General features: G+C 55.5%; 168 protein-coding genes, 5 tRNA genes and 1 riboswitch. Of the genes, 49 read left to right on the plus strand and 124 right to left on the minus strand.

What is annotated here, in order from left to right; translation table 11 throughout:
- Positions 1-207 (plus strand): hypothetical protein (locus tag F6Y09_RS20380; RefSeq protein ID WP_218944205.1); only part of this gene is annotated, 207 nt, incomplete at its 5' end.
- Positions 208-250: 43 nt separating this feature from the next.
- On the opposite strand, the gene pssA is transcribed toward F6Y09_RS20380, so the two are convergent.
- The 4 genes from pssA to F6Y09_RS17905 all read right to left on the minus strand — a co-directional run bounded on the left by pssA (position 251) and on the right by F6Y09_RS17905 (position 4,480).
- Positions 251-1,066 carry a CDP-diacylglycerol--serine O-phosphatidyltransferase gene (pssA, locus tag F6Y09_RS17890; RefSeq protein WP_179959463.1) on the minus strand — a complete coding sequence of 272 codons (816 nt, stop codon included), beginning with the start codon at positions 1,064-1,066 and terminating at the stop codon, positions 251-253.
- 118 nt (positions 1,067-1,184) lie between these two features.
- Positions 1,185-2,201, minus strand: a complete 1,017-nt coding sequence (ilvC, locus tag F6Y09_RS17895) for a ketol-acid reductoisomerase (protein ID WP_152208323.1) — start codon at positions 2,199-2,201, stop codon at positions 1,185-1,187.
- Between the two features lie 64 nt (positions 2,202-2,265).
- Entirely contained in the window at positions 2,266-2,757 is a 492-nt protein-coding gene (ilvN, locus tag F6Y09_RS17900) for an acetolactate synthase small subunit (protein WP_152208324.1), read from the minus strand.
- A 4-nt stretch (positions 2,758-2,761) separates the two neighbouring features.
- Complete coding sequence (locus F6Y09_RS17905) at positions 2,762-4,480, minus strand: acetolactate synthase 3 large subunit (RefSeq protein WP_152208325.1); 1,719 nt, start codon at positions 4,478-4,480, stop codon at positions 2,762-2,764.
- 506 nt (positions 4,481-4,986) lie between these two features.
- Here F6Y09_RS17905 and F6Y09_RS17910 point away from each other — a divergent pair.
- The gene (locus F6Y09_RS17910; protein ID WP_152208326.1) at positions 4,987-5,445 is read left to right on the plus strand and encodes a DUF4124 domain-containing protein; all 459 of its coding nucleotides are present in this window, start codon (positions 4,987-4,989) and stop codon (positions 5,443-5,445) included.
- A gap of 89 nt (positions 5,446-5,534) precedes the next feature.
- Here the strand turns inward: F6Y09_RS17910 and clpB are convergent, their stop codons facing one another.
- From clpB to rluD, 3 genes are all read right to left on the minus strand, one after another.
- Positions 5,535-8,117, minus strand: a complete 2,583-nt coding sequence (gene clpB / locus F6Y09_RS17915; protein WP_152208327.1) for an ATP-dependent chaperone ClpB — start codon at positions 8,115-8,117, stop codon at positions 5,535-5,537.
- Between the two features lie 142 nt (positions 8,118-8,259).
- Positions 8,260-9,003, minus strand: coding sequence for a peptidoglycan editing factor PgeF (gene pgeF, locus F6Y09_RS17920; protein WP_152208328.1), 744 nt, complete (start codon positions 9,001-9,003; stop codon positions 8,260-8,262).
- Entirely contained in the window at positions 8,993-9,970 is a 978-nt protein-coding gene (gene rluD, locus F6Y09_RS17925) for a 23S rRNA pseudouridine(1911/1915/1917) synthase RluD (protein ID WP_152208329.1), read from the minus strand. Before rluD ends, pgeF begins: the two co-directional genes overlap by 11 nt.
- A 150-nt stretch (positions 9,971-10,120) precedes the next feature.
- Between rluD and F6Y09_RS17930 the strand changes: the two genes are divergently transcribed.
- Positions 10,121-10,951 (plus strand): outer membrane protein assembly factor BamD, encoded by an 831-nt coding sequence (locus F6Y09_RS17930; protein WP_152208330.1) that lies wholly within the window; start codon positions 10,121-10,123, stop codon positions 10,949-10,951.
- Positions 10,952-10,966: 15 nt separating this feature from the next.
- Here F6Y09_RS17930 and F6Y09_RS17935 read toward each other — a convergent pair whose 3' ends face one another.
- Entirely contained in the window at positions 10,967-12,631 is a 1,665-nt protein-coding gene (locus tag F6Y09_RS17935; RefSeq protein ID WP_152208331.1) for an NAD+ synthase, read from the minus strand.
- Between the two features lie 105 nt (positions 12,632-12,736).
- Between F6Y09_RS17935 and F6Y09_RS17940 the strand changes: the two genes are divergently transcribed.
- The 3 genes from F6Y09_RS17940 to F6Y09_RS17950 all read left to right on the plus strand — a co-directional run bounded on the left by F6Y09_RS17940 (position 12,737) and on the right by F6Y09_RS17950 (position 16,510).
- The gene (locus F6Y09_RS17940) at positions 12,737-14,386 is read left to right on the plus strand and encodes a sensor histidine kinase (RefSeq protein ID WP_152208332.1); all 1,650 of its coding nucleotides are present in this window, start codon (positions 12,737-12,739) and stop codon (positions 14,384-14,386) included.
- A gap of 61 nt (positions 14,387-14,447) precedes the next feature.
- Positions 14,448-15,827, plus strand: coding sequence for a sigma-54-dependent transcriptional regulator (locus F6Y09_RS17945; protein ID WP_152208333.1), 1,380 nt, complete (start codon positions 14,448-14,450; stop codon positions 15,825-15,827).
- 110 nt (positions 15,828-15,937) lie between these two features.
- On the plus strand, positions 15,938-16,510 hold the full coding sequence (locus F6Y09_RS17950) for a GspH/FimT family pseudopilin (protein ID WP_152208476.1): 573 nt from the start codon (positions 15,938-15,940) through the stop codon (positions 16,508-16,510).
- 15 nt (positions 16,511-16,525) lie between these two features.
- On the opposite strand, the gene F6Y09_RS17955 is transcribed toward F6Y09_RS17950, so the two are convergent.
- The 12 genes from F6Y09_RS17955 to murJ form a co-directional block, all read right to left on the minus strand.
- Complete coding sequence (locus F6Y09_RS17955; protein ID WP_152208334.1) at positions 16,526-16,942, minus strand: type IV pilin protein; 417 nt, start codon at positions 16,940-16,942, stop codon at positions 16,526-16,528.
- A gap of 189 nt (positions 16,943-17,131) precedes the next feature.
- Positions 17,132-20,779 (minus strand): pilus assembly protein, encoded by a 3,648-nt coding sequence (locus F6Y09_RS17960; RefSeq protein ID WP_179959464.1) that lies wholly within the window; start codon positions 20,777-20,779, stop codon positions 17,132-17,134.
- Between the two features lie 19 nt (positions 20,780-20,798).
- Entirely contained in the window at positions 20,799-21,332 is a 534-nt protein-coding gene (locus tag F6Y09_RS17965; RefSeq protein ID WP_152208336.1) for a pilus assembly PilX family protein, read from the minus strand.
- A 20-nt stretch (positions 21,333-21,352) separates the two neighbouring features.
- On the minus strand, positions 21,353-22,411 hold the full coding sequence (locus F6Y09_RS17970) for a PilW family protein (protein WP_152208337.1): 1,059 nt from the start codon (positions 22,409-22,411) through the stop codon (positions 21,353-21,355).
- A complete protein-coding gene (gene pilV, locus F6Y09_RS17975; RefSeq protein WP_246180601.1) occupies positions 22,408-22,830 on the minus strand; it encodes a type IV pilus modification protein PilV in 423 nt (140 codons plus the stop codon). Before pilV ends, F6Y09_RS17970 begins: the two co-directional genes overlap by 4 nt.
- A 5-nt stretch (positions 22,831-22,835) precedes the next feature.
- A complete protein-coding gene (locus tag F6Y09_RS17980) occupies positions 22,836-23,303 on the minus strand; it encodes a GspH/FimT family pseudopilin (protein ID WP_152208339.1) in 468 nt (155 codons plus the stop codon).
- Positions 23,304-23,615: 312 nt separating this feature from the next.
- Positions 23,616-24,569 carry a 4-hydroxy-3-methylbut-2-enyl diphosphate reductase gene (ispH, locus tag F6Y09_RS17985; protein ID WP_152208340.1) on the minus strand — a complete coding sequence of 318 codons (954 nt, stop codon included), beginning with the start codon at positions 24,567-24,569 and terminating at the stop codon, positions 23,616-23,618.
- 22 nt (positions 24,570-24,591) lie between these two features.
- Complete coding sequence (gene fkpB, locus F6Y09_RS17990; RefSeq protein WP_152208341.1) at positions 24,592-25,044, minus strand: FKBP-type peptidyl-prolyl cis-trans isomerase; 453 nt, start codon at positions 25,042-25,044, stop codon at positions 24,592-24,594.
- Positions 25,044-25,556 (minus strand): signal peptidase II, encoded by a 513-nt coding sequence (gene lspA, locus F6Y09_RS17995; RefSeq protein ID WP_246180596.1) that lies wholly within the window; start codon positions 25,554-25,556, stop codon positions 25,044-25,046. Before lspA ends, fkpB begins: the two co-directional genes overlap by 1 nt.
- Positions 25,557-25,567: 11 nt before the next feature.
- The gene (gene ileS / locus F6Y09_RS18000; protein ID WP_152208343.1) at positions 25,568-28,387 is read right to left on the minus strand and encodes an isoleucine--tRNA ligase; all 2,820 of its coding nucleotides are present in this window, start codon (positions 28,385-28,387) and stop codon (positions 25,568-25,570) included.
- A gap of 59 nt (positions 28,388-28,446) precedes the next feature.
- Entirely contained in the window at positions 28,447-29,397 is a 951-nt protein-coding gene (ribF, locus tag F6Y09_RS18005) for a bifunctional riboflavin kinase/FAD synthetase (RefSeq protein ID WP_152208344.1), read from the minus strand.
- Positions 29,398-29,498: 101 nt separating this feature from the next.
- A complete protein-coding gene (gene murJ, locus F6Y09_RS18010; protein ID WP_152208345.1) occupies positions 29,499-31,079 on the minus strand; it encodes a murein biosynthesis integral membrane protein MurJ in 1,581 nt (526 codons plus the stop codon).
- 223 nt (positions 31,080-31,302) lie between these two features.
- On the opposite strand from murJ, the gene rpsT reads away from it, so the two are divergent.
- Positions 31,303-31,572, plus strand: a complete 270-nt coding sequence (gene rpsT / locus F6Y09_RS18015) for a 30S ribosomal protein S20 (RefSeq protein WP_152208346.1) — start codon at positions 31,303-31,305, stop codon at positions 31,570-31,572.
- A gap of 82 nt (positions 31,573-31,654) precedes the next feature.
- Here the strand turns inward: rpsT and proB are convergent, their stop codons facing one another.
- The 4 genes from proB to rplU form a co-directional block, all read right to left on the minus strand.
- Positions 31,655-32,779: a glutamate 5-kinase gene (gene proB / locus F6Y09_RS18020; protein WP_152208347.1), complete on the minus strand. Its 1,125-nt coding sequence runs from the start codon at positions 32,777-32,779 to the stop codon at positions 31,655-31,657.
- Between the two features lie 45 nt (positions 32,780-32,824).
- Positions 32,825-34,027, minus strand: coding sequence for an Obg family GTPase CgtA (gene cgtA, locus F6Y09_RS18025; protein ID WP_152208348.1), 1,203 nt, complete (start codon positions 34,025-34,027; stop codon positions 32,825-32,827).
- A 111-nt stretch (positions 34,028-34,138) separates the two neighbouring features.
- Complete coding sequence (rpmA, locus tag F6Y09_RS18030) at positions 34,139-34,399, minus strand: 50S ribosomal protein L27 (protein WP_152208349.1); 261 nt, start codon at positions 34,397-34,399, stop codon at positions 34,139-34,141.
- A 36-nt stretch (positions 34,400-34,435) separates the two neighbouring features.
- Positions 34,436-34,747 carry a 50S ribosomal protein L21 gene (gene rplU, locus F6Y09_RS18035; RefSeq protein WP_152208350.1) on the minus strand — a complete coding sequence of 104 codons (312 nt, stop codon included), beginning with the start codon at positions 34,745-34,747 and terminating at the stop codon, positions 34,436-34,438.
- 221 nt (positions 34,748-34,968) lie between these two features.
- Between rplU and ispB the strand changes: the two genes are divergently transcribed.
- A complete protein-coding gene (gene ispB / locus F6Y09_RS18040; RefSeq protein ID WP_152208351.1) occupies positions 34,969-35,937 on the plus strand; it encodes an octaprenyl diphosphate synthase in 969 nt (322 codons plus the stop codon).
- A 48-nt stretch (positions 35,938-35,985) separates the two neighbouring features.
- On the opposite strand, the gene F6Y09_RS18045 is transcribed toward ispB, so the two are convergent.
- A complete protein-coding gene (locus F6Y09_RS18045) occupies positions 35,986-36,987 on the minus strand; it encodes a glutathione S-transferase family protein (RefSeq protein ID WP_152208352.1) in 1,002 nt (333 codons plus the stop codon).
- Between the two features lie 158 nt (positions 36,988-37,145).
- Between F6Y09_RS18045 and F6Y09_RS18050 the strand changes: the two genes are divergently transcribed.
- On the plus strand, positions 37,146-38,078 hold the full coding sequence (locus F6Y09_RS18050) for a LysR substrate-binding domain-containing protein (protein ID WP_152208353.1): 933 nt from the start codon (positions 37,146-37,148) through the stop codon (positions 38,076-38,078).
- Between the two features lie 94 nt (positions 38,079-38,172).
- Positions 38,173-39,699, plus strand: a complete 1,527-nt coding sequence (locus tag F6Y09_RS18055) for a WS/DGAT/MGAT family O-acyltransferase (protein ID WP_152208354.1) — start codon at positions 38,173-38,175, stop codon at positions 39,697-39,699.
- A gap of 15 nt (positions 39,700-39,714) precedes the next feature.
- Here the strand turns inward: F6Y09_RS18055 and F6Y09_RS18060 are convergent, their stop codons facing one another.
- Positions 39,715-40,365 (minus strand): DUF2057 family protein, encoded by a 651-nt coding sequence (locus F6Y09_RS18060; RefSeq protein ID WP_152208355.1) that lies wholly within the window; start codon positions 40,363-40,365, stop codon positions 39,715-39,717.
- Positions 40,366-40,609: 244 nt separating this feature from the next.
- Here F6Y09_RS18060 and F6Y09_RS18065 point away from each other — a divergent pair, with 244 nt between their 5' ends.
- Positions 40,610-40,813, plus strand: coding sequence for a DUF6316 family protein (locus F6Y09_RS18065; protein WP_152208356.1), 204 nt, complete (start codon positions 40,610-40,612; stop codon positions 40,811-40,813).
- A 20-nt stretch (positions 40,814-40,833) separates the two neighbouring features.
- On the opposite strand, the gene thiL is transcribed toward F6Y09_RS18065, so the two are convergent.
- The 7 genes from thiL to glyA form a co-directional block, all read right to left on the minus strand.
- Complete coding sequence (thiL, locus tag F6Y09_RS18070) at positions 40,834-41,796, minus strand: thiamine-phosphate kinase (protein ID WP_152208357.1); 963 nt, start codon at positions 41,794-41,796, stop codon at positions 40,834-40,836.
- Entirely contained in the window at positions 41,797-42,282 is a 486-nt protein-coding gene (gene nusB, locus F6Y09_RS18075) for a transcription antitermination factor NusB (RefSeq protein ID WP_179959465.1), read from the minus strand. It abuts the gene before it with no gap.
- Complete coding sequence (gene ribH, locus F6Y09_RS18080; protein WP_152208358.1) at positions 42,282-42,758, minus strand: 6,7-dimethyl-8-ribityllumazine synthase; 477 nt, start codon at positions 42,756-42,758, stop codon at positions 42,282-42,284. Before ribH ends, nusB begins: the two co-directional genes overlap by 1 nt.
- Before the next feature lie 43 nt (positions 42,759-42,801).
- Positions 42,802-43,917, minus strand: a complete 1,116-nt coding sequence (gene ribBA, locus F6Y09_RS18085) for a bifunctional 3,4-dihydroxy-2-butanone-4-phosphate synthase/GTP cyclohydrolase II (protein ID WP_152208359.1) — start codon at positions 43,915-43,917, stop codon at positions 42,802-42,804.
- Between the two features lie 98 nt (positions 43,918-44,015).
- The gene (gene ribD / locus F6Y09_RS18090) at positions 44,016-45,131 is read right to left on the minus strand and encodes a bifunctional diaminohydroxyphosphoribosylaminopyrimidine deaminase/5-amino-6-(5-phosphoribosylamino)uracil reductase RibD (RefSeq protein WP_152208360.1); all 1,116 of its coding nucleotides are present in this window, start codon (positions 45,129-45,131) and stop codon (positions 44,016-44,018) included.
- On the minus strand, positions 45,128-45,652 hold the full coding sequence (gene nrdR / locus F6Y09_RS18095; RefSeq protein ID WP_152208361.1) for a transcriptional regulator NrdR: 525 nt from the start codon (positions 45,650-45,652) through the stop codon (positions 45,128-45,130). Before nrdR ends, ribD begins: the two co-directional genes overlap by 4 nt.
- Before the next feature lie 64 nt (positions 45,653-45,716).
- Positions 45,717-46,973, minus strand: a complete 1,257-nt coding sequence (glyA, locus tag F6Y09_RS18100; RefSeq protein WP_152208362.1) for a serine hydroxymethyltransferase — start codon at positions 46,971-46,973, stop codon at positions 45,717-45,719.
- A 227-nt stretch (positions 46,974-47,200) separates the two neighbouring features.
- On the opposite strand from glyA, the gene ettA reads away from it, so the two are divergent.
- Both ettA and radA read left to right on the plus strand, forming a co-directional pair.
- Positions 47,201-48,862: an energy-dependent translational throttle protein EttA gene (gene ettA, locus F6Y09_RS18105; RefSeq protein WP_152208363.1), complete on the plus strand. Its 1,662-nt coding sequence runs from the start codon at positions 47,201-47,203 to the stop codon at positions 48,860-48,862.
- A complete protein-coding gene (gene radA / locus F6Y09_RS18110) occupies positions 48,862-50,244 on the plus strand; it encodes a DNA repair protein RadA (RefSeq protein ID WP_152208364.1) in 1,383 nt (460 codons plus the stop codon). Before ettA ends, radA begins: the two co-directional genes overlap by 1 nt.
- A 4-nt stretch (positions 50,245-50,248) precedes the next feature.
- Here radA and F6Y09_RS18115 read toward each other — a convergent pair whose 3' ends face one another.
- The 12 genes from F6Y09_RS18115 to F6Y09_RS18170 all read right to left on the minus strand — a co-directional run bounded on the left by F6Y09_RS18115 (position 50,249) and on the right by F6Y09_RS18170 (position 66,213).
- The gene (locus tag F6Y09_RS18115) at positions 50,249-50,620 is read right to left on the minus strand and encodes a PilZ domain-containing protein (RefSeq protein ID WP_152208365.1); all 372 of its coding nucleotides are present in this window, start codon (positions 50,618-50,620) and stop codon (positions 50,249-50,251) included.
- Positions 50,621-50,692: 72 nt separating this feature from the next.
- Positions 50,693-51,760 (minus strand): uroporphyrinogen decarboxylase, encoded by a 1,068-nt coding sequence (hemE, locus tag F6Y09_RS18120; protein WP_152208366.1) that lies wholly within the window; start codon positions 51,758-51,760, stop codon positions 50,693-50,695.
- 30 nt (positions 51,761-51,790) lie between these two features.
- Positions 51,791-53,209: an FAD-dependent oxidoreductase gene (locus tag F6Y09_RS18125; protein ID WP_152208367.1), complete on the minus strand. Its 1,419-nt coding sequence runs from the start codon at positions 53,207-53,209 to the stop codon at positions 51,791-51,793.
- Positions 53,210-53,287: 78 nt separating this feature from the next.
- Positions 53,288-57,736: a glutamate synthase large subunit gene (gene gltB, locus F6Y09_RS18130; RefSeq protein WP_152208368.1), complete on the minus strand. Its 4,449-nt coding sequence runs from the start codon at positions 57,734-57,736 to the stop codon at positions 53,288-53,290.
- 219 nt (positions 57,737-57,955) lie between these two features.
- Positions 57,956-59,491, minus strand: a complete 1,536-nt coding sequence (locus F6Y09_RS18135) for an AAA family ATPase (RefSeq protein ID WP_152208369.1) — start codon at positions 59,489-59,491, stop codon at positions 57,956-57,958.
- Between the two features lie 42 nt (positions 59,492-59,533).
- Positions 59,534-60,628 carry a 3-dehydroquinate synthase gene (gene aroB, locus F6Y09_RS18140; protein WP_152208370.1) on the minus strand — a complete coding sequence of 365 codons (1,095 nt, stop codon included), beginning with the start codon at positions 60,626-60,628 and terminating at the stop codon, positions 59,534-59,536.
- Complete coding sequence (gene aroK / locus F6Y09_RS18145) at positions 60,621-61,187, minus strand: shikimate kinase AroK (protein ID WP_152208371.1); 567 nt, start codon at positions 61,185-61,187, stop codon at positions 60,621-60,623. The genes aroB and aroK overlap by 8 nt, the downstream gene beginning before the upstream one ends.
- Before the next feature lie 125 nt (positions 61,188-61,312).
- On the minus strand, positions 61,313-63,364 hold the full coding sequence (locus F6Y09_RS18150; RefSeq protein WP_152208372.1) for a type IV pilus secretin PilQ: 2,052 nt from the start codon (positions 63,362-63,364) through the stop codon (positions 61,313-61,315).
- 65 nt (positions 63,365-63,429) lie between these two features.
- The gene (locus F6Y09_RS18155) at positions 63,430-63,972 is read right to left on the minus strand and encodes a pilus assembly protein PilP (protein WP_152208373.1); all 543 of its coding nucleotides are present in this window, start codon (positions 63,970-63,972) and stop codon (positions 63,430-63,432) included.
- Positions 63,973-63,974: 2 nt separating this feature from the next.
- Positions 63,975-64,586, minus strand: a complete 612-nt coding sequence (locus F6Y09_RS18160; protein ID WP_152208374.1) for a type IV pilus inner membrane component PilO — start codon at positions 64,584-64,586, stop codon at positions 63,975-63,977.
- Entirely contained in the window at positions 64,583-65,149 is a 567-nt protein-coding gene (locus tag F6Y09_RS18165) for a PilN domain-containing protein (RefSeq protein ID WP_152208375.1), read from the minus strand. Before F6Y09_RS18165 ends, F6Y09_RS18160 begins: the two co-directional genes overlap by 4 nt.
- Positions 65,149-66,213: a pilus assembly protein PilM gene (locus tag F6Y09_RS18170; protein ID WP_152208376.1), complete on the minus strand. Its 1,065-nt coding sequence runs from the start codon at positions 66,211-66,213 to the stop codon at positions 65,149-65,151. Before F6Y09_RS18170 ends, F6Y09_RS18165 begins: the two co-directional genes overlap by 1 nt.
- A gap of 182 nt (positions 66,214-66,395) precedes the next feature.
- Here F6Y09_RS18170 and F6Y09_RS18175 point away from each other — a divergent pair, with 182 nt between their 5' ends.
- A complete protein-coding gene (locus F6Y09_RS18175) occupies positions 66,396-68,867 on the plus strand; it encodes a penicillin-binding protein 1A (protein ID WP_152208377.1) in 2,472 nt (823 codons plus the stop codon).
- Positions 68,868-68,914: 47 nt separating this feature from the next.
- On the opposite strand, the gene F6Y09_RS18180 is transcribed toward F6Y09_RS18175, so the two are convergent.
- Together F6Y09_RS18180 and rpmE are read right to left on the minus strand one after the other, a co-directional pair.
- Positions 68,915-70,180, minus strand: coding sequence for a malic enzyme-like NAD(P)-binding protein (locus F6Y09_RS18180; RefSeq protein ID WP_152208378.1), 1,266 nt, complete (start codon positions 70,178-70,180; stop codon positions 68,915-68,917).
- 223 nt (positions 70,181-70,403) lie between these two features.
- Complete coding sequence (gene rpmE, locus F6Y09_RS18185; protein WP_152208379.1) at positions 70,404-70,625, minus strand: 50S ribosomal protein L31; 222 nt, start codon at positions 70,623-70,625, stop codon at positions 70,404-70,406.
- Between the two features lie 230 nt (positions 70,626-70,855).
- On the opposite strand from rpmE, the gene F6Y09_RS18190 reads away from it, so the two are divergent.
- From F6Y09_RS18190 to F6Y09_RS18215, 6 genes are all read left to right on the plus strand, one after another.
- On the plus strand, positions 70,856-73,024 hold the full coding sequence (locus F6Y09_RS18190) for a primosomal protein N' (RefSeq protein WP_152208380.1): 2,169 nt from the start codon (positions 70,856-70,858) through the stop codon (positions 73,022-73,024).
- A gap of 120 nt (positions 73,025-73,144) precedes the next feature.
- A complete protein-coding gene (argS, locus tag F6Y09_RS18195) occupies positions 73,145-74,830 on the plus strand; it encodes an arginine--tRNA ligase (protein WP_152208381.1) in 1,686 nt (561 codons plus the stop codon).
- Positions 74,831-75,025: 195 nt separating this feature from the next.
- Positions 75,026-75,523 (plus strand): SPOR domain-containing protein, encoded by a 498-nt coding sequence (locus F6Y09_RS18200; RefSeq protein WP_343031152.1) that lies wholly within the window; start codon positions 75,026-75,028, stop codon positions 75,521-75,523.
- Between the two features lie 82 nt (positions 75,524-75,605).
- A complete protein-coding gene (hslV, locus tag F6Y09_RS18205) occupies positions 75,606-76,136 on the plus strand; it encodes an ATP-dependent protease subunit HslV (protein WP_152208383.1) in 531 nt (176 codons plus the stop codon).
- Between the two features lie 12 nt (positions 76,137-76,148).
- Positions 76,149-77,477 carry an ATP-dependent protease ATPase subunit HslU gene (gene hslU / locus F6Y09_RS18210; RefSeq protein WP_152208384.1) on the plus strand — a complete coding sequence of 443 codons (1,329 nt, stop codon included), beginning with the start codon at positions 76,149-76,151 and terminating at the stop codon, positions 77,475-77,477.
- 17 nt (positions 77,478-77,494) lie between these two features.
- The gene (locus F6Y09_RS18215) at positions 77,495-77,854 is read left to right on the plus strand and encodes a gamma-butyrobetaine hydroxylase family protein (RefSeq protein WP_152208385.1); all 360 of its coding nucleotides are present in this window, start codon (positions 77,495-77,497) and stop codon (positions 77,852-77,854) included.
- Positions 77,855-77,912: 58 nt separating this feature from the next.
- On the opposite strand, the gene F6Y09_RS18220 is transcribed toward F6Y09_RS18215, so the two are convergent.
- From F6Y09_RS18220 to F6Y09_RS18230, 3 genes are all read right to left on the minus strand, one after another.
- Positions 77,913-79,157, minus strand: coding sequence for a patatin-like phospholipase family protein (locus F6Y09_RS18220; protein WP_152208386.1), 1,245 nt, complete (start codon positions 79,155-79,157; stop codon positions 77,913-77,915).
- A gap of 104 nt (positions 79,158-79,261) precedes the next feature.
- The gene (gene ptsP, locus F6Y09_RS18225; RefSeq protein WP_152208387.1) at positions 79,262-81,562 is read right to left on the minus strand and encodes a phosphoenolpyruvate--protein phosphotransferase; all 2,301 of its coding nucleotides are present in this window, start codon (positions 81,560-81,562) and stop codon (positions 79,262-79,264) included.
- 44 nt (positions 81,563-81,606) lie between these two features.
- Positions 81,607-82,104: an RNA pyrophosphohydrolase gene (locus F6Y09_RS18230; protein ID WP_152208388.1), complete on the minus strand. Its 498-nt coding sequence runs from the start codon at positions 82,102-82,104 to the stop codon at positions 81,607-81,609.
- Positions 82,105-82,335: 231 nt separating this feature from the next.
- On the opposite strand from F6Y09_RS18230, the gene F6Y09_RS18235 reads away from it, so the two are divergent.
- A complete protein-coding gene (locus F6Y09_RS18235) occupies positions 82,336-82,992 on the plus strand; it encodes a histidinol-phosphatase (protein WP_152208389.1) in 657 nt (218 codons plus the stop codon).
- A gap of 13 nt (positions 82,993-83,005) precedes the next feature.
- Positions 83,006-84,193: an imelysin family protein gene (locus F6Y09_RS18240; protein WP_179959466.1), complete on the plus strand. Its 1,188-nt coding sequence runs from the start codon at positions 83,006-83,008 to the stop codon at positions 84,191-84,193.
- On the opposite strand, the gene F6Y09_RS18245 is transcribed toward F6Y09_RS18240, so the two are convergent.
- The 5 genes from F6Y09_RS18245 to F6Y09_RS18265 form a co-directional block, all read right to left on the minus strand.
- Complete coding sequence (locus tag F6Y09_RS18245) at positions 84,173-85,369, minus strand: class I SAM-dependent rRNA methyltransferase (RefSeq protein WP_152208391.1); 1,197 nt, start codon at positions 85,367-85,369, stop codon at positions 84,173-84,175. The two genes, F6Y09_RS18240 and F6Y09_RS18245, sit on opposite strands and share 21 nt — an antisense overlap.
- A 110-nt stretch (positions 85,370-85,479) precedes the next feature.
- Positions 85,480-85,872, minus strand: coding sequence for a glycine cleavage system protein GcvH (gene gcvH / locus F6Y09_RS18250; RefSeq protein ID WP_152208392.1), 393 nt, complete (start codon positions 85,870-85,872; stop codon positions 85,480-85,482).
- A gap of 169 nt (positions 85,873-86,041) precedes the next feature.
- Positions 86,042-86,848: a 3',5'-cyclic-AMP phosphodiesterase gene (gene cpdA / locus F6Y09_RS18255; RefSeq protein ID WP_152208393.1), complete on the minus strand. Its 807-nt coding sequence runs from the start codon at positions 86,846-86,848 to the stop codon at positions 86,042-86,044.
- Between the two features lie 13 nt (positions 86,849-86,861).
- A complete protein-coding gene (locus F6Y09_RS18260) occupies positions 86,862-87,359 on the minus strand; it encodes a DUF1249 domain-containing protein (RefSeq protein ID WP_425481862.1) in 498 nt (165 codons plus the stop codon).
- The gene (locus F6Y09_RS18265; protein ID WP_152208394.1) at positions 87,346-87,972 is read right to left on the minus strand and encodes an NUDIX domain-containing protein; all 627 of its coding nucleotides are present in this window, start codon (positions 87,970-87,972) and stop codon (positions 87,346-87,348) included. The genes F6Y09_RS18260 and F6Y09_RS18265 overlap by 14 nt, the downstream gene beginning before the upstream one ends.
- Positions 87,973-88,514: 542 nt before the next feature.
- On the opposite strand from F6Y09_RS18265, the gene F6Y09_RS18270 reads away from it, so the two are divergent.
- Genes F6Y09_RS18270 through F6Y09_RS18310 form a run of 9 tightly spaced genes read left to right on the plus strand, consistent with a single transcriptional unit; the run spans position 88,515 to position 99,729 of the window.
- A complete protein-coding gene (locus F6Y09_RS18270; protein ID WP_152208395.1) occupies positions 88,515-89,525 on the plus strand; it encodes a chromate resistance protein ChrB domain-containing protein in 1,011 nt (336 codons plus the stop codon).
- Complete coding sequence (locus tag F6Y09_RS18275) at positions 89,525-90,181, plus strand: ferric reductase-like transmembrane domain-containing protein (RefSeq protein WP_152208396.1); 657 nt, start codon at positions 89,525-89,527, stop codon at positions 90,179-90,181. The genes F6Y09_RS18270 and F6Y09_RS18275 overlap by 1 nt, the downstream gene beginning before the upstream one ends.
- Positions 90,182-90,202: 21 nt before the next feature.
- Positions 90,203-91,084 carry a TolB family protein gene (locus F6Y09_RS18280; RefSeq protein ID WP_152208397.1) on the plus strand — a complete coding sequence of 294 codons (882 nt, stop codon included), beginning with the start codon at positions 90,203-90,205 and terminating at the stop codon, positions 91,082-91,084.
- Positions 91,078-92,148 carry a hypothetical protein gene (locus F6Y09_RS18285; RefSeq protein ID WP_152208398.1) on the plus strand — a complete coding sequence of 357 codons (1,071 nt, stop codon included), beginning with the start codon at positions 91,078-91,080 and terminating at the stop codon, positions 92,146-92,148. Before F6Y09_RS18280 ends, F6Y09_RS18285 begins: the two co-directional genes overlap by 7 nt.
- An 18-nt stretch (positions 92,149-92,166) precedes the next feature.
- Positions 92,167-94,743, plus strand: a complete 2,577-nt coding sequence (locus tag F6Y09_RS18290) for a PKD domain-containing protein (protein WP_152208399.1) — start codon at positions 92,167-92,169, stop codon at positions 94,741-94,743.
- A gap of 13 nt (positions 94,744-94,756) precedes the next feature.
- Positions 94,757-95,164, plus strand: coding sequence for a hypothetical protein (locus F6Y09_RS18295; RefSeq protein WP_152208400.1), 408 nt, complete (start codon positions 94,757-94,759; stop codon positions 95,162-95,164).
- A gap of 5 nt (positions 95,165-95,169) precedes the next feature.
- Complete coding sequence (locus tag F6Y09_RS18300) at positions 95,170-98,676, plus strand: RHS repeat-associated core domain-containing protein (RefSeq protein WP_152208401.1); 3,507 nt, start codon at positions 95,170-95,172, stop codon at positions 98,674-98,676.
- A 5-nt stretch (positions 98,677-98,681) separates the two neighbouring features.
- Positions 98,682-99,098: a hypothetical protein gene (locus tag F6Y09_RS18305; RefSeq protein WP_152208402.1), complete on the plus strand. Its 417-nt coding sequence runs from the start codon at positions 98,682-98,684 to the stop codon at positions 99,096-99,098.
- 55 nt (positions 99,099-99,153) lie between these two features.
- Positions 99,154-99,729 carry a tetratricopeptide repeat protein gene (locus tag F6Y09_RS18310; RefSeq protein ID WP_152208403.1) on the plus strand — a complete coding sequence of 192 codons (576 nt, stop codon included), beginning with the start codon at positions 99,154-99,156 and terminating at the stop codon, positions 99,727-99,729.
- Between the two features lie 275 nt (positions 99,730-100,004).
- Here the strand turns inward: F6Y09_RS18310 and thiC are convergent, their stop codons facing one another.
- Positions 100,005-101,879 carry a phosphomethylpyrimidine synthase ThiC gene (thiC, locus tag F6Y09_RS18315; protein ID WP_152208404.1) on the minus strand — a complete coding sequence of 625 codons (1,875 nt, stop codon included), beginning with the start codon at positions 101,877-101,879 and terminating at the stop codon, positions 100,005-100,007.
- Between the two features lie 77 nt (positions 101,880-101,956).
- Positions 101,957-102,061: riboswitch (TPP riboswitch) on the minus strand.
- A 159-nt stretch (positions 102,062-102,220) separates the two neighbouring features.
- Between thiC and F6Y09_RS18320 the strand changes: the two genes are divergently transcribed.
- A complete protein-coding gene (locus tag F6Y09_RS18320; RefSeq protein ID WP_152208405.1) occupies positions 102,221-103,618 on the plus strand; it encodes a TolC family outer membrane protein in 1,398 nt (465 codons plus the stop codon).
- A 55-nt stretch (positions 103,619-103,673) separates the two neighbouring features.
- Here the strand turns inward: F6Y09_RS18320 and waaA are convergent, their stop codons facing one another.
- Positions 103,674-104,933, minus strand: coding sequence for a lipid IV(A) 3-deoxy-D-manno-octulosonic acid transferase (gene waaA / locus F6Y09_RS18325; protein WP_152208406.1), 1,260 nt, complete (start codon positions 104,931-104,933; stop codon positions 103,674-103,676).
- A 206-nt stretch (positions 104,934-105,139) separates the two neighbouring features.
- Here waaA and lpxL point away from each other — a divergent pair, with 206 nt between their 5' ends.
- The 8 genes from lpxL to F6Y09_RS18365 all read left to right on the plus strand — a co-directional run bounded on the left by lpxL (position 105,140) and on the right by F6Y09_RS18365 (position 113,021).
- On the plus strand, positions 105,140-106,102 hold the full coding sequence (lpxL, locus tag F6Y09_RS18330) for an LpxL/LpxP family Kdo(2)-lipid IV(A) lauroyl/palmitoleoyl acyltransferase (RefSeq protein WP_246180597.1): 963 nt from the start codon (positions 105,140-105,142) through the stop codon (positions 106,100-106,102).
- A complete protein-coding gene (locus tag F6Y09_RS18335; RefSeq protein WP_152208407.1) occupies positions 106,099-107,052 on the plus strand; it encodes a mitochondrial fission ELM1 family protein in 954 nt (317 codons plus the stop codon). The genes lpxL and F6Y09_RS18335 overlap by 4 nt, the downstream gene beginning before the upstream one ends.
- Entirely contained in the window at positions 107,049-108,176 is a 1,128-nt protein-coding gene (locus F6Y09_RS18340) for a glycosyltransferase family 4 protein (protein ID WP_152208408.1), read from the plus strand. Before F6Y09_RS18335 ends, F6Y09_RS18340 begins: the two co-directional genes overlap by 4 nt.
- Positions 108,173-109,177 carry a glycosyltransferase gene (locus tag F6Y09_RS18345; protein ID WP_152208409.1) on the plus strand — a complete coding sequence of 335 codons (1,005 nt, stop codon included), beginning with the start codon at positions 108,173-108,175 and terminating at the stop codon, positions 109,175-109,177. Before F6Y09_RS18340 ends, F6Y09_RS18345 begins: the two co-directional genes overlap by 4 nt.
- A complete protein-coding gene (locus tag F6Y09_RS18350) occupies positions 109,170-109,859 on the plus strand; it encodes a YrbL family protein (protein ID WP_246180598.1) in 690 nt (229 codons plus the stop codon). Before F6Y09_RS18345 ends, F6Y09_RS18350 begins: the two co-directional genes overlap by 8 nt.
- A gap of 81 nt (positions 109,860-109,940) precedes the next feature.
- Positions 109,941-110,852, plus strand: coding sequence for a lysophospholipid acyltransferase family protein (locus F6Y09_RS18355; protein ID WP_152208410.1), 912 nt, complete (start codon positions 109,941-109,943; stop codon positions 110,850-110,852).
- 132 nt (positions 110,853-110,984) lie between these two features.
- Positions 110,985-111,824 (plus strand): glycosyltransferase family 2 protein, encoded by an 840-nt coding sequence (locus tag F6Y09_RS18360; protein WP_152208411.1) that lies wholly within the window; start codon positions 110,985-110,987, stop codon positions 111,822-111,824.
- A 33-nt stretch (positions 111,825-111,857) separates the two neighbouring features.
- The gene (locus tag F6Y09_RS18365; protein ID WP_152208412.1) at positions 111,858-113,021 is read left to right on the plus strand and encodes a glycosyltransferase; all 1,164 of its coding nucleotides are present in this window, start codon (positions 111,858-111,860) and stop codon (positions 113,019-113,021) included.
- Positions 113,022-113,061: 40 nt separating this feature from the next.
- Here the strand turns inward: F6Y09_RS18365 and F6Y09_RS18370 are convergent, their stop codons facing one another.
- From F6Y09_RS18370 to F6Y09_RS18395, 6 genes are all read right to left on the minus strand, one after another.
- Positions 113,062-113,700 (minus strand): hypothetical protein, encoded by a 639-nt coding sequence (locus F6Y09_RS18370; RefSeq protein ID WP_152208413.1) that lies wholly within the window; start codon positions 113,698-113,700, stop codon positions 113,062-113,064.
- A 70-nt stretch (positions 113,701-113,770) separates the two neighbouring features.
- Positions 113,771-114,847: a glycosyltransferase gene (locus F6Y09_RS18375; protein WP_152208414.1), complete on the minus strand. Its 1,077-nt coding sequence runs from the start codon at positions 114,845-114,847 to the stop codon at positions 113,771-113,773.
- Positions 114,848-114,983: 136 nt separating this feature from the next.
- Complete coding sequence (locus F6Y09_RS18380; RefSeq protein ID WP_152208415.1) at positions 114,984-115,721, minus strand: protein kinase family protein; 738 nt, start codon at positions 115,719-115,721, stop codon at positions 114,984-114,986.
- A 100-nt stretch (positions 115,722-115,821) separates the two neighbouring features.
- Positions 115,822-117,084: an O-antigen ligase family protein gene (locus tag F6Y09_RS18385; RefSeq protein WP_218944206.1), complete on the minus strand. Its 1,263-nt coding sequence runs from the start codon at positions 117,082-117,084 to the stop codon at positions 115,822-115,824.
- Between the two features lies 1 nt (position 117,085).
- Positions 117,086-118,081 (minus strand): Stealth CR1 domain-containing protein, encoded by a 996-nt coding sequence (locus tag F6Y09_RS18390; RefSeq protein ID WP_152208417.1) that lies wholly within the window; start codon positions 118,079-118,081, stop codon positions 117,086-117,088.
- Positions 118,082-118,169: 88 nt separating this feature from the next.
- Positions 118,170-118,844 carry a 3-deoxy-D-manno-octulosonic acid kinase gene (locus tag F6Y09_RS18395; protein WP_246180599.1) on the minus strand — a complete coding sequence of 225 codons (675 nt, stop codon included), beginning with the start codon at positions 118,842-118,844 and terminating at the stop codon, positions 118,170-118,172.
- A gap of 189 nt (positions 118,845-119,033) precedes the next feature.
- On the opposite strand from F6Y09_RS18395, the gene F6Y09_RS18400 reads away from it, so the two are divergent.
- A complete protein-coding gene (locus tag F6Y09_RS18400) occupies positions 119,034-120,065 on the plus strand; it encodes a glycosyltransferase family 9 protein (protein ID WP_152208482.1) in 1,032 nt (343 codons plus the stop codon).
- Between the two features lie 40 nt (positions 120,066-120,105).
- Here the strand turns inward: F6Y09_RS18400 and F6Y09_RS18405 are convergent, their stop codons facing one another.
- The 3 genes from F6Y09_RS18405 to glnE form a co-directional block, all read right to left on the minus strand.
- Complete coding sequence (locus tag F6Y09_RS18405; protein WP_152208418.1) at positions 120,106-120,510, minus strand: DUF6165 family protein; 405 nt, start codon at positions 120,508-120,510, stop codon at positions 120,106-120,108.
- 113 nt (positions 120,511-120,623) lie between these two features.
- Positions 120,624-121,550: a branched-chain amino acid transaminase gene (locus F6Y09_RS18410; RefSeq protein ID WP_152208419.1), complete on the minus strand. Its 927-nt coding sequence runs from the start codon at positions 121,548-121,550 to the stop codon at positions 120,624-120,626.
- A gap of 55 nt (positions 121,551-121,605) precedes the next feature.
- A complete protein-coding gene (gene glnE, locus F6Y09_RS18415; RefSeq protein WP_246180602.1) occupies positions 121,606-124,431 on the minus strand; it encodes a bifunctional [glutamate--ammonia ligase]-adenylyl-L-tyrosine phosphorylase/[glutamate--ammonia-ligase] adenylyltransferase in 2,826 nt (941 codons plus the stop codon).
- Positions 124,432-124,638: 207 nt separating this feature from the next.
- On the opposite strand from glnE, the gene F6Y09_RS18420 reads away from it, so the two are divergent.
- On the plus strand, positions 124,639-125,826 hold the full coding sequence (locus F6Y09_RS18420; RefSeq protein WP_425481863.1) for a potassium channel family protein: 1,188 nt from the start codon (positions 124,639-124,641) through the stop codon (positions 125,824-125,826).
- 20 nt (positions 125,827-125,846) lie between these two features.
- Here F6Y09_RS18420 and F6Y09_RS18425 read toward each other — a convergent pair whose 3' ends face one another.
- The 5 genes from F6Y09_RS18425 to typA all read right to left on the minus strand — a co-directional run bounded on the left by F6Y09_RS18425 (position 125,847) and on the right by typA (position 131,854).
- Positions 125,847-126,704, minus strand: a complete 858-nt coding sequence (locus F6Y09_RS18425; protein WP_152208420.1) for a CYTH domain-containing protein — start codon at positions 126,702-126,704, stop codon at positions 125,847-125,849.
- A gap of 146 nt (positions 126,705-126,850) precedes the next feature.
- Entirely contained in the window at positions 126,851-127,897 is a 1,047-nt protein-coding gene (locus F6Y09_RS18430) for a porin (RefSeq protein ID WP_152208421.1), read from the minus strand.
- Positions 127,898-128,466: 569 nt separating this feature from the next.
- Positions 128,467-128,910: a D-aminoacyl-tRNA deacylase gene (gene dtd / locus F6Y09_RS18435; protein ID WP_152208422.1), complete on the minus strand. Its 444-nt coding sequence runs from the start codon at positions 128,908-128,910 to the stop codon at positions 128,467-128,469.
- A 77-nt stretch (positions 128,911-128,987) separates the two neighbouring features.
- Positions 128,988-129,944 carry a prolyl aminopeptidase gene (pip, locus tag F6Y09_RS18440; protein ID WP_152208423.1) on the minus strand — a complete coding sequence of 319 codons (957 nt, stop codon included), beginning with the start codon at positions 129,942-129,944 and terminating at the stop codon, positions 128,988-128,990.
- A gap of 98 nt (positions 129,945-130,042) precedes the next feature.
- The gene (gene typA / locus F6Y09_RS18445; protein ID WP_152208424.1) at positions 130,043-131,854 is read right to left on the minus strand and encodes a translational GTPase TypA; all 1,812 of its coding nucleotides are present in this window, start codon (positions 131,852-131,854) and stop codon (positions 130,043-130,045) included.
- Positions 131,855-132,411: 557 nt separating this feature from the next.
- Between typA and glnA the strand changes: the two genes are divergently transcribed.
- The 4 genes from glnA to glnG all read left to right on the plus strand — a co-directional run bounded on the left by glnA (position 132,412) and on the right by glnG (position 137,328).
- A complete protein-coding gene (gene glnA, locus F6Y09_RS18450) occupies positions 132,412-133,815 on the plus strand; it encodes a glutamate--ammonia ligase (protein WP_152208425.1) in 1,404 nt (467 codons plus the stop codon).
- Positions 133,816-133,992: 177 nt separating this feature from the next.
- Complete coding sequence (locus tag F6Y09_RS18455) at positions 133,993-134,553, plus strand: DUF4124 domain-containing protein (protein ID WP_152208426.1); 561 nt, start codon at positions 133,993-133,995, stop codon at positions 134,551-134,553.
- Positions 134,554-134,827: 274 nt separating this feature from the next.
- The gene (gene glnL / locus F6Y09_RS18460; RefSeq protein WP_218944207.1) at positions 134,828-135,904 is read left to right on the plus strand and encodes a nitrogen regulation protein NR(II); all 1,077 of its coding nucleotides are present in this window, start codon (positions 134,828-134,830) and stop codon (positions 135,902-135,904) included.
- Positions 135,901-137,328: a nitrogen regulation protein NR(I) gene (glnG, locus tag F6Y09_RS18465; protein ID WP_152208428.1), complete on the plus strand. Its 1,428-nt coding sequence runs from the start codon at positions 135,901-135,903 to the stop codon at positions 137,326-137,328. Before glnL ends, glnG begins: the two co-directional genes overlap by 4 nt.
- Positions 137,329-137,467: 139 nt before the next feature.
- Here the strand turns inward: glnG and F6Y09_RS18470 are convergent, their stop codons facing one another.
- Positions 137,468-138,850 (minus strand): DUF6701 domain-containing protein, encoded by a 1,383-nt coding sequence (locus F6Y09_RS18470; RefSeq protein ID WP_343031153.1) that lies wholly within the window; start codon positions 138,848-138,850, stop codon positions 137,468-137,470.
- 392 nt (positions 138,851-139,242) lie between these two features.
- On the opposite strand from F6Y09_RS18470, the gene cynS reads away from it, so the two are divergent.
- Together cynS and F6Y09_RS18480 are read left to right on the plus strand one after the other, a co-directional pair.
- The gene (gene cynS / locus F6Y09_RS18475) at positions 139,243-139,683 is read left to right on the plus strand and encodes a cyanase (protein ID WP_152208430.1); all 441 of its coding nucleotides are present in this window, start codon (positions 139,243-139,245) and stop codon (positions 139,681-139,683) included.
- A 135-nt stretch (positions 139,684-139,818) separates the two neighbouring features.
- The gene (locus F6Y09_RS18480; RefSeq protein WP_152208431.1) at positions 139,819-140,631 is read left to right on the plus strand and encodes a formate/nitrite transporter family protein; all 813 of its coding nucleotides are present in this window, start codon (positions 139,819-139,821) and stop codon (positions 140,629-140,631) included.
- Positions 140,632-140,722: 91 nt separating this feature from the next.
- Here F6Y09_RS18480 and F6Y09_RS18485 read toward each other — a convergent pair whose 3' ends face one another.
- The 3 genes from F6Y09_RS18485 to F6Y09_RS18495 all read right to left on the minus strand — a co-directional run bounded on the left by F6Y09_RS18485 (position 140,723) and on the right by F6Y09_RS18495 (position 144,764).
- Positions 140,723-142,450 carry a bifunctional protein-serine/threonine kinase/phosphatase gene (locus F6Y09_RS18485; RefSeq protein ID WP_152208432.1) on the minus strand — a complete coding sequence of 576 codons (1,728 nt, stop codon included), beginning with the start codon at positions 142,448-142,450 and terminating at the stop codon, positions 140,723-140,725.
- A 353-nt stretch (positions 142,451-142,803) separates the two neighbouring features.
- Positions 142,804-143,334 carry a single-stranded DNA-binding protein gene (gene ssb / locus F6Y09_RS18490; protein ID WP_152208433.1) on the minus strand — a complete coding sequence of 177 codons (531 nt, stop codon included), beginning with the start codon at positions 143,332-143,334 and terminating at the stop codon, positions 142,804-142,806.
- 59 nt (positions 143,335-143,393) lie between these two features.
- Complete coding sequence (locus F6Y09_RS18495; protein WP_152208434.1) at positions 143,394-144,764, minus strand: MFS transporter; 1,371 nt, start codon at positions 144,762-144,764, stop codon at positions 143,394-143,396.
- A gap of 146 nt (positions 144,765-144,910) precedes the next feature.
- On the opposite strand from F6Y09_RS18495, the gene uvrA reads away from it, so the two are divergent.
- A complete protein-coding gene (uvrA, locus tag F6Y09_RS18500) occupies positions 144,911-147,730 on the plus strand; it encodes an excinuclease ABC subunit UvrA (protein ID WP_152208435.1) in 2,820 nt (939 codons plus the stop codon).
- Between the two features lie 84 nt (positions 147,731-147,814).
- Here the strand turns inward: uvrA and rplQ are convergent, their stop codons facing one another.
- From rplQ to F6Y09_RS18745, 49 genes are all read right to left on the minus strand, one after another.
- Positions 147,815-148,213, minus strand: a complete 399-nt coding sequence (gene rplQ / locus F6Y09_RS18505) for a 50S ribosomal protein L17 (protein ID WP_152208436.1) — start codon at positions 148,211-148,213, stop codon at positions 147,815-147,817.
- A 37-nt stretch (positions 148,214-148,250) separates the two neighbouring features.
- A complete protein-coding gene (locus tag F6Y09_RS18510; protein ID WP_152208437.1) occupies positions 148,251-149,255 on the minus strand; it encodes a DNA-directed RNA polymerase subunit alpha in 1,005 nt (334 codons plus the stop codon).
- Between the two features lie 35 nt (positions 149,256-149,290).
- Positions 149,291-149,911, minus strand: a complete 621-nt coding sequence (gene rpsD / locus F6Y09_RS18515) for a 30S ribosomal protein S4 (RefSeq protein ID WP_152208438.1) — start codon at positions 149,909-149,911, stop codon at positions 149,291-149,293.
- An 18-nt stretch (positions 149,912-149,929) separates the two neighbouring features.
- Positions 149,930-150,319: a 30S ribosomal protein S11 gene (gene rpsK / locus F6Y09_RS18520; protein WP_004580767.1), complete on the minus strand. Its 390-nt coding sequence runs from the start codon at positions 150,317-150,319 to the stop codon at positions 149,930-149,932.
- A 13-nt stretch (positions 150,320-150,332) separates the two neighbouring features.
- On the minus strand, positions 150,333-150,689 hold the full coding sequence (rpsM, locus tag F6Y09_RS18525; RefSeq protein WP_152208439.1) for a 30S ribosomal protein S13: 357 nt from the start codon (positions 150,687-150,689) through the stop codon (positions 150,333-150,335).
- 141 nt (positions 150,690-150,830) lie between these two features.
- The gene (rpmJ, locus tag F6Y09_RS18530) at positions 150,831-150,944 is read right to left on the minus strand and encodes a 50S ribosomal protein L36 (RefSeq protein WP_008174902.1); all 114 of its coding nucleotides are present in this window, start codon (positions 150,942-150,944) and stop codon (positions 150,831-150,833) included.
- Between the two features lie 30 nt (positions 150,945-150,974).
- Positions 150,975-152,294 carry a preprotein translocase subunit SecY gene (gene secY / locus F6Y09_RS18535; RefSeq protein WP_152208440.1) on the minus strand — a complete coding sequence of 440 codons (1,320 nt, stop codon included), beginning with the start codon at positions 152,292-152,294 and terminating at the stop codon, positions 150,975-150,977.
- A 17-nt stretch (positions 152,295-152,311) separates the two neighbouring features.
- Positions 152,312-152,746, minus strand: a complete 435-nt coding sequence (gene rplO / locus F6Y09_RS18540) for a 50S ribosomal protein L15 (protein WP_152208441.1) — start codon at positions 152,744-152,746, stop codon at positions 152,312-152,314.
- A gap of 1 nt (position 152,747) precedes the next feature.
- Entirely contained in the window at positions 152,748-152,939 is a 192-nt protein-coding gene (gene rpmD / locus F6Y09_RS18545) for a 50S ribosomal protein L30 (RefSeq protein ID WP_152208442.1), read from the minus strand.
- A gap of 4 nt (positions 152,940-152,943) precedes the next feature.
- Positions 152,944-153,444 carry a 30S ribosomal protein S5 gene (gene rpsE / locus F6Y09_RS18550; RefSeq protein WP_152208443.1) on the minus strand — a complete coding sequence of 167 codons (501 nt, stop codon included), beginning with the start codon at positions 153,442-153,444 and terminating at the stop codon, positions 152,944-152,946.
- A 12-nt stretch (positions 153,445-153,456) separates the two neighbouring features.
- Entirely contained in the window at positions 153,457-153,804 is a 348-nt protein-coding gene (rplR, locus tag F6Y09_RS18555) for a 50S ribosomal protein L18 (protein ID WP_152208444.1), read from the minus strand.
- A gap of 9 nt (positions 153,805-153,813) precedes the next feature.
- Positions 153,814-154,347, minus strand: coding sequence for a 50S ribosomal protein L6 (gene rplF / locus F6Y09_RS18560; RefSeq protein WP_152208445.1), 534 nt, complete (start codon positions 154,345-154,347; stop codon positions 153,814-153,816).
- Positions 154,348-154,356: 9 nt separating this feature from the next.
- Positions 154,357-154,749 carry a 30S ribosomal protein S8 gene (gene rpsH / locus F6Y09_RS18565; protein ID WP_152208446.1) on the minus strand — a complete coding sequence of 131 codons (393 nt, stop codon included), beginning with the start codon at positions 154,747-154,749 and terminating at the stop codon, positions 154,357-154,359.
- Between the two features lie 84 nt (positions 154,750-154,833).
- The gene (gene rpsN, locus F6Y09_RS18570) at positions 154,834-155,139 is read right to left on the minus strand and encodes a 30S ribosomal protein S14 (protein WP_152208447.1); all 306 of its coding nucleotides are present in this window, start codon (positions 155,137-155,139) and stop codon (positions 154,834-154,836) included.
- Between the two features lie 12 nt (positions 155,140-155,151).
- The gene (gene rplE / locus F6Y09_RS18575; protein ID WP_152208448.1) at positions 155,152-155,691 is read right to left on the minus strand and encodes a 50S ribosomal protein L5; all 540 of its coding nucleotides are present in this window, start codon (positions 155,689-155,691) and stop codon (positions 155,152-155,154) included.
- Positions 155,692-155,706: 15 nt separating this feature from the next.
- A complete protein-coding gene (gene rplX / locus F6Y09_RS18580) occupies positions 155,707-156,027 on the minus strand; it encodes a 50S ribosomal protein L24 (protein ID WP_152208449.1) in 321 nt (106 codons plus the stop codon).
- A gap of 16 nt (positions 156,028-156,043) precedes the next feature.
- Positions 156,044-156,412, minus strand: a complete 369-nt coding sequence (gene rplN / locus F6Y09_RS18585; protein WP_152208450.1) for a 50S ribosomal protein L14 — start codon at positions 156,410-156,412, stop codon at positions 156,044-156,046.
- 58 nt (positions 156,413-156,470) lie between these two features.
- Positions 156,471-156,737, minus strand: a complete 267-nt coding sequence (gene rpsQ, locus F6Y09_RS18590; RefSeq protein ID WP_152208451.1) for a 30S ribosomal protein S17 — start codon at positions 156,735-156,737, stop codon at positions 156,471-156,473.
- A gap of 1 nt (position 156,738) precedes the next feature.
- Positions 156,739-156,930: a 50S ribosomal protein L29 gene (gene rpmC / locus F6Y09_RS18595; RefSeq protein WP_152208485.1), complete on the minus strand. Its 192-nt coding sequence runs from the start codon at positions 156,928-156,930 to the stop codon at positions 156,739-156,741.
- Positions 156,930-157,343 carry a 50S ribosomal protein L16 gene (gene rplP, locus F6Y09_RS18600; protein ID WP_152208452.1) on the minus strand — a complete coding sequence of 138 codons (414 nt, stop codon included), beginning with the start codon at positions 157,341-157,343 and terminating at the stop codon, positions 156,930-156,932. Before rplP ends, rpmC begins: the two co-directional genes overlap by 1 nt.
- A 12-nt stretch (positions 157,344-157,355) precedes the next feature.
- A complete protein-coding gene (gene rpsC / locus F6Y09_RS18605) occupies positions 157,356-158,039 on the minus strand; it encodes a 30S ribosomal protein S3 (protein WP_152208453.1) in 684 nt (227 codons plus the stop codon).
- 11 nt (positions 158,040-158,050) lie between these two features.
- Entirely contained in the window at positions 158,051-158,383 is a 333-nt protein-coding gene (rplV, locus tag F6Y09_RS18610; protein WP_152208454.1) for a 50S ribosomal protein L22, read from the minus strand.
- 17 nt (positions 158,384-158,400) lie between these two features.
- Complete coding sequence (gene rpsS, locus F6Y09_RS18615) at positions 158,401-158,676, minus strand: 30S ribosomal protein S19 (RefSeq protein WP_152208455.1); 276 nt, start codon at positions 158,674-158,676, stop codon at positions 158,401-158,403.
- Positions 158,677-158,699: 23 nt separating this feature from the next.
- Positions 158,700-159,527, minus strand: coding sequence for a 50S ribosomal protein L2 (gene rplB / locus F6Y09_RS18620; RefSeq protein ID WP_152208456.1), 828 nt, complete (start codon positions 159,525-159,527; stop codon positions 158,700-158,702).
- Positions 159,528-159,544: 17 nt separating this feature from the next.
- A complete protein-coding gene (gene rplW, locus F6Y09_RS18625; protein WP_152208457.1) occupies positions 159,545-159,838 on the minus strand; it encodes a 50S ribosomal protein L23 in 294 nt (97 codons plus the stop codon).
- Positions 159,835-160,440 carry a 50S ribosomal protein L4 gene (gene rplD, locus F6Y09_RS18630; protein WP_152208458.1) on the minus strand — a complete coding sequence of 202 codons (606 nt, stop codon included), beginning with the start codon at positions 160,438-160,440 and terminating at the stop codon, positions 159,835-159,837. Before rplD ends, rplW begins: the two co-directional genes overlap by 4 nt.
- Before the next feature lie 11 nt (positions 160,441-160,451).
- Positions 160,452-161,090, minus strand: coding sequence for a 50S ribosomal protein L3 (rplC, locus tag F6Y09_RS18635; RefSeq protein ID WP_152208459.1), 639 nt, complete (start codon positions 161,088-161,090; stop codon positions 160,452-160,454).
- Positions 161,091-161,169: 79 nt separating this feature from the next.
- Positions 161,170-161,481: a 30S ribosomal protein S10 gene (rpsJ, locus tag F6Y09_RS18640; protein ID WP_041341420.1), complete on the minus strand. Its 312-nt coding sequence runs from the start codon at positions 161,479-161,481 to the stop codon at positions 161,170-161,172.
- Between the two features lie 183 nt (positions 161,482-161,664).
- Positions 161,665-162,861, minus strand: coding sequence for an elongation factor Tu (tuf, locus tag F6Y09_RS18645; RefSeq protein ID WP_152208460.1), 1,197 nt, complete (start codon positions 162,859-162,861; stop codon positions 161,665-161,667).
- A 34-nt stretch (positions 162,862-162,895) separates the two neighbouring features.
- Positions 162,896-165,001: an elongation factor G gene (gene fusA / locus F6Y09_RS18650; protein WP_152208461.1), complete on the minus strand. Its 2,106-nt coding sequence runs from the start codon at positions 164,999-165,001 to the stop codon at positions 162,896-162,898.
- A gap of 19 nt (positions 165,002-165,020) precedes the next feature.
- On the minus strand, positions 165,021-165,491 hold the full coding sequence (rpsG, locus tag F6Y09_RS18655; RefSeq protein ID WP_152208462.1) for a 30S ribosomal protein S7: 471 nt from the start codon (positions 165,489-165,491) through the stop codon (positions 165,021-165,023).
- 109 nt (positions 165,492-165,600) lie between these two features.
- A complete protein-coding gene (gene rpsL, locus F6Y09_RS18660; protein ID WP_152208463.1) occupies positions 165,601-165,975 on the minus strand; it encodes a 30S ribosomal protein S12 in 375 nt (124 codons plus the stop codon).
- Positions 165,976-166,117: 142 nt separating this feature from the next.
- Entirely contained in the window at positions 166,118-170,332 is a 4,215-nt protein-coding gene (gene rpoC, locus F6Y09_RS18665; protein WP_152208464.1) for a DNA-directed RNA polymerase subunit beta', read from the minus strand.
- Positions 170,333-170,410: 78 nt separating this feature from the next.
- On the minus strand, positions 170,411-174,487 hold the full coding sequence (rpoB, locus tag F6Y09_RS18670; RefSeq protein ID WP_152208465.1) for a DNA-directed RNA polymerase subunit beta: 4,077 nt from the start codon (positions 174,485-174,487) through the stop codon (positions 170,411-170,413).
- 242 nt (positions 174,488-174,729) lie between these two features.
- Positions 174,730-175,101 carry a 50S ribosomal protein L7/L12 gene (rplL, locus tag F6Y09_RS18675; RefSeq protein ID WP_152208466.1) on the minus strand — a complete coding sequence of 124 codons (372 nt, stop codon included), beginning with the start codon at positions 175,099-175,101 and terminating at the stop codon, positions 174,730-174,732.
- A 39-nt stretch (positions 175,102-175,140) separates the two neighbouring features.
- Positions 175,141-175,671, minus strand: coding sequence for a 50S ribosomal protein L10 (gene rplJ / locus F6Y09_RS18680; RefSeq protein ID WP_152208467.1), 531 nt, complete (start codon positions 175,669-175,671; stop codon positions 175,141-175,143).
- Between the two features lie 212 nt (positions 175,672-175,883).
- A complete protein-coding gene (gene rplA / locus F6Y09_RS18685) occupies positions 175,884-176,582 on the minus strand; it encodes a 50S ribosomal protein L1 (RefSeq protein ID WP_152208468.1) in 699 nt (232 codons plus the stop codon).
- Between the two features lies 1 nt (position 176,583).
- Complete coding sequence (gene rplK / locus F6Y09_RS18690) at positions 176,584-177,015, minus strand: 50S ribosomal protein L11 (protein WP_152208469.1); 432 nt, start codon at positions 177,013-177,015, stop codon at positions 176,584-176,586.
- A 100-nt stretch (positions 177,016-177,115) separates the two neighbouring features.
- Positions 177,116-177,649: a transcription termination/antitermination protein NusG gene (gene nusG, locus F6Y09_RS18695; RefSeq protein ID WP_152208470.1), complete on the minus strand. Its 534-nt coding sequence runs from the start codon at positions 177,647-177,649 to the stop codon at positions 177,116-177,118.
- A 12-nt stretch (positions 177,650-177,661) separates the two neighbouring features.
- Positions 177,662-178,030 carry a preprotein translocase subunit SecE gene (secE, locus tag F6Y09_RS18700; RefSeq protein ID WP_152208471.1) on the minus strand — a complete coding sequence of 123 codons (369 nt, stop codon included), beginning with the start codon at positions 178,028-178,030 and terminating at the stop codon, positions 177,662-177,664.
- A gap of 33 nt (positions 178,031-178,063) precedes the next feature.
- Positions 178,064-178,139, minus strand: a tRNA-Trp gene (locus tag F6Y09_RS18705).
- Between the two features lie 26 nt (positions 178,140-178,165).
- Positions 178,166-179,362: an elongation factor Tu gene (gene tuf, locus F6Y09_RS18710; RefSeq protein ID WP_152208472.1), complete on the minus strand. Its 1,197-nt coding sequence runs from the start codon at positions 179,360-179,362 to the stop codon at positions 178,166-178,168.
- A 52-nt stretch (positions 179,363-179,414) separates the two neighbouring features.
- Positions 179,415-179,490 (minus strand) — tRNA-Thr (locus tag F6Y09_RS18715).
- Between the two features lie 25 nt (positions 179,491-179,515).
- A tRNA-Gly gene (locus tag F6Y09_RS18720) sits at positions 179,516-179,590 on the minus strand.
- A 10-nt stretch (positions 179,591-179,600) separates the two neighbouring features.
- Positions 179,601-179,684 (minus strand) — tRNA-Tyr (locus tag F6Y09_RS18725).
- 43 nt (positions 179,685-179,727) lie between these two features.
- A tRNA-Thr gene (locus F6Y09_RS18730) sits at positions 179,728-179,803 on the minus strand.
- Positions 179,804-179,834: 31 nt separating this feature from the next.
- Positions 179,835-180,617, minus strand: a complete 783-nt coding sequence (locus tag F6Y09_RS18735; protein WP_152208473.1) for an SPOR domain-containing protein — start codon at positions 180,615-180,617, stop codon at positions 179,835-179,837.
- Positions 180,614-181,345 carry a type III pantothenate kinase gene (locus tag F6Y09_RS18740; protein ID WP_152208474.1) on the minus strand — a complete coding sequence of 244 codons (732 nt, stop codon included), beginning with the start codon at positions 181,343-181,345 and terminating at the stop codon, positions 180,614-180,616. Before F6Y09_RS18740 ends, F6Y09_RS18735 begins: the two co-directional genes overlap by 4 nt.
- On the minus strand, positions 181,342-182,310 hold the full coding sequence (locus F6Y09_RS18745; RefSeq protein WP_152208475.1) for a biotin--[acetyl-CoA-carboxylase] ligase: 969 nt from the start codon (positions 182,308-182,310) through the stop codon (positions 181,342-181,344). Before F6Y09_RS18745 ends, F6Y09_RS18740 begins: the two co-directional genes overlap by 4 nt.
- Between the last annotated feature and the right edge of the window lie 270 nt (positions 182,311-182,580).

Consider the following 182,580-nt stretch of genomic DNA (forward strand, 5'->3'; position numbering starts at 1 on the left):
TATTTTGAATCGTTTAATAATAACCAATTCAACCGCTTAACACCCGCTTGGCGGCTGGCCCTTCCGGCCTTGTCCCCCAAGCGAGATGCGCATTCTACAGACACCCACCTCAGTGTCAACGGGGATTTGAACTCTTTGCCAATTATTTCGGTTTGTGCCTACAGCGCCGGTTACTCAACAACCAATCTGCACAAAAAACACCCATAAAAAGCGCATTACCTGACTAATCACCCTTGCGGAAAACAAACGCTCACTTTGAAACCCCTGGCGCACGACGAGATTTCCTTGTCAGTGCACTAAATGGGCCGGACAAGGCATAAATCAGGAAAACTGCAAACAGCACGGTCGCCGGGTCCAGCGCTATCACTACAAACGCCAGCACAACAATCAGAATAGTAGCAAACGGCACGCGACCTCGCAGGTCGAGGTCTTTAAAGCTTCGGTAAAGCACGTTGCTCACCATCAGTACTCCCGAGGCCCCCACCACAATGATGGTCAGCAGCGTAAGCCAGGTGGACGGCTCATAGGCATGAAAACACCAGACCAGGCCTGCAACAGCAGCCGCAGCAGAAGGGCTTGGCAACCCCACAAAGAATTTCTTATCCACCGAGCCGATCTGGGTGTTGAATCTGGCAAGACGTAAAGCGGCACCTGCCACATAGATAAAAGTAATGGCCCAGCCAAACTGGTTAAGCCCATTCAACGACCAGAAAAAGGCCACCAGTCCCGGCGCCACGCCAAAAGCAACCATATCAGCAAGGCTGTCATATTCTTCGCCGAATTTGCTTTGTGTATTCGTCATCCTCGCAACGCGGCCATCCAGCCCATCGAGGATCATCGAGATGAATATAGCAATGGCAGCATTATCAAAAACACCATTGGCAGCGGATACAATGGCGTAAAAGCCGGAGAATAAAGATGCCGTGGTCAATGCGTTCGGCAGCAAATATATCCCCCTTCTACGGACCGGCGTCCCTTCAACCAACTCTTCTTCCACAACTTCGCCGTGCGCTATTTCCTGCTCAGGCGTGGCTGCTTGCGCAGATTCATCTTTGTTCTCTGTCATGGCATCCTTCCTGAAATTCATGTCGGTGCATTATAACGCAATCAATAAACTTTATCTGAGCGGGCCCCATAACGAAAAACGCGGCCCTTGGGCCGCGCTTCTCTCAAAACCAACCGGCTCAGTTCTTTTCTTTGTCGACGATCTTGTTGGCTGATATCCACGGCATCATGGCACGCAACTTTCCACCGACGATTTCAATCGGATGTTCAGCGTTGTGACGACGACGCGCTGTCATGGACGGATAATTGGTGTGACCTTCCTGCAGGAACATCTTGGCGTACTCGCCACTCTGGATACGCTTGAGCGCATTACGCATCGCGTCCCTGGACTGCTCGTTGATGATTTCCGGTCCGGTGACGTACTCGCCGAATTCCGCGTTATTGGAAATCGAGTAGTTCATGTTGGCGATACCGCCCTCGTACATCAGATCAACAATCAGCTTGAGTTCGTGCAGACACTCGAAGTAAGCCATCTCCGGCTCGTAGCCAGCATCAGTCAACGTTTCAAACGCCGCTTTCACCAACTCAACAGTACCACCGCACAACACGGCCTGCTCGCCGAACAGATCGGTCTCGGTCTCATCCTGGAAGGTCGTTTCGATAATACCGGTACGGCCGCCGCCAATGGCACTGGCATAGGACAGAGCAACGTTCTTCGCATTGCCTGATGCATCCTGATGGATGGCAATCAGATCAGGAATACCACCGCCACGGGTGAATTCGGTGCGAACCGTGTGACCCGGTGCCTTGGGAGCAATCATAATGACGTCCAGGTCTTTACGGGCAACAATCTGGTTGTAATGCACGTTGAAACCATGGGCAAAAGCCAAAACACCGCCCTGCTTCAGGTTCGGCTCGATTTCGCCTTCGTAAATGGCCTTCTGGTTTTCATCAGGTGCCAGCATCATGACGATGTCAGCTTCCTTCGACGCGGCAGCGACGCTCTTGACCGTTAGGCCAGACGCCTGGGCCTTGGCAGCCGAGGAGGAACCTTCGCGCAAGGCAACCACAACCTCAACACCGGATTCTTTCAGGTTGTTGGCGTGCGCGTGACCCTGTGAGCCGTAACCCACAATCGCGACTTTCATGCCCTGGACAATGGAGAGATCACAATCTTTGTCGTAATAAACTTGCATAACTAGCCTCTGTTTTCGTTATCTGACCTTGCGGTCAGTAGAAAGAATAAGCTCACTGGGAGCGTTACAAACTCAGTACTTTTTCGCCACGGGCAATGCCGGAGACCCCGGAACGCACAACCTCAAGTACACCCGCCGTGCCGACCGCCTGTATAAACGCATCCAGCTTGTCGCTGTTGCCGGCTAACTGAACGGTGTAAACCGATGTGGTGACGTCAACAATCTGGCCGCGAAAGACATCCACAGTTCGCTTGATTTCAGCTCGCTGGGACCCGGTGGCCTTGAGCTTGATCAACATGAGCTCACGCTCGATGTGGGCGCCTTCGGTGAGATCCACCAACTTGACCACTTCAATCAGCTTGTTCAATTGCTTGGTAATCTGCTCGATAACCTTATCAGAGCCGGACGTGGTCACGGTCAGACGTGACAAAGTCTCATCTTCCGTTGGGGCTACCGTGAGCGTCTCGATGTTGTAGTTGCGCTGGGAGAACAGTCCTACAACCCGAGACAGCGCTCCCGGCTCATTTTCCAGCAATACAGATATGATGCGACGCATGGTGTCAGACCCTCTCCGTTTTGCTGAGCCACATATCTTTCATCGACCCGCGTGCTACCTGCATGGGGTAAACGTGCTCATGGGGATCAACATAGATATCGAGGAACACCAGCTTGTCTTTCATCGCGAAGGCCTTCTTGAGCATCGGCTCAAGGTCTTCTTTTTTATCGATCCGGATGCCAACGTGGCCATAGGCCTCGGCAAGCTTGACGAAATCCGGTAACGAATCCATGTAGGACTGGGAGTGACGGGACTCATAATTCATATCCTGCCATTGCTTCACCATCCCCAACGCCTGATTGTTCAGGTTGACGATTTTAACTGGCAGATTGTATTGCTTGCAGGTAGACAGTTCCTGGATGTTCATCTGGATGCTGCCCTCCCCGGTCACACAAACGACTTCGTGTTCAGGGAAGTTGAGCTTGATACCCATGGCCGCCGGAAGCCCAAAGCCCATGGTTCCCAGGCCACCCGAGTTAATCCAGCGGTTAGGCTTGTCAAATTTGTAGTACTGCGCTGCAAACATTTGGTGCTGGCCAACATCGGAGGTGACATAAGCATCACCGTTGGTAAGACGCCAGACTGCCTCGATAACTTCCTGCGGCTTGATGTAGGTATCGCTTTTTTCATAGCGCATACCGTGGAAGGCACGCCATTCATCAATCTGCTTCCACCAGGCTATTAGCGCCTCCTCATCAGGTTTGACAGAGTTTTCCCTGACCAGTCCGATCATCTCTTTCAACACGGAATCCACCGGACCCACAATGGGAACATCCGCATTGATGGTCTTGGAGATTGATGCCGGATCAATATCGATGTGGACAATGCGAGCACCGGGACAGAACTTCTCGGTGGCATTGGTCACTCGGTCATCAAACCGCGCACCGACGCAGAGGATCAGGTCGGAATGGTGCATAGCCATGTTTGATTCGTAGGTGCCATGCATTCCCAGCCAGCCGATAGACTGCTTGTCGGAAGCCGGGAAGCCTCCGATCCCCATCAGGGTGTTGGTAACCGGAAATCCGAGCATGTGGGCAAGCTCGATCAGCTGCTCCGAAGCCTTGCCCAGAACCACGCCACCGCCGGCATAAATGATCGGACGCTTGGCCGCCACCATCATATCGACAGCTTTCTTGATCTGACCGGCGTGGCCGCGGATGGCCGGGTTATAGGAGCGCAGCTTCATTTTCTTGGGATACTGGTACTCATACCGCTCGTTCGGCGTGGTCATATCCTTGGGAATATCGATCACTACCGGCCCCGGGCGCCCTGTCGCTGCAATGTAGTAGGCTTTTTTCACCACTTCCGGAATTTCATCGGGGTGGCGCACGCTGAGATTATGTTTCACCACTGGCCGGGAGACGCCAATCATATCGGTCTCCTGGAAGGCGTCCTCACCAATCAGCGTAGAGGCAACCTGACCGCACAGAATGACCATCGGGATGGAATCCATGAAGGCGGTTGCGATACCGGTAATCGTGTTGGTTGCGCCGGGACCCGAAGTAACCAGCACGGTGCCCGGTTTTCCGGTTGCGCGGGCATAGCCGTCAGCCATATGGACTGCAGCCTGCTCGTGACGAACCAGAATGTGTTTGACTTTATCTTGCCGGAACAGCGCGTCATATATATGCAATGCCGCCCCACCCGGATAGCCGTAAATGTATTCAATGCCTTCATCCTGAAGGGATCGAATCAGCATGTCGGCGCCAGACAATAGCTCCACGTTTAAATACCCTCTATTGCGAGTGAATGTGCCGGGAACTCTCCCGGTTGCCTGGATACCCGACGCAAAAGCTTCTTGTGAAAGCTCTGCCGGATGTTCTGCCACACCATTAGACGAGAGGTTGTCTCCTGGCCAACCGTGCTCTCCTGAGGGTTACGGAGGACGGCCAATCAACGGGTTACAAACGAATGCAACCATTTCCGTGTGCAAGACACAGAGCGTTCAGTGTGGTAATCAATGGGGAATACTGCTCGGGGTTGCCTGCCGTATTAGCCCCTGCTTTCAGGCAATCGGTAATTTTGACAGCGGGAAACTCCCTGTCAATAGCGAGCACAACATTCCCTTACCGTTTAGCGCTGTTGAACACGTTCATTTATACCAATTTTTGAACTAAGCTTGGGAAAATCTGAAAACCGAATGGCACTATTAATGGCACTATAGAGGAAGCTCTGCGCATTGGCCTGATTTGTAGGTCGTTTTCAGCCAACATCCTTGTGAGTGGATTCATGATAATCAAAACTGTTGTACTGTCTATTATGCTGATTGTGGCGCCCGCCCTTACATCGGCAGCATCCGTGTACAAGTGGATCGATGACAATGGCATTCCCCACTTTGGTGATCGCCAACCCGCAGGCATAAAGTCGGAGCCGGTCAACATCAAAACCGGATCCACCAATTCAGGCGGGCAGACCCTAAGCGCGCAAGAACAGGTTCGGGCGATTGACGACTCACGGGGAGAACGGGCCGAGCGTGCCAACCTGTCAGCCGTTGAAGAAGCCCGACAGAAACAGCGCAAGGCAAATTGCGAAACCGCGCAAAGTAACCTGAAAGTGATCAACTCGAATGCCCGGATCCGGGTAGAAGATAACGGTGAACAACGCTATTTGGCGCCGGAAGAAATCGAGGAGCAGCGCCAGAAATTCCGGCAAATTGCAGACGACAACTGCAGCCCCGAAGCCGAATAAACGCTGCGCAGTTTTCGAAGCTGCATCTGACTTCAACAAAAACGGCGCCTCAGGAGGCGCCGTTTTTGTCTTACTACCAGAACACTACCTCAGGCCTGGCCTTTCACGAACACCAGTTTGTGGTCTTCGACCGTTGCCGTTATCACATCACCGGAAACAAAATCACCTCGCAGCAGGCTCTGGGATAACGGGTTCTCGATCAGCCGCTGAATTGCCCGCTTGAGAGGCCGGGCACCGTAGACCGGGTCATAACCGACTGCTGCCAGCATGGCCATTGCAGGCTCATCCAGCACCAGTAACATTTCCTGCTCTTTCAGACGCTTGTTCAGTAACTCTACCTGGACTTTGGCAATGCTCTGGATCTGGCTTTCTGCCAACGGATGGAATACCACGACCTCATCAACCCGGTTAATGAACTCGGGCCGGAAGTGGGTACCGACCACTTCCAGGACGGCCCGTTTCATACTCTCGTAATTCTCCTCACCCGCTTTGGCCTGAATGATGTCGGAGCCAAGGTTTGAGGTCATCACGATAACCGTATTGCGGAAATCCACCGTCCGGCCCTGGCCATCGGTCAGACGCCCATCGTCCAGCACCTGCAACAGAATATTGAAAACATCCGGATGGGCTTTCTCCACCTCATCCAACAACAGCACGGAATAGGGCCGACGTCGAACAACCTCGGTCAGATGGCCGCCCTCCTCATACCCCACATAGCCCGGAGGTGCGCCAATCAGTCTCGCCACGGAATGCTTCTCCATGAACTCGGACATATCGATCCGCACCATGGCCTCTTCGGTGTCAAAAAGGAAGGCTGCCAGCGCCTTGCACAACTCGGTTTTACCTACGCCCGTCGGGCCCAGGAACATGAACGAGCCGTTGGGCCTGGCAGGATCCGACAGCCCTGCACGGGACCGGCGCACCGCATTGGCCACGGCCTCGACCGCTTCGTCCTGGCCGATTACCCGGGCGTGCAACGCCTCCTCCATACGCATCAGTTTATCCCGCTCGCCTTCCAGCATTTTCGATACTGGAATGCCGGTCCACTTGGAGACCACTTCGGCGATCTCCTCGTCGGTTACCCGGTTGCGGAGCAGTGTCATCTCCATCATCTCGGCCTGACTGGCCATATCGAGCTGCCGCTCAAGTTCCGGAATACGGCCGTACTGAAGCTCGGACATTTTGCCCAAATCTCCAGCCCGGCGAGCGTTTTCCAGATCAATTCTGGCTTGCTCCAACTGGCTCTTGATCTTTTGGGAGCCATGAAGTGCCGCTTTCTCGGTATTCCAGATTTCTTCAAGATCGGCATACTCACGCTCGACCTTGACAATGACTTCTTTCAGTTCATCCAGGCGTTTTATGGAATTGGCATCGGTTTCTTTCTTTAATGCCTCACGCTCGATTTTCAGCTGAATCAGTCGTCGCTCCAAGCGGTCCAGTGGCTCCGGTTTGGAATCCATCTCCATACGAATCTGGCTGCCAGCCTCATCAATCAGATCAATTGCCTTATCCGGCAGCTGACGGTCGGCGATGTACCGATGGGATAACCGAGCGGCAGCGATGATGGCGCCATCGGTAATTTCAACTCCGTGATGTACTTCATAGCGCTCTTTGAGCCCACGCAGAATGGCTATGGTGTCTTCTTCGGTGGGTTCGTTTACCAGGACCTTCTGGAACCGGCGCTCAAGGGCCGCGTCCTTTTCAATATTCTGTCGGTATTCATCCAGGGTCGTGGCCCCCACGCAGTGAAGTTCGCCGCGGGCCAGTGCCGGCTTGAGCATGTTACCCGCATCCATGGAACCCTCGGCTTTACCGGCGCCGACCATGGTGTGAATTTCGTCGATGAACAGGATGATCTGTCCTTCCTGTTTGGAGAGTTCATTCAACAGGGCTTTCAGCCGCTCTTCAAACTCCCCGCGGAATTTGGCGCCAGCAATCAGCGATCCCATATCCAGCGACAGTACCCGCTTATCCTTGAGACCATCGGGCACCTCACCGTTGACGATGCGTTGGGCCAGGCCCTCGACAATGGCAGTTTTACCAACGCCGGGCTCGCCGATCAGCACCGGATTATTCTTGCGACGGCGCTGAAGCACCTGGATGGTACGACGGATTTCGTCATCCCGCCCGATAACCGGGTCCAGTTTGCCGGCTTCGGCACGTTCGGTCAGGTCAATGGTGTACTTGGACAATGCCTCGCGGTTTTCTTCGGCTCCGGGATCGTTAACCGCCTCCCCGCCCCGCACGGCATCGATGGCCTTTTCGAGAGATTCTTTACCGAGACCCTGCTCCCGCAGAACCCGCCCCAAAGATCCCCGGTCTTCCAGGGCCGCCAACAGCATCAGCTCGCTGGAAATGAACTGGTCCTTGCGTTTTTGCGCCAATTTGTCGGCGATGTTGAACAACCGACCCATATCATTCGACATGGCGACGTCACCGGCGGAACCCTTTACCTCGGGCAGGGCTTCAATCTCCTGGGCGATCGCCAGCCGAAGGCGGCCCGGCTCGGCACCGGCCTGCCTGATCAACGGCTTGAGACCACTGCCCTCCTGGTCGAGCAGTGCCTGCATCAAATGCACCGGCTCAATAAAGTTGTGATCCTTGCCAACGGCCAGGGATTGCGCTTCGGACAACGCGGTCTGCAGACGGCTGGTGAGTTTATCAATTCTCATTTTTTCGGCTTCCTGATATCAAGTTCGCAAAACCGGACGCCCCGATCGTGGAGCGTTTCTTGCTGCTTTGATACTTAATGTAGGGGCGCTGCGAGGGACTTCAAGCGGGGGGAGGCTCCGTCAGTCAGAAACTTGACGCTGATCAATGAAGCCAGATGAGACTGGCCATTCGACCGGTCTGGCCGTCGCGGCGAAAGGAATAAAAACGCTCGGGGTCAGAGACCGTACAAAACTGCCCCCCGTATACCCGGGAGACGCCAGCGTCAGCAAGCCTCTGGCGGGCAAGCTGGTAAATATCGGCCATGAAATGCCCCGGTCTTGCACCGGATGCAGTAAAGGCTTGTGAGGCGATGGGACTTTTTGCCAGAAACGCCTCACGTACCTCGGGGCCTACTTCGAAATGGCGCGGCCCGATCGCTGGCCCCAGCCATGCCATCAATGTGCCCGGTTCGCCAAGTGCGGCTACCGTCTTTTCCAGCACGCCATTACACAGCCCCCGCCAACCCGCATGAGCTGCACCCACCCTGGTGCCCCGATCATCACAGAACAATACCGGCAAACAATCTGCTGTCATGATCACGCAGGCCTCGCCCGTGCGGCGACTGATGCTGGCGTCAGCGGGTGGCGCATTCACCACGGGTAATTCGACGACCCGGTTACCGTGAACCTGCTCCAGCCAGCCGAACTGTTGCGAGGAGAGTTTCGCGGCCCGGCAAAGCCGGCCACGGTTCTCGGCCACATGGGCGGGATCATCCCCCACATGAGCACCAAGGTTGAGCGTATTCCAGGGCGGCTCGCTGACACCGCCCAGGCGGGTTGTCACCATGGCGCGGACCCCTTCCGGAGCTGGCCAGTCCGGCTGGATCACCGGCAATTCAGAGGGCATTGTTCTTCACGTCCTGAACGTGCTGGCGCAACGCCGCCAGTAAATTCTGCATGTCTTCCGGCAGGGGTACACTCCATGAGAGCGTTTCGCCCGTTTCCGGATGATCAAGTGTCAGCGTGCGGGCATGAAGCGCCTGTCTCTGGAATCCGGCAAGCATCGTTCTCAGGGTTTCCGTACTGCCCTTGGGCAGTCGCGGCCGTCCGCCATACATCTGGTCACCAACCAGTGGGTGACGCACGTGGGCAAGGTGAACCCGGATCTGGTGAGTACGCCCGCTTTCGAGTTTGCAGTGTATAAAGGTATGGGCAGCAAAACGCTCCAGCACCCGATAGTGAGTCACTGCCGGTTTGCCCGAGGGCACCACGCCCATCTTCTTGCGCTCCCGGGGATGACGGCCAATGGGCGCGTCTACCGTCGCGCCCCCGGTCATGGTGCCGATGGCAACAGCCTCGTATTCACGACCCATGGTGCGGGTCTGGAGTTGATCGACCAGCGACGTATGAGCAATGAGGCTTCGCGCCACCACCATCACCCCTGAGGTATCTTTATCCAGCCGGTGCACAATGCCCGCCCGGGGGAGATTTTCCACTTCCGGAGCATAATGCAGCAACGCGTTGACCAACGTACCGTCGGCATGGCCCGCCGCCGGGTGCACCACCAGCCCCGCAGGTTTGTTGATTACCAGCAGGTGCTCGTCTTCATAGACGATATCCAGCGTGATGGACTCCGCCTGCCAGGTAACCTGGGCCTCAGGCTCTGCATCAAGATGCAGCTGGTCGCCCATCATGACCTTGTCCCGTGGTTTTCTCTGCTCGCTGTTAACCGTCAGGGCGCCACTCCTGATCCACGTTTGCAGGCGTGAGCGGGAATGTTCAGGCATCAACTCAGCCGCCGCCTGATCAAGGCGATGGTCGCTGAGCTCGGGTGGTATGGAAAAATCCGCAATAATCCGGTTATCGGAGGTCATTCAGGCCCCAAGGCGTTGATGAGTGTTACCTATTTAAGGAATAGCCGAAAGAATAGCTGAGTGATTTTGAATCGCCCCTGCACATCGGGCACTATCCTAGCTACAATGGCGAACCATTTGGCAGTTGCCTTCATTATACGGGATTCCGGCATGAGATCAGGTTTTCGATTACTACTACTGGCCACTTTTCTACTGATGGCTGCGTGTGCCTCCAATCAACAGGAGGAAGTGTTGCCGGAAGAAACCTATTATGACAATGCCCGTTCCGCCATGAGATCCGGCAACTTCAATGAAGCCGAGCGCAATCTGGACTTTCTCGAAACCTACTACCCGTTCGGCCGTTATGCCGAACAGGCGCAGCTCGACCTGATCTACTCACGCTACCAGAATCTTGACCTGGAAGGCGCCCGCGCAGCTGCAGACCGCTTCCTGCGCCTGAATCCGCAAAGCGAACATGCCGACTACGCGATGTATATGAGAGGGCTTGCGTCCTACAATCTCGACCTGAGTCTGGCTGCACGCTATTTCCCGATTGATCCCTCTGAACGCGCCCCGGGCGAACAGTTGCAGGCGTTCCGGGATTTCTCGGAGCTGCTCAACCGGTATCCCGGCAGCGAATATGCGCCTGATGCCCGGCAGCGCATGGTGGCCGTCCGTAACCGGATGGCGGCGCTGGAGATTCACGCGGCTCAATACTACATCAAACGGGAAGCCTACGTAGCTGCCAACAATCGGGCGCGGTATGTGGTGGAGAATTTCTCAACCACGCCCTCGGTCGAAACGGCGCTGATTATTCTGGCAGAAACCTATCAGTTCATGGATTTGAAAAAAGCAGCGAATGACGCGATCCAGCTACTTGCCCTGAACTATCCCGACAGCGACGCCTTTGACGACGAGATGAAGTTTCAGCCCAGCCTGCTCAACCGTGAAGATCGCTCGCTCAGCAGCGTGGTCACTTTCGGGCTGATGGGCGACGAGTAGCCGCAGACCAGCCGTTCAGTTGCCAATTTTCCAGCCATTCGTGATGGGATAGCGCCGGTCCTTGCCAAAGCCTCGTTCGGTAATCCGAACACCGATCGGGGCCTGGCGGCGCTTGTACTCGTTGATATCCACCAGTCTTGTCACGCGCAACACGTCCTCCCGGTCAAAACCCTCCGCAATAATGGCATCGGCACTGTAGTCCCGTTCAACATAGAGATTCAGAATCCTGTCCAGCACGTCATACCCCGGCAGGCTGTCCTCGTCTTTCTGGTCCGGCGCCAGTTCTGCTGACGGTGGCCGTGTAATTACCCGTTCGGGAATCACCGGCGACACGGTATTGCGATAGTTTGACAGCCGGAACACCAGGGTTTTAGGCACATCCTTGAGCACATCAAAACCGCCTGCCATGTCACCATAAAGTGTCGAATAACCGACCGCCATTTCGCTTTTGTTACCCGTCGTCAGCACCAGTGAGCCAAACTTGTTGGATAATGCCATCAGCAACACACCACGGAGGCGGGCCTGCAGGTTCTCCTCAGTGGTGTCCGGCGTGGTGCCCTCGAAAGGTTCTGCCAGGGCAGTCATGAAGGCGTCGTACATTGGCTCGATGGAGAACACATCGTATTGTACCCCCAGGCTAAGTGCTTCCGCTTCGGCGTCCTCCAGGCTCATGCTGGAGGTGTACCGGAACGGCATCATTACCGCCCTGACGCGGTCGGGACCCAGGGCATCCACCGCGATCGCAAGTGTCAAGGCAGAGTCGATACCCCCCGAAAGCCCCAGCACCGCGGACTTGAAGCCGTTTTTATTGACGTAATCCCGCACACCCAGTACCAGGGCACTGTAGACATTCTGTTCCAGCGAGGGCTCCGGCAAGGAAGGCTGGGATACCGGCTGGCAATGGTGCTCACTGACAAAATCCACCGGATACAGCCCTTCACTGAACTGCGGTGCCTCCATTGCCAGCACGCCGGAATGATCAAACACCATGGAGCCGCCATCGAAAATCAGCTCGTCCTGCCCCCCGACCAGGTTGGCGTACACAATGCTGACCTGACTGGCCCTCGCTTTGCGCTCCAACAGTGCCTTGCGTCGGGCCTGCTTACCGATATCGTAGGGGGACGCGTTCAGGTTCAGAATCAACCGGGCACCGGCGGCAGCCGCGGCTTCCACAGGGCCGTCACTCCAGAGGTCCTCGCACACCGTAAGCCCGACGGTAACGCCTTTGATATCCATCACGCAGGTCCGGTGACCGGCGGCAAAGTAGCGTTTTTCGTCAAAGACCTGATAGTTCGGGGGAAATTGTTTGAAGTAACGGTCAACAACCCGACCACCTGAAATCACCACGGCGCCGTTATAAAGCAACCCACCCTCGCGGATGGGCAGGCCAACCACCAGGGTGGAGGTAAACGATTCTGCCAGCAACTCCTCCACCGCGGTGTGAATTCTGGGATCAAGGCTGGGCCGCAACAGCAGGTCTTCGGGCGGGTAGCCCGTCAGGCAAAGTTCCGGAAACACCACAATATCGGCGCTGTATTCGTCCTCGGCCCGGTGCGCCGCCTCAATCACGGTTCGGGTGTTCCCGGGTATGTCGCCAACAAGAAAGTCCAGCTGTGCCATGACCACCCTGAGGTTGATCGGTGAACCGGCGTTGGGCTGGACATCGGACGGTGCGGACATACTCTGCTCCTGTAACTTGTTGCCGTTAAAAGGCTATTATAACCCTGTCACTCGCTGGATTTCCCGTTTTGGGCCCACTGACTTCAACCGGATAGAACCACCCCCATGGCTGAGACGCGTCCGCCCGACGACACTTTATGGCAGAGCTCGGAAAAACAGGACCAGCGCGGCCGCCTGTTCCGCATCTACAATCAATACCGACTGGTCGTCAGCCTCGTCCTGGTCGTACTGCTGTTTGTGGATCTGGACGGGGTTGATAGCCGCTACCGCATGCTGGATTACTATCAGGCCAGCGTCGTCAGCTATCTGGCGCTGAACCTGTTCATAGCGTTGTTGATGGTGGCAGGTTTCAAACCCCAGCAGCGCCATGTTGTGTGGTCCATCCTTATGGACGTGGTGATCATGCACGGGCTGCTGCTCTTCAGCACCGGGATTTCCAGCGGGCTGGCCAATCTGGTGATCGTAACAGTTGCCGCCGGCAACATCCTGACCCCCAGCCGAATGGGCATCTTCTACGCGGCACTCGCCGCCATCTGCTCGCTGGGCATTTCCAGCTGGTCTGCCCTGACGATGGACCAGGGTGCTGATGACATTGTCAGAGCAGGTTCTCTCGGGCTTCTCTATTTCGCCGCCGCTTTCGTGCTGCAGAATATCACCCGCCGTATGGTCCGAAGTGAAGAACTCGCCAGCTCCCGGGCGCTCAGCATCATGGAGCTTGAGCAGATCAACCGTCAGATTATCCAGAGAATGCGCACCGGCATACTGGTGACCGACCGGTTCGGCCAGATACGGCTTGCCAATGCCGCCGCCAACGAGCTGCTATCCGGCAGCAACCAGCCCAACCATAATTCTCCCGCTGCCCGGGGTAACCCGATGCCGCTGCCCCTGAGACGTGGCCTTGAACAATGGTTGCAAAACCCCCTGAGCCGAGCCGAACCTTTTCAGGTCAGCCCGCTGTCGCCAATGATTCAGGCCAACTTTACGCGACTCCACCAGGAGCGAGGGGATCAGATTCTGGTATTCATTGAAGACATCGGCAAAGTCACCCAACAGGCCCAGCAAATGAAACTGGCCTCCCTGGGTCGACTCACTGCCGGCATCGCCCATGAAATACGCAATCCGCTGGGCGCCATAAGCCACGCAGCCCAGCTGATGGCAGAATCGCGACACCTGGACGATGGCGACCGTAAAATGCTCGACATCATTCAGCGCCACTCCCGCCGGGTGAACGGCATTATCGAAAATGTACTCGACCTGTCCCGGCGCCAGCCGGTGGTCAGTGAACTGGTTGATCTGGCAGCGTGGCTGGAGGAGTTCTGCGAGGATTACCGACAAACGGTCAACGCCAGTTATCAACAACCGAGCAGCATTGGGCTTAACATCGGGCAGAATTTACCCCTCGCCCGCTTCGATCGCAGTCAAATGGAACAGGTTTTGATCAATCTCTGTGATAACGGCCTTCGTTACAGCCAATCCCACTCCGGCAAACCCCACATTGAGATCACCGCCGGCGCCACGGCTGACGGTGAGCGAGCCTTTCTCGATATCCGGGACCACGGCCCAGGCATCAGCCAGGAGCAGCGCGGTTCCGTGTTCGAACCCTTTTACACCACGGACAAAAGCGGCACCGGCCTCGGCCTTTATCTGGCCCGGGAACTGTGCGAGTCTAATCAGGCCCACCTGGCCCTGCTTGAAAACGGCCAACCCGGTTGCTGCTTCAGGATTACCTTTGCCCACCACGGTCGGCTTATATAGCATAGGCAGGCTTGGCGTTTTACGCCCGGATCCACAAACAACACGCACGAGATTGTAACGGATGACCAGATACACAGCGCTGATTGTTGACGACGAACCGGATATTCGGGATTTACTTGAGATCACCCTGGGCCGCATGGGCATTACCACGCACACCGCCGCCGACGTGACATCGGCTAAAGCGCTGCTTGGTGCCGAAACGGTGCACCTATGCCTGACCGACATGAACCTTCCCGATGGCAATGGCATTGAGCTGGTGCAATGGATTCAACAGCATTGTCCCAATACGCCCGCTGCCGTGATTACGGCTTATGGCAGCATGGACACCGCCATCGAAGCGCTCAAGGCCGGCGCATTTGATTTTGTCTCCAAGCCGGTGGAACTCCCGCGACTCAGGGAGCTGGTCAACAGCGCACTCAAGCTTTCCGAACCGATTGGCAACAATATCAGTGAGCCGGACGAGCCAGGCCTGCTGCTGGGCACCTCCGCTGAAATCCAGTGGCTGCGCAAGCAAACCCGCAAACTTGCCCGCAGCCAGGCGCCGGTTTTTATCAGCGGAGAATCCGGCAGCGGCAAGGAGCTCGTGGCCCGAATGATTCATCTACAAGGGCCCCGCCACGAAGGCTCGTTTATCGCCGTCAACTGCGGCGCCATCCCCTCCGAATTGATGGAAAGCGAATTCTTCGGCCATAAGAAAGGCAGCTTCACGGGCGCGATAGACAACAAAGACGGTCTCTTTCGCTCGGCTAACGGCGGTACCCTGTTTCTGGACGAAGTGGCGGACTTGCCCCTGGCAATGCAGGTGAAACTGCTGAGGGCCATTCAGGAGAAAGCGGTGCGCCCGGTGGGCGAGTCGAAGGAGTTTCCGGTCGATATCCGAGTTCTGAGCGCGACCCACAAGAATCTGTACGAACTCGTCAAGTCCGGCCATTTCCGGCAGGACCTGTTTTACCGAATCAACGTCATAGAGCTCACGGTGCCACCGCTGAGAGCAAGGGCTGGTGATATACCCCTGCTGGCCAGTCACATCCTCCAGCGCATCGCCCAGGACTACGAGTGCGAACCGGCCCGATTGACCGACAGCGCCATCGCCCGGCTGCAAACTTACGACTTTCCGGGTAACGTCCGGGAACTGGAAAATATCCTCGAACGGGCCTTCACCCTGTGTGACTCCGATGACATCGACGCCACTGAACTCCAACTGGGCAGCGCCCCGGTTGCGCCGGAGGAACAGACTCTGTCAGCAAGTGATACCGGATCACAGCCAATAGCGTTGCCAGAGGGAGAGCTGGACCTGGAAAATTACCTGGAAACTATCGAGCGCCAGGCCATCGAGAAAGCCCTGGAAGCCACCCGGTGGAACAAGACGGCAGCGGCGAAGAGACTGGGGATCAGTTTCAGGGCGTTGCGGTATAAGTTGAAGAAGTTGGGGATGGAGTGAAGTGAGGTAGAGATCACAAATTAAGAAACACTTTACAAAAGCCCCAAAACTGCTGATAAAATTCTTACTTTCAGAGCAGGATGCTCTCAAGATAACAAGGAAGTCTAACAATGAAAAATTATCCACACGGTACCTGCAGCCGCGGCTTCACGCTTATCGAGTTGCTAATCGTTATAACCATTTTTGTGATCGTATCTGGTCAAGTTCTACCGTCATTGGGCAATCTGGTCGATGAAGCCCACAAGAAATCCGCCGTAAACGATCTGGTCGGAGCAATTAATCTTGCGCGTTCTACCGCAGTGGCTGAATCTGTGACTGTCACTTTATGCCCTATTGATGACACGGGCCAATGCACCAAAGACTGGAGGAATCCGGTGACCGCTTTCAGAGATCCCCTCAAAGCACGAAAAGTCACCGATAGCACTTCGGTAATCAGGCACCTGCAATCTTTGTCAGGCGGCACATGGCATGGAAAGACAGCCAATCGTAGATACTTCAGTTTTAATGCAACTGGCTTCGCAAAACATGCCATAGGCAGCGTCTTATGGTGCCCAAACGACAAAAACGCCACCAAAGCCACTCAGGTCATTATCAATATGGGCGGTCGGGCAAGGTTAGCGACGGACTCTAACGAAGACGGAATCGTAGAAGATGCCAGCGGTTCGCCGGTATTATGCCCCTAACTGAAATACTTCAGATTACCAGCAGTCAGCAGCTGCGGCTCCACGGGCACCTGTAGAAGATAGCGTCAGGGCTCCACACTTGTCACTAGCCTGGGCATTGGACGGAACGGCCTGAAGTACGTACGAATTCCGACTGACGCTACCAACACTAAACGAAATGTTATAAAAAGTGGCGCTTCCCTCCCTTGGCGATTTGGTGAATGGAAGCGTAGGAGCGTTTCCATCCTCCCGATAGTCGAAACCATTGGTGTGCCGGCGCTCCATCCATTGGGCCAGTTCCATCAACTCGCTCTGTGCGGTAGCTCGCCTGGTGCTTTCCACCTGGCTTACGTAGGAGGGATAAGCAATCGTTGCAATGATCCCGATGATAGCAACGACAATCATCAACTCAATCAGCGTGAAGCCCCGATCAATCCGATAGCTTGGAACCATTACTGCTTCTCCTCAAACATGCGCGACCGGTTTAATCTTTTGCCCCAGACGACTATGCACTTGCCTTTGCGATTCATCCTTTCCCGAGCTCTACCAAGACTTGATCTCCTGGCCTAAAGGGAAATGATAATTTGTATGGGACCAGACTGGCACCCGCAACACCCAGTAAAGCCTAAACCATAACGCTCCTCAGTCCTCGATCAATTCTTGCCACCCCTGTCTTCCAAGATTGTCGGAGACATTACCGACATCCACACCCTCGACGTCGGGTTCACCACCGCCCGACGTCGGGGTGAACAAAAAATCACCCAGAAAGGCGGGATCATTGGCAATACCATCAATTTTCTTGAAGGCGGAGACCGGGCCAAGGGCGGAGAGGAAGACGGCCTTATCGGGAGTGAGGCCATCCAGACCGAAAGCCATCAAACGACTTTCACCGCCCGCAACGCAGGGGTTCGCCGACGGAATGATACTGGTTACAAAGATATAACGCCCACGCACTTGGGGAGCCAGAGTTACCCGCTCACCGGCCTCAAACAGATTGACATACCAGCCGAGGTTGTCTGAGGTTGCGTTTGATGCTGAGTCCGCCTCCGATAGCAAAACGTCAAGATCCCCACCCTCAAAGTTCTGAACCTCCCTAAGCGAGCGCTGGGCAAGATTATCGACTGTACGACCACCGGCCCCTAAGTCCCGGACAGCATAAACCGCCTGCTGCCGGTTATCCGAAATATCGCCAAGACCCAGATACTTGCCGGTACCAAAGATCACGTAAGTATCCGGCGAGTTGCCTGCAGGCTTCTGTCCGGCATTCGGGATCACGATCGGAGCGGATGTAATCGCCTGGCTTATCGCAGGGTCCCCAACCAGGGGCGCGGTAAACAGGGGCGAATCGATGCCGCTGCTGCGGTATGAAGAAGCCCACCCAGTGTTGTCGCCTTCTGCAACCCACATTCTACCCGCCGTATCTCCAGCATAGATCCGGTCCACAATACGATCGCCGTCGGAATCATATAGAGTGAGCGGGGAGAGTCCGCCACCTGCGCTGGAAAATTGTATATATTCGAAATTGTCTCCTACCAGCCAAGGGCTGCCGATACCGCCCTCGATATCGATCATGAAAAAGCCGGTGCTATCAATGTCGTTACCGTCATTGTCTTTGGCGTTATAACCATTCGCAACGAAGGCCGTCCAGCGGTAATCGCCATTCCCCCAGTCTGCCAGTGCCACCTGAGGCGGTTGAATGCTCTGGCCAAGGTTTTTCCTGAGCGCGTCGGAGTCAATGAGCTCCTGGGAGGGATTGACGGCATCCGAGGGATCGGCGGTAAACTCCCATAGAGCCAGCTGTCCCGCAGAAGTCTCATTGAATTTGGTCGGGTCGGTGATGTCGAGCGCAAAGACTCCGCGCCCTCCGGCCCTCAGACCGCCGAACAGGACGGTTCTCCAGTCCTGGGCGCTGGTTATAGTCCCGTCGGCCGTTCTTCCTTTCGTGAAAACATCACTTACCAATGGAGATAGATCGACATAGTACTTATGAATATAGCCGGTGCTGGTCAGCTGATGCAGGCCCTGTGAGGCCGTATCGGAATACACCGATCCGGGGACATAGGCCATCAGTTCATCCCCACCATCTACCGTCGCCTTGAAGCCGTGCAACATTCCATCGTTTGCCCCAACGTAAATCACGGGTGTTCGACCTACGTTTGCGGCCCTAAAGTCTGAATATCGATTGTTCAGTTCGCCAAAAAGGTCAGTGTCCGGCCAACCACTCGCCGGATCAGACACTCTTACAGGGGTCGAATGCACTATGTCACCGAGCCGGCTTCCTCGCACTCGGAAATCGCCTCCTTCCTCGAACCGCTTTCCCCGCAGAAACGCCAGTCTAGCTGTGCCCAATGCCAGCGCAGCATCCGATTGTGGTGCCTCACCGAAAGAAAGATCCGCCTTCTGGGTGTCCGTCAAGCTATCCCAGAGGAAAGGCACCCCCGCCGCACCGTTGTATGTTGCTATAAAACGGCTGGTGTAGTCCCTGGCATCGAGTTTATCGGCAGCGGACCACTCCGGTGCGCCAATGGTCGGTTCATCATCACCCGGGTTAAAAATCAGCGGCCGGGCGTCGAGATCGCCGTCCCAGTAACGCGAATCAAACCGGGCCGAAAACAGCAGGGAATCCTGTTCCAGGGTCGCCGTATCGAAGGTAATACCGGAGGCGCTGCCGACCGCCTCCGTAATCTGGCCGATGGTTTCGTTGAGCCGATCGCCGAAGGTTGTCGGGTCGGAGGCACTGAAGAAGCCGCCTCTGGAGTTCACCGATGCGTGAAGCAGATCGTCAATTTTTGAACTGGGGGTTGGGTCAGGCCAACCAGCCCAACCATCAGGATTCGCGATGGCATCAAAAGCGACATCCGGATCAATCAAACCGATCACACCAAACCCTACGCCGTAGGTCGTCATGTGCTGCCAAAACGCGGGATTCCGCGCCGACGCTGGCACCCTGTTCGCAATTTCTGGCTGAAGGTCATTCTTCCAGTACGCCATGGCAACGTCGGCCAGGGTGCCAGGTACCCCATCTTGGAACGGATCGCTAGGTCCGTATTGGTAACTTCGACCGCTGGGACCGTTTATTGAAACTCCGCTCACGCCGTCCGAGTTTCCCACGTCGGTGAGGCTGCTGCCATTCCAATCTCCGTCTGTCATGAGAACGGCGAAGCTCTGCCGGCATTCCAGATACTCGGGGTTTTCCCCGCTTTCCGGATTTGTCCGCCAGGGGTTGTTGCCCACGGTGTTGGGAGTGCGACTGAAATAGTCGCCCGCGTCCTGCAACGCCTTGCGTAAAGGCGTGCTTTCGATGGCGTCGGCGCCTTCTATGACCTCCGCACCCTGCAACCATGAAAAAAAATCGGTTTTTGAAGCGCCGACAAAAGGTTGCACACCGTCAATGAGGGTGCCCGAGCTGTTCAGGGCGCCATAACCAAGGCGCAGATTCTCGGACTGATCAAAAAAGGCCTCAGTAATCCCGGCACGACTCAGAAGTTGGCGATTGCGGTAGTAAGAAAACCAGTTGGCAAAATTTGTTTCCTCCGCTGCGCCTATCGATACTCTCTCGAAACACGCGTCGTCGGGGAAGGTCGCCGCACAATCGACCCCATCAGGTATGCCGTCAAGCTTTCTTTTAAAATAGAAGCCGCCGATGCCGCTGACCCCTGAAGGATTTGCATCGCCAATGACATAACCGACGAGATCGACCGGAGTACCGGACGGACATATATTTCCATTGGATTCGAGCCTGAAGGCACCGTTGATACAGACCGTCTCCTGCCGAAAACGGGTATCCATGATTGCGCGATAGTTGTCGGCTAAATTCACTTTCTCGGAGCGGTTTTCTAGGGTCAGTGGATCAGTCAGTGGATCAGCCGAAACAATTTCAACATCATACCCATCTACCGGTGCTTCAAGATAATCTGAGGGCGGAAAAGGCGTGCCATCAGGCATTAGAGGCGGCGCGTACGTCACATCCGGATCATAGTAGATTTGATTGGTGTCTGGGGAAACGGCAGCTTTATTACCGACGATGGGGACGTAGCAGGTCAGAACACCCGCGTAAATGCCACCCGGACACGGTGAACCCTCACCGGAGATGCGGCTACCCAATTCATCCGGCAGGAAGCCCAGCGTCATCGAGACCGAGTCATCGAGGATGAACAGAATGTTCGGTTCCGCCGTGTTGCTCACAAAAAGCGGCGATTGAGAGACTTCAACCGCTGCCACCTGCCCAGTCGACAGGGAAAGGCAGAACCCCAAAAAAAACGCCGCAATCTTCGATTTGCCAGGGCTCATAGCCATGTCTCCCATAACTTTAAATCTGCTTGGTGAAATACACTTCAATTATTCGACGGGCCCTTCCCGAAGGGCCTTCCGCCCTCGCGACTACCCTGAAGGCGTGAATGTTGGCCGCGCCACTCTCGTGGTTGTAGCCCCCGATAACTCCGTCGGCAAGCTGGTCTTCGGCAAAGCCCAGGCCCTGATACTCGACAAAATACACGGGCGTCACTCCTCCTATCGGATTGCCACTTTTCACCTTCTCAGAAGTCCAGGTCGTTTCATCGTAGGGGCTGGGCGCGCGCTTAGTCTCGTCCCGAAGATCGTACAGGCCGCCAGTGCTATCAAAATCCGAAAATGTGAGCACATTATCCTTAACCCATAACTCTCCCACTCGGGCTCCGTCTTCCGCCGCCTCCAGGGCGGATATACCCTCGGACTGGGCGCCCGCCATTCGTTCCTGCATCACGCTGCCCTGCATGCCGGATATTGCCAGAATGGTCAGCACCAAAAGAATAATCAGTGAAATAAACAGAACCGCACCGTGTTGCCTGGATCTCATCGCAATCATCAAAGTTTCTCTCCTACCCGTCACTGCAAACGGCTTCTGATTCCGGTGGTAATGCTGAATTCCCTGTACAGGCGACGGTCTGGCATCGTTAGTAATGCTGCAGGAGCCGTACCCGTGCAGCTGAACCAACTCGGGAAACAGAATGACTGAGGTACATCGACGACGTTATCCTGGGGTGATCGGGTCAGTATACTGAGCTGCAAAGCAATTACGTCCTCCTCACTGGCAATCCCCGCCCATGACGTCGCCCAACTCCCAACGACCGAATCCTCAGGCGGGTCCTCGCCAGCTCTGACTCCTAAGCGCACCCGCATGTCATAGACCTCTCCCACCAATTCCTCGGCGCCTGCGAGATTGCCGACGATTTCTCCGGAGGCGGCCGAGACGACCATCGGATTCAGCGTAAGGGACCGATACCCCGCATTTTCACGGACGTAGAAAGCGTTTCTCTGGGGGCGAAACACCGTTGCGCCCGAGGGGTATTCACTCTGCGTCTGGGTGGCGTTTCCGGGCACGGTTGAACCGCCGGTATTCGCAACAATGGCGTTATCTTGCACCTGTGTTGCCTGAAATATGTCCCCGAAACGACAATCGCTGATTAACAAAATATCCCCTTCATCGACATAATCCTGGGGATTCACCCCGGTAAAGATTGTCGCGCTATTAACTGGGGTCTGATCGGTGGTACGCAACGCCGCATTGGTATTCACACCGCCAAGAAACAGGACATCTGAACCCTCTACCGCGCCCCAGACATTGCCTGCCGCTACATTAAATTCGACGTCAATCCCGGTGGTAAAACTGTCAAGGTCAACCGAACCGGCTTTAAGCATGATGTTGATTCTCACCTGGTTCGTACAGCCAAAGTAGGCCGCATTCCTGATCACTCGGGCCATAATATCCGATGCCAGGCGACCAGATTCCTGCACTCTGGCACTGGACTCATTCACTCGTGACGTCTGGCTGTTACTGGTGAATATCTGCACCAGTCCCGCGGTCAGCAGTGACGCCAGCAGAAGAGCGATCATCAACTCTACGATAGACAATCCGCGCTGCTTTTTATCAATCGTGATGCTCATAAAGGCGCCACCGTTGCCTCAACTACCAGAGATCTGGTTTGGGTGCCGCCAGACTCTTGGGAAACCGGCACCCTCTCTTCCCAGGTCACCTTAATAGTTGCAAGAGATCCGTCAAAAGTAATTTGGACCGTCGAATCATCTCCCAAACTGGTCTTGACCTTCTTTTCAAGTTCAGTCACATCACCGGCCGAAAGCGGACTTCCTCCATTCAATCTAAGACGCTCCGCAAGATCCTGAACATGCAGGTTTGCTTTTGTCTGTAAAAATGAGTTGTTAGTTTGTTGTAACGAGACCACTTGCACTCCAGCTACGCCTAGAAGCCCGATCGCCAGGATGACTACAGCGATCAAAACCTCAATCAGAGTGAATCCCCGTTGCTTCCCGGAAAGCGTTAGACCGAAACGATTCTTGACTGTCATCTTTCTCACGGGCACACAACTCCGTCACTGACAACCCTGACTTGCCCTCCGAGCGAAACTTTCACTTCGCGGCCCTCTGGAGCGGAATTACAAACTTTTAAAGCCACACTGGAATCTGCCAATCCGTTGCCCCGAAAACGAAAAGCGCCGATATTGCTAATAGATATACTTGGTTCTGCCTGAGAGGTAACTCGAAGCTGATCTGCTCCGACAGCAACTTCAACGCCGTTTTCATAAGCCGCGATGCCGCCTTCTGTTCTTGGAGAAACGGTTACACTCTTTCCATGCCGGATCGCTTCGCTTCGAGCAAAGGTCACCACTCCAACCAGATCATTCGTTGCTGCTGTCAGCCGGTTACTTTCAACAAGCCGATTAAAGGAGGGAACTGCAACAGTGGCAACAATTGCTATGAGCACCACCACAATCATCAACTCAATTAACGTAAAACCCGAACTTCTGTTTCGATAAGACATAGACCACTTCCATTCTGACTTACACGGAGATTAAACAACGTCCATCTTGGGTGCCATGGGCGACACGACGAACGGTGCCAGTCGGCGGATAACCGGTAGGATAATCGGGATTTTTGTGAGCAGGATCAGGTTTTTGTGCAGGTTGCGCTAGAGAACTATTGGCTTACTGATGAGAAACAAAGTAAGCGGACAGGTCTTTCCAAAACCGTACGGAGCCATGGATGGCGGAGGACGAGCGTACAGGGAAGTATTTACAGCGTGTTTTGGAAAGACCTCTCCGCTTACTAACGCACGGATTAGTAACAAGGAAAGTCAGGAAACTTCCACTGCATCGATACGAAGTTCCTTCGGCATGGAGAAAACAATGTTCTCCTCACGGCCCGGGATTTCAGCTGGAGCTTCGCCGCCCAGTTCTCGCAAGCGGTTGATGACGTCATTGACCAGGACTTCCGGAGCGGAGGCGCCGGCGGTCACGCCTATCGCCTGCTTGCCTTCAAGCCAGGCCGGATCGATCTGGCCGGCCTCGTCAATCAGGTAAGCCGGTGTGCCCATGCGTTCGGCCAGTTCACGCAAACGGTTTGAATTGGAACTGTTGGGTGAGCCGACCACCAGCATCAGGTCACAATCACCGGCCAGTTGCTTGACGGCATCCTGGCGGTTCTGGGTAGCGTAGCAGATATCATCCTTACGAGGCCCCTGAATCTCAGGGAACCTGGCGCGCAGGGCGTCGATCACCTTTGCGGTATCGTCCATGGAAAGGGTGGTCTGGGTGACATAGGCCAGTTTGGACGGGTTCTTGACCACCAGGGTCTCGACATCCTTTTCGTCTTCCACCAGATAGATATCACCGCCTTTGCCATGGTCATACTGCCCCATGGTGCCTTCCACTTCCGGGTGGCCCTGATGGCCGATCAGGATGCATTCGTGGCCGTCACGGCTGTATCGCATGACTTCCATATGTACTTTGGTGACCAGCGGACAGGTAGCGTCAAAAACCTTCAGGCCACGACAGGCAGCTTCTTTTTGCACGGCCTGGGAGACCCCGTGGGCGCTGAAGATCACCAGATGGTCGTCCGGTACTTCGTGCAATTCATCGACAAATACCGCACCCCGGTCACGGAGGTTGCTCACCACAAACTTGTTATGGACCACTTCGTGGCGCACATAGATCGGTGCTCCGAACACGTCGAGGGCGCGATTGACGATTTCGATGGCGCGGTCAACACCGGCACAGAAGCCGCGGGGATTGGCGAGTCGGATTTGCATGGCAGACGCTGCTCTTTGGTGGTCAGTGGGCGGCCTGGGCCGGCTCCACGTCAATGATTTCAACTTCGAATACCAGTGTACGCCCGGCCAGCGGATGATTAAAGTCGATGGTTACCTGGTCCCCTTCCACATGCTGCACCACGCCCGGCAACTCCTGCTGCCGGGCATCGGCGAACGAAATCATTACGCCGGGGTCCAGCACCATGTCGGCGCTGAAATCCGAGCGTTTGAACATCTGCACGTTGCTCGGGTTGTGCTGACCGAAGGCTTTTTCCGGGGGCACATTATACGTTGCCGTTTCACCCGCCTTCATGCCCAACAGATAGGCCTCGAAATTCTCTGGCAGGTTGTCATCGCCGATTTCCAGCGTTGCCGGCTGCTTGCCAAACGTCGTATCAATGACTTCGCCATCGGTAAATTTGAGTGCGAAGTTCAGGGTAATCCGGGTGCCCGTGTCTATCGGTAATTCGTTCATCAGGCCGCATCTCCTCGGTCGTCGCTGCTGGATGGGTTGCGGAACATATCAATAATCAACATGACGGCGCCGATCGAAATAGCCGTGTCGGCGACATTAAACGCCGGAAAATGATAGCCGCCCCAGTAAAAGTGCAGAAAATCGACCACATAACCGTGCACAATCCGGTCATAGACATTGCCCAATGCACCTCCCAGGATCAATACGATAGCGATGGCCATCCAGGTCTCATGCTGGCGTAAGGTGCTGAGCCAACGCACCAGCACCCCGCTGACGCCCAGCGCCAGGATCACGAAGAACCAGCGTTGCCAGCCGTCTGCCCCGGCCAGAAAGCTGAAGGCAGCGCCCGTGTTGTGAAGCAATGTCAGGTTGAACAAAGGCATCACCGGCACTGGCTGGCCATAACTCAGCCAGGCCGTGGCCATGGCCTTGGTGCCTAAATCGATTACGATCACCAACACCGCCAGCCAGAGCCAGCGAAGCATGGCCTTGGGTCGCGCACTATCCGCCATCACCTGCTCCATCAGGCAAACGCCCGGGTTTCACCCTGGCCTTCGACGTTGTCCACGCACCGCCCGCACAGGTCGGGATAGGCGGCGTGGCTACCCACATCGGCCCGGTGATGCCAGCAGCGTTCACATTTGGTGTGCTGTGATGGCACAACTTTCACCTGCAAACCCTTATGGCTGGTGGTTTCCGCGCAGACAGCCTCGGACAATGGCCGCACCGTTGCTTCGGAGGTAATCAGAACAAAGCGCAGTTCATTACCGAGGCGGCTGAGATCCGCTGCCAGGTCATCCTCGCAATACAGTGTCACCTCGGAGGTCAGCGCACCTTTGATTTCACCTCGCCCCCGTGCCTCTTCGAGGCACTTGTTGACTGCTTCCTTGACGCTGTAGAGCTCGCTCCAGTATTGGCGCCCGAGTTCCGCATCGTCCGGCATCGCCGTCAGACCTTCGTACCAGGTTTCAAGGAACACGCTCTTACTGCGCTCGCCCGGCAGGTGTTGCCAGATCTCATCAGCGGTAAAACTCAGAATCGGCGCTATCCAGCGCACCAGAGCCTCTGCCACATGGAACAAAGCGGTCTGGCAGGATCGCCGGGCCAGGCTGTCGGCCTGAGTGGTGTATTGGCGATCCTTGATGATGTCCAGGTAAAAGCCGCCGAGGGTGGCTTCGCAGAAGTTGTAAACCTTCTGGTAAATCTTGATGAAGGCGTAGTTCTGATAATCCTCATTGAGCTCGCGCTGCAGCACCAATGCCCGGTCCACCATCCAGCGATCCAGCGCCAGCATATCGCCGGGGGCAACCGTATGGCTGGCGGGATCAAAGCCGGTCAGATTGCTGAGCAGGAAACGCGAGGTGTTGCGAATGCGACGGTAGCCGTCCGCGGTCTGCCGCAGAATGTCCTTGGAGACGGTCATTTCGCCGCTGTAATCGGTCGCAGCCACCCACAACCGCAGAATGTCGGCACCCAGCTCGTTCATCACTTCCTGGGGCGCGATGACGTTGCCCACCGACTTGGACATCTTGTGGCCCTTGCCATCGACGGTGAAGCCGTGGGTCAGCACCTGTTTGTAGGGCGCCACACCATTAATCGCGATAGAGGTTTTCAGGGATGACTGGAACCAGCCCCGGTGCTGATCCGATCCTTCCAGATACATGTCCGCCGGAAACTGGCCCAGCTCCGGGCGCTTGCGAAGTACAGAAGCGTGGGTGACACCGGAATCAAACCACACATCCAGCGTATCCGTTACCTTCTCATACTGATCCGCATCCTTGCCCAACAGGCTGGCGGCGTCCAGATCGTACCAGGCGTCAATACCGCCCTCCTCGACCTGAACGGCCACGGCCTCGATCAGGTTCAGAGTGTTCGGGTGCAACTCCAGGGTCTCTTTATGGACGAACAGGGTGATCGGCACGCCCCAGGTACGCTGACGGGAAATACACCAGTCCGGCGACTGCTCGAACATGGCTTCAATGCGGTTCTGGCCCCAGCCGGGCACCCAACGCACGCCCTTGATCGCTTCCAGCGCATCACGGCGCAGGTGCTTCTTGTCCATACTGATGAACCACTGCGGCGTAGCGCGGTAGATCAGCGGTGTCTTGGTGCGCCAGCAATGGGGGTAACTGTGACGGAACTTCTCGGCCCGCACCAGTTTGCCTTCACGGGTCAGGGCGTCACAAACCGGGCCATCAGTCTTGTAGACATGAATCCCGGCAAACTCGCCGGCAGCGGAGGTGTAGGTGCCATCGGCCTGAACCAGGTTCAGAGTGCCGATGCCGTATTCCTTACCCACCACAAAATCTTCCACACCATGGTCAGGCGCGGTGTGAACCGCCCCGGTACCGGCCTCGGTAGACACGTGATCTCCCAGGACCACCGGCACCTGCTTGTCATAAATCGGATGTTGCAGCAGCACGTGTTCCAGCGCGCGCCCCTTGCAGGTGGCCAGCACGTCGGCGCCCTCTACCCCCCAGCGGGTCATGATCTCATCCACCATATCGGCGGCCAGCACCATGCGTTCAGGGCCGTTGCCGACGTCCACCTGAACCAGCGCGTAATCAAGCTCGGCATGGAGCGCGACCGCCTGATTGGCCGGAATGGTCCAGGGGGTAGTGGTCCAGATAACGACCGAAATGTCACCTTCACCGGCATTGGTGCTGAACAGCGCCTGCACCTTCTTCTGGTCCACCGCGGTAAAGCGCACATCAATCTGGGTCGAGGTCTTGTCCTGGTATTCAACTTCCGCTTCTGCCAGTGCGGACTGCCCGACCACGCTCCAGTAAACCGGTTTGAAACCACGGACCAGATGGCCGTTTTCCGCAATCTGGCCGAGCGCCCGGATGGTATCGGCTTCAATCTTGGGGTCCATGGTGAGGTAGGGCTTTTCCCACTCACCCATCACACCAAGACGGATAAAGTCCTCTTTCTGACCGGCGATCTGCCTGGTGGCGTAATCACGACAGGCCTGGCGAAAGGTCTTGAAATCGACCTTGACGCCGGCTTTACCGATTTCCTGCTCAACCTTGTGCTCGATGGGCAACCCATGGCAGTCCCAGCCCGGCACATAAGGCGCGTCAAAGCCCATGAAGCCACGGGATTTGACGATCATGTCCTTGAGAATCTTGTTGACCGCATGACCGATATGAATGCTGCCGTTGGCGTAAGGAGGGCCATCGTGCAGGATAAACTTCTCCCGACCAGCGCGAGCTTTGCGCAAACTGTGATACAGGTCGATCTCCTGCCAGTGCCTGAGCATATCCGGTTCGCGCTTGGCAAGATTACCGCGCATGGGGAAGGCGGTATCTGGCAAATTCAGGGTGTGCTTATAGTCGCTCATGGGTCTCTGTGAGTGCTCTGTCGTCGGTCAGTTGTGGGTAGCGATCGGCTCAATGCGGGTTACCGGTTCGCCAGCCAGTGGCGCGCATCACGCATATCCTGTTCTATCTGGGCCTTGAGGGCGTCTAAGGACTCGAAACGCACTTCATCCCGTAACGGGTGTAAAAATGTCACTGTCAAACGCTGGCCATACAGTGTGCCAGCAAAGTCAAAAAGGTGCACTTCCAGCGAAGGCGCTTTGCCATCAACCGTAGGGCGCAGGCCAATGTTGGCAACGCCCGTTTGCGTGGTGCCATCGGGCAGCTCTGCACTGACCACATAGACCCCTCTCAAGGCCGGGACATGCTTGAGCATGATGTTCGCCGTCGGCGCTCCGATCTCACGGCCCAGCTGTTTGCCGTAGACCACGCGACCGGAGATTGAATAAGGCGCACCCAAGAGCCCGGCAACCTCTTCCAGCTGGTTTTGCTGCAAACATTTGCGCACCCGTGAACTGCTGATGCGTTCGCCACCGGACATGACGGTGCGGGTGTTCTCGACCGTAAAACCGGCATCACGGCCTACCTGTTCCAGCAGGGCAAAATCACCGGAGCGATCACAGCCGAACCGGAAATCGTCGCCCACCACCAGATGCCGGACCTGTAACCCGTCAATCAGGATATCCTTGATGAACCCCATGCCGGAATACTGGCGAAACTGTTCGTTAAATTTCATGCACAGCACCACGTCGACGCCGAGGGCCGCCAGCGCCTCGAGTTTCTGGCGAAATTCCATCAATCTTGGCGGTGCATCCCGGCCCTGGAAAAACTCCCCGGGCTGGGGCTCAAAGATCATCACAACGCTCGGCAATCGAAGCTTCTCTGATTGCTCCTGCACCTGCTCAATAATGGTCTGGTGCCCGAGATGCACACCGTCGAAGTTACCGATGGTCGCTACACAGCCCTTGCCGAGAGACGCTCTGGTTTCCCCGGACATCGATTTCAGGTTAGTCAGGCCTCGGATCAGCCGCATGTAGAGCGCACCTTAAAGCGGGTGGTGGTGAGAAAACACGGGATTATAACCTATCTGCCCTGCGGCGATAAGGTTTGCCGGCCATACCGGACAATAGCCGGTCACTTGAGACGGAAGTGACGTACCCGCACACCCGCCAGAGCCAGCGCAACAAAGTAAACCAGCGCGCCGGCCCCCACCAGAATCGCCATATCCGTCGCCCGCTGTATACCGCCCGCCGCCAGCCAGCTGTCCACGGGCGCCTGCAAATATACGATGATAGCGCCGAGGGCCGCGTTGGCGACCAGAAGCTGAAGCAGGAATTTGCGCCAGCCCGGCTGGCTTCGCCACGCGCCTTCTTTTTTCAACCCGCGCCACAAGAGTCCGGCGTTAAGCCAGGCTGACAGCGAGGTGGCCAGCGCCAGGCCGGCGTGGGCGAGCGGAAAAATCAGTATCAGGTTCATCGCCATATTGGCGACCATGGCAATGATGCCAATCTTGACCGGGGTGCGAGTGTTCTGACGGGCAAAGTATCCCGGCGCCAGCACCTTGATCAGCATAAAGGCCAGCAGGCCCGCGGAGTAGGCCCTGAGACTCTGGGCCGACATGCCCACGTCCCTTGCGGTCACTTCCCCGTAATAGAACAGCGTCGCGATCAGCGGTTCCGCCAGCAACGCGAGCGCCAGGGCCGCCGGCAGACCAATCAACAACACGCCCCGCACCGCCCAGTCCAGCGTGGCGGTGAACTGATCAATGGATTCCGCGGCATGCTTTCTGGACAGGTTCGGCAGAATGACCGTAGCGATCGCAATGCCGAACACACCCAGCGGCAATTCAGCCAGGCGATCGGAGTAGTACAGCCATGACACACTGCCGGTCTGAAGGAAGGATGCCAGCACGGTATCGAGCAACAGGTTGATCTGACTCACTGACACCCCGAACAGGGCTGGCGCCATCAGAGTCAGAATGCGCTTGACGCCTTCATGCCGGTAATCCACTTTTGCCCGGGGTAACAGCCCCAGTCGCATCAGGAACGGCAGCTGGAAGAACAATTGCAAAGCACCGGCAATCAACACCCCCCAGGCGAGGGCCATCACCGGAGTTTCCATCAGGGGTGACAGGAACACCGCCGCCGCGATCATTGTGAGATTCAACAGCACCGGCGTAAACGCAGGTATCGCAAAGCGGTCGTAGCTGTTCAGGATCGAGCCGGCAAAGGCCGTCAGGGAAACCAGCAACAGGTAGGGAAAGGTAATCCGCAGCATATCGCTGGCCAGGGAGAACTTTTCAGCGTCACCCATAAAGCCCGGCGCAAAGACTGCGGTGAGTACCGGCGCCCCGAGCATCGCGATCAGGGTAACACCCAGCAGTACCAGCCCCAGTGAACCGGCCACCGCATTCACCAGACGCCGTACGTCGGTGAGGGACTGTTGCTGGCGGTAGGAAGACAGCACCGGCACGAAAGCCTGATTGAACGCGCCCTCGGCAAACAGTCGCCGGAGAAAGTTGGGGATCTTGAACGCCACGAAAAACGCATCCGCGGCCGTGCCCGCGCCAAAATAGCGGGCAATCACCATATCCCGGACCAGACCGAGCACCCGGGACAACATTGTCATCACGCCCACCACTCCGGATGATCTCAGCAAACCCGGCGCCTTCGGTGGCTCGGCAGGTGGGTTGTCAGCGGGTGGTTTGATCGACATCGGGGGATCGTCCTTGGTCATCGGGTAGCGGCGGCACGGAGTTTATCACAGGCTTTCAGACGGACCGAGAATCCACTGTGCACATCCGCCAACATACCCGCTCCAGACTTGACATTACGGGCCTCACGCGGCATGATCTCGCGTCATTTAATTCGAGGCGCTGGTTGTTCGCGCGCCCGCGATTGAACCAGAAACGCATTCAGTTCTTTTCAGGAGTTACACGGTGGCAAATTCCCCGCAAGCCAAGAAGCGCGCACGTCAGAACGAGAACCATCGCAAGCATAACGCGAGCCTGCGTTCTATGGCGCGTACGTACATGAAGAAAGTCAATGCCGGCATTGAGTCCGGTAATTACGAACAAGCCCAGGCCGCTTACCAGCAATGTCAGCCAATTATGGACAGCATGGTAAACAAGGGTGTGTTCGAGAAGAATAAGGTTGCACGCCAGAAGAGCCGTATGGTCGCCAAGATCAAAGGCCTGAAGACCGCGTAAGCGATCTTTTGAAGAAAAACCGGCCCAGGCCGGTTTTTTTATGTCTGCAGTTAACGCTCTACCATCAGACCACCCTCTACTCTCAGACCACTACCAGGTTATCCCGATGAATCAACTCGGCGTCGGAAATATAGCCCAGCACTTCGGTAATACGGTCACTTGAGCGCCCCGCGATGGCACGCGCCTCGTCGGCGTCGTAATTGACCAGCCCCCGGGCAACTTCACGGCCGGCGCCATCGGTGCAGGACACCATTTCCCCGCGCCGGAACTTGCCAGAAACCGACTTTACCCCTACCGGAAGCAAACTCCGCCCCCCCTGGCACAGCACGCGAACAGCACCGTCATCCAGGATCAGGGTACCCCGGGTCTGCAGATGGCTGGCCAGCCACTGCTTGCGGGCCGCCAGCCGTCCCTGCTCCGGCAACAGCAGTGTGCCCAGTTGCTCGCCACTGCGAAGACGGGAAATTGCTCGCTCAAGGCGCCCACCCACAATCACCGTGAAGGCACCGGAGCGAGCCGCCAGCCGCGCTGCCCGAATCTTGGTCTGCATGCCCCCCCGACCAAGAACACCCGCACCACCGGCGGCCATGGCGTCAAGGCCGGTATCCCCGGCCTGGCGCTGGTCAATCAGACGGGCATCCGGATGGTGCCTGGGGTCCCGATCGTATAGGCCCTGCTGATCGGTCAGGATAATCAACCCATCCGCCTCGACCAGGTTAGCAACCAGCGCTCCCAGGGTATCGTTATCACCAAAGCGGATTTCATCGGTTACCACGGTATCGTTTTCGTTGACGATCGGAACAACACCAAAATCCAGCAACGCACGCAGGGTACTGCGGGCATTCAGATAACGCTTGCGGTCTGACAGGTCATCATGGGTTAACAGGATTTGAGCAGAAGGCAAATTGTGACGCTTGAACTGGGCTTCCCAAATCTGGACCAGGCCCATCTGGCCGACGGCAGCGGCCGCCTGCAACTCGTGCAGTCGCTCCGGCCGTGCTTTCCAGCCCAGTCTGCTCATGCCCTCTGCCACCGCGCCAGAGGACACCACCACCACCTCGACACCGTCGCCGATCAGACCGGCAATCTGGTCCACCCAGCCGCCAAGGGCGTCAGCATCCAGGCCTTTGCCGTCGTTAGTCAGCAAGGCGCTGCCGATTTTTACCACCAGGCGGCGGGCACGGGTCAGTTGCGGGCGTTCAGTCATGTCAGGCTCGTGTTACTTGCGATCTTACTGGCGGTGTCACCGCTTTTACTCCGGGGCGTAAACGACCTCGACGTCATAATCATCGTCGTCATCGCCAAAGTCGTCCTCGCTACCGCTGCTCTTGCGGGCTTCGCGTCTTGCCTGCTTTTCGGCCTCAATCTGGGCCCTGGCTTCTTCATCCATGCGACGCTGACGCTCGGCTTCCGCGGCCGCGACTTCCGGGTTCTCGGCTTCCTCTTCCGCGCGCAGCTCAATCCATCGCATCACCGCTTGCGCCAAAGGTTTGGTACCTTCGCCACTCAGCGCTGAAATCTGGAAGACCGGGCCGTCCCAGCCAAGCTGGTCAACAATAGCCCGGCAATGTGCTTCCCGTTCTTCCTCGGAAACCATATCGACTTTGTTCAGCACCAGCCAACGATCCCGGGTGGATAACGTCTCGCTGAACTTCTCAAGCTCGTGGTCGATAGCGCGCACGTTGTCCGCAGGTGAAGATCCGTCGTACGGAGCCACATCCACCAGGTGGAGCAGTAACCGGGTTCGTACCAGGTGCTTCAGGAACCGGATGCCCAGCCCTGCGCCCTCGGCCGCACCTTCGATCAGGCCCGGAATATCAGCCACCACAAAGCTCTGATGGGCCTGCACACTCACCACACCCAGATTCGGCACCAGGGTGGTAAAAGGATAGTTGGCCACCTTGGGTCGGGCCGCAGACACCGAACGGATGAAGGTTGATTTACCCGCGTTTGGCATCCCTAACAAGCCCACGTCAGCGACAACCTTCAGCTCCAGACGCAGATTGCGAAATTCGCCCTCTGAGCCCTTGGAAGTCTGGCGTGGCGCACGGTTAACGGAGGATTTGAAGCGGGTATTGCCCAGTCCGTGAAAGCCCCCCTGGGCCACTTTCAGCCGGTCGCCGGCATGGGCAAGATCGCCCAACACCTCATGGGTATCCATATCGACCACGGTGGTGCCGACAGGAACCGGGAGAATCAGATCCTCACCCTTACTGCCGGAGCAGTTGCGACCACTGCCACTTTCGCCGGTATCGGCCTTGAATCGACGCTGGAAGCGGTAATCCACCAGGGTATTCAGGGCTTCGGCAGCCTCCAGGTAAACCGAGCCACCATCACCACCGTCACCGCCATCGGGGCCGCCACGGGGAATGTATTTCTCACGGCGAAAGCTCAGACAGCCATGGCCACCCTTGCCAGCTTCCACCTGAATGGTGGCTTCATCAACAAATTTCATCAGTTACACATCCGGAAAACAGATTTTTTCTGGCTAACAACCAAAAAAGCCCCGCAAGCCTCAGAGAAGCACTGCAGGGCTTTCGGTCCTACCGAACCGGAGATCGACAGCTTATGCGGCTGGAACGATACTCACGAATTTGCGGCTATCAGGACCTTTGACTTCAAACTTGACCTGACCGTCTGCTTTCGCAAACAGCGTGTGGTCACGGCCGAGGCCGACGTTCGAGCCAGCATGGAAACGAGTTCCGCGCTGACGGACGATGATGCTGCCCGCAGACACGCTTTCGCCGCCGAAGCGCTTGACACCAAGTCGTTTCGACTCGGAATCGCGACCGTTACGGGTACTACCTGCTGCTTTTTTATGAGCCATTGCTAGCCTCCTTCATTTCGGGGGAAAACGAGAGCCTCAGCCCTTGATACCCGTGATCTTGACTTCAGTGTACCACTGACGGTGGCCCTGACGCTTCATGGAATGCTTGCGACGACGGAACTTGATGATATTGATTTTGTCCGCACGGCCGTGGCTTACCACTTCCGCTGTCACCTTTGCACCTTCGACTACAGGCGCGCCGATCTGAACAGTGTCGCCGTCTACAATCATCAGTACGCGGTCAAACTCAACGGCACCGCCGGTTTCAGTCTCAATTTTTTCGAGCTTCAGGGTTTCGCCTTCCACTACGCGATGCTGTTTGCCACCGCTTACGATTACTGCGTACATGGTTATCTCCACTATTGACCCATCCCTGCTCTTATCCACCTGGTTCTAAGGGAAGCACTTCGGCGACCCTATAGCAGGGAGCGCAGGTTGGGATGAGTTTGGGCGCGTGATTGTACGAAAAGCAAACCACTAATACAAGCCAAGTTGACACTGATACGCGCAATACCTAGCATTGCGGCCAACCCGCCCTTTTTCATCGCTTAACTGACTGGATCAGCCGCATGACAGCGCAGCGCATCTATGACACCGTCGCGGACGATTTCAGCCGCGTAAATGACCTGATTACCCACCGGCTATCGTCTGATGTGCCGCTGGTTGAGAAAATCGCCCAGTATATTGTAGAAAGCGGGGGCAAACGCCTGCGCCCTTTATTGGTGCTGTTAACCACCCGCGCCCTCGGGTATGAGAAGGACGACCACCTGAAGCTGGCGGCGGTGATTGAATTTCTGCATACCGCCACCTTACTGCATGACGACGTGGTGGACACCTCGGACCTGCGACGGGGCAAAAAAACCGCCAACGCCCGCTGGGGCAACGCACCGAGCGTACTGGTCGGGGACTTCCTCTATTCCCGGGCCTTCCAGATGATGGTTGAACTCGACAGCATGCCGGTCATGAAGGTGCTTTCGAGCGCCACCGCGGTTATTGCAGAGGGTGAGGTCATGCAGCTGATGAACATAAAGAATCCGGATCTCAGCGAAGCGCAGTACATGACGGTCATTCACAATAAAACCGCCATGCTGTTCGAGGCCGCATCCCACTCTGGCGCTCTGCTTGCCAACGCAACGACTGACCACACCCTTGCCATGAAAGACTATGGCAAGCATCTGGGTCTGGCCTTTCAACTGGTGGATGATGTTCTCGACTACCGGGGCGACGCCGAAGCCATGGGCAAAAACGTGGGCGATGATCTCGCAGAGGGCAAGACAACCTTGCCTCTGATTTATGCCATGCTCCATAGCAGTGACGACGACCGCAAACTCATCAGGACCGCTATCCGTCAGGGCGGACTGGATGACTTACCGGTCATCTTGGCCATTGTCGAGCGCTCCGGTGCCATCACCTACACGCTGGCGCGCGCGCAGGAGCAGGCTGACAAAGCCAGCAGGTGCCTCGAGGAGCTGCCGGAGTCGCCCCACAAGGACGCCCTCAGACTACTGACCGAGGTTGCGGTGGCCCGATTGGCATAACCCGATTGGCATAAAGGGTGACATGAAGGGTGGCCTGAAAGGCCCCCCCTAGCCCTCAAAGCCGGAACCCAGCTCACTACGATGATGGGGCGCGTCAAAATCAAGCGCCGGACCCACTGGTACAATCTGCGTGGGATTGATCGTCCGCTGACTGACGTAATAGTGCTGCTTGATCTGGCCGATATCCACTGTGCCGGCCACGCCCCTCACCTGGTAAAGATCTCTCAGATAGCCCGACAAATGCTCGAAATCTGCCAGTCTCTGGCGGTTGCATTTGAAGTGGCTGAAATACACCGCGTCAAAACGTATCAGCGTCGTAAACAGGCGCCAGTCCGCTTCGGTAATGCGACGCCCCACCAGGTACCGCTGACGACCCAAGCGCGCCTCCAGCCAGTCCAGTGAATCAAACAGCTCCCCGTAAGCCTTTTCGTATACGTCCTGGGCGGTGGCAAAGCCCGCCTTGTAGACCCCGTTATTAACCGTGTCGTAGACCCGTTGGTTGACCTGGTCGATGTCCTCTTGCAGATCGGCAGGATAAAAATCCAGCTCCTGCCTTACACCCGCAATGCCGTTAAATGCCGAGTTGAGCATCCGGATAATATCTGCAGATTCGTTGCTGACGATGTCGCCCCTCTGTTTGTCCCACAGTACCGGCACGGTCACCCGGCCGGTATAGTCCGGTGCAACTTTTGTATAGATTTCATGAAGAAAGCGGGCGTTGTTTATAAGGTCCCGGTGGGCAGAATCCTCAGGGCGAAATTCCCAACCGTTCTCAACCATGTCGGGATGCACAACCGACACCGTGATGTGTTTTTCGAGTCCTTTCAGAGCTCTGAAAATCAACGTCCGGTGAGCCCATGGGCAAGCCATGGACACATAAAGGTGGTAGCGACCGGACTCGGCCTTGAAACCGCCCTCCCCGGAAGGTCCGGCCGTCCCATCCGCCGTCACCCAGTTGCGAAACCGGGCGCTTTCACGCTCGAATTTACCGCCGCTTTTTTTGGTGTCGTACCACTGGTCCTGCCACTTGCCATCCACTAATAAACCCATACTTTCCTCCGGAATTGTCCGGCTGGTATCTCGCTAGGCCGAGATCACAAGGCCGGACACACTAATACAGTTGAATTGATTAATGGATACAGGGTACCGTCGGAAGTCTGAGCCGAACAACCGATGTATTCTGGCCATCACATTCAGATTATTCGAACATGCATACAGCCATCACAATCGACGCCCTGAAAGTTCTCGATGCCATTGACCGCAGGGGCAGCTTTGCCGGTGCCGCCAATGAGTTGTTCCGGGTACCCTCAGCCATCAGCTACACCGTCCAGAAACTGGAAGAAGATCTGAATGTCGCGATTTTCGATCGCAGCGGTCACCGGGCGGCGCTAACCCCCGCAGGCCGATACCTTCTGAACGAAGGCCGGGCCTTGCTGGAAGCGACCGAAGCCCTCGCTCACACCACCCGACAAGTTGCGAAGGGCTGGGAGACACGGCTCAGAATTGCGGTTAACTCGCTATTACCGGTAGATGCACTGTTCCCCGCCATTCATGAGTTCTACGCCCTGGATGTACCGGTGGAGGTTCAGCTGATCGAGGAAGTGTTCGCGGGCGCCTGGGATGCCCTGCAAAGTCGCCGGGTGGATCTGGTCTTCGGAGCAGATCAGCTCAGCAAACCTGCCGGACCCTTTACCACCAAGGTGCTGGGAAAGATGCCGTTTGTCTACGCCGTCGCCCCCGACCACCCCCTGACCCAAGTGACGCACCCGTTGCTGGAAAACGATATTGCCAGATACCCGGCTGCGGTCGCTGCAGACAGCTCCAGAAGTCTGCCTGCGGGCTCGGCGGGTATTTTCCGCCGCCAGCGTACCCTGACAGTCACCAATATTGACCAGAAGATTGCGATCCAGGCGGCCGGGCTTGCGGTCGGCTGGCTGCCCGAGGCGCGCATTCGTGGCGAACTGGCAAAGGGCGACCTGGTCGCCGTTCCGGTTGCGGAAGGCCGGCAGCCGGTGGTGCTTCACCTTGCCAAACACAGTGACGACGTGGGCAAGGCACTGCTCTGGTTTTGGGATAAGCTTGGGGAAACCGCCGCTTTTTCAGACTGGCTCCAGCCAATGGACAGCAGAGCAGGCCGGTAATCCGAGCACAGCCCAGGGAAAGACAACCGGGTCAATTTTTCATTATCGCGGGCGGGGTATACTCGTGCCAACAGATCAAATCAGGGAGCCCTGAATGCGGCAGTTATCCGAGCTGGATGCCTCTTTTCTGTACCTGGAGTCAGAAAGCGCACCGATGCACATTGGCGGCATCTATCTCTTTGCCAGTGAGGATTGTGACAAGCCACTGGCATTCAGCACCTTTGTCGCGTATCTGCGCAGCCGGTTGCATGTGGTGCCGCTGTTCCGCCAGAAGCTCAAACACATTCCGCTGCGGCTCGGGCGGCCCTACTGGATTGACGACACCGAGTTCAGCATTGAGCGCCACCTTGCCTACGTCAGTCTGGGAGCAAACCGCAAACTCGACAGCCTGATGCGACTCGCTTCACGAATTCTTGAAGAACCCCTGAAGCGGGACCGGCCACTGTGGCATATCACCTTTGTCGATGGTTTCCGCCACCAAGACAACGGGGATGCCAAGCAGGGGTTTGCATTGATCGTTCGGCTTCACCATGCCGCCATTGATGCCTTCAGTGGTGAAGAAATTATGGGCAAATTACTGGAATATGCACCTCAACCCCGTCACATTACTTTGCCCGAACCCTGGCAGCCACGCTCAGCCCCCTCGGATGAGCGGGTCGTCCTGCAAGCCAGCGCCAATCTGTTGCGAAAACCCTTTCAGATGGCCTCCCTGGCAACTAGCGCTGTGGAAGCCACCGCCCGCGGCCTGATTCGGCGACAGCTGCATAAGCTGCCACTGCCATTCCCGCTGTTCCAGGCACCCCACAGCCCTTTTAACCGGCAAATTACCGCCAACCGACGCATTGTGGCCGCCAGTATCGAACTACCAAGACTGAAGGCGATAAAGGCCAGTCTGGGCGACGTCACTCTCAATGACGTTGTGCTCGGGATCTGTGCTGAGACCCTGCGGCGCTACATGGAGGCCCAGGGCGCCGATACCCAGCGGTCACTGGTCGCCATGACACCCGTATCGGTCAGATCCAAGAGTTTGCGATCCCCAACAGGCAACCAGATGTCAGCCATGCTGCTCAACCTGGCAACAGACGAGCCCGACCCGGCCCGGCGAATTCGACTGATACACCGGAACGCAGTGGCTTCGGAGCCCTATCAGGAAGCCATTTCCGCCGACCGGCTGACCGAGCTGGTACCATCGACCATGCTGGCACTCTCTGCCCGGCTCTATTCGGAACTCCAGCTGGCGCAACGTTATCAGCCGGTGTTCAACGTGCCGATCACCAATGTGCCGGGGCCCCAGGTGCCGCTCTACCTTCAGGGCGCCCGGCTGGTCCGTCAGTACAATACGGCACCGCTGTTCGACTCAATGGGGCTTGTGATTGTTGCGGTCAGCTATCAAGGCATACTGACCATCAACTTTACATTGTGTCCTGACGTGGTGCCGGATGGTGAAAACCTGCAGCTGCTGGTCACAGAGAGCCTGGACAGCATTGAAGAGGCAGCGGCCAACCTGCCTCCCGATACTGATAAAAACCCTTCACAGGAAGACCGCCAAACGCTGACAGACGATGCTCTCAATCTGATGGAAGGCGTGATCCGCAAAGCAGTTCGACGCCTTCGCAATTAGCATTTCGTCTGGCTGCTACTCGAAGGCCCAGCGCAGGAATTCACGTTTTTCCTCACCGCTTGCCTGCCCCCAAATCTGTTTGAGCGCATCAAGTCGATTTATGGGCTCACCCGACTGTGCCGTCGGGGTTGCGGCTGGTGTGACAGCGACTGCTTCAGGTGATCGTTCCAACACGGGCAACGCTGGCCGAGGGCTGGTTGCAGGCTTGCTGGCCTCAGCCACAACCCGGCCGGACTGATCCACGATCCGGCCGTCAAAATTGGCGGCAAACGCTTCCGCTTCCTCCCGGTTAGCAAGCTCCGGGATCTCAAACCGGTACACTTCACCCGCGCGGGCATTCAGCACGAACTGCTGGGGTTCCGACTTGACTGTGTGCACCTTGGACTCACCATTCCTGACCACGGTATTCTTTGCCCAGATGGTCTTGTGGGTAACCACCACGGTGTTCTCGCCCGGCAGCAACTGATAGTCGAGCGCCAGGTCATCCATCAGGAAGTTGCCAACTTGTCGGCCGTTTACCCGCACAACCTGAATGCTGCCTGGCGCTTCCAGCACAGCCACCTGATCAGCATCCGCAGCTGCACCTTCCCAGGTCTGTACACTCTTCATGGCAGTACTGCAGCCAACCAGAGCAACACTGGTGAGCAAAACCAGTAAAAATTTCATAACAACCTCACAGGTTCGAAAACGGAATTGTCGCATTCTGACGACTGCATTTGACAAGCGCAAGACAGACGGTCCCTATCGGGAAACGGCTTTCTGCCTGAATGCACCCTGACCGTTCGTCGGAATCTGGAAATTTTTGTAATATTTTGTTGAATTCAGCCTGAATTGATTTACTTTTGACATAGTATCTGTATTCGCCATCGGCCCGTTAATAACGACAATCTCAGGGGCACAGGAGGTTTGAATGAGTATTGAAGCACGTTCCGGTGAAGCGGGATCGGTTCCGTTTCGCAGTAGCCGTTTCTTTTGCGTCGGGGGCAAGTGGTACTTCACAACCCGGGAGGGCTTTGACAGCGGGCCTTTTGCGTCCAGAGACCGGGCGGAAATCGGCCTGAGACGGTTCTTGCATGTCGTAAGCCTGCTACCAGAGCAAGAGCGGATTCACTAGAACCCACGTTGCAACCTCGGTCATTCATCGCCTCCGAAATGGTCATATCCGGCGCTGATTACAGTGCGGTCCTGATGCCCGTCGTTCAGCCATATGCCTGATTCCGGGATGACTTCGCCAATGATGGTCAGCTCGCTACTACTGACAACCTCCTCCAGTGAAGGCCAGCGGTCCGGCGCCACGGTAAAACAGATTTCATAATCATCGCCACCGTTGAGCGCCATCGCCAGGGCCTCCTGCTCGCTGTGAAGCGCCATTAACGCGGCAGACCGCGGAATCGCATGTTCAATCAGACGAGCGCCCACTCTTGAGGCGACGAGTATGTGGCCCAGATCTGCCAGCAAACCGTCGGAAACATCGACTGCGGCCGAAGCTCTGCCCCGAAGCAACTGCCCCAGAGCCAGTTTCGCCTCCGGGTGATGATAACGGTCAAGCAACGCCCGGACAGGGCGGGATGGGGAGGATTCGTTCAACCAGTTCAGTGCCGCGCGCGCATCCCCCAAGGTCCCGGACACCCCGATCAGATCGCCGGGCCGCGCTCCCGAGCGCAGAATTGCCTGCCCGGCCGGGACGGTACCATGGACCTGGAGAGAGAGCGTTAAAGGACCCCGGGTCGTATCACCACCGGCCAAAGCCAAACCAAAGTGTTTGGCGGCATCGCTCAAACCAAGAGCAAACGCTTTCAGCCAGGCCTCGTTGGAGAAAGGTAAGGTGAGCGCCAGAGTAAAGCAAACCGGGTCTGCCCCCATGGCGGCGAGATCACTGGCAGCGACGGCCAGGCTTCGCCAGCCCAGCAGGCGGGGCGAATATGCTGTCGGGAAATGCACACCTTCGACCAGGGTGTCGATCGAGAAGACCAACTCGGTACCCGGCGGCAGTCTCTGGATCGCGCAGTCATCCCCCGGGCCCAGCCGGACCGCCGGAGTTCCGGTGGCTTCAGCCACCGGCATGAAAATCTGACGGATCAGAGCAAACTCATTCATTTACCAGTGGCGGGTTTCAGCCAGCCGCAATCTGCGGCTGAGCTTATCGAGCACACTGTTCACAAACTTGTGTCCTTCGGTGCCACCGAAACGCTTGGCCATCTCGATACCTTCGTTGATCACCACCTTGTAAGGCACATCAATACGATGTTTCAGCTCGTAGGCACCGAGACGCACAATAGCCAGTTCGACTGCGTCAACCTCGCCCAGTGGCCGGTCCAGGAATGGCTCGATGGTTCTGTCGAGATCCGCCTGTTCCCGGTGCACACCCCTCAGCAAATCACGAAAATAAGCGGTATCAACGTTGCCCATGTCGTTGTCCACCATGAACTCCGCCTCGATGTCAGCAATAGGGCTTTTGCTGAAATGACGTTGATACAAGCCTTGCATGGCAAAAATACGGGCGCGCCTGCGCTCGCCGGCTTTTGGCTTGCGGGCAGGACTCGCACCTTCAGCCATGGATTCTGTGTCATCAGACTCAACCATCACTCGCCCAACTTTTTAAATAAACTGACCATTTCCAGAGCTGTAATAGCAGCTTCAGCACCTTTGTTGCCCGCTTTCGTGCCTGAGCGCTCGATAGCCTGCTCGATACTGTCAACGGTCAGCACGCCGAAAGTGACCGGTATATCGGTTTCCAGGCTTACCGCACCAATGCCACTGGCCGCCTCACCGGCAACATACTCGAAATGCGGCGTTCCGCCACGTATCACGGCACCCAGTGCAATGATCGCATCGTAATGAGCGGTTTCCGCAACACGCTTGACCGCCAGCGGCATCTCATAAGCACCGGGAACCCGGATAATTGCGATATCACCATCGGCAATACCATGGCGCCGCAGGGTGTCGACGGCCCCTGCCACCAGGCTCTCGACCACAAACCCGTTGAATCTGCCAACCACCAGCGCATAGCGCCCGGAACACTGGGTGAAATCGCCTTCAATTACTTTGATATCTGCCATTATGGACTCCTGTCCGGGCCCGACTGGCGCAGGCCCGGTTCATTCAGTTTGGGTTGTAAGGGAGGTATTCGACAACCTCGAGATCAAAACCGGAAATGGCCGAAAACTTGATGGGCGCACTTAACAGCCGCATTTTTCCGACGCCGATATCCCGCAGAATTTGGGACCCGGTACCGATCGTAAAATAGACCCCCGAGCTGCCCTTGCCTGACGAACCCCGGGCGGCATCAAAGAACTCATGAATGCGGTCTTCGAGGTTATGGCTGTCGGCTGCACTGTTCAACAGCACAACGACGCCGGTGCCCGCCTCACCAACAGTTCTGAGCGCATGATGCAATGGCCAGCTGCCCGAACCTTGCCTGCGTGCGCCCAGCAAGTCACGGAGTGTGTCAGTAATATGCACGCGCACCAGGGCAGGCTCACCCGGTTGGATGTCACCCATGACCATGGCCAGGTGGGTAGCACCCTGAATGTTGTCGCGGTAGGTACGCAGATTGAACACCCCATACTCGGTATCCAGGTCGTACTGTTCGATACACTCGACGGTGCGCTCGTTGAGTGTGCGGTAATGGATCAGATCAGCAATGGTACCGATCTTCAGGTCATGAAGCTGGGCGAACGCCTCAAGATCTTCACGACGCGCCATGGAGCCGTCGTCATTCATGATTTCGCAGATCACCCCGGCAGGCTCGCAACCCGCAAGAGCGGCCAGATCACAGGACGCTTCCGTGTGTCCGGCACGACTGAGCACACCGCCCGGATCGGCCATCAGCGGGAAAATATGACCGGGCTGGACCAGATCTTCCGGCTTGGCTGCCTTGGCTACGGCGGCCTGCACGGTGCGCGCCCGGTCTGCTGCCGAGATACCGGTGGTCACACCCACCGTTGCCTCGATGGACAGGGTGAATTTGGTGCCAAATCCAGACGCATTGCGATGCACCATCAGTGGCAGGTCCAGTTGTTCGCAACGCTCACGGGTCATCGGCATGCAGATCAGACCACGCCCGAAACGGGCCATGAAATTGATCGCCTCGGGGGTGCAGAATTCAGCGGCCATCACCAGGTCACCCTCGTTCTCGCGATCTTCATCGTCCATCAGGATGACCATTTTGCCCAGACGGATGTCCTCAACAATATCTTCGATGCTATTCAGTGCCATAAGGCTTTGTACCCTTTCGACCCATTCGTTGTTCGCGAACAGATCATGCTTTGAAATTCGTGATCGACAAGCCTGCCACAATGACAAGTGCCGTGAACCTATTGCAGCGCCAGGATCCAGCGCTGGTCGTCACCGATCTGGCGACGATCCGTTACCGTCCATTGTACTTTGTCAGCCATATTTTCCAGCGGTAGCGCCACCGTTGGCCGACCTTCGCTACCTAAAAACAACGGCGCCTGATACAGCCACAGCTCATCCACCAGCCGTCCGGACACGAAGGCGCCCGCCAATCGCGGCCCCGCCTCAACCAGCAATTCGTTGATGCCAATATCACCAAGCGCATCCAGCAATTGACCAAGATCAACCCCGTCACTCTGCCAGCCGACGCCGGTAATACCGACGCCGAGCGCGGCAAGATCCTGAGCAGGTGCCGTGCTCAGCGCCTCCGAAGAACAAAAAACCTGAACATTCCCGCCCTGCAGGATCCTGGCACCCGGAGGAGTGCGGGCGTCGCGATCTGCAATCACCCTGAGCGGCTGACGCGCGGGCTCGGTCGCCAGGCCAATATCACCGAGCTCGCTGCGACGAACCGTCAAGGACGGGTCATCGACAAGGACTGTACCCACCCCCGTCAGGATGGCATCGCTCATGGCGCGCAAACGCTGTACGTCACGTCTGGAGTCAGCCCCGGTGATCCACTGGCTTTCCCCCGACGCCATGGCGGTGCGGCCATCCAGGCTTGCTGCCACCTTGACCCGGACAAAGGGGCGACCGGTATTCATGCGTTTCATAAACCCCGGGTTCAGCTTCGCCGCTTCCTCAGCCAGCAACCCCTCGGTGACGCGAACCCCAGCGTCCCGCAGCTGCTGGAGGCCACGGCCTGACACTGCCGGGTTGGGATCCTTGGTCGCCGCAAAAATATGTGCCACGCCAGCATCAATCAATGCCCGGGAGCAAGGCGGTGTGCGGCCGAAGTGACTGCACGGCTCCAGGGTGACATACACCGTCGCCCCCCGGGCCTCCGGACCCGCCTGGCTTATCGCCCGGACCTCTGCGTGAGCCTCACCGGCACGCTCGTGCCAGCCCTCACCGAGAATCCTTCCGTCCTTGGCGATGACACAACCTACCCGGGGATTGGGATGGGTCGAGTAGCGACCCCGCCAGGCCAACTGGACAGCTCTGGCCATCAGAGCGGTATCTCTGGCATCGATCATGTGCGGCCCTTTGGCTTATCATTTTCGGCCAGGGCCTTGGCCACATCGGAAGCGTCAGCACCCTCACCCATATGGGCGGACAAGCGCTCAATCTCTTCCTTGAATTCGTTGATATCCTGGAAGCTCCGATAGACCGAAGCGAAACGAACATAGGCGACTTTATCTAGCTGACGGAGTTCACTCATGATCTCCTCCCCCAGCTGCATCGACTTGATTTCCCGCTCACCGGTGGCTCGCAGACGGAACCGGACCCGGGTCAAAGCGGCTTCGATGTCCTCAATGCTGACCGGCCTTTTCTCCAGCGCTTTCATCAGCCCGGCCCGCAGTTTTTCCTCGTCGAATGGCTGGCGAGTGCCATCCTGCTTGACCACGCGGGGCATAACCAGTTCTGCAGATTCAAAGGTGGTGAAGCGCTCACGGCACGAAAGGCACTCCCTTCGGCGGCGCACCTGGTCACCTTCGGCAACCAGCCGTGAATCGATGACCTTGGTATCAGCTTCACCACAGAAAGGGCAATGCATGCTTGGTGCTCCCGGAGGATGCCGGCGCCCTGCAAGTGCAAGGCCCGGTCATTAGCTGAGGGGCTCAGGTGCCATAAACAGGAAAGCGCGCGCAGAGCGCGCTGACCTGTTCTTTGACCCGGGCGTTGACTTCGTCACTGTCGATGTTGTCGAGTATATCGCACATCCAACCCGCCAGTTCCCGGCACTCGGACTCTCCGAATCCTCGGGTGGTCACTGCAGGCGTGCCGATCCGCAAGCCGGAGGTCACAAACGGAGAGCGCGGATCGTTGGGAACAGCGTTCTTGTTCACCGTGATGTAAGCGCGACCGAGCGCTGCATCCGCGTCTTTGCCAGTAATATCCTGCTTGATCAGGCTGACCAGGAACAGGTGGTTAGTAGTGCCACCAGAGACCACATCAAAACCCCTGGCGACAAAAGCTTCAGCCATTGCCTTGGCATTTTTGATGACCTGCTGCTGATATACCTTGAACTCATCGCTCATGGCTTCCTTGAAACAGATTGCCTTGGCCGCGATCACGTGCATCAAGGGGCCGCCCTGGCTGCCGGGGAAAACAGCCGAGTTCAGTTTTTTCTGCAGATCGGCGTCATCACAGGCGAGAATCAGCCCGCCGCGGGGGCCGCGCAAGGTTTTGTGGGTCGTCGTTGTGACCACGTGGGCATGGGGAATCGGATCCGGATAAACACCTGCGGCAACCAGACCGGCCACATGGGCCATGTCGACAAACAGGTAGGCACCGATCTTGTCGGCAATGGCGCGAAAGCGCGCGAAATCGAGCTTCTGGGAATAGGCCGAGAACCCGGCAATAATCATTTTGGGCTTATGGTCGAGGGCCAGCTGCTCAACTTCATCGTAATCGATCAGGCCAGTATCCGTGTTGATCCCGTACTGGACCGCATTGTATATCTTGCCGGAAAAATTCACTGACGCGCCATGGGTCAGGTGGCCGCCATGGGCCAGGCTCATGCCGAGGACCGTGTCACCGGGTTTGAGCAACGCCATGAAGACCGCCGAGTTGGCTTGTGATCCGGAATGCGGCTGCACGTTGGCATACGCTGCGCCGAACAATTGCCTGGCTCGGTCGATGGCCAACTTCTCGGCAACATCAACGTATTCGCAGCCACCGTAATAACGCTTGCCCGGATACCCTTCCGCGTATTTGTTGGTGAGCGCAGAGCCCTGGGCTTCCATTACGCGCGGGCTGGTATAGTTCTCCGATGCAATAAGCTCGATATGCGTTTCCTGGCGTATGGTTTCGGCCTGAATGGCATTCCAGATTTCGTCGTCGTATCCGGCGATTTTCATATCACGGTTAAACATTGATTTGCTGCCCCTGTTTGCTGTGTCTGCCCGGCAGACAATCTGAATTCGGCTGTGAAAAATAGGGCCGCTATTCTAACGTATTACGGGCCTTGAAATCACCTTTTCAGCACTAAAGCCAGCCGAGCATGCCGCCGTTGACACCGATTGCTATAAGGCAGCGGTTTCGCTACCTTTACAGGCCAGTTTCACGAGAACGGACACCAAACGAAAGGATCCTGCCAGCTATGGCCCAGTACGTATTTTCCATGAACCGGGTGGGCAAGGTTGTCCCGCCCAAACGCGAAATCCTCAAGGATATCTCCCTGAGCTTCTTCCCGGGGGCCAAAATTGGCGTGCTTGGTCTCAACGGCTCCGGTAAGTCGACCCTACTCAGGATTATGGCGGGCATCGACCAGGATTACATCGGTGAAGCCCGCCCCCAGCCCGGCATTAACGTCGGCTACCTGCCCCAGGAGCCCGAGCTCGACGACAGCAAAACTGTTAAAGAAGTGGTCGATGAAGCCGCCGAGGCAGTCCATAACGCACTTGCTGAACTGGATCAGGTTTACGCCGCTTACGCGGAACCGGACGCCGACTTCGATGCGCTGGCGAAAAAACAGGGTGAACTGGAAAGTTTTATCCAGGCCGTGGACGGCCATGACATCGAACGCAAGCTCGAAGTGGCGGCTGACGCCCTGAGACTGCCGCCCTGGGACGCCCGCATAGCGACCCTGTCGGGCGGTGAACGACGCCGGGTTGCCTTGTGCCGCCTGTTGTTGTCCGGCCCGGACATGCTGTTGCTTGATGAGCCAACCAACCATCTGGATGCCGAATCGGTGGCCTGGTTGGAGCGGTTTCTCCATGACTACCCGGGCACCGTGGTCGCCATTACCCACGACCGGTACTTCCTGGACAATGTCGCAGGCTGGATTCTCGAACTTGACCGCGGTCACGGCATTCCGTTTGAAGGCAACTACAGCCAGTGGCTGGAAGCCAAACAAAAACGTCTCGAGCTGGAGTCCAAACAGGAAGATGCCCGGCAGAAATCCATCAAGCACGAGCTGGAATGGGTGCGCAGTAATGCCAAGGGCCGGCAATCCAAGAGCAAGGCCCGACTGGCCCGCTTTGACGAACTGAGCTCCCAGGACTTCCAGAAGCGCAACGAAACCAACGAACTCTATATTCCGCCGGGCCCCCGTCTGGGCGACAAGGTGATCGAGATCGACAACATCAGCAAATCGTTTGGTGACACGCTGCTGTACGAGAACCTGAGTCTGAGCATTCCCCCGGGCTCCATTGTCGGTATTATCGGCGGTAACGGTGCCGGTAAATCGACACTTTTCCGGATGATTGCGGGCCATGACAAGCCGGACTCCGGAACCATCACCATCGGCGAGTCCGTTAAACTGGCCTATGTCGACCAGATGCGGGATCTCGACGGCGACAAAACCGTGTGGGAGGAGCTCAGCGATGGCCAGGACATTATCCAGGTTGGCAACTACCAGACGCCGTCGAGGGCCTATGTAGGCCGCTTCAACTTCAAAGGCGGTGACCAGCAAAAGCGGGTCGCAGACCTGTCCGGTGGCGAACGCAACCGCCTGCATCTGGCCAAATTGTTGAAAGAAGGCGGCAACGTGCTGTTGCTGGACGAACCTACAAACGATCTCGACGTCGAAACGCTGCGGGCATTGGAAGAGGCGCTGCTTAACTTCCCCGGCACCGTTATGGTGATTTCGCACGATCGCTGGTTCCTTGACCGGGTTGCCACCCATATTCTGGCGTTCGAAGGCGATAGCGAAGTCGTGTTCTTCGAGGGCAATTTCACCGAATACGACGAAGATCACAAGAAACGCAAAGGTGATTCCGCGCTCGTGCCCCAACGCATGAAATACAAGAAGCTGGCCTGATGGCAAAAGCCAGAACGGCCTACGTCTGCACCGAGTGCGGCGCAGACTACTCCAAATGGCAGGGCCAGTGCACCGCCTGCCAGGCCTGGAATACCATCAGTGAAGTGCGGGGCGTGAGCAGTTCCGCCAGCGCGGGCAGCAGTCGCGGTATCCGGTTCGAGGGTTTCGCCGGTAGCCTTTCGGCCGTCCAGACGCTGGATTCCGTTAACCTCAGCGAGCAGTCCCGCATCAGCTCCGGCATGCAGGAGCTCGATCGGGTTCTCGGCGGTGGCCTGGTCGAAGGTTCGGCCATTCTGATGGGTGGCCATCCCGGCGCGGGCAAAAGCACCCTTTTGCTTCAGACTGTCTGCCACCTGGCCGGCAGAATTCCCGCGCTTTATGTGACCGGCGAGGAATCGCTGCAGCAGGTCGCCATGCGGGCCAAGCGCCTCGAACTGCCCACCAGCAAACTGATGATGCTGTCGGAAACCAGTGTTGAGCGTGTCATCCAGATTGCGGAGGCAGAAAAGCCACGGGTTCTGGTGGTGGACAGTATTCAGGTCATGCATATCAGTGAGGTGGAGTCTGCCCCCGGCAGCGTCTCCCAGGTCCGGGAAAGTGCCGCCTACCTCACCCGTTTTGCCAAGCAGACCGGCACCATTCTGTTTCTGGTTGGCCATGTAACCAAAGATGGCAGCCTGGCAGGGCCCAAGGTACTCGAGCACATGATCGACTGCTCTATTTTGCTGGAAGGTTCCAGTGACAGCCGCTATCGCACCCTGCGGGGGACCAAAAACCGGTTTGGCGCGGTCAACGAACTGGGCGTATTCGCCATGCTGGAGCAGGGCCTGAAAGAGGTTAAAAACCCCAGCGCCATCTTCCTGAACCGCGGGGAGGAGGCCGCCCCGGGCAGTGTTGTTATGGTCATATGGGAAGGTACCCGACCCATGCTGGTCGAAATCCAGGCTCTGGTCGACGTCGCTCAGGGCGGCTACCCCCGCAGGGTAGCCGTGGGGCTGGATCAGAATCGCCTGGCCATGCTGCTGGCAGTTTTGCACCGCCATGGCGGTTTACACTGCGCTGATCAGGACGTGTTCGTCAACGTGGTGGGTGGCGTCAAGGTGAGCGAAACCAGTGCCGATCTGGCGTTGCTGGCGGCTGTGGTCTCATCCTTCCGGGATCGGGCGTTGCCTCAGGATCTGGTGATTTTTGGCGAAGTAGGGTTATCCGGGGAGATTCGACCGGTACCAAGCGGCCAGGAGCGGATTTACGAAGCCGCCAAACACGGCTTTACCCGAGCACTCGTCCCGAAAGGTAACGCGCCGCGAAAGACTATCGAGAACATGAAGGTTATCCCGGTAACGAAACTGAGCGATGCCCTGACCGCGCTGGAAGAACTATAGGCGCTCACACACCCATCAGATGGCTGAGCTCCCGATCAAGCAGGGTCGGATCACCCAGGTTAAGTTCGACCAGGCGCTTGAGGTGGGACGCACTTTCAAGATCGATGTATTCACATTTGAAACCCAGCTTGTCGGCTTCGACATGGCGAAGTTCCACTGCCATGACAATCCCGCTTTCACGGTCGTCAAGATGAATGGTCACTTCAAACACCTGATTGAGGGGCGCTGACCAGTTGCGCGGCCGCCGGACCAGCACACCTTTCATCGAAATATCCAGAACCTGCGTGGCCCAGATCTCATCCTGGCAATGGATATCACAGCGCGCATCAAACAATATGCGGCGGAACTGGCGCTTTTCCGGACGGGCGATATTCACAGTTTGCGGCCTTATTGTTATACCAATATACCCGCACTATAGTGCCCCGGACGCCCGTGCGCCAGCCCGCATTCAGCCCTTGTGGTAAGCCGGACTCAATTCAACAACCGCCTCGATAAAGGCACCCGCATGGGCTGGGTCAACATCCGGCGTAATACCATGTCCCAGATTGAAGATATGCCCGCTGCCTTCACCGAATCGTCGCAGTATGTCCGCAACTTCCTCTCGAATCCGGCCCTTGGGGGCATACAGCATCGACGGGTCCATATTGCCTTGCAGGGTAACGGTATCCCCTACCCGCGCCCGGGCCTTGCCAATGTCCGTCGTCCAGTCAAGCCCCAGCGCATCAGCGCCTGTGGCCGCCATACTCTCGAGCCATTGACCGCCATTTTTGGTGAACAGGATCACCGGAACGCGCCGGCCTTCATGTTCGGGAATCAGACCATCCACGATTTTCTTCATGTAGGCCAGAGAGAATTCCTCATAGGCCCAGCTACTGAGCACGCCACCCCAGGTGTCGAAAATCTGCACCGCCTGGGCGCCAGCGCGAATCTGACAGTTGAGATAATCCGTCACCGCAACAGCAAGATGAGCCAGCAAACGATGCATCACCTCGGGCTCCGAGTACATCAGTCGCTTGGCTTCGCGGAAATCCTTCGATGAGCTGCCCTCGACCATGTAGGTGGCCAACGTCCAGGGACTGCCTGAAAAACCGATCAGCGGCACGCGCCCATTCAGCTCCCGCCGGATGGTGCTGACCGCATTCATCACGTACTCCAGGTCTGAATCCGCCTTGAGTGTTGGCAGGGCATCGACATCCGCCGCCGTCCGCACGGTTTTGCGGAATTTGGGGCCTTCGCCGGTTTCGAAATACAAGCCCAACCCCATGGCATCGGGGATTGTCAGGATATCCGAAAACAGGATCGCTGCATCAAGCGGGTAGCGCTCAAGGGGCTGTAAAGTCACTTCACAGGCCAGCTCGGTATTCTTGCAGAGGCTCAGGAAGTCGCCGGCTTTCTCGCGGGCAGCCCGGTACTCCGGCAGGTAACGCCCCGCCTGGCGCATCATCCAGACGGGCGTGCGGTCGACAGGCTGTCGCATCAGAGCGCGGAGAAAACGGTCGTTCTTAAGTTCAGTCATGCAAATCCTGTTTGGTCGGGGATACGACAATCAAATGTCGAGGTAATCGAGTATGCCCTCGGCGGCCTGGCGACCTTCCCAGATGGCTGTGACCACCAGGTCGGAGCCACGAACCATATCGCCCCCTGCGAAGATCTTGGTGTTGGAGGTCTGGAACGGATACTCGGCGTTTTCTTCCGCCGTGACACGCCCGGACTCGTCGGTCGCTATATCAAGCTCACCAAACCAGTCGGAAGGACTCGGGCGGAAACCGAAAGCTACGAGAACAGCGTCCGCCGGGATCACTTCTTCACTGCCGGGAATCACCTCCGGACGGCGGCGACCATTTTCATCGGGCTCGCCCAGCCGGGTCTGTACGACCTTCACGCCTTCGACCTTATCTTCACCAATAATGGCGATCGGCTGCCGGTTGAACAGGAATTTCACGCCCTCTTCCTTGGCATTAGACACCTCACGACGGGAACCCGGCATGTTGGCCTCGTCACGACGATAGGCGCAAGCCACGCTGGTAGCCATCTGGCGTATCGAGGTCCGGTTGCAATCCATGGCGGTATCGCCGCCACCAAGCACGACCACCCGTTTGCCCTTCATGTCGATGAAGTCGTCCTCATCATTCTCAAATCCAAGGCGACGACTCACGTTCGACACCAGGAACGGCAGCGCATCGTAGACTCCGGGCAGATCTTCGCCGGGAAAGCCGCCTTTCATGTAGGTATAGGTTCCCATCCCCATAAACACCGCATCGTAGTCTTTGATGATGTCGTCCATCATCACGTCTTTGCCTACTTCGGTAGAGAGCCGGAACTCAACGCCCATTTCCTCAAATATCTGGCGACGGCGTGTCATCACGGACTTTTCGAGCTTGAACTCGGGGATACCGAAGGTCAACAAGCCACCGATCTCGGGATAGCGATCAAAGACCACCGGCTTGACTCCGTTACGGGCCAATATATCAGCGCACCCGAGGCCAGCTGGACCGGCACCGATAACAGCAACTTTTTTATCCGTCCAGGTAACGTGGGACAGGTCCGGACGCCAGCCTAACGCGAATGCGGTATCGGTAATGTACTTTTCCACGGAGCCGATGGTGACGGCGCCATAGCCGTCGTTCAGGGTGCAGGCGCCCTCACACAGACGGTCCTGCGGGCAAACCCGGCCACACACCTCGGGCAGCGAGTTGGTCTGGTGACACAACTCCGCTGCTTTGAGAATGTTGCCTTCAGCCACCAGTTTCAGCCAGTTCGGAATGTAGTTGTGGACCGGACACTTCCACTCACAATAGGGGTTACCACACTCCAGACAACGATGTGACTGTTCGGCCGCTTCATCCTGCTTGAACGGATGATAAATCTCGCCAAATTCCTTTTTCCGCTTTTTTGCCGGCACTTTCTTCGGGTCGATGCGTCCGACCTCGATAAACTGGAAGTCGTTGTTAAGACGTTCTTTCATTATGTTGCTCTCATCAGCTCAATTTCGAGAGCCTGCCGACATCAAGCCGGCAAGCCTGGCCCACTCCATCGTCGCGCCTTACTCAGGACGACCCCGGGTGCTGGCCAACAAACTCCTGAGGCTTGCAGCCTTGGGCTTCACCAGCCAGAAGCGACCAATATAGTCATCGAAATTGTCAAGAATATGCCTGGCCCACTCGCTGCCGGTTTCCGACACATGCTCTCGCACCACACCCCTCAGGTGATTACGGTACGGCTCCATGTCTTCACTGGAAATGCGCTGAATTTCGACCAGTTCATGATTGTACTTGTCCACAAAGGTATTCTTCTGGTCCATAACGTAGGCGAAGCCTCCGGTCATGCCGGCGCCAAAGTTGTGGCCCGTGGAGCCCAGCACCGTTATCAGGCCACCCGTCATGTACTCGCAACAGTGATCGCCTACGCCCTCAACCACAGCTTGAGCTCCCGAGTTGCGCACACCGAAGCGCTCGCCAGCGGTCCCGGCGGCAAACAGCTTGCCCCCCGTTGCGCCATAGAGGCAGGTGTTGCCCACAATGGAGGTTTCCTGGGACTTGAATGTACTGACCTTTTGCGGGCGAATAACCAGTTTGCCGCCGGTCATACCCTTGCCGACATAATCGTTGGCGTCGCCGTCGAGGACCATATTGAGACCCGACACGTTCCAGACCCCAAAGCTCTGACCCGCGGTGCCTTCCAGCTCAAGGGTGATCGGTGCATCAACCATGCCCTGATTACCGTGGATTTCTGCGATTTCACCGGACAACCGGGCACCGATAGAACGATCACAGTTGGTTACCCTGTAACTGAAGGTGCCCCCTGACTTGTTCTTTATAGCCTCCATGGCATCCTCGACCATGCGTTCTGCCAGAGCACCCTTGTCAAAAGGATGGTTACGCTCTACCTGGCAGGTATGGGGCTTGTCAGCGGGAATCATATCATTGCCAAGCAGCCGTGACAGATCAAGCTTCTGTTGGCGCGGAGTATCACCCGGCAAGCGCTCCAGCAATTCGGTACGACCGACCAGCTCCTCAAGCGACCTCACCCCGAGTTTGGACAACCATTCACGAGTCTCTTCCGCAACAAAGCGGAAGAAATTCATCGCCATCTCGACTGTGCCTTCAAAGTGTTCGTCCCGGAGCCGCTGGTTCTGAGTCGCGACGCCCGTAGCACAGTTATTGAGATGACAAATTCGCAGGTATTTGCATCCCAGAGCTACCATCGGCGTGGTGCCAAAACCAAAGCTCTCAGCACCCAGAATAGCGGCTTTTACCACGTCCAGGCCGGTTTTGATGCCGCCGTCGGTCTGCAAGCGGATTTTGCCACGCAGGTCATTGGAGCGCAGAGCCTGCTGGGCCTCACTCAAACCAAGCTCCCAAGGGGAACCCGCATAGCGGATCGAGGTAAGCGGGCTGGCAGCGGTGCCACCGTCATAACCTGAAATCGTGATCAGATCGGCATAGGCCTTGGCCACGCCAGCTGCGATGGTGCCAACACCCGGTTCAGAGACCAGCTTTACCGACACCAGCGCATTCGGGTTGACCTGCTTGAGATCAAAAATCAGCTGGGCAAGGTCTTCAATGGAATAAATGTCATGATGCGGAGGGGGTGAAATCAGTGTCACACCCGGCACCGAGTAGCGCAGGCGTGCAATCAGCTCATTTACCTTGCCGCCGGGCAGCTGGCCGCCCTCGCCCGGTTTGGCGCCCTGAGCCACCTTGATCTGCATGACATCGGCGCTGCGCAGGTACTCTGCCGTCACCCCAAAGCGGCCGGAAGCCACTTGTTTGATCTTGGAGCGGCGCTCGGTGCCATGGCGGGCGGGGTCCTCACCGCCCTCACCGGAGTTGGAGCGACCGCCCAGGCGATTCATTGCCATCGCCAGGGCTTCGTGGGCCTCGGGTGAAAGCGCACCCAGGGACATAGCTGCAGAATCAAAGCGGGTGAAGATTGACTCCACCGGCTCAACCTCGGCCAGATCGATGGCCTTGATATCCTTACGAAACGTCAGCAAATCCCGCAGTGTCGCGACAGGTCGTTCGTTAACCAGCGCCGCATACTCCCGATAGGTTCCGTACTCTCCTGAAGTGACGGCCTGCTGCAAAGTCGTCACCACATCAGGATTGAACGCGTGATACTCCTGACCATGAATGTACTTCAACAGTCCGCCTGGCGATATCTGCTTGCGAGGCTTCCAGGCCACATCAGCAAGTTGCTCCTGGTCCTGCTGAAATTCAAAGAAACCGGCGCCCTGAATGCGGCTCGCAACCCCTTTAAAGCAAAGATCCACGACCTCATCTGCAATACCGATGGCCTCAAACAGTTGTGCCCCGCGATAGGACGTCACCGTTGAGATACCCATCTTGGACAGGATCTTGAGCAGGCCTTTGTTAATGCCTTTGCGGTAATTGTTCTTGGCCTCGATCGGGTCCATCAGCACTTCGCCGGTGCGAATCAGATCGTTCAGGACCTGATACGCCAGATACGGATAAACCGCCGTGGCACCGAAGCCGAACAGCACTGCGAAATGGTGCGGATCACGGGCCCAGCCGGTTTCCACCAGTATATTGGCGTCGCAACGGAGACCTTTTTCCACCAGGTGGTGGTGTACAGCACCGGTGGCCATCATGGCGTTTACCGGCAACTCGCCTTTCTGGAGATGTTTGTCAGTCAAAACCAGCAGTACCTTACCGTTGCGAACCGCTTGTTCGGCTTCCTCGCAGACCGTTTCGACCGCCTGTTTGAGGCCGAGCTCCGGTCGATAGCCTAGGCGGATCTCTGCCACCTCAAACCCTGCCCTCTCATTATTTACGATGCGCAGAAATTTGGCCGGAGACAGCACCGGCGTGGAAAGAATAATCCGGTTAGCATGATCTGCGGTTTCCTCGAAAACATTTCGCTCCGCCCCGAGACAGGTCTCAAGAGACATCACGATCGACTCCCGCAGCGGATCTATGGCCGGGTTGGTCACCTGGGCAAATTTCTGGCGGAAGTAGTCGGCAGTGTGGCGCACGCGACTCGACAGCACAGCCATCGGAGTATCGTCGCCCATGGAACCGACCGCCTCCTGGCCGTTCTCGGCCAACGGCCGGAGGATCTGGTCACGCTCCTCAAAGGACACCATGAACATTTTCTGGTGAACCAGCAACTCGTCAGCGTCCATCAGTTTGAATTCAGGGGTGTCCTGGTTCAGCGTCGCTTCAACCCGCAGGCTGTTCTCCCGCAGCCAGCGCTTATAGGGCTGACTGCTCTTGAGGCGATTATCGATGTCGTGGTTATGCAATAACTCACCAGACTCGGTATCCACTGCGATCATCTGGCCTGGCCCTACCCGGCCTTTTGCAACCACATCTTCAGGCTTATAACTGTAGGTACCTATTTCCGACGCCAGGGTAATGAAATCGTCTTTGGTAATAACCCAACGAGCCGGGCGCAGACCGTTTCGATCCAGCATGCATACGGCGTAGCGGCCGTCCGTCAGCACCAGACCCGCCGGGCCGTCCCAGGGTTCCATGTGCATGGAATTATATTCGTAGAATGCCCGCAGCTGAGAGTCCATGGTGTCGACATTCTGCCAGGCTGGGGGAATCATCATCCTGGCCGCCCGGAACAAGTCAACCCCGCCTGCCAGCAACACTTCCAGCATGTTGTCCATGCTGGAAGAATCGGATCCGGTCAGGTTAACCAGCGGTTGTAGGGTTTGCAGATCCGGAAGCTCCGGCGAACTGAACTTGGACGCCCGCGCAATGGCCCAGTTACGGTTGCCCGACACCGTATTGATCTCACCGTTGTGGGCAAGGTAACGGAAAGGCTGCGCCAGTGGCCACCGCGGCATGGTATTGGTGGAGAAACGCTGATGAAAGACGCAAATCGCCGTTTCCAGTAACGGGTCGCCAAGATCCGGATAAAAGGTCGTCAGGTCTGCCGGCATCATCAACCCTTTATAGGAGAGCGTCTGATGCGACAGGCTGCAGATATAGAACTCCGGGTCATCCGCCATGTCATTTTCCGCATGACGACGACCCACAAACAGGTTAATGGCAAACTGGCGCTCGTTTTTACCCGCCGGTTCAACAAAAACCTGCTCTATCTTGGGCAGGCAGTCCAGTGCCATAGGACCAAGACAATCGTTGTTGGTCGGCACCACCCGCCAACCGGCAATGTTCAGACCCTGTTCGGTGAGCCGCTTTTCGATGGCCGCACGGCCTGCTTCGGCTTTGGCATCGTCCTGGCTCAGAAAGATCTGCCCGATCGCAAAAGAAGGACTGAGCTTTTTCCCGAACGCATCTTTTGCGACCTTGCGCAAAAACGTGTCAGGTTTCTGGATCAACAGGCCACAACCATCACCAGTCTTGCCGTCTGCTGCAATACCACCTCGGTGGGTCATGCAGGTCAGAGACTCGATGGCAGTTTGCAACAACTTGTGGCTGGTCTGCCCTTTCATGTGGGCAATGAGACCAAATCCGCAGTTGTCCCTGAATTCATCGGGATGATACAAACCTGTCATCATAAGCGTTCTCTCGCAAAAAAATTCTTTTTCAATCAAAAGGATGATAATGCACTTGCAATAAAATCGACCTTTGACACTGAAAAGGGGGGCTGGCTATTTTACACACGTAGAAGTACCTACTCAAACCAATGAGCAAGTACCATGAAACTAAGTCAGTCGGGCGCAATCAGAATCCGCGCCGGGAAAGCTCCCCTTCGCGTTCTGAAGAGGCAAGTCGTATTACATATTGCTGAGTGGGCGAACCCAGATATCCTGGCTGCCCAAAGGACCGGCCAGTGACTTCACGGCTGCGCGGGCTGATTCGGGGTCGGTGTAGTTTCCGTAGAATACCACAAACCAGTCACGACCCGCCCTTTCGCTTCGAGTGTAGCGCAAGCCAGGCGTATTGCTGTGTTGCGCCAGAAAGCGAAGCGCCGTTGATTCGTTGTAACCCGCAATGTATTGCGCGGTCGAACCCGCCTGCCGCCGGAGCTCCTCGACGGCCACATACCGGGCAGGATTTTCGGGCTGAAACGCGACCTGCCCTTCAGCGTCTGGCTCTGGCTCTGGCTCTGGCTCTGGCTCTGGCTCTGGCTCTGGCTCTGGCTCTGGCTCTGGCTCTGGCTCTGGCTCTGGCTCTGGCTCTGGCTCTGATGTTGATCCGACAGCAGGCGCAGTGTCTACCTTTAATTCCGAATCAGGCTCAAATACCTGACCGCTGGCGGCGGCAGCCGCCGTACTCGCACTTTCTTCAAGTCCAGCGGACCCATCAGGATCCTTTTCCAGCTTTGGCAGCTCCGGACTATCCGGCCCCAGGGTAATGATGGCCCGCGCCCGCTCCGGTTCCGGCTCAGGTTGCGCTATCAACTCGTCAGCAATCATAGAGTCATATTGTTGCGATACAAGCCACCAGGATAAACCAAGCAGCAATACGGCCAGCGCCGGCCATCGCAGACCCGCAAGCCTTCGGCTGTTGCTCCCCGAGTTTACGGGTGCGGCTGCGAGATCCAGCCATATTGCTGGAGTGACGCGCCTGATTCCACCCAGGCTGCCCCGACTGAGTTCGTGAATACGCTCAAGAAAATGATCGGACAATAACTCACTGGTTTTCCCCCCAGCGGCGTGGACCCTGGGCTCAAGATAGTCTGAAACTTCATCGCGGGTCAGAGGGCGCAAGTGAATCTGATGCCCTCCCGCCAGGTCGCCGCCGCTACCCGCCAGCCCCAGGCTTTGAACAAGCTGGTCCGATCCGCTGAGCAATGGCACCGCGGAGCTCGAGGTATCTGACGCGGCGTGTGCTGACAGCAGCACCCGAATCACCTCCGGTGCTACCTGATCCGTGTCGTCCAGCAGCAAAACCAGCCGCCGGCCTTTGCGGGTGGCCGTCTCACTCCAACGGAAAAATCCGAAAATTGCATCGGCCGATGCTTCGGTGGACAACAAACTACGGTGCGCAGCTGCCAGCAGAGCTTTGGCGAGCGCCTGGATACTCGTCAGACTGCCCGAGTGGAGCCGAACAAACTCCAACCTGGCCGACTCGCTCCGCACCAGCTCCTCAAGAATTCGGGTTTTCCCGGCACCCCTGGCCCCGGTAACCAACAACGCCAGGTCACCGAAACCGCAAAGATGGCGCAAGGTTTCCAGAGCATGTTGCCGCTGAGCGTCCGGGAAAAAAGGCGTTTCCATCGCCAGCGGGTCTGCCCTGAGACTATAACGTTGCTGCAATCTTGCAAACAGCCCGCCGGTATCAAGTCCTGTCATTCCTTCGTCGGACATGATTGCCCCTTTGAAACTGTCGCGTCTTTAAAATCCGGGAGGTCAGGCTTCGTCACAAAACGCATTCAGGGTATCCATAAGCCGCGCATGTTCGAAATCGGATGTTATAACGGCTTCTCCTGGCGCACTCAACAGAACCAGTCGCAGGTTCCCATCGACATTTTTCTTGTCAACGGCCATGCGCTCCAGAAAATCATCCGGGCGCATCCCCCTGGGGGCCCTGTCTGGCAAGCCAGCTCGCTCAATCAAATCCCTCACCCGATCCAGCGCCTCCTGACTGATCATGCCCAGCCGATGCGACAAATCTGCGGCCATCACCATTCCGGCGCCTACCGCTTCACCGTGCAACCAGTGACCGTAACCGGCAAAGGTCTCAATGGCATGACCAAAGGTATGTCCGAGATTAAGGATAGCCCGCAGCCCGCCCTCGTGTTCATCAATAGCCACCACCTCTGCCTTGCAGGCACAAGACCGAAAGATGGCCTCAGAGAGAGCTTCCGTTTCGAGTGCGGTCAGCGCCTCAATGTTGTTCTCGAGCCACTCCAGAAACGGCAGATCACGGATCAGACCGTACTTGATCACCTCGGCCAGTCCCGCTGGTATTTCTCGCGGGGGCAACGTTGAGAGTGTGCCCGTGTCAATCAGTACAACCTGGGGTTGATGAAAGGCACCCACCATGTTCTTTCCCAGCGGGTGATTGATACCGGTTTTGCCACCGACCGACGAGTCGACCTGGGACAATAACGTGGTGGGAATCTGGATAAACCGGACGCCCCGCTGATAAGTGGCTGCTGCAAACCCGGCCATGTCACCCACCACACCACCGCCAAGCGCGACGATCGTGGTGTGGCGGGAATGGCGCTGCTCAAGCAAGGCATCAAATATGCGGTTCAGGGTTTGCCAGTCTTTATGTTGTTCGCCATCCGGCAGTATTACCGAGTCGACGGTTTTTCCCGGGAAGCAACGGATCGCCCGGTCAAGATACAGAGGCGCAACCACGGTGCTGGTAACAATCATTACTCGTTCGCCACGAACATACGGCGACAGATCAGTCATCCCGAGCAAACCTCGACCAATCAGGATCGGGTAGCTTCGATCACCCAGATTTACACTCAACTCTCGTACCGAATCAGACATGCTTGGGACCCTCTTTTCTGACCTGCCTTTTCTGCCTTGGTGTTTTGGGCTGCATGCGGTTGATCAGCTGCCGGACCACCAGCCTCGGGCTCTTTTTATCTGTAAACATGATGATATCGGCAAGCTTGGTATACAGCGGGTCTCTTTCCGAAAACAAACGCCGAAGCACCGCTTCCGGATCATCGTTCTGCAGCAGCGGGCGGTTGCGATCCCGACGGGTTCTTTCGACCTGTTGCTCCACCGATGTTTTCAGATAGATAACCAGGGCATCCTGCTTCAGCCTGACATGGTTCACCGCTTGCGTGACAGCCCCACCACCCGTTGCCAGGACAATGCCATCCCGCTCCGTTAACTCGGACAACATGGCGGACTCGCGCTGGCGAAATCCGGCCTCGCCCTCAACATCGAAAATCCACGGAATGTTGGCGCCGCAGCGCTCCTCTATCAGTCGATCGGTATCAACAAAACGATAGCCCAGCTCTCTGGCCAACAGCCTGCCAATGGTGCTTTTACCAGCCCCCATGGGTCCAACGAGCACTACACGTTTTGGCAACGTCATGACATTCGCTCTTCTACATCGTGGCGGGTGAGAATAGCATAGGCACTGAGATTCCATAAGATTTGCAGGTTTTTCAGGCAAAAAAAAGCCGCCCGGAACAGGGCGGCGCTTTGAACTCGACTTGCCTAGTTTACCAAGTCACCCTTGAGGATTTTCGGGGTGATGAAGATCAGCAACTCACTGCGTTCATCGATCGATGACTTCCGGGTAAACAACCGCCCGAGATAGGGAATATCTCCCAGGAAGGGGGTCTTGGTCACGGTGGTTGATGTCTCTGACTGGAAAATACCGCCAAGAACGACGGTCTCACCGTTGCGTACCAGCACCTGCGTGGTCACTTCGTTGGTGTTGATACTCGGAATACCATTGGTGACTTCACCACGGGAATTCTGGTTGACCGTCAAGTCCATAATGATCTTGTCGTCAGGGGTGATTTGTGGCGTCACTTCCAGCGACAGCACTGCTTCCTTGAAAGACACCGAGGTAGCACCGCTGGACGAGGCTTCCTGATAGGGAATTTCCTCACCGGACTGGATTCTTGCGGTTTGACGGTCAGCCGTCACAACCTTGGGCTGAGCCACGATTTCTGCCTGCCCGTCGCTCTCGAAAGCGGACAACTCCAGATCCACCAGGAAATCAGACCCGATATAGCCGAAGGATACCGAGGAGCTGTTTGCCCGGCTCACCCCGAGATCCACATTCAGGCCACCCAGGTTAACAGGGCTGCCAAACTGGCCCTGACCGATAGCACCGCCAAACCCGAAGTTATTCTCACCACTGTTCACATTTGACCGGCCGGCAGCGCCCCACTGAACACCCAACTCCTCGGCCAGATCCGTTTGCGCCCGAACCAGCCGTGCTTCAATCAGCACCTGACGAACCGGCACGTCCCAGGTCGTGACCAGACGACGGATCTGCTCAAGCTTGTCTGTCGACTCCCTCACGCTGATGGTGTTTGTCCGCGCGTCAGAAGAGACGAAGCCGCGATCAGAGATCAGCTCTTCATCAGCCTGGATCAAGGCAACGATATCCGCCGCCTTGGCGTAGTTAACCTGAATGATATCCAACCGTACCGGCGCCAGCTCGGCAATCTGCTTGGTGGTTTCAAGCTCCAGACGCTCTCGGGCTGCAATTTCGTCAGCGGGTGCGACCAGAAGCACATTGCCGATCTGCCGCTTATCGAGGCCTTTGGTTTTAAGAATAAGATCCAGGGCCTGATCCCATGGCACGTTCTGGAGGCGAAGTGTAATGCTGCCACTGACGGTGTCGCTGGCAACAAGGTTGAGCCCGGTAAAATCAGCAATCAGCTGCAGAACCGAACGCACTTCGATATCCTGAAAATTGAGGGACAGCTTGTCGCCGGTGTAAGGGAATTTGTCCTCACGGCGAAGCTCTGCCTCCTCCTCGGTGAGAGGCTCGACACTGACGGTGAAGACCTTGTCTGCCTGGTAAGCAATGTAGTCATAGCTGCCTTCGGGACGGATCTCGATGACGGCGTTATTGCCCTCCATGTAAGTGTCCACGCGAGTAACCGGAGTGGCAAAGTCCGTGACATCCAGCCGGCGACGCAAATCAGCCGGAACCTCCGCACCTTCAAGCACCAGGCGGATACGCCCGCCGGATTCCGTGAGGTCAACCGGCGTTTTGCTGTCTCCGAGTGAGACAATAACGCGACCCTCGCCATTCTGGCCACGCCGGAAATCAACACCCGTCACACCGAATTCAGCACGACTCCGGGATGAGGTCGCCGGCTGACTCGAGCTGGATTCAGACTGTGCCATGACAGCACTGCCTCCCTCGCTGGCGCCGATGGTGATCACCAACGAATTACCGGATCGTGAGGTCTGGTAAGGCGCCAGTTCTACCAGGTTGAATATCAATCGGGTCCGGTCCTTGGTTTGAACCACCGTCATGCTCTGGGCGTTACCTGAGCCCAGAGAGATGTTGCGGCTTTCAAGCCCGCTCCGGGTATCACTGAGATCGACTGCAATGCGAGCAGGTCTTTCAATGGTGTATCCGGTGGGCTCTGGCGGCTGACCGTCAAAGCTCAGCGTTACCTGGGTCCGGTCACCCGGTAGTGAAGAGAAGGATACATCCTGAAGGGTGACCGCATTGGCCAGACAGGACATCATCCCAAGAGCAACCATGCTGACGTATACGGTAAATTTTTTGAACATCGCTAGCCTCGACCCCAAACTGTATCGTTCGTGTGTTTTTCTTTCAGTTGTCATCATGCCGCTCCCTATCCCTCAATCAGTGAAAGGGATCGGGGGCGCTCTACCCAGCCTCCCCGGCCATTGGGTACTATTTCTATCAACTCGACACGCGAATCACTGACACCAATGATGCGCCCGTAATTCTGCCCCATATAATTTCCGGTTCGCACCCGATGCACGCCGCCTTCATTATCGGAAACGAGCGCGAAAGGACTCCCAATGCTGCCACCCAAGGTACCAACCATCTCCAACTCGGTGAGCGCATAGTTTTCCAGCACCTCCCTGGGTCGATCGAGGTCCGGTTCAACATTGCTCTGGGGTTGCTCATCCACCATGGTCAGCTGGACATCTACCGGGGGCTCGAAGGGTGCTCTCCGGTCGGCTGAGGCATAGGTAAAGGCTTCATAGGCGTTGAACTCCGGCAGGGGCTCAACAAACCCCCGGGGCTTGGATCGGGTTTCTTCCATAAACCTGTCGAGATCCGCAAAGCCGTTGCCCTGGGAACAACCTGCCAACAGTGACACCAGACAGAAGCTCAACCAGGCTCTTCCCGAATGCAGTTTTGTCATGGTCATTCTCCCGCCCGGTAGCGGTAGGTGCGGGCCAGAACTTGCATATCCAGCCCGTCACTTTCACCACTTTTTGGTTTGATCGTAAAATCGTGCAGAGTCACGATACGCGGAAGACTGGCCACACTGCTGACGAACGATGCCAACTCGTGATAGGTGCCAGAAACCTGGATATTGATAGGAAGCTCGACATAAAAGTCACGGCGTTGCTCTGACTGAAGTTTTATCTCCCGGAGTTCCAGCCCGCTCCCGACCGCTGTGTTGGTGATGTCTTCAAGCAAGCCTGGAACTTCAGTATCGCTCGGCAACTGTTTCACCAGGGCCCCGAAAGTTTCCTCCATTTCAACCATCTGGGTTTTGAATACTTCCAGGTTGGCAACCTTGTAGGCCTTCTGCTCGTATTGTTCCCTCAGCTCCATTTCGGTCTTTTCAACTCCGGCCAGCCGCACATACTGGTCTTTAATAAAGAACCAATAGCCGCCTCCAAGAATCAGGCCAAAGACTATCAGTACCACAATGGCTTTTATCGGTGCTGGCCATATGCCTGCGTTATTAACGTCGAGATCATTGATATCGAACTCATTCAGGCTTTTCATCGAATCCGCGAGGCTCATTGCTTGGTCTCCTCTTCGACACCCGGAGTTCGCTGAGTAACCGACAGGTTGAACTGGCTATATCCAGCCCGCCGATTATCCGCTGCAGAAACATTGGAGAGGTTCGGGTCATTGAACCAGTCTGAATTGTCAAAGCGTCTCATGAGTGTTGAAATCCGGCTGTTAGACTCGGCCATACCAGTGATGTCGATGCGCTCATTAACCTTTTTGAGGTCGCTGTAGAACAGCCCGTCTGGCAACGTCTGCACCAACTCATCAAATACCCGGACGATGACAGGACGCTTGCCCTGCAGATCCTGGATAACGCGCATCCGCGCCAGCAATTCGTCCCGCTGACGTCGCAGATTTTCAATTTCCTTGATCTGGCTATCCAGCTCTTTCATCGCTGTCTGGACATAAGCATTACGGGATTGCTGATACTCTATCTGGCCGTCCAGATCAGACTTCCAAAGGAAAGCGAGGCCCGCTGCCACCACTGCGGCACCAACAAGCATGACGATGAACTGTTGCTGTTTTTCCGCCCTGAGCTCTTCACGCCAGGGCCTGAGGTTAATATTAGCCATCAGTCAAAGCTCCTCATCGCCAAACCACAGGCAATCATCAGCGACGGTGCGTCGTTGCCCAATGCAGATGCATTAACGCGAGAGCCAACAGCCATATCCGCAAACGGGTTTGCGACCAGCGTATGGGTTCCGGTCTTGTCTGCCACCATCTCGGTAAGGCCCTGAATAGAGGCGGTACCGCCTGCGAGGATCACGTAATCCACAGAGTTGTACTGGCTGGCGCCGAAGAAAAACTGCAGAGCCCGGGCAACCTGTTGCACGACCGCTTCACGGAACGGCCCCAGCACCTCGGATTCATAGTCATCCGGCAGCCCGCCTTGTTTTTTGGCCAGGCCTGCCTCTTCAACCGAGAGGCCATAGCGACGCTGGATCTCTTCCGTCAACTGTTTGCCGCCGAAGATCTGCTCACGGGTGTACACCGTTTTGCCTTCGGCAAGCACACTCAGCGTTGTCATGGTCGCCCCGACATCCACAATGGCAACCACGAGTTCTTCGCCCTGGGATTCAAGCTGCGGTTCGATCAGCGAATAGGCCCGCTCAAGCGCATAGGCCTCCACATCCACAATTTTTGCGGTGAGCGATGCAATACTGAGCGCATCTTCACGGATATCGACGTTCTCTTTGCGGCAGGCAGCCAGCAACACGTCGACCTGATCAGGATTGGATTCGGAGGGACCCTGGACCTCAAAGTCGATAGCAACTTCGTCAAGGGGATAGGGAATGTATTGATCAGCTTCCAGAGTGATCTGATCCTCCATCTCGAATTCGTTGAGACCCGAATTCATTTGTATCAGCTTGGTAATAACAGCGGAGCCAGACACTGCCACAGCAGCATGCTTGACGCCCGTTCGGGCTTTACCGGCAACACGCTTCAACGCTTCACCGACAGCCTCAACGTCCGTTATGTTTTTCTCAACTACAGCGTTCGCTGGCAGTGGTTCCACCGCGTAGCTTTCTACCCTGTAGCGATCGCCCTGTTTCGAGAGCTCTAACAGTTTTATCGAGCTGGAGCTGACATCCACACCCAGAACTGCATTCGATTTTTTACCGAACAATCCGAACACGCGCTCACCCCATACCTGGTTACATGCACCCGGTTATGTATTTTTTTTTAAGAGAATTTTTTCTGCTTTAAGTCTACAATGCCAGCTCGTTATTTTGAGAGTCATTGTATTGACGAAACTTATTCGTCTTTCCTAAAGCAATTTCTCAAATGATAGACCTATATCCAACAGTTGTCAGAAAAATGTCCCGACTCTTCCGCACATCTCGCATCTTTGCCTGGTTCTTCCTGACTGGTTTAAGTCTCGCCATAATCGTGGCCTCCAGTTTTTATCTCTATCTGAGGCCGGGTCTTCCCTCTGTCGATCAACTGACAGACATCCAGTTGCAGACTCCGTTAAGGGTCTACACCGCAGACAACAGATTAATAGCAGAATTCGGTGAAAAGAGAAGGGCGCCCGTCACAATAGAACAGATCCCTACAATTCAGTTACATGCCTTTCTGGCCGCGGAAGACAGCCGTTTCTATGAGCACTTCGGGGTCGATTTCAGAGGCCTGATGCGGGCTGCCGTCGAATTGGTGACCACCGGAGAAATACAATCCGGCGGCAGTACCATCACAATGCAGGTTGCAAAAAATTACTTTTTGTCACGTGACCGGACCTTCATTCGCAAGTTCAACGAGATACTTCTGGCTCTTCAGATCGAACGCGAACTCCCGAAAAATCAGATTCTGGAACTCTATCTGAACAAGATTTATCTCGGTAACCGGGCTTACGGTATCGAGTCCGCGGCGCGGGTTTACTACGATAAAAGCGTCAGTGAATTGTCGTTGGCCCAGATGGCGATGCTGGCGACCTTACCCAAGGCGCCTTCCGCTTATAATCCGATCGCGAATCCGGAACGTGCGACAGTCCGCCGGAACTGGGTTCTTGGCCGCATGAGAGACCTTGGACACATTACACCGGACGCTTACGAACTGGCGACTAAAGCACCTGTAACGGCGAGCTATAACGCCCCCTCCACCGAGGTAGACGCAGACTACGTAGCGGAAATGGCACGCTCCGAGCTGGTCGCCCGTTATGGCGAAGCGGCCTACACCGATGGCTATAAAGTGACGCTGACCGTGAACAGCGTTAAGCAGCAGGCCGCCACTGACGCATTGCGCAAGGGGCTGGAAGCATACGACCAGCGTCACGGTTTCCGGGGCCCTGTCGGCAAGCTCGATGCCGAAGCCCTGGAATCCGATAATCTGACCCAAGCCATGGCAAGCTACCCGCGCGTCGAATCATTGTATCCTGCCGTGGTTACCGAAATCCGGGACAACGAAGTCCGCTTGTTCTCCCGCCACCTCGGCGAACTTTCGATGGCATTCGAAACCATGACATGGGCCAAACGTCATCGAACGGAAAACCTTCTTGGCCCCGAACCGAAAATCCCGTCCGACGTTGTCTCCAAGGGGGACGTGGTCTTTGTCAAACGTCAACAAACGGCAGAAAACGTCGACGTAACAGCGCCGAACGCCGATGATGGTGCGCTTCCGGTGGTGCCGGTACAAAAGGTTGCACTGGCCCAGGTTCCCGAGATACAGGGCGCCCTGATTTCTCTGGAGGCCAAGACCGGCGGCATTCAGGCCCTGACGGGCGGCTACAGCTTTAACCAGAACAAATACAATCGTGCGACCCAGGCCCGACGCCAGCCTGGCTCAACGTTCAAACCGTTCCTGTACCTCGCAGCTCTTGAGCGCGGCATAACCCCAGCGACCCTGTTCAACGACGCTCCGATCGTATTCGACGATATCGACCTGGAAACAACCTGGCGACCCCAGAACTCTTCCGGTCAGTTCTATGGCCCGACCCGGCTCCGGGAAGCGCTGTATCGTTCGCGCAACCTGGTCTCGATACGCCTGCTCCAGACTGTGGGAATAAACAACACCATTGATTATCTCGAGCAGCTTCAGATCAGCACCGACGGCATGCCTCGAGACCTGTCTCTTGCTCTGGGCAGCGGCAACCTGACACCGATGGAGGTTGCCCGTGGCTTTGCGGTAATCGCTAATGGTGGCTACGATGTGGAGCCTTATCTGATCCAGACCATACAGAACAGCAACGATGACATCCTGTACGAGGCTCCGGCGGTCGTTCTGTGTGACAGCGAGTGCGACACGCTTGCCGCAAGTTCACCAACTCCGGACGCCGGCTTCCCTGCCGTGCGGGTTGCCAAGCGCCTCGCGGATGAACGCGCTGTCTATATACTTCACTCAATGCTCAGGGATGTAATAACACGGGGCACGGGCCGCGGGGCGCTGGCGCTGGGACGAGATGACATTGGCGGAAAAACCGGGACGACCAACGAACAGAGAGACACCTGGTTCGCCGGCTTTAACTACAATCTTGCAACCATCGCCTGGGTTGGCTTTGACCAACCGACGCCACTGGGACGCTCTGAGTTTGGCGCCACCGCTGCACTGCCCGTGTGGCTCGATTACATGCAGGTTGCCATGGATGACGAGCCACGCTCTTTCATGCCCCAGCCAAATGGTATCGTGAGCATAAGGATTGACCCCAAAAGCGGCAAGCGCGCTCGACCCGGGCAAACTGATGCCGTCTTCGAGCTGTTCCGTGAAGAAGATACACCTGCGGTTCTCGAGGCGAATAATAATGGCAATAGCGTCTCACCGGGGGATGACAGCAATCTTCCACAGGAGATTTTCTGAACAAAAAAAACCGGCCAAAAGGCCGGTTTTTTTGTATCACTTATCGCCTACCTGATGTCGTCGATCGACTTCAACGGGTAATGGGCGGGGTACGGATTACGTGCAACGCCCGAATCTACTGCCGCTTTGGCAACCGCAGCAGGCACGACCTCAAGAAGACGCACATCCATCGGTTTCGGGATAATGTACTCACGGCCAAACTCAAAGCTTGCTGCGCCGTAGGCTTCGCAGATTTCCGCTGGCACAGGCATTTTTGCCAACTCGCGAATGGCGTTAACCGCAGCAACCTTCATCTCTTCGTTGATGGCTGTGGCCCGGACATCCAGAGCTCCACGGAAGATGAACGGAAAGCCCAGCACGTTGTTGACCTGGTTCGGATAGTCTGACCGGCCAGTCGCCATAATCAGATCGTCACGGGCCGCCAATGCTATCTCAGGGCTGATTTCGGGATCCGGATTGGAGCATGCAAACACAATCGGGTTTGCCGCCATTTTCATCAGGCTCTCGACCGGAAACAGGTCCGGGCCGGAGAGACCGAGGAAGACGTCAGCGCCATCAATAGCATCATCCAGCGTGCGCTTGTCTGTCTCATTGGCAAACATCGCCTTGTACTGGTTGAGATCATCCCGTCCGGAATGAATCACCCCTTTCCGGTCCAGCATGTAGATGTTTTCAGACCTGATGCCACAGCTGACCAGCAGCTTCATGCAGGCAATAGCGGCCGCACCGGCACCCAGGCAAACCACTTTTGCCGACTCTGGCGTCTTGCCCACCAATTCGAGTGCGTTCAGCATGCCGGCAGCCGTTACGATGGCGGTACCGTGCTGATCGTCGTGGAAAACAGGAACGTTGCACTTCTCTATGAGCGCACGCTCAATCTCGAAACACTCAGGAGCCTTGATATCTTCGAGGTTGATGCCGCCGAACGTGTCAGCGATCCGCTCAACGGTCTCGATGAAGGCTTGCGGGCTTTCGGAGTTCACCTCGATGTCAAATACATCAATGCCGGCAAAGCGCTTGAAGAGTACGCCCTTGCCTTCCATCACCGGCTTGCTCGCCAGCGGCCCAAGGTTACCCAAACCGAGAATCGCGGTACCGTCAGAGATAACGGCAACGAGGTTACCCTTACCTGTGTACTTGTATGCGTTTTCGGGGTCCTTTGCGATCTCCCGGACCGGCTCGGCGACCCCGGGGCTGTATGCCAGAGATAGATCGCGGGCGGTTTTGGTGGGCTTGGTGATTTCAACACTCAGCTTACCAGGCCGCGGCTTGGCGTGATATTCAAGGGCTGCTTCTTTCAGATCTTGAGACATTGCCACTGTTCCGTTAGTCACGTTAAAAGGGACGGAGATTCACTATTATCTCTCTGGGCCCACCAACACTTCGGTCGGCGAGCGCGCGTCATTATGGCGCGAAGGCCAAAAGCAAACAAGGGTCGCTGTGCATTCTGTGACCAGTGCCGACGCGAATACCCGGTATTTTTTGCAGCCACAAAAAAAGCGCCTCGCAAGGCGCTTTTTTGCGTACAACGCTGGATCAGTCTTTCTTGGCTGCGATCCGGCCACCGAAACGCTTCTGGAAACGGTCAATACGGCCACCGGTATCCATCACTTTCTGCTTGCCAGTGTAGAATGGGTGACATTGTGAACACACATCCAGCTGCAGATCATGGCCGATGGTAGAGCGCGTGTGGATAACGTTTCCGCAGCTGCAGGTTGCAGTGATTTCCGCGTACTTGGGGTGGATACCTTCTCTCATAGCGAACCTCTGTAGGTCATGCCGCTACCCGATCATGGACCTGGCCTGGAAGGCCGGGGTGTCAGGCACCGCATCGTTTGAAACAATCGGGAAGACAGGGCACAATCATGCCCCATCGCAATTAGACCGCGAATGTTACTCATAACGCGCGGCTTCCGCAAGCTTTCAGGCTGGCGCGACATCCGCATTTACCGAATTGGTTGGCAGCCCCCGAAAAGGCCGGAGTACCCTTGACCCGATCTGTCCGCATTGCCCTGGCGCGCCCGATTCGCCGGCTGTTCGACTATCACGCGCCGGACCAACAGAACGTCGTCGCGGGCCAGCGAGTGAGAATTCCGTTCGGGCAGCAAAGCGCGATCGGCCTGGTGGTCGATGCCAACGCCGAAGCGCCGGAGGGCATCACCCTCAAGCCTATTCTGTCAGTCTGCGAAAACTGGCCTGCCCTGCCCGACGAAACCCGGGCGCTTTTATCCTGGGCATCCAACTATTACCAGCATCCTCTCGGCGAATGCCTCTTTACGGCACTACCTCCGGCGCTCCGAAAAGGCCGGGCCGCGGAACGCCCGAGCCACACGCAATGGCAGATCGTTGTCGAGGCACCCGCTACGCTCCCTGCCAATGCCGTTCGCCAGCAGGCGCTGCTGGAGTGGCTCGCTGAGCAATCCTGCGCCAGGGAAACCTCGGCGATCACCAAAGCAGGGTTTACGCGAGCCCAACTCAACGCACTGGCGGCGAAGGGGCTGGTCACAGGCACCGAAACCACCCGTCAGGAACCACCCGCCGGGGACATTGCGACCCCACCGGTGCTCTCCCAGGCTCAGCGCTCAGCATGCGAACAACTGCCAGCTCCGGAATCAGGCTTTACAGCGAGCCTGCTTTACGGAATTACCGGCAGCGGTAAAACCGAGGTCTACCTGCATTACCTGCGGCAACACCTGGCGGAGGACCGACAGGCACTGGTGCTGGTTCCGGAAATCAATCTGACGCCTCAAACCGTTAAACGATTCCGTCACTATTTCGGTGGGCGCATTGCGGTATGGCATTCAGCCCTCAACGATGGCGAACGGCTCGACACCTGGCTGCGGATTCGGGAAGGCCATCCGGTCATTGTCATCGGCACGCGTTCCGCCGTGCTCCTGCCCTTTACCGGGTTACGCACCATCGTCGTGGATGAAGAACACGACAGCTCTTATAAACAGGGCGAAGGGTTTCGTTACTCGGGCCGGGATCTGGCGGTTTATCGGGCACACCTGAATCAATGCCCGATCATCCTGGGCTCAGCCACGCCCTCGCTGGAATCTCTCCATAACGCCACCTCCGGCAAGTACCGGTTGATTCGCCTTGAAGAGCGGGCCGGCAACGCGGTACCACCGACGATAAAACTGCTCGACATTCGCAGTCGCCCACTTGAGGGTGGCATGGCAGCCCCAACACTACAGGCGATCCGGGATTGTCTCGGCAACGGCCAGCAAGCATTGGTGTTTGTAAACCGGCGCGGCTTTGCGCCAGTGATGATGTGTTTTGATTGCGGCCATATGGTCGAGTGCCCGCGCTGTGACACCCGCCTGACCTACCATCGCAAAGACCGCGCCATGCGCTGCCACCATTGCGATTACCAGACCGCTGCCAGCGACCATTGTCCTGCTTGCAAGAGCGAAGCTTTCAAACCCGTCGGACAAGGTACCGAGCGCACGGAAGAGGTTCTCATGCAGCAGTTTCCCGACACGCCGGTTATCCGGGTCGACCGGGACAGTACTCAGCGCAAGGGCAGCATTCAGTCCATTCTGGCGGCCGTAAATACCGGCCGCCCCTGTATTCTGGTGGGCACCCAGATGCTGGCCAAAGGCCACGATTTTCCCAAGGTCACTCTGGTTGTCGCCATCAACGCCGATGGTGGTCTGTTCAGCGTTGATTTCAGGGCACCGGAACAGCTCGTCCAGACCCTGCTGCAGGTCAGCGGGCGTGCTGGTCGGGGCGAGGTCCCGGGGCAGGTGATCATCCAGACCTGTCACAGCGACCATCCGATGCTGCAGCAACTCGCGAGCGGCCATTATCTCCCGCTGGCAGAAGATCTGCTTGCGGAACGTTCGTCCGGGGGCTTTCCCCCTTTTCGCTCCATGGCCATCCTGCGGGCCGAGAGCGCCACCATGGAGGACAGTATCGGTTTTCTGGATCAGGCCAGACAACAGATCAACGCCAATCAAATTGACCTATGGGGGCCTCTGCCGGCCATCATCGCCCGCCGCGCCGACCGCTATCGCGCCCAGCTGGTGCTGCTTTGCGACAGCAGGGCGCGCCTGAATCTTGCGCTAAAAACCCTGTGCCAGCAGCTCGACCAACAGAAGCGCAAAGGCCCTCTGCGCTGGCAGATTGATGTTGATCCACTGGAAACCGGTTAGGCCGGCAGTGAGGGGATCACCCGTTGAGTCCCCCCGCCCTTTCCGCGATAATAGCGCGCCCCGGATTTCTGAGGGGATGCCGCGATCCCCAAATACCCGACAACCGAGCCGTCAAACAGCATGAAAGAGACCGTAACCCAACTGCTTGAGTCCGCTCTTGCCACCTTGCAGTCAGAGGGCGCCCTGCCCTCTGACCAGTCCTTTACCCCGAATGTGGACAATACCAAAGACAAGTCCCATGGCGATTACGCCTGCAATATAGCGTTGGTGGCTGCCAAGTCGGCAAAGCAACCGCCACGCAAGCTTGCAGAAGCTCTGGTGGCGGCATTGCCAAAGAGCGCGGCGATCAAAAAGGTAGAGATTGCAGGCCCGGGCTTCATCAACTTTTTCATGAGTACGGCCAGTGCATTCGAGGTGGTGAGATCCGTTCTGGAGCAGGCCGGGCAATTCGGTCGCAATACCTCCGGCAATGGGGAAAAAGTTCAGGTCGAGTTTGTATCCGCCAATCCGACCGGCCCTCTCCACGTGGGCCACGGCAGAGGCGCTGCCATCGGCGATTGCCTTTGCCGCCTGCTGGAAGCGAATGGCTACAGCGTCACCCGGGAGTTTTATTACAACGACGCCGGCGTCCAGATCGACAACCTGGCGCTCTCGTCCCAGGCGCGCATCAAAGGCATCACGCCGGAAGATGAGCAGTGGCCAGCAGATGGTTACCGTGGCGAATATATTGCCGACCTCGCCAGGGCCTACATGGCGGCAGAAACGGTACTCGCCGACGACCGCAAGGTTACCGGCGCCGCAGACCCGGAGGATCTTGAATCCATTCGCGAATTCGCAGTGGCCTATCTGCGTCGTGAACAGGACCTGGACCTGAAGGCCTTCGGGGTCGAGTTTGATGTCTACTTTCTGGAATCATCACTGTACAAGTCGGGCAAAGTCGAAGCGACGGTCAGACGACTAACAGATAATGGCTACACCTACGAACATGACGGCGCGACCTGGCTCAAAACCACCGAATTCGGTGACGATAAGGACCGGGTCATGCGCAAGAAGGACGGCAACTACACCTATTTCCTGCCGGATGTTGCCTACCATTTTGACAAATGGCAGCGCGGTTTCAGCACGGTCATAAACGAGCAGGGTGCCGATCACCACTCGACCGTGACGCGGGTTCGGGCAGGCTTGCAGGCCCTGAAAGCCGGTATTCCGGTCGGCTGGCCAGACTATGTACTGCACCAGATGGTGATGGTGACCCGCTCAGGCGAAGAAGTGAAGCTGTCCAAGCGCGCGGGCAGTTACGTCACCCTGCGGGACCTGATTGATGAAGTCGGGCGGGATGCCACCCGGTTTTTCCTGGCAGCCCGGCGCGTCGATTCGCAATTGACCTTCGATATTGATCTGGCACGCTCCCAAAGCAATGAAAATCCGGTTTATTACGTTCAATATGCCCACGCCCGTATTTGCAGCGTGCTGCGGAAGCTGGCAGAAAGCGGTGTCAGCAGAGGCTTTAACGATTACCGGGGCGACCTGTCGCTGTTGACCCTGGATGAAGAAAAGGAACTCGCCAACCAGCTTGCCAAGTACCCCGAGCTGGTTGCCAACGCGGCCACACAGCGGGAGCCCCATCACATCACCCACTATTTGCGTGAGCTGGCCGGACAGTTCCACACTTATTACAATGCCCATAAAGTGCTGATCGAGGACGAAGCATTGCGTGATGCCCGGCTCAGCCTTTACCTTGCAGTGAGGCAGGTTATTGCCAATGGTCTGGATCTTCTTGCCGTCAGCGCGCCGGAAGAGATGTAATCCGTCTGTCGACCACCTAGGTAAAACCGCGCCATGTCACATGACTATGCCAAGAAGAACCGCCCCCCGGTCAAAGATCCCCGGGGCCGGCAAGCCGCCGGGTCAAATCGCAGCAAGGCCCCTGCTCGCTCAGCGGCAGCAAAACAAAACCGGCGCCATCCCGCCACGGATCGCGGTCCATCAGGAGGACTTTCATTGCGCTGGATACTGTCATTGGCTGCCGTAGGTGGCTTCATTGGTTTCATTGCTTACCTCAACTCTGTGCCTGCGCCCCAATCCGGCACTGGCCAGGCTGAGCGCCAGCAACAGCGTGAAAACAGCACGCCCGCGGTAACCATCAAAGATAAGGCCAGGGACGAACCGGGCTTCCGCTTCTACGACATCCTGAAGGACTCCGAAGTGGTTGCCCCGAACGTCGACGAATATACCCCGGGGCCCATCGATCAGTCCTTCGCCTATCTGGTTCAAACCGGGTCCTTCCGTAGCCAGCAGGACGCCGAGCGCCAACGCGCCGAGATCGCCTTTCAGGGTTTAAGAGCCAAAGTAGACCGGATCGACCTGGATACCGGCAGCACCTGGTTTCGGGTTAATGTCGGGCCCTATCACTCCCGCTCCCAAATGAACGCCGCCATCGACAAACTGGTGTCGATCAACATTCAACCACTGGTTCGCAAGGTGCCTAAGGAAGGCTAGCCTTCCTGCCCTTGAATTCCCCCGCCCCGCCGCCATATAACCGGAACCAAGCTTTATTCACCCTCCTTTAACCGGAGCTGACATGACAACCATACTTTCGGTACGACGCGGCGACAGCGTTGCCATGGGTGGTGATGGCCAGGTCTCCCTGGGCAACACCGTCATGAAAGGCAATGCGCGCAAGGTTCGGCGCCTGTACAACAACCAGGTTCTGGCCGGATTTGCGGGCGGCACCGCCGATGCTTTCACCCTGTTTGAGCGCTTCGAGGCCCAGCTGGAAAAACACCAGGGCAACCTGACCCGAGCAGCAGTAGAACTGGCGAAAGACTGGCGCACGGACAGAGCGCTGCGACGGCTCGAAGCACTGCTGGCGGTTGCGGATAAAACCGCCTCGCTGATTATTACCGGCAACGGCGATGTCATAGAGCCCGAACAAGGCCTGATTGCCATTGGCTCAGGCGGGCCATTCGCCCAGTCAGCCGCCCGGGCGCTCCTTGAGAACACCGAGCTGAACGCCAGAGACATCGTAGATAAAGGCCTCGATATAGCGGCCGATATATGCATCTACACCAACCATAACCGTACTCTCGAAGTGCTGTCTGCCAACGACTGATTCGGAGCGACCATGTCTGCAATGACTCCCCGTGAGATTGTTCACGAACTCGATAAACACATCGTCGGGCAAGATCAGGCCAAACGTGCGGTCGCGATTGCCTTGCGAAACCGCTGGCGCCGGATGCAACTGGACAGCGACCTGCGCGACGAGATTACGCCGAAGAATATTCTGATGATCGGTCCTACTGGCGTCGGCAAAACGGAAATCGCGCGCCGGCTCGCCAAACTGGCGGACGCGCCCTTTCTTAAAGTGGAAGCGACCAAGTTCACCGAAGTGGGTTACGTCGGTCGGGATGTCGAGTCTATCATCCGGGATCTGGCCGACATGGCGGTCAAGCTGCTTCGCGAGAAGGAGATGAAACGCCACGAGCACAGGGCCGCAGATGCAGCAGAAGACCGCATTCTGGACGCTTTGCTGCCACCTCCCCGCAACTTCGAGGAGAACAGCAAGCCGGCGGAAGATTCCACCACCCGCCAACTGTTCCGCAAGAAACTGCGGGAGGGCGAGCTGGACGAAAAAGAAATCGAAATCGAACTCAGAAATCCCAGCGCCGGCGTTGAAATCATGGCACCGCCGGGCATGGAAGAAATGACCAGCCAGCTGCAGAGCATGTTTTCCAACATGTCCTCGGAGCGCCGCAAGACCCGAAAGATGAAAGTGTCTGATGCGCTCCTGCGTGCCCGGGAAGAAGAGGCGGCCAAGCTGGTCAACGAAGATGAGATCAAACAGAAAGCCATCTATGCGGTCGAGCAGAACGGCATCGTATTTATCGACGAAATCGATAAAGTGGCCAAGCGCTCGGAAAATGCCTCCTCTGATGTGTCACGGGAAGGTGTCCAGCGTGACTTGTTGCCGCTGATTGAGGGCAGCACTGTCAGCACCAAATTCGGCATGATAAGAACCGACCATATTCTGTTTATTGCCTCCGGCGCCTTCCACCTGACCAAACCGTCAGACCTGATTCCCGAGCTTCAGGGACGGCTGCCCATACGGGTTGAACTTCAGGCGCTGACCCCGAACGATTTCGAGCGCATCCTGACCGAACCTGACGCCTCGCTGGTGCAACAGTACGAAGCGCTGATGAACGCCGAAGGGCTGAAACTGAGCTTCAACAAGGCCGCCATTACCCGCATTGCGGAGATCGCCTGTAAAGTGAACGAAACCACCGAAAATATCGGTGCCCGGCGCCTGCATACCGTATTGGAGCGGCTGCTTGAAAGCCTGTCCTTCGACGCCGGTGACAAGGTGACGGCGCAGTTCGAAGTTACCGCGGAATACGTTGAAGAAAGACTCGGCGACCTGGCGGAAGACGAAGACCTCAGCCGCTACATTCTGTAGATAAAGGTACACCCGACATGACGGAGACAGCCAGACCGACCGGCATCCGGATCAGGAAACAAAGCCGGGTTGTTGCGCTTGAATACGCTGACAACAAGGCTTACGAGCTGCCTTTCGAGCTCCTCCGGGTCTATTCTCCGTCAGCGGAAGTCCGGGGCCATGGCACAGGCCCGGGCATCCTGCAGACCGGCAAACGGAATGTGCTGGTTACCGGGGCGGACATGGTGGGTAATTACGCCCTCAAGCTGACCTTCAGTGACGGTCATGATTCGGGCTTGTTCAGCTGGGAGTACCTGCAAGAGCTGGGCGAGCAACAGCAGCGATTCTGGCAGGACTACCTGGTGCGCCTGGAACAGGAAGGCGGCACTCGCGACTGAAGGGAGGAGTATGATCAATTGGCCCCGGGGCATCAGCCTGGGGCAGCCCGCCAAGATACTAGAGCGCTTTTTGTATCAGGTCGGTTACGTTATTAAGGCGGGCACCAAGCCCGCTTTTTTGTGCCAGTTTTTTACGGCCACGGGCAACATAAAGCGGCAGCATTTCACCATACAGGCTGGTACTGATCGTACGCTGCTCATCTTCCAGGCGATCCCGACGGAGCTTGATGCCATACCTGGCCAGCTTTGGTTCCAGCTCATCTGCGCGGTTGAGCAGATCTCTGCGGGTCATCTGGTAGGCATGTTCACACACCATTCTGCGTGACTGGAAACTGAAGACGTTGGAGAAAAACAGCTTGGCGTCATCCCGGGTAGGCTCAAAAAGCAGAATGTCTTTATCCGGATAATCATGGGCGTACTGGGCGATGCCACTCTGCATCCGGGAATGGACCATGGTCCGGAACATCTGGGACAGCAGGTTCGGCATGCCAGAGCGGACCAACGCACCCGGCTCCATCGAGCCCGACCGGACCGCTGCACTGGCATCGATAGGAACCTGGGGATTTACCGCAAACACCAGATCTGCGCCATCTTCAAACGCTACCGAAGCGTGGAGCCCTTTGCGCAGGGTGCCATCGACATAGTAGCGGCCATCGATTTCAACCGGCACGTACAATCCCGGGGATGAGGTGCTGGCCTGAACAGCCTTGGAAATCGGCACATGGTCAAACCCCGGCGCTCCAAAACAGACGGCCTCAGTGCTCTCTACATCTGCCGCCACAATATAGAGACTGCGTTTGAGCTGGCGGAAATCATTGGTTCTGCCCAGCATGGTGAACGTGCGCCTGAGATAATCGTGCAGACCTTCGTTATCAAACAGGCCCGCAGGGGCTGCCTGAGCCAGTATGGTCAAGGCCTCGAGTAGGCTCTGGTCATAGGGATTGCTGATGAAACGGCTGATCGCGCTGGCCATCAAGCCGGGCACCGCCAGCATACGACTGCCCATTTCCCGGAAGGCCGGCCGGTAAAAGACTTCTGGATGAAAAGGATGGACCTCCGCTTCATTGCGCACAAAAATCCGGCAAAGCTGCGCGGTGGTCATCTGATTGGCCAGATGGGCGGCGACAAAAGAACCCGCGTTGACTCCGACATAGACATCGATTTCATTGAAGTCAACGCCGTCGAGGGCTTCATCCAGCGCTCGCATGGCACCAATTTCATAAATGCCACCTAACGGACCGCCACCGCCTAGGGCGAGGCCGATCCGTGGTTTTGGCTTGATGTCTGTCTTTGTTGCAGTCATGGGCAGCGTTTTGTCCTACAGCATTCATCAATACGTTAGCAGGCCAAGCTAGAATACACAGCCTATAATCTGAACATTTTTCGTAACCCTACGTGTACAGCGCTTCAGGAATTCTGGCTCAAGGTATCGGCAGCGGCCTTACCAGGCCGCAGGTAACGCCCGAATCCGGCGCCCCGCAGCGCAAGTTCAACACAGCTTTTGATAACGTGGGGCGAGTCCAGCAACAGCACGTCCTCCAGTAACTGGGCGGCCCATTCCTGACTGATACTGCGAATGACCGATTTCACCTTGGGCAAGCTGGCGGCGTTCATCGACAACGCATCGTAACCCATGGCCATCAGCAGCACCGCACCTCCGGGATCACCGGCCAGTTCGCCACAGATGCTGACCGGCTTACCCACCGAGTGAGCATCCTGTGCAATACGCACCAGAGCCTGCAGAACCGCCGGGTGGTAGGAATGGTAAAGCTGGGCAACACGCGGGTTATTCCGATCGACTGCCAACAGATACTGGGTCAGATCATTTGAGCCTACCGAGAGGAAATCAACACGGTCCGCCAGCTCACGCACCTGATACACCGCAGCAGGAATCTCTACCATCACACCCACCTTGGGCATATGGATATCGTAACCTTCTTCACGGACCTCATGGTAAACGCGATAAATCAGATGGAGGGATTCTTCAACTTCCGAAATGTTACTGATCATCGGCAGCATGATCTGCAGGTTGTTGAGACCTTCGCTGGCCTTCAGCATCGCCCGGACCTGCACCAGGAAAATTTCCGGATGATCCAGCGTGACACGGATGCCGCGCCACCCCAGGAATGGGTTTTCCTCACTGATAGGAAAATAGCTGAGGGATTTGTCACCACCAATGTCCAGGGTGCGCATGGTGACCGGACTGGGCGCGAAAGCCTCAAGCTGCTCGCGGTAATATTCCCGCTGTTCCTGCTCGGACGGAAACCGCTCCTTGATCATGAAAGGCACTTCCGTGCGATAAAGCCCGATGCCCTCTGCACCGTGGTTCAGGGACCGCACAACATCCGTCATCAGGCCCGTGTTCACCAGCAGCGATACCCGGTGGCCATCGGTGGTTTCGCAGGGCAGGTCCCGTAGCTTTTCCAGACCGCGGAACAGCGCTGCCTCTTCGTCGTATATTTCCTGATAGAAAGCCCGGAGGTCCGCCGATGGCGAGGCAAAAAGCTGGCCTTCAAAGCCGTCGACGATCAACTCCTTGCCATCAAGCTGATTGACCGGGATATCAACCATCCCCATCACGGTCGGAACCCCCATGGCGCGGGCAAGAATCGCGACATGGGAATTACCGGAACCCCGCACCGAGATCAGCCCAACCAGGCTGCCCCGGGGCACCTCACCCAGCATGGCTGGGGTCAGCTCTTCGCTGACCAGGACGGTGCGCTCGGGATAAACTACGTCTTGCTGGTCGTCAGCCTGCAGATGCGCGAGCAGTCGGCGGCCCAGGTCCCGGATATCCACCGCACGCTCTCGCAGGTAAAGATCACCCATCAGCTCGAAGTGGCGGACATACTGGTTAACCACCTGTTTCAGTGCACCTTGGGCCCACAGACCACCCTCGATTCTGCTCACCACTTCACCGGGCAGCGCGTTGTCGTCCAGCATTCTCAGATACACTTCAAACAGTGCCAATTCTTCCGGCCGCAACTGGGACGCCAACCGTTCCGAGACCCGGTCAATGTCCTCCCTGACAGCGGTGACGGCTTCACCGAACAGTGCGAGCTCCTGCGCTATATCGTCGGTTTGCTTCTCGGGCACGGCATCCAGATCGGCCGGTGGATAAATAACCACACACTGACCGATGGCAACTCCCGGGGCTCCCGCGACGCCTTTGAAGCTGACATCCCGGGTTTCTTCCCCGGTCAGCGACAGACCGCTGATCGCCCCGGTTGCCTCACTGTGGGCGATAACCCCCGCAAGCTGGGCAGATACCGTCACCAGGAAGGCCTCTTCGCCCTCATCAAAACATCGGGAGCTTTCGCGCTGCTGGACCACCAGCACACCAAGGACACGGCGATGGTGAATAATGGGTACGCCCAGAAAGGAACTGAAACGCTCTTCGCCGGTTTCCGGAAAATAACGGTAGCGGGGGTGGGAGGGGGCATCTTCAAGATTGATGGGCTCTTCACGGGAGCCTACCAGTCCGATCAGACCCTCAGAGTGGCCAAGACTTACCTTGCCAACGGCCTTTTTGTATAGCCCTTCCGTGGCCATCAGAATGTAGCGATTGGTTTCCGGATCCAAGAGATAAACCGAACAGACTTCGGTATTCATCGCTGCCTGCACCCGCGAAACGATAATATCCAGCGCCTCCTGCAGATCGCGGGCGCTGTTTACCTCTTGTACGATATTTCGCAGTGTACTTAGCATGGCGGCTCAATCCGTCATTATTGATCCTGTGAACGTCGCTGGAGCTAACTCCGGCCAGTCTGCTCCATATCACGGAACAGTCTCGGCGCCAGTTCTCTCAGTGCACGTCTGTATACCTCTCGCTTAAACGATACTACCTGACCGAGCGGGTACCAATAGCTTACCCATTGCCAGCCATCGAACTCTGGTGAATCTGTGCCATCAACGCGCACTTGCGCATCCGGCGAAAGCATCCGCAGCAGGAACCATTTCTGTTTTTGCCCAACACAGATCGGGTGCGAGTTATGTCGCACCATACGCCTGGGAAGCCGATAGCGGAGCCAGCCCCGGGTGCAGCTGATGATTTCGACATCCCCAGCGCCCAGACCGATTTCCTCTCCAAGCTCCCGGTACAATGCCTCTTCCGGTGATTCGTTGTGATTGATACCACCTTGGGGAAATTGCCAGGAGTCCTGCCCTATTCGCCTCGCCCAGAGCACTTCGCCTCTGTGGTTGGTCAGAATGATTCCGACGTTGGGTCTGAAACCGTCTGAATCGATCACGGCACAGTCCTGTATAGAAGTCGGTATATGTCCAAGTTGACTTCATTCTTACAGAAAGCCCAACCTTCGGCAAACGAAGCCGTTATCTTTTCAGCATGTTAGAATGGCGCCCGCTGACCGGAACAAATTCCAACCCGATGTCAGGACTCAGGCCCAAAGCAGCGGCTTGTGATTGTTACCAAAGCACTCACCGAAAAAGCCCCAATGAAAAGCCAAAGAAGGAGCTGTGATTTGACCCTGGCCATATTTGATCTCGACAACACGTTGTTGGCGGGTGACAGCGATCATGCCTGGAACGAGTTCCTGGTAGAAGAAGGCATCGTAGACGCCGAAACATACCAGCACGCCAACGACCAGTTCTATCAGGACTACCTCAACGGCGACCTGGATATTTTGCGGTATCTGCGCTTTGCCCTCGAACCACTCTCGCTGCACGAGCCGAAAGAACTTGAGCGATGGCGGGTTCGTTTCCTCGAACGCAAGATCCGGCCTATGCTCCAGATCAAGGCCACAGCCTTGCTGGATCACCATCGCGAGCTAGGCCACACTTTGATGATCATCACCGCCACCAACCGGTTCGTAACGGAGCCGGTAGCCGACGTACTGGGCATAAAGCACCTCATAGCCACGGACCCCGAGATCGTTAATGGTCGCTACACTGGCGGCGTGGCAGGCATACCCAGCTTTCAGGGCGGCAAGGTAACCCGACTGCTTGAGTGGCTTGAACATCAGCAAATGACCCTGGACGACGCCTGGTTTTACAGCGACTCCCACAACGACCTGCCATTGCTCAATAAAGTCTCCCATCCGGTCGCGGTCGACCCGGACCCCACCCTGGCGGCCCATGCCCGTAAACACAGTTGGGATATCATTTCCCTACGGGACTGAAAGGAGTATCCCTATGCGAGCGCAGGCTTTTTGGATCACGTTGTTGCCAGCAATGCTGCTGCTAACCGCCTGCGACGGGCCGCCTGGACCGGAGAGCGGGAAATCCGACCAGAGTCCTTCAAGCGCAGAACTTTCAGGTGTTATTCGCGATCAGGTTGATCAGTTGAGCACTTCGGTGTGCGAGTCAGCGAAGAACCTCAAAGACGGCGTTAAAGCTTTCCTTGACTCACCCGGCCCAGAGACACTGATCAACGCGCGGGCTCAGTGGCGCCGGGCCCATCAATCCTACACCGATCTCGTTGTGGCCTATAAGCTGGCCGGGCAGGAACTGCCAAATATCCACGAGGACCGGGATACCCTGGATGCCTATCCGTTACTCCCGGGCTATCTGGACCGCGTGCCCGGTTATCCTCGCAGCGGTATTGTCTATTCAGAGGTGCCGCTGACGCCGGCTTTTCTGCAGGAAGAACACCAGTCAACGGACTTTCTCTATCTCACCCTGGGATTTCACCCGCTGGAAACCATGCTCTGGGGTAGTGCAGATCAGACTACTGACGAGCAAGTGGTGCTCTACACCAAAACAGACAGTGTGGATAAAGACCAGATCGATTCCCGCTCCCGCCGAGCCGACTTACTCAGGCTTATAGCTCACGGTCTGAACCGGGATGCCGGGATGCACTGCCCACCAGCCGGACTAATTCCTGTTATGAGCGAACTGACACGGCTGAAAGGGAGTGAGAACAGCGCAAAGCAGGCCATCGCGGAGGTACTTGGAGGCTTGATTGAGCCCCGGCTCTCGGCCTGGCAAACCAATACGGTTGGTGAAGATCGAAACGGAATGCCGGTGTGGCACGCCCCCTTTGCCAAAACCGATTTCACTGAAATGTCAGCCCAGGTCAACGCCTTGCGGGCCCAGTGGCTCCCGGCCCTGGCGCCAAACGCTGCGGATGCCGATTCCAGAAGCGTCCTGGAAGAGCGGTTTGCAGTACTTGCAGAGCGACTCGATCAGCATGCTGCAGCGGGCAGTAATCAGACCGTTGACGATATAACCCATACCCGGGATGAACTTAACGCACTTTTAGCGGCATTGAGCCTTGCGCCGCAGCGCGAAGAGTCGAGTCAGAGCGATGCGCCCCCTGACCCGGTGGATAATAATGAGCAGGCTCTCGGACCTCTGGATTCAGAAGAATCCCGTGAGTGAGCGCACGAAGCAGGACTTGATGTAATCGGTCTCCGGAATGCCCGGCACAATGGGGTGGTCTGGCGCCTGATGCCCCTGCTCCAGCAGCTGAACAAACCGGTCAATCTTGCGACCACTGCCCCTTATGATGTCCACCAGTTTTTCCTGGGACAGATGCATTGAACAGGAGGCCGAAACCAGCAGGCCATCCCGATCCAACAATCGCAGCGCCAGTTGGTTCAGCCTGGCGTAGGCCTGCTCACCGGCTTTCTGATCCCGACGGCGGGGAATCAACGCCGGCGGGTCCAATACCACAATGTCGTACTTTTCTTTTTCATCGCACAGAACCTTCAATGCTTCGAAGGCATCACCTTCCAGGGTCTCGATATTGTCCAACCCGTTGAGCCTGGCGTTATGGTGAACGGCGTCCAGCGCCTGGGCTGAACTGTCCAGAAACGAGACGTGGGACGCGCCCGCGCAGGCTGCCTGAATGCCCCACCCTCCGACATAACTGAACACATCCAGCACCCGTTTGCCCGGGGCATAGGCTTGCAGGCGCTGTCGGTTCATCCGGTGATCGTAGAACCAGCCGGTTTTCTGACCACCGGCAAGGGGCACTTCGAAATTCACGCCGTTCTCGCGAACGTTCAGGACGTCCACGGTCGCCCCATTGATCTGCTCGACGTAACTGGCAAGACCTTCGACCTGACGCATCTTGCCATCATTTTTCAATACCACAATGGTGTCATGCACCAGCCGCTGGACCGCACGTACGATGGCATCCTTCATGGCTTCCATGCCGGCAGTGGAGATCTGCACCACCACAACCTGGTCAAACCGGTCGATCACCAGGCCGGAAAGGCCATCACTGTCTCCGAATACCCAACGGTAAAACGGCTCGGGAAATAACCGTTCTCTCAGGTTCAGGGCCATTTCCATGCGGTAAGTCAAACGTTGGGCGGTCATACCATGGGCGGCATCCCGGCTGATCAGACGGCCGCAAATCAGGGTATGGGGGTTAACAAAGACCGTTCCCAACGGTTTATCCACCGATGATCGCAGCTCAGCCTGGCTGCCCGCTTCGAAGTCGGTCAGCGGCGAACGCTGGGTATCCACTTCGTTGCTGTACACCCACAGATGCCCTGCCCGCAGACGGCGCTCTGCGCCTTTTCGCAAGTACAGTACCGGAAACTTCATAACAACCACCCATGAGAACACAAAGTAAAAAGCGGATCATACACGGGACGAAGCTATCGGGTTCACAACTATCCGGTTCATGTTGCCGCGGAATGACACGAAACCGGGAACTACTCTTCAGCAGCTACGTGTGCGGCATAGGTTTCGGCATCCATCAAACTGTCGAGCTCGCCCGGGTCCGCCAGCCTGACCTTGAATAACCAGCCATCGCCGTAAGGGTCTTCGTTCACTTTCTCCGGTTCATCTTCAAGACTCTCATTAACTTCAAGAACCTCCCCGGTCACCGGACTGAAAACATCGGACGCCGACTTGACGGACTCCGCCACACCGGCCTCCTCACCTCCGGTAACCATCGCGCCGATATCCGGCACACCGATATAGACCACATCACCCAGTTTTTCCTGGGCGTAATCGGTAATACCGACCGTGCCGGTACCGTCTTCAGCCAACCTTACCCATTGGTGCGTTTCAATATACTTAACGTCTGCGGGAATATCGCTCATCACTGAATCCTTGCCTGGTTTTTCCGGCAGTTTAACCGATGGCACCACGATGGCAAGGAACACTGAAAAACGACAGTATGCCAGGTACGACGCGCGCGAACTGTTGAAGCCGTGAAGAGGGAGAATGGCAGAGCAGGAATCCCGCAAAGCGGGGAATCCTTATCAGCGATCAGTAACCGGTGCTGTTGCAATCAAGGTCATACTCAAAATCATCTGCCCGGCAAACGCCGGTTTCAAAATCTCCCGAGCGGTGAAGATCAAACCAGCGGTACCCCGGCGCTTTTTCCTCAACGGAGAATTTCCGGGCCCCGCTCTTGAACTGAATGCATGTGGAGGGCGTGGCCAACAGCCGAACATCATGACGTAGCGCGTCAAATTCCTGATGGATGTGACCCCAGAGCACAACTTTAACGTGCGAAAAGCGGTCTATCACTTGCCAGAACGCTTCGCGATTGCGCAGACCAATCTCTGCCATCCATTCACACCCGATGTCCACCGGATGATGGTGCAGATTAACCAGTGCGGGCAACTGCGGGTGAACTGAAAGCGAAGCACTCAGAAACTCGAGTTCTTCCGCCGACAACTCGCCATACACTTTCCCAGGCACCGAGGTGTCAAGCTGAATGAACTGCCAGCCGCCGGCGATCACCTGGCGACGGCCATGGTCTGTACCTGCGATCACCTGCCGAAGTACGGGTCCGTGATCGTGGTTGCCTGGCAGCCATACCGAGGGGCAATTGAAGGCCTTTAACTTATCAGCGAACACACGATAGGCCTCTTCGCTGCCGTCCTGAGCCAGATCGCCGGTCGCCAGGAGCAAGTCTGGTGTCACGGGGTCCTTCAACGCCAGCGTGATAACGGCATCAAGGCTATCCCGGGTATTCACACCCAGAAGCGCACCTGAAGGGTCAGCCATCAAATGGGGATCGGTTAGCTGTATAACCCGCAACGGGGAGGCCTTCTCGGTGTTTGTCATCTTGATTCGGCGTTCAACCTTCGTCCACGTTATCGCCGGACGGCCAACCGGTAAGGGCAAGTGGCAGATGGCCAAAACGCAGACAAAAATCCAGCCAGTCGGCGAGAAAGCTGTTTACCTGCACTTTTTCGTCCGGGTGATGCATGTAGCGGTTGGGGTAATCGTTAACCGCTGCAATCTGACGGTCACGATAACAGCTGATCACCTCAGCCATCGAGGCATCATGGTATATACGAACCGTGAGCTGCGGATTGTTTAGCCATTTGCCAGCGTTGTGAACCTGCTCGAAGAGTACCGTTTCTGTAAACCGGGCCTGCTGTAACACCTTGAGCCGGACCCGGCCAAAGTATTCCTCTCCCCGATGCAGTTCAAACTCCGAAACCGGCTCGCCTTTGGCTTCAAGTTGTCGCAGCCGGCAGATGCGCATGTAGTTGCCCTCGCACAACGCGCCAAGACGCCTCAGGTCCGGAACGTAACGCTTGCGCCTGGCAGCCCACTCATACACGGTCATACCACTCCTGCTGCAGACGCTGACGATTCAGTTGAAGCCACTGTATACCTATAATAGCAGCCGCGTTGTTGATGCGACCGTCCGCAATCATTGCGATTGCCTCGTCGGCGCTGAATATATGCGCCCGAATATCTTCATGCTCATGCTCGACCCCAAAGAGTCCCCCGGCGGATTCGGTGCTGACGCACCCGCAGAACAGGTGGATCATTTCTGTGGTGCCTCCCGGGGAGACCAGATAATTACAGATGGGTTCGAGCACACTGAAACTCAGTCCCGCTTCTTCGCCACCTTCCCGCTGGGCCACGTCTTCGGGGGTTTCACCCGGCTCGTTCATGCCTGCGACCAGCTCGAGCAACCACGGTGACTGGTTTCGCGCCAATGCGCCGGGCCGGAACTGCTCCAGCAAGACCACTTCATCCCGGCCTGGGTCATAAGGCAATACGCAGGTGGCGTCTCCGCGGATGAAGAGCTCACGGGTAAACACAGGCGATTCCCGTCCATCAAAACGCTTGTGGCTCAGCCAGAGCTTGTCCATGCGGAAGAAGCCCTGATAAACGGTTTCGCGTTTTTCGATTGTTACATCGCTGTCTTGAAACTGGAACGGTTCGGTCATTTCAGATCCGGTTGTGGAATCGATTCTGAACGATAGCCGGAACTATGTGGTTACTGCAAGCTCGGGCCCAGCCTCCCAGCTTCGGTCAGGCAGTCATCGGGAACCCCTTTCCAAAACTGCGCGGAGCCATGGATGGCGGAGCCCAAGCGCCCCATGGATGGGCTTGAGCGTGTTTTGGAAAGGGGTTCCCAATGACTGCCCTATAATCCGAGGCGCCTTCATTTTTATCAGCTAGTTATCCATATAAACACACTGCAAGATTCAGGATGGAGGTAAAAACTGGCGCAAGAAATCTGAAGCGGAGTTCAGGCTGACGGGGTAATTCTCAGCGCCAGAATAATAGAGCCCATCTACATGGTTCAGCCTGAATGGAGCCTTCTGGCATATCTGATCATGCTTACAGATTGTTACCATATTTTGCGCCGGAGATTTGAGCAAAACCGTTACTCCTGCTAAGTTACGAACATAATTAAAATGCGTTAATAAAATGAGCGTTATAAGTCCATGAAGGCTGCGTTCATATTGAATTTAAGGGATTAAGCATGAAATTCTGGCATGGACTGGCCTTGTTTGCCCTCCTCGTTGCAACTTTTTCGTATGCATCCATAAGCGACTCATTTGGCAGGAAAGCCTACGGCACCTGGCAAAGCCTCGAGCCTGACTCCTGGGCGTCCGTATGGTTAATACGCACCCATATCGATCCCGACGCAGACATCGTCATCCGACCTGCCGGTTCTCGTCTTGACGTCGAGACCCCTTTCGCCACCCCTGATAGTGCCTATTCTCGCGACAAGCAGTCTTCCGGATTTGAAAAGCTCCTTGGCCATATTGAGGAACCTGATACCGCCCTGATCCGAATGGGGGAAATTATTCACGGTATGGAGAGCGCAACCTGGTCATTCGAAGAAGATGAAGCACCAAGAATAGTTGAGCAGGCTTATCGGACCCTTCAGGCTCGCTTTGACCGTCAATACGTTCCAGCTATCTGTTATGGCCAGTTCTTTGACACGCTTTACCAATCAGTCAAGCAAAAGGATGACTCAACCCAAATGTCCCGGGCTCTGGATGGGGCTCTGGCAGCTATCTCAGCCGATTGCGAATGGGCGGCTGCAGGCGGGGCAGGTGACATTGCGTTAAAAGAGAAAAACCACGTAGAGACTGTGCCGGTGGCCGAAATCTTGTCGCCTATCGCATCAGGCCGAAAGGTTATTTTCGTAGATACTCGGGAAACGCAGGAGTTTGATGAAAGTCATATTCCCGGCGCCATCAATATCAAGCTTCGCGATATCAACGACGAGTCTGTGGCAGCGCTAAAGGGTGCGGATCTCGTCGTTAGCTATTGCCTGAAAGATTTTCGCGGGTACGAGGTAGCGAGGAAGCTGATGCACCACGGTGTTGAAAATTCAGCCATTATGGATCCGCATGGGTATGTCGCCTGGCGGGCCCTGGGCCTCCCCATAGCCATAGAGAATGAGCCTGGCGCCTCTGCACTGGCCCGACTCGATTCATGCGCACAAGATCCCGTGAAGTGCCTGAATAAGGATGTTCAATAATGGTTCAACGGATGCTCCGCTCAAATCTATTCTGGGAAGTTTTGGCGCTGGTTATCATTTCTGCTTCGGTGGCAACTTGGGTAAACAGTGTTTCTCCACTCGATAGCTGGCGGTGGAGTGAGCCGCCCGGTCAGGGATTCTATCTGCTCTCGAAGTTGTTCGGTCTGTTGGCCGTCGCCGCAATCTGGTGGCAGGTCCTGGCAGCTATTCTGAATCACCCGACCATTTCCTCCGAGCGGCTTCGAGGGCACAGGTATATGGGAGTCGTGCTCATGCTTACCGCGCTTCTTCATTACATGTTTTTTGTATCGGCGGTCTATTTACGGAATCAGACCTTCCCTTTTGAGCTGCTTTACCCGGTGTTTGATAATTACTTCAAGCTCAGCTTGAGCGCTGGCTGGTTCGCGTTCATATGCCTCGTCGTAACATTTGCGGCGGCAGTATTCAGACGGAAGCTTGGCACAGCCTGGCGCCTTGCACACAGGCTTGCATACCTCGCTGTCATTTTCGGTGTGTTACACGGTTTCCTGATTGGCACGGAAACCGGGTACGGACTTTTCTCCTATATCTATTATCTTCTGATCGCCACGATTGTCGTGGCGCTCGTTACAAGGATTGTTTCAGCAGGACGAAAGCCGCTGTTTGCCACTGGATGATTTCGGGCTCGGAAGTTGATTATGAAGAAGTACAAATATTTGACGCTGATCCTAGGGATTTTACTTCACTCTAATGTCAGTGCGGCTACCTGTGATTCATATCCCGAAGACCTGGCGTTTATGGGATATGAAGGTGATCGGTGGCGGCTGTATATTGCTGAGAGCGAGGAAAACCTCAGAGCAATTGATGTAGCGGTTGAACCGAGATCCTTTGCCTACAACCCCGACACTGCGACCTTTCTTTATATCGGGATCAATGATGGTATCTACCTCTCGAAAGACGGTCGTGATCGTGAAATTTCCAAGCCTGAAGGTCACGCCTCTTTTACGCAGCCTGCAATAAGTCCGGATGGTGAAACTGCCTATCTCGTTGAGATGAAGGATGGCAACAGTAAAGACACCGATATTATTCAACTTGAGCTGGAACGCCAGGTTTTTGCACCTGTATCGACACAACGGTCGGCTCAGTTCGAGCCGTTTGCAACACAGACTACACTCTTCTTTTCGAACGTTACCTGTGTGGAATCCTGCGGGCGGATTATCCAGGAAGTGTGGTCCAGAGATCTGGCCAGCGGCACATCCCGACAAGTCACCCTGTTAAACAACATATCCAAACAGGCTGTGTATTCGGATGTAGCCAATCGCATTTACTTCAGTTCCAACAGCGATGGCAACTACGCAATATGGGCTCACGACCTATCAGAGAACCAGACAGTCCGCCTGACTAACGGCCCTGGCATCGACCTCTATCCCGCTGTATCTGGCGAGGGCACAGTGTTTTTTGTTCGGAGAGAGGCTGGCCACTCGCGGCTAATGTGTAAAAACGGCGCTAACGGTGCCATCGAAATGCCGATTCCGGAAACAATCACTGATTTACGCGAACTGAAGGTTTCACCATGGTAGTCCGTTTTATCATTTTCTGTCTTGCGATTTACCCCCCACTCGCTTCTGCCGTCACGATCGAAGAGTACGACAGACCTGCGTTCAACCCGTCCAATGGCGAGCAATTCGAGATTCCCATAATCCCGGAAGCGTCTGGTGCGCTTGTTGTTGTTATCACAACTGCCGATGGCGACGAAGTAAAACGGCTTGAGACGACAGTGCCGGACATCGCCGTGGGTGAACGGATCATTGTGAAGTGGGACGGTCGGGATGCCAACAACACGGTCGTGCCGGACGAAGCCTATATCCCGGTTTTGATCATGGATGGGACTGTGAGCAATCCCGCTGAATACAGCGGCGGAGAGGTAATAGAAAGCATAAAGCCTGATTTCTCCAGCAAAGGAGTGATCTCATTCAGGCTGGAAGAACCCTCACGCATTCTCATACGAACCGGTATTCAGGGTGGGCCCTTAATGCGCACCCTTGCCAACTGGGAACCGCGAGCGCCCGGAAAGAATATTGTTCGCTGGGACGGATATGACAAGGACGGCATCGTTAATTTGATGGAAGAACCCGACCTGGGTGTTTTATTGACCGGGTTCCGGTTGCCAGCCCAAAGCATCATCACCCTTGGTAGTGATGAAGATTATTCAAAATGGAGGGCCGCTCACGGCTGGCGAGATGAAATGCCGGATCCCGAGTCTGTGGTGCTCCAAAGAAATGGCGAGCGATTGTCTCGACATTTCTTCTTGCCCCGCATTGCTGAACGCGAGCCGGAACTGTTGCTCAGGGTCAATAACGAAACAGTGAATGATCAGAGCGTATCGGTTGACGGGCCATTCACCATAACGGTTGATCTCGACAGCACAGACCAATGGGCCATGGACCAGAGTCAGTACGAAGTGGCGTTTTTTATTAATGGCGAGTTCGTAGCTGAAGAAGAACAGGGGTACGTTCCGCTGAAATGGCGGTGGAACCCCACGGGTTTGAAGCCTGGGAAGCACACATTAACGGTCAACGTCTCCAGCTTTAATGGCGCGGTAGGCGTTCGAACGTTTGAGTTTACAACACTTGGTGACAGGTAATTGGGCAGGGAGAGCGTGATGAACATGCACCGTCAGGGAACGACATCCCGGAAATCCACCGGGTTCACAGCATTGGTGTTATTACTGGCATTTTGGGCAATAGCCCCTGCTGCTTTTGCAAAGGCGAACTCCTGGGGGCATGCCAGTGTGGAAGTGCAATCGTTGATCAACGGCGAATCAGCCCATGAAGAACCGGGCCACGTAGCCCTTGTGGGAGCTCCGATCCATCGCCGGATATTTGTAGAGAATAATGGTGAAACAAAACTCATGTGGGTGACTGTTTTTGACGTGCAGGCCTCCGGTTATGTGCCAGCGTGCGTCTACATTCTTATGTTTCCGGGCGAAAGACGAGAGTGCAGTCTCGGTCTTGCCGCTGAAGAGGGGCCTCACACCCTGACAACCTACGTGGCCGCCCGCGGCGTATTTTGGTGGACCCGGGTCTCAGCGACCGACGTTCAACACTATTATGGCATCCCAGATTACCCGTCGGTTGAAGCCGAGGCGTTCATTAATGGAGAAGTAGCATCCTCTGCTCCCGGCCCCGAACTTACAGAGGGTGACGAATATGAACGGTCATTTCGTGTGACCAACACCGGGCCGTTGGCGTTGAGTGACGTAGAGGTCAGTCAGGTAACTGAGGACGGTAACGTTGCTGAAACTATCTGCGTGATTGATCAACTTGACCCGGAGGAGGAACAGCAGTGTAGCTCCACGACGACGGCTGAAATGGGCAGTTATGAGGCCGAAGTTACCGTCATAGGCAAAGCAGTGGCCGAATTGACGGCCGAAACTGACACCATGGTCTACTACACTGGCGTTGAGGATGAGCAGCTCGCTGCCAACCCGCGTGCGACTCCTGATAAAGGCCCTGCCCCACTCTCTGTCACCTTTATTCCGGATGTAACAACCAACACCGCCATTGAGCGGTACCAGTGGGATATGGATGGAAACGGAAGTTTCGAGCGCTCTGAAACGGTAGGAAGAAACCAACAACATACCTACAGCGAACCAGGCGAGTACGAGGCGACACTGCGAGTTACGGACAGCCGCGGGGAAATAGTAGATGGTGTTGTAAAGGTGACCGTTACCAACTCGCCACCAAGGATCACTTCCGCAGAGGCGAGCCCCTCAACCGGTGAACTGCCGTTGGCCGTCCAGTTTCGCGTGACAGCCGAAGATAGTGATGGAATTGAATCCGTTGCCTTTGATCTTCACGGTGATGACACCTACGACATAACCGAGAATACCAGCGGCACCCGTATTACGGTTACAACTGCGCATATTTATGAAGACGAGGGTAACTTCCAGCCCCGGATACTGGTAACGGATGCCCTGGGCGAAACCGCAACAGCAAGCTTCCCCACCCTGGAGGTTCGCGCACTCGAGGCAGGTTCTCCAACAGTAACAGCGTCGGCCACCCCGCAATCCGGCAAGGCTCCGCTGGTGGTGAGTTTAAATGCATCTGCCTCTGACCCGGATGACCTCGAGATGACAACGTGGGAATGGGATCTGGACGGTGATGGATCCTACGACCTGCAGTCGACCACCTCTGCTGATGTTACGCACACGTACCCGCGACCGGGCACTTATTTCCCGCGAGTTCGTGTGACATCTGAAGACGGCCAGACAGCAGAGGACGTCGTGAGGATTGAAGTCACCGCCGATTTCGACCTGACAGTGTCCGTTGGCACGATTGACGCAACCCTGAGTGACACCGTCAGTATCAACACCGAATTAGGAGGCGATGTTCCTGTGAGCGTTGTGCTGGAAACACCCGGTGGCGCCCTGGCCCGCACACTGGTGCCCTGGACGGAGCGAGCACTTGGCGAGTACACCGATACCTGGGATGGCATGGACGACGAAGGCATGCCAGTCAAGGAGGGAGAGTACCGCGCAATACTCCTCTATGAAATTGATGACGAAGTTCGCCGGCTAGATGCCGGGGCAGGCACGGGTGGCCGTCAATACAATCCCTCCCGGAGCAGAATCCCTTCCACTTTCAAGCCATTGGCGGGCGAGCCGCTGAAAATCACCTTTACGTTGCCGCGTGCTTCGCAAGTAACAGCGTTTATGGGTCTTTTCAACGTTAATACCCGGCTTGTCACGTTTATGCAGCGTGAAGTCCTTGGCAAAGGCACCCATGAAATCACCTGGAATGGTGAAGACGATAGCGGTGCGCTGATTGAGCTGCCATCCAACGAAAGCTTCCTCTTCGGAGTCTGGGGCTGGTACTTACCCGACAACGCTGTCTTTGTCCGTAGCGGCGCCCATGTCACCTCAGTGAGTGTGTCCCCCAAAATACTGGTGCCCAGCAGTCGTGCCCGCGAGGAAAGCAATCGGGAAGCAAAGCTGGATTTCACGTTGGAAGGCCAGGCCGATATTGAAGTTACTATCGATAACACCGAAACCGGCACCCAGGTGTTTAAACAAACCTACCCGACATTCGAGGAAGGTGAAAACAGCATTTCCTGGGATGGTCGAGGATCGAATGGCGACTACGTCGCACCAGGCACTTACCGAATCGGCGTCACCGCCATCGATGGCCAGAACCACCGTTCGATGACGGTGTTCGGCTTGCAACAAGTTTATTACTAGGGGAGGAAGGAACATGAACCTGGTTACCTTTAAAAGAACCATTTGCCTGGCACTTCTTACAGCTTTCATGAGTGGCCGTATAATCGCCGCCCCTCCTCTGACGCCAGAGAGCTATGTCACAATCGATCTAAGCGCCCAGGCGGTGACCGTTGAGGGCATCTACCAGCGCCTTGTCCGGTTGCAGAAAAGCCCTTACGACGACGAGGACCAGCTTCGGGTTGGCCAGTTGGTTCAGAGCGAAGTGGGCCTGATTTTTCAAGAGTACGGCGTGACTCAAACCGAGTTCCTGAAATACGGCGCGCAACACGAATCAGAAATCAATCAGTGGCTACAGGAAAACCCCTCTGCAGCGCGAGAATATGACGCGCTCGAACAACGCAGAACCAGCCTTTCCACCCAGATCCGAGCCATCAAGGAGTAGCAGGGATGCTTACCAGACGCCTAATTTCACCCAAGATGCTCAGCGCGCTGCTGGGCTTTATCTTCGCGTTGCTGACCACCAACTCCGCCCTGGCTTATCACTTTCCATGGGACCAGAGCCACGACGTCACAAGGCCGGTGCAGAACAATGAGCCCACGGGGCCCTGTGAGGGAATCTGTGACGAGTGTAACGCCACCGCTTCGCCCGTTTACGTTCCGACGGGCCACTTTATCTGGGGCGAAACGGATGTGAGACTGCCGGGCCGCCCCGGGCTGGGCCTCCGGCGCGCCTACAATTCCCATGATCCAAGGGATGGTCTGTTTGGTAACGGCTGGTCCGCCAACTGCGAAATCTCCGTGCTCAAGACCACCACGGTCGACAACGAGACCGACGAACTGAAGACCGAATATGTAGTGTTGCTGCCCAACGGCAAGCGGCATACCTACCCGGCGACCGGCGATGGCGCCGTGGAGACACCGGAGGGACGCTACGACCAGCTTGAACCCCAGGCAGACGGAACCATTCGATTAACCGCACTCGACGGCAGCTACCGGGTGTTCGACAAGACTGGTCATATCACTAGCCGGGTTGACCGCAATGGCAATGGCATCAGCTATGAATATAACGACTCGGATCAACTCACCCGGATTGGCGATGACCAAAGCCGTTATCTGGACTTCGGTTACAGTATTGCAGGCCGAGTAGCGACGATAACGGATCATAGCGCCCGCCAATGGCGTTACGACTATGATACCGACGGCAACCTGATTCGCGTAACCAACCCGGAAGGCGGAGAGCGTCAGTTCGACTACCAACGCTACACCAATGACGCAGATGGCCAGTCCTACAACCAGCTCGTCCGCATCACCGACGCCAGTGGCGTTGTCGTAGTTGATGTCGACTACAACGGCTCCCGGGTTGCCAGTTACACCGAAGGCGAAAATCACTACACGTACAGCCATAACGCTTCTCAGGAACAGGTCGTCAAGACCGGCCAGGCTGGCATGCGCCGGACCATCACCTACAACGACAAACAGGTGATCACGCGCATGGCCGTGGCTAACGGCCATGGTGGCAGCGATACCACCGAATACACTTACGACGATAACGGCAACCGCACCCTGATCGTCGGTCCCGCTGGCAACCAGTGGCAGTATGACTACGACGGCCAGGGCCGCCTGCTGAGCGAAACCAACCCACTGGGTGCAACCACCGAATACACTTACGCCGGCGACAAGCCCTGGCCGGTGACCATCACCAGCCCCAGTGGCCGGACGGTAGCAATGGCCTATGATGGCCAGGGTAACCTGTTGACGGTAACAGACCCCCTGAATGAAACAATCACCATGGAGTGGAGCCCGCAGGGTGACCTGATACGACTCACCGACGCTCTTGGCCAAAGCACCGCCTTCACCTACAACGCAACCGGTCTGGTTACCAGCATTACCGACCCCGAACAACGCACGGTTCAATACGATTATGATAATTTGGGCCGCCCCACACGGACCACCCAACCCGGTGGCGAAACTCAAACCTGGGACTACGATGCTTTGGGCCGGGTGGTCTCCGCCACCAACGGCCTGAATAACACCAGCCGCTTCAGTTACGGCCCTGCTGGCCGCCTGCTGACCGTCACCGACTGGGCGGGTGCCTCCATCAGCTTCCAGTACGACCAGTACGGTCGCCAGGTGCAGGAACTGCGGCCCGATGGTCAGATCCTGACGTACGCCTATACAGTCGCTAACCGGATAGCAAGCAAGAGCAATCCGGATGGCTCCGTCATCAACTATGGATATGACGTCAAGCAGCGCCTGGAAACAATGAGTTTCCCGGGAGAGATTTACGAATTTGCGTATAACACCCGGAATTTGCTGACCAACGTCAATCAGACAAGCAACGGCTGGCAGAGCCAGTACACTTACGACGCCGCCAGCCGCCTGGCCTCCGAGACCCACAACGGCCGCAGTATTGCTATAGACCGCAATGCCGAAGGCGAGACCACGCGCTGGAGCGTAGCAGGAGAGGCCCAGGACCTGACCCGCAATGAGCGGGGCCAGATCACTGCCCTGGACACCCCGGCGGGTAGCTACAGCTTCACCTACGACAACTCAGGCCACATGACCGGCATGAACTACCCGGGTGGCAGTGCCAGCACGGCCTACAATGCTGCTGGTCAAACCAGCAACCAGCAATTTGGCGACAGCCTGGGCACTCAATTCAGCTACGGCTACGACAGCAATGGCCGCCTGAGCCAACGCCAGGGCGAAGGGGCCGACTGGCAGTACGGCTATGACGCTGCCGACCGCTTGGCCTCGGCAAACCACGGGGTGGATAACTATAACTACCAGTACGACGCGAATGGCAACCGCCTCGAAGGCGGGCAGCAGTATGACGACTTCAACAAGCTGCTCTACAGCCAGACCACAGATTACGACCACGACGCTAACGGCAACCGCACTCGCCAGACGGACCTGGAAACCGGTGACGTTACCGAATACGGCTACGACGCCCTTAACCGTTTAACGAGTGCCGAGTTCTACCTGGAGGGAGCGGCCACCCCGGCCTGGAACGCCAATTACCAGTACGATGCTTTCAACCGTCGGACCGGAAAGACAGTCACAGGAAATATTGCCGAAGATACCCAATATCTTTGGTTCGGCAGCCGCCTTGTGGCGGAATACGACAGCGGTGCCAGCACACTGAAGAAGCGCTACCGTTATACGGAAGGCAGCTTTGCACCGGTGGGGTATAGTGAAGGCGGTAGGGACTACAGCGTTCACAGCGACTACCTCGACACGCCTAAGGCACTAACCGACAATAGCGGAAACGTGGGGTGGAACACCGTGTTGAGCCCCTACGGCAACACCGTGGAGAACACCGACCCCGACGGCGACGGCCGGGAAGTTGCGTTCAATCTGCGCTTCCCAGGGCAGTATCATGATCGTGAGACGGGGCTATATTATAACTGGAACCGGACCTATGATCCGGAGAGTGGGCGGTATGCGCAGGGTGACCCGATGGGCTTAACGGACGGAACCAATATTTACCTATACGCTCATAGCAATCCTGTGAATTTTCTTGATCCATCTGGCTTATGGTCGTTTAGTTTCGATCTTTATGCGGGCGTTGGTGGAGGAGTAACAATTGGACGAAACAGAAGTACAAGCGAATGGTTTGGCGGTGGCCGTATTGGGATAGGCGTTGGTGGCGGGGCTACCGTGAACGTGTTGGACGACGGACCTACTGCACGTTCTCTGCGCCCATCGCCGTACGCAGATGTTTCGCAATGTATTGTCCCGGGACCATCAGGGACGAGCGTTGGAACCTACGCAGGGATTGGAGCAAGTGTAGGTCCTTATGATATTAGTTACGGGGCGCAAGGTGGGGGGCATTTCGACGGTAGCGGTTCATCCTACTCTGAGGGACCATCTCTTAATCCTAGCTTAAATGCTGTAGGAGGATCTGGCTTTTCCGTGGGCGGTTCTTTTGGTGTTGAAGTTTTGGGATGGTGACAAATATGGCTTTGGTATCAAATTATAGAGCTATGCCAATGTTGTTAAAGGTGGTGGTCGCCCTAGGCTTGGCAGCCCCAATTGTGGCTTCGGCATCGGTAGTTTCCCGCTTATCTGACACTGTGGCATGGGGTTCAGGTCAGTCCAGTGATATGTCATTGTTTGTAGAACTTTTTGTTGTTGTCGTAGCAGCGTCTCCTCTTTGCATATCTGCTTTTTTTATGATCAAAAGACAGAAACTGTCACGAGCGTTTTTTCTCGGCTCTTGGGGACTGCTCTGTTTTTCACCTTTTTTCTTTACAGCAGTGCAACAGGAGATGGAGGCATTTTGGCTGGAGTTCGCATTCAATATATTTCTAGGCTTGATTTTAGGAGCGTACCTATTTTTGAATAGTAACGTGATTGAATATTTTAGGCGTTGATTCGTGTGTTTTCGTTTAATTTGGAAACCGTATATGGCTGCGGAAAACTGCTTAAATGATAGATCGATCGTTAGATAATGCTGTCAGTAATTTTGAAAAAGGCAACCTCTTGGTTGCCTTTGATGAGCTCGAGGTACTCGCCGAAGAGGGGGTGGAAGAATCATATTCTTTCTTAGGCAACATATATGAGCACGGTTTGGATGAAGGTGGGCCAGACTATGAGAGAGCCAATTATTGGTACGAAAAGTCGTTGGATACAGTTGGTTCAGTCGCTGCATATCTTGGATTAATACGCATTAATTATTATGGGTTAGGAGAATTTTCAGATTATCGAAAAGCTTTCTGCTTGAGTCGAGAGCTTTCTGAGGAGAAAAAGCATCCGTATGCATACTTCTTTATTGGCAAGATGTTTTTACATGGAAAAGGAGTAGAGAAGGATTTAAACCGAGCCTTTTTATATTTTGAAAAATCATGGTGCAAGGGATATGTCTTTGGAATGACTTACATGGGAATCACTGCCCAAGAGCAAGGTAAATGGTTTAAAAGTTGGCGGTATAGATTGAAAGCTGCCTGTTATGCATACCGGATATCGTTGATGGATAAGAAATCTCAACGGATTCGGGAGCTATGATTCTCAGGAGTGGAGATTTCTTCAACTCATACGGTCGCACGTGGTTTGGCGCACTACCCGTCAGTTGGGAGCCGAAAATGTACGACAAGCTTTATTGTCATGACTGGCACCCATCAGTGTGTTTATGCATAACAGTTTGTCAGCATCGAATACCCACCTGCCCTATCGTCCAGGCGAGTATTCATCTATATCGAGAGATTGAGTAGCGAGGCGGGCTGGGCTGAGGGTCGGTCAGAACTCCGTCAAACAGCCCCCAGCCCGAGTTGAAGCCGCCGCTAAACTTTTTCGTACAGCTTACTGCCCGACGCAAGAAACTCCTCAGATTTCTCCTTCATGCCCGCGTCCACCGCGACCACTTCATCCAGCCCGTGCTCCCTCGCGTAATCCCGCACCTCCTGGGAAATCTGCATGGAACAGAACTTCGGCCCGCACATGGAGCAGAAGTGGGCCACTTTGGCGGAATCCTTGGGCAGGGTTTCGTCGTGGAAAGAACGTGCGGTGTCCGGGTCCAGGGCCAGGTTGAACTGGTCTTCCCAGCGGAACTCGAAACGCGCCTTGGACAATGCGTTGTCACGGATCTGGGCGCCGGGATGGCCCTTGGCGAGATCCGCTGCGTGGGCAGCGATCTTGTAGGTGATGATGCCGGTTTTGACGTCGTCCTTATTGGGCAGCCCCAGATGTTCCTTGGGAGTCACATAGCAAAGCATGGCACAACCAAACCAGCCGATCATCGCAGCGCCGATGCCCGACGTGATGTGATCATAGCCTGGCGCAATGTCTGTTGTGAGCGGGCCGAGGGTGTAGAACGGCGCTTCGTCACAGCAGTCCAGTTGCTTGTCCATGTTTTCCTTGATCAGATGCATCGGCACGTGGCCTGGCCCTTCGATCATCACCTGCACATCGTGTCGCCAGGCGATTTTGGTGAGTTCTCCGAGGGTCTCCAGTTCGCCGAACTGGGCGGCATCGTTGGCATCCGCGATGGAACCGGGACGCAAGCCGTCCCCGAGGCTGAAGGAGACATCGTAGGCTTTCATGATCTCGCAGATGTCTTCAAAATGGGTGTACAGAAAACTTTCCTGATGATGGGCCAGACACCATTTGGCCATGATGGAGCCGCCCCGAGACACAATGCCGGTTACCCGCTTTGCGGTCATGGGCACATGATGCAGGCGCACACCCGCGTGGATGGTGAAGTAATCCACGCCCTGCTCGGCCTGCTCGATCAGGGTGTCCCGAAAGATTTCCCAGGTCAGATCTTCCGCAACGCCGCCGACTTTCTCCAGCGCCTGATAGATCGGTACGGTACCGATGGGGACCGGAGAGTTACGGATGATCCATTCACGGGTTTCGTGGATGTGCTTGCCTGTAGACAGATCCATCACCGTGTCAGAACCCCAGCGAATACCCCAGGTGAGTTTTTCCACTTCTTCTTCGATCGATGAACTGACGGCTGAATTGCCGATGTTGCCATTGATCTTTACCAGGAAGTTGCGACCGATGATCATCGGCTCGGCTTCCGGATGGTTGATGTTGGCGGGAATAATGGCGCGACCCCGGGCGACCTCGTTACGCACGAACTCCGGCGTTATCTCGGCCGGCAGCGACGCTCCGAATGACTGCCCCGGGTGCTGCTGGTCCAGCAATCCTTCAGCGCGAGCTTCCTGCAATTTCATATTCTCCCGTATCGCGATGAACTCCATTTCCGGTGTGACAATGCCCTGGCGGGCGTAGTGCATCAGGCTTACATTCTGACCGGCCAGCGCGCGCCTGGGTTTGCGCTCATCCATGAATCGCAGGGGGTCGAGCTGTGGGTCTTTCATGCGGCGGCGGGCAAATTCGGAGCTGTAATCCGCCAGTCGCTCGGTGTCACCCCGCTCCTCAATCCAGCCATCACGAAGTGGCGACAGCCCCTTGCGTAAATCGATCTGCACTGCCGGATCGCTGTAAGGGCCTGATGTATCGTAGACGGTCACCGGGGTATTTTTTTCCCCGCCCAGTTCCGTTGGCGTATCACTGACAGTAATTTCCCGCATAGGCACTCTCAGATCCGGACGACTGCCGGTCACGTAGATTTTGCGGGAATTGGGTAACGGTTGAATGGCAGCCGAATCAACGGTTGCAGCATCACTCAGATAGGTGGGTATGGTCATGGTTGCGTCCCTGAAGGGGTTTTTGTTGGAGCGCGCATGACGGAGAGCGGACGGCCGCGGTTATTTCCCAGCGGTTACGTCGGTCTGGTCTCAAATCCCTACGCCGGTACTAACCGGATCAGGTTCGCGGGTTCTGCGATGCAATCTCAGCCGGCCAATGGCCAGCACCCCGTCAAGACGCTTGAACAGGCATTTGTCGAAAAGGGAGGCGGAAGAACGACCTTCACCCTGTAATCCCGATAATCGATGCCTTTTGCAAGTGTAGAGATCGCAATGATTATTGTCCATAATAGCTGCCGCCTCTTTAATCGCCGATTGCTTTCATGTCTTCAGGAGTCTTTATGAATAAACGCATACTCTCAGCGGTGATTGCTGCCCTGTCAGCTCACCCTGTTCTGGCCATGGATCTGGTAGAAACGTATGAGAAAGCGCTTTCGTACGACTCCGGCATTGCCTCGGCCCGTGCCACCTTTGAAGCTCAACAGGCGAATATCGATGTCAGCCGCAGTTCACTGCTGCCGCAGATCGGCGCATTCGGTGACGCCAGCCATATTGACAGTGACGGGCCAGGCCAGAACGTTTCCTACAAGAGCTACCAGTATGGTGTCCAGCTGACCCAACCCCTGTTCCGGGCGGATGCCTGGTTCAACTTCCAGACCAGTCAGATCCAGAGTGAAGCCGCCCGGGCAGATTACAACCTGGCCCAGCAACAACTGATACTGGACGTGGCACAGGCCTATTTTAATGTCTTGCGGGCGAGCGACACCCTCACCACTGCCAGAGCCACCGAATCAGCCATCCAGCGGCAGTATGAGCAGGCCCGCGAGCGTTACGATGTCGGCCTGATTGCGATTACCGAGGTATATGAGGCACGGGCCAGCTACGACGACAGCAAAAGTCAGCGCATTGCCGCCGAAAGCGACCTGGACATTGCGCGGGAGCAGCTCGCGCGTCTGACCGGCGAATACACCGAAAGTCTGGATAATCTGGAACGCGAATTTCCGCTGATGCGGCCGGAGCCCATGAACCCCGATGCCTGGGAAGAAATCGCTATCGGGCAGAACTGGCAAATCCAGTCCGCGCTTTTCCAGCTGGGTGCCAGTGAGTCCACCTTAAAATCGGCCAAGGCAGGACACTATCCCACACTCGATCTGAACGCCTCCTATGGCGATACCAAAATCGACGGCCTCTCTGACAACCCTGGCGCTATCGTTACGGGCAGCCAGCGCGCCACAGACGGCACTACCACCGAGGGTGTGATCAGCCTGTCCCTCAATATTCCGCTCTACTCGGGCGGTGGCACCCAGGCAGGTGTTCGCCAGCAGCGTTCACTGGTAGACGTGGCCGAGCAGTCCCTGCTGACCGTGCGTCGTGATGTTCGGGTTACCACCCGCAGCCTGTTTCGTACCGTCAACACGAATATAGAATCCGCCTCTGCACTGGCGCAAACCATTATTTCCCGCCGCAGCGCTCTGGACGCCACCCGGGCCGGGTATGAGGTGGGTACCCGTAACATCGTTGAGGTTCTGGATGCGGAGCGTAACTACTACGTTGCCCTGCGGGACTTCGCCAATGCTCGCTACGACTATGTCATCAACGCCCTGAGCCTCAAGCAGGCGGCAGGCACACTCAGCCCCCAGGACCTGATTGACCTGAATATCTGGCTGAGTGAGACTGCACCGGGCATCGAAGCTCTCGCTAATGAACAGGAAACCATCGAAGACCCGATGGCAAACTGAAGGCAAGCCTGTATTGACACAATGTTGATACAGGCAAGTAGTCTGATTACTCGTCTCAGGTCCGTGCAGTGATGCCGTTTACCACCTTCTCCAACGCTCCGCGATTGGCATCCACCACCGCACGCGCCTGGGCCCCTACAGCCCGGGCCGCTTCAGGGTCAGTCAACAGGAAAGCAACCCGCTCTGCAAGCTGCTCCTGGGTGTCGGTGATAAACAGCCCGTTTCCGACGTTAAGCTGAGCATAGATAGTCTCAAAGTTGAAGAAATGCGGCCCCGATAAAACGGGTAGGCCCCAGGCAGCCGGCTCCAGCGGGTTGTGCCCGCCGCGCTCGATCAATGACCCGCCCACGAAAGCCACATCCGAGACACCATAAAGCATCAACAGTTCGCCCATGGTATCGCCCAGGTAAACCTGAGCGGTGCTGCCGACATCACCAGCCGAGCGCCTTGCCAGGCTGAGGCCACGGGATGTCACCAGGCCTTCGACTTCGTCAAAACGGTCCGGGTGACGGGGCACGATGATCAGCAGGGCCGTCGGATGACTGGCCAGCAGCTTCTGATGGGCATTCAGAATCTGTTCATCCTCACCAACATGGGTGCTGGCTGCTATCCAGATGGGGCGGGACGCTCCCCCCAGCGTCGCCCTGAGAGAGGCAGCGTCGGCGCGCAACGAAGGGGTTATCGACACATCAAATTTGATGCTGCCGGTAACCGAAACGGTTTCAGGTTTGGCGCCGATTTCCAGGAAACGACAAGCATCTTCATCTGCCTGGGCAGCTATCCAGCTGATGCTCTCCAGCAACGGCTTTACCAGGGTCCACACTCGCAGATAGCCCCGGGCGGATCTTGAAGAAAGCCGGGCATTGATAAGAAAAATCGGCACCTTGCGGCTGCGAGTCAGTGCGATCATGTTGGGCCAAAGTTCTGTTTCCATGATTACCAGCGCCCGGGGATTAATCCGATCGACAAAACGTTTAACAGCGCCCGGCGTATCGTAGGGCGAAAACGCATAGCGAACCTGATCACCAAACATCGCTTTGGCGCGCTCGGACCCGGTGGCCGTCATGGCGGTCATCAGAATCGGCACTGCCGGGTTACGGCGCAATAACTCTTTAACCAGCGGCGCTGCTGCGATGGTTTCACCGACCGACACAGCGTGCACCCAAATGACGGGCTCAGGAGAAGGGGCCACAAAACCCAGGCGTTGCTGCCAGTGCTGCCAGGTTTCCGGAGACCGGCGCCCCTGCCACCAGAGCCGAACAAGCACAAACGGTAGCGCCAGCCGAAAAAAAAGAGAGTACAGAAAATGCAGCATCGTGGCTCCGGACGGAATGAACGGGCGACATTCTACAGAAACCCCGAGGGTTTCGCTTGCTTCCCTGCCCTCCAGACAGACATCTCAGCTCAGAGAACAGACCGACCTTATACCTCCCGTACTTACACTGCTAAACTACCGGTTTGCCGAGACATTCCACTTCACTTCATACCAGCAATAGCCGTCAACAGGAGGGATTGACCCCCTTGAGCAAACCCAGGAAGAAAACCCGCGACATGGATTATCGTCACTACCGGCACCCGCGTTGGTGGCCGACCTGGGTCAGTATAGGCTTGATGAGGCTGATGGCGATGTTACCCATGAAGCTTCAGTGGCGCCTGGGCAGCTTGCTGGGAGAGCTGGCCTTCAGGACATTGAAACGCCGGCGGCATATCACCGAAACCAACATTCAGTTGTGCTTTCCCGAACTCAACGACGAAGAAAGGTTGGCTCTGGTGCGCAAATCGTTCCATTCCAACGGTATCGGTGCGATGGAAATTGGCGTGGCCTGGTTCCGGGATCCGGAAGCCCTGAAACATCTCACCTCTGTCAGTGGTCTGGAGCATATCAACACAGCTCTGGCAAAGGGCCAGGGCATACTTCTGCTGGGGGGGCATTACAGTACTCTGGACCTGGGCGGCAGCCTCGTCACCCTGTTCATTGAAGCGGATGTGATGCAACGAGACCACAACAATCCGCTGATGAATGCGGTCATGACACGGGCCCGGCAGCGACGATATGGCGAAGTTCTGGGTAACAAGGACCTGCGAGGCCTGCTAAGAAAACTCAAGGCAAACCGGATCGTCTGGTATGCGACAGATCAGGACTACGGCCGCAAGGGCACGGTTTTTGCGCCTTTTTTTAATGTGCCTGCCGCCAGCATTACCGCCACCGCCCGAATTGCCGCCCATAGCGGATGTGCGGTTATTCCGTTCAGCCATTTCCGCCATGAAAACACTGACAAGAACACCGTCGGTTATGATCTGCATTTTCATCCGCCACTGGAGAATTTCCCCTCCGGTGATGACCTGGCAGATGCAACTCTGGTCAACCAGACCATTGAGCAGGAAATCCGACGCCACCCGGACCAGTATCTCTGGATGCACAGGCGCTTTAAAACCCGCCCGTCCCGGAATGACCCTGACTTTTACCGGACCACACCAACATGACCGAGACAAAAGCGGAGTCCCAGCCGGCACCCGTCATCTTTCTACTGACGGACAACAAACCGGGTCACGCTAACCAGCTCAAAGGCCTGGGTAATCGTTTACGGGTTCTGTGCGGCGCAAGCATACACTGGATCGATACCACCACTATCAAAACGCCCCTGTGGCGAGCGGTGCTCGGGGTGGCACCCGCACTGGACAACACCCTGCCCACGCCTAATCTCATTATCGGAGCAGGTACCGGCACCCACCGCTTGTTGCTGGCCTTGCGGCGAAAACCCAAAGCCCGAACCGTGGTGCTGATGAGGCCAGCCTTTCCCCTGAGCTGGGTCGACGCTGCCATTATCCCGGAGCATGACCGGGCCAAGCCCGCCCGCACGACACTGGTTACCGAAGGCGTCATCAATACTCTGATGCCCATGGCACGCATGACCGACAAGCCGGAAGCTCTGGTATTGATTGGGGGGCCGTCACGCCACTACAACTGGGATGACAATGCGATCTTCAACCAGCTTGTCCAGCTGCTGAAAGCCTACCCGGACTGGCGCTGGACCATCAGCGGGTCCCGACGAACTCCCGAAGCCTTGCAGCAACGCCTTGCGGAGCTTGCGGGGCTGAAGGTGACCGTGGCGGATTCCGACCGGACCCACGCTGACTGGCTGCCTCAGACTCTGGCGGCTTCACGGGCGGTATGGGTAACGCCGGACAGTAGCTCAATGGTCTTCGAAGCCGTTACCGCCGGCTTGCCGACGGGCGTATTTGAACTCACCGCCCGGGCCAACAGCCGTGTGGCCAACAGCGTAACGGCGCTGATCGAGCGGGGACGAGTAGCCCCATACAGTGACCATACCGCTGTCATGGATACCGACAGAAAATCTTCGGCGCCCCTATGGGAAGCCGACCGGGCAGCTCGCTGGCTGATAAAACAGTTTCCTGCAGGAACGCGTCGATGAGAATTCTGCAAGTTCTACCAGCGCTTTACAGTGGCGGCGTCGAACGTGGCACCGTGGAGTTTGCATCAGATCTGGTCAAACAGGGCCACGACTCCTTTGTGGTTTCAAACGGTGGCCCGATGGTGGAGCCGCTGGTGCAACAGGGCTCCCGGCACATCAAAATGCCGGTACACCGGAAATCTCCCGCCTCCTTTGGCCAGATCCGACCGATGCGAGACCTGCTGCGGGATATCAAACCCGATATTGTGCACGTTCGCTCCCGCATGCCAGCCTGGATAACCTGGCTGGCCCGCAAAGGCCTTCCCCCTGAGGACCGGCCCGCGCTGGTGTCCACGTTTCACGGCATGTATTCAGTCAATGCCTATAGCGCCATTATGGCAAAAGCGGACCACGTGATTGCCGTATCAGATTGCGTTCGCAACTATGTGCTGAATAACTTCAAGGTCGCCCCGGAACAGCTCACGGTGATACAGCGCGGCGTGGACGTCGACGGTTTTCACAATCACGAACTTGACCCCGGCTGGCGGGACCAGCTGCTCCAGGCCAATCCGCAATTCAGGGGCAAACGCCTGATCATGATGCCCGGGCGCATTTCCCGCTGGAAAGGCCAGCTCAATTTTCTGGCTATGATGGCCCTGATCCGGCAACAGAACCCGGATTGTCACGGCATTGTGGTCGGTGGTGTCGAGCCCGGCAAAGACCACTTCATGGCGGAACTGGCGCAACGTCGTAGAGAGCTGGGCCTGGAAGAAACCGTCAGCTTCCTTGGCCAGCGTAATGATATGGACAACCTTTACCTGATTGCCAGCCTGGTCTGCCACATGTCCACCAAGCCTGAGCCCTTCGGCCGCACCGTCACCGAAGCATTGGCCTCCGGCACCCCGGTCGTCGCTTTCGATCGCGGCGGTGCTGCTGAAACCTTGCGGGCCTGTTTTCCCGAGGGGCTGGTCGAGCCGGACGACATACAAACCTTTGCTCGAACAGCACTTACCCTGATGGAGATCGACAATCCCGAGATCGAAATTCCGTGGCGCTTTCGGCTTGAAGCCCAGACAGAAACGACTCTTGGCGTTTATGAAACGCTATTAGCCAAACAGCGGCTGACTGACGACAAAATGCCATGAATATACTCATGCTCATGCTATCCACCGCCGATGCTATCGGCGGGATGGAAAAACACAGTCAAGAACTTGCCAACGGCCTGAGTGAAAAAGGTAATGACGTGACGTTTGCCTCCTCTGCGCGGCATCAGACCTTGCTCTCCCCGGGTATTCACAGAATTGTTCTGGACACCCAAAAATCTCGCCGCAGTCCGATTCTACTTCTGTCGATAGTACGCATAATAAATTCCGGTAGGTTTGACATCATTCATGGACAAGGCAGCAAGGCCGCAGATGTTCTATCCAGCATTTCAAGGTTCACTTCGAAATCTGTCAAGATAGCCACCATTCACAATTTCAAAACCCGATATCCCTCCTATAACGCGTTTTGCCGGATTATTGCTGTCAGCAAAGCTCTGGCCAACGACATAGGCGCCCCCAACACGCGTGTAGTCTACAATGGCTTGCGTCCGACAACCGCCGAGCACACTCTGAATGACCCGCCACCTGCAGCTGAGGGCCCGATCTGGCTGTCTGCCGGCAGACTTGTAAAAGCGAAAGGTTTCGACTTTCTGATAGAGGCTTTCAAATCAGTAAACGGGACACTATTCATTGCCGGAGACGGCCCCGAAAAAGCCAACCTTGAGCAACAGATCAGCAGGACGGAACAGCAGGGGAAAATCAAAATGCTGGGTCATCGTGATGATCTGAGAGCGTTGATGGACGTCGTAGACGGAATCGTTATCTCCTCGTTGCGAGAAGGCTTTTCGTATGTCTTTGCAGAAGCCCTGTTTGCGGGGAAGCCGATCATTTCAACGAACGTACCTATAGCCAACGAGTTCCTGGATCAAAATTTTATTTTCCATGGATCCTCGCCCAAAGCTTTCGGAAATATGCTCAACCAGAATTTAGAAGGGTTGTTTGCGGCCCAAAGGCAAACTCGCGAGCGTGCACTCCGGGAACTGACTTTTTACGGCATGGTTGAGCAAACTCTTCGCGTATACCGGGAATGTCACCATGACTGAGAGACAAACCAAGGTGATAGATTTATCCGGCAGTCGCCCCTTCAACTCTGGATCCAACCGACTTTGTCACCAGAACCCTGAAGACCCTTCGGTCTGTCTCAAAATACTCCGCCCCGAGAACGTCGAGGCCCGTTTTCAACGGCAAGTCTGGGCCAAGAAGTTACTGGGCAAAAGCCGGATCGATGATAATCGCCAGGAACAGAAGGCCCATCGCCAGAAGGCTATCAGACAACTGATCTCAGAAGGTCAGGATGCCATGCTGTGGGCGCATTTACCCTACTTTTACGGCAGCGTTGAGACATCACTGGGCTCGGCCAATGCCAGCGCTATTATTTCAGCAACAAGCGGTGCGCCCGCAGAGACCCTCGAATCCTATCTGAAACGCCAGGGTTTCGACCCCGCAATTCGAGACGCAGTGGAACACTTTTGCGAATGGCTCAGTACAACGGGCATCCTGACCCGCAACCTGCTGCCCCACAATCTGGTCGTCTCAGATCATCAGGAAGAATTGACGCTCTTTCTGGTTGATGGTCTCGGTGCACCATTAATACCTCAGACACTTGCGGTTCTGCCAGCCTGGCGAGCACGCTACATTGCCCGGCGCATTCAACGGTTTTACCTTCGGATCGAGTGGGAACTGGGTGACCGACGTAAAAGTTGGGAAGACTCCCAGAAACTTTGATGCCGCCCTGTTGTCTTGCCGCATGGCCCTTATGGTGGTAGCTTCGCGCTCAACCTGATAACCGATAATCGTGCCCTCTCTATGGCCCTGTCCAAAGCTGTTTTCCTGGAATTCGCTCTTAAACTCGCCGGTAAACTGTCGTTGCGAGGCGCTCAAAGGCTTGGCCGTTTTCTGGGCAGCCTGGGATGGATTTTGCCCAGCCGCTCCAAAACAGTCACTGAAATCAATCTGAAACTTTGTTTGCCCGAACTGGACGATCAGCAACGACACAGTCTGGCGCGTTCCAGCCTTCGCCACACCGGGCAAACCATGATGGAGATCCCGCTGATCTGGGAGTGGCCAGTGGAGCGCTGCCTCGGAATGATCCGGGAAATTGAAGGCGAATCGCTTCTGGACCAGGCGCTGACGGACGGTAAAGGGCTGATTCTTCTGGCGCCACACCTGGGCAACTGGGAGCTGGCCGGACTGTATTACTCGTCGAGATACAAGATGGCCGCTCTGTATAGCCCGCCGCCGGTAAAAGAGTTCGAGGACTACATGATTCGGGTGCGGGGCCGCATGGGGTCCGAGTTGGTCACGGGCGATCGTCGTGGCCTGGTCCGCCTGGTGTCCCTGCTACGGGAAGGGGGTGTAACCGGCATTCTGCCCGACCAAAGCCCCAGCCGCGGCAAAGGAGCTGCCTTCGCTCCGTTCTTCGGGGTTGAGGTTCGCACCATGACGCTGGTCTCCAAGCTACTGCAGAAATCGGGCGCCACTGCACTGGTCACCTTCGCTCAGCGGCTGAAAGACGGTGAGGGTTTCCGACTGGTGATCCGTGAATGTGAGCCCGGCGTGAATGACCCGGACCCGGTAGTCGCAACCACCGCACTCAACCTGTCCATCGAGCATTGTGTGCGCGAAATACCCGGGCAATACCAATGGGAATACAAACGCTTCCGACATCGACCGGCAGGCGAACCCCAGCCCTACCAGCCAGGCAGGGTGTGCAAGTAACACTCGTTCCAGGGTATAGGGACTACCCGAAGTGCCAGTACGCGCGAAGTGCCAAAAGCGGTGCCAAAAACTGTATAATCCGGTCAGCCGAAAAGTACCCGTTACCCCATTTTCAGAAACCAGGCCCGATTAATGTCCCCAGAGCGTATTGGTGTTGTGATCACCACCTACAATTCCCCTTTGTGGCTCAGTAAAGTCCTGACGGGCTATGAGAACCAGACTGACAAGCACTTCCGAACAATTGTGGCGGATGATGGATCAACGGACGAAACCCGGGCGCTTATCGACAAATTCAGAGCGCGCGGCATACTTGCAATTGACCACGTCTGGCATGAAGACAATGGCTTTCAAAAATGTCAGATTCTCAACAAGGCTATCCAGCAGACCGACTGCGACTACCTGATTTTTACGGATGGGGACTGCATTCCGGAGCCCAACTTTATTGAAACCCACAAACGACTCGCCCGGCCTGGCCATTTTCTGTCCGGGGGTTACATCAAGCTCACCATGCCCGTGTCCGAAGCCATCTCGGAAGACGACATCCGCAGCGGAGACGTTTTTGATACCGACTGGCTGGTTGCCCATGGCCAGCCCAGGAATCACAAACTGTGGAAGCTCTCCCGCTCGACGTTGAAAAAATCTTTTTTGAATGCGATAACGCCGGCAGCAGCGAGCTGGAACGGCATGAACAGTTCAACCTGGACCAAAGACCTGCTGGCGGTCAACGGCTTCAATGAAGACATGCAATACGGTGGGCTCGACCGGGAACTGGGTGAGCGGCTCTGGAATTATGGCCACAAATCCGTTCAGATGCGCTACAGCACGGTGTGCCTGCACCTTGATCATGCTCGCGGCTACTCCAAGCCGGAGATCTGGGCGAAGAACCGGGCCATCCGAAAAGCGGTCAAAACGGATAAAACACACTGGGCCGTCAATGGTATTGTCAAAAACGCCGCCGCTCCTTCTTCCTGAGCAATCTACCGTGCCTTCAAAGGGACTTATGACGTGAGAACCCTGGTTATCATCCACAGCCTCAAGATGGGCGGCATGGAGCGCGTTGCAGTCAACCTCGCGGACGCCTTTGCAGGCGAGGGTCACGAAAGTCATCTGCTGTCTTGCAAAGCCAAACCCAACGACCTGAAACCCAGCCATCCCGACGTCAGACTTCATCATTATGATCAGGTCCAGGCACTGTTCAAATCGATAGTTGGCATACCGGTGTTCCTGCTTTCACGACTGCTGCTCGGTGCTTTGATCCGGCGCTCTCACTTTATCTGGGTCGGCTGGCTCAGCGGTTGGTTGCTCAAACGCCACATCCGTTCACTGGAGAAACGTTACGGTCGCTTTGACCGCATCGTATTCCGGGGTCTGGGAACGTTCAAATACTTCTGGTCATTCCGGGACGAGCGTAACGTGTACGTGCTTGAAAACGTGATTCACTACGACCGCCCGCTGTGGCAGAAGAAGCTGGAATGGAAGTTGGTATTCCACGACCGGCATCTGGCCTGCGTTTCCACCGGTGTGCTGGAATCCGCTCAGGAGGCCTTTGCACAAGGGGAGATTGAACCGAAAAGTCTGCGGGTGATTACCAACCCCTGTCCGGTGGCGCAGATTGACGCGCTGGCCCAGGAAAACGACCTGGACATCCCTGATGAACCCTACATCCTGAACGTTGCCCGCCTGGTTCCACAGAAAGGTCACGACCTTCTTCTGGAGGCTTACAAGCAATCCGGCATCAGCCATAAACTTGTGATCGTCGGTGAAGGCCCACTCAGAACCAAACTGGAGGCAAAAGCTGAAGCCTTGGGCATGGCTGACCGCGTGTTCTTCGCCGGCAAGCGCAAAAACCCCTACCCCTGGATGAAGCAGGCAGACCTTTTTGTCCTGGCGTCGGAATATGAAGGGCTGGGCATAGTCCTCACGGAGGCACTGGCGTGTGGAACGCCGATCATGTCGGTGGAAAGCCGGGGTGGCGTAAGGGACGTATTCCGGGGGGAACTGGAAGCTTACCTCACACCACGCACCGTGGATGGGCTGGCAAAAGGGCTAGCTTCCGTGATCCGTCGCTTGCCGGTTACCGTAAAACCGGAATGGCTAGCGCCGTTCGAGGGCCATGTAGTGGTTTCCGCATTTCTCGAACAACCCGAAAAGCACATTCATCTGGACTGAGCAATCCGTTGCCGAAGTGGAGCTGAATAGCCACAACCCGTTAGCTTGACCTACGCAGCTCAGGCAGGCGGTCCAGTGCAGAGACGTGAATAATGCCCAACTGCGCCGGGAACGGAGTATCCAGCATCATGGCCATTGCAAATCGATGACAACCTGCACCAGAAAACAAAGGTTCCCCACCGGGGCCCAAGTGCATCAGGATACCCCCAACTTCGCGAAAGTTTCCAGGGATTAACTCCTGACGAGACGGGACGCTACCCCGCTCCCTGATTTCCCTCCAGATCGCATCCAGAGTTTCAAATCGTTCCTCAACATCCTGGGGCGTACGGCACCTATCGGTAACACCCATCCGGGAAATGGCAATTTTGCCGAGCATGAAGTCTATCGCCCCCGACTCCAGCCAGCTTTTCCCATCACGCCAGTGTGACCAGCAGTAGGACAACTTGGGATGATTCTCGAAAGGTTGCTCAAGCGAAGTTGGCCAACTCGATACAACCCGCCCGGACATCTGCCGAACGCGGGAACCGAGGTGGGCGGCAAAATCCGCCGCTTCAATATACTGTTTACAACGATCAGGATGGACCCATATTCGTTCAGCGTAGCGGGGCGCAAGGGCACCAAATCTCAACCGATTGAACCCATCAATTCTGACGGCTCGAAGCTGGTACTTTATCGACAAAACAAGTCCTTAATACAAGGGCCACGCGTGTAACCAAGCGACTGGATTTCTCTATTACGAACGATCAATGCTATGAGGTTCCAAAAAAAAGCCTGTTCGTTTCACGGATCATTTTCTGAGAACCAAACTGCTGATCAATCCACTGTCTGAGCTCAGCCGATGGAAAGACTTTTTCTCCTTCAACAATAGATCTAATACCCTGTGCCAGGCCCTGCACGTCATCGACATCGACCAGAACCCCGTATTTCCCATGCGCCAAAAGTTCCTCGCTGCCCGGTACCCGAGTCGAAACAACCGGCTTGCCAAAACTCATTGCTTCATTGAGAACGTTTGCCATCCCTTCATTGCGTGAACATAACAAAAACAAATCAATTCCCCGGAAAAACGGGCGCAGATCTTTCTGGTAGCCTACAAAATGAATTCTCTCCGACTCTGGCCGACCGTTGATAGACGCTTTAATCATCTCCTCATGCTCGCCTTCCCCAGCATGAACAATATGTACGTTACCAGGAAGACCGGCAAGAATACCGGGTAGTAAATCAAAACCCTTCTGTGGGCTGAAGCGACCGGCACAACCTACAATTACCGTTTCTGGCGGAAGGTCAAAAAGCGCCCTGAAATCCAATGACTCGCCCTTTAACGATGGCTTGTCAAATCCGTTATATACCCTGACTACATTATGCTGGTCGAAGAACCGCGGATATTTCAGCATTTCATTTTTCAGCGACTCACTGTTGACCATCAGAATCGCCTTAATCCACCTGAAAATTGCAAAGTACTTGATCGGGCTTTTCACTTTCCTGGCGATTCCCAGATACAACACAATCCGATCAACACCGGCAATTTTTGAGGCCAGGGAAACGAGCCACCAATCTTTTTTCAAGGCAGCGAACACGACGTCAGGACCAATTTCCCTGAGTATCTTTACGTAATTTGCGACCACAGAAAGATTTAAATCCCCTCCGCGGGAAGCGACCTCGATGATCCTTACGTTCTCCAATCCAGCGAAACGCTCTGCAAAACAACCCTTCAGCAGGACCACGTAAACCGCCACACCCGCTATGCCAAGAAACCGGGCCCGAATGAGTACATTTTTCTCAATCCCGCCCCAGACACGAGTAGGGCAAAAAAGAACGGCTTTTTTCATGAAAAAACTCACACTGTAATCAGATTAACCACCCCAGATAATCGCTATCGTCATTCAAACTAAATGGCACACGACGGCAACATATCAATATAGCAGCATAGTGATTATCACCTCACTATGAGAGTGCAAAGCGACATTACTTGCGGCTAATCTGACGAAGCGTTTTAAGGCGCGCTCGTATTTTCTTTTTAAGGTTGCGAAAGCCGAAGCTGGCGTTCTCCAGGCACGACGCTAACAGGTACCACGCAGACGATGATTGTTCCCAGGTCAGAAAGTGCCTGGCATCCGGGCAGCTTCTCAAAAAACGGTGAACCTCCCTGGCTTTTTGCAATTCTGGCAGCAACCATGCTTTCTTTAACCGAAAATCAATAAACACCACCTTCTCTCCCCTAATCAGAAAGTTGGCAATTTGCGCATCGGTGCGAAGATAACCCCGTTGATGGAGGGCTTGTATAGCCGAAAGCACTTGATGCGCATCATCTGGCCCGGCGGTGTGACCTTCCACAAAGTGGTAACAGACAAAGGAATCTGTCACCACGCCGCCCTGACGGCGTTCACAGGCCAGAACGGGATCCGGTGCGGCGAACCCCATGGACGCCATCAGTTCAAGATGCCTGAAGGTACGCAGTGCATCGCTCTCACGGAAACGAGTAAGTAGACGCTCCCACCGACGGCCGTTCCTTGCCCGGGGCACCTTCAGCAAAAACGCTTCGTTATGGAAGCGGACTTTGGCACTAAGGGTCCGCCAATTGTCACGAAAAACTTTTTCTCGAACCAGGTTACCATCAAATACAGAATCAACAAGTCGCTGGCTTGTCACCATATCCAGGTGCGACACCACATGACATTGCCGATAATCAAACGAAATAGCCATCATCAGCCCTTGGCAGACATAAAAAGGCGCCCACAAAAAAATAGGCGCAAAAGCCGTATTCCCAGAAGCAGCAACACCGACTCAAAACCCATATCGGCCTCTATTGAATGCTGTCCCTTTGATTAGTGGGAGAGAGCCTCGCACCACCATCATGCCCGGAATAGAAAACACCGCACAGAAACGCAAATGGAAACCAGAAAAACATCCAGTCCGCCGATGGGGGTGCCACTATTTTGGAGCCATCCGTAGTGTTCAGCATTATCGCCAAGAACAGCAGGGCAAGACCTGAGGAAATAAAAGCATTCGATTCACTATTATTTATAATCCTGGCTATCAAAGTTATAATAATTGAGAACAAACACAACAACGCAAATATTCCTGAGGAATAGTAAACACTCAAAAAAAGATTATGAGGATGCTCAATCCTTACGTTGGTCTCCTCCCTCAGCACCTTACCTGCAGGCGAGTCTTCGAAGGATGCGGCTGAACCCGTGCCGAAGAAAAAAGACTCAGGTGGATTTTCTATTGTTGCCTGAAATATATCTAATCGATAGGAAGTTCCACGTTCCAGCATATTATCGACCAATGGCGATAGCATGCCAAATATTACAACAAGGAAGAAAACTACCGAAGCGACAATCTTTACAAATGATCTTTTTCTTAGATCAAGATGTAAAACCATCACAAAGAGCATGATAATCGTGTAGATTATTAGCGAGATCAAAGGACCTCTGCTTTGAGACATAAAGGTAAGAGAAAACAGGCTCAAAAAAGAGAACGATACCAGACAGTAATCGAAAACACTGAGCGGTTTTACCTTACTCATCAGCACTAACCCTGCTGCCCACAAACACATAAGCGCAGACGGGCCCAGTATCGGGTGCCCCATAAAACCTACACCGGACATCCTGGCCGAATAATAACCCTGCCAAAAATGAATAACCATAGTTAATATTGAGACAATAAGGACGATCGAGATAAATAAACGACTAAAAATACGTGGTCGCGTGGCCCAATAAAAGGAGGAAAGCGCAACCGCTATTATAAATATAATAGTAGTTGCTGACCACCTCAACGATTGCAATACTTCTTTTAACTCTATGTTATGCAAAAAATTTGACAAGGCCACATAAAGAACAATAGAGCAGGCCGCAGAAACCAGCTTATCTTTTTTTATTAAATCCTTATAATTGTAAAATAATAAAATCACCAGTGATAACGTGACGCCAACAAAGAGAAATAAACGGGGCAATGCTTTCCAGGGTGTCATGAAAGACAAAGCAATAAAAGCTATAAGAGCTATGCTAAGCCAATAAATAACTCGCTTATTAAACGGATTGAGATTATCGCTCGATGAAACCACGTTAAGACCTATCATGACCGAGACTTGAACAAACACTTCCTATATTTTCTGTCACCCAATCTCTCCAGTGTCGATAGAACAAATCGCCTGCCTCATCGAGGCTTTGGACACACAAAAAATGGCACTCGGCTCTCCCAGGTAATTCGTTCAAGGCGGAAATCATCTGATCCGGTGTCTGTTTATTCGGAGACAGATAAAGATCTTTGGGGCTATCGGATATCTCAAATGAGCTTTGCTCAATTTCCAGATGATTAGCTACAGCAATAGGCCAAAATTGACTGTAATGTCTTAGAGGATGCGATGCATTCTCAATGAATCGTTCAGGATGACGGATGAAAAATTTTTCCAAAGTGGATTTTCTGACCGGATGAGGGATGTGCCCAGCAGCCAAAAACCTGTTTGCCTCTGGGGCCACCAATGCTGCGCCTCTGGATTGCGCAAGTCGGTTGGTAGCGCGAGCCATGCCAAGACGCTCTTTCACTTGTCTACTCACCGTCGATCTTATTAACGGCTGCCACTTTCCTCTGAGGACAACTTTTTCTTCTTTAAAGAAAACTTCTTTTCCCGTTGGCTTTAAAAAAGCCAAGTCATCATTCATGTAAATAAATTTTTCTGCTAACCCGGGGATACGCCAGATCATTGACTCGATCGCCAAGCTATTAAAGACTGGAAGTAAGCTTTCATAGCCTTTAAATATATCAACATGATCAATCAATATTATTCGATCCCGGATTGCCTGGGGCAAGTTATCATCCATAAAATCGGGGCGCTGATTATCCGTGACTATGAATATTTTTCGCACCCATGGTGCGAAACGCAAAACGGATGCCACACAAAACTCAATCTCACCCATGTCTGAATAACGAGTAGGTTTGGCTGATTTAGGTGTTTTGGTGTGCTCTTTCCCCAGATAGGCCTGTAACTTGCCGGCATGCTTTGGATCACTGCCATCGACCCATGGTATGACAACATCAATTTCATCTGAAAATCCTGACACTCAACCTCCCAGGTAATTCGTAATCATCGTAAGTCTGACTTAGTTAAACTGTAACAGCGACATGGAGCTGTTTTCGGATCTGGGAGATTCACCAGCGGTATGCGCTCACCAAATGCTTCCATAACTGCTCGCGGCGTTTTTCCGGGATAGACTGGCAACGCTTTTCTACCGACCGACGGAGCCTGTTGAGATTCGCTCTTTTCCACGTTGCTTCGCTCGGACCCTCGGCCCTGAGCCGGCAACGATCAAAATCAATCAAATACACCTGACCCTGCGCCACCAGGATGTTGTCACAGTTCAGGTCCACATGGTCCAGACCGGCGTTGTGAAACCGACGAACCACCCGACCAACCTCCTGCCATAAATCCACAAGATCAAGTTCTGGAGATTCCGGAAAGGGTTCAGCCGCCGGTATTCTCTCCACCAATATGGCAGCTTCGTACCATAAACCATGATATCTGGCAGCATAGGCTGCGATGGCCTTGGGAACAGGCAGACCTCTTTGCCCGAGCGTCTGGAGCAACCTGAACTCTGCCAGCGACCGGGCTCGATGAAATCCGGTAAACACGTAACCTCGCTCGGAAAACCGCGCCATCATTCCGCCACGGAGATAATGCCGGAGTACCATCTCGGTCGTTTCAGTCTTTACAAACCAGGCACCACCGCGCCCCCCGGCCGTCACTGGAGTGGCTTTTTCCCCCCAGTATTGTGGCGTAAACCAGTTTGCCGAAACGTTCTGGTAGTCAGGATCAGCCAAGAGCACGGCATCTTGCCTTATGCTGGTCAGATTGTCTGCTCCTGCCCTCAATAGGTAGTCATCCTCTGCAGTCGTTTTACCTTTGCGCCCCTCAAGACGTCCTTGGGCGAGTGCGTTACAATATTGCGCAGTTTACCAACGAACATCGATAAAGCTCCACCAACCTTGATCCAAAAAGTGAAACGACCTGACGTGATTGATTCGATATGCATCCTGCGCCTCTCCGCTATCGGCGATGTCACCCACGTCATCCCGGTGGTGCTGAGCCTTCAGGAGCAGTTACCTGACGTAAAAATTACCTGGGTTATCGGCAAGCTTGAGGCAAAACTGATCGGTGACCTGCCCGGTGTCGAATTCATCATCTTCGACAAGAAAGCCGGTCGAAAGGGCTATGCCGAACTGCGCCGCGCCATGAAAGGGCGCCGTTTTGACGCCCTGCTCCATATGCAGGTAGCCCTTCGTGCCAATCTGGCCGCGGCACTGATCCCGGCGGCGATCAAAGTCGGTTATGACAAGGCTCGAAGCAAGGACCTCCACAGCCTGTTTATCAATCGACGTATTGAGGCGCAGCCGGAGCAGCATGTTCGTGATTGTCTGGCCAGTTTCCTTGAGCCTCTGGGTTTGGCCCCGGCTCCGCCCAGATGGCACATTCCGCTGACGGCGGCAGATCATGCTTTTGCCCGCGAACACCTGGCGCCTGACCGGATCAACCTGGTGATCAGCCCCTGCGCGAGCCATCCTCTGCGTAACTGGTCGCCAGCACGGTATGCCGCCCTGGCAGATTACGCCGCAGGCCGGCATAACGCCAACGTCATTCTGGTGGGCAGCCCGGCGGAGTCTGAAAAAGTGGTCTGCAGGGAGATTGAAAACCGGATGAGCGAAGCGGTGGTGAATATCTGCGGCCAGGACACCCTCAAACAATTGACGGCGCTGCTTGCGGGTGCGGATTTGCTGGTGTCGCCGGACACTGGCCCCGCTCATATCGCCAGCGCGATGGGAGCGGACGTGCTCGGGCTTTATGCCGCCAGCAATCCGGACCGCTCCGGCCCCTATAACTCCCTGGGCTGGTGCGTAAATCGCTACCCGGAAGCCTTACAGAAGTTCACCGGGAAAACCGTCTCTGAAGCGCGCTGGGGGGCAAAAGCCGAATTTGAGGGCGCGATGGAAATGATCTCGGTCGCCGATGCGACCAGCATGCTGGACCGGTGGGTTGCGGCAACGCGATAATCGCCGCAACCTCCTATGGCAGAACCCCTATGGCAAGTGCTTACTTCCTTGCGGTGTAATCCTGATAGGACTTTTCTTCCACGAATCGTGAGCCGAGGGCCAGGTTCACTTCTTTCTTGATCGCCGCACGCCGGTCATTGGTCACGTAGACGGCACGGGCCAGTTCAATAAATCGTGAACCGAAATTCTGGGCGGCTTCCTGATCCCGAATATCATCCTCGATCACCCAAAGCTCCTCGTTGACAGCCTTAAGCTGGGCACGCAGGTCAGCGATGACGGACGCGTCCTGAACGGCTTCATCCCAGGTACGACTCAGCTCGTCCAGCTCCAGCCGCACATTTCTGACCTTCGCAGCATCCGCAATGCGCTCGGATTTAATTTCCAGAATGGTGATCTTGTCCAGTACTTCGCCGAAGGAGACCGGCACTTTGATTACGTCTGCCATTGGGGTGTCCTGCAGGTTGGTTAATCGGGTTCAAAGCAAGGCCGTCGTGCTGCAATGCAGTCAGGACGGCCTGTACTTTTGTTAAGGACTATTCAAGGACTATTTAAGATCTATCAGCTCCGGGTGTGGGACAGCCAACCGGCATTTTCTGCGCGTTTGCCCTTCACCGCATCGAAGTACATGCTTTGCAGCTTCTCGGTCAACGGGCCGCGCTTGCCAGCGCCGATCACCCGGCCATCCAGCTCACGAATCGGCAGCACTTCTGCCGCCGTGCCGGTGAAGAACGCTTCGTCCGCGACATACACCTCATCCCGGGTAATGCGGCGCTCGCGAACCGGAATATCAAGCTCTTTGCAGAACTCGAGAATGGTCTGGCGGGTAATGCCTTCCAGACAGGACGTCAGTTCGGGGGTATGCAACACGCCGTCGCGATAGATGAAGACGTTTTCTCCGGAACCTTCCGAGACATAGCCTTCGTTATCCAGCAGCAGAGCCTCTTCGCAACCACAGGCTATCGCTTCGTTCAGCGCCAGCATGGAGTTGATATAGTTGCCGTTCGCCTTGGCCTTGCACATCGTGATATTGACATGGTGGCGGGTATAGGAAGAGGTGCGCACCTTGATGCCCAGTTCTTTTGCTTCCGGCGACATGTAGGACGGCCAGCTCCAGGCTGCAACCATCAGGTGCACCTTGAGGTTGTCCGCTCGCAGTCCCATGCCCTCTGAGCCCAGAAATGCCATCGGGCGAATGTAGGCTTCGTCGAGATTGTTCTCGCGCACGGCGCTGAGCTGGGCATCGTTTACCTGATCTTTGGTAAACGGCATTTTCATATTGAGAATATGGGCAGAACGGAACAGGCGGTCGGTGTGTTCTTTCAAACGAAAGATCGCCGGGCCCTTATCGGTATTGTAGGCTCGCACACCCTCAAAACAGCCCATGCCGTAATGCAGTGTGTGAGTTAATACATGAACCTTGGCGTCGCGCCAAGGAATCATCTCACCATCCAGCCAGATCAGGCCATCACGATCCGCCATTGACATTGTTCTTGCTCCTAAGCAGGCAAATTCCGGAAAGGCAGCATTCTAGCAGGAAAAATCATCGGGACGAAGCGTCCGACGATACCTGCATGACCCGCTGCCACATCGATTGTATGTACTCGCGCTCCGACGGAAACGCATCCGGCTCGACCTGGCTGTTGAGGTTCTGGAGAGCCCGGCGATGGATGGTCGAGCGCAAGGTGATGTAGGCATCCCGCAGCTTCTCGGTATCCTCAACTTCCAGTACCCCCACCCGGCCCAGCTCCTCCAGTTGCCGGATATTATCGGACCATTGGGTCAGAGCCGGATGGCTGGAAGCATGGGCCAGCATCAGAAACTGCACCATGAATTCGATGTCAATAATGCCGCCATAGTCATGCTTGAGGTGAAATACCTTCGGCGTCTTGCCTGAACCTGTGGAGGTGCCAAGAGACGTGCGCATTTTTTCCCGCATGTCGATGACGTCGGTCCGCAGTTTCTCGATATCACGTTCTTCACACAGAATATCGTGTCGCAGGGCCTCGAAAGCCTCAAGCGTCTCGAGGCAGCCCGCCACACCCCGGGCTCGGGCCAGAGCCTGGTGCTCCCAGGTCCAGGCATCCTGGCGCTGGTACTTCTCAAAGGCACTCAAGGTGCTGACCGGCAGGCCCGAGTTTCCGGATGGGCGCAACCGCATGTCGATTTCATAGAGCTGGCCGGCCGGGGTCTGGGTATTCAGAATATGCACGATCCGCTGCGCCAGCCGGGTGTAGAACACCGAATTATCAATGGATTTTTCACCGTCGGTAGACTGCTGAGGATCAGCATCGTGCACGAAGACCAGGTCGAGATCGGAGGTGTATCCAAGCTCAACCCCCCCGAGCTTGCCATAACCGATGATCGCAAAATCGGTGTCACAGATCGACCCATCCGGACGCCGGGGGTGGCCGTAACGGCTCACCAGATTAGAGAATGCCACATCAATCACATGGTCCAGGACTACCTCGGCGATCCAGGTCAGGTAATCACTCACTTTCATCAACGGCAACGTGCCTCTCAGCTCCGAAGCCGCCACCCGCAAAATATGAGCCTTCTTGAAATGCCGCAGGGACTCCATCTGTTCTTCCAGATCCTCGTAGGGAATCCTCAACATCTGCTGGCGCAAGTCGTCCTGTAGCTCAGCCTTGGTCGGCGGGTGGTAAAGACTCTCCGCATTGAGCAATTCGTCCAGCAGCAACGGGGTTTCCGCCAGTTGTCTGGCAATCCAGGGGCTTTCACTACACAGGCGCACCAGCTGCGTTCGCGCTCCGGGATTCTCGAGCAGCAATACCAGATAGGCCGTCCGTCTGAGGACCGCCTCCACCAGCAGTAAAACCCGCCCCAGAGTCTCGGAGGACTTCTCGACGTGGGTCAAGGCTTCCAGCAAAACCGGCATTACCTGATTGAGGCGACGGCGACCCTGAGTCTGCATGGTTTGCACCGGCCGGCCTTTACGCAGGTCCGCCAGGGCTTTGACACTGTCTTCCGCTTGCTCAAAGCCCTGCCCGGATAACCAGGTTACAGCGGTTTCGTCATCCATCTCACCCAACCAGAGTTCTTTCCAGCCATCGTCCAGCGGAGCCACTTCCTCGTCTTCCTCGTCGGTGGTTATGATGTCGGAGAAGTGCTGGGCCACCCGGTCACGATGCTTGTCGAGCTCCGCTACGCAGGCAGACCAGTCGTCACAGCCCATGGCCAGCGCTATCCGCGCCTGGGTAAAGGCATCTTCGGGCAACAGCTGAGTCTGCTGGTCATCAACTCCCTGGAGAGCGTGCTCCAGGTTCCGCAGAAAAACATAGGCATTGCGGAGTTCACCGACCACCTCCTGGGGCAGCAGCTCAAGCCGTTCCAGCTCCGACAGAATTGGCAGTAGTTCCCGTTGCTGCAGTTCCCGGTCACGACCGCCCCGAATCAGCTGGAATGCCTGCACCACAAACTCGATTTCCCGAATGCCACCACTGCCGAGCTTGATATTGTTTTCCAGCCCCTTGCGGCGAACTTCCCGGCTGATCATCGATTTCATATTCCGCAGGGATTCAAAGGCACTGAAATCAATGTATTTCCGGTAGACGAAAGGTCTCAGGCTGTCCATCAACACCTTTCCCATCGCCTGGTCCCCGGCGACCACCCGCGCCTTGACCATGGCGTAACGCTCCCAATCCCGGCCCTGGTCCTGGTAATAGGTCTCAAGGGCTGAAAAGCTCATGGCGAGGGCACCACTCTGCCCGTAGGGCCGTAGCCGCATGTCCACCCGGAACACGAAACCGTCCCCGGTATTCTGATCCAGCGCCTGAATCAGTCGTTGGCCAAGGCGAACAAAAAACTGTTCATTGTCGATAGAGCGACTGCCATCCCTGGTTTCGCCTTTGCTCGGATAAGCGAATATAAGGTCAATGTCCGATGATACGTTGAGTTCACGCCCACCCAGCTTACCCATGCCCAGCACCACCATCTTCTGAGGCGACTCTTCACCAGACAGCGGATTGATTCCCCAAGGCGTGCCTGACTGCCCGCAGGCATCTTTATACAGCCAGTCCAGCGCACCATCGATGCAGGTATCCGCCAGTTCGCTGGTCGCCGCCATAGTTTCGGCGAGATCCGACCAGCCCATCAGGTCACGCCAGATGATGCGGAACTGGCTTTCCATGCGGAACTGGCGAAGTGCCCTGTGGAGTTGTGGCTCATCGCTTACCGGGCTGAGATATTGCTGCCAGCGTGTCTTCAGGTACTCGGGCGTTACGGGATCCCGGAGTGAGCGCGATGAGGCAAGTCTTGCCATGGCTTCAGGATGACGCTGCAGGCTGTGCTTGATGAAGTCGCTACGGGCAATGCCATGGAGAACATCGGCCTCGGTCACCTCGGGCATCGCTTGCAACCAATCGAGCCCCGCGTCCGCTTTCAGCCCTGCCAATGCTTCGGAAGCCATTGACTGCACTTGTTCCGGAAGCCCGTCAATCTGCGTCTCCATCATGCCAACCCCTGTTAATTTCCTGATTTTTCAACTAACTTTTAAAGTCAGATCGCGCCACTGGTCAAGCTGACGGTACTTCCGGTACTGTAAACGTAAGTCACCATGCTCTCCACTACCGATTCGGGGCTACCGCACCAGACCATGCTACCATACCGAAATTCCCTGAACCCCGAACACCAGCTCTCGCATCTACCGATGTCAGGCATTATCAAGCACCGCATCAAGTGGCTGTTCGGCTTGCTGGCATTGCTGATTGTGCTCCAGACCCTGCTCCTGGTGGCGGTTGAAGATCTCACGGCTTTCCAGGCCTTCTATCTGACCACCACCACTCTGGCCACCGTGGGCTATGGCGACCTGTCCCCGCAGACCGTGGCTGGCAGGGCCAGCACCATTGTGGTGATGTACGGTTTTGGTATTACGTTGCTGACACTGATCGTGAGTGACTTTATCGAATTCCGCTTCTATAAGCGGGAACGCATACTGACCGGACGCTGGGTATACGACATGAAAGACCACATCATTATCATCAACACACCGCGTCAGGGGGGCGAGCAGTACTTCTCCAGACTTGCGTCCCAGATTCGCGCTGTGCCGAACTACGAGACCATACCCATCCAGATTCTGACCCAACAGTTTCCCAATGGTCTGCCACCGGAGCTCAGGGATGTCGGTCTCACCCATTTCCATGGTTCCGGGAGTGACCCGGCAGCTCTGAAAGCGGTGCATGCGGGCGGCGCCAGGCACATCATCCTGCTTGCCGCCGACGAAACTGATTCGGCATCCGACAGCCTGTCGTTTGATATTGCCCACCGCCTGTCGGAATCCAAACTCAGCAGTCGTTTAACGGTCGAGGTCGTCAGCGACCAGAATCGGCCACGCTTTAAAGCGCTGGGCGTTGCCACAATTATCCGGCCGGTCAGAACTTACCCTGAAATCATGGTGCGGGCAGTGATATCGCCAGGCTCCGAAAAGGTACTGGAAGACCTGTTCAACTATCAGCAGGACCATCCCCACCGCTATGACATTGAACTGGACGACCTGACCTGGTCCGATATCGTAAGCGCACTGATACGGCACAGTATCGGTACCGCTCTGGCCTACATCGACCACAATGGCGAAGTGGTCTGTCACCCGGAGCCCACGGAAGAGGTGGAGGGCAAAGGCCTGATCGTGCTGGTGAAATCGACCGAGACCCCGGAAGTGGAGGTATTGATAGAAGCGCTGGACCGCTACCGTGCCTTCATCGCCAAGTGGCATGACATGCAGAACAACGCAAAGGATATGCCCTGAGTAAGGTCCACTATAAACGCTTATGACCTGGCATTGAGCAATCCTGCCTGTAACTGGCCCAGCAACGGATTGCCAACCAGCGACCGGAGCGAAGCCCCCGAGGCAAGTGATTCCGCAAGCCACTCCCAGGCGGGCAGAACCCCGCCATGCTGTGCCCTGGACTTCACCTCCTGAAGCTCATCCAACCACCGTTTTGATGGCGCATCGGTCAGCCAGGCAATGGCGAGATCGTGGAACAGTCTTGTGGTGGCATCGACCTCGTCCCCCAGCCCGACGGGCTCATGGATACCCGCCAGGTAATAGCCCTGCTCGGCTTTACTGATCAGATTGAAGAACACGCTTACCTGGTCAGCAAGCCTTGTCGCCCAAATGGTTAGCCGGGAGGCATCGCCGGACTTGAGCTCGAACTCCACCTCATTCAGGGGTAGCCTCTGCTCGCCTGCAATGATGGAACCCTGGTCCATGGCACACTCAATGACCGCCTCGCCATCGTCCAGCATGAGAACCCGGCGCTCAAAGTTGGTCTCGAACACCGGCGCCAGTTCGGCCAGATTTACATCCTGCCCCACGGGGGTATCGGCCACCAGCCCGATGTTCAGCTCCGTTCCCATCAGTGGCCATTCCCACTCCTGCCGCCGGTGGGCTCCATCCACGAATTCACCCTGGGTTTTCAGGGTCTGGATGTAATGATCACCAGTCTGCCGCACACGCAGCGCAATGCGCTGACGATTCAGATCCGCTGATGGTGTGTCGTAGTAGCGGTTGATCAACTGGCCCGTTTTCCCCGGGGAGGTTTCCTGCAGGCTGGACAGCCATTCGAAGGCCTTGGCCATGTCATTCGGCGCTAGCGTCAGTTTGATTTCCAGCTCTTCTGCCATGATTGATCTCTAGCCAAGGATTATTCGAGTAACCGTAAAACGTCTGTGGCTGGCGGGCAACTTTCTTTTTCTTCCGCCATAAAAAAACCGGCAGCCCGAAGGCTGCCGGTTCTTACGGTTTACAGTCTGATTAGCTGGTTAGCGGATCAGAAGTAGTAAACAGCACCAACAGAGGCAATGGAGCGCTCGTCGGAAGCGGCATCGTCATCACCATCTCCGTCAACATCGTAGCCATATACTTCGTCACCGCCACCCAGATAGCCTTCGAAGTAGACATACATGTGGTCAGACAGGTTGTGCAAAGCCTGGAACGTGATGGTGTCAGTCTTGGTGTCGTCTGAGTCATCAGCAGTATTCAGCTCATAGGACAGCGCAAACTGGTTGGCACCAAGAGTGTAGTAACCGATCACACCGAAGGTATCAGACGCATCCTTGGTGGTGTGGTACTCACCGGTCAGGCGCAGATTGTCCAGGTTGTAGCTCGCACGCACGCCGTAGGTGTTCTCGTTGCTATCAGATACATCACCATCGTTGGAGTCCATGGCGAAAGCCAGTTCAAGCGCGTCAACTTCGTACAGTGCGGCCAACTGGTAAGGGTAGGACTTTTCAGAGCCCGCGCCGGCTTTGGTATCGCTGTCGCCGTTAAACTGCACAGCTGCTGCCAGCGTCAGGCCACCGAACGAAGGAGACGTGTACTGAATAAGGTCGCCTTCACCAGTAGAGTAGTCCGCACCGATGTTCAGGATTGCCACTTCGTAGTACTGGGAGATCTCATCTACAGCGCGCTCGTAGGTTGAGTCATCAGAGCCAATCCAGATCTGACCGAAGCTGTCACCTTTGACACCGATGTAGGCTTCGTCCAGAGCATCAATGCCGTTGCTGCGAGCCTTGTCGTCGGCGTCGATTCCTTCGAGTTCTAGTTTAAAGAAACCGGTGATGCCAGGAGCGACCTCGTGCTCGTGCTTGACGCCGAGGGTGGAACCGTTATCGAAGTGATTGATTTCAGAAGGGCCGCCGTCAATATTGTCATGAGCGATAGCGTACTGGATATTACCGTAGACTGTAGGCATGGAATCCATGCGCGAGGCCAGTTCGTCCGCACGTGAGTCGGCACTGGCAGCAGTGGTTTGCGCCATGGTGGTGCCAGAGAAAGCAACTGCAGCGATAGCCGTAGCGATGAGTGTTTTTTTCATGTTGCGTCTTCCTTCTTAGGTGAACTCAGGTTTTAGCTGCGGGCTTGACCCGCTTTCTTAGTGATCGAGCTATCATCGTGCCCAATTCTGTGTCGTTAAAATGTCAGTTTCATTACAAACTGCAAATAACGACGTAATTTTTATCACTAAACTGCTTTTGGCATTATTAACGCTCGTTCGCAGAATGAGCCCTGGCAGGCTTCTTTTTGTGTATTCAACCAGATTACCGGCCGGTTTTTTGCGAACTCTTTCAACCTCAATCGCTTATGACGTTTACTTAAAGTTCATTGTGATGCCATTTTTAATACAATGTCAGCATATTTGCAAACCTTTATAACAGGGTTTTTAGTCTGTTTTGTGACCGCGGCCCCATCCTATATTCCGGCCAACATCAGGGCTCAACCTTAACAAATACAGGGCCAACCTTTAATAATTTGTTATATTTCAGCAACTTATGTGTCGTAAAAGAGACTTTTTACCGGCACTGCCCCTGAGATTTGCACCAAAACAGGTATCGCCTTTACACATCGCACCGCTTTAAGGCGCTCATGGAGCCTCTGAACAATTCCTTAGCTTTCGAGCATAAAAGTCACCGGGCCATCGTTCACCAGTGATACCTTCATATCGGCCCCGAACTGGCCCGCTGAAACCCTCCCCTCCCCTATCGCTGACGCAACCAGGCCAAGAAAATGCTGAAACAGGGCATCGGCTTCGGCGGGCGGCGCAGCAAGGGAAAACCCCGGGCGGGTGCCGGAGCGGGTGTCAGCGACCAGGGTAAACTGGGGAACAATCAGCAAGGCACCGCCGGTCTCCGTCAGACTAAGGTTCATGCGGCCATGTTGATCGGGAAAAATACGGAATTTGAGGACTTTCTTGCACAGTTCGGCGGCGTGCTTTTCAGAGTCAGTTCGTTCAACACCCAAAAATAACAATAATCCGGTAGTGATGGCGGCAACAGTCTTTCCCTCGACGACAACCGAAGCGCTGGAGACACGCTGAATCAATCCCTTCATCCATTTCCCTGAGCTGAACGTTAAAAGTTGCGAGATAGTAACGTTCGTCTTACACGCCTGCAAGGCACAGTTACAAATCAAAACCCTTCTATACGATCGGCCATTTCGTCACAGGCGTGCATCAGGGTATCGATGATGGCAGGCTCGGAAGCGGAATGACCCGCATCCCGGATAATACGCAACTCGGCGTCCGGCCAGACATCGCTCAGCGCCAGGGCATTATCGAGCGGACAGACCATATCGTAACGGCCGTGAACAATGACGCCCGGAATCTCCGCCAGTCTTCCAGCGTCCCTCAGAATCTGGCCTGGCTCCAGGAACGCCTGATTCATGAAGTAGTGGCACTCAATGCGGGCAAGGGCGATGGCCACGTGGGGGTGCCCAAAATGCTCGACTACCCTCGGATTCGGGTGCAGGGTGGCGCAACGCCCCTCCCAGATCGACCAGGCTTTGGCTGCCTGGATTTGCTCCAGTTCGTTTTCACTGGTCAGGCGACGATAGTAGGCGCCCACCATGTCGCCGCGCTCGGATTCCGGTATGGTCGCCACGAAATCCCGCCAGTGGTCGGGAAAAACCCGGCTTGCGCCGTGCTGGTAAAACCAGTGAATGTCTTCCGGCCGACACAGGAATATGCCCCGAAGAATCAGGCCATGCACTCTTTGCGGATAGGCTTCCGCATAGACAAGGCTGAGGGTGGAGCCCCAACTGCCCCCGAACATCAGCCACTTCTCAATACCCAGGAACTGGCGCGCTTTCTCGAGATCAGTCACCAGGTCAGCCGTGGTGTTGGCTTCAAGCTCGGCAAGAGGGGTAGAGCGCCCGGCACCACGCTGATCAAGCAGGATGATACGGAACCTCTCGGCATCGAAAAAGCGTCGGTAATAGTCCTCACAACCCCCTCCTGGGCCTCCGTGAACCACGATAACCGGAATGCCCTTGGGATTGCCGCTTTCTTCGATATAGAGCTCATGGGGTGCATCCACCGCCAAACGGTGTTCGGCATAGGGCTTGATGTCGGGATAGAGAGTGAGCATAGACAGCTCCGGAAAGGGGTGTTACCGGAGTTTAGCTGAAGTTAACAAAAAAAGGGGCAGATGTGATCTACCCCTTTCTCGTATTGACGTACTGCGGATTACTTCTTGCCGGCGCGTTTACGGTCGTTTTCGGTCAAATATTTCTTGCGCAGGCGGATCGACTTGGGCGTGACTTCCACCAATTCATCTTCATCGATGAATTCCAGTGCCTGCTCAAGAGTAAACTTGATTGGCGGCACCAGGGCGATGACTTCGTCTTTGCCGGAAGCACGCATATTGTCGAGCTTCTTGGCTTTGGTCGGGTTGATAACCAGATCGTTTTCACGGCTATGAATGCCGCACAGCTGGCCTTCATAAACTTCCTGACCGGGATCCAGGAAAAGCTTGCCGCGGCTCTGCAACGTTTCCAGCGAGTAGGTCATCGCTGTGCCCGCCGCCATCGACACCAGCACGCCGTTCTGGCGGGCGGTCATGTCGCCACTTTTGATCGGGCCATAATGACTGAAGGTGGACGTCAGAATGCCTGAACCGGAGGTCATGGTCAGGAAGGAGTTACGGAACCCGATCAGACCCCGCGCCGGGATGGTGTACTCAAGGCGCATGCGGCCCTTGCCATCCGGCACCATATTGGTCAGCTCGCCCTTGCGCAGACCGATCTGATCCATCAGAGCGCCCTGATGCTGCTCTTCAATATCGATAATGACGTTTTCGTACGGCTCCTGTTTTACACCGTCAATTTCCCGGATGACCACTTCAGGACGCCCGACCGCCAGCTCGAATTTTTCGCGGCGCATGTTTTCGATCAGTACCGACAGGTGCAGCTCGCCTCGGCCGGATACCTTGAACTTATCCATCGTATCGCCATCCTCAACGCGCAATGCGACGTTGTGAAGCAGTTCCTTCTCGAGACGCTCTTTGATGTTCCGGCTGGTGACATACTTGCCTTCTCTGCCACAGAACGGCGAGTCGTTGACCTGGAAGGTCATGGATACGGTCGGCTCATCCACTGTCAGCGGCGGCAATGCTTCCACATTGGACTGATCGCACAGGGTATCGGATATGTGCAATTCATCCATTCCGCTCACGCAAATGATATCCCCGGCCTGTGCTTCTTCCACTTCTACACGGTGCAGACCGGAATGCCCCATGATTTTCAGGATTCGGCCCTGACGTTTCTTGCCGTCGGCGCCAATGGCGGTTACCGGAGAGTTGGTCTTGATTTTACCGCGGGCGATACGGCCAATACCGATTACACCCAGGAAGCTGTTGTAGTCCAGCTGGGAGATCTGCATCTGGAACGGACCCTCGGGATCAACGTTGGGTGCAGGCACATGGTCGACAATGGCCTGAAAAACGGCATCCATGTTGTCGTCCAAATTCTCGTGGTCCATCCCGGCGATGCCATTCAGGGCACTGGCAAATACAATCGGGAAGTCCAGCTGCTCATCGCTGGCACCGAGGTTGTCAAACAGGTCAAAAACCTGATCCACCACCCAGTCCGGGCGCGCGCCAGGACGGTCAATCTTATTCACCACAACAATCGGATGCAGACCGGCGTCAAAGGCCTTCTGGGTGACAAAACGGGTTTGCGGCATCGGGCCGTCGATGGAATCAACCACCAGCAGCACACAGTCAACCATACTCATTACCCGCTCAACTTCGCCACCGAAGTCGGCGTGTCCTGGGGTATCAACGATATTGATATCGTAGTCGTGCCATTTCAGCGCGGTGTTTTTGGCCAGGATGGTAATGCCTCGTTCCTTTTCCTGGTCATTGGAATCCATGACGCGCTCACTTTCGAGCTCTTTTCGGTCCAGCGTACCGGATTGGCGCAACAACTGGTCCACCAGCGTGGTCTTGCCATGGTCAACGTGGGCGATGATGGCGATATTACGAAGTTTCTCAATCACAACGGGTATCCTGCGGCATACATGATGACCTGAGAGGGTCTTGTGTACGCGTTTTCCGCGCGCATGCCATCTCAAATCTTTAAAGTAACAGTTAATGGATCACGGCATAGCCGAAACCAAGGGCGCGTAGTATATCGGAAACTCTGCGCAGTAACTATGTAGGGATATGCCTATCTGTCAAACCGCCCTATTCCGATATTTTCTACAGCCTTTCCAATAAGCGCACCACTATTGTGCATTATTAACAAGAGGGCACCATTAATGGGCACTAATCACACTGCTTCGTCCTGGCGCATCGTCAGCGCCAGCGCCAAAAATGCCCAGAACCCGCTTAGCTGCGCTCTTCTGGCGCACGGTACGAAAACTGGCAAACAGATTGCTTGAATGAAAACAGCTGAATAGGCAGGCAAGGAATGAACGCTTTTGATAAGCTGCCCAAACCTGACGAAAAGGTCGGACGTCAGAGAGTCCATCCTTATAGTGAGTGGACGACTGATCCGGCAAATAACGTATAAAGAACTCGCCCGCGAAACGGGTAAACCTACGGAGTATGTACAATGTCGAAAACAATTGATCTGATCAAAGAACACGAAGTCAAATGGGTTGATTTGCGATTCACTGACAGCCGCGGTAAAGAGCAGCACGTGACCATGCCGGCCACTGAGGTCAATGACGACTTCTTCGCCGACGGCAAAATGTTCGATGGCTCATCAATTGCTGGCTGGAAAGGCATCAACGAATCCGACATGATCCTGATGCCGGACGATTCCAGTACGGTTCTGGACCCGTTTACCGAAGAAACCACCGTCAACATTACCTGCGATATTGTAGAGCCTTCTACCATGCAGGGTTACGAGCGCGACCCGCGCTCGGTGGCACGTCGCGCTGAAGAGTACCTGAAGTCTACCGGCATTGCCGACAGCGCTCTGTTCGGCCCGGAGCCCGAGTTCTTCGTGTTTGATTCCGCCCGGTGGAAGACCGACATGCAGGGCTCCATGTACGAGCTGCACTCGGAAGAAGCGGCCTGGGTTTCAGGTGATGAATTCGACCGAAACAACATTGGTCACCGGCCAGGGGTGAAAGGCGGCTATTTCCCGGTTCCTCCTGTCGACAGCCTGCACGACCTGCGTGGCGCTATGTGCGCGGCGATGGAGTCGATGGGCCTGGTTATCGAAGTACACCACCACGAAGTGGGCACTGCCGGTCAGTGTGAAATCGGTGTTGGCGCCAATACCCTGGTCAAGAAAGCCGACGAAGTTCAGATCCTCAAGTACTGTGTTCACAACGTAGCTCACGCCTATGGCAAAACCGCTACGTTCATGCCAAAGCCGGTAGTGGGTGACAATGGTTCCGGCATGCACGTTCACATGTCCCTCAGCAAAGACGGCAAAAACATCTTCGCAGGCGACAGCTACGCAGGCCTGAGCGAAATCGCTATCTACTACATCGGCGGCATCATCAAGCACGCCAAGGCGATCAACGCGTTTACCAACGCCTCTACCAACAGCTACAAGCGCCTGGTACCCGGCTTCGAAGCACCGGTCATGCTGGCTTACTCAGCTCGCAACCGGTCAGCGTCAATTCGCATTCCTTACGTCAACAGCGCGAAAGCCCGTCGTATGGAAGTCCGTTTCCCTGACCCGTCAGCCAACCCGTACCTGGCGTTTGCTGCACTGATGATGGCCGGGCTTGACGGCATCCAGAACAAGATCCACCCGGGCGATGCCATGGACAAGGACTTGTACGACCTGCCAAAAGAAGAAGCCATGAACATCCCGACGGTCTGCCAGACCCTGCAGGAAGCACTGGACATTCTGGAAGGCGACCACGAGTTCCTGACCCGGGGCGGCGTTTTCACCGAAGACATGATCGCCGGCTACATCGATCTGAAGCGTGGCGAAGTTGAACGTCTCAACATGACCACTCACCCGGTCGAGTTCGACTTGTACTACTCGGTCTGATTCTTTCGAATCAAACTGAAAGCCCCGCTCCGGCGGGGTTTTTTTGTGCTGAAAATATGACCGCACAGGATACACGTCACGAATTAACACGCTGTAACCACATACAGGAGTCACGGCATTGCAAACGCCCGGGGCTCTGCCGATAATCGGGCAACAGCCTCGTTACAGGTACGCACAATGAATAATGGGAAACGGACTCTGATTGCTCTGGGCATTTTGAGCACACTGCTCGCCGTCTCGACTCTTCCGGTCGCTGCCGAAGTTTATAAACACGTCGATAAAAACGGCAATGTGACCTTTTCCGACGAGCCCCAAAGCGGCTCGGAACCCGTGAAGGTGCGTCCGGTGACGACTATAACGCTGCCCAAAATGCGGGATATCGAAGCCCAGCAACGGCAAGCCAAGCCGAGCGGACAAGAAAACCCGGCCCCTTATGGTCGTGTGGCATTTGTCGCACCAGAAGATAACGCCGCCTTCCACAGTGGCAGTGGTGATGTCGAGTTCCAGGTCACCAGCTCCCCTGACCTGAGACGAGGGCACCGCTTTGAAGTCGATCTCGACGGACAACCGGTCGGCCAGAACCCCGGTGGCACATTCACCGTGCGCAATATGGATCGCGGCACCCACACCGCGAGTGTTTTTGTGGTCGATACTCAAGGCCAGCGGGTCCAGTCCGGCAACAGCGTCACCTTTACGGTGCACCGCCCTTCCGTAATCAACCGCAACCGCAATAACTGAACTTCCCCCGCCTCGCGCCTCTTCACGGCGATTCACTCATCAGGCCACGCACTATTTTAGTGCGCCTGCACTTTAAAGAAGCCATACTTTGAGCTAACGAGGGGCGGCCTGACCCGGCGATAAACAAATTCCGCTCAAATCCGCACCAGCGAGTGGCGGCCCACCCCCCACAACAAGGCCTCGCCCCTCATCCTTGGCACACCTTCACCTCTCATCCTGTATTTTGGTTCGCTTTTTGCAACAGCGCTTGCACAACCAGGGGACGATCATGGCAATACCGGCAGACTACAAAAACATACTGGATAATCTGGCCACCGCGGTGCTGGTGCTGAGCCCGGAACTGAAGGTCCGGTATCTCAACCCGGCTGCTGAAAACCTGCTTGAAACCAGCATTACCCGCATCAAGGATTTCAGCATTTGCGATATGTTCGTGGAATCAGCAGACGCCCTGAAAACATTACTGGCGTCATCAAAGAACGGGCAGTCCTATACCAAGCGGGAGGCTGAATTCATGCTGGCATCCGGCACACGGTTTACGGTGGATTACTCGGTGTCCTCAATCGGCACCGAACCCTGCGATCTGCTGATGGAACTTCAGTCCCGGGACCGCCTGCTCCGGATCAGCCGGGAGGAGGACATCATCTCCCAGCAGGAAACCACGCGCATTCTGGTGCGGGGCATGGCTCACGAGATCAAGAATCCGCTCGGGGGCATCCGCGGCGCAGCGCAATTGCTCGACCGGGAGCTCAATGACGAAGGCCAGCGGGAATATACCCGGGTCATTATTGACGAAGCAGATCGCCTGCGGGGGTTGGTCGACCGGATGCTGGGGCCAAACCGCGCGCTCAGGCTGGCGCCGACCAACATCCACGAAGTGCTTGAGCGGGTCAGAACACTGCTGGAGGCAGAGAGCCGCCACCGGCTGGTGTTTGAGCGGGATTACGACCCCAGCCTGCCGGAACTCAACGGCGACAAGGAACAGCTGATCCAGGCCTTCCTCAATATTGCCAGAAACGCCATGGAGGCCGCTTTCGAGCATACGGACCGCAGCGCTTCCCCCGAGCCTCCCACCATCATGTTCCGAACCCGGGCGCTTCGGCAGTTCACCATTGGGCATCATCGCTACCGGCTGGTCTGTCGGGTGGATGTCATCGACAACGGCCCCGGTATTCCGGCGGAGCTGTTGCAAAACGTGTTTTACCCCATGATCAGTGGCCGGGCCAACGGCACGGGACTGGGGCTTTCGATTACCCAAAGCATTATCGGGCAACACCATGGGCTGGTGGAGTGTGAGAGCGAGCCCGGGCGAACCAACTTCATCATCTTCCTGCCACTGGAGGAAACAACATGAACCAACCGGCGAACGTCTGGATTATTGACGACGACCGAAGCATCCGCTGGGTCCTGGAGCGCGCCCTGTCCCAGGCCGGCATGAATCCGCGCGTATTCGAGAGCGGCGACAGCATTCTGGCACGCCTGGAACACGAGCAACCGGATGCGATCATCAGCGACATTCGTATGCCGGGCATCGACGGTATTGCGCTGCTCGCAGGCATTGTCGAGGCGCACCCGGATTTGCCGGTGATCATCATGACCGCCCATTCGGATCTTGAGAGCGCGGTCACCAGCTACCAGACCGGTGCTTTCGAATACCTGCCAAAGCCCTTCGATGTGGATGATGCGGTGGCCCTTGCCAAGCGTGCCGTTGCCCACAGCCGTGAGCGGCGAGCCACCGCCGAACCGGCGGTGGACAGCACCCAGCGCCACACCGAAATCATCGGCGAAGCGCCGGCCATGCAGGAGGTTTTCCGGGCGATTGGCCGGCTGTCCCACTCCAACATTACGGTGTTAATCAATGGCGAAAGCGGAACCGGCAAAGAACTGGTGGCCCAGGCACTGCACAACCACAGCCCACGCGCCAAGCACCCGTTCATCGCCCTGAACATGGCGGCCATACCCAAGGATCTGATCGAGTCCGAATTGTTCGGCCACGAGAAAGGCGCCTTCACCGGCGCCGGTGCAGCACGCCAGGGCCGGTTTGAGCAGTCCAACGGCGGCACCCTGTTTCTGGATGAAATCGGCGACATGCCGGCGGACACCCAGACCCGCCTTTTGCGGGTACTGGCGGACGGCGAGTTTTACCGGGTGGGCGGCACCACCGCCATCAAGGTGGATGTTCGCATCATTGCCGCCACGCATCAGGACCTGGAAAAGCTGGTCCAGGCCGGCACTTTCCGTGAGGATCTGTTCCACCGCCTCAACGTGATCCGGGTGCATCTGCCCAAACTGGCCGAACGCCGGGAAGACATTCCCCGCCTGATGCAGCACTTCCTCAAACAGGCCGCCCGTGAACTGGCGGTAGAATCCAAGCTACTGCGCCCGGACGCGGAAGAATACCTCACCACCCTGCCCTGGCCCGGCAACGTGCGCCAGCTGGAAAACACCTGCCGCTGGCTGACCGTGATGGCCAGCGGGCGCGATATCCACGTCGACGACCTGCCCCAGGAACTTCTCCAGCAAGCCGAAACGCCCGCTACCGGGCGCACCTGGCAGGAAGGCCTGCAAGGCTGGGCCGAACAGGAGCTCAAGCGGGGTAAAAAAGCAATTCTGGATACTGCCATTCCGGAGTTCGAGCGCATCATGATCGAGACTGCCCTGAAGCATACCGGCGGGCGTCGGCGGGATGCCTCGATTCTGCTGGGCTGGGGGAGGAATACGCTGACCCGGAAGATTAATGAGTTGGGGCTGGATCATCCGGAGGGGGAGGAGGACTGACTCCGTGCCCAGGCACATGGAGAAGCCTTGCTGGAATACGCTGTAAATACATCCATGGTCGCTCGAGCTCCGCCATCCCTGGCTCCGCACGATTCCAGCAAGGCCTCTCCCTGTACCTGTTTCAGCGTCTGAGATATCGCTAGTCCCGAACTTCCCGCCAGTAGATGATGCGGTCGTTGCCTCGGTAGACGCCGAAGGTGGCCCAGGCATATGGATCAACCAGGGTGTCGGGATTGTCAGTGTCCCAGAAACCCTTCAGCCAGTCGTTGCCGGTATCGAGTTCCACATAGATACCTTTCGCCTCAGCGGATTCTGCGCCTGAAGGCGTCGGCGCTGACAGTCTCAGCCTGTTGTCCTCAACAGCTGCAACTATTGGCCTGCCCTCTTCCAAGGTAAGCTCAGAAGCATCCACCTCAATCACGCCTGTCTGGCTGGCGGTGAATGCAGAATCGGTGAAGTTGACTGAAATGTTCTCGGCCAAATCGTATAACCAACAGGTTTCATCCTGGTGTAACTGGAAACCGCCGCTGCCAAACACCTCTGCGCGCAGCGGAATCACCAGATTCATATTCTCAGGACCATAGCCGTTATCCAACCTGATTCGACCATATCGAATCTCGAAGCCCGCCTCTGGCTTGAAGTTCTCTGGCAGGTCTTCGGTAGGGTTGAGAACCGTTACACCGTCTGCATCAATAAGGCTTTCAAGGCTGAACACGGGTTCGGGGGTATAACCGGAAACCCGGGTGTTTAGAGTTTTTGGGTAACGAAACTCATCACCCGGGGCAAAGCTGTAGATCAAACTACCGATCGAGTCCGGCGAGAGCGTCGCCAGGGCCAAAGCGGCCTCCATTTCCACCGGCGTCCCGTCAGCTCTCGCTGTGGCCTCGTCCTCCACGGGAAATGGTGCGAAGCCGATATCATCAGCGCCTATTCTTTGGAAGGGTGTTCCGGCATAGTTTTGAACCGTCACGCCATTCCGGTTTTTTGGCGTGATAAGCACTTCAGCCACCCGCTCCCAACCAAAGGGCTCCCCGGTGTATACCCAGCTCCGCCCGCCGGTGCAAGAGGTTCTGTCTGAAGACAAGGGCACACTACTGAAACGCCCGGGGTCAATGGCAACCTCAAACCAGGCAGGAATAAACCGACCTACATAAGGAAGGGGGGCACTGACGACATTCTCGGCACCCAAGTAAGCTCCGCTACTCAAAGAGGGCGCCAGCGAAAAGGTACCCACCTCTGGCCAGAAGAATTCTCCGCAAGCCTTGCCTCCCTGTGGCTCAGCGCAAGACTGGCCAAATTTTCCCAGAGTTCCGTCCAAGGCCGCTAGATTTGGCACTGGAAGAGTTTCAGCTTCACCAACAATGAGAGTAACGACTTCTCCTGGCGACTCCTGACCAAAATTCCGCGTAAGCTCACCCCAGGTATTTAGCGCACGAACCTCCACCCGAAAGGCTTCACCGGCTGTTTTGAATACTGTTGCGGCAGAAACAGCGGGGCTCAGGCGCCTCAGGAAAACGCTCAACCGGCTCTTTTGGGCAATTCGCCCATAGTCCGCCTGGGCAATCCGCCAGAGCTTCCGAATCCTTTCTCGCGTGCGACCTACCGCATCGGAAACTGTGTGAAAAGTGTAAGGCTTTCAGGGCAATAATTCTGCAAAGACCCTGTGTTTAATTGTTTGTTTATTTTGCCGGCGTGCTATCGAAACTGAGAGTTAACGCAGTTGCGTTATATGAATCTATAGCCTTGGCGCCCTGTAAGTGCGGTCTCTGCCCGAGCGCTCCCGCGCCTGGCACGGCACCTGCATAGAACGGGCAGTGTGAAGCCATCCGTGGATATGACAGGTTTTTTTACTATCAAGGGCCTCACAAAGGTGCATGCGCACCGCAATACAGCACGACAGACTGAGGATTTACTATGAATCATGAAATGATGACCGCCACCATTCTCACAGCCAAAAACGAGAGCGGGTTGACCTGGGAGCAGATTGCCGAAGCCATCGGTATGTCCCCGGTGTGGACGACATCCTGCTGCTTTGGCATGAACACTATGCTGGAGGACCAGGCCAAGGCGTTGTGCAAAACGCTTAACCTGAATACGGACGTCGAGGATACCCTGCAGTCGTCTCCCTCCAAGCACTGGGGCGACAGTGTTCCCCAGGATCCCCTCATTTATCGCCTTTACGAAGCCACCATGATCTACGGCCCCAGCGTGAAGGCGCTGATCCACGAAAAATTCGGCGACGGCATCATGAGCGCCATTGACTACAAGATGTATGTGGAGAAGGTGGAGGACCCCAAGGGTGACCGGGTGGTGATTACCATGGATGGCAAGTTTCTTCCCTACAAGCGCTGGTAAGGGGTGCACGGGGACCGGCCGGTTGCAGCTCAGGGAATAACTGCCCGGTACTGACACAGAGTCGCTGAATCATCACCGGCGCCTGCCAACAACTTTTCTTTTTCTTTTTCTTTTTTTTCAGAAAGGATCATCAATATGTCTTATCTTCAACCCAACGAGTTTGTTACCAAGCTCGTGGATGCCGGCGAAGCCAAGATCTACATGGGCACGCGGGATACCCTGATTCGCGCGTTCATGGCGGGGGCCACACTGGCGCTGGCGGTAATCTTCGCCGTCACCATCGCAGTTCAGACCGGCTCCTTCCTGTTGGGCTCTCTGCTGTTTCCGGTCGGTTTTTGTATGCTCTACCTTATGGGCTACGACTTGCTCACCGGAGTCTTCACGCTGGTTCCGCTCGCCTTGTTCGACAAGCGGCCAGGGGTGACCGTGCCACGAATGCTGAAGTGCTGGGGCCTTGTCGCGCTCGGCAACCTCGGCGGTGCACTTTTCATTGCGTTTTTCGGTTACCTGAACTTTTCCATGGGTGGCACCGAGGAGATGAGCGCGGTGGGTCAAAAGATCATGGAAGTTGGCGAGAGTCGGACGGTGGGCTATCAGGACGCCGGTGCGGCCGGTTGGCTCGTGCTTTTCCTGCGCGGCGTGTTCTGCAACTGGATGGTCTCTATGGGCGTGGTGGGAGCCACCATATCCACTCACGTCTCAGGCAAAATCATGGCGATGTGGATGCCGATCATTGTGTTCTTTTACCTTGGGTTTGAGCATTCCGTCGTCAACATGTTCCTGTTCCCGATCGGGCTGATGATGGGCGCAGAATTTACCCTCTACCAGTACGTGGTATGGAATGAGATACCGACGGTGCTTGGTAATCTGGTCGGCGGCCTGACCCTGGTCGGTCTGGTGCTGTACACAACCCATATTCGGACCCAGGCGAAGAAAACGTTTTCCTGAACAAGGTTGAACCCAGGATATCCGGTCGCAGTCATGCGACCGGACCGGTGCCGGGTCAGATCCCGGCCTGCGTTCCCCGAGGTTAGGACCGTTATAGGTAGGACAGCATCAGTTGACCCACCACAATAACGGCAAGCAGTAGGGAGACGCCCTTCCACACGGCTTCCGGATTGCGCTCAATCAAGGGTGGCCGGACAGCGTTCACGAATTCGCGTCTGGGGTGGTAAAGATCGTGGATAAATTCCGAAACCTCTGCGTAACGCCGATCGGGATGCGGGTGCAGGGCCTTGCGCAAGGCGCCGTCGATCCAGGTGGGACAGCTCCGGTTGTAGTGGCAAACCGGTGGATACTTGAGGCGGTTGAGGCCGGCGCGGCTTCGGACCTGGGAAGCCTCGGGGCCGTAAGGCAGACGCCCGGTAAGCATCTGGTAGGTGATCACACCAAGGGAAAAAACATCCGAGCGGGCAGAGCCGCCCTCACCCATGAAGTACTCCGGCGCTGAATATTGCTGAGTACCCAGAATAGTCTCATCCTCAGAACCTATACCCTCGCTTATGCCCGCAACCTTAACAGTGCCGAAATCGATCAGCTTGGCCGTGCCGATGCTGTCGATCATGACATTGGCCGGTCGCACGTCCTGGTGGATCATATCCTGTCGATGGAAAGCGCGCAGAGCTTTGCCGATCTGTTCCACAAGCGCTCTCACCCTGGCGAAATGGGCACGGGGGTTGTCGCGCATCCATTGAGTCAGGGTCTGGCCCTCAATGTATTCAGTAACAACATAAAGGAAATTCTGGGCGAGTGAGCGCTGATAGGATCGCAGCACATAGGGGCTGTCGATACGGCGCGCAACCCACTCCTCGGCCAGAAACTGCTCCAGAGCCACCGGGTCTTCCCGGACATCGGTCGCCGGTACCTTGAGGACCACCTTGCTGCCCGTTGCAGTATCCACCGCAAGGTACACGTAACTGCGGTTGCTCATGTGCAGTTCGCGGACGATTTCAAAACCGTCTATCAGACTACGGGCACCCAGCGCCGGCGGGAAGGGCAGTTCCGCCGCGTGTTGCTGGAATTCGTGAATTTTCGGTTGGGGAATCTGCTCGACGCGCAGGATCTGCACGGTCAGGTTGTCGTCACTGCCTTGATCATACGCCGCTCTGACCACGGCCTCTGCGGCCGCGTTCAGGTCGTCTGCATTTTCAGCAATGACGGCCGCAATGTCATTAGGGCCCAGCACTTCATGGATGCCGTCCGTGACCAGCACGAACGTATCTCCCGGCACCACAGCCACGGTGTGATAGTCGACCTCCACCTGGTCATTCACGCCCAGGGCCCGTCCAAGGTAGCTTTTGTCAGGCGATATCCATTGGCGATGGTCACGAGTCAGTTGTTCGAGGCCGCGACCGTGAACCCGATAGGCCCGGGCATCGCCAACATGAAAAAAATAGGCCCTGGTGGATTTGACCACCAGGGCAGTAAACGTACAAACGTACCCGCGGTCTTTATCGTAGCGCGCCCAGGAGTTGTTGGTGTGGGACGTCAGCCACGCGTTTGTTGCGGCGATCACCCGATCGCCGGATTTCTTCACGGACCATGCCGCTGACGTACAGAAATAATCCTGAAGAAAACTTTTGACAGCGGTCTCACTGGCGATGTGAGCCACAGCGCTGGAGCTGATCCCGTCAGCGAGCGCCATGGCTACGCCCTTGGATTCCAGCTCCGCACCCTCGGGAATACGCACCCCGTGGAAATCCTGATTGCAGGATTTGCCACCGGCATCTGAGTGCTGCCCGACCGATACCCGCAAATACTCTGCCATAGCCCTTCCTCAAGGCACGGAGACGCCCTTATCAGATCAACCGGCCAAGAAAGCTGTGGCTGAATCGGCCAATTCAATTATCGCGTTCCAGGCCGGCGAAGCCCCTCAAATCGTCATGACTGCCGATTTGAGGGGCCGCACCTACTCGGCCCAGCTATTCGAAAACACACCGCTGACGGAGAAAGGCCTAATTCGCCGTCCCGCCTTGTAAATCGAGTTATTTCTATTCCGGGACGATGGCCATTCCATGCCAAGCGTTTTTATTACGCCCAAAAACTGCAAAAAATCCCCGCTTTCGCGGGGACTTGGGATTGGACTTCGACCAAAACATTACATTCTTCGCATACTCGTCCCTAGAACGGGATATCGTCATCAAAATCATCGACCGGTTCGGGCATTCCACTCTGGCCCTGGGATGGCTGGCTATTATTACCTCCTGACGGGCCCTGACCGCTTTGCTGGGCGGCGGGTGCGTTCTGAGGTGCCTGCTGCGGCCGGCCCGCTGGCGCGCCCTGGTTCGTGCTGCCGCCCTCGCCTCCGCGACTGTCCAGCATTTGCATCTGCCCGCTGATATCCACCACCACCTCAGTGGTATAGACGTCATTGCCTTCCTTGTTCTGCCACTTGCGGGTCTGGAGCTTACCTTCAATATACACTTTCGAGCCTTTGCGCAGGTACTGCCCTGCAACCTCGGCAATCTTGCCGAACATCACGATCCGGTGCCATTCTGTTTTCGGCACCAGCTGTCCGGTTTGACGGTCTTTATAACTCTCGTCAGTGGCCAGATTAAGATTGACCACGGCGTTGCCGTTGGGTGTGTAACGGGTTTCCGGATCCTGACCCAGATTACCGATCAGAATTACTTTGTTGACGCCTCGTGCCATGATTTGCTCCTAATTCAGTCTCTTATAGTCACCAGCAGTCCATCGCCAGCGCTCAGGATTCACGAAGACATGGCTGGCCGGACAAATGAATATTCCGCCAGACATTCTTCATTAAAGTATTGGCGATCCACTTTCAGATAGGCTGTGCCCACGCCTTCAAGTACCACCACATCCTCTACACCGGGAAGGCCCCGCAGGATACGGTCGATATCATCAATATCGTCATACCCTGCGTCGTGCAACTGTACCATGAAACTGGCAGTATGACTCGGGGGCGCCATGCTCAATGCGACCGCTAACCAGACCGCCAGCGTCACTACCATCAGCACCAGAACGCCATTAAGTCCATACGCTTCAAGCAGCAGACCACCCAATGAGCCGCCCAAAAAAGCACCCATAAACTGGGACGTCGAATACACGCCCATAGCTGTGCCTTTGCTGCCTGCCGGAGACTCCTTACTTACCAGTGATGGCAGGCTGGCTTCCAGGAGATTGAAGGCCATGAAAAAGGCGAACAGCGTTAACCACGCCACTTCAAGCTGGCCATGCACCTGGGACAATCCGATGACTGAACCTATTAACAGCACAATAGCGCCGTTTAGCACCAGTTTCATGCGCCGCTTTTTTTCCCCGAGAATAATGAAAGGCACCATGGCAAAGAACGAGGTCACCATCACTGTCAGGTAAAACCACCAGTGGGACCCGGTCTCAAGACCTGTATCGTCCCGCAACAGACTGGGAACAATCATAAAGGCGGCGGTCAATACCAGGTGAAGGGCAAAAATACCGACGTCAAGCCGAACAAGGCGACCATCCCGGAGCACCTGACCAAGCATCGACAAGGCGGGGCGGGATTCCGGATGATTGACAGGCCCACGGGGTTGCGGCACCAGGCGGTGGACGATCACCATCGCGACCACAGCCAGCAGCGCTGTCAGGTAGAAAATACCGGCGAGGCCAAACAGGTTCCCCAACAACGGCCCAAGTACCAGAGAAACGGAAAACGCCAACCCGATCGACACACCCACCAACGCCATCGCCTTGGTGCGCTCTTCTTCCCGGGTCAAATCACTCAGTAGCGCCATCAGCACGCTGGCGATGGCTCCCGAGCCCTGAAGAATCCGTCCCAGAATCACGCCGTATATCGATTCGGAGGCTGCAGCGAGCAAACTGCCCGCGGCAAACAGAATGAGACCGATATAGATCATTCGTTTACGCCCGAAGCGGTCGGACATCATGCCAAACGGTATTTGTAACATGGCCTGGCTTAACCCATATCCGCCAATTGCCAGGCCGATCAGAAGCGGCGTGGCGCCTTCGAGATCGTTCCCCAGCAATACGAATACCGGCAACACCATAAACAGGCCCAGCATTCGCATGGCGTAGACAGAGGCGAGTGCTGCAACTGAGCGCTTTTCAAGTGCATTCATGGGGACCGCAGGTTCCTCGATTCAGTCAACAAAAGCGAACGGGCAAGCGCCCGCCACGCATTGTACCAGATGCGTTATCGGCAGTTTGCATTTCGCCGCAGTATGCTGAACGAGGTATACTGCCCGTTTTTCTACCGGGGAGAATTATGGATCGTATCCAGATCAAAGGGGCTCGCACCCACAATCTCAAGAACTTCGACCTGGATATCCCAAGGGACAAGCTTATTGTGATAACCGGCCTGTCCGGTTCCGGCAAATCATCCCTGGCGTTTGACACACTCTACGCGGAAGGCCAGCGCCGCTACGTCGAATCACTGTCCACCTATGCCCGACAATTTCTGTCCATGATGGAAAAGCCGGACGTTGATCACATCGAAGGCCTCTCACCGGCCATCTCCATCGAACAAAAGTCGACCTCCCACAATCCGCGCTCCACCGTCGGCACGATCACGGAAATATACGACTATCTGCGCCTGCTGTTTGCCCGGGCGGGCGAGCCGCGCTGCCCTGACCATGGCCAACCGCTCGAAGCACAGACCGTCAGCCAGATGGTGGATCAGGTGCTGGCCATGGCTGAAGACAGCAGGCTGATGATCCTCGCCCCGGTTATCCGTGACCGCAAGGGCGAGCACCTTCAGATTATCGACACCATGCGCAGCCAGGGTTTCATCAGGCTCCGTGTTGATGGTGAGGTCTACGACATTGATGACGTTCCGGCTTTGGACAAGAAGCGCAAACACCAGATTGATGTGGTGGTTGACCGGTTCAAGGTCAAGCCGGGCCTGGAACAGCGTCTCGCCGAGAGCTTCGAAACCGCACTGGGCCTCGCCGAAGGCATCGCTCTGGTCACTGATATGGAAGGGAAAGGGGAAGAACACACGCTCTCCGCCCGCTATGCCTGCACTCAGTGCGGCTATGCTCTGAGCGAGCTCGAGCCCAAGCTGTTCTCCTTCAATAATCCGGCAGGCGCCTGCCCTACCTGTGATGGCCTGGGGGTCAAACAGTTCTTTGATCCCGAGAAGATCATCCAGCACCCCGAGGCCACACTCGCCGAGGGCGCAATCAAGGGCTGGGACCGGCGTTCGGTATACTACTTTCAGCTACTGGGCAGCGTTGCCGAATACTACGGCATTGATATGGATACGCCGTTCGTGGATCTACCGGAGGATTTCCGTGAAACCATTCTCCATGGGTCCGGCGAGGAGAAGATCACCTTTCGGTACGTCAATTCCCGTGGCCATGTGATGGAAAAGGCGCATCCCTTTGAGGGCATTCTTCCCAACCTCGAGCGTCGCTACCGTGAAACCGACTCCCAGAGCATGCGTGAGGAGCTGGCCAGGCACCTCAGCCAGCAACCGTGCAAGGATTGCAACGGGTCCCGTCTCAGACGGAGCGCCCGCAACGTGTTTATTGCCGACCGTACGCTGCCGGAGATGACCCGTTTACCTGTGGGTGATGCCCATGATTATTTTGAGCAGCTCACCTTGCCGGGCAGCCGTGGCGAAATAGCCGAGAAAATCGTCAAGGAGGTCCGCCAGCGATTGCAATTCCTGGTCAACGTAGGGCTTCAGTACCTGACCCTTGAGCGCAGCGCGGATACTCTCTCGGGCGGGGAAGCGCAGCGTATCCGGCTCGCCAGCCAGATTGGCGCCGGGCTTGTGGGGGTGATGTACATTCTGGATGAGCCGTCCATCGGCCTGCACCAGCGTGACAACGACCGCCTGCTGACGACACTCAGGCACCTGAGGGATATTGGCAACACGGTCATTGTGGTTGAGCATGATGAAGATGCCATTCGTGCCGCCGACTACGTCATCGACATCGGACCAGGTGCCGGTATCCATGGCGGTCACATCATTGCCCAGGGCACGCCGGAAGACATAATCAGCAACCCGGATTCGGTGACCGGGCAATATCTCAGCGGTGTTCGTGAAATTGCCATTCCGGAGCAACGGCACAGCGGAAACGGCAAGGTTCTGACCCTGACCGGTGCGACGGGCAACAACCTGCAGAATGTCAGCCTCGACATTCCGCTGGGCGTGATGACCTGTATCACGGGGGTATCCGGGTCCGGCAAATCCACCCTGATTAACAGTACACTTTATCCAGTCGCGGCCACCAAACTCAACAAAGCAACCACCCTTACCCATGGACCCTACGAGAAGCTGGAGGGCCTTGAGCATCTCGATAAGGTGATTGACATCGACCAGAGCCCCATAGGGCGAACGCCGAGATCAAATCCCGCGACCTACACCGGGCTTTTCACCCCGATTCGCGAACTGTTTGCCGGCACTCAGGAAGCCCGATCCCGCGGCTATAAACCTGGCCGGTTCAGCTTCAATGTCAAAGGCGGACGCTGCGAAGCCTGTCAGGGCGACGGTGTCATCAAGGTCGAAATGCATTTTCTGCCGGACGTGTACGTGCCTTGCGATGTCTGCAAGAGCAAGCGCTATAACCGGGAAACTCTGGAAGTCCGTTACAAAAACAAGAACATCCACGAAGTCCTCGATATGACCGTCGAGGAAGGCAGGGAGTTCTTTGACGCCGTACCGTTTCTGGCGAGAAAACTACAGACCCTGATCGATGTTGGTTTGTCCTATATCCGTCTGGGGCAAAGCGCCGTCACCCTCTCCGGCGGAGAAGCCCAGCGCGTTAAACTGGCCAAGGAATTGTCAAAACGTGATACCGGACAAACCCTGTATATCCTCGATGAGCCCACAACCGGCCTGCACTTCTACGATATCCAGCAGCTGCTGACCGTACTCCAGCGCCTGCGTGATCATGGCAATACCATTATTGTTATCGAGCACAATCTGGACGTTATCAAGACTGCCGACTGGATTGTGGATCTCGGGCCGGAAGGCGGCTCAGGCGGGGGCAGAATTATTGCCGAAGGAACCCCCGAGCAGGTCGCTGCCAACCCGGCGTCCCACACGGGACACTACCTGAAGCCCTTACTGGGTTAGGCGCTGTCAGGGCAAATCCTGGTTTCAGCCCATAAAAAAACCGGAAGCCTGAGCTTCCGGTTTTTTTCGACCTCAGCGAAGAATTTACTCTTCGCTATCGTCCATCTCTTCTGCTTCCACATCCATCGGGCGACCGATGACTTCAACATACGCCATAGGCGCGTTGTCGCCAGCGCGAAAGCCGCACTTCAGAACGCGAAGGTAACCGCCCGGACGCTCAACGAAGCGGGGACCAAGCTCATTAAACAGCTTGGCCACCACCGCGTCGTCGCGCAGGCGTGAGAACGCCAGACGACGATTAGCGACCGAATCTTTCTTTGAGAGCGTAATCAAAGGTTCCGCTACCCGGCGAAGTTCTTTCGCTTTCGGGAGCGTCGTTTTGATCAGCTCGTGCTCAACCAGTGACGCAGTCATGTTACGGAACATGGCCTTGCGATGCGCACTGGTCCTGTTGAACTTACGACCACTCTTACGATGACGCATTGCTCTGATTCCTTACCTTAAACTACCAATTCGGCGATTAACCGCCCAGAACCCGGTCGTCGCCACGAAGGCTCGCCGGTGGCCAGTTATCCAGACGCATACCCAGGGACAGTCCGCGTGAAGCGAGCACATCCTTTATCTCGGTGAGCGACTTTTTACCCAGGTTAGGCGTCTTCAGCAGCTCAACTTCGGTGCGCTGAATAAGATCGCCGATGTAGTAAATATTCTCTGCTTTCAAACAGTTCGCTGAACGTACTGTCAATTCAAGATCATCAACCGGGCGCAGCAGAATAGGATCGATTTCTTCCTCTTCTTCGACACGCTCTGGCTCTTTTTCGTGATCAAAATCAACAAATACTGCCAATTGTTGCTGGAGAATTGTTGCGGCACGACGGATCGCCTCTTCGGGATCTATCGTTCCGTTGGTCTCCAGATCAATAACCAGCTTGTCCAGATCGGTCCGCTGCTCAACACGGGCACTTTCAACCGCGTAGGAAACACGACGAACCGGGCTGAACGTAGCATCCAGCTGGAGGCGCCCAATAGCGCGGGTCTCATCTTCTTCAAGACCCCGCTGATCAGCAGCCTCATAACCACGGCCCCGAACAACCTTGAGACGCATGTTCAATTCACCGTTTGCACTGAGGTGACAAATCACATGTTCCGGGTTGGCAATTTCGACATCATGATCCAGCTTGATATCACCGGCTGTCACAACACCTGGGCCTTTCTTGCTGATGGAAACCTCAGCTTCATCACGACTGCCCATTTTTACGGCAACACCTTTAAGATTCAGAAGAATCTCAATGACGTCTTCCTGGACACCCTCAATGGCGCTGTACTCGTGAAGAACGCCGTCGATCTGTGCTTCAGTAACCGCACAGCCCGGCATCGAGGACAGAAGTATACGTCGCAGTGCGCTGCCCAACGTGTGCCCAAAACCTCTTTCCAGAGGCTCCAGGGTCACTTTGGCGCGCGTATAGCTCGATTCCTTCACGTCAATGGTACGAGGTGTCAATAACTCATGTACTGAACGCTGCATAGACGCCCCTATCTACTCTCATGGGTAACTGGGCTTTACTTGGAGTAAAGCTCGACGATGAGGTTCTCGTTGATGTCGGACGGCAATTCCGTACGTTCCGGAGTTGCCTTGTAAACGCCGGACATCTTATTGGCGTCGACCTCTACCCAGCTTACCGGTGCGCGATTGGCAGAAAGATCCAGCGCGCCTTTAACGCGGAGCTGATTTTTAGCCTTTTCACGAATGCTCACAACATCACCTGCCTTAACTTGATAAGAAGGAATATTGACAACCTTATCGTTAATCAGGATCGCCTTGTGAGACACAAGCTGACGGGACTCTGCACGGGTCGAACCAAAACCCATGCGATACACTACGTTGTCGAGACGACCTTCAAGAAGCTGCAGCAGGTTTTCACCTGTTGCGCCCTTGATACGCGCGGCCTCGGCATAGTAATTCCGGAATTGCTTCTCAAGCACACCGTAAATCCGGCGAACTTTCTGTTTTTCACGAAGCTGCACGCCATATTCGGACAAACGACTGCGCCGCGCACCATGCTGACCCGGAGGGGTCTCGATGTTGCACTTCGAGTCTAGAGAGCGAACGCCGCTCTTCAAAAAAAGATCTGTCCCTTCACGACGAGACAGCTTGCACTTCGGGCCTATGTAACGAGCCATATTTCACTGTCTCCTGTGTTAGACGCGGCGCTTTTTGGGCGGACGACAACCGTTATGGGGAATCGGCGTCACATCAGTGATGTTAGTGATCTTGTACCCGCAGCCATTCAGCGCGCGTACAGCGGATTCACGTCCGGGCCCAGGACCCTTAACCTCTACATCCAGGTTTTTAAGGCCGTATTCAGCAGCCGCATTACCGGCTCTTTCAGCTGCTACCTGCGCAGCAAAAGGTGTGCTTTTACGTGACCCACGAAAACCGGAACCACCAGAGGTGGCCCAGGACAATACATTGCCCTGGCGGTCAGAAATGGTCACGATCGTGTTGTTGAAGGAAGCGTGGATGTGCGCGACGCCATCAACAACCGTCTTTTTCACCTTTTTACGGGTACGTGTACCTGGCTTTGCCATGATTGCCTACCTGTTACTTGCGAATAGGTTTGCGAGGACCTTTACGGGTGCGAGCGTTGGTCTTGGTGCGCTGACCACGGACTGGAAGTCCATGACGGTGGCGCAGACCACGAAAACAACCGAGATCCTTCAAACGCTTAATGTTCATCTGAACTTCACGACGCAGATCGCCCTCGACACTCAACTTGCCCACTTCGGTACGAAGTGACTCAAGCTGCTCATCGGACAGGTCTTTGACCTTGACGTCCGGCTTAACGCCGGTTGCATCGCAAAGCTTCTGGGCTGCTGTCTTTCCGACTCCAAAAATGTAAGTCAGAGAGATAACAGCATGTTTGTGATCGGGTATATTGACACCGGCTATACGTGCCATCCAAATTACTCCGCGTTCAAAGCTTTGCTGTGTGAATTTTCCGCCACAAAATAGGGCGCGAAATAATAGCGTCTGACCCTTTAAAGGTCAAGTGCTACTATTTCGTGCCCCTCGCGACCAAGACATTACCCTGATAGGTAATTAGCCCTGACGCTGCTTGTGGCGAGGCTCCGAGCAAATGACTCTTACTGAGCCATTGCGACGAATTACTTTGCAGTTACGGCAAATTTTCTTTACCGAAGCGCGTACTTTCATTGTCGACTCCAGTTTTCAAGGGGAACTTTATCAGTTCCGACTATAGCCCTTGAGATTGGACTTTTTCATCAGCGATTCGTACTGATGAGACATCAGGTGCGATTGAACCTGGGCCATAAAATCCATCACGACGACTACAACAATCAGCAGTGAGGTACCACCCAGATAGAACGGTACATTCCCTGCCACCATCAGAAACTGTGGGAACAGGGACACGGCTGCGATATACATCGCACCAAACAGAGTCAGGCGCGTCAGAACACCGTCAATGTACTTGGCCGTTTGTTCACCAGGACGTATCCCGGGGATAAACGCGCCAGAACGCTTGAGGTTGTCGGCAACTTCCCGCGGGTTATACATCAACGCCGTGTAGAAGAAACAGAAGAACACTACCGCAGCCGCGAACAGAATGATGTAAAGCGGCTGACTGGGGGCGAGCGCCTGAGAAACATCGCTCAGCCATTCCATACCTTCACCCTGACCGAACCACTGCCCCATGGATGCAGGAAACAGGAGTATCGAGGAAGCAAAAATAGGCGGAATAACACCTGCCATATTAACCTTCAGCGGCAAGTGGCTGGATTGCTGGGCAAATACCCGGCGTCCCTGTTGTCGCTTCGCGTAGTTAATCGTCAGACGACGCTGACCACGCTCCATGAACACCACAAACCCGACAACCGCAATAGCGAGCACCGCTATACCCAATACCACCAGCAGGCTCATTTCACCGCTACGGGCCTGCTCAAGGGTCTGACCAATCGCGCCGGGCAGTCCGGCTACAATCCCTGCAAAAATCAGCAGCGATATGCCATTACCTACCCCACGCTCAGTGATCTGCTCACCCAGCCACATCATGAATACCGCGCCGCTTACAAACGACACAACCGCCACGAAATGGAAGCTGAAGCTATCGTTGAACGTTACGCCCTGCGATGCCAGGCCAACGGAAATGCCCATGCCCTGAACCAACGCGAGGATCACAGTACCATAACGGGTGTACTGACTTATCTTGCGCCGGCCTGACTCGCCTTCTTTCTTAAGCTGCTCAAGCGTCGGACTGACCGCCGTCATGAGCTGCATGATAATCGAGGCGGAGATGTAAGGCATGATGCCAAGAGCAAAAATACTCATTCGCTCCAGTGCACCACCAGAAAACATATTGAACATACTCAGGATAGTACCCTGATTCTGCTCAAACAACGCTGCAAGACGATCCGGGTTGATACCTGGCACCGGTATATGTGCACCAATTCGGTACACCAACAGCGCCAGGAAGACAAACCAGAGCCGCGAACGCAGCTCAGCAAGTCCTTTTCCCGCACCCGCAGGCAATGATGATGTCTTGGCCATTTGGTCCTCGACTCGCCTTAGTCTTCGACTTTTCCGCCCGCAGCAGTGATTGCCTCACGAGCGCCTTTTGTCACTTTCAGACCTTTGACGGTCACTGGACGGGTCAACTCGCCTGACAGAATAACCTTCGCAAACCGAATTTCGTCGCGAATGATATCCGCCTTCTTCAAAGCAGCAAGATCAACCACATCTCCTTCAACCACTGCCAGTTCGTTCAGACGAATCTCGGCCACATAGCGCGCTTGACGCGATGTAAAACCGAACTTCGGCAGACGACGGGCCAACGGCTGCTGGCCACCCTCAAACCCAGGAGCAACACTGCCGCCTGAGCGGGCTTTCAAGCCCTTATGACCGCGACCGGCTGTCTTTCCCAGACCGCTACCAATGCCACGACCGACGCGCTTGGCTGCGGTACGTGAACCTGGCTCTGGACTAAGTTCGTTCAGACGCATCTTAGTTCTCCTCTACCCGGACCATATAGCTGACCCGGTTAACCATGCCGCGAACGGAAGGGGTATCTTCCACTTCAACGGTATGACCGATTTTGCGAAGACCCAGGCCTTTCACACATTTCTTGTGGTTAGGCTGGCAGCCAATCGGGCTGCGGGTCAGTGTTACTTTCATCATTGTCTTTGCGTTAGCCATGACTTCAACCCAGAATATCTTCCACGGTCTTGCCGCGCTTGGCTGCTATATCTTCAGGGGCATGCATGCCCTGGAGACCCTTGATAGTGGCACGGACCACATTGACCGGATTGGTCGAGCCGTAACACTTTGACAGCACGTTATGAACACCTGCCACTTCCAATACGGCACGCATCGCGCCACCGGCAATGATACCTGTACCATCTGACGCCGGCTGCATGTACACCTTGGAGGCGCCATGGTTAGCCTTGATCGGATACTGCAGGGTAGTACCGTCCAGCGGTACGTCTACCATGTTCTTGCGCGCTGCTTCCATCGCTTTCTGGATTGCAACCGGCACTTCACGTGCCTTGCCGCGACCAAAGCCAACTCGACCCTTACCATCACCCACCACAGTCAATGCTGTGAAGGCAAAAATACGGCCGCCTTTGACCACTTTGGCTACGCGATTCACCTGCACCAGCTTTTCCTGGAGCTCAGGCGCCTTCTGATCGTTAACGCTCATCTTCTCCACCTCTTAGAATTGCAAGCCAGCTTCACGGGCCGCATCGGCTAACGCCTGAACACGACCATGATAACGGTAACCCGAGCGGTCAAATGCAACCTGCTCGACACCTGCCGCCTTCGCACGCTCAGCAATCAGCTGACCCACTTTCTTGGCGGCGTCCACGTTACCAGTCGCGCCCTGGCGCAGCTCTTTATCCAACGTGGAGGCAGACGCCAGCACTTTGCTGCCGTCTGCGGTAGTGACCTGGGCATACATGTGCCTGGGTGTACGGTGTACACAAAGGCGGATGGAGCCCAGCTCACGGATCTTAATGCGCACTTTACGTGCGCGACGCAATCTTTCGTTATTCGCGCTCATAGTCCCGCCTTATTTCTTCTTGGCTTCTTTGCGTCTGACCTGCTCATCCGCATAACGCACACCTTTACCTTTATAAGGCTCGGGCGGACGGAAAGCGCGAATATCAGCAGCGACCTGGCCAACCTGTTGCTTGTCGATCCCGCGAATAACAACTTCCGTTTGGGTCGGAGTTTCTGCGGTGATCCCCTCGGGCAGCTCATACTCGACCGGGTGCGAAAAACCCAGTGTCAGATTAAGCTTCTTACCTTGCGCCTGGGCACGGTAACCAACGCCCACAAGCTGAAGCTTGCGTTCGAAGCCCACAGTAACACCGTTGACCATATTGTTGATCAGAGCACGGGTTGTTCCTGCAAGAGCGCGGGACTGTTTAGCACCATCGCGAGCCGCAAAGCGAAGGGTGTTCTCTTCCTGCTTTACTTCAACCACGTGGTGGACGGTGATTTGAAGCGCTCCCTTGGAGCCCTTCACATTAATTTCCTGTCCGTTCAGCTTTACCTCAACACCGGAAGGCAGCACGACAGGATTATTGGCAACCCTGGACATGTGATTCTCCTAGAATACGGTGCAGATGACTTCGCCACCCACGCCGGCAGCACGTGCGGCGCGGTCCGTCATAACGCCTTTCGACGTAGAGACAATCGCGACTCCCAAACCACCGGAAACCTTCGGTAGCTCCCCAGCACCTTTATACAGGCGCAGACTCGGACGGCTGACCCGTTTGATCGCCTCGATAACCGGCTTGCCTTCAAAATACTTGAGGGTAACGGTCAGCTCGGGTTTGGCATCAGCTGAAACAGAAAAATCCTGCACGTAACCTTCGTCTTTCAAGACTTGAGCCACGGAGATTTTCATCTTTGAAGACGGCATAGCTACATCAGCTTTTGCTGCCATCTGTGCGTTACGAATACGCGTAAACATATCCGCAAGCGTGTCTTGCATGCTCATCGGTATGAGACTCCTGATCTTTTTAGTTGTGCAGCGGCGCGCCGCACCGCTTACCAACGGGCACCCTGAATACGGGTGCCTGCGTCACCAGCTTGCTTTGGTCAGACCTGGAACGTCACCGCGCATACCCGCTTCACGCAACTTGATACGCGAAAGCTTGAATTTACGCAGAACGCCATGGGGCCGCCCAGTAATCTGGCAACGATTCCGAAGACGCGACGGGCTTGCATCACGGGGAAGCTTCTGCAGCTTCACCTGAGCATCCCAACGGTCATCGTCGCTGGAGTTCGGGTTTTTAATAATTGCCTTGAGCTCTGCGCGCTTGGCCGCAAATTTCGCGACCGTTTGCTCGCGCTTGAGCTCCCGGTTTTTCATGGACACCTTAGCCATTACATTCGGTCCTTATTTCTTGAACGGAAAGCCAAAGGCTTTCAGCAATTCACGGCCTTCATCATCGGTAGCGGCTGAGGTAGTGATCGTTATATCCATCCCGCGGATCTTGTCGACTTTGTCGTACTCGATCTCAGGAAAAATAATCTGCTCACGCACGCCCATGCTGTAGTTACCGCGACCGTCAAATGATTTCGGGCTCAGACCACGAAAGTCACGAACACGCGGAATCGCAATGTGCACAAGACGGTCAAAGAAGTCCCACATACGCTCGCCGCGCAGTGTAACCTTACAACCGATCGGCCAACCTTCACGGATTTTGAAACCCGCTACAGACTTACGTGCCTTGGTAACAACAACTTTCTGACCCGCCAGTCGCTCAAGATCAGCAACAGCGTTCTCAATAAGCTTCTTGTCGCCTACCGCTTCACCGACACCCATGTTCAGGGTGATCTTTTCAATACGAGGCACCTGCATGATGTTCTTGTAGCCGAACTCCTGCCGCAGGGCTGGTATCACTTCCTGTTTGTACTGCTCTTTCATGTTAAGCATCGTAACCACCACCGCTTACTGGCTATCGACAACTTCATTCGTGGATTTAAATATCCGCGTCTTTGCGCCGTCTTCCTTGATCTGGAAGCCAACACGATCGGCTTTGCCGGTCTGCGGATTAAAAATTGCCACGTTTGAAGCCTGGATAGGTGCTTCTTTCTCGACGATGCCACCTTGGGTGCCAAGCATCGGGTTCGGCTTGGTGTGCTTCTTGATCATATTGATCCCAGAAACAATCACCCGACCGTCGTCCTGAACTTTCAGGATCTTACCACGTTTGCCTTTATCTTTCCCCGTAGTGACGATTACTTCGTCATCTCGTTTAATCTTTTTCATAACCGGCCTCTAGTCCTTACAGTACTTCGGGTGCCAGCGAAATAATCTTCATGAACTTTTCATTCCGCAGTTCGCGAGTTACCGGCCCAAAAATACGGGTACCGATTGGCGCGTCCTGGTTGTTCAGAAGTACAGCCGCATTACCGTCGAAGCGAATCAACGAACCGTCCGGGCGACGAACGCCCTTACGGGTGCGCACAACAACAGCTTTCAGTACCTGGCCTTTCTTCACCTTGCCTCGCGGGATGGCTTCCTTAACGGTAACCTTAATAATATCCCCCACGCTGGCATAACGCCGGTGTGAACCGCCCAGGACCTTGATGCACATTACTCGCCGTGCACCGCTATTGTCCGCGACTTCAAGCATTGTTTGAGTCTGAATCATGGTTATTCTCCAGCAGAAACCACTTTGCCGTTACGACAAGACTCACCGTCCGGGCGAGTTACACCTTCGATGCGCGTTCAACAACATCCACCAGGGCCCAGCTTTTGGTCTTTGAGACCGGGCGGGTTTCCTGGATTGTTACGATGTCACCAATATTGCATTGATTGTTCTCGTCATGAGCGTGAATTTTGGTTGAACGCTTCAGGTACTTCCCGTATAGCGGGTGCTTTACCTGGCGTTCGACCAGAACCACGATGGATTTCTCCATTTTGTTACTCACGACCTTGCCGCTCAGGGTTCTGGCAGTTTGGGTAGCTTCGGTCATGTCACTGTCCTGCCTTTTCATTCAAAACTGTTTTCAGACGAGCGATATCGCGTCTCACCTTACCTACGAGGTGTGACTGATTCAGCTGACCTGTCGCTTTGCGCATGCGAAGGTTGAACTGCTCCTTCAGGAGATCGACCAGCTCTTTATTCAGCTCTTCGACAGATTTCTCACGCAGCTCTGTTGCTTTCATCACATCACCGTCCTCGTAACAAAGGTGGTCATCACAGGCAGCTTCGCAGCGGCCAGCGTGAAGGCTTCACGCGCGACTTCCTCAGAAACGCCTTCCATCTCGTACAGCATGCGGCCAGGCTTGATTTCAGCGACCCAGTACTCGACAGACCCTTTACCTTTACCCATACGTACTTCAAGCGGCTTACCGGTAATCGGCTTGTCCGGGAAGATCCGAATCCAGATCTTTCCGCCCCGCTTGATCCGACGAGTCATGGTACGACGTGCGGCCTCAATCTGGCGCGCAGTTATACGTCCACGAGTCGTCGCTTTCAATCCGTATTCACCGAAGCTCACCTTGTTAGCGCGGTGAGCAAGACCGGTATTACGGCCTTTCATTACCTTGCGAAATTTGGTGCGTTTTGGTTGCAGCATTTGAGTGCCCCTTTACTTAGAACCTTTCTTCCCAGAGGCTTTCTTGTCAGCACGGACCTGCTCCATACCACCAAGAATCTCACCTTTGAAGATCCATACCTTGACGCCGATAACGCCGTAAGTGGTATGCGCTTCGTAGGTTGCGTAATCTATATCTGCACGTAATGTGTGCAGCGGAACACGACCTTCGCGATACCACTCGGAACGTGCGATTTCAGCACCCCCAAGACGTCCACCTACCTGAATCTTGATACCCTTGGCGCCCTGGCGCATCGCATTTTGTACCGCACGCTTCATAGCGCGACGGAACATGACACGGCGTTCGAGCTGACCAGCTACGTTTTGCGCAACCAGACGAGCATCCAGATCCGGCTTGCGGACCTCTTCGATGTTGATGTGCACGGGCACACCCATCATGTCGCTGACTTCGCGACGCAGACGGTCAACATCTTCACCCTTTTTCCCGATAACGATACCGGGACGGGCTGTATGGATCGTGATACGGGCGTTCTGAGCAGGGCGCTCGATCACAATCTTACTGATAGACGCCTTGATCAGGCGCTTATCCAGGAACGTGCGAACCTCAATATCGTTCAGGAGGTTTTTCGCGTATTCCCCTTTCTCCGCATACCAGACTGAGTTGTGCTCTTTGATCACACCCAGACGCATGCCGGTTGGATTTACTTTATGACCCATCTGAGCATCTCCTACTTGTCGGCGACCTTGACGGTTATATGACAGGTGCGCTTGAAAATCCGATCAGCGCGCCCCTTGGCTCTCGCCTTGATACGCTTGAGCGTCGGACCTTCATCCACCATGATGGTGGCAACCCGCAACTCGTCAACGTCCAGACCTTCGTTATGCTCAGCATTGGCAATGGCTGACTCAAGAGCTTTCTTGATCACAACCGCCGCCTTTTTCGGGCTGAAAGTCAGAATGTTCAGGGCGTCCTCAACAGCCTTACCGCGAACCTGATCTGCGACAAGACGTGCTTTCTGAGCTGAGAGGCGAGCGCCCTTATACTTAGCCGCTACTTCCATTTCTATTCCCCTCGCGATCAGCGTTTAGCTTTCTTGTCGGCAGCATGGCCACGGTAGGTTCGCGTTGCCGCGAACTCACCAAGCTTGTGTCCGACCATGTCTTCAGTGACATGAACGGGCACATGTTGCTTGCCGTTGTGAACTGCAATGGTCAGGCCAACCATCTCCGGAAACACTGTTGAACGACGCGACCAGGTCTTGATTGGTCGCTTGTCGTTCGCTTCCAGAGCTGCCTCGACCTTCTTCAACAGATGCAGGTCTATAAAAGGACCTTTCTTTAAAGAACGTGGCACAGCAATTACCTCTATGTAGTCGTTTACTTGGCTGAACGACGACGTACTATCATCTTGTCAGTACGTTTGTTCTTACGAGTCTTATGCCCTTTGGTCGGAACACCCCAAGGAGAAACTGGGTGACGTCCACCAGAGGTACGCCCTTCACCACCGCCATGCGGGTGGTCAACTGGGTTCATAGCAACACCACGCACTGTTGGACGTTTACCGCGCCAACGTGATGCACCCGCTTTACCAAGCTGCTTGAGACTGTGTTCGCTGTTGGACACTTCGCCCAAGGTTGCACGGCAGTCCACAAGCACCTTTCGCATTTCACCTGACCGGAGGCGTATTGTTGCGTACGCACCTTCCCGGGCAACCAGCTGTGCGGATGCGCCCGCACTGCGAGCCATCTGGGCACCTTTGCCAGGCTTGAGTTCGACGCAGTGAATCACAGAACCGACCGGAATATTCCGGAGCGGAAGCGTGCTTCCTACTTTAATCGGCGCGTCGATGCCGGAGCGCACAGGGTCTCCAATCCGGACACCTTTGGGAGCGATGATATAGCGGCGCTCGCCATCGGCGTACTTCAGGAGCGCAATGTGCGCAGAGCGGTTCGGATCGTATTCCAGGCGTTCAATTGTCGCCGGGATACCATCTTTGGTCCGCTTAAAGTCAATGATACGGTAGTGCTGCTTGTGGCCACCGCCAACGTGGCGAGTGGTGATTCGGCCAACATTGTTACGCCCACCAGATTTACTTTGCTTCTCAACCAACGGCTCGTAAGGGCTACCTTTGTGCAGGTCAGGGTTGTAGAGCTTTACAACATGACGGCGGCCAGGAGATGTTGGCTTGGTTTTGACGATCGGCATATTACGACCCCTTTACCTTATTCCACATCCAGAAAATCGATGTCCTGACCTTTCGCAAGCTTCACATAAGCCTTGCGAATGTCATTACGCTTACCGAAACCGCGGGCGGTGCGTTTAAGCTTGCCCTTACGGTTCATAATCTGAACACCTTCGACGGTAACGTTGAACAGTTGCTCAACAGCTTTTTTCACCTCGGGCTTCGTTGCGTCAGTGGCAACACGAAACACCACCTGACCACGCTCGGACGCCATTGAGGTTTTTTCTGACACGTGCGGTCCCAGCAGAACCTTGTAAATACGTTCCTGATTCATCCCAGCATCTCCTCGATTTTCTTAAGAGCCGGAACGGTCACGACAACCTTCTCAAAGGCCACAAGGCTAACCGGATCGAGACCTGCAACATCACGCACATCAATGTGCGGCACGTTGCGGGACGCCAGGTGAAGGTTCTGCTCGACATTCTCGGCGAGGATAAGAGCGTTGTTAACACCGATATCCTTCAGCTTTGCATTGAACGCCTTGGTTTTGGGGGTCTCGACACTGAAGTCATCGACAACCACCAGACGATCCTGACGAACCAACTCGGAAAAAATGGAGCACAGAGCAGCACGGTACATCTTGCGGTTAACTTTTTGCTCGAAGTTTTGAGGCTTGGCAGCAAACGTTACACCACCAGAGCGCCACAGCGGGCTTCTGATAGTACCTGCACGGGCACGACCGGTGCCCTTCTGGCGCCAAGGCTTCTTACCGCCACCCCGGACCTCTGAACGTGTTTTTTGAGCCCGGGTACCCTGGCGGCCACCTGCCATATAGGCGGTGACGACCTGGTGTACCAGTGCCTCATTAAAATCTTTGGCGAACGCGATATCGGAAACAGAGATTCCTTTACCGCTACCCGTAATAGTCAATTCCATCGCACCGCTCCTCAGGCTTTAACTGCAGGCTTGATGACAACGTCGCTGCCGGTAGCACCTGGTATGGCACCACGGATCAGCAACAAGTTGCGCTCAGCGTCGACACGGACAACTCTCAGGTTTTGCACAGTAACCTGCGCATTACCCATCTGGCCCGCCATCTTTTTGCCTTTGAAAACACGACCCGGAGTCTGGTTCTGACCAATAGAACCCGGTGCGCGGTGAGACAGGGAGTTGCCGTGAGTGGCATCCTGCATGGCGAAGTTCCAGCGCTTTACACCACCCTGGAAGCCCTTACCTTTGGACTGCCCGGTAGCGTCAACCACTTGACCTTCTTCGAAAACGGTCGCCTTGATTTCACCACCGGCTACCAGATCTTCACCTTCGCCATCAGCAAGACGGAATTCCCACAAGCCACGACCGGCTTCAACGCCCGCCTTGGCAAAATGGCCCGCTGCGCTTTTAGCAACACGAGAGGAACGACGCTTTCCTACGGTTACCTGAACCGCACGATAGCCATCGCTTTCGAGAGTTTTGAGTTGAGTGATACGGTTAGCATCAAGCTCAATCACGGTTACAGGCAACGCCTGACCGTCTTCCGTAAAAATACGGGTCATACCGGCCTTGCGACCGACAATTCCAATTGCCATGTTTCACCTCTTAAGTGTACGGGGCTCTCACCCTCTATGGCCTTAAATGACAGTTACACTAACAGCTAACACACCCGTGTTAGCCGAGGCTTATCTGAACGTCTACACCTGCTGCCAGATCCAGTTTCATCAAAGCATCTACTGTCTTCTCCGTCGGCTCGACTATGTCAAGCAAACGCTTGTGTGTACGGATTTCATACTGGTCGCGCGCGTCTTTGTTGACGTGCGGAGAAACCAGGATGGTGTACTTTTCCTTCCGCGTCGGCAGAGGGATCGGCCCGCGCACCTGAGCGCCGGTACGTTTAGCCGTATCGACGATCTCCTGCGTTGACTGATCGATCAGGCGATAATCAAACGCCTTTAACCGAATTCTGATTTTTTGGCTTTGCATGTTGCACCAAACTCCACTCGTAGCAGCTACTTCTAGCCGACCTTAAAAAAAGGAGCCGCATTGTATGCAGAATGCCCAACCCTGTCAAGCAGGCTTGTCCTGCTACAGCATCGGGCAACACAACTCCGGATACAAAAAGGGGCTGCGTTTGCAGCCCCTTTTCTGCAAGGAACCGAGCGAGTCTTACTCGACGATCTTTGCAACAACCCCTGCACCAACGGTACGGCCGCCTTCGCGAATCGCGAAACGCAGACCTTCTTCCATTGCAATCGGTGCAATCAGGGTGACGTCCAACTTAACGTTGTCGCCAGGCATGACCATCTCTACACCTTCCGGCAGTTCACAAGACCCGGTCACATCAGTGGTCCGGAAATAGAACTGGGGACGGTACCCCTTGAAGAATGGCGTATGACGGCCACCTTCTTCTTTGCTCAGCACGTAAACTTCTGACTCGAAGCGGGTGTGCGGCTTGATGGTGCCCGGCTTGGCCAGAACCTGACCACGCTCTACGTCGTCACGCTTGGTACCGCGCAGCAACACACCAACGTTCTCACCTGCACGACCTTCGTCCAGCAGCTTACGGAACATCTCAACACCGGTACAAACGGTCTTGACGGTGTCCTTGATGCCAATGATTTCAACTTCTTCGCCAACCTTGACGATGCCGCGCTCAACACGACCGGTCACAACGGTACCACGACCGGAGATCGAGAACACGTCCACCAGCGGCATCAGGAACGGCTGGTCGATCGCACGCTCAGGTTCAGGGATGTAGTCGTCCAGGGCCTGCACCAGCTTCTTGACCGCTGTGGTGCCCATTTCGTTGTCATCCTTACCTTCCAGCGCCATCAGCGCCGAACCGATAATGATCGGCGTATCGTCACCCGGGAAGTCATAGACGCTCAGCAGTTCACGCACTTCCATCTCGACCAGCTCAAGCAGCTCTTCATCATCCACCATGTCCGCCTTGTTCAGGAACACGATGATGTAAGGAACGCCCACCTGGCGAGACAGCAGAATGTGCTCGCGAGTCTGCGGCATCGGGCCGTCAGCGGCCGAGCACACCAGAATCGCGCCGTCCATCTGCGCTGCACCGGTGATCATGTTCTTCACATAATCCGCGTGGCCCGGGCAATCAACGTGTGCGTAGTGACGCGTCGGAGAATCGTACTCAACGTGAGAGGTCGCAATGGTAATACCACGGGCGCGCTCTTCCGGTGCGTTATCGATCTGATCGAATGCACGTGACTCACCCGTTCCCCACACTTCGTGACATACACGCGTCAGCGCAGCTGTCAGGGTGGTTTTACCATGGTCGACGTGGCCAATCGTGCCCACGTTCAGGTGCGGCTTAATACGTTCAAACTTTGCTTTAGACACGGTTATACCTCTTACTGTTTCTTAAGTCCGGGAATCAACCCTTTTTAATGATCGCTTCGGCAATGTTCGACGGCGCTTCCATATATCTGGAAAACTCCATAACGTAAGACGCCCTTCCCTGTGTAGCAGAACGCAGGTCGGTGGCATAACCGAACATCTCCGACAACGGAACCTCTGCACGGACAATCTTGCCCGCAAGACCGTCTTCCATGCCTGAAATCAGGCCGCGACGACGGTTAAGATCGCCAACAACATCACCCATGTAGTCTTCCGGCGTAATCACCTCGACTTTCATGAGCGGTTCAAGCAGGGCCGGATTAGCTTCCAGAGCACCTTTCTTCATTGCCATGGAGCCAGCAATCTTGAACGCCATCTCGTTGGAGTCGACATCGTGGTAAGAGCCGTCATGAAGCGTAGCTTTGATGCGCAGCAGCGGATAACCCGCCAACACACCATTCTGCATCTGCTCATAAATACCCTGCTGAACCGCCGGAATGTATTCCTTTGGTACGGCACCACCTACCACTTCGTTAACAAAGATGAAGTTTTCGCCATCTTCATCGTCCAGGGGCAATGGATCAAGCCTTACATGAACGTGACCGTACTGGCCACGACCACCGGACTGACGAACAAACTTGCCTTCGACGTCCACAGACTTGCGGATACACTCACGGTAGGCAACCTGAGGCTTACCGATGTTAGCTTCAACCTTAAACTCGCGACGCATACGATCGACGATGATGTCCAGGTGCAGCTCACCCATGCCGGAAATAATGGTTTGGCCAGACTCTTCATCCGTGCGCACACGAAATGACGGATCTTCCTGAGCCAGCTTGCCCAGCGCCACGCCCATTTTTTCCTGGTCAGCTTTTGATTTCGGCTCTACCGCTACCGAAATAACCGGCTCGGGGAACTCCATCTTCTCGAGGACAATTTTGGCGTTTTCGGCGCAAAGGGTGTCACCTGTGGTCACACTCTTGAGGCCGATCGCAGCCGCTATATCGCCAGCCAAAACTTCCTTGATCTCCTGACGGTCTTTTGAGTGCATCTGCACCATACGACCAACACGCTCTTTCTTCTGCTTGACCGAGTTATACACGGCCTGGCCCGATTCCAGCCGGCCGGAATAAACACGGAAGAAGGTCAGCGTACCCACGAAGGGATCCGTTGCAATCTTAAATGCCAGTGCCGAGAACGGCGCATCATCATCAGCAGGACGCACTTCTTCTGTGCCGTCCTCATCAACGATACCGTGAATCGGCTTGACTTCGTCCGGCGCAGGCAAAAATTCGATGACCGCATCCAGCACTGCCTGAACACCTTTGTTCTTGAACGCAGAACCGCAAGTGGCCAAGACGATTTCATTTGCCAGCGTACGCGCACGCAGCCCGTGCTTGATCTCGTCGTTGGTGAGCTCGCCACCCTCAAGGTACTTATCCATGAGCGTTTCGTTGGCTTCCGCTGCGGCTTCTACCATCAGCTCCCGGTATTTGGCGCACTCGTCCTGCAGTTCTGCCGGGATCTCGCGCTCGTCGTAGGTCATACCGGAATCTTCTTCGTTCCAGTAGATGGCCCGCATACGGATGAGATCGATTACGCCCTTGAAGTCTTCCTCAGCGCCGATAGGCAACTGGATCGGAACGGGTGTCGCACCCAGACGTTTCTTGATCTGCTCTACAACCCGCAGGAAATTAGCGCCGGCCCGGTCCATCTTGTTGACGAACACCATCCGAGGGACTTCGTATTTGTTGGCCTGACGCCATACCGTCTCAGACTGCGGTTCAACACCGGACGAGCCGCAAAATACCACGACCGCACCGTCAAGCACCCGCAACGAACGCTCTACCTCGATGGTAAAGTCAACGTGACCCGGGGTGTCGATGATGTTGATGCGGTGCTCGGGGTATTGCTTATCCATGCCCTGCCAGAAACAGGTCGTTGCAGCAGACGTAATGGTAATACCACGCTCCTGCTCCTGTTCCATCCAGTCCATGGTGGCGGCGCCATCGTGAACTTCACCGATCTTGTGGGAAATGCCTGTATAGAACAGAACCCGCTCGGTGGTGGTGGTTTTGCCCGCATCAACGTGCGCAACAATACCAATGTTTCTGTATCTCTTGATCGGAGTCTTACGTGCCACTGTAATAAACCTCGGCTATTTAGAAACGGAAGTGAGAGAAGGCCTTGTTGGCTTCTGCCATGCGATGAACATCTTCGCGCTTCTTAACAGCGGAGCCCTTGCTATCAGCGGCATCCAGGATTTCACCTGCCAGACGCTGCGCCATGGACTTTTCACCACGCTTCCGTGAAAATTCTACGAGCCAGCGCATCGCCAGCGCGTTCTGACGGGAAGGCCGCACCTCTACAGGCACCTGATAGGTCGCACCACCTACACGGCGGGACTTAACTTCGACCATAGGCTGGATGTTTTCCAGCGCCTTCTCGAACATTTCGATGGGCTCGTCTTTGGATTTATCCGCCACAATATCGAGCGCGCCATAGACAATGCGCTCAGCAACGGACTTCTTGCCACTTTCCATCACGTGATTGATGAATTTGGCCAGCCGCTGGCTGTGGAATTTCGGATCCGGGATAATATCCCGTTTAGCTGCAACTCTTCTTCTAGGCATCGATAAGCCCTTATTATCAAAAGGTCTTCAGGAACCCCTGAGATAGCAATAGCTACTCAGCCTTACTCTCACCGTTAACAACAACGATAAAAGATACCCGCGAGGGACATCAGGACTTGGGTCGTTTTGCACCGTACTTGGAGCGGCCCTGCTTACGGTTCTGTACACCCTGGGTGTCCAGCGTTCCGCGAACAGTGTGATAGCGCACACCCGGAAGGTCTTTTACTCGACCGCCACGGATAAGCACAACACTGTGCTCCTGAAGGTTGTGACCTTCACCACCAATGTATGAGGAAACCTCGTAACCGTTGGTCAGACGCACACGGCACACCTTACGGAGTGCTGAGTTTGGCTTCTTCGGCGTGGTAGTGTATACACGAGTGCATACACCCCGACGCTGCGGACAACTTTGCAACGCCGGAACGTCGCTTTTTGCCGCTTTGCGTTTACGAGGCTTACGTACCAACTGATTAATCGTTGCCATGTAAGCAAACTCCAAAAAACTGGATCATTGAAACTTACCCCTAAGGGCAAAATTTAAGGGACGCAAGTGTAAGCCTGCGCCCCTCTGCAGTCAAGATGACTGATTTCTTTTTGACCAACTACCCATCCGTGAAAACCGGGGGTTAGCGGTTGAGCTCTGCGCTCAGCGCCTCTGCGACATCTTCCGCGGTCACGCCCTGCTCTTCAAGTTCACGCTTACGCTTGCGTTCGGCGTGATAGGCCAGGCCAGTACCGGCAGGAATCAATCGACCGACCACCACGTTTTCCTTCAGGCCGCGCAGATAGTCCCGCTTGCCTGTGACCGCGCCTTCCGTAAGAACCCGAGTGGTTTCCTGGAACGAAGCTGCCGAGATAAACGATTCGGTCGCCAGTGACGACTTGGTGATGCCGAGCAACAGTCGTTCACACTTGGCTGGCTGCCTATCGGTTTTAACCGCTTCAGCATTGGCCTCGATAAACTGGTGATACTCAACGGTATCGCCGTTCATGAAGCCGGTCTCACCAGCATTGGTGATTTCAACCTTACGAAGCATTTGACGAACGATAACTTCGATATGCTTGTCGTTGATCACAACGCCCTGCAGACGGTAAACGTCCTGAATTTCGTTGGTGATGTACTTCGCCAACGCAACCACACCCAGCAGGCGCAAGATGTCGTGAGGGTTAGAAGGGCCATCAGCAATAACCTCGCCCTTTTCAACCGTCTCGCCTTCAAAGACGTTAAGTTGACGCCACTTCGGAATCAGCACTTCATAGGCGTCATCTTCTCTTGGCGAAATAACCAGGCGCTTCTTGCCCTTGGTTTCTTTACCAAAAGACACCACACCGCTGATTTCAGCCAGAATTGAGGGCTCTTTCGGGCGCCGCGCTTCGAACAGGTCGGCAACGCGGGGCAGACCACCGGTGATGTCCCGGGTCTTCGAGCTTGCCTGCGGAATCCTCGCAACCACGTCACCGAGCTCAACCTTGCCACCATTGTTGATGGTGATCAGAGCATTCGCCGGCAAGAAGAATTGCGCAGGGCTACCACCCGGCAATACAACCTCGTCACCCTTGTCGTCCAGCAGCTGAACCATGGGACGGATATCTTTACCCGCCGCAGGACGCTCCTTCGGATCGATGACCTGAACCGTGGAGAGACCGGTCAGCTCATCGGTCTGGGTACGGACGGTAATGCCCTGGTCCATGCCAACGAACTGTGCCGTACCAACGCCCTCAGCGACGATGGGGTGAGTGTGCGGATCCCACTTGGCGACTGCAACACCCGCTTCAACCGTGTCGCCATGCTTGACAGTCAACATCGCGCCGTAAGGAAGCTTGTACCACTCGCGCTCACGACCCTGGTCATCAGCGACGGCCAATGCGGAAGAACGGGAAACAACGATCAAGGTACCATCTGTCCGTTCGATCGACTTCAGGTTATGCAGGCGAACCGTACCGCCATGCTTGACCTGAATGTTATCGACGGCAGATGCCCGGCTCGCCGCACCACCGATGTGGAATGTCCGCATGGTGAGCTGTGTGCCTGGCTCACCGATGGACTGGGCTGCGATAACACCGACCGCTTCGCCGACGTTGACCAGGTGACCACGGGCAAGATCGCGCCCGTAACAGCTGGCACAGACACCGTGCCTGGTTTCACAACTGATCGCAGAGCGAACCCAGATCTCATCCACACCAGCCCGCTCAACTCTCTCGATGGTCTTCTCATCAAGCAGGGTGCCGGCTTCGACAACCGCATTGTCTTTGTCGGTGGGGGTGAACACGTCTCGAGCCGTAACGCGGCCGAGAACACGATCGCCCAACGGCACAACCACGTCCCCACCTTCGATGTGGGGCGTCATCAGCAGACCTTCGCTGGTGCCGCAGTCTACTTCCGTCACCACGAGATCCTGGGAGACATCCACCAGACGACGCGTCAGGTAACCTGAGTTCGCAGTTTTCAGGGCGGTGTCAGCCAGACCCTTACGGGCACCGTGAGTCGAGATAAAGTACTGAAGAACGTTCAGACCTTCACGGAAGTTCGCCGTGATCGGCGTTTCAATGATGGAGCCATCCGGCTTCGCCATCAGGCCACGCATACCCGCCAGCTGACGTATCTGGGCAGCCGAGCCCCGCGCCCCGGAGTCAGCCATCATATAGACCGAGTTGAACGACTCCTGTGTCAGGAATTCGCCGTCCTCGCCCTTGACCGGCTTACCGTCAGGACCAATAACCTGTTCTTTCGACAGGCGATCCATCATGGCCTTCGACACTTTGTCGTTGGCACGGGACCAGATATCGATAACCTTGTTGTACTTCTCACCCTGGGTCAGCAGACCAGAAGCGTACTGGGTTTCGATTTCCTTGACTTCGGCTGTTGCCGCATCGACCATCTCGTACTTTTCGGGAGGAATCTCGAAATCGTTGACGCCGATTGAGGTTCCGGACACGGTCGCATAATAGAAACCGGTGTACATGAGCTGGTCAGCAAAGATTACCGACTCTTTCAGACCCACGGTGCGATAGCACACGTTGATCAGATTGGAGATTGCCTTCTTGACCATGGGGCGATTGACGATATCAAACGGCATGCCGTCAGGCACGATATCAAACAGCAAAGCCCGACCCACCGTCGTATCGACGATGCTGTAGGTCGTGGTTTGCTCGTCACTGCCCTCGACCAGAGGTGTCACTTCTTTCACACGCACCTTGATCTTGGCCTGCAGATCCACCTTGCCCGCACCGTAGGCGCGATGCACCTCTTTGGTGTCAGCAAAGATCATCCCTTCACCCCCGGCGGTCTTACGCTCACGGGTCATGTAGTACAGCCCCAAAACCACGTCCTGGGAAGGCACGATAATCGGCTCGCCGTTCGCAGGCGACAGCACGTTGTTAGTTGACATCATCAACGCACGGGCTTCGAGCTGGGCTTCAATAGTCAGCGGTACGTGCACCGCCATCTGGTCACCGTCAAAGTCGGCGTTGTAGGCGGCACACACCAAGGGGTGCAGCTGAATCGCCTTGCCTTCGATCAATACCGGCTCAAACGCCTGGATACCGAGACGGTGCAACGTGGGTGCCCGGTTAAGCATGATCGGGTGCTCGCGAATAACCTCGTCCAGGATGTCCCAGACAACTGCTTCTTCGCGCTCAACCATCTTCTTCGCAGCTTTGATCGTTGTCGCGAGTCCGCGATGCTCAAGCTTGGCGAAAATGAACGGTTTGAAAAGCTCCAGACCCATTTTTTTCGGCAGACCACACTGGTGCAGCCGCAGATAGGGTCCAACCACGATGACTGAACGGCCGGAGTAATCCACACGCTTGCCCAGCAGATTCTGCCGGAAACGGCCCTGCTTGCCCTTGATCATATCGGCCAGGGACTTCAGAGGACGCTTATTGGTGCCTGTAATGGCACGACCACGACGGCCGTTATCCAACAGCGCATCCACGGCTTCCTGCAGCATGCGCTTCTCGTTGCGCACAATAATATCCGGCGCATTCAGCTCCAGCAGGCGCTTGAGGCGGTTATTCCGGTTAATCACCCGACGGTACAGATCGTTCAGGTCAGACGTCGCGAAACGGCCACCATCCAGCGGCACCAGCGGACGCAGATCTGGCGGCAGCACCGGCAGAACGGTCATGATCATATCGCCCGGGCGATTGCCGGAGTTCAGGAAGGCCTCAAGAATCTTGAGACGCTTGCTGAACTTCTTGATCTTGGTTTCCGAGTTGGTCTGGGGAATCTCTTCACGCAGGCCATCGACCGCTTCCTGGAGATCAATATCTTCCAGCAGGGCCTTGACAGCTTCAGCACCCATGCGCGCATCAAACTCGTCGCCAAACTCTTCCAGTGCTTCGTAATACTGCTCATCGTTCAACAGTTGACCACGCTCGAGGGTGGTCATGCCTGGATCAATAACGATAAACGACTCGAAATACAGCACCCGCTCGATATCACGCAGTGTCATATCAAGCATCAGGCCGATACGGGAAGGCAGTGACTTCAGGAACCAGATGTGAGCGACCGGACTGGCCAGCTCAATGTGGCCCATGCGCTCACGACGAACGCTGGCCAGCGCGACTTCAACGCCGCACTTTTCACAGATCACACCACGGTGTTTGAGGCGCTTGTACTTGCCGCACAGGCACTCGTAATCCTTGATCGGGCCAAAGATCTTGGCGCAGAACAGGCCGTCACGCTCAGGCTTGAACGTGCGGTAATTTATGGTCTCTGGTTTTTTAACTTCACCAAAGGACCATGAGCGAATCATATCAGGGGATGCCAGTCCTATACGGATGGCATCAAATTCCTGCTTCTGGTTCTGGCTCTTGAGAAGATTCAGTAAATCTTTCATCAGTAACAGCTCCGGATGGCGTTAATCTCGGGCGGACACCAGACGGTGTCCGCTCACGCTGCCAAAAAACAATTCGGCTCAGTCGGATTCCAGCTCGATGTCAATACCCAGCGAGCGAATTTCCTTGACAAGAACGTTGAAGGATTCGGGCATGCCCGGCTCCATACGATGATCACCATCGACAATGTTCTTGTACATCTTGGTCCGACCATTGACATCATCAGACTTCACGGTAAGCATTTCCTGCAACGTATACGCCGCACCGTAGGCCTCGAGGGCCCAGACTTCCATCTCACCGAAGCGCTGGCCACCGAACTGCGCCTTACCACCCAGCGGCTGCTGGGTAACCAGGCTATACGAACCGGTAGAACGCGCATGCATCTTGTCGTCGATCAAGTGGTTCAGCTTGAGCATGTACATGTAACCAACAGTTACAGGGCGATCGAACGTATTCCCTGTACGGCCGTCATACAGCATGACCTGTCCACTGGTATCCATGTCTGCAAGCTCAAGCATATGCTTGACCTCGGCTTCCTTGGCGCCGTCAAATACCGCCGTTGCCATCGGAACGCCTTCGCGCAGATTGTCAGCCAACTCCAGGATCTCAGCATCAGAAAGGCTGTCGAGATCAACCCGCGCCACTTCTTCGCTGTGATTGTAGATCCTGTCCAGCAGCTCACGAATGTCAGCGACCTTGCGTTGCGCTTCCAACATACCGTTGATCTTGACCCCAAGACCTCTGGCAGCCGCACCCAGGTGAGTTTCCAACACCTGACCCACGTTCATTCGTGAAGGCACACCCAGCGGGTTCAACACGATGTCGATCGTCTCACCATTGGCATCGTAAGGCATGTCTTCGACCGGCATTACCGCCGATATGACACCCTTGTTACCATGTCGGCCAGCCATTTTATCACCGGGCTGGATACGACGCTTGATAGCAAGATAGACCTTAACGATCTTCAGAACACCCGGTGCCAGATCGTCACCTTGTTGCAACTTGCGCTTTTTGTCTTCAAAGCGACCCTCATGGTCTTTCTTACGATCAACCAGACCCTGCTCGGACTTCTCAAGTAATTCGTTGAGCGTTTCGTCCTTGAGTCTCAGCTTGAACCACTCATCCCTCGGCAGTTCAGCCAGGAATGCCTGCTCAAGCTTGGCACCCTTTTTCAGACCCGGCGCACTGATGACTTCCTGACCTTGAAGTGCATTCATCAAGCGCTCAAAGGTCGCGCCTTCAACAATACGGTATTCATCTTTAAGATCTTTCCGGTATTGATCGAGCTGCTCCTTCTCGATGGCCAGCGCACGCTGATCTTTCTCGATACCATCGCGAGTGAACACCTGAACATCGATGACGGTACCATGAGTACCTGTTGATACCCGGCTTGAGGTATCTTTTACATCCGATGCCTTCTCGCCAAAGATTGCTCTCAGCAGCTTCTCTTCCGGCGTCAGCTGCGTCTCTCCCTTGGGAGTAACTTTGCCGACCAGAATATCACCCGGTCCGACTTCCGCACCGATATACACAACGCCTGACTCGTCCAGCTTTGAGAGCGCGCTTTCGCCAACGTTGGGAATATCAGCGGTGATTTCTTCACTACCCAGCTTGGTATCACGAGCAACGCAGGTCAGTTCCTGGATATGAATCGTAGTGAAACGATCGTCAACGACTACCTTTTCAGACACCAGAATGGAGTCTTCGAAGTTGTAGCCATTCCAGGGCATGAATGCGATTCGCATGTTCTGACCCAGAGCCAGCTCACCCAAATCCACTGATGGACCATCCGCCAGTACGTCACCACGGGCAATAACATCGTCCTGCTTGACGATTGAGCGCTGGTTGATACAGGTGTTCTGGTTGGAACGGGTGTATTTGGTGAGGTTGTATATATCCACACCGGCATCGCCTGCATCGGTCTCTTCGTTATTAACCCGAACCACAATGCGGGCCGCGTCAACACTTTCGATCACGCCGCCACGACGGGCCATGACACATACACCGGAGTCCTGGGCCACGATACGTTCGATACCAGTACCCACCAGCGGCTTGTCAGCACGCAATGTCGGCACAGCCTGACGCTGCATGTTGGAGCCCATCAGGGCGCGGTTAGCGTCATCGTGTTCCAGGAACGGAATCAGAGAAGCCGCAACCGAAACCACCTGACGAGGAGAAACGTCTTTGAAGTTGACGTTTTCCGGCGGCGTTACCGTGAATTCGTTCTGGTGTCGTACGGTAACCAGTTCATCCACCAGACGGTTATCATCATCTACCGCCGCGCTGGCCTGGGCGATGATGAAATTGCTTTCCTCAATCGCGGACAGATACACAATATCGTCAGTTACCTGACCATCAATAACTTTCCGGTACGGACTCTCAAGGAAGCCGTAGGAGTTAGTGCGGGCATAAGTGGCCAACGAGTTGATCAAGCCGATGTTCGGACCTTCCGGCGTCTCGATCGGGCAGACCCGACCGTAATGCGTAGGATGCACGTCACGAACTTCAAAACCGGCACGCTCACGAGTCAGACCACCGGGGCCGAGTGCAGACACACGACGCTTGTGGGTAACCTCGGACAGCGGGTTGTTCTGGTCCATAAACTGAGACAGCTGACTGGAGCCAAAGAACTCCTTAACCGCCGCAGCCACAGGCTTCGCGTTTATCAGATCCTGCGGCATCAGGCCTTCACTTTCGGCAAGACTCAAACGCTCACGCACGGCACGCTCAACGCGAACCAGACCTACCCGGAACTGATTTTCAGCCATTTCACCAACGGACCGAATGCGACGGTTACCGAGGTTATCAATGTCGTCGACAATGCCTTGACCGTTACGGATGTTGATCAGGGTTCTGAGTACATCAATAATGTCGTCGTGGGTCAGTATGCCAGCACCGGTGCTCTCTTCGCGACCCAGGCGCCGATTCAACTTCATCCGACCAACAGATGACAGATCGTAACGCTCTTCCGAGAAAAACAGGTTATTGAACAGGTTTTCTGCAGACTCTTTCGTCGGTGGCTCGCCCGGACGCATCATGCGATAGATTTCGACCAGCGCTTCCAATGGCGTGCGAGTCGGATCGATGCGAAGGGTATCGGACATGAACGGACCGCAGTCGAGATCGTTGGTGTACAGGGTATCGATTTCATCAACCCCGGCACCGAGAATCTTTTCGACAATTTCGTCTGTCAGCTCAGTGTTACACTCAACGAGGACTTCACCGGTCTTGGTATCAACCAGATCACGGGCAAGCACCCTGCCGTACAGGTATTCGGTCGGAACTTCCAACTCTGTCATGCCCGACTTTTCAAGCTGCTTGATATGACGAGCGGTAATCCGACGACCTTCTTCAGCAATGATACTGCCGTCTTTGTCTTTGATATCGAACGTGGCAATGTCACCACGCAAACGACTGGGCACCAGTTCCAGCTTGCAGGTTTCGGCACCAATGCGGAATTTGCTGGTATCGAAAAACATCTCGAGCATTTGCTCGGAGGTGAAACTCAGGGCCCGCAACAGGATTGTAGCCGGCAGTTTACGACGACGGTCAATCCGCACGAACACGCAGTCTTTCGGATCGAATTCAAAGTCGAGCCAGGAACCACGGTAAGGAATCACCCGAGCGGAATAGAGCAGCTTGCCGGAGGAATGGGTTTTGCCTTTGTCATGATCAAAGAACACGCCCGGCGAACGGTGCAGCTGGGAGACAATTACCCGCTCGGTACCGTTAACAACAAAGGTGCCATTTTCGGTCATCAGGGGCATTTCGCCCATGTAGACTTCCTGCTCCTTGATGTCTTTGATCGCTTTATTGGACGACTCTTTATCGTAGATAATCAGACGTGCTTTGACTCGCAGCGGTGCTGCGTACGTAACACCCCGCAGCTGGCATTCCTTGACATCAAATACCGGCTCGCCAATGCGGTAACTCACGTATTCGAGTGCCGCATTGCCGGAATAGCTGACAATCGGGAATACGGATTTAAAAGCTGCGTGCAGGCCAGTTTCCTGACGGGCATCGCCAGCCGCTTCCATTTGCAGGAAGTCCCGATATGAATCAAGCTGTATAGACAGCAAATAGGGGACATCCATCACGGTCGGCAATTTACTAAAATCTTTGCGGATCCGCTTTTTCTCAGTATAGGAGTAAGTCATCTGCATTCCCCAGCTTTAGACCTGATACCTGGTATCAAGAAGCAACCATTTTCCTGCTTCGGGGCCGAATTGCTCGGCTTATTGCGCCGTCTTGAACAAGACTTGGGCTGTAGGTTATAGAGATAGTTGTCTTTCAATGTAGGAGCCACCTTCTCTATAGCATATACAACAGAAAAAGGCCGGTGGCGCATGGCCACCAGCCCTCCCATGCCTAAGGCATGGTAGCGATCATCAGAGCGCTATTACTTAAGCTCAACTGAAGCGCCTGCTTCCTCAAGCTTTTTCTTCGCAGCGTCGGCGTCGGCCTTGTTTACGCCTTCCTTGATAGTGGAAGGAGCACTGTCGACCATTTCCTTCGCTTCTTTCAGGCCGAGACCTGTCAGCTCACGAACAGCTTTGATGGCGTTGACTTTCTTCTCACCAGGACCGGTCAGAATAACGTCAAACTCAGTCTGCTCTTCAACTACAGCAGCTTCAGCTGCAGCCGGTGCAGCAGCAACCGCTGCAGCAGCTGATACGCCAAACTTCTCTTCCATTGCCTCAACAAGCGCAACAACATCCATTACGCTCATTTCAGCAATTGCATTCAAAATATCGTCTTTAGACAGAGCCATGACTTTCTCCCAAAAATATAAAAATGGTGTTCAACAGAATCAAGCAGCTTCTTGCTTCTGGTCGCGAACTGCCGCTACAGCACGAGTCACTTTCGAAGGAACTTCGTTCAGTGTCCGTGCGAGCTTGGTAATCGGTGCCTGTGTTACGGCTGCCAGCATCGTCAACGCCTCATGGCGTGTCGGGAGCTTGGCGAGGCGGTCAATCTGATCTGCAGCCATCAGCACACCGCCAACAGCCAGACCCTTGATCTCAAATGCCTCTTTCTCTTTCGCAAAATCCTTCAGCAACCTTGCGGCCGCACCGGGATCTTCCATAGAGAACGCCAGAATTGTCGGACCAACCAATACATCTTTGATGCATTCGAACTCAGTACCCGCAATTGCAAGTTTTGCCAGGTTGTTACGAACAACCTTCAGGCGAACCTGCTCAGCACGAGCCTTAGCACGCAACGCCGTCATATCACCAGAGGTGACACCACGGTAGTCGGCCAATACGACAGACAGAGCACCACCGGCAGTCTCGTTGACTTCAGCGACGATCGCTTTCTTGTCTTCGAGTCTAATTGCCACTGGATTTCTCCTCGATTTCGCCGGAATAAAACCGGCAAACCCATATTGCCCTTGCGGGCGCCGTAACGGTGTTTGGGTTCAGAGAGAACGTCTTCACACCGTCTGCGCAGGCGTTGCTTTAACCCTTGTAGCCCTTTCGAGCCTCGGGGGCCTGCGGTCTTTGACAGCCTTGGCTTCCGCCTAGACTACAAAGCTTCTACCGATTTCAGCGATCAGATACTCAGACCGCCTTGATCGATAGTCAAACCAGGACCCATCGTCGTCGATAGCGTAACCTTTTTAAGGTAAATGCCTTTTGCTGACGAGGGCTTGGCTTTTTTCAGATCTGCGATCAGCGATTCAAGGTTTTCCTTGATCGATTCTGCAGTAAATTCTACGTTGCCCAGAGGCGAATGAATGATGCCGTTCTTGTCGGTGCGGTAACGAACCTGACCGGCCTTGGCATTTTTAACCGCTGTTTCAACGTCCGGGGTTACTGTGCCAACCTTCGGATTAGGCATCAAACCACGAGGGCCCAGGATCTGGCCAAGCTGCCCTACTACGCGCATGGCATCCGGAGTGGCAATAACCACATCAAAATTCATATTGCCTTTTTTAACTTCATCCGCGAGATCGTCCATTCCGACGATGTCGGCACCGGCTGCAAGTGCTTTCTCAGCATTAGCACCCTGCGTGAACACTGCAACGCGTACAGTTTTACCCGTACCGTTGGGAAGAACCGTGCTGCTACGAACAACCTGGTCGGATTTACGCGCATCCACACCCAGATTAATCGCAACATCAATTGATTCTTTGAACTTGACCGTCTGCCCCAATTCGGTCAGAAGCGCCACAGCTTCCTCAACAGAATAGGCACGGGTGGCATCTATTTTTTCACTGATCAGCTTTTGACGCTTGCTTAACTTTGCCATCTTACAGGCCCTCCACGTTCAGGCCCATACTACGGGCAGTTCCAGCGATGGTACGGACCGCAGCATCCATATCTGCAGCAGTAAGATCCGGCTCTTTGGTCTTGGCAATTTCTTCCAACTGAGCGCGCGTCACGGTACCGACTTTCTCGGTATTTGGCCGACCTGAACCACTCTTGATACCAGCCGCTTTCTTCAGCAGCACTGGCGCTGGTGGCGTTTTGGTAACGAAGGTAAAGCTGCGATCACTGTATACGGTGATCACTGTCGGAATAGGCAGCCCGGGCTCCATGTCTTGAGTCTGAGCGTTAAAGGCTTTACAGAATTCCATGATATTTACGCCGCGCTGACCCAATGCGGGGCCAACCGGGGGGCTCGGGTTGGCCTTACCGGCAGCAACCTGAAGCTTTATATAGGCATCGATCTTCTTAGCCATGATTTTCTCCTGGTGGGTTCAATCGCCTTTCGGCTCCCCTGTTGAGACACAAAAAGCCCGCGTCACTCAGGTGCGCGAGCCATCAGCATAACTGCCGCCGTTAATCTTTTTCGACCTGCCCGAACTCCAGTTCAACGGGGGTTGAGCGACCGAAAATCAGCACAGCAACCTTGACCCGACTCTTGTCGTAGTCAACTTCCTCTACCACTCCGTTAAAGTCGGCAAATGGACCTTCGGTTACCCGAACGATCTCACCCGGCTCAAACAGTGTTTTGGGCTTCGGCTTATCAACGCCCATTTCAACCCGGCGCAGAATAGCGTCTGCCTCTTTTTCCGTAATTGGCGCAGGCTTATCTTTGGTGCCGCCAATAAAGCCGAGCACTCGTGGCGTATTTTTCACCAGATGCCAGGTCGCATCATCCATTTCCATCTGGACAAGTACATATCCCGGATAGAACTTACGCTCGCTTTTGCGTTTTTTACCATCGCGCATCTCAACGATTTCTTCGGTTGGCACCAGTATTTCACCAAACCGATCTTCCATTTCGTTGAGCGCAACACGCTCTTTGAGCGTGCGCATAACCTGCTTTTCAAAGCCAGAATACGCGTGAACGACGTACCAGCGCTTAGCCATTGCCCACTCCTTTTAACCGATAAATCCGGCGACCAGCAAACTGATCAGCGAGTCCATACCCCACAAAAGAAGAGCAACCACCAGAACAAAAATAACAACGATCACGGTCGTCTGTATTAATTCGGGCCTGGTAGGCCAAACCACTTTTCGAATTTCAACCCGCGCTTCTTTGAGCAAAGTCGCAAATCGGCGACCACGATCAGTCTGCAGGGCAACAAAAGCAGCCACTAAGGCAATAGCAACGAGAGCCAAAACCCGATACAAAACGGATTCAGCACTGAAATACTGGTTGCCTACAACACCGACAGCTACCAATGCAAAAACAACCAGCCATTTCACGACATCGAAACGACTGGAGCTACTTTCTGCTTTTGACTCCATAGGAATCAGCTTATGTATCTGGAAGATTAAAAATGGCAGGCCAGGAGGGAATCGAACCCCCAACCTGCGGTTTTGGAGACCGCTGCTCTGCCAATTGAGCTACTGGCCTGCACCGATACTACTCAGCGCACTAACTTACTCGACGATCTTTGCAACAACCCCTGCACCAACGGTACGGCCGCCTTCGCGAATCGCGAAACGCAGACCTTCTTCCATTGCAATCGGTGCAATCAGGGTGACGTCCAACTTAACGTTGTCGCCAGGCATGACCATCTCTACACCTTCCGGCAGTTCACAAGACCCGGTCACATCAGTGGTCCGGAAATAGAACTGGGGACGGTACCCCTTGAAGAATGGCGTATGACGGCCACCTTCTTCTTTGCTCAGCACGTAAACTTCTGACTCGAAGCGGGTGTGCGGCTTGATGGTGCCCGGCTTGGCCAGAACCTGACCACGCTCTACGTCGTCACGCTTGGTACCGCGCAGCAACACACCAACGTTCTCACCTGCACGACCTTCGTCCAGCAGCTTACGGAACATCTCAACACCGGTACAAACGGTCTTGACGGTGTCCTTGATGCCAATGATTTCAACTTCTTCGCCAACCTTGACGATGCCGCGCTCAACACGACCGGTCACAACGGTACCACGACCGGAGATCGAGAACACGTCTTCAATCGGCATCAGGAACGGCTGGTCGATCGCACGCTCAGGTTCAGGGATGTAGTCGTCCAGGGCCTGCACCAGCTTCTTGACCGCTGTGGTGCCCATTTCGTTGTCATCCTTACCTTCCAGCGCCATCAGCGCCGAACCGATAATGATCGGCGTATCGTCACCCGGGAAGTCATAGACGCTCAGCAGTTCACGCACTTCCATCTCGACCAGCTCAAGCAGCTCTTCATCATCCACCATGTCCGCCTTGTTCAGGAACACGATGATGTAAGGAACGCCCACCTGGCGAGACAGCAGAATGTGCTCGCGAGTCTGCGGCATCGGGCCGTCAGCGGCCGAGCACACCAGAATCGCGCCGTCCATCTGCGCTGCACCGGTGATCATGTTCTTCACATAATCCGCGTGGCCCGGGCAATCAACGTGTGCGTAGTGACGCGTCGGAGAATCGTACTCAACGTGAGAGGTCGCAATGGTAATACCACGGGCGCGCTCTTCCGGTGCGTTATCGATCTGATCGAATGCACGTGACTCACCCGTTCCCCACACTTCGTGACATACACGCGTCAGCGCAGCTGTCAGGGTGGTTTTACCATGGTCGACGTGGCCAATCGTGCCCACGTTCAGGTGCGGCTTAATACGTTCAAACTTTGCTTTAGACATTCGATCAATCTCCCTAATCAACCCGCATTCATAACGTTGACCGGACAAATAATGGAGCTCATGACCGGAATTGAACCGGTGACCTCATCCTTACCAAGGATGTGCTCTACCGACTGAGCTACATGAGCGCTTACTAAACACTTCTCTGAAAACTGGAGCGGGCAGCGGGAATCGAACCCGCGTCATCAGCTTGGAAGGCTGAGGTAATAGCCACTATACGATGCCCGCGAGCAATAAGTGGTGGAGGGGGCAGGATTCGAACCTGCGAAGCTTGCGCGTCAGATTTACAGTCTGATCCCTTTGGCCACTCGGGAACCCCTCCAGAGCAGATTCGACGTGCTTGAACCTGCCGCAAAAACAAAAAATGGAGCTGGCGGACGGAATCGAACCCCCGACCTGCTGATTACAAGTCAGCTGCTCTACCAACTGAGCTACGCCAGCCCACATTCGCCTCTTCAGCGAGGGCGGTATACTACGGATTTTTATCAGCGGTTGCAACACCTTCACATTCACTGATTTTTACCGAGTCAAACTGCCCTTCGTACCCTCCCAAAAGCGATTTGCCTGCTTCTGTGTCGGAGTGTAAAACTGCTGAAAAAACGAGGGCGTAGCTTATACGATTTCGGGGGAAGGTTACCAGCTTTGCATCCAATTCCTGAGCTTTTCTTCGTGCAAGAACCCGTTCCGCTGCCACCCTGGATTCGAACAATCCCAGAGAGATCGCGTTTTTCTGCTCCCCTTGCGCCACCAGATAGGCATCGATGCCCATGGAGCGAATCTCCCTGTAGAGCTGGTTGGCATCGGATCGCGAAGGCACAGGAGGGACAATCACCCAATGGAAAGGCGCTCGCGGCCGTTCAACCGCCAGAATGCGTTTAATGACTTCTGTTACACCGAGAGTGCGCGCAGCAGCACGAGCAGCAGCCTCATCCTCGAACCAGCCGATCTCAATACAAACTTCTGCCTGTTCGGCCTGATTCGAGACTGCCACGCCCTGGCGCTCCGAGACTGGCGCCTCCTTGCGACCATCCACGGATAACTCCCGGTCATTTGCGATTACCAATTGTTCCACTACATCGCTTTTGAGATCGTGTCCTGACTGCTCATTCCTGTTCGCAGCCGGCACAACTTCCAATGCAGACACCCTGGGAAGCCGCCCCTCTGCCTGGCTTTCTGTCGACACAGCTGTTCCCTGACCGCCATAAAACCACAGCGCGATATTCGCAATGAGCAGCATGGCAGCAAGCCATTTCATGTCAGGCTTGCCTGATCAATCGCATCAAGCCCTTCCAGCACCAGGTGGGGGCGATATTCGGCCACCAAACCCAGTTCAATAAATCGCTCTCCATCGCCTCCGGTCACCAGCACGGTGCTGATTGCCCGATCGCGACAATCCCTCTGTACTTGACCGACTACGCCGCCCCATAGCCAGGTCAGGCCGTGATGAACGCATTCGGTCGTATTCACGCCGGGGTTTGAAAGTGCCGACTCGGGTTCTTCGAAGCCTACCCGGGCGACGTCTTGCCTGAGACTCTGGAGATGCAGGCGCCGACCCGGAAGAATATAACCCCCAGCATGCAAGCCGCTGTCGTCGACATAATCAACAGTGATCGCGCTACCTGCATCTACAACAGCGAAGGCATGATGAAGTCGGTTCCAGGCCCCATACATCCCATGCCAACGGTCTGCGCCCATTTTAGAGGGGTCTGGATAGGCACAGATGAGCTCACCGCGGCGGGCCTCAGCCCCGTAAAAGTTAACGACGGCGTCTGTCAGGCCGGATAACTGGCCCTCCAGTACTTTCCGGTCTTTATCCGAGCGCACAGTCGACACGCTGACACGCTCGATAGCCTGCCCGCCTGACTTGATCGCGGCAAAAAGGCTGGCGTCGGTCAAATCACCATAACCGACAGCCATGACCACCTGACCGGAGAGTAATCGCCATTTAATCCGGGTGTTACCGGCATCAATCAATAGCCTCACGATTCCACCCGCAGGCTGATTTCTCCAGCGTGTATGGCTTCGACACCGGATGACGTTTCAAGGAGGTAGTGGCCAATGTCGTTAATGCCCTGCCCGATACCACGGTGGCTACCTTGAACGGACTGCAGAACTCTATTTTTAAATACATCCCGCTGCTGCCATCGATCACGAAAAATACCAAAACCGTGTTCCGAAAAACTGTCGACTGCATCCAGTACGTGCTCGATAAGCGCCGCGGCAATATGATTGCGCTCCCACACCGAACCGCCTCCCCCGGTGGCAAGATCCATGCTGGTCCATGCCTGGTCGACGCCCTGGGCGTGCTTCATATGCACGTTCAGACCAATCCCCACCACGACCTGGGCGGCGCCTTCGAGCTCCCCTTGCAACTCAATGAGAATTCCAGCGAGTTTTCGACCGTCAAACTGCAGGTCATTGGGCCACTTCAAACCCACGCTTTCCAGACCAAGAGACTCCAGTGTTTCAGCAATCGCAACACCAACAACCAGACTGAGACCTTCAAGGGACGCAAAGCCGCCTTTCAGCATCAAACCCATGCTGAGGTATATATTTTCCCCTTCGGGGCTCTGCCAGGCTTTTCCACGGCGACCTCGGCCCGCGGTCTGTTTATCCGACAGACACACGATCAGCTCGTCACTACCAGCTGCACGAAGCCGCATTACTTCGGCATTTGTTGAATCCACCGACTCCCTAACTTCAAGCCTGAGACGGCCGCTGACATGCTGGGGCAAAATAGCACGAACCCGGTCCGAATCAAGCAGGTCCACCGGGTCGACCAGACGATAGCCCTTACCACGGATAGTTTCTATGCGGTAGCCTTTATCGGCAGCACGCCCAACCTGCTTCCAGACGGCCGTCCGACTAACCCCCAACTCAAGCGCGAGGGAAGCGCCGGAATGGACCAGTCCGTCAGATAAACGACTGATGAGAGCCTTAGTTTTCATGATGCTCGCCTGTTAAGTAAATCCAGAGTGCAGGGCTGGATTAAACACCACAAAGAGCGAAAAAACAAAAGCAAGGTGGACTTACCGCCGGCTACTGCGGCCAACGTCATAGAATGGTAAACAGGATTGTTATACATATTTTTCCCCCAACTAAAAAACCCCCGCCAGTCTCCTGGCGGGGGTTCGGGTATTAAGAGCCTGACGATGACCTACATTGCTCAGGCCTTACGGCCTTCTCCCTTCGGGACCGTCGTCACTGCGTTCCGACGT

Source organism: Marinobacter changyiensis (assembly GCF_009193265.1).
Classification (GTDB): Bacteria; Pseudomonadota; Gammaproteobacteria; order Pseudomonadales; family Oleiphilaceae; genus Marinobacter; species Marinobacter changyiensis.

Excerpts from the sequence above, each read along its gene's own strand:
- pssA (WP_179959463.1), bottom strand. The coding sequence starts at position 1,066 with ATGACAGAGAACAAAGATGAATCTGCGCAAGCAGCCACGCCTGAGCAG.
- ilvC (WP_152208323.1), bottom strand. The coding sequence starts at position 2,201 with ATGCAAGTTTATTACGACAAAGATTGTGATCTCTCCATTGTCCAGGGC.
- ilvN (WP_152208324.1), bottom strand. The coding sequence starts at position 2,757 with ATGCGTCGCATCATATCTGTATTGCTGGAAAATGAGCCGGGAGCGCTG.
- F6Y09_RS17910 (WP_152208326.1), top strand. The coding sequence starts at position 4,987 with ATGATAATCAAAACTGTTGTACTGTCTATTATGCTGATTGTGGCGCCC.
- clpB (WP_152208327.1), bottom strand. The coding sequence starts at position 8,117 with ATGAGAATTGATAAACTCACCAGCCGTCTGCAGACCGCGTTGTCCGAA.
- pgeF (WP_152208328.1), bottom strand. The coding sequence starts at position 9,003 with ATGCCCTCTGAATTGCCGGTGATCCAGCCGGACTGGCCAGCTCCGGAA.
- rluD (WP_152208329.1), bottom strand. The coding sequence starts at position 9,970 with ATGACCTCCGATAACCGGATTATTGCGGATTTTTCCATACCACCCGAG.
- F6Y09_RS17930 (WP_152208330.1), top strand. The coding sequence starts at position 10,121 with ATGAGATCAGGTTTTCGATTACTACTACTGGCCACTTTTCTACTGATG.
- F6Y09_RS17935 (WP_152208331.1), bottom strand. The coding sequence starts at position 12,631 with ATGTCCGCACCGTCCGATGTCCAGCCCAACGCCGGTTCACCGATCAAC.
- F6Y09_RS17940 (WP_152208332.1), top strand. The coding sequence starts at position 12,737 with ATGGCTGAGACGCGTCCGCCCGACGACACTTTATGGCAGAGCTCGGAA.
- F6Y09_RS17945 (WP_152208333.1), top strand. The coding sequence starts at position 14,448 with ATGACCAGATACACAGCGCTGATTGTTGACGACGAACCGGATATTCGG.
- F6Y09_RS17950 (WP_152208476.1), top strand. The coding sequence starts at position 15,938 with ATGAAAAATTATCCACACGGTACCTGCAGCCGCGGCTTCACGCTTATC.
- F6Y09_RS17955 (WP_152208334.1), bottom strand. The coding sequence starts at position 16,942 with ATGGTTCCAAGCTATCGGATTGATCGGGGCTTCACGCTGATTGAGTTG.
- F6Y09_RS17960 (WP_179959464.1), bottom strand. The coding sequence starts at position 20,779 with ATGAGCCCTGGCAAATCGAAGATTGCGGCGTTTTTTTTGGGGTTCTGC.
- F6Y09_RS17965 (WP_152208336.1), bottom strand. The coding sequence starts at position 21,332 with ATGATTGCGATGAGATCCAGGCAACACGGTGCGGTTCTGTTTATTTCA.
- F6Y09_RS17970 (WP_152208337.1), bottom strand. The coding sequence starts at position 22,411 with ATGAGCATCACGATTGATAAAAAGCAGCGCGGATTGTCTATCGTAGAG.
- pilV (WP_246180601.1), bottom strand. The coding sequence starts at position 22,830 with ATGACAGTCAAGAATCGTTTCGGTCTAACGCTTTCCGGGAAGCAACGG.
- F6Y09_RS17980 (WP_152208339.1), bottom strand. The coding sequence starts at position 23,303 with ATGTCTTATCGAAACAGAAGTTCGGGTTTTACGTTAATTGAGTTGATG.
- ispH (WP_152208340.1), bottom strand. The coding sequence starts at position 24,569 with ATGCAAATCCGACTCGCCAATCCCCGCGGCTTCTGTGCCGGTGTTGAC.
- fkpB (WP_152208341.1), bottom strand. The coding sequence starts at position 25,044 with ATGAACGAATTACCGATAGACACGGGCACCCGGATTACCCTGAACTTC.
- lspA (WP_246180596.1), bottom strand. The coding sequence starts at position 25,556 with ATGGCGGATAGTGCGCGACCCAAGGCCATGCTTCGCTGGCTCTGGCTG.
- ileS (WP_152208343.1), bottom strand. The coding sequence starts at position 28,387 with ATGAGCGACTATAAGCACACCCTGAATTTGCCAGATACCGCCTTCCCC.
- ribF (WP_152208344.1), bottom strand. The coding sequence starts at position 29,397 with ATGCGGCTGATCCGAGGCCTGACTAACCTGAAATCGATGTCCGGGGAA.
- murJ (WP_152208345.1), bottom strand. The coding sequence starts at position 31,079 with ATGTCGATCAAACCACCCGCTGACAACCCACCTGCCGAGCCACCGAAG.
- proB (WP_152208347.1), bottom strand. The coding sequence starts at position 32,779 with ATGACTGAACGCCCGCAACTGACCCGTGCCCGCCGCCTGGTGGTAAAA.
- cgtA (WP_152208348.1), bottom strand. The coding sequence starts at position 34,027 with ATGAAATTTGTTGATGAAGCCACCATTCAGGTGGAAGCTGGCAAGGGT.
- rpmA (WP_152208349.1), bottom strand. The coding sequence starts at position 34,399 with ATGGCTCATAAAAAAGCAGCAGGTAGTACCCGTAACGGTCGCGATTCC.
- rplU (WP_152208350.1), bottom strand. The coding sequence starts at position 34,747 with ATGTACGCAGTAATCGTAAGCGGTGGCAAACAGCATCGCGTAGTGGAA.
- ispB (WP_152208351.1), top strand. The coding sequence starts at position 34,969 with ATGACAGCGCAGCGCATCTATGACACCGTCGCGGACGATTTCAGCCGC.
- F6Y09_RS18045 (WP_152208352.1), bottom strand. The coding sequence starts at position 36,987 with ATGGGTTTATTAGTGGATGGCAAGTGGCAGGACCAGTGGTACGACACC.
- F6Y09_RS18050 (WP_152208353.1), top strand. The coding sequence starts at position 37,146 with ATGCATACAGCCATCACAATCGACGCCCTGAAAGTTCTCGATGCCATT.
- F6Y09_RS18055 (WP_152208354.1), top strand. The coding sequence starts at position 38,173 with ATGCGGCAGTTATCCGAGCTGGATGCCTCTTTTCTGTACCTGGAGTCA.
- F6Y09_RS18060 (WP_152208355.1), bottom strand. The coding sequence starts at position 40,365 with ATGAAATTTTTACTGGTTTTGCTCACCAGTGTTGCTCTGGTTGGCTGC.
- F6Y09_RS18065 (WP_152208356.1), top strand. The coding sequence starts at position 40,610 with ATGAGTATTGAAGCACGTTCCGGTGAAGCGGGATCGGTTCCGTTTCGC.
- thiL (WP_152208357.1), bottom strand. The coding sequence starts at position 41,796 with ATGAATGAGTTTGCTCTGATCCGTCAGATTTTCATGCCGGTGGCTGAA.
- nusB (WP_179959465.1), bottom strand. The coding sequence starts at position 42,282 with ATGGTTGAGTCTGATGACACAGAATCCATGGCTGAAGGTGCGAGTCCT.
- ribH (WP_152208358.1), bottom strand. The coding sequence starts at position 42,758 with ATGGCAGATATCAAAGTAATTGAAGGCGATTTCACCCAGTGTTCCGGG.
- ribBA (WP_152208359.1), bottom strand. The coding sequence starts at position 43,917 with ATGGCACTGAATAGCATCGAAGATATTGTTGAGGACATCCGTCTGGGC.
- ribD (WP_152208360.1), bottom strand. The coding sequence starts at position 45,131 with ATGATCGATGCCAGAGATACCGCTCTGATGGCCAGAGCTGTCCAGTTG.
- nrdR (WP_152208361.1), bottom strand. The coding sequence starts at position 45,652 with ATGCATTGCCCTTTCTGTGGTGAAGCTGATACCAAGGTCATCGATTCA.
- glyA (WP_152208362.1), bottom strand. The coding sequence starts at position 46,973 with ATGTTTAACCGTGATATGAAAATCGCCGGATACGACGACGAAATCTGG.
- ettA (WP_152208363.1), top strand. The coding sequence starts at position 47,201 with ATGGCCCAGTACGTATTTTCCATGAACCGGGTGGGCAAGGTTGTCCCG.
- radA (WP_152208364.1), top strand. The coding sequence starts at position 48,862 with ATGGCAAAAGCCAGAACGGCCTACGTCTGCACCGAGTGCGGCGCAGAC.
- hemE (WP_152208366.1), bottom strand. The coding sequence starts at position 51,760 with ATGACTGAACTTAAGAACGACCGTTTTCTCCGCGCTCTGATGCGACAG.
- F6Y09_RS18125 (WP_152208367.1), bottom strand. The coding sequence starts at position 53,209 with ATGAAAGAACGTCTTAACAACGACTTCCAGTTTATCGAGGTCGGACGC.
- gltB (WP_152208368.1), bottom strand. The coding sequence starts at position 57,736 with ATGATGACAGGTTTGTATCATCCCGATGAATTCAGGGACAACTGCGGA.
- F6Y09_RS18135 (WP_152208369.1), bottom strand. The coding sequence starts at position 59,491 with ATGTCCGACGAAGGAATGACAGGACTTGATACCGGCGGGCTGTTTGCA.
- aroB (WP_152208370.1), bottom strand. The coding sequence starts at position 60,628 with ATGTCTGATTCGGTACGAGAGTTGAGTGTAAATCTGGGTGATCGAAGC.
- aroK (WP_152208371.1), bottom strand. The coding sequence starts at position 61,187 with ATGACGTTGCCAAAACGTGTAGTGCTCGTTGGACCCATGGGGGCTGGT.
- F6Y09_RS18150 (WP_152208372.1), bottom strand. The coding sequence starts at position 63,364 with ATGTTCAAAAAATTTACCGTATACGTCAGCATGGTTGCTCTTGGGATG.
- F6Y09_RS18155 (WP_152208373.1), bottom strand. The coding sequence starts at position 63,972 with ATGACAAAACTGCATTCGGGAAGAGCCTGGTTGAGCTTCTGTCTGGTG.
- F6Y09_RS18160 (WP_152208374.1), bottom strand. The coding sequence starts at position 64,586 with ATGAGCCTCGCGGATTCGATGAAAAGCCTGAATGAGTTCGATATCAAT.
- F6Y09_RS18165 (WP_152208375.1), bottom strand. The coding sequence starts at position 65,149 with ATGGCTAATATTAACCTCAGGCCCTGGCGTGAAGAGCTCAGGGCGGAA.
- F6Y09_RS18175 (WP_152208377.1), top strand. The coding sequence starts at position 66,396 with ATGTCCCGACTCTTCCGCACATCTCGCATCTTTGCCTGGTTCTTCCTG.
- F6Y09_RS18180 (WP_152208378.1), bottom strand. The coding sequence starts at position 70,180 with ATGTCTCAAGATCTGAAAGAAGCAGCCCTTGAATATCACGCCAAGCCG.
- rpmE (WP_152208379.1), bottom strand. The coding sequence starts at position 70,625 with ATGAGAGAAGGTATCCACCCCAAGTACGCGGAAATCACTGCAACCTGC.
- argS (WP_152208381.1), top strand. The coding sequence starts at position 73,145 with ATGAAAGAGACCGTAACCCAACTGCTTGAGTCCGCTCTTGCCACCTTG.
- hslV (WP_152208383.1), top strand. The coding sequence starts at position 75,606 with ATGACAACCATACTTTCGGTACGACGCGGCGACAGCGTTGCCATGGGT.
- hslU (WP_152208384.1), top strand. The coding sequence starts at position 76,149 with ATGTCTGCAATGACTCCCCGTGAGATTGTTCACGAACTCGATAAACAC.
- F6Y09_RS18215 (WP_152208385.1), top strand. The coding sequence starts at position 77,495 with ATGACGGAGACAGCCAGACCGACCGGCATCCGGATCAGGAAACAAAGC.
- F6Y09_RS18220 (WP_152208386.1), bottom strand. The coding sequence starts at position 79,157 with ATGACTGCAACAAAGACAGACATCAAGCCAAAACCACGGATCGGCCTC.
- ptsP (WP_152208387.1), bottom strand. The coding sequence starts at position 81,562 with ATGCTAAGTACACTGCGAAATATCGTACAAGAGGTAAACAGCGCCCGC.
- F6Y09_RS18240 (WP_179959466.1), top strand. The coding sequence starts at position 83,006 with ATGCGAGCGCAGGCTTTTTGGATCACGTTGTTGCCAGCAATGCTGCTG.
- F6Y09_RS18245 (WP_152208391.1), bottom strand. The coding sequence starts at position 85,369 with ATGAAGTTTCCGGTACTGTACTTGCGAAAAGGCGCAGAGCGCCGTCTG.
- gcvH (WP_152208392.1), bottom strand. The coding sequence starts at position 85,872 with ATGAGCGATATTCCCGCAGACGTTAAGTATATTGAAACGCACCAATGG.
- cpdA (WP_152208393.1), bottom strand. The coding sequence starts at position 86,848 with ATGACAAACACCGAGAAGGCCTCCCCGTTGCGGGTTATACAGCTAACC.
- F6Y09_RS18260 (WP_425481862.1), bottom strand. The coding sequence starts at position 87,359 with ATGACCGTGTATGAGTGGGCTGCCAGGCGCAAGCGTTACGTTCCGGAC.
- F6Y09_RS18265 (WP_152208394.1), bottom strand. The coding sequence starts at position 87,972 with ATGACCGAACCGTTCCAGTTTCAAGACAGCGATGTAACAATCGAAAAA.
- F6Y09_RS18270 (WP_152208395.1), top strand. The coding sequence starts at position 88,515 with ATGAAATTCTGGCATGGACTGGCCTTGTTTGCCCTCCTCGTTGCAACT.
- F6Y09_RS18275 (WP_152208396.1), top strand. The coding sequence starts at position 89,525 with ATGGTTCAACGGATGCTCCGCTCAAATCTATTCTGGGAAGTTTTGGCG.
- F6Y09_RS18280 (WP_152208397.1), top strand. The coding sequence starts at position 90,203 with ATGAAGAAGTACAAATATTTGACGCTGATCCTAGGGATTTTACTTCAC.
- F6Y09_RS18285 (WP_152208398.1), top strand. The coding sequence starts at position 91,078 with ATGGTAGTCCGTTTTATCATTTTCTGTCTTGCGATTTACCCCCCACTC.
- F6Y09_RS18290 (WP_152208399.1), top strand. The coding sequence starts at position 92,167 with ATGAACATGCACCGTCAGGGAACGACATCCCGGAAATCCACCGGGTTC.
- F6Y09_RS18295 (WP_152208400.1), top strand. The coding sequence starts at position 94,757 with ATGAACCTGGTTACCTTTAAAAGAACCATTTGCCTGGCACTTCTTACA.
- F6Y09_RS18300 (WP_152208401.1), top strand. The coding sequence starts at position 95,170 with ATGCTTACCAGACGCCTAATTTCACCCAAGATGCTCAGCGCGCTGCTG.
- F6Y09_RS18305 (WP_152208402.1), top strand. The coding sequence starts at position 98,682 with ATGGCTTTGGTATCAAATTATAGAGCTATGCCAATGTTGTTAAAGGTG.
- F6Y09_RS18310 (WP_152208403.1), top strand. The coding sequence starts at position 99,154 with ATGATAGATCGATCGTTAGATAATGCTGTCAGTAATTTTGAAAAAGGC.
- thiC (WP_152208404.1), bottom strand. The coding sequence starts at position 101,879 with ATGACCATACCCACCTATCTGAGTGATGCTGCAACCGTTGATTCGGCT.
- F6Y09_RS18320 (WP_152208405.1), top strand. The coding sequence starts at position 102,221 with ATGAATAAACGCATACTCTCAGCGGTGATTGCTGCCCTGTCAGCTCAC.
- waaA (WP_152208406.1), bottom strand. The coding sequence starts at position 104,933 with ATGCTGCATTTTCTGTACTCTCTTTTTTTTCGGCTGGCGCTACCGTTT.
- F6Y09_RS18335 (WP_152208407.1), top strand. The coding sequence starts at position 106,099 with ATGACCGAGACAAAAGCGGAGTCCCAGCCGGCACCCGTCATCTTTCTA.
- F6Y09_RS18340 (WP_152208408.1), top strand. The coding sequence starts at position 107,049 with ATGAGAATTCTGCAAGTTCTACCAGCGCTTTACAGTGGCGGCGTCGAA.
- F6Y09_RS18345 (WP_152208409.1), top strand. The coding sequence starts at position 108,173 with ATGAATATACTCATGCTCATGCTATCCACCGCCGATGCTATCGGCGGG.
- F6Y09_RS18350 (WP_246180598.1), top strand. The coding sequence starts at position 109,170 with ATGACTGAGAGACAAACCAAGGTGATAGATTTATCCGGCAGTCGCCCC.
- F6Y09_RS18355 (WP_152208410.1), top strand. The coding sequence starts at position 109,941 with ATGGCCCTGTCCAAAGCTGTTTTCCTGGAATTCGCTCTTAAACTCGCC.
- F6Y09_RS18360 (WP_152208411.1), top strand. The coding sequence starts at position 110,985 with ATGTCCCCAGAGCGTATTGGTGTTGTGATCACCACCTACAATTCCCCT.
- F6Y09_RS18375 (WP_152208414.1), bottom strand. The coding sequence starts at position 114,847 with ATGAAAAAAGCCGTTCTTTTTTGCCCTACTCGTGTCTGGGGCGGGATT.
- F6Y09_RS18380 (WP_152208415.1), bottom strand. The coding sequence starts at position 115,721 with ATGGCTATTTCGTTTGATTATCGGCAATGTCATGTGGTGTCGCACCTG.
- F6Y09_RS18405 (WP_152208418.1), bottom strand. The coding sequence starts at position 120,510 with ATGGCAGACGTAATCAAAGTGCCGGTCTCCTTCGGCGAAGTACTGGAC.
- F6Y09_RS18410 (WP_152208419.1), bottom strand. The coding sequence starts at position 121,550 with ATGTCAATGGCGGATCGTGATGGCCTGATCTGGCTGGATGGTGAGATG.
- glnE (WP_246180602.1), bottom strand. The coding sequence starts at position 124,431 with ATGCCCGAGGTGACCGAGGCCGATGTTCTCCATGGCATTGCCCGTAGC.
- F6Y09_RS18420 (WP_425481863.1), top strand. The coding sequence starts at position 124,639 with ATGCTCTCCACTACCGATTCGGGGCTACCGCACCAGACCATGCTACCA.
- F6Y09_RS18425 (WP_152208420.1), bottom strand. The coding sequence starts at position 126,704 with ATGGCAGAAGAGCTGGAAATCAAACTGACGCTAGCGCCGAATGACATG.
- F6Y09_RS18430 (WP_152208421.1), bottom strand. The coding sequence starts at position 127,897 with ATGAAAAAAACACTCATCGCTACGGCTATCGCTGCAGTTGCTTTCTCT.
- dtd (WP_152208422.1), bottom strand. The coding sequence starts at position 128,910 with ATGAAGGGATTGATTCAGCGTGTCTCCAGCGCTTCGGTTGTCGTCGAG.
- pip (WP_152208423.1), bottom strand. The coding sequence starts at position 129,944 with ATGCTCACTCTCTATCCCGACATCAAGCCCTATGCCGAACACCGTTTG.
- glnA (WP_152208425.1), top strand. The coding sequence starts at position 132,412 with ATGTCGAAAACAATTGATCTGATCAAAGAACACGAAGTCAAATGGGTT.
- F6Y09_RS18455 (WP_152208426.1), top strand. The coding sequence starts at position 133,993 with ATGAATAATGGGAAACGGACTCTGATTGCTCTGGGCATTTTGAGCACA.
- glnG (WP_152208428.1), top strand. The coding sequence starts at position 135,901 with ATGAACCAACCGGCGAACGTCTGGATTATTGACGACGACCGAAGCATC.
- cynS (WP_152208430.1), top strand. The coding sequence starts at position 139,243 with ATGAATCATGAAATGATGACCGCCACCATTCTCACAGCCAAAAACGAG.
- F6Y09_RS18480 (WP_152208431.1), top strand. The coding sequence starts at position 139,819 with ATGTCTTATCTTCAACCCAACGAGTTTGTTACCAAGCTCGTGGATGCC.
- F6Y09_RS18485 (WP_152208432.1), bottom strand. The coding sequence starts at position 142,450 with ATGGCAGAGTATTTGCGGGTATCGGTCGGGCAGCACTCAGATGCCGGT.
- ssb (WP_152208433.1), bottom strand. The coding sequence starts at position 143,334 with ATGGCACGAGGCGTCAACAAAGTAATTCTGATCGGTAATCTGGGTCAG.
- F6Y09_RS18495 (WP_152208434.1), bottom strand. The coding sequence starts at position 144,764 with ATGAATGCACTTGAAAAGCGCTCAGTTGCAGCACTCGCCTCTGTCTAC.
- uvrA (WP_152208435.1), top strand. The coding sequence starts at position 144,911 with ATGGATCGTATCCAGATCAAAGGGGCTCGCACCCACAATCTCAAGAAC.
- rplQ (WP_152208436.1), bottom strand. The coding sequence starts at position 148,213 with ATGCGTCATCGTAAGAGTGGTCGTAAGTTCAACAGGACCAGTGCGCAT.
- F6Y09_RS18510 (WP_152208437.1), bottom strand. The coding sequence starts at position 149,255 with ATGCAGCGTTCAGTACATGAGTTATTGACACCTCGTACCATTGACGTG.
- rpsD (WP_152208438.1), bottom strand. The coding sequence starts at position 149,911 with ATGGCTCGTTACATAGGCCCGAAGTGCAAGCTGTCTCGTCGTGAAGGG.
- rpsK (WP_004580767.1), bottom strand. The coding sequence starts at position 150,319 with ATGGCAAAGCCAGGTACACGTACCCGTAAAAAGGTGAAAAAGACGGTT.
- rpsM (WP_152208439.1), bottom strand. The coding sequence starts at position 150,689 with ATGGCACGTATAGCCGGTGTCAATATACCCGATCACAAACATGCTGTT.
- rpmJ (WP_008174902.1), bottom strand. The coding sequence starts at position 150,944 with ATGAAAGTACGCGCTTCGGTAAAGAAAATTTGCCGTAACTGCAAAGTA.
- secY (WP_152208440.1), bottom strand. The coding sequence starts at position 152,294 with ATGGCCAAGACATCATCATTGCCTGCGGGTGCGGGAAAAGGACTTGCT.
- rplO (WP_152208441.1), bottom strand. The coding sequence starts at position 152,746 with ATGCGTCTGAACGAACTTAGTCCAGAGCCAGGTTCACGTACCGCAGCC.
- rpmD (WP_152208442.1), bottom strand. The coding sequence starts at position 152,939 with ATGGCTAACGCAAAGACAATGATGAAAGTAACACTGACCCGCAGCCCG.
- rpsE (WP_152208443.1), bottom strand. The coding sequence starts at position 153,444 with ATGAGCGTTAACGATCAGAAGGCGCCTGAGCTCCAGGAAAAGCTGGTG.
- rplR (WP_152208444.1), bottom strand. The coding sequence starts at position 153,804 with ATGAGCGCGAATAACGAAAGATTGCGTCGCGCACGTAAAGTGCGCATT.
- rplF (WP_152208445.1), bottom strand. The coding sequence starts at position 154,347 with ATGTCCAGGGTTGCCAATAATCCTGTCGTGCTGCCTTCCGGTGTTGAG.
- rpsH (WP_152208446.1), bottom strand. The coding sequence starts at position 154,749 with ATGAGCATGCAAGACACGCTTGCGGATATGTTTACGCGTATTCGTAAC.
- rpsN (WP_152208447.1), bottom strand. The coding sequence starts at position 155,139 with ATGGCTAAGGTGTCCATGAAAAACCGGGAGCTCAAGCGCGAGCAAACG.
- rplE (WP_152208448.1), bottom strand. The coding sequence starts at position 155,691 with ATGCTTAACATGAAAGAGCAGTACAAACAGGAAGTGATACCAGCCCTG.
- rplX (WP_152208449.1), bottom strand. The coding sequence starts at position 156,027 with ATGAAAAAGATTAAACGAGATGACGAAGTAATCGTCACTACGGGGAAA.
- rplN (WP_152208450.1), bottom strand. The coding sequence starts at position 156,412 with ATGATTCAGACTCAAACAATGCTTGAAGTCGCGGACAATAGCGGTGCA.
- rpsQ (WP_152208451.1), bottom strand. The coding sequence starts at position 156,737 with ATGACCGAAGCTACCCAAACTGCCAGAACCCTGAGCGGCAAGGTCGTG.
- rpmC (WP_152208485.1), bottom strand. The coding sequence starts at position 156,930 with ATGAAAGCAACAGAGCTGCGTGAGAAATCTGTCGAAGAGCTGAATAAA.
- rplP (WP_152208452.1), bottom strand. The coding sequence starts at position 157,343 with ATGCTGCAACCAAAACGCACCAAATTTCGCAAGGTAATGAAAGGCCGT.
- rpsC (WP_152208453.1), bottom strand. The coding sequence starts at position 158,039 with ATGGGTCATAAAGTAAATCCAACCGGCATGCGTCTGGGTGTGATCAAA.
- rplV (WP_152208454.1), bottom strand. The coding sequence starts at position 158,383 with ATGGAAGTAGCGGCTAAGTATAAGGGCGCTCGCCTCTCAGCTCAGAAA.
- rplB (WP_152208456.1), bottom strand. The coding sequence starts at position 159,527 with ATGCCGATCGTCAAAACCAAGCCAACATCTCCTGGCCGCCGTCATGTT.
- rplW (WP_152208457.1), bottom strand. The coding sequence starts at position 159,838 with ATGAATCAGGAACGTATTTACAAGGTTCTGCTGGGACCGCACGTGTCA.
- rplD (WP_152208458.1), bottom strand. The coding sequence starts at position 160,440 with ATGGAATTGACTATTACGGGTAGCGGTAAAGGAATCTCTGTTTCCGAT.
- rplC (WP_152208459.1), bottom strand. The coding sequence starts at position 161,090 with ATGGCAATTGGAATTGTCGGTCGCAAGGCCGGTATGACCCGTATTTTT.
- rpsJ (WP_041341420.1), bottom strand. The coding sequence starts at position 161,481 with ATGCAAAGCCAAAAAATCAGAATTCGGTTAAAGGCGTTTGATTATCGC.
- rpsG (WP_152208462.1), bottom strand. The coding sequence starts at position 165,491 with ATGCCTAGAAGAAGAGTTGCAGCTAAACGGGATATTATCCCGGATCCG.
- rpsL (WP_152208463.1), bottom strand. The coding sequence starts at position 165,975 with ATGGCAACGATTAATCAGTTGGTACGTAAGCCTCGTAAACGCAAAGCG.
- rpoC (WP_152208464.1), bottom strand. The coding sequence starts at position 170,332 with ATGAAAGATTTACTGAATCTTCTCAAGAGCCAGAACCAGAAGCAGGAA.
- rpoB (WP_152208465.1), bottom strand. The coding sequence starts at position 174,487 with ATGACTTACTCCTATACTGAGAAAAAGCGGATCCGCAAAGATTTTAGT.
- rplL (WP_152208466.1), bottom strand. The coding sequence starts at position 175,101 with ATGGCTCTGTCTAAAGACGATATTTTGAATGCAATTGCTGAAATGAGC.
- rplA (WP_152208468.1), bottom strand. The coding sequence starts at position 176,582 with ATGGCAAAGTTAAGCAAGCGTCAAAAGCTGATCAGTGAAAAAATAGAT.
- rplK (WP_152208469.1), bottom strand. The coding sequence starts at position 177,015 with ATGGCTAAGAAGATCGATGCCTATATAAAGCTTCAGGTTGCTGCCGGT.
- nusG (WP_152208470.1), bottom strand. The coding sequence starts at position 177,649 with ATGGCTAAGCGCTGGTACGTCGTTCACGCGTATTCTGGCTTTGAAAAG.
- secE (WP_152208471.1), bottom strand. The coding sequence starts at position 178,030 with ATGGAGTCAAAAGCAGAAAGTAGCTCCAGTCGTTTCGATGTCGTGAAA.
- tuf (WP_152208472.1), bottom strand. The coding sequence starts at position 179,362 with ATGTCTAAAGCAAAGTTTGAACGTATTAAGCCGCACCTGAACGTGGGC.
- F6Y09_RS18735 (WP_152208473.1), bottom strand. The coding sequence starts at position 180,617 with ATGAAATGGCTTGCTGCCATGCTGCTCATTGCGAATATCGCGCTGTGG.
- F6Y09_RS18745 (WP_152208475.1), bottom strand. The coding sequence starts at position 182,310 with ATGAAAACTAAGGCTCTCATCAGTCGTTTATCTGACGGACTGGTCCAT.